Consider the following 225,505-nt stretch of genomic DNA (forward strand, 5'->3'; position numbering starts at 1 on the left):
CCCGCCTCGGCCCCGTAGACGCGGGCGAACAGCCGCAACGTGGCCCGCGCCAGGGCGTCGCCCCGCTCCATGGCGCAACGGCTGATTTCGCGGGCCGGGTCGTCGGTGCCGGCCAGCGCCGCCGCCAGTTCCGGGGATTCCGGGGCGTGGCCGCTATCGCGCAGATAGGCGTAGATATTGGCGATGCCCGGACCCGACAGGATGCGCTCATAGCTGACATGCCCGCCCAGTTTTTCACGGAGATAGGCCAAGAGGCCATCTTCCAAAGCATCGTTGGGCGCGAAATCGGTATGGCCGCCCTCGGTCGCCACCGGGTGGTAGTTCATCCCATCCCAGTACAGGATGGCCTCGCCCAGGCCGGTGCCAGCGGCCAGCACGGCGCGGTTGCCGGTGGCGGGTTCGGCATCGGGATTGAGGTCGGCCCATTCCTCCGGCCCGAGCCGCAACAGCCCCAGGGCCATGGCCTGCAAATCATTCAGCAGTTTGACCCGGCCCACGCCGGTGGTGGCCGCCAGGGAACGCTCGTCGATGGTCCACGGCAGGTTGGTGGTGTAGCAGCGGCCATCGATCACCGGCCCCGCCACCCCGAAACAGGCGGCTTCCAAGGGCACGCTCTGGTCGCTGAGGAAATCGGCCACGATCTCGTCCAAGGAGGCATAGTCCGCGCTGGGATAGAGCCGCTCGCGGACCCGTTCCAAGCCCTCGGTGCTTTTTTCGTACTGGGCCAGGACCGTCTTGGTCCCGCCCACATCGCCGGCTAACAGCATGATTGCGCTCCCTTCTCGAGAATGGTTATGGAACGGCGGGGTCTCGGACCGCCCCGCCCTATTGCGATGCCCGCCACCCTGGCGCGGGAATCAATCCGGGCGGTACTCATGCGCGACCCGCACCCCGCCTTTTTGATCGAACTCCACGACATCGTAGGGCGCTTGCCTGCCGCCCATCTCCATGCCGGGGCTGCCCACCACCATGCCCGGCACCGCCAGCCCCGCCGTACTGGGCTTGCGCTTGAGCAGGTCCCGGATATCGGCGGCGGGCACATGGCCCTCGACCACATAACCGCCGACCAGGGCGGTGTGGCAGGAGCGCAGGTTGTCGGGTACGCCGCGTTCGTCCTTGATCTTATCCACGGTATCGATCACCACGTCCTTGACGGCGTAGCCCTGGGCCTTCATCTGCGCCACCCATTTGCCGCAGCAGCCACAGGTCGGGCTGCGGTAGACGGTCATTTCCGGCGGGGCCGGTTCGCCCGCCAGCGCGGCGGAAGCCATCAGGGCCGAGGCCCACAACAATGCTCGATAGGGTTTCATAGCCGGTTCCGAGTTAAAAGGTTTCCCCGTTGAGGGTGGCGACCACCGAGCGCGGCCCGCCATGGTCGCGGTGTTCGCCCAGATAGATGCCTTGCCAAGTCCCGAGTTGCAAACCGCCACCGCCGATGGGGATGGAGACCGCCGCTCCCAACAGGCTGGCTTTGATATGGGCGGGCATATCGTCCGGGCCTTCCAGCCGGTGGACATAATGGGCGGCGCCGTCCGGGACCAGTTGGCGCAGATGGGTTTCCAGATCGCGGCGCACGCTGGGATCGGCGTTTTCGTTGAGCGTGAGGGAAGCCGAGGTGTGCTGGATGAAAAAATGCGCCAGACCCACCTGGATGCGCCGGATTTCGGGGATTTGGGCCAGGAGTTCTTCGGTGACGAGGTGAAATCCACGGGACCGGGACTTCAGGACGATGGTTTTTTGCAGCCACATAATCGCTTCGACACTGGATGCGGGAGGTTCCACGCGGAAAAGACCACATCGCCGCCCGGAATGCAAGCCCGGCCACGCATCGCGCTGTTTGGCCCCGGCTGCATAGCTGACGCGCCACGACGCCAGCGGCTACAATAACCGACCCATTCCGCCCCCCAACCAAGCTGTTCCACCATGCGCACCAGTCAATTCCCGCTCAACACTCTCAAAGAAACCCCCTCCGACGCCGAGGTCGTCAGCCACCAGCTGATGCTCCGGGCCGGGTTGATCCGCAAACTGGCCGCGGGGCTTTACAACTGGCTGCCCCTGGGGCTGAAAGTGCTCCGCAAGGTCGAAACCGTGGTCCGCGAAGAAATGGACCGGGCCGGCGCCCTGGAAATCCTGATGCCCGCCGTGCAACCGGCGGAACTGTGGCAGGAGTCGGGCCGCTGGCAGAAATTCGGCCCGGAACTGTGCCGCCTCAAGGACCGCCACGAGCGCGAATTCTGCCTGGGACCGACCCACGAGGAAATCATCACCGATTTGGTGCGCCACGAACTCAAGAGCTACAAGCAGGTTCCGGTCAACTATTACCAAATCCAGACCAAATTCCGCGACGAGGTGCGGCCCCGTTTCGGCGTGATGCGTGCCCGCGAATTCCTGATGAAGGACGCCTATTCCTTCCACCTCGATAAGGAATCGCTGCAAGACACCTACGACCAGATGCACGCGGCCTATTCGCGCATCTTCCAACGGCTGGGCCTCGAATTCCGCCCGGTACTGGCCGACACCGGGGCCATCGGCGGCAGCATGTCGCATGAATTCCATGTGCTAGCCGATTCGGGCGAGGACGCCATCGCCTTTTCCGACGCCAGCGATTACGCCGCCAATGTGGAAATGGCCGAAGCTTTGGCCCTGCCGCTGCCCGCCGAGGAGCCGCAAACCCTGGCCCTGGTGGACACCCCCGGCCAGCACAGCATCGACGAAATCAGCGCCTTCCTGAAGGTTTCGCCCAGCCGTTGCCTCAAGACCCTGCTGGTCAAGGGGGCCGAAGGCGGGGTCGTGGCCTTGCTGCTGCGCGGCGACCACGAATTGAACCCGGTCAAGGCCACCAAGCTGGCAGCCGTGGCCTATCCGCTGCAATTCGCCAGCGACGCCGAAGTGCGGGAAGCCGCCGGTTGCGCCCCCGGTTCGCTCGGGCCCATCGGCCTTTCGATCCCCGTGTTCGCGGACCGGAGCGCGGCCCATCTGGTGAACTTCGTCTGCGGCGCGAACCAGGACGGCAAGCATTACACCGGGACCAACTGGGACCGCGACGCCGCCCTGCCCCCGGTCGCCGATTTGCGCCTGGTGGCCGAGGGCGACCCCAGCCCGGACGGCGCAGGTCGTTTGCGGATCGCCCGCGGCATCGAGGTCGGCCATATCTTCCAGCTCGGCACCCGCTATAGCGAGGCGCTGCAAGCCACGGTGCTGAACGAGAAAGGCTCCAGCCAAGTCCTCATCATGGGTTGCTACGGCATCGGCGTGTCCCGCGTGGTCGCCGCCGCCATCGAACAGAACCACGACGAGCGCGGCATCCTCTGGCCGGAAGCCCTGGCCCCGTTCCAGATCGCCATCGCGCCCATCAACATGCACACCTCGCCCAAACTGCAAGAAGCCGCCGAGCATCTCTACGGCGTGCTACGCAAGAAGGGCTTCGACGTGCTGCTGGACGACCGCAAGGCCCGGCCCGGCGTCATGTTCGCCGACCTGGAATTGATCGGCGTCCCGCACCGGGTGGTGCTGAGCGACCGCCTGTTGGAAAAGGGCCGCGCCGAGTACAAGGGCCGCCGCGATGCCGAAGCCATCGAAATCGCGCTGGACGAGGTGTTGCCGTTCCTGTTGTCCAAACTGGGCCTCTAATCCCTCCGTCCAAAACCCAGGAAGGGTACGCGCCGCGTACCCTTCCGCCCGCGGCCCGCCTCAGACCACGACCAAATCCTCCAAGCGGACCATCATGCCACCCTGCGGGAAGTTCAGCTTGACCCCGCCCCAGCGGTCCAGTTCGACATTAACGACGCCGTTGCCTTCATAGCGGAAATACGCTTCCTGCCCCCGATAGCGGATCAAGCCCCCCCAGGTTTGGAGGGTCCAGGGAATATCCTTATTGGTAAACCTGGCTATCTTATAATCCCCCAGGTCGAAAAACGTCAAATCCCCCATCCCCGTGATATTCAAGCGATGGGTTCCCCAGCCCGGAAATATCTCATGCGGGCCGATGAGGCGGTTGCCATCGTCCATGAATACCGCGAGGCTATAGTTATTCTTCAAATCAACACTATACATATCGACTCCCATATCGGACGTTATGAATATACCGCGCGGACGGCGCGGGACACTAGGAGTCCGGCAAGATTGTCCCGGCTCCATATCTCCCGCCTCATATCCGCCACGTCCACCATAACACAGTTTGAGCGTCCGACTTGGCATGATCCGACAACAACCGCCACACCGCCGGGAAGACCTGTCCCGCCAAGCCTAAAAAATCCAAGGAGCGCACGGATTCCAACCCCGGAAGGACATACCGGACCTCCTTCCATATAATCCAGGCACCGGCCCTTGCCATTGGAACCCCACCCCGCATCCCCTATACTATGCCCCGCTTATATCCAAGCCCTTGGAAAACCCAGAAATCATCGGCATGAATCCACACCTGCAAGCCCTACAGCCCTATCCTTTCGAGAAACTGGCGCAACTCAAACACGGCATCGCGCCCCCTGCCGACAAGCCCCATATCGCCTGGTCCATCGGCGAACCGCAACATCCCACCCCGGCCCTGATTACCGAAACCTTGATCGCCCATTTGGGCGGCCTGACGAATTATCCGGCCAGCAAGGGCATTCCCGAATTGCGCCAAGGCATCGCCGACTGGCTGGCGCGGCGCTTCAGCCTGCCCACCGCCGCGGTCGATCCCGAACGCCATGTGCTGCCCTGCGCGGGCACCCGCGAGGCGCTGTTTTCCTTCGCGCAATGCGTGGTCGATCCGCGTGAACGGCCCTGGGTGCTGATGCCGAACCCGTTCTATCAGATTTACGAAGGCGCGGCGCTGCTGGCCGGGGCCGAGCCGTATTTCCTGAACACCACGCGGGAGACGGGTTATCGACCCGATTTCGACGCGGTGCCGGAGGCGGTGTGGGCGCGTTGCCAATTGCTTTATCTCTGCTCGCCGGGCAATCCCACCGGCGCGGTGATCGATACCGCCACCCTGCGCCAACTGATGGAGCTATCCAGCCGCTACGGCTTCATCATCGCCTCGGACGAATGCTATTCCGAACTTTACGCCGACGAGTCCGCGCCGCCACCCGGTTTATTGGGCGCGGCCTACGCCATGGGCAACACCCAGTTCGAGCGCTGCGTGGTGTTCCATAGCCTATCGAAGCGCTCGAACGCGCCGGGGTTGCGTTCCGGTTTCGTGGCGGGTGATGCGGCCATTCTCAAGCAATACCTGCTCTACCGCACCTATCACGGCTGCGCCTTGTCGCTGCCGGTCCAGCACGCCAGCCTCGCGGCCTGGCGCGACGAAGCGCATGTGGTGGAAAACCGCGCCCTCTACCGGCGCAAGTTCGCCGCCGTGCATGACATCCTCAAGACTGTGCTGGACGTTACGGTGCCGCCCGCCGGGTTTTACCTGTGGCCGCGGACGCCGGGCGACGAACAGGCGTTCGCGCAAGGCTTATTCGCCCAGCAGAACGTGACGGTGTTGCCGGGCGGTTATTTGTCGCGGGAGGCGCATGGGATCAATCCAGGCCGGGGGCATGTGCGCATGGCCTTGGTCGCGCCATTGAATGAATGCGTGGAGGCGGCGCACCGAATCGCCGAGTTCGTCCGCGCCCTTGGATGAGGACAAAGCCATGAGCGACCTGCATTTGGATTCCCTGGAAATCAAGAACTTCCGTTGTTTCGAGCATCTGGTGATCGAGAAACTGGGGCGGGTGAATTTGATTGTGGGGAGGAATAGTGTGGGGAAGACGGCTTTGTTGGAGGCGTTGTGGATATTAACAACCAAGGCCGATGTACGGATAATTCAGAAAATACTTTATGACCGAAATGAATTAGCAAGCTATAAAGCGCCGGGTTCGATTCCATCAGTCTACGTAACACAAATAGAAGCTAAAGAACAATCAGAAGCGTTTAGAAAGCTCTTTTTTGGTCGCCCAAAAAAAATAGAAAAGCCCGCTTTTTTGCGCCTTAACGAAGAACAGATGAAATTATCCTTGGATGAATTCGGAGGAGAGAGTTTTCAAAATTATCTCAATTTACGTCCAATCGTTTATGTCACTGGCGACCAAGCCGGAACCTTTTTCAATAACTGGCTTCCTTATCCGCAAAAAGATCAAATAGAATCTTTGACCATATCCGCATCCCTTGAAAACAAATCAATTCTAATACCAACCAGCGGACTTCCTTGGCAAGCTTTAAGCAGCTATTGGGACGCAGTAGCTCTAACCGATTCTGAAGATAACATTATTGAAGCCCTACGGATTATTGATCAAAAAATCAAACGTCTGACATTTAAAGGTGAACATCAACCTGACAAAACAAGATTTCCAATAGCAAGAGTTGAAGACCAAGACGAAACACTTCCTCTTGCAAGCTTAGGAGAAGGAGCAACTAAATCGCTTGGCTTGGCTTTAGCAATGGTAAATTGCGACGACGGCTTTTTACTTGTCGATGAGTTTGAAACCGGCCTCCATTACTCCGCACAGACTGAAATTTGGCGGATGGTTTTTAGGATAGCAAATCAACGCAATATTCGAGTCTTCGCCACCACCCATAGCTGGGACTGCGTCGAAGCCTTCCAAGAAGCCGCCGAAGAAGACCAAAACGAAGAGGCAATGCTAATCCGCCTACAGCGGAAAAGGGATAGCAGCGGGATTGAAGCCATTAATTATGATGAGCGGCGCTTGGAGATCGCGACCCGGCAAGGCGTAGAGGTTCGCTAGATGAGCCGGAACCTATTGGAATATGGAAAACATCTGCCGGGACAATTATTAGTAGAAGGTAGCAACGACTTCCATGTGCTGTGCAGCTTATTTCAAAAAAGAAAAATCCCAAAAAACGTTTTCGGGATAAAAGAAAAAGGCAGCTATGAAGAGTTGCGAGACGGCCTAGATATTGAACTCGATGTCGAACACGTCGAAACCATAGGCATCATCGTAGACACCGACACAAATCTGGACTCTCGCTGGCGCGACATCCATACCCTTCTCGTCTCGTTAAAATATACCGAAATCCCAGATTCTCCATTACCACAAGGATGCATCCTTTCCGGGCGAAAGCGGTTAGGTGTTTGGCTGATGCCAAACAATGAAACCACAGGGATATTGGAGAACTTCGTTGCCCATTTAGTCCCTGACCCCGAAACCAATCCGCTATGGCTTCATGCCAAGCGCGTTGTTGCCGACTTACCAAACGAACTGCAAAAATTTCCCAAAGCCCGCTCGGCCAAAGCCGAAATGTATACATGGTTGGCGTGGCAAAAAGACCCCGGCATTCCAATGGGACGAGCGATTATGGAACGCTATCTAGACCCGGATTCTCCATTAGCCGATCCATTTATAGACTGGATCAAGCGCCTCTTCCAACTCCCCTAAAACCCCCATCATCAACCGCAAGCAAGCACCCATGTCCAACCTAGAAACCACCATCGACCAAGCCTTCGACAACCGCGCCGAAATCTCCCCCACCACGGTCAGCGCCGAAATCCGCGAAGCCATCCAAGAATCCCTCCACCTCCTCGACAGCGGCCAGCGCCGCGTCGCCGAGAAAATCGACGGCCACTGGGTCGTCAACCAATGGCTCAAGAAAGCCGTGCTGCTGTCCTTCCGCATCAACGACAACCGCGTCATCGGCGAAGGCGACCTGCGCTACTACGACAAGGTCGAACCCAAGTTCGCCCAGTTCGGCGAGGCCGAATTCAAGGCCCAGGGCGCGCGCGCCGTGCCGGGCGCGGTGGTGCGTCGCGGCTCCTACATCGGCCCCAACGTGATCCTGATGCCCTCCTTCGTCAACATCGGCGCGTTCGTCGATGCCGGCACCATGGTCGATACCTGGGCCACGGTCGGTTCCTGCGCCCAAATCGGCAAGAACGTCCACCTCTCCGGCGGCGTCGGCATCGGCGGCGTGCTGGAACCCTTGCAGGCCGGTCCCACCATCATCGAAGACAACTGCTTCATCGGGGCGCGTTCGGAAGTGGTCGAAGGCGTGGTGGTCGAAGCAGGCTCGGTGATTTCCATGGGCGTCTACATCGGCCAAAGCACCAAGATTTACAACCGCATGACCGGCGAGGTTACTTATGGTCGAATCCCTGCTGGCTCTGTGGTAGTGTCCGGCAACCTGCCGGCGAAGGATGGCAGCCACAGCCTCTACTGCGCGGTCATCATCAAGCAGGTGGACGAAAAAACCCGCGGCAAAGTGGGCATCAACGAATTGCTGCGCGACTAATACCGGCGGCGGGCCGACCCGCCGCCCCCACAACAATCCATTTATCGAAAGAAAGGTAAGACCATGAAGAAGAGTTTGTTCCTGGCCGTGGCGATGCTGGTTTCCGGCGGCGCGTCCGCTTCCACCGAACACTACGTACTGCGCGATGGCAACCACGTCCATCACCTGAAAATCACTAAGATCGGCGAGGACGTTTCCGTCACCACCGACATCGACTTCGAGCCGAACAGCGGCGAACAAGGCGGCAAAGCCTGCTCCGCCTCGATCTCCGACGACGCCAAGCAAGTGAGCGCCAACGAGCTGGTGGTGAAGAAGCAGATTCCCAGCGAGGCCCATTACTGCACGCTGAGCATCCATCTGAGCGCGGACGGCGCCAAGATCGACCAATCCGAGGAATGCGGCTATTTCGCGGCGGGCATCTGCCACTTCGATAGCGATGGGAAGGAACTGGTGCGGGTCAAGTAAGCCCTGGACCCGAGACGAAGAAGCCCCGCCTGGCGCGGGGCTTTTTTATGGCGCGGAGAAAGCGACGCCCGCGCCCACGGCCAGACCCAGCGCCCGGTCGGCCCGGCCCCGGTTGACCGCGATTTCGACCAGGTCCATGGAATTGCGGTACCACAGCGCCGCGCCTTCCGGCACTTCGCAGAAGGTGCCCGCCTGGGGGATGCGTTTCCCATCCACCCACAAATCCAGCCCGTCCAGGTCGGCGCGGTGGCGGATGCCGGTGATGGCGTTGCCGTAGTGGTCGCAATAGATGATCTCGGGCCAATCCAGCGGCCACCCGGCCCCATCCGGCCCCGCATACGGCGTGCCCTCCCAAGCCCAATCGCCCAGGGCGATCCGGGCCGCGATGGGCGCGAACAAATCCCTGCCATGGAAACTCATCGACAGCCGTTCGGGCCGCCAATCGATGCGCCGCCATTCACCATCGCCCGCCTGGAGCGCGACCGTATTGAAAAGGCCGTTGTCCGGCCCCACGAACCAGCGCCCATCTGCCCTCAACACCACCGGCGCGCGCGCCCCGCCCACGCCCGGATCGACCACGCCCAGGAACACGCTGTCCTCGGGGAAATAGCGGCACAACGCGGCCAGCAGATAGGCACTGCGGCACGGGTCGCCGGTGGGCGCATCGCTCAACAGGTTGATGACAGAGACGCCCGGCGCCTCCCGCCGCAACACGGCCTCCATCTGGCCCAGATACGGCCCTTCCGCCCCGAAATCGGTAAACAGCAGGATCATGGGGCGTCGGCTTCGGTTTGATCCTCGATGGCCGATACCGACTTGGGCACGAACAAGCGCGAGAACACCAGCCCCAACTCGAACAGCATCCAAATCGGCACTGCCAGCATCGTCTGCGACACCACGTCCGGCGGCGTCAGCACCATGCCGACCACGAAGGCCAGCACGACGGCATAGGGCCGCTTATCGGCGATGTTCTCGCGGGTCATGATGCCGGTCGCGACCAGCAAAATCGTGGCGATGGGTACCTCGAACGACACCCCGAAGGCGAAGAACAAGGCCAGCACGAAATCCAAATACTGGGTGATATCGGTCATCATGGTCACGCCCGGCGGCGTGGTCATGATCATGAACTGGAAAATGACCGGAAACACCAGGAAATAGGCGAACGCCATCCCCCCATAGAACAACAGGATGCTGGCGACCAGCAAGGGCAGGGCGAAGCGCTTTTCATGCCGGTATAGCCCCGGCGCGATGAAGGCCCAGGCTTGGTGGAGGATGAACGGCATGCTCGCGAACACCGACACCACCAAGGCCAGCTTGAACGGCGCGAAGAACGGCGAAGCCACCCCGGTGGCGATCATCTGCGACCCGGCGGGCATATGTTCGACCAACGGTCCCGCCACGAAGGCGTAAATCTCGTTGGCCTTGAACGACAGCCCGGAAAACACCAGCAACACCACCACGATGCAGCGGATCAGCCGGTTGCGGAGTTCGACCAGATGGGAAATGAACGGCTGTTCAAGACCACCGCCATCGTCGAAGTCAGGCTGGGCCATCGCTGTGCCCCCCATGGTCGGCGTCGGTGGCCGGGGACTTGTCGGGCAACGGCTTGGCAGCCGCCTCCTTGCCCGTGGCGGTCACGCCCTCCACATAGGCGCGGCCTTCCTGTTGCAACTTTTGCTTCTGCTCGCGCAAAGTCTGCTGCAATTCCTGCAACTGCAATTCGTGGTCGATTTCCGATTTCACCGAGGCCACCATGGAACGGGCCTTCCTGATCCACAGCCCCGCCTCCCGCGCCACCCGTGGCAGGCGCTCCGGCCCGAACACCAACAGCGCCACCACGCCCACCAACACCAATTCCGAAAAGCCGATATCGAACATGGCCTTGATTCCGTCAGCCCGCGTCCTTGTCCGCGTCCTTCTTCTCGGCGGCGGCATGCGCGGCAGGCTTGTCGTCCTCGCCCTCGCTCATGGCGTTGCGGAAGCTCTTGATCGCCGATCCCAGATCGCCGCCGAGGTTCCGCAGCTTCTTGGTGCCGAACAGCAGCAGCACGATGACCAGCACGACCAACAGTTCCTGAATACCGATACCCATAGCTCGAATCTCCCGAATGGACATTTTCCAAAAAAACAACGCCCCGCGCGGGCGGGGACGGGCGGGGGCGGTGCCCCTCCGGCCTAAGCTTACCGGAATCTGGTTGCGCCCACAGCCATGGACGTACAGCGCCGGCCATTCCCGATTTGGACCCAAAGCGACCGCACCTAGCGTCATTCCGGCAGGGAGCGCCGGAATCCAGGCCATGGACGCGCGGCTCCCATCGATACAACCGCCCGGATCAAGCCGCGATGGTGCCCAGAATTCGTCCTCCCTGGCCCTTGGATTTCGGCATCCCCGCCGAAGCGACGGTATTTTCCGTCCGCCCCGGACCCGCCGCGGGAAATATCAGTGTCGCTCCAGAGCGGTTGTGATGGACGGCGGATTTCTGGAAAATATCCGATTTGCCATCGCACAGAAGAGTTACCCCATGCAATCGACGATGCTGAAAGCCAAAATACATCGCGCCCGCGTAACCCATTCGGAACTCGAATACGAAGGTTCCTGCGCCATCGATGGCTTATTGCTGGAAACCTCGGGCATCCGGGAATACGAGCAGATTCAGATTTACAATGTGAACAACGGGGAACGCTTCACCACCTATGCCATCCGGGCGGAAAACGGTTCCGGCATCATTTCGGTCAATGGCGCGGCGGCGCGGTTGGCGGCCCCCGGCGATATTCTGATTATCTGCGCCTACGCGATACTCGCGCAGCACGAGTTATCGGATTATCAGCCGACCCTGGTCTATGTGGACCCGGATAACCGTATCGTCCGCACCAGCAACGCCATCCCGGTGCAAGCCGCCTAGTCCTGGCCTGGAATCCCGGCGGGAAGCTTTATATTCCCGCCGCCAGGATGGCTGCGGCGACATCGGCGGCCTGGCGGTTCTCCCTGACATCGTGGACCCGGAATATCCCCACTCCCTGCGCCACGCCCCAGGCCGTGGTCGCCACCGTGGCCCCGAGCAACTGGTCCGGCCGGGTTTCCCCGCAGATCGCCCCCATGAAGCGCTTGCGGCTGGTCCCCAGCAATACGGTATGGCCGGTCGCCACCAACCGCCCCAGTCCCGCCAGTAGCCTCAGATTATCTTCCCGCCGCTTACCGAAGCCGATACCGGGATCGAGGATAATATTATCTGGCGGAATACCCGCAGTGAGCGCCGCCTCGATCCGCGTTTCCAAAAACCCCAGCACCTCCGCCACCACATCGCCATAACCAGGGTTATCCTGCATGGTTTTCGGCGCACCTTGCATATGCATCAAGGCGATGGGGACATTCCTACGGGCCGCGAGCGCCAATATCCCAGGATCATCCCGGCCCGCCGCGACATCGTTAATCATATCGGCCCCGGCGTCCAAAGCCGCTTCGGCCACGGCGCTCCATGTGGTATCGATACTGATGGCAAGCTCCGGGGATAATTTTCCGCGAATGGCCCGGACAATCGGCACCACCCGTTCGATTTGCACGGCCACCGGCACCGGGTCGGCACCGGGCCGGGTGGATTCGCCGCCGATATCGATGATATCCGCACCCTCGTCCGCCATCCGCGCGGCCTGGGCCAAGGCCCGCTCCAGGTCCAGAAATCGCCCACCATCGGAGAAGCTATCCGGGGTCGCGTTCAAAATGCCCATGATCAACGGCCTTCCGGCCCGCGCCTGCCAACGCTCCAAGTTTGCCTCCGACATAAAAATCCATAAAAAACAACCGATTATTTCAAACCCGCCCGGTCCACTCCACTCCGGCCCTCTTGGACTAAGCTTTTGGACAATCCGCAGCCGCAAATACTAGGACCCGGCGGGCCGATCCCCGCCAACAGCCAACACCCCCGAAACCATGGCGCTCCGAATCCTACACAGTTTCGCCCTGCTGTTGTGGCTGGCCTTATCCGCCGCCAGCGCCCAGGAACCGCCCAGCGATATCCGGGTGCTGATCGACACCTCCGGCAGCATGAAGCAAAACGATCCCCGCAACCTCCGCATCCCCGCACTGAAACTGCTGATCGAACTCCTGCCCATGGGTAGCCGGGCCGGTATTTGGCTGTTCGACGCCGCGCCCCAGGTCTTGGTGCCCACCGGCACCGTGGATGCGGCCTGGAAAGCCAGGGCGCTGCAATCGGCCAATAAAATCCACTCCCGCGGCCAGTTCACCCATATCGAGGCGGCCCTGGACGCCGCCGCACAAAGCTGGTTCGCGGCGGGCGGGACGGGTCCGAACCGGGGCGTCTTGCTGCTGACCGACGGCATGGTCGATGTCTCCAAGCAGGCCGAGGCCAGCGCCGCCTCGCGCTCGCGCATCGTCGCCGAATTGCTACCCAAACTCCAGGCGGCGGGCGTCCATGTCGATACCATCGCCCTGTCCGAGCAATCCGACCGCGAACTGCTGCGCCAACTCTCGCTCGCCACCGATGGCTGGAACGAAACCGCCGACAGCGCCGACGCCCTGCAACGTAGCTTCGTGCGGATGTTCAACCAAGTCGCGCCGCAGGACGGCCTGCCCCTGCGCGACAACCGCTTCAAAGTGGACGCCGGCATCCAGGAATTCACCGTGCTGGTCCTCCTGAAACCGGATGCCCAACCCACCCGGCTGCGGGCGCCGGGCGGCGCGGAATCGACCCAGGCCCACGCCCCGCCGCAAACCCGCTGGGTCCACGAACCGGGCTACGACCTCGTCACCGTCAGCCATCCGGCGGCGGGCGAATGGAAACTGGTCGCCGACGAAGACCCCGACAACCGCGTGCTGGTGGTGACCGACCTCAAGCTGGAGGTCACGCCGATCCCGAATTTCGTGGCCCCCGCGGAATGGCCCACCGTAGCCGCCGGGTTCAGCGAACACGGCCAAGCCGTGGCGCGGCAAGATTTCCTGGGCTTGCTGAAGGTCGGGGCCACCCTGGCGCAGGGCACGGAACACCAAGATTTCCCGATGCCCCAGGACGCCCAGCATCCCGAGCGCTTCACCCTGGACCTGGCAGCCGCGCCCGCGCCCGGCAGCTATACCCTGACCGTCACCGCCGACGGCCAGACCTTCCAGCGCGTCGCCAAACAAAATTTCCAGGTGTTGGAAGACCTGGTCCGGGTTGCTATCGAGCGCGACACCCAGGCCGAACCGCATACCCTGAACCTGACCATCGCTCCGAATCCTCAGGCCATCCAGCCCGACAGCCTGGTGGTGAAGGCCAAGCTGGCCGGGCAATCCACCGAACTGGCGGCGGAACGCGAGGGCGCGGCTTGGCGCTACACCCTACCGTTGGCGGCCCACGGCACCGTGAATGTCTCGGCCCAGGCCAAGACCCTGGACGGCAAGAACGTGGCCGTGCCGATCAAGCCGCTGGTCCTGGGGGAAACGGCGCCAGCGGAACCCCCCCATGGCCACGAACCTATCCTACATACACCGGCCAGCGCCCACGGCCATGAACCCGCCGCGCACGAACCCGCGGAACCCCAGCACGAACCCGTCCAGCACACACCGGCCAGCGCCCAAGACCACGAACCCGCCATACACGAACCGCCCGCCGACCCGCACGACCACGAACCCGCCGCGCACGAACCGCCCACCGACCCGCACGACCACGAACCCGCCACACACGAACCACCCGCCGACCCGCACAGCCACGAACCCGCGCCGGAACATCATGAACCCGTAGCGACGGAACCCGAACCTGCCGCCGCCGCCCACGCCGAAAACTGGCCGGTCACGGCGGCGGAAGCCTTGGGCATCAATGCCGCGTTCATCGCCGCCGGATTCTTCGCCCACCGCCAGATCAAACAACGCAAAGCGGCCGCCCTCGCCAAACTGCTGGGCAAACTCTCGCCCTGAGGCCGCGCCCATGGAGGAAACCGCCGTCATGATCGAAATTCCCCAACTGGCCGCCGTCCTGGCCACCGAGGCCATCGTCGCCCTCCTGTGCGCCCTGGTCTTGCTATGGTACCTGGGCGCACGGAAAACCCGCGCCGAACGGGGCGAAGCCGCCGCCCTGGTGGAGCGCATCAACAGCGAAGACGAAGCCCACGAACAACGGCTCGCCCAGGCCTTGTCGGACGGCGGCAACCTCGCCCCTTCCCTGCGCGACAGCGTCCTCACCGAAGTCCTGAACAAGGAAAAAGCCCTGTACCGGCAGGCCATACAAGCCTTCCTCAGCCGCGACCCCGCCAAGCTGGCCGAGATCGACCGCCATGTCCAGGGCATTTCCGAACCTTACTGCCGCTTGATCGCGGAATTGCTGCGCCAAGCCCCGCGCCCGGAATCCAACGCCGGACTCGAAGCCGCACTGGAACACGCCCAGGTCGAAAACGCCGAGTTGCAACACCGGCTCGGGAAGACCCTGCAAGCCTTGGAGGATGTCTCGCAGGAATACGCCCGCATGTTCGGCAATCCCCATACGGCGCAGGAGCTTAGCGCCAGCCTGGACCGGGTGCTGGCCGCGTTCGGGCGGATCACCGAACCGGGCGCAACCACGACCGGCACGGACGGCCCGCCCGAGCCTTCCGCATGAACGCGCTGGCCTGGGTCTTATTGGGCGAACTGGGGGTGGCGCTGGCGGCGCTGGCCTTGGGTTTGGCACTGGCCGGGCGGCGGCGCTCCCGCAGACAATGGGCGGCGCTGGAAAAACTGCTGGACGGCGTGGCCAGGGGCGAAAAACGGCGGCGGCTGGAATTACAGGAAGGCTTGGAATCCCGCCACGGCCTGGACGCCGAGACCGCCGAGCGGGTCGGCGCGGCCTTGTATGCGGAAGAAAAAGCGTTCCTGCGGGAACTGGTCCCCCTGCTGGCGGGCGGCGATCCCGCCCAACTCGCCGCATTGCATCCCGCCCTGACCACGCTCATGGACCGCCAGCTCGCCGTGCTGGGCGAGGCCCAGGCCACCGCGCCCCGGCTTGAACCCTGGCCAGACGAGCCACCGCCGGAGGCGCAAGACGCCACCGCGATGCTCATGGAAGCCTGGAATATCCCCGCCGACGACACGGCGCGGGAAGCACCCGAACCGGCGACCGCGGAAGATACGCCCTGGCCCGAAGACCCGCCCGAATCCGCCGGAAACATGGCAAGCTTGGAAACCTGGGACGCCCCCGACGACGACACGGCGGCGGACACACCGCCAGAAGCAGCCGAGCCGATAGCCGGGGAGACAGACCCGCCCGCAGCGCCCGAATCCATCGCGGATACCACAGCCTTGGAAACCTGGGACGCCCCCGACGACGACATGGCGGCGGACACACCGCCAGAAGCAGCCGAGCCGATGGCCGGGGAGACAGACCCGTCCATCCCGGAATCCGAAACCGCCCTCTTGATGGCCGCTTGGCAAGGCATGATGGCGGACGATACCCCCATCGCCGCGCCGGAACCCACCGCCCAACCCGATCCAACCCACAAGTAAGCGCGGCCCCATCCAACCTACCCATCGGAGCCGCGTTTAACGCATCGGCCCAAACGGGCATCCATTCCGCCGGATCGATAGGCCTCGGGCCACAGTTTAAGAACAATCAGCTATAACCATTTTTTGTTTTATTCTTTTTTGTTCCATACGGGCGTTGTTACCATGCTCCGCAATAGCGGATGGGCTGGTCCCATCCATTCCATCAGCGTGCCGCCCGGACCCACAGCCATGGCCTTCGACCACCACCCCCCCCACGCCGATCCCGAACCCGGCGCGAAAAAAATCCTGGAAGCCCTGCGCGGACTCCGCTTCGGCTCGGTGGAAATCACCGTCCACGAAGGCCGCATCGTCCAGATCGAGCGCAAGGAGAAATTCCGTCTGAACCTCGCCTGCCCCGAAGCCGGCACGGCGGAAGCCCTGGAAATCCGCCGGTCCTGACCGCCGCCGCCCACCCGGAACCCAGCCTACCGGACCCCCGGCGGCAATCCTAAGCAGCTTGACGGACCGACCGGAACACCGGAAGCCCAGGCGTTACAAATTCAAAGGCAAGCATATGAATCACCGATGGTCCCAGCGCCTGGCAAGCGGCGCGGGCGCGGCTTGGTTGGTGGGCTTCGCGCCCACCGCCCCGGCCCTGACCGACGAACAGCGTTTCGAGCGCTTGGAACGCCATATCCTGGAATTGGAAAAACGGCTGGAACATTCCGAGACCGAGAACGCCAAGCTCCGCGCCAAACTGCCCCCGGCCACTGCGGAACCCCCCACCAAAACCAGCGCCGTCGATCCCCAGATGAAGGCGCTGGACCAAAAGGTGAAGGTGCTGGAACGCAAGCTAGAAGTGGACAAGGAAGCGGCGGACAACGCCAAGAAAGCCTCGGCCAAGATCGAAGCCGGCCCGGACACGGGGTTCCGCATCACCTCCGCCGACGGCGAAAACCAGCTCCGGCTGCGCGGCTTCGTGCAGGCCGACGGCGATTTCTTCCTGGACGACAATCCCCACAATGGCGAGGGCGTCGGCCTCAATGCGGCGGGCCAGCCCAATCCCATCCAGGCCGGCACCGGGCTCGGGGTCGATAAATTCACCATCCGCCGCGCCCGCCTGCAATTCGCGGGCACCTTGTTCAAACATGCCGACTTCCTGGTCGCGCCGGATTTCGGCGGCGGGCAGGCGCGTTTGTTCGACGCCACCCTGGACCTACATTATTTCCGCTTCGCCAGCCTCGCCGTGGGCAAGCAAAAAGCCCCGATCAGCCTGGAACGCATCCAGGCCGCACCCAATATCCTGTTCGTGGAACGCGCCTATCCCACCGAATTGGCCCCGAACCGCGATATCGGCGTGATGCTGCACGGCGAATTCGGCAAGCCCGGCTACGAGCCGAAATACACCTTCGTCAACCAATCGACCGAATTCCTCAGCTACCAGTTCGGCGTGTTCAACGGCACCGCCGACAACCAAGCCGTGCAGAACTCCGATACCGCCACCTTCGACGACAAATCCTTCGATGGCCGCATCTTCTCGCATCCGTTCCAGCATTCCGGGGTGGAATCCTTGGAAGGGCTGGGCCTGGGCGTCGCGGGTAGCTACGGCACCCCGACCAACCAAAACAACCTGCCCGCCCTGGTCTCCCCCGGCCAGAACAACATCCTGACCTATGCCACCGGCACCACCCAGGCCGGTTCCAGCACCGCCGTCGCCGTGACCCAGGCCAACACCCCCGCGACCGGCAAGCAAACCATCACCACCACGACCACCACCACGACCACCAGTTTCTCGGCGGCCCTGGCGGACGGCGAACGCTACCGCATCTACCCGCAGGCGTATTGGTACTGGGGACCGTTCGGGCTGTTCGGGGAATACGCCTATTCCTCACAGGACTTGGCGGTACAACAGACCGACACCACCACCACCGCCGTCAAGACCGATGTCCGCTCGACCGTGGCTTCCAACACCACCTCCACCACGTCCAAGACCACGACCAGCGCCAGCGCCAACGGTCCCCGCAACGTGAACCCGACCCGCCAGAACAACCAGGCTTGGCAAATCGCCGCTTCCTATGTGCTGACCGGCGAGGACAACACCTTCCAGGGCATCAAACCGCGCCATCCGTTCAACCCTTTCGAGGGCCAATGGGGCGCTTGGCAATTGGCGGCACGGTGGAGCGAACTCGATATCGACAAGGACACCTTCAAGAACTTCGGCACCGCCTCCAAGCCGGTGTACCTGTTCTCCGATCCCAGGAGTTCGGTGCAGCACGCGACCTCCTGGGCCGTGGGCTTCAACTGGTGGCTGAACCAGAACCTCAAGTTCATGGCCGATTACGAGCAAACCCATTTCGAGGGCGGCGCGGTCAACACCGACAAACAAGCCGTGGACCGGCCCACCGAAAAGGTCTTCTTCACCCGTTTCCAATTCACCTATTAAAAGCTCCGACCCACCGCACAGGCACCCCACCATGAAAACCATCGCCCAGGCGCTGCAAGCGCTGTTGTTCGCCTCCACCCTGGCCCTGGCCCAGCAGGCCGCCGCCGGGGAATTGACCCTGCTCAACGTGTCCTACGATCCGACCCGCGAATTCTACGAGGACTACAACGCGGCCTTCGCCAAGTATTGGAAAGGCAAGCAGCACGAGGACGTGTCCATCAACCAATCCCACGGCGGCTCCGGCAAGCAGGCCCGCGCCGTGATCGACGGCCTCGACGCCGACGTGGTCACCCTGGCCCTGGCCTACGACGTGGACCAGCTCTACCAGAAGGCCAAACTGATCCCGGAACATTGGCAATCGCGTTTACCCAATAACAGCGCCCCCTATACCTCGACCATGGTGTTCTTGGTGCGGGCGGGCAACCCCCTGGGGATCAAGGATTGGCCCGATCTCGCCAAACCCGGCGTGGCCGTGGTCACGCCCAATCCCAAGACTTCCGGCGGCGCCCGTTGGAACTATCTGGCGGCCTGGGGCTATGGCGTGAAAAAACTGGGCGGGGAACCGGCGGCCAAAGATTTGATCACCAAGATTTATAAGAATACCGCCGTCCTCGACAGCGGCGCCCGTGGTGCGACCGTGACCTTCGCCGAGCGCGAAATCGGCGATGTGCTGATTACCTGGGAGAACGAGGCGTTCCTAGCGCTCAAGGAATACGGCAAGGACAAATACCAGATCGTCACACCCTCGCTCAGCATCCTAGCCGAGCCGCCCGTGACCGTGGTGGACAAGGTGGCCGCGAAGAAGGGCACGGCGGAAGTCGCCAAAGCCTATCTGGAATACCTCTACAGCCAGGAGGGCCAGGAACTCGCCGCCAAGCATTTCTACCGTCCGCGCGATCCGGCCATCCTCGCCCAGCACGCCAGCGTGTTCCCCAAGGTCGAATTGTTCACCCTCGCCGAGGTGTTCGGCGACTGGAATAAGGCCCAGGCCACCCATTTCGCCGATGGCGGGGTATTCGACCAAATCTACGGCCATTGAGGATTCGGATGGCGGCCTTGCTCATCGTGCCCGGCCTCGGCGGCAGCGGTCCCGAACATTGGCAGACGTGGTGGCAAGCCCAAGTCCCGGACGCCGTGCGCGTCGAGCAGGCCGATTGGCACGCGCCCGACCTGGAGCGCTGGTCGCGGCGGGTCGGCGCGGCCTTGGAACAAACCGGGGAACCGGCGTGGTTGGTGGCCCATAGCTTCGGCTGCCTGGCGGCGGTCCACGCCGCGCTGGCCCGGCCCGGACGGGTGGCGGGCGCTTTCCTGGTCGCGCCCGCCGACCCGGCGCGGTTCGGCCTGGACACCGCCCTGCCCGCGACGGCTCTGCCCTTTCCCGCCCTGGTGGTCGCCAGCGCGGACGACCCCTGGATGAGCCTCCCCCGCGCTCAGGAATGGGCCGGGCGCTGGGGCTGTGCCTGCCGCAGCCTGGGCCGAGCCGGGCATATCAATGTCGAGGCGGGCTACGGTCCCTGGCCCGAGGGACTCGGGTTGTTTGCCTCCTTGCAAGCAACGGATACGCACCAGCATCGTCCGGCGCAACAGCGGATCGCCCAAATCTGAGCCGGGCCAGGGCGGCACGGCGGATTGGATACCGCCCAATCGGCCCGGTTTTCCAGTCTTGCCGACCCACGCCAGGTCCGGCCATCGATTCGCACGGAACTTGCATATTGTAAAATTCCGCACCCGCGCGGCGGCGACCACCGCCCATCGCGAGGACACCTACCCGTAACCGACCCGACATCAAGCCGTCAGCCGGCCACTGTTAGGGTAATCCGCCGGGCCCAAAGGATCGCCCCACCCCCCCTGCATTCCCGGCTTGGATCGACCCTTGTTCACTTGGAACTCCGGAGGATATTCCCATGCTCGCCACGATTCTTAGCGAACTGAACCACCGCTCGGAAGCCATCCTGGTTTCCAGCGTACTGTCGAACGACGGGCTGGCCCTGGCCAGCGTCGCTTCCAGCGCGTCTTCCCCCGCCATCGACGAGGACAACCTGGGCGCGATGAGTTCGGCCCTCATGGCCCTGGGCCACAAAACCGCGGCGGAACTGGTGGGCGACGGACTCGGCCAAGTCCTGGTCGCGGGCAAGGCCGGTTCCGTGCTGATGACCCAGGCCGGTCCCGAAGCCATCCTGACCGTGGTCTGCAAACCGGAAGCCGAGTCGGGCGCCATCCTCGGCCATATGCAGCGGGCGGCCAACGATATCGAAGCCCTGGTTTCGGCCCGCCGCGCCTGAACCCCCGCCCAGCAAACCGGCGCATTCCCCCCAAGCGCCATTCCGGCCCCTCGATGCCGGTGATACCACCCCCCCGTTAGGCCCGCGGCGCGGGCCATTTTATTGGCCGTCCCTCCGCTATAAGCGGCATTGATATAGCCAAACAGCATCAATGTATCGCTATTTATTCTTTCATCGCATAAAAACCGCCTGCTACAGTTCGCCGCATCTACCGCCACCGCCCCCGATACCACCATGCTGAAGCAACGCGGCGTCCTGCCCGGTTTTTCCATCACCCTGGGATTCACGGTGCTATACCTGAGCCTCATCGTGCTGATTCCCCTGTCCGCCACCTTCCTCAAGGCCGGCACGCTGGGCTGGTCCGGTTTCTGGTCGGTCATCACCGAGCCACGGGTCTTGGCCTCTTATAAGCTGACCTTCGGCGCCTCGCTGGCCGGGGCGCTCATCAACGCCGTGTTCGGGTTGTTGGTGGCCTGGGTGCTGGTGCGCTACGACTTTTTCGGCAAGAAGCTCATCGACGCCCTGGTGGACCTGCCCTTCGCCCTGCCCACCGCCGTGGCCGGTATTTCGCTGGCGACGCTGTATTCCAACAAGGGCTGGATCGGGAGCCTGACCCAACCCCTGGGCCTCAAGATCGCCTACACCCCGCTGGGCGTGGTCCTCGCCCTGACCTTCATCGGCCTGCCCTTCGTGGTGCGCACGGTGCAGCCGATCCTGGAGGATTTCGAGGCCGAATTGGAAGAAGCCGCCGCCAGCCTGGGCGCGAGCCGCTGGCAGACCTTCCGGCTGGTGATCTTCCCGGCCCTGCTGCCGGCCCTGCTGACCGGCTTCGCCCTGGCCTTCGCCCGGGCGGTCGGGGAATACGGCTCGGTCATCTTCATCGCGGGCAATATCCCCCTGGTGTCGGAAATCACTCCCCTGCTCATCATCACCAAGCTGGAGCAATACGACTACGCCGGGGCCACCGCGCTGGCCGTGTCCATGCTGGTGGTTTCCTTCACCCTGCTGCTCGGCATCAACGCCTTGCAGCGCTGGAGCCAACTGCGCCGCACCTGATCCGCCCGTTTCCCGAGGATTCCCCCATGTCCGCGCTCGTCCTGCCCGCTTCCGCCAACCCCGCCGCCCACCGCACCCGGGGCGAACCCGCCTGGGTCCGCTGGCTCCTGACCGCGACCGCCTTGCTGTTCCTGGTCGGCTTTTTGTTCATGCCGCTGGCCGTGGTGTTCAGCCAAGCCCTGGCCAAGGGTTGGTCCACCTATTGGCACGCGCTCGGTGACCGCAACGCCCTGGCCGCCGTCCGCCTGACCCTGATCGCCGCCTTCATCTCCGTGCCCTTGAACCTGGTGTTCGGCATCACCGCCGCCTGGTGCGTCGCCAAGTTCGAGTTCACCGGCAAAAGCCTGCTCATCACCCTGATCGACCTGCCGTTCTCGGTGTCGCCGGTGGTGTCGGGCTTGATCTATGTGCTGTTGTTCGGCTTGCAGGGTTGGATGGGGCCGTGGTTGCAGGACCACGATATCAAGCTGATTTTCGCCGTACCCGGCATCGTGCTGGCCACGATCTTCGTGACTTTCCCCTTCGTGGCCCGCGAATTGATCCCGCTGATGCAGGCGCAGGGTAGCGAGGAAGAAGAAGCCGCCATCGTGCTGGGAGCTTCGGGCTGGCAGACGTTTTGGCACGTGACCCTGCCCAATATCAAATGGGGCTTACTGTATGGGGTGATCCTTTGCAACGCCCGTGCGATGGGCGAATTCGGCGCGGTGTCGGTGGTATCGGGCCATATCCGCGGCTTGACCAACACCATCCCGCTGCATGTCGAAATCCTCTACAACGAATACAACACCGCCGCCGCCTTCGCCGTGGCCTCGCTGCTGGCGCTGCTGGCCTTGGTGACGCTGGCCGCGAAGACCTTCCTGGAATGGCATCTGCGCCACGAAATCCACCGCACCTGAACCGCTCCACACCCTCCCACGGAAAGCCACCGCCCATGAGCATCGAAATCCGCGACATCCACAAAGCCTTTGGCCGCTTCAAGGCGCTCAAGAACGTCAACCTGGAAATCGCCGGCGGCGAATTGGTCGCCCTGCTCGGTCCTTCCGGCTGCGGCAAGACCACCTTGCTGCGCATCATCGCCGGGCTGGAAACCCCGGATGCCGGTGCCATCCTGTTCCACGGCGAGGATGCCACCGACCGCCATGTGCGGGACCGGGAAGTCGGCTTCGTGTTCCAGCACTACGCGCTGTTCCGGCACATGACCGTGTTCGAGAACATCGCCTTCGGCCTTAGGGTCCGACCCAAGGAGACGCGGCCTTCCGAAGAAGAAATCCGCGCCAAGGTGCATAAGCTCCTGGACCTGGTGCAATTAGATTGGCTGGCCGAACGCTATCCGGCCCAGTTGTCGGGTGGCCAGCGCCAACGCATCGCCCTGGCCCGCGCCCTGGCGGTGGAACCCAAGGTGTTACTGCTGGACGAACCGTTCGGCGCTTTGGACGCCAAGGTCCGCAAGGAACTGCGGCGCTGGCTGCGCCGCCTGCACGACGAATTGCACGTCACCAGCGTGTTCGTGACCCACGACCAGGAGGAGGCGCTGGAAGTGGCCGACCGGGTGGTGGTGCTGAACGAGGGCCGGATCGAACAGATCGGCACGCCCGAGGCAGTCTACGACCATCCCGCCACGCCCTTCGTCTACCAATTCCTGGGTGATGTGAACCTGTTCCATGGCCGGGTCCACGACGGCCACGCCAAGATCGGCGAGGCCCAGCTCGCCTTGCCGGGCGACCCGGAACACCGGGATTCGGCGGTGTTCTACGCCCGCCCGCACGAAATCGACATCCTCCGGGACAACCCCGGCCAGAGCGCCATCCCCGCCACCGTGCTGGATATCCGGCCCCTGGGCGCGACCGTCCGCATCGAACTGGAACGCGACGACGGCCACGGCATCGTGGAGGTGGAACTCGCCAGGGACCGCTACAACCGCGAGGAATTGGGCCGGGGCAGCCGGGTTTATCTACAACCCCGCCGCCTGCGGCTGTTCGCCGACCGGGACGGGACCGTCCCCACCGACAAGGCGGCGTAAAGCTCCGTTCAAACAAAACGGCTACAATCCGCGTTCCTCAACCACACCTCGGATCATCCATGAGCGCAATCACTATTGAACACCAGCCCAGCGAAGCCCGTTTGAAGGAACTGGGCGTCGGCCACTGGCCGATCTGGGAAAAGGAAGCCTCGGAATTCCCGCTGGATTTCGACGAAACCGAAACCGCCTATGTGCTGGAAGGCGAGATTATCGTGACACCCGTGGGCGGCGAGCCGGTACGGATCGTGCCGGGCGACTTGGTGGTGTTCCCGGAAGGGCTGGAAACCGATTGGCAGGTGGTTAAGCCCTTGCGCAAGCATTACCGCCACGGCTGATCCCGGCTGGGCAATGAAAAAGGCGTCCTGGGGGACGCCTTTTTTATTTCTGGGGAGGTTGTTGGGCGGAACCGTTCTGCCCAGCCCGCACGCCCCCGGAATCAGGTCCCGAAAGCGTAGTCCGATAACGCGGTCGACGCGGTGCCCTGCAAGGTTCCAACCAGGGTAAGTTCCGTAGCACTGACCGTGGCGTCGGCGGCGGACGAGACGAACTTGAAAAGGGCGCTGTCCACCCCGTTATCGACGACGAACAATCCGGCGTAGCTCTTGGCGTAGGCGCTGGTCGCGGAACCGATCACCGCCGCCGCGCTGGTCGCCGTGATGGCTCCCACGATATTGCCGGTGACGACGACCAGTTCATTGCTGGGCGCGAACCCTCCGGGGCTAGTCGTCAACTTAGCGGCATCGATCACGCCGTCCTTGTCGCCGAGGGCCAGGCCGGTGGTGAGATCGTTGATCAGTAGCAAGTCGGTTCCCGACAGGAAATCCTTCACGATATCGATCCCGCCACTCACAGTTCCGAATTTGAACAGATCAGCACCGCCGCCCCCGGTCAAAGTATCCGCGCCCGCACCACCATCCAAGATGTTATCACCTTCATTCCCGGCCAAAATGTTGCCGAGGCTGTTGCCGGTAGCAACAAGATTTCCCGCGCCCGCCACCAACGTCAGGTTCTCGACGTTGGCGGACAGGGTATAGCCGACGTAACTGAACACCAAATCCGTACCTGCGCCGCTGGACTCCGTCACAGTATCGCCCGCGCCGTCCACGGTGTAGCTGTCGTTGCCCGCGCCCCCGGCCATGGAGTCGGCTCCGCCGCCACCGTCCAGGGCATTGTTGCCGGCATTGCCGGTCAAGGTGTTGTTGAGCGCGTTGCCGGTACCGTTGATCGATGCCGTGCCGGTCAGGGTCAGTTTCTCCAGGTCCGCTCCGAGGATGAAATCGACGGCGCTCTGGACCAAGTCGGTGCCTTCACCGGCGTTCTCGGCCACAGTATCGCCCAAGGCATCCACCACATAGGTATCGTTGCCAGCCCCACCACCCAGGGCGTCAACTCCCGCACCACCATCCAAGACGTTGTTCCCGGCATTGCCGGTAAGCGCGTTGTCCAAAGCGTTGCCAGCACCGTTGATCGCTGCCGTACCGGTCAGAATCAAGTTCTCGATATTAGCGGAAAGGGTATAGGCGACGCCGCTACGCACCGTATCCGTGCCCCCGTCAGGATTCTCGGACACCACGTCGGTGGTCGCATCCACCATGTAGGTATCATCGCCAGTACCGCCGTAGAGTTTGTCTGCGCCCGCCCCGCCATCCAGGATATCGTTCCCCGCAGCACCGGCCAGGGTGTTGGCGGTGGAATTGCCGGTAAGCGCGTTGTCCAGGTCGTTGCCAGTACCGGAGGGTGCCGTGCCGGTCAGGATCAGGTTCTCGACATCGGCGACCAGGGTGTAAACGATACCGCTGCGCACCATGTCCAAGCCTTCCCCTGGATTCTCGGACACCACGTCGGCGGTTGAATCAACCATATAGGTGTCATCGCCGATATCGCCGTACATCACGTCCCCACCTATTCCGCCGTCCAGGGTGTCGTTGCCTTCAGCCCCAGTCAGGGTATTGGCGACGGAATTGCCGGTGAGCATGTTATTCAAACTGCTGCCGATGCCGCTGAACGCCGCTGCGCCAGTCAGCGTCAGATTTTCAATATTATCCTCGTCCCATAATTGATAATCGATGGAGGACTGTACGGTGTCGATACCTTCGTCGATCTCCTCTAAGAGAGTGTCATCGGTATTGTCCACCACATAAGTATCGTTGCCCAGCCCACCCAGCAGAATGTCGGCACCCACACCGCCATTGAGGACGTTGTTGGCGGCGTTGCCTTCGATATAGTTATCCAGGGAATTGCCGGTGCCGTTGATAGTGGCCGTACCGACCAGGTACAACTCCTCCAGATTGGCCCCTAGGACCCAAGAGGCATCAGACATCACCACATCCCAGTCGCCACTGCCGGTTTCCGTGATCGTGTCGCCAACACCAACATAGTAGACATCGTCACCAGCCCCCCCAGTCAAAGTGTTGGCGGCGGCATTGCCCACGAGTTGATTGTTCAGGCTATTACCGGTGCCTTTGATCGCCGCCGTGCCGATCAAGACCAAGCGCTCTACGTTGTCGCCCAGGGTATAGGTCTGGTTGGTTTCCACGGTATCCCAACCCGAGTTGGCATATTCGACCACGCTATCGCCCGCCCCGACGACATAGGTATCATTGCCCCACCCCCCGTACAGCCAATTGGCGGCGCTGTTGCCAACCAGTCGATTGCCCAGCGCATTGCCGGTACCGCTGATGGCGGCGGTACCCGTCAGAATCAGGTTCTCGACATTGTCTCCCAGGCTATAGCCCGCCGAGCTATAAACCGTGTCCACACCCTCGCCAGGATTTTCGATGGCCTTGTCGTTGGAATCGTCCGCCCAATAAGTGTCGTCGCCCACGCCCCCGGCCATGCGGTCATTCGCGGTGCCGCCATCCAGGACATCGTTGCCGTCCCCACCATTCAATTGGTCGCTTCCACCCGCACCCGAGAGCGTGTCATTGCCTCCCAACCCGTTCATCACGTCCATGCCGGCGGTGCCCACCAAGCTATCGTTGCCCGCGCTCCCATCGATCAAATTGAACACCAAATCACCGGGCAAGACGACGCTGCCATCGCCGAACTCGATCCGTTCGATCAAGGTGCCGCCCGGAGCATAAAAATCCTCGACCGTCACTTTGGCCCCGTCCGTGTCCGCCTGGCAAATCAAGTCGTCGCCGGAACGGGTAAAGTCCACCATCGACTTGGGACGCTCGAAACGCAGGATATCAGTTTCCCCGGCCTCGGCGGCAGTACTGGCGATCCGGGTATTCGTCGGCACATAGGCGGAAACCAAGACAATGTCATTGCCAAGGCCAGGATCGATCCGGTCATGACCCCGGCTAGCGACGATGGTGTCGTTGCCCAGCCCCCCGGAAATGATGTTGTCCCCGTCGTTGCCGTAGAGAGCGTTGTCAGCATCGTTGCCCACAAGATCGGCGGCGGCGCTCCCCGAGAGGCGGCCCACCTCCAGACCCAGCCCCAATGTGAAACCGCCGTCGGACACCACCGTATCCATACCCTCGCCGACTTGCTCTACCGCCTCGTCGCCGACACCCAGGATATAAGTGTCGTCCCCGGCACCGCCGCCCAGGCGGTTGGGAGCCGGGTTCTGCGATCCGTCGAGGCGATTGTTGGCGGAGTTACCGGTGCCCATGTCGTCGCCTGTTCCATTCAGGACCAGATTCTCCAGGTTATCGGGGAGGCTATAAGAAAATTGGCTATAGACGGTATCGGTACCCACGGTGTCCACGACCACATCGCCAGTATTGTCGAGGCGGTAGGTATCGTCGCCGCCATAACCAACCATGGTATCGGCCCCGGCCCGGCCATCCAGGGTGTTGTTGCCATCGTTGCCTGTCAGGCTGTTATTCAGGGCGTTGCCGGTACCACTGGAACCGTAAGGGCTAGGATCGAAAACCAAGTTTTCCAGATTGTCTGCCAGCGTAAAGCTATTCGTGCTATGGACGGTATCGATGCCGCCATCGGCCAGTTCGACGAGAGTGTCGGACACGCCGGGGTAGTACACATCATTGCCGGTCCCACCCACCAGGGTGTCGCTGCCACCATAGCCGTAGAGGGTGTCGTCACCACCGAGACCATAAAGTGAATTTTGGTTTTGGTTGCCTTTGATGACGTTGTTCAGCGCGTTGCCGGTGGCGTTGAGCGCCAGGCTTTTAGATGCCAGGGTGAGATTGTCCAGATTATCCATCAAGGTCCAGTCCACGGAACTGATGACATCGTCCTGGCTGGAGCCGGAATAGACCTTGTCCCCCGGGTTGTCGACGTAGAACGTACCGCCATAGGCCCAATCGTTGAAAACGGCATGGCGGATCATGGTGTCCGCACCCGTTCCGCCATCGAAAACGGCCACATCCCAGCCTTCGATGAGATTATCCAGGGAATTCCCGGTGATGCGGGCCTGGGCGTTGTAGGTATTACTCGTTCGTATGGTCAGGTTTTCAATATTATCGGGAAGTCCATAACCTAGACGCACGTAGTTCCAGTTGACCACGATGGTATCGTCGCCCTGGCCGGGCGCTTCCGTCACATTGGAAGAGCTATACGAGGAGTAGTTGAAGGTCAAATCGTAAACATCATCGCCCGCACCGCCAGACAGGGTGTTATAGCCCTCGCCGTCGGCCAAGCTATCGTTACCCGTTCCACCCAGCAAAGTGTCGTTGCCTGCCTCACCGTAGAGGCTGTCCCCCGTGGCATTGGCCGTCAAATTGTTATTCAGGCTGTTACCGACCAAGGCGAGGCCCAGATACCCGGTACCGGTCAGGTTCTCGATGTTGGCCGGGAGGTTGAAGGAAATCGAACTGAGAACCGTATCAACGCCCTGATTGGCTCCCTCGACGAGGGCATCGCCAGTGTGGTCCACCGTATAGGTATCGTTGCCTGCCGTGCCGATCATGGTATCGGCAGTCGCGACCGGAATATGGGCCTGGATAGCGGCAACATCCCATACCGTGCCATCGCCGAATTCCAGGTATTCGATCTGGCTGTCGGTGGCGGCGAAGTGCTTGACGATCTGCAAAATGGACGTGCCTTGATCCACCACGATGAACAAATCGTCGCTCTGCCGAGCCAAGATCACGTCGGCGGGCATAATGCCATCCAATTGGATAGAGTCGATGCCGGATTCTTCGGTGATGCGGTCCTGGCCATCGCCCCGTGTGAACACATAGATGTCATCGCCGGAACCGCCGTAGAGTTGGTCATTGCCGGTCCCGCCCCGAAGTGCATCGTTGCCTTCGTAGCCCTGGAGGATATCGTTTCCGGCCAAGCCGTCGAGGCTGTCGTCCCAGTGGAATCCCCTCAAATTATCGGCCTGTGGGGTGGCGGTAGTGAAAAAGGACTTAAGCTTGTCAATATCCCATACCGTTCCGTCGGCGAATACGAATTGCTCCACCCGATAACGGCCATCGTCGAACCGCAGATAGTCTTTGAATTCCAGATAGTCCGACAATCCACCTATTTGTTTCACAGTGAGTATTAAATCGTTCCGAGTATCATCCCAACCCACCGAGATATCACCGGGCTGGATACCCGCCCCGAACAGCACCTTGTCCGAGCCGGAAGCGGTTTCATAGAGGGTATCCATGCCATAGCCCCGACCGAAGATATAGGTATCGTCGCCATCGCCGCCGTATAACTGATCGTTACCTGTGCCACCATCAAGAGTATCGTTATCTTCATAGCCGAAGAGTACATCGCTCCCGCCCTGGCCGGTGACGAGGTTAGCCCCGGCATCGCCCACCAGTTGATCGGATTGATTAGTCCCTAGCAGATAAGTCGCCAGCAGGGCTGGAGCCTCCCAAACCGTCCCATCAGCGAAGGCGACCCGCTCGATTTGGTAATTGCTGCTGAAAGCAAACAACCAATTGGCTAGGGTAAGCCGATCGGTACCGCCGCCGAGGCTGAGATAGAGATTCGTGCCGTCCCCGGTCACGGCCACATCGGCGGGCAAGACCCCCACCGCCATCAAAACGGTATCGCTGTTACCATGCGCCGGATCGTAATCATAAACGGTATCCTGGCCGGAACCGGGTCCGAACAGGTAGGTGTCGTTGCCCGACCCGCCGTTCAAGTTGTCATCGCCCACGCCACCGTCGAGAGTATCGTCGCCGCCCATCCCATAGATAGCGTCATTGCCACCCAAGGCCAGTATCCGTTCGCCGTAGTCGGTGCCGGTAAACACATCGTTGCCATTTCCCAATTGGCTGGTCAGGTGGTTGGCGATGTCGGTGGCATCCCACAGGACACCGTCACCGAACTCGATACTTTCGAGGAAGGCGTCCTGGAAATAGCCGGTCACGGTGACTTGGTCCGCCGTGCCGTCGAACGCGACCAGGAGATCGTCTCCCGCTCGAGACAATATGGCATTCGTGGAGTTCAGGCCCGCGCCGAACCGGATAAAATTGCCAGTGGATACTTGGGGTTGGGCGGAGGATGTCCCCGCGCTTAAAAGGGCGGGACTGTTGGTGGACACCTGGGATTGGGCTGAGGGCTCCCCCAGGCTTGAAGGTGCGGAACTACTGGCGATCCCTTGGGGGGAGGATTGGGATGGGACTTGTACGCCGACGATAACATCGTGGCCGTCACCCTTAGCGTAGTAAAGACCGTTGCCATGGCCCGCGAAGTAATAGATATCATCGCCGGTACCGCCGACATAGTGGTAGTGTTCCAGGCCGGTATTGGCGATATCGTTCCCTGCGGTACCGACCCAATTCCCGGAGTGCTGGCCGAGGTAAGGTCCACCCCCCTGGGCCATCGCGAGTTGATCTAGGATGAACTCGAACGGGGTCTGGTTACCCCTGCCATCGATCAGATAACCCAGGTTGGCTCCCAAGCCCCCCTCGATGAACACGATGGCGTCACTGGTCTGGATACGGAGGTAGGGACCGGACACGGGGTACGAATAAGTGGATACCGCACTGTTGGTGCTACCGTCGAAACCATATTCGATGGGATCGGGAGACGTACCGCCAAAATTGACGATGCTGAACGCGATACCAACGGTCGGATTGGTACTGCCAGCCCCATGGGAATTACCCAGATCGACGCCGGACCCGGCGAGTATCAAGGTGTTGGCACCATCGTGGTCTTGGATCAGCGCCGACCCGGACACGATTTTGTAGGTATCGGCCCCTCCCCCGCCATAGTAATAGTCGTTGCCGCCATTGCCTTCCAACCAGTCGTCCCCGTCCCCCGCACGCAAGGAGTCGTCGCCCGCTCCGGCGATCAACCGGTCGTCGCCCGCTCCGCCATCCAGGCTGTTGGAGCCGTCGACGTCTTCGAGATCGTCGTTGCCATCCCCACCAGACAGGACGTCGTTGCCGCCGCTACCATAAAGGGTATCGTCGTCACCGTCGCCGAACAATACGTCGTCACCGTCGCCGCTATCGAGCAGGTCGGCCCCGTCGCCACCTTGCAATTGGTCGTTATGCAAGCCGCCCGCCAAAGTGTCATCACCCGTGTCGCCAAACAGCACATCGTCGCCATCCCCGCCGTCGAGCAGATCGACCCCGTCGCCACCTTGCAACTGATCGTTACCCAGGCTCCCCGCCAAAGTGTCATCTCCCATATCGCCGAGCAGCACATCGTCGCCGTCCCCGCCATCAAGTTGGTCGGCCCCGTCGCCGCCCACCGCCTGGTCATTGCCCAGGCCACCACTCAATATGTCGTTACCGATGCCACCGCCCAAAATGTCGTTACCGCCGCCGCCGTCGAGTCGATCGTCGCCGTCGTCGCTCACCAGTATGTCTGTGCCATCCCCGCCGTATAGGATGTCGTTGCCCATGTCACCATACAGAGTGTCGTCGCCTTCACCACCATCGAGACTGTCGTCGCCCTCGACACCGAAAAGGATGTCATCGCCCTCGCCACCGGACAGGGCATCGTTGCCCGCGTCGGCCTCGAGCCGGTCCGCGCCGTCGCCGCCCTCCAAAACATCGTCGCCCTCATAACCACGTAGGTAGTCGTCGCCCGCGCCACCATCGAGGGCATCGTCGCCCCGGTAATCGACCGCGACATCATCGCTATCGCCGAATAAACGGTCGTCGCCCGCGCCGCCTTTCAGTACGTCGTTGCCCCCGCCCCCCGTGATATCGTCCTTGCCGTCGCCGCCGTCGAGGTAGTCGTCGCCATGGTATTGGGAGGGTAAGCCGGAATTGGAGTCGCCATAACCGCCGTCGCCAATCATCTTGTCATCGCCGGCCCCACCGTACAGGATATCGTTACCGCCGTCGCCATATAGAGAATCGTTGCCGTCACCACCGTCCAAATAGTCGTCGCCATGATTTTGCGAGGTGACATAGAGGTAGAGTGTATTGCCCACGGCTTCCTGGACCTCCAAGCTACCGGGTGGCAAGGGCGGGAATAGGTCCACCGCCTGGATTCCCAGTGTTTCAGAGATAGGGTCCAGGATGATGTCGCGCACAATGCCGCCACGGGAACCATCGCCGATTATGAGGTCGTTACCCTTCCCACCCAGGAGAATATCGCCGCCACTACCACCATCGATAACATCGCCGCCGTCGCCGCCGTCCACATAGTCGTCTCCCGGACCGGCCAGGGCTTCGTCGTTCCCCGCGCCGGCTTCGATATGGTCGTCGGAGTTTTCATCCGGCAAAGTAATCGAAGTGTAACCCCACGCGCTCTGCCAACTTACGACACCCTCATTGATATATACGCCCCAAGAAACCGGGTCCGATGGATTAACGCCAAAGTTAAACGAATTACCAAAATAAACTACCAGATCGGCATCGCCGAAAATGTAATCGCTCCCATCGCCGCCCCGGACAGTGTCGGCTCCGGCACAGCCGTTCAAGAAGTCGTTACCGTTGCCGCCTTCCAGGTAGTCGTCTTCCACCCCGCCGTCCAGGTAGTCGTTGCCCTCGCCGCCGTAGAGTCCGTCGTTGCCTTCGCGGGCCATCAGGGCGTCGTTGCCGTCCTGGCCTTCGAGCCGGTCTTCGCCCGGTCCGCAAAGCAGTTTGTTGTTATTTGCGTCGCCAGTATTTTTATAGTTGTCAACACCGGTACCGGTAGAAATGTTGTTGAGGGCTATATACGCCACGGGAGCCGGTTGCAAAGTGATCCCGAACTCGCCGTTCATAAAGTCGTTGAGGACGACCTTGAAGGCGGGATCATTGAGGCTGGTGATGGTGAGGACACCGTGGCTATCGGCAGGGATCGCCCCGGAATCGTCGATCTCGCCAGAGAATTTGTAAATAAATTCACCATCGCCGCCGCTGCATTCGCCCCGCTTGCCGGTAGGACTGGCGGGAATATTGCCCCCTAGGGGGGCGTCTTTGCCATCGGCCCGCCGATAGAAGAGCTGGCCGTTGCCGTCGCCGTCGTGTTTGTCGCCGCCGTAGTCGATGATGTAGTCGGAACCAGCGTTCTCGCCTTGTTTGAAGATGTAACGGTCTTGGCCAGGGCCGCCGTAGAGCCGGTCGTTGTCTGGGCCACCGTAGAGGGTGTCGTCGCCTTTCCCACCATCCAAAGTATCGTTGCCCTTACCGCCTGTCAGTTTATTATTACCATCATTGCCGATAATATCATCGTTACCATCGCCGCTCTTGGCATCTTCGATATAGTTATTATCATAAATCGCCCCAGTAGGATTATAGGCGATGGCGATATAGTGCCTGTTCGATACGGCCTTTTCTTTTGTCCAGCTAAACCTGCCAGGTTCGAGGTTGATATGGACCCCTACGGTTTGGTCACTGGCATCGATAGTGTCATTTTCGCCATCCGCGTCCCAGATGGTATAGGCGGCGTTGGTGATGGTTGTGTTGTCATCTATTTTTTGCTCGTTGAATTTATAAATATCTTCATCGTCACTACCCGTAGTGGGGTTGGCACCATAGAGCTTTTGGACCGCTGCGATGTCGAATAGCATAGGTGTGCTGGGCAGCCAACCCTTCGGTAAACGCTCATCTTTTTGATAATCATTCTGAACGCTTCCAAACATCACGGAATATAGCTTAACGCTTAAATTATCTGGATTATGATATAATTCTGGATAATCCGTAAGGAATTTATAATATGGCTTATTATCTTCTGGACCAGATTTTATTGGATGCTTTAACCCAAAAGCATGCCCCAACTCATGCAGTATAACATAATACCCTATCTGTCCCGGGTCAGCCTGTTGATTTTCAGTACCTAACCTATTACCACCTACATCTTCGTTATTAAGCATAATATCCCCATCAGGGGAATTTGGACCAACCCCACTTACCGTAAATGCACGATGCTGGTCCTTTGCATTAAAACCAACCTGAAAAATAGAAATATTAGCGATGCTACTGTTTTCTACAACAATAATTTTCGCCACCGCGCCCCATGCCTTAACTGCACTATCCACAGCTGTTTTCTGGTTTTTAGATAAAAGATTGATTGTGTCAATTTTTGCATTAGCAATTTGACTAAAATAATCCTCTTTTGAAAGACCAATATAACCATTATATAACGAAAGATCATAATTAAATGTATAACTAAAATTTAAGGGCGAACTAGGCGCTTTATACCCATTCCAATATCCATCAATCAAAAATGACTCTATGCTTTCAAATTTATCGCTCATAGTCATTATCCTCAATGTTATTTATACAATTTATATTGCGTGGCACACACATCCATTTATCCAAATTAATCATTTGGATAATTTTTTCTTTAAAACTTGCTAATTGGCCAGCAAAGCTTACACGCTTATATCGACCATTAGCTTCCAAGGAAATAGCATATCCAGAACCATCATGCCCACCAATCTCATAATTATCTGAGAGATCGAAAAAATCTATCTTCTCACCAGAGGAATACACGCTTGGCCTAGGAATGGATTTGAATTCAGCTAGTAAAGCCCGAACATCTTCATGACTAATCTTGGAATAATGATCACCTATTGCCCCTCGTCCACTACCAGGCTTGCCAAAAAAATGCACGGTCCCGTCAGAATAGATTTCCACCTTATAGCCAACTACCACATCATTTTCGGTAAGGCTTTCCAAGGTAATAATTGGATGCTCCCGCCTGGTAATCGCAGGTGCCAGGGAAATAACTGCTGGCTGAATACATTTAAAAATAAGTTGCAAATCTTTTAATTCGCTTTGATTTATTTTAGAGTAGTAATTCCCTGGAAAATGATCAAAATGCATAGTGCCATCAGCATATATTTCTAAATTACTTAAACTACAATATTTAACATCAAGCTTTTTCAAAGCAATCACTAGCGACTCACCCTGAAGGATCTTGGGTGCCATTTTTGATTCAACAAGAAGATTAAGTGCTTTTACCGCCTCATCCCGCTCCACTTCTGTCCTTGCCTTATTTATTGCCTCGCGATATATTTTATTGATAGCCTGAATTTGTTTTTCAACCGTTGAGCATTCCCGTCTTAATATACTAGATAACACCTTAAAATCCGCCAACGGAATACGCGCGTAATGCCTACCTACCCCGACTTCTTGATCCTCCGGCCTATCCGGTCGGCCCAGAAACTCAACGGTGCCATCGGAATAAATCTCCAATGAATAACTAACATAGTGTTCGCCTAGCCGGAGCATTTCTATTTGGAACTCGGGAGCCTGTTCCAAAACGATGTCCGGCGGTTTCTCCGTAGTTGCTTGGGGCTTGGAATCTTGTGCCATAGCCATGCAGCTATAAAACAATCCAGCCGATACTACAAAAGCCCTGACCAACAAACCGAATCTAGGCATCAAAACTAACAAAGCGATATTTTCTTCAGCTTCCGTTATATAACCCATAACAATTACCCTTTGCGCGATGATTTATTCATGCCCATGGAATAAATACCTTACCCATATACTGATGAAGCATTGAGTTGGACGAATGCCACCCTGCCAATCCCAGCGGCCTTCGTCCCCGGCAATCCATCGCCCACAAATGAAACAGCCCGCGTAGGTCCGATTAGCGGCAGCGTAATCGGACGGTTTTCAATCATCACCCGCCACCGAGATGCTCCCATCGCCGCACCAATCCATGGGATAAATATCCTTCTCCACATACCGATGGAATGTCGAATAAAGCCATTCCGAAACCCGCCGCACCCAACCGTGCTTGAGCGGGTTCATATGCACGTAATCCACATGGCGTTCATAATCGGCGTCGTCGCGGATCGCATGTTCCCAATAATGCCGCTGCCATATGCCGCGCTCCCCCGCCGCTTGGCGGACTTCGGAACGGCGTTCGGTTTTCGGGCGTGCCCTCGAAAACCCGCTTTTGATCAACCGCCAACGGGTGCTGAAATCGCTGTCCCCCGGCGGCAGGGTCCAAATGCAATGCAGGTGTTCAGGCAAGACAACCCAGGCATTTATTTGGAAAGGGTGGTGGTCCCTCACATTCTTCACCGTGACAGGTAACAAATCGATTTCGCTCACTAGCAAGTGATTACCACGCCTCTGCAACAAGTTCACGGTGAAAAACCAAGTGCCGCCAGGGATGAACGCACGTCGATAATTGGGCATATCTTATTCTTCAATTCATACGTCCGATTACGCTGCGCTAATCGCACCTACGCGGGCTATCTCCTTCAATTACCCCTTCGATAGCTTGTCGCTTTGTGCTACTCATTTCCATAGTCCTATAGTTACCATTAATACCAAACGTGACAACGGTCATGTTTACGATATGAAGGCGGAAAACAGACCCACCGTTTAAAATCCACTGTTTTCAGGATCAAATCAGGCAGAATTTTTAAAGCCTTTTCATTCCTATAATTAAAAACAACACTTTTCTTTCTACCATTACTATTAATAGTTATTCGCTCTGGCGGCGATGAGTCACTATCGCCAAACCCACTAATATAGCTATTATTTAGATCAAAAAACTTATAATCATCGAACGCCTTCACTAAGGCGTGAAGTTGCTTTTTATTGATCTGACTATAGCGATGGCCTTGCGTGTAAACACCTTCGCCACCACCTAAATAATGCACCCTTCCACTTGAAAATACCTCAACAACAACATTAAATAACCCTAGAAACATTATACCGCCTTCACTTTCATAAATAATCACTGGCCTATCTTTTGCGATAGCACTATCTTGCCAAGCAAACAAAATAGCCATGCACATAAGCATATAAACCCAAAAATTCCATATATTATTAAAACAATATGTTAACCAGCTTGAGGCACAGTAGCGCATCCACCCGCGCCAAATACGGATTACACTAGTTATTTTTTCAAATTCACCATTCATAGCTATCTTCCTTCAGTTTTTAAGCCAATAAATTCATCTAAACAAACCAGCCCACGTAGGGCGGAATAGCCGGTACTCCGGCGTATTCCGCCGCATGGTCGGTATTCCACATTCGGCGGAATACGCGAGTACGCTATTCCGCGCCCTACGGCCCTGGAACAGGCGCCACCATCCCCAAACATCCCAACCCGGCCAGGATAGCGAACACCATTGGCTTAAATACCCCGAACCCAGGCCGATCCCACCCCATAATTTGGTCAAATCAGCCGATTCCCGCTTAAGATGGTTGACCAGGACCAATCTTGCGCTTTTTTGCGCTAGCTTGTATGTAGGCATAGGCTAATTTTTTTGTAGGATTTTCCCTACAAGGCGAAGATATCCGACTCATAACCCATACGTCTGCTGAGCCCCGATCCGGCCAGGCATAAAAAAAGCGTCCCCCAGGACGCCTTTTAGAAATCCGGCGGATTCCTCCGCCATACGCAACATATCAAACCGGAAACACCACTATCATTCCCATATCGCCCCCGCGAAACTATTGCGGATCGTCTCGTCATAGGTAATCAACCCCGCACCACCGGCAATCGCCTGGGCCACGATCAATCGGTCGAACGGATCGCGGGTCCAGGTCAGGGTCAAGGCGATCCGGGCCACATCGTGGAATGCCTCGTCGGCGGGCCTCAAGGAAAACACCGGCTCCAGCGCTCCCAATACCCGCGCCGGCGGCACCCGTACCCGGCCAATCTCGTGCAAATAGCCCAGTTCCAATTCCACCATCGGCGAATAGCGTAACACGGCCCCGTCCAGCAATCCGCGCACCCGTGGCGGCCATGCCCGATCCGTATCTTGGAACAACCACAGCACAATATGCGTGTCGAGGTGAACCCATGGCGTCATGGCGATTCCCCCGGCGGTTCCCGCAAACGGGCCTCCCAATCGTCCCGCCACGCCGCTTCGTCCCAAGGCGAAAACCCGGCCAAATCAGCGGACGGGCCAACGACGGCATCACGTTGCGGCTGGAAACGCGCCAAGCGCGGCGCGGGTTCGGCCCGGCTGATCACGAAACGGGTGCTTTTCAGCTCGATTTCCACCGGCTCGCCCGTGGCCTCGATCCCATGCAGCACCTCGAAAAGCTGCTTGCGCAGCTGGGTTGCGCTAATCGCCATGATGTACGCTCCTGTCGTTTATGGATGTACGCTGATCCTAGCACATCGAACCCGGACCATGGCCCCAATAAAAAAGGCGTCCCCTGGGACGCCTTTTTCCATAGCCGCCAATAAACCCCACTCAAACCGGAAACACCACCAACTCCTGCCCGGCCTTGAGCGGGGTCTTGGGATTCAGCCCGTTCCATTCGGCCAGCTTGAGTTCCGGCACGCCATGGCGCTTGGCCAGGATCGACAGCGTTTCGCCTTTCTTCACCACCACCGTCCGCATGGCGAACACCTTGGTCCCCGCCAGGTTCCCGGCCAAAGCCTCGGCCTTCTCCTTGGGCATCAGCAAATGATAGGTCTGGGGCGGCGGCGGCGCTTCCGGCTTGAACGCCGGGTTGAGGCGGTAGAACTCCTCCGGGGCCATCCCCGCCGCCGCTGCCACCTCGGCGATCTTCACCTCGGGACCGATCTCGACCCGCGCCAGATAGGCTTGCGGTCCGGCCTTCCGCGTCTTGAAGCCATGGGCTTCGGGGTTGCCGACCGCATGGGCCAGGGTCAGGATTTTCAGCACATAGGCTTCGGTCTCGGCGGGCAGGTCCAACTCCCAGAACGTGCCGGTGCCACCCGCCTTGCGGTTGGACTCGATGGCCCGGCCCACCGCGCCTTCGCCAGCGTTGTAGGCCGCCAAGGCCAGCAGCCAATCGCCGCCGAATAGGCCGCTGAGGTGTTTCAGATATTTCAGCGCGGCGCGGGTCGCGGCGTGGATGTCGTAGCGGCCATCGTAGCCCTCGGTGATGGTGAGCCCGTATTGCGCCCCGGTGCTGGGGATGAACTGCCAGATGCCCGCCGCCTGCTTGGGCGAGAGCGCCCCGGTCTCGAACGCGCTCTCGACCATGGGCACCAGGATCATGTCGTGGGGCAATCCCTGCCGGTCGATTTCCTCAAGAAGGTACTGGAGGTAGGGTTCGGCACGCTTCATCAGGAAATCGACGGCCCCCGGATGGCCGCGCAGGGCTTCGAGCTGGGTGGCGACGGCCTCGTGTTCGACGCCGGCCAGGACCAGGTTGCCGCGCACGCTGTCCCAGGCGTCGCGGGACGTGGCTTTATGGCCTTTACGGGGGGCCGCCGTACTGGCGATGATCTTAACGCCGCCCGGCGCTTTCGCCATGGCACCGGCGGGAGCCTGGGGCTGGGAAGACGGCGGGGCGGAGGATTTCGGGAACCTGAGCGGCCCGGTCCCGGAATGGGCGGCTTGCCGTTTACGCGACAGGATGTTTTCGATAATGGCGGCGGTCGAGAAGGCGGAGGAAAGTTCGGGCAGGGTGGCGGCGTAGGTGTCGGTGACGGGACCGCCGCGGCGGGAGGGTCCGATATGGAACACCCGCTTGATCTCGCCGAGCTTGGCCGCGTCCCTGATCGGGGGATCGACCCGTCCCTGATGGGCGCAGCCGCCGAACAAGGCCGGCACCGCCAGGGAAAACACCATATGCCGAATCGTTTGGGGCAGGAACCTGGGCTTGCGCCAGCCCCGCCGCGGGTCGAATAATTTACTGGTCGTTTTTTTCATCAAGACACCTCGCTGATCGCGGAATCCCCTGGGGAATGGATACTGGCCAAGCCCCCGGATTTTGCCATCCCACAACGCAAAACGCCGGGAAAAACCCGGCGTTCGACGGCATTCCGAATGAATGGCTTATTTCTTGCCCGCCTTCAGGAAGGCGATCAAGGCGTCCACCGCTTGATCCTGGGTCAGGCCGGCGCTCTTGACCGGACCCATGGCCATGATCTGGTCCATCGCCTTGGGCATGGCGTTGCGGCCATTGACCAGCACGGCGGTGAATTCTTCCTTGCTCAGCTTGTTGACGCTCTCGAACAGGTTCGGGTTCGGCTGAACGTCATGACAAGTGCCGCAACCCCGGCCAAAGGCACGCTCGTAGATCTTCTTGCCGATTTCGGCGGGCTCCTCGGCGAACGCGGAACCCGCGAACACGACACCAGCCACCAGCAGCATGCCCTTCAAGGATTGATTGATCTTCATGGTCTCATTCCATTTGTTATTTAAAGAAAGAATTCATTATTCGACCCCCGCCTCCCAAGGATTGGCCCCGAGGCATGGCAAGCCGGGCAAAAATTATTTCAAACAAGTGGGAGTGCAACAAGGCCGAATTGAGGATTTCGCCGGTTTTTGGCATCATCGGTGGATATCCTTGACGATGGACGCGGCCAAGGGAGTTCCCGGACCATGACAGCGCACTCCCGGCCCGCCGGCCGGACCCCCGGCTTCCCCCGCCGCCGATAACCCCAAGTATCCCCCTATGCAAAGCACCGATCCTCCGCCCGGAACCGGCGGAACCCGACTCAGCTTGCACCGTATTTTTGTTTATTCCAAGCCACCGACCCCAAACACCATGATGGACAACAACAGCAGATTCCTGGGCTTGTTCACCGCCACCCTGTTGCTGGCCGCCTGCGCCAGCAATTCCCCATCCCCCGGCAAAGGCACGGCCTCGATCAAGATCGAGCGCGAGCACCTGGCCCACGCCCCGCGCCATCCCGGCTTGATCGCCCCCCGCGAACCCTTGCCGCCGGGCGAGCATAGCGTGGACGAGGTGTTGGAGAGCTTCGCGCCCTACGCGGTCAGCCAGCTCCGGCCCTATTTCCAGGAAGCCGGGGTGGCCTATCCGCCCAGCGAACTGGCCTTGGTCGGGCTGAAGCGGGAAAGGAAGCTGGAGGTCTGGGCCAAGGATTGGAACCATCCCGGATTCCGCTTCATCCGCGCCTACGACATCCAGGCGGCGAGCGGCGTCACCGGACCCAAGCTCAGGAAGGGCGACCGGCAGGTGCCCGAGGGGGTTTACCGCATCACCCGGCTGAACCCCAACAGCAACTACCACCTGTCGATGAAGCTGAATTATCCCAACGAGTACGATTTGTTCCACGCCAACGAGGAAGGCCGGGAAGAGCCGGGTTCGGATATTTTCATCCACGGCAAGGCGGTGTCGGCGGGTTGCCTCGCCATGGGCGACGCGGCCATCGAAGAATTGTTCGTGCTGGCGGCCCATGTGGGCACCGACAATATCAAGGTGGTGATCGCCCCGCACGATCCCAGGATCGCCCCGTTGGACCCGGACCAGCCCGGCCTGCCCGGTTGGACCGACGAGCTGTACGAGGAAATCACCGGGGAAATCCTGGCGCTCTCCCACAGCGGGCCGGCCAAGGCCGCCAAGAACAATCCGGTCAAGGTCTCCAGCAACCGGCCCGATCCCGCCGCCAACCGCAAGGTCCGCTGATCCCACATCCGGGAGCGGCCTTCGGGCCGGGGGCTTGTCCAAGCCCACCCGGCCCGAAGGCTACCAAGTGCCTCATTTGGCCGGCACCTCGGCCAGCAAGCTTTGTAGATGGATCCAGGCGATGGTTTTCAGGTATTTCCATACCGCGGCCATCGTGTGTTCATTCAATTCGCGTTCGATCATCGCGTCGCGCATGACACCGCCCTCTCTGGGTTCCGTTATCCGGCCCGGCCCCGTGGGACCATGGCCGGTGGACCGGGCGGAGTGTGGCTCGAAAAGTTGCTGCTGGCTATGGATCATCGCTGCCGCTCCACGGGTATTTGACGCGGCGGCAGCTTAAACCATCCATTAGCGCCTTCGCCACAGCTTCCGCCCTGGCTCCGATCCGCCCGGGATTGGGCCGACAGCCATTGCCCCGTCCTCCAAGCCGGAGCGCCAAGGCTTTTTCGCGCTTGGGGCCGTTATCGCCCGCCCATCCATAACTGTATTATCGGCGGGGCGATGGCTTTCCTAAGCCCACCCGCGTTCAAGCCCAGCCCGCGAGCGGCGGCGGCGACCTGCTAGAATGCCTCCAGCCCCGACACCGCCATTCCCGGCCCGCCGCGACCCTTGGCGCCCCTTCCACTCCCTACCACCGACCCTACCATGAACGATAACGAAGTCATCCTCGACCGGCGAACCTGGGATCGGTTCGTCACGGTCGTCAAGAACCTCAAATCCTCCGGGATCGGCCGCCAAGCCGCCCTGATGTTCGGCCTGCTATTCCTGCTGCTGCTGGGCGTCAACGGCCTGAACGTGCTGAGCAGCTACGTGGGCCGCGACTTCATGACCGCCATCGAACACCGCGACACCCAGGATTTCGTCGCTCAGGCCTTCGTCTATGTCGGCGTGTTCGCCCTGGCCACGGCGGTGGCGGTCCTCTACCGCTACACCGAGGAACGGCTGGGCCTCCTCTGGCGCGAATGGCTGACCCGGCGGCTGGTCGGCTTCTACCTGGAACATCCCACCTATTACCGCCTCAACGACCGGCTGGCGGAAAACGGCGAAGTCCACAACCCCGACCAACGCATCGCCGAGGACGTGAAAGCCTTCACCACCACCACCCTGTCCTTCGCCCTGATGCTGCTCAACAGCGCCTTCACCGTGCTGGCGTTCTCCGGGGTGATGTGGAGCATCAGCCCCGTGCTGTTCGCGGTGACAGTGTTGTATTCACTGTTCGGCTCTTATATGACCTTCGTGCTGGGGCGGCCCTTGGTCGGCTTCAACTACGCCCAGTTCGACAAGGAAGCCACCTTCCGCTCCGACCTCATCCATGTGCGCGAGAACGCCGAATCCATCGCCATCCTGCGCCGCGAGGGCCGGGTCAAGGGCCGCATCCTGCGCCATTTCGACGAAGTGGTCGCCAATTTCCGCAAGATCATCACCATCAACCGCAACCTGGGCTTCTTCACCACCGGCTACAACTCCATGGTGCAGATCATCCCGGCCCTGGTGGTGGCCCCGATGTTCATGCGCGGCGAGGCCGAGTTCGGCGTCATCACCCAGGCGGCGATGGCCTTCGCCCACTTGCTGGGCGCGTTCTCGCTGGTGGTGACCCAGTTCCAGTCGATCTCCTCGTTCGCGGCGGTCATCGCCCGCCTGGGCGCACTGGCCGAGGCCATGGAGCAGGCGCGGACGCCCCGGCTCTGCGCCATCGAAACCCACGCCGACGGCGGCCATCTGGGCTACGAACACCTGACCTTGCGCGCCCAGAACAACCACGGCCATGTCTTGGTCGAGGATTTGTCCATCGACATCCCGGAAGGACGGCGGGTCTTGGTCACGGGACCGGACCACGGCGCCAGTGTGGCCTTGTTCCGCGCCACCGGGGGCTTATGGGACTTGGGGGCGGGCTGTGTGGCGCATCCGGGGCTGGACCAAATGATGTTCCTGCCGGAGCGGCCTTATCTACCGCCCGGAACCCTGCGCGAATCGCTGCTGCGCACCGGCCAGGAACACGCGGTCGATGACCGCCAGATCATGGCCGTATTGGAGGCGCTGCGCCTGGAAGCCCTGGTCGAGCGGGCGGGCGGGCTGGATGTCGAACAACAATGGGGCAGCCTGTTGTCGCTGGCGGAACAGCAATGGGTGGCCTTCGCCCGGCTGTTCATCGCCGCGCCCCGGTTCGCCCTGCTGGACCGGCTAGGCTCGGCCCTGGACGCCGAGCAGATCGCCCGGCTGCTGGCGATGCTGGACGAGCGCGGCATCACCTATCTCCATTTCGCCCCGCCCGGCGAACCCCGGCAAGCCTACGATGCCGTGTTGGAACTCTCGGGCACGGGACCGTGGACCTGGACCTTGCTCCGGCCCGAACCGTCTTAACCCGTAGGGTGTCTAGCCGCTGCCCTTTCCCTACCACCCCCCGACCGTTTGAACCGCCCATGTCCACCGCACTCGCCTTGCAAGCCGAACTCCCCGGATTCGATCCCCTCGCCGCCCTCGGCCTGATCCGCGCCGAAGCCGATTGGATCGGGCTGCGCTATTCCCAGGAAACCAGCCACCGCCGCACCGCCCGCAATGGCCGTTCCGAGCAAAACTCGGTGTCCATCGAACGCGGCGCGATGGTCGAAGCCCTGGTCGATGGGCAAATCGCCTACGCCGGCACCAGCGACCTATCCGCCACGGGCATCGTCCGCGCCGCCCGCCGCGCCGCCGCCTTGGCCCGCGCCTCGGCCCGCCACAAGCTATTCGGCTATTCCGAAGCCCAACGCCCCCCAGCCCAAGGCCGCTACCACAGCCCGCGCCGGATCGACCTCGCCGCCGCCGACCTCGCCGAATTCACCGCCCGCCTGATCGAAGCCACCCGGCGCTTGCAGGTTTCCGACCGCATCGTCACCGCCACCGCCGAGGCCAATCTGGTCGAGACCGAACTGCGCTATGTGTCCTCCAACGGTAGCGATATCAGCCAAAGTTTCCTGATGGCCGGCCAGAACTTCGTCGCCATCGCCCAGGACGGCGGCGCAACCCAGCAACGCTCGCTCAACGGCCCGACCGCCCGCTGCTGGCAAGCCGGGGCGGAAGCCTACGACTGGGACCGGCTCTACGACGAATGCGAACGGGTGGGCCGGGAAGCCTTGGCACTGCTGGATGCCCAGGACTGCCCCAACGAAACCTTGGACCTGATCCTGGCCCCGGACCAAATGCTGCTGCAAATCCATGAGTCGGTAGGCCATCCCTTGGAACTCGACCGCATCCTCGGCGACGAGCGCAATTACGCGGGCTGGAGCTTCGTCAAGCCGGAGGATTTCGGCCAGTTGCGCTATGGCTCGGCGCTGATGAACATCGTTTTCGATCCCGGTTTGGCGGGCCAATTCGCCGCCTATGCCTACGACGACGGTGGCGCTCCGGCCCGGCGCGAATATCTCATCCAGGATGGGCTGCTGCTGCGCGGCCTGGGCGGCTTGGAAAGCCAAGCCCGTTCCGGCCTGCCCGGCGTTGCCAATTTCCGCTCGGCCAGTTGGAACCGCGCCCCCATCGACCGCATGGCCAATATCAACCTGGAACCGGGCGCGTCCTCGCTGGAAGCCATGATCGCTTCGGTCGAACGCGGCATCTACATGGAAGCCAACCGCTCCTGGTCCATCGACGATTACCGCAACAAATTCCAATTCGGCTGCGAATACGCCCGTTTGATCGAGGATGGGCGCTTGGCCCAGGTCGTCAAGAACCCGAACTACCGCGGCATCAGCGTGCCGTTCTGGCGTTCGCTCACGGCGGTGGGCAACCCGGAGGAATTCCGCGCCTATGGCACGCCCTATTGCGGCAAGGGCGAACCCAACCAAATCATCCGGGTCGGCCATGCCTCGCCGCCCTGTTTATTCGCCAATGTGGAAGTGTTCGGAGGTGACGCATGAATTTTACCGAGCAAACCCACGCCCTGTTCGACCGGCTGGCCGAGGGCGCTTTCGCCGGACTCCAGACCGGCGAGGAACTCAACCTCAACCTGGGCGCGGAGGCGCAGACCTATCTGCGCTTCAACGATTCCAAGGTGCGGCAGGCCACCGACGTGGCGCAGCGCCATCTGTCGCTGAACTTCCAAGCCCATGGCCGTCGGCTGGTACTGGGCTTCGACCTGTCGGGCCAAGTGGCGCAGGACGCGGCCACCCTCGGTTCCCTCGTCGCCCGCGCCCGTGCCGAAACCCGCGTCCTGCCGGAAGACCCGTTCTTGGTGCCGATGGCGAACCACGGCGGCAGCACCCACCAGCATCCCGGCGACTGGCCGGACCCCGCCACCGCCATCGACCAGATCGCCGGACTCACGGCGGGCACCGATTTCACCGGCTTCTTCGCGATGGGGCCGCAAATCCGCGCCACCCGCAATTCGCTGGGGCAGAACCATTGGTTCGCGACCGAATCCTTCTTCCTGGATTATTCGCTCTACACCGTGAACGCCGCCGGGGAAAACAAGGCGGTGAAAGGCTTGTACGCCGACCGGACCTGGCAGGCGGAACGCTGCGCCGCCAGCGTGGCCGGGAGCCGCGCCCGGCTGGAACTGTTGCGCCGCGATAGCCGCGCCTTGCCGCCCGGCGGCTACCGGGTTTATTTCGCACCCGCCGCCGTGGCCGAATTGGTGGGGATGTTTTCCTGGGGCGCGGTCAGCTATGGCGCGTGGAAGAAAGGCGATTCGGCCCTACGCAAGCTGGTGGAGGGCGAAGCGGAACTGTCGCCGCTGTTCAATCTGGCGGAGAACTTCGACCTGGGCCTCAGCCCGCGTTTCAACAGCTTGGGCGAAACGGCCCCGGCCCGGCTCCCGGTGATCGAGCGCGGCCAGTTGCGCAACCTCCTGGTCAGCGCCCGTTCCGCCCAGGAATACGGCGCGGTATCCAATGCCGCCGAACCGGAAGGCTGGAGCGGCGAATTTCTGCGCTCGCCGGAAGTCGGGGCGGGCGATTTACCGGAAGCCGAAGCGCTGAAAGCCCTGGACACCGGCCTTTATATCGGCAACCTGCATTATCTCAATTGGAGCGACACCCAGAACGCCCGCGTCACCGGCATGACCCGCTATGCCTGCTTCTGGGTGGAAGGCGGCGAAATCGTCGCGCCGATCCGGGATTTGCGCTTCGATGAAAGCCTGTACCGGGTATTCGGCCCGGAACTCCTGGCCCTGACCCGCGAGGCCGAGACCCAGGTGAACATCGACACCTATGGGCGACGGGCCTTGGGCGGGTGCCGGGTGCCGGGGGCGTTGGTGGGCGATTTCCGTTTCACCCTGTGAACTTCCCGCCGCCGGCTTTGGCGATGCTTTAGGGTCGGCCCGGCGCTGTCCGGTTTTTCATCAAATTCCAGCACATGCCCAGATCGGTGTTGGGGTCGCCCTCCTCGCCCACGCCGTTGGGATAGCCCGCCGGGGGTTTCGGGTTGTAGTTTTCGCACACGAAGGCCGTGGGCATGGCGCGGTGTTGGTCGAGATAATCGAGATATTGCCGGGTATCCCGGACCCATTGGGTGCCCGAATGGTGGGGCGAGACGATCAGGATGGCGGGCAAGCCCTGGCCCTGGGTCCAGCGGATGGCGTCCACCACCCATAGCCGGTAAATCTCGTCTTGTTGCAGGGCGAAACCGGGCGGGGTATCCAGCACGATGCCGCCCCCGGTCTTCACCAACGCCTGGAACAGCGCTGATTCGCTCACCTTGTTCCGCTGTAGGATGTCCAGCTTCTTGCCATTCTGATACTCGAAGGTCGGCATGATCGGCGTCGATGCGGGCACCCCCAGCCGCCGCAGAGTCGCCTGGAAATTCCGCCATTCCTCCAAGGTGAATTGCTCGCGGTCGCGCTTGTTGAACACGTTCGAGGCCATGAAGGCCGGACGGACCCCGAGGTCGAGGTAGTACTTCTTGATTTGCCGGGCCACCTCGGCGGCGGCGGCATCGTCGCCTTTGAACCCGATCTCGATGCCCACCGGAGCGCCCCGGAAGGCTTCCAGGATTTGGCGGCGCTGGGCATCGTTGAGTTTGAAATACCAAGCCCAGCTATGCAGGTACAAGCCACCACCCGCCGCCCGGTACCGCTGGGAACGGGCGGGGTCCGCCAGGTCGGCGACCCCCTGTACCCCGCCGGCATAATAAAGCGTCGGCAACGCGGCGGACCGGGACTGGGCATCGGTTTGCGCCGACAGGCAGCCCGCAAGCAACAGGACGGGCCAAAAGGCCGCGCACCGGGCGCCGGTTTGGGTCGATGGCATCATGGTCCTTCCTCCCGGAGAATGTTCGACTTCGATAATGGAGATGGCGCGGGCTTCGGCCCACCGCGGAAAACGGTCTTCGTGCCCATGTCCCAAGCCATTCCGGGCTGGGCGGAGGGGAGATACTGCGGTATCGGGCTTGTCCGTTCAAGCCCGGTGCCGGAAATTCCACCGGGCCGCCGGAAGACATCGTCCGGCGCGGGGTCGAACCCCAGATTCACAGACAGGAAATCCCGCCATGGCCAACCTACCCGACTGGTTCAAGCGCCACCTCCACACCGCCCGCAACTTCCTGGAAATCCTGTTCCGCGATATCACCGAAGGCGGCCTGGACCTCCGCGCCACCAGCCTGGTCTACACCACCCTGCTGTCGCTGGCCCCGCTGCTGGCGGTCAGCTTCTCGGTGCTGCAAGCCTTCGGCGCCCACAACCAGATGCGGCCCTTGCTGCTGGAAATCCTCGATCCCCTGGGCGATGCCCAGGCGGTGGAAATCACCGACCGCATCATCGGCTTCGTCAATAACCTCGACGTAGGGGTGTTGGGCTTCACCGGCTTCGCCCTGTTGTTCTACACGGTGCTGTCGCTGTTGCAGAAGATCGAGGATTGCTTCAACCAGATTTGGCGGGTGGGCCAATCGCGGGGTTTCCGCCGCAGGTTCAGCGAATACCTCAGCGTCCTCCTGGTCGGGCCGGTTTTGGTGTTCTCGGCGCTGGGGCTGATGGCCTCGCTGAGCAGCCACGAGATCGTGAAAGCCATCATCTCGCTGGAACCGTTCGGGACGCTGTATTACCTCCTGGTCCGCTTGCTGCCCAACCTCCTGATGATCGCGGCCTTCACCTTCCTCTATCTGTTCATCCCCAACACCCGCGTGCGGCTCAAAGCGGCCTTGGCGGGCGGGATCGCCGCTGGGCTGGGTTGGCGCTTGGTGGGCTGGCTGTTCGGCCTGTTCGTGGCGGGTTCGGCGCAGTATCAGGCGATCTATTCCAGTTTCGCCATCCTGATCGTGTTCATGATCTGGCTCTACGTGAATTGGCTGATCCTGCTGGTGGGGGTGGATATTTCGTTCTATGTCCAGCATCCGGCGCATCCCCGGCTGGAACGGCGCGGTTTCCGACTGGGCTATGCCTCGTCGCGGCGGGTGGGGCTGACGGTGATGTATCTTTTGGCGGAACGCTTCCAGCGGGGCGCGCCGCCCTGGACCTTGGACGCGCTGGCGACCACCTTGGGCCTGCCTTGCCGCTGCGTGGAGGAGGTGCTGGAAGCCCTGCGGCGGCGCGGACTCGTCATCGCGGTGGACCCGGACAACACGGCCTACCTGCCCGCCCGCGAACTGGGCTCCGTGACCCTGTTGGACATCCTGGACGCCCTCGACGCCGAGTCCGGCCCCGCCGACGCGCCCCACGATCCGGCCTTGAAGCCACCCGTGGTCGAGGAAGTGATGCGCCGCCTACAGGCAGCCCGCAGCGGCGCGGTGGATGGGATGAGCTTGCGGGATTGGCTGGGGACCGCCGATGGCGACCGGCGGACCCCAGCCACGGAAGAGCGGCCTTAACCGCCCTGGGTGTCGGACGTGGCGGCGGTTTCCTCGGAAGTCCAGTAGGCCGGCCATTGCTCCTGGGGTAGCCACATCTGGGCCAGGGCGGTGAAGATCATCGCCGTCGAGGCCAGGCTATAGCCGATACCGCCGATCATGGTCAGCCAGGCGAACACCGGCATGTACTTGGTCAGCCACCAGGACAGGATATCCAGCAGCAGGAACACGAAGGGCGTGGCGATCAAGATCAACTTGGTGCGCAGGGGATGCTGCGCCAAGCCGAAAATCCAGCCCACGAACAAGAAGATGAAGGCGATGCCGAACAAATGGATATGGGAGACGCGGGTCAATTGGGAGACGCTCTGGCCCTCGTCCACCTCGGCCACTTTCTTCACGTTCTCGAACTTGGCGAAATCGGGCAGCGTGGAACCGGCGTTATGGCAGGACACGCAGTATTGCTGCATGATCGGCTCGACCTGGGACGACCATTGGGTGATCTGGCCACCATCCCGCGCCCATTGGATCAACTCGAAACGCACGTCGTCCGGGGCCATGGGCTTCATCTGGCCGTTGAGCATGGCTTCCAGCTTGGAGCCGGAGCGGTTGCCGTAATAGCTATAAACGATGTCGTTGATCGAAAGGCCGGGTTTGCCGTCGGCCATGCCGTGGGTGAGCATGATTTGCGCCCCGGCCATCATCAGGCCGACGCCGATGACCAGCAGGAACCCGGTGTAAAGCACCTTGTAGGCCAAGGGCAAACGGGCGAGGGTGTTGATTTGGATCATGTGGCTCCTCCGGGGCGGTCCCCGTTATGAAAAAGATGGACCGATTAGACCCCGCCCGCCGGGGCCGTTCAACAGCGGAAGAGCGGCATGGAATGTCACCCGCCGGGAAAAAATCCCCCGCCCGTAGGACGGGGATGGCCGGGAAACCGCCGGAACCTCCGGCAATCCAAGGCTTCCGGCGTTCCGGGGCGGTGGCTTCCGGTGTGGTACCGGAAGTCAAGGGTCTGGTGGCGGATGGGCTATTTCGGGCGGAAGCCGGGGAGTCCGGCCCATCCCAGGTCATTGCGGCGCATTGATGATGGCGGTTTCCCCATCTATCCGCATCGGCCTGCTTTCATAAAGCCCCGTTAGCTTGCGGCGGAATTCGTTGGTGATTTCCCGCGCCTTGGGGCGGCTTTCCACCACCCTGGGCGTCAGCAGGATCACCAATTCCTGGCGGCTCAAGTTCTTGGTGGTCTGGCCGAACAAATCGCCGATGATCGGCAGTTCGAACAACAGCGGAACGCCGCTGCGGTTGTTGGTGATGTTCTCCTTAATCAGGCCACCCAACACCAAGGTTTCGCCATTGGCGACCGCGACCGAGCTTTTGATCTGGCGCTGGGTGATGGTCGGGGAGTTGATGTTGCCGGAAGTCTGTTCCTTCACATCGTCCACCGCCTGGGCGATGTCCATGATGACCAAGCCGCCGGCGTTGACCCTGGGCCGGATATTGAGCAAGACGCCGGTATCGCGGTATTGCACCGAGTTGTAGGACGAATACACCGGGTTGTTGTTGATGATGCCGGTACTGGTGCTACCGCTGAAATTGCCGTACTGGCCGGTCAGGATCGGCACCTGGTCGCCCACCTTGATGCTGGCTTCCTGGTTGTTCAGCACCATCAAGGATGGCGAGGACAGGATATTGACCTTGTTCTTGTCGGCCTGGGCGCTCAATAGCAACCGGACATCCTTGCCCGCCATCACCAAGGAGTATTGGAAGGACGAACTGCCCAAGGCATTGGACACATTGTCGCCCACATTCCTGCCGGGCACTTCGAACAAGCCTTCGGCGTTGGAACCCTGTTGGAAATACCATTTGACGCCATATTTCAGGTTGTCGGTCAGGGTGATCTCGGCGATGGTGGCGTCGATCAAGACCTGCAAGGGCAGCACGTCCAATTCCTTGATGACCGATTCGATCTCTTTGTAATCCTGGGCGCGGGCGGTGATGATGAGGGCGTTGTTGGCGGGGTCGGCCACGATGCGGATATTACCGAGATCGGCGGCCGCGCTGCCGCGCCCGCGCTGCCCGCCGCCGGAACCACCCCGGCCTATGCCGCCACCGAAACCGCCGCCACTGCCACCGAAGCTACCGCTACCACTGCCGCTGCCGCTGCTGCCGCTTCCGCCCAACCCGCTGCTGGAACTGCCGCCCAAGCCGCCACTGCCGCTGGAACTGCCGCTCGAACCCAGGCTGCCCATCGAGCCGCTGGACCCGAACGAGGATGAACTTCCGCTCCCGGACGACGAGCTGCCCAGGTCGCTGGAACTGCTGGTCAAGCCGCCGCCACTCCCGGAAGAACCACCGAACGCGCCGCCGCCGCTGCCGTAGTTCCCCCCGAAGGAGCCGCCACCGCCGCCGAGTTGGCTACCCTGCGAACCCGGCGTCAACGAAGGCCGACCACCGCGCCCACCGCCCTGGCCGAAAATATTGCTCAGGGTATTGGCCAATTCCATCGCGTCCACGTTCTGCACCCGGTAGACATGGATGCCACCAGCCCGGTTGGTGGTATAGCGGTCGAGGCGCTCGATCCAGGTTTCCACCTCGTCGAGATAGCGCGGCTGCGGCGTCACCACCAGGATGGCGTTGAGCCGCTCGATAGGCATCATCCGCACCACCCCGGCCAGCGGCCCCTTGGCGGTATCGCCCAGCACCTTGTCGAGTTCCTCGGCCACGATGGCGGGCTCGACATTCTTCAAGGGAAACACGCCCACCGACATACCGCGCATGAAATCCACATCGAACAGCCGGATGGTTTCCAACACGGCTTCCAATTCTTCCGCCGTGCCGGCCAGCATCAGCATATTGCGCGGCATGTCGGCGCGGACCACGGCCTTGGGTGGCATCAGGGGTTCCAACACCTTTTGCATTTCCCCGACCCCGACATAGCGCAGGGGCACCACCCGCAGTTGATAACCCGGCGGCATGGCCTGCCCCGACAGGCCGAGTTTCGGCCCCGGCGCATCGATCAAGGCGTTGGCGTCGGGTTCGATGCGGTACATGTCGTGGTCCTTGATGAGGACCGCGCCGTTCATCCTGAGCAGCATTTCCAGGGTGGGGATGAGTTCGTCCTCGGCCAGGGGGCGGGTGGTTTGCAGCGTCACCTTGCCCGTCACCTTGGGACTCAACACGTAGTTGATCTTCAAAGTCTCGTCGAGGATGGTCTTGGCCACCTCGTTGAGGTCGGCGTCGTCGAAATTGAGGGTGTATTTGCCCTCCTTGCGACTGGGGGCGCGTTTCCCGGTGGGGGCCGGGCCGACCGGAGCGTAGCGCTCGGGGGCGGCATAGGAACCCTCCACCGGCCCCAGTGTGCTGCCGGTGGCGGGATAGATTTCGGGAGGCCGGGTGGGCGTGGCGGCCAAGGCTTCGCTCTGCATCGGGCGCGAATCGGGAGCATTGGGGTTCTCGAGGACGAGATTGGCCGGTAGCCGGATTTTTTGCGCCGCCTTGGACCCCAATTGCTGGCAACCGGACATTCCCAGTGCGGCCAACACCGAGACGGCCACGAATCGGTTTCTCTTGTTATGCATGGATGTGTTCTTAAAAGTGCGATGATCGAAACTGCCTACGCCGCCGCTAATCCCCTGGACCGCCGCTGTATTCTTCCTCGACGCCCGTGTCCTCCTCCTCGGGAGGCATGGGTTCTTCCTCCGGCTCTTCCACGGGTTGGGGAACCGGCATGGGAGGCCGCCCCGGCCGGGGCGGCTGGCCCGGCGCGGGCTGGACCTGGGGTTGGCCCGGCGGGCCGGGTTGGCCCGGTGGTACCGCCGCCTTGGGTTTCTTCTTGAGCAAGGGCAGTTCCTGGTTATCCTGGCCCTGCTGCATAACCACCCGGTCCACACCCACATCGACCAGGGTCCAACTGTCGAGGGTATCTTGTGCCTTGAGCCGCTTATATTTGCCCTTGGCATCGACCAATAGCGCTTTCTTGCCTTCGGGCGTATGCACGATGCCCACGAGTTTGAGGGTCATGGGCATCTTGCGAACCTCGGGCGGTGGCGGCGGTTCGTTCATGTCGATGCCGGGACGGCGGCTTTCCATGAACAAGGGCCGGTCGGCGATTTGCCGGTAATCGTCCAGCGGTGGCAATTCCAGGCTGGCGGGGCCGCCGCTGCCGGTTTCCATCGGGGGCGCGGCCTGGGATTGGTGCTGGACCAGGGCGGCCTGGCGCTTGCGGTCCAGCACCAGCGCCTCCAACGCCACGATGAAGCCCAGGACCAAGGCGATCCCGGCCAGGATCGCGGGTAATACGTATTCGCGCGGCAGTTTCAGCATGTCTATTGTGTCCGCATATAACCGACCACGTCGAAATCGACGCTCAGCTTGTCGGGGAGGGTTTGCGGGCCTTTGGCCATGGGGTTGCGCGGCACCCGGATCGGCCTGATGTTGAGGTTCTCGATGAACAGCGAGGGCTTGGCCGACTCGAAATTGTGCAAAACCTGCCGCAGCACATTGGTGCCGCCGTTCATCCGCACCTTGACCGCGACGCGGGTGAAGTTCTCCTCGATGTGTTCGGGGATCACCTGGGTGCTGGTCAATTCGCCGCCGGCCTCGCTCACCGCGCCCTTGATCTGGGTTTGCAATTCGGCGGAGGCCAGGGCAGCGGTGGAACGCGCCAGGAAACTGTCGTCCTGCTCGCCCTCGGCCCGGATGACTTCCAGGCGCTTGACCAAGCCTTCCTTTTCCGCCGCGATCTTGGACAGCCGCGTCAGGCGGAATTGCAATTCCTCGATGTTCTCGCCGTATTCGCGGGCCAGGCCGAGCAAGGGAGCCAGGCAGGCGAAATACACCACGGCCAGCACGCCGAACAACAAACCCAGCGCCGCGAGGCGGGATTTATTGATCCTGATCGGCTGGTTCAGATTCAAGTTCAGGTTCAGGTTGAACTTGAGGTTCGGGCGCTGATTTTTCAGGAGCGGGGTTTTCAGAGAACCTCCCATTGACCACGTCGCTGGCGATTTGAAAGCGTTCCAACCCGCTGCCGGTGTCCTTGGTCACCGGGGAAACGAAGCTGGTGTTCTTGAAGTGACCGGACGCCTCGATCACCTCGATGAGGCTGGAGGCGGAAGGCGATTGCCCCTGGATCACGATATGCCGGTCCTTGTACTGCAAGCCGTTGAGCCAGGTGTTGTCGGGGATCACCCGGCTGAGTTCTTCCAGCATGTCGATCAAGACCGGCTCGCTGCGTTTCTTGTCCTGGAGGAACCGGGTCTGGTGCAGGAGTTTGTCGGTTTCCTGGCGCAGCGCCTCGACTTCCTTGGCGGTCTTGTTGGCCTTCCTGACCCGCTCCTCCAAATCCTCGGCGACCGAACCGGCGCTCAGGATGGGCTGGACCAACAGCGCCCCGACCAGCAATAGGATGAGGGTTCCCAGGGCGATATTGGCGATGCGCGGCCAGCGGCTGCCGGAGGTCCGGTATTTTTCCGGCAGGAGATTATAAGTGCCCGGCGGCGCGTGGCCCGCCAAATCCACCCAATCGGGCCGCCAACCCCACACCGCCAGATCGTCCAGCGCGGCGTCGAGTTTGGCCTTGGGGGTCAGGATCAATTCCACGCCGATTTGGCGGGTGGCCTGCCAGCGCGAGACGATGCGGTAGCCGTAATAGACCTGGTCGCTTTTGAACGGCGTCAGGCGGTCCATCTCGAAGGCCAAGACCTGCCCCAAGTTCTCCTCGACCGCCATGGGGAATTTCAGGGTCTTGCACAGCGCCTGCCCCGGTGCCAAGCGCAGTAGCACCTGGGTTTCGGCCAGTTCGGGCCGGGCTTCCAACAAGCGCTCCCGCGACCGCGACCCGTCCTCGTCCAGGGCGTAATGGCCCAGGGGGCGCTCGCCCTCGGGACCGAGATGGGCGATGGACAAGCCGTCGTCGCCCCGCCGCAGCACCACGTATTCGGTGGCGGCCCCCAGCAGCTTTTGCACCGGGGTGGGCACCAGGAACGCCAGTTCGCCGGTCCACCAGCGGATGAACTTATGGAAATCCCAATCTATGGCGGTGTCGAGTTTCAGCATGGTATCGCGCTAGCAGGCTGTTTCCAGATTGCGCCGGTTCCCGAGCGGCGCTTGGGAACCGGCGGACGGTGGGCATGAATACATGCCCACCCTACTCCCCGGCCGGGTTGGGTTCTTGGCCCAGCTTGGGTGGCGGCGTGGTCCTGGCCCGCCACGTCAGATAGGTGAACGGCGAGCCATCCATGCCCCGCCCCCGCTTGATCGTGGCCCGCACCCCGGACCCCGGTTGGTCGGCGAATTCCGACGCCGCCTCGACCGTGTAGGACATATCCCCGACCTGATGGAATTTGAGGCCGGGCGGCGGCGGCGGTGGGGGGGGCGGCGGTGCGCCGACCTGGGCCTGGGAGCGCTGCATGAGATAGGTTTCCAGCGCCCCCTGGTCGCCGTTCAGCAAGGCCGACAGCACTTCCCGCGAGGCCTTGGCCGGATTCAGGCCATCCTGGCTCGAATACAGGGTCAGCCAGGGTTGCAGCTTGCGGTACAGTTCCGGCGTCATCCCCAGCACCCCGCGCAATTCCTCCAACACCAGGAAATTGCGGTTCTGCGGCAAGGTCTTCAGGCCCGCCGCCTCGTATTCGGGCGCTTCGGCCCCGTGCATCCCTTTCAAATCGTCCGGGTCGCGCCAATCCTGGATGGCGTCGGCCAGGGCCATGGCCTTGTCGTCGTCGTGCAGCAGCAGGTTGAACAGGCCGCGCAAAGTGGTCGGGGTCGCGGCGTTGAGATCGACCTTGCCGCCCTCGTCGTAGACGCGGATCCGCACCCTGGCCTGCTCCGAACCCCACACATACTCGGTGCCATCGGCCCGCCAGCGCAGCTTGGGATTGGGCAACATCAGCATCAGCATGGCGTAATGGACGCCGCCATCGGCCAGGGCCACGGCCTTGGCGCGTTCGTGGGCATGGGTCAGCAACGCCGCCTCGCGCCGGGTGCTGAGGGCGTAGCTCCCCGCCATGATGGTCATCAGGGTGATGACCCATAGCACCAGGATCAGGGCCAGACCCCGCTGGCGGAGGGGAGGAACATGCGGCACCCGGCTACCTCAACATCTGGATTTTGGGGGCGATGACCAAGGCCGGCCAGGGGTCTTCGTTCTCGGGCGTGATTTCCAGCCGGACCAGCGCGGGCAATTGCGGCTCCTGCCATTCGAAGTTCCATTTCACGGCGATCCGCTCCCCCAAGGGATTGTTGTTTTGGACCACCAGGGGCAGGTAGGACAGCTTGACCGCCTCGACCTTCTCCACCAAGGGCAGGTCGTCCAGCGGCTCGGCCTTGCTGTCCTGCTCGCCGCCGACCTTGTGCGGGATGATGGCGACCCGGAGGTCTTTATGCCCTCCCGCGCTGGACACATACAAGCGGAAGCGGTACAGCCCGCCCACCTTGACCTGCTCGGGCAAGGCCGCCACATATTCCAAGGAATCCGGCCCGCCCTTGAAGGCGAAATCGATCTCGCCATCCTTGCGGGTACCCGCCACCGGCAACAAACCGCCCATATGGCCGCGCAGGAAATTCAGCACCACGAACATGCGGCTGGCCTTGGCCATGCGCTCCTCGCCCGCGTCCCAGCTTTCCGCGCTGATCCTGAGGCTCCCGGTCAGGAGCAGCATCATGATCGACAGCAAGGTCGCGCCGATGATGACTTCGAGCAGGGTGAAACCGGCCTGTCGCCGCGCGTTCATCGCACGCTCCCGGCGGGCTTGTCCTGCAACAAGCGCAAGGTGGTGAGATCGAAGGCGCGGGGATCGTTTTCGTCGCCCCATTCGATGCTCAGCGTCACCCAATAGGGCTTGAAACCGATATTGACGTTCTCGCCTTCGAAGGGATAGGGCTCGACCTTCAAGGTCCAGTGGTAGGCTTCGCCGATTTCGCCCTGGGTTTCGCCCGGCTCCAGGGGCGTCTCGATCCCGAGGCCGGCAAACATCGATTCCGCCACCACGATGGCCCGCGAATATTCATCCGCCGTGGCGGCGATGCGCCCGGCCCCGCCGAAGATGCGCAGCAAGACGCCCAAGGTCAGCGCCATGATCGAGAACGCCACCAAAATCTCGATCAGGGAAAAGCCGCGCTGGCCGCGCTCAATCCTCATCGTCGGCGTCCTCGCGGATTTTCACCTCGCCGGTCAGCCAACTGACATCGACATAGCGCTTCTGCCCGCCGCCCACCAGGGTGACACGCCCGCCGGTGGCCGAGCCATCCGGGAAGAAACGGATGCGCCCGGTGCCCTCGTCCAGGGTTTCGCTCGCGGTGGTGTAGAGGCTGAGATCGACCGTGCCCGGCAGGCTATAGGACTTGTTGCGCCCCGTGACCCGGTAGCGGTGGTTGTCGATTTCCAGTTCGAACGTGGCTTCCTTGCCCCGGATCAAAGCTTGCCCCCGCGCATGGCGCAAGGCCGAAGCCACGTCGCGGGCGGCGGAATAAAGCTGCGCCCGCCCCAGCAGCGGCGCGAAATTGGGCAGGACCACGGCCATCAGCAAACCGGCGATGACCAGGGCCAGCAGCATTTCCAGCAGGGTGAAGCCCCAAGCCACCGGGCCGGAGCCACGCCGCCTAGCCACACGCGGGTACCCGCCGGGAACGCCGGGCCGCTGTCGCGATAGTGGGGCGGGAACGCATCGGAATCATCACGGGAACCGGAGGGCTATTCCCAACTCACGATGTCCTGGTCTTCGCCATCTCCACCCTCGGCCCCATCCGAACCCAAGCTGAACACATCGAACTTGCCGCCGTGCTGGCCGGGAGCCACATAGTGGAAGGGGTTGTTCCAGGGATCGAGCGGGACTTTCTTTTTGCGGAGATAGGGACCGTTCCAGAACTTGGCGCTAGCGGGCTGTTCGACCAGGGCCGCCAGTCCTTCGTCGGTGGGCGGATAACGGCCCACGTCCAGGCGGTACATATCCAGGGCCGAGGACAATTCCTCGATCTGCAAGCGGGCGGTCTTGGTCTTGGATTCGCCCAGGTGCTTGATCACCTGCGGCCCCACCAAACCGGCCAACAAGCCGATGATGGCCAGCACCACCAAGAGTTCGATCAGGGTGAAACCGCGCTGAAAGCGCTTTTGTCGCGAAGGCTTGTGCATAGGAATCATGGATGAACTGAAGAAGACTGAACGATGGAAACAGTCCGCGCAAAAACCGCGGGGCGGGCAGTCCGACCGGCTGGCTATACGTCCGGGGCGGCGGGCCACATCGAACGCAACTAGGCAAAATACCTAAGGATTAAAAGCCGGACAAACTTAAAGGACACTTAAACAGACCCGCTATTGTCAATCAGCGCCCATTTAAAAAGCTAGATCGTTGACGCTCAAGATCGCCATCAGGATCGAGACGATGATCCCGCCGATCATGATCCCCAGGCCCACGATCAACACCGGCTCCAACAAGGCCAAGAGCCGCTGGATGGAAATCTTGATTTCCTTGTCGTAGGTGGTCGCCACCCGTTCCAGCATCTCGGCCAGATGGCCGGATTCCTCGCCCAGCTTGATCATCTGCATCGCCAGCGAGGGGAATAATTCGGCCTCCATCAAGGGCGCGGTGAGTCCGCCGCCGCGTTTCAGGCTTTCGGCGGCGAGGCCGAGTTTTTCCGCCACCAGCCGGTTATCCAGGGTATCGCGCACGATGGTCAACGCTCCCAGCAAGGGCACGCCGTTGGTGAGCAGGGTCGAGAGCGTGCGACTGAAACTCGCGACCTGGAATTTGATGATCAAATCGCCGAACAGCGGTAGCCGTAACATCCAACCATCCCACACCAAGCGCCGCACCGGGTCGGCCTTTTGATAGCGCACAAAACTGGTGGCCCCGAAAACCAGCGGCACCAAGGTCCACCAATAGCCCCGGATGAAATCCGCCGCCCCCACCACGATCTGGGTCGGCACCGGCAATTCCTTGCCCGCGCTCTCGAACATCTCGGTGAACTGCGGCACCACGAAAGCCAGCAACAACAGCAGGGAACCCATCGCCATCAGCACCAGGATGGCGGGATAGATCATCGCCGTGGTGACGGTATCGCGCAGTTCCTTGGAGCGGTCCAGGTATTCGGTCAGGCGCTCCAACACCACTTCCAAGGCACCGCCCGCTTCGCCCGCCCGGATCAGGTTGAGATAAAACCGCGAGAACACGCCGTTCTGGGCTTCCAGCGCGTCGGAAAGCTGTTTGCCGCCCTTCACCGCGTCCAACACTTTGCCGAGCATGGCGTTGAGGTCGGGTTCGCTGGACGTAAGTTCGAGCAGGACCACCAAGGCGCGGTCGAGCGGGAGGCCGGCTTGCAGCAAGGTCAGCAACTCGCGGGTCATCAAGCCGATTTGCTTCTGCGAGATGCGCGAGCGGCTGCGCCCGAGTTTGAGCCAAGCCAAGGGCCGCGATTTGGCCGGGGAAATGCGGATGGGCAACAAGCCCTCGTTTTGCAAGAGCATGAGCAGCGCGGTTTCGTCGGCGGCTTCGCGCTCCATTTCGATGGTTTCGCCTTCGCGGTTGACGGCTTTGTAGATGTAGAGGGGCATGGGTTTAAGTATCCGAAGTCACCCGCAACACCTCCTCCACCGTGGTCAAGCCCATGACCGCCTTCCGCAAACCATCCTCGTAGATGGTATGCATCCCCTCGGTCAAAGCCTGTTCCTCGATCTGGCGGGCCTGGGCGTGGTTCATCACCAAGCGGCGCAGGGCATCGGTCATCACCAGGAATTCCTGGATCGCCAAACGGCCCCGGTAGCCGGTGTTATCGCAAGCCTCGCAGCCCTTGCCGCGATACAGCATCACCCGGCCCCCGGACGAAAACCGCTGCAAGCGCATTTCCTGCACCATCTCCGGCAGGGCCGGATAGCTTTCCTTGCAATGCTGGCACAAGCGCCGCACCAAACGCTGGCCCAGGATGCCGTTGACGGTGGAGGAAATCAGGTAATCCTCCAGCCCCATATCCATCAAACGGGTGACGCCGCCGGCCGCGTCGTTGGTGTGCAGCGTCGAAAGCACCAAATGCCCGGTCAGGGCCGATTGCACCGCGATGCGGGCGGTTTCGAGGTCGCGCATTTCGCCGATCATGATGACATCGGGGTCTTGGCGCATGATCGAGCGCAGGGCGCTGGCGAAGGTCAGGCCGATCTGCGGCTTGACCTGGATTTGGTTGATGCCCTCCAACTGATATTCCACCGGGTCTTCCACGGTGATGATCTTGCGTTCGGGGGTGTTGATCTTATGCAGGGCGGTGTAGAGCGTGGTGCTTTTGCCGCTGCCGGTGGGGCCGGTGATGAGCAGGATGCCGTGGGGCATTTCCAAGACATCGATGAAACGCTTGAGCGATTCGCCCTCGAAACCCAAGGCGCCGAAATCGAACTTAATGCTTTCCTTGTGCAGCAAGCGGATCACCACGCTTTCGCCGTACATGGTCGGCACGGTCGAAATACGCAAGTCCAACTCCTTGCCCACCACTTGCAGCTTGATCCGGCCATCCTGCGGCAACCGGCGCTCGGCGATGTTGAGCTTGGCCATGATCTTGATGCGCGAAATCACGGCTGCGGTCGAACGCACCGGCGGGGCTTGCTCCTCGCGCAGCACGCCATCGATGCGGAACCTGACCTTCAAGCGTTCCTCGAACGGCTCGACATGGATATCCGAGGCCCGCGATTCCACTGCCCGCTGCATGATGAGGTTCACCATGCGGATCACCGGCGCTTCCGAGGCCAAATCCTTGAGATGCTCGACATCGGCCTCGTCGATATCCTCGTCGCTGCCGAAATGCTCGACGATCTCGCCCATCAGGGTTTTGCCGGGACCATGCTGGGTTTCGAGGGCGCGGTCGATTTCCGATTGCAGGCCGACATGGGGCAGGATCGGGCGGTCGCAGGCCAGGGCCAGGGCGTCCAGCAATTCCTGATCGAACGGATCGATCACCGCCACCGCCAAACCCTCGTCGCGAACGGCGATGCCAGCCACATGGTTTTCCTTGAGGAAGCGGATCGAAACCGTCTCCGGCATCAGCGAAGCCTCCGGGAAATCGACCGGAGCCACCAGCGGGCAACCGCTCACTTCGGCCAGCGCCTCCGCCGCGTCGCGCTCCGACACCACGCCCAGTTTGACCAACAAGGCCGGGATACGCTGCTCGTCGGTCTGGGCCGCGAGACGTTTGGCGCGGACGATCTCGGCCTCGCGCACCTTGCCGCGGCCCACCAACTCGCGGGCGAAGCGGTCGTAGGGATGGGCCTGCCCGGTTTCGGGGGGGAGTTCGGCCGGGATTTCCGGCAAGGTTTCGGCGGGTTCGGGAAGCGGGGTCGCGATGGCCACAGGGGGAAATCTCTCGGTTGGTGCCGACGCTCGGGGCGGGCATGGGAACGGGGTCGGTATTTTCCGGGATGGCGATTTAAAGTGGACTTAAAACACCCAAACACCGGGACAGGGTAGCGGACGATTATTAAACCACATCCCGCCCCGGAAACCCGCCCGCGACGCCATGCCGCAGGCCCGCCGGACGAAAACGGTTGCCCATGCCTCTTGGGGCTACTTATCATTGCCGCCGTCGCCAACGAACCCAACCCAGGTCATCATGAACATACTGCCTTCGGCCATCTTCCAGGAATTCCAGGCGCGGGGACTCATCGCCGAACACCGGGGCGGGGACCGGCCCATCCGCCGCATCGCCCCCATCGAGGAATGCGCGGCGGGCGATCTGGTGTTCGTGGACCATGCCAAATACCTGCCCAGGGTGCGCCAGCAACCGCCTTCCGCCGTGGTCGCGCCCGCCGCCATCGCCGATGAGTTGGGGGATATCGAGGGACTCGCCGTCCTGGTCGCGCCCAATGTCCGGCTCGCCATCGCCCTTCTGAAACAAGCCTACGCCGACCGCGATGTGCGCGACAGCGAATGGCCGCGCATCCACCCGAACGCGGTCATCCATGACAGCGTGGCCGTGCCCGAGGACGCCTTGATCGGTCCCGGCGTGGTGGTGGGCAAGGATGTGGAATTGGGGGGTCGGGTGGTCTTGATGGCGAACGTGGTCATCGAGCGCGGGGCCAAGATCGGGGCCAACACCGTGCTGCATCCCGGCTGCACCGTGGGCTACAACTGCGAAATCGGCAGCGATGTGATCCTCAAGGCGGGCTGCGTGATCGGCTCGGAAGGTTTCGGCTTCGCCCAGGACGAGAAGCGCCGCAATCACCGCATCCCCCATACCGGCAAGGTGATCGTCGAGGACCGGGTGGTGATCGGGGCCAACACCAATATCGACCGCGCCACCTATGGGGCCACGCTCATCCGGGCCGGGGCGGTGATCGACGCCATGTGCCATATCGGCCATAACGTCGAGATCGGCGAGGACTGCATCCTCTGCGCCCATACCGGGATTTCCGGTTCCACCAAGTTCGGGAAGCGGGTCATCGCCTCGGGCCAAACCGGGACACTGGACCATATTACCGTGGCCGACGACGTGGTGTTGCTGCACCGGGCGGGGCTTAACAGCAGCATCAAACAGCCCGGCATGTATGCGGGCGGCCCGGCCCAGCCGTTGCAGCAGTACCTCAAGAACATGGCCGTCGCCGCCCGTTTGCATGAGGTGTGGTCGCGGTTGAAGGCGGTGGAGAAAAAGTTGGCGGAGTTGACTAAACCGTAAGCCAGCAACGGCGGAATACGCTGCGCTATTCCGCCCCCACCCGGAGTTCCGCCACCACCGGCGCATGGTCCGAAGGCCGCTCCAAACCACGCGGCCCGGTATCCACCCGGCAAGATAAACACTCCAATCCCCCACTCGCCAGGATATGGTCGATGCGCAGCCCCAAATTGCGCTTGAAGCCATTCATCCGGTAATCCCACCAGGAAAAGCTCTTCTCGGGCTGCTCGAACTGCCGGAAGGTATCGCGCAGGCCCAAATCCAGCCAAGCCCGGAACGCCGCCCGCTCCGGCCCACTGCACAGGATTTTGTCGCGCCACGCCTCGGGGTCGTGCACGTCGCGGTCTTCCGGGGCGATGTTGAAATCGCCCAGCACCACCAAGCGCGGATGGCGCGCCAACTCGGCCTCCAGCCACGCCCCCACCTTCGCCAGCCAATCCAGCTTATAGGCGTATTTGTCGGAACCGACCTCGCTGCCATTCGGCACGTACAAATCCACGATCCTGACGCCATCGACGGTCACGGCCAGGATGCGCCGCTGTGGATCGTCCAGCCCCTCGATATCGGTCACCGGGTCCAACATATCGGAACGGCTCAGCACCGCCACGCCGTTATAGGTCTTCTGCCCGCTGTAGACCGAGCGATAACCGGCCCCGGCCACAGCGGCGACGGGAAAGTTGGCGTTTTCAGTCTTGGTTTCCTGCAAGGCCAGCACATCGGGCTGTTCCCGCGCCAGCCAGTCGAGGACGTGGGGCAGGCGCACGCGGAGGGAGTTCACGTTCCAGGCCGCTATTTTCATCTATCACCTAAATAATTGATTTATAAAAATTTATTTCCAAATGATTTTTTCTAGCTACGCATCTAGCTACACAGAAACGGGGCGGTGGGGTGCCAGGAAAGCCCCGGCCAGCGCCCACGGTTCCGCCCCCTCACGCCCGTTCCAGGTTGAGCTTCAAGAGCCGCCCCAGGATTTCCGCGTCGGGCATGGCCTCCGTGTAGTCGGTCCAGCCGTAGGCAGCGGCCACGGCTTGATCCAAGGCTTTATGGGCGTTATCCAGCCAAGCGGGGCGGGTGTTGTAGAGGTTGGTCAGGGTGCGCTTTTTCAGGTCGGCTGCGTGGCCCGGCTTGGGGAGGATGCGGTCGGGATAGCCCGGCACCACTTCCGGCACGCGCTCGGTCCATTCGGGCGGGTTGAGCCAGCTTTCCCGCAATGCGTGCAGGCGCTTGGCGGCTTCGGCGATGGCGGGGAAAGCGGCGTCCGGGTTTTCGTGGGTTAGGACGCCTTCGGGGAAGGGGAAGGTTTCAAAGGTGGTGGTGGGGGTATAGCGTGGGTCGTTGCCGACGCCGTGCCAAGTACATACCGCTAACGACCATAACTCATGGAATCTTGAATGTAAAACCCCGAAAATCGCATCGTCGGCGCGGGCGATGGCATATAATTTTTGATCCGGGAGAACAGCGGAATTCATCCAGGCGAATAAGCGATATTTTGCAACCTCTGGCGTTGCAATATACCTGGATAATCCACGCAAGGCGTCCCGCAAATCCGGGCGTGGACGGGCCAATCGCCACCAGCTCCGTGCTACGACCGCATCCCGGTTTTTTTCGCTGATGGGCTTTACAGTTCTGAGGACGTATTCATATGGAGCTTCATATAAAACCGCATTTCGCTCGTCCATGTTCACGCCGAAATCGATAACCCAAATATCTCTGGGCCGTCGGGTTAAATCCAATCCATTCCATAATGGCCGTAAAACATCGCTATTTGGTTGACTATGAGGATTGGGCTGTTCGAGCCATGTGCGGGCTAATTCCCCTGGAATATCGAATGGCCCTTTTTTTGAGGCACCCATGAAGCATATTCTAAAATTTGTGCTGATGGGTTTGGCTTGAGTTAAATCCAGGTTTTCAGTCCCTTCCGATGCCGCCGTCAAATCGGAGTAGATTTCTTCGGCATATTTTCCATTTAAGCTTATTTTGGAAGCTTCTAGTTTGCGGCAAAACCCAATCAGACTCACCCGCACCGCCGCGCCTTCGTTAATCCAAGGCTCATCGCTCCAAGCGTTGAAAATCGCCAGCCGGTTCAGAAGTAAGCCTTCAGCACCAGCGACGCCACGCCCGCCAGCAACATCCCCAGCATCCATTTCAGCACCGCCAAGTCGGTGCGGATCGGAGCCAGCGCCGAATCCAGGTCCGTTTTCGTGACCAGTTGATCCTGGGCTTTGGCGATGGCCCGCACCACCGCCTCGGCTTGCTCCTGCGGAATCCCGGCTTTTTTGAGCGATTCCGTCAATTCCAAGGTGTCGAAAGTTACCGTCGCCATAACGTCCTCCGTTGTGTTCCGCTTCGATTGTACCGTATAAAATCCGCTCCAAAACCTTCCGGTTCGCCCCGCCCCGGATACTATTGGTCGAAACCAACCCGGCCCGCTGGGTTTTCCCCGCCGCGATCTGCGCCCGTGCCTTCTCGAACCAATAACAAACCAAATCGGCCCCACCCGGAACCCGGCCTTGATAACACGCCCGCAAACGGTGGGTATATTCCTCGCCAAGTGAACCCAACAATTTGGAACCACCCAAAAACGGCGGATTCCCGATAATCACATCCGCTTCCGGCCATGCCGCTTCGGTCCCGTCCGCGTTCAATACCGCGTCCCGCTGTTCGATGGTATCCAGCGGGCGCAGAATCGGATTCTTGGTCAGGTTATAGCCATGCTGGATCATCCATTGGATTTCCCCAATCCACACCGTGACGCGGGCCAATTCCGCCGCATAGGGGTTCAATTCGATCCCGTGGACCGCTTCCGGCCCCACGGCGGGAAACTGCCGGGGCAAACCCAAGGTTTCCGCTTCCAAAATGGCTTGGTGTTCCAAGTCCTTCAAGGTTTGCAAAGCCAGATACAGGAAATTCCCCGAGCCACAAGCCGGGTCGAGTACCCGGAAATTCTTCAAGCGTTCCAGGAAACCGATATAGGCTTTCTGCGCCTTGGTCCGGGCTTTGGTTTTGTCCTTCTGGATGTCCGCCTTGACCGCTTCCCATTCGGCCAATAAGGGTTCCCGGATCACCGGATCGACCAAGCGCATAATGGATGCCCGGTCGGTATAGTGCGCCCCCAACTGCGAACGCTTGGCCGGGTCCAAGCCCCGTTCAAACAGGGTGCCGAAAATCGCCGGTTCGATGGCGCTCCAATCCAGGCGCGACAAGGCCGATAGCTGCTTGAACTCCGCCCCGGTCAAGGGCAGGGTGTCGGCATCGTTGAACAGCCCGCCGTTGAACCAATCGATGATGTCCACCCCGAAATCCCCGCCTTCCGCCATGGCCTGGAACAGGTTCTTCAACAGCGAAGTTCCACGGTCTGGATGCTTGGCGGCATTTTCCAACAACCGGGAAAACAAAGCCTTGGGCAACAGGTCGCAATCTTCCGCGAACAGGCAGAACAACAGCCGGTTGAGGAAATGCGCCACCCGGTGCGGCTCGAAACCGCGCTGGTGCAGCGCCAGGGCCAGCGCCGCGAATTGTTCCGCCGCCGCCCGCGTCAAGCCTTCGCGGGTTTGGCCGGGCCGCAGGCGTTCCGGGTCGGTGAAGGCCCATTTCAGCTTTTGCCGGGCTTCCGGCTGCCGCAGATCGTCCAGGGCGATGGCGTGGGTTTCCTGTACCGCGTTGGTGAAGGCGGTATGGATCACGAGGGTTTCCAGGTCGGACACGATCAACAGCGGCGGCGATTGCAAGGCCAGCGCGTAGCCCTGCAACTGCTTCAGGGCCGCTTGCAGGTCTTTCCCCTTGCCCTTGTACTCCCAGCCGAAACACCCCTTCCGCCACACATCGGCCCAACCATCGCCGCCCCCGGTTTTCTTCGCGCCCTTCTCGAAACAAAACCACAGCCCGTCCGGGTCGGCTTCGTTGGGCGTGGCTTCGCCCAATAACCGGCACAGGTCGATGAAATGCTCTTGGGCGGCGGATTTTTCCTTGGTCTTGGCGGCTTGCCACTTTTGGATGAAGGCTTCGGGGGTCATGGTGCCTCGTGCGATGGTCATGGGGGCGGGGTGTAGCGGTGGGATACGATAGCACGGGGGCGGTGCGGGACTTTGGGCGGTGCGGTGCCCGTCCCAGGAAGCCAGCGGGCGGGGCCGGTGTCTTGGAGCCGCCCCGGTGGCTTCCCGGAACTGTTGGAAAAGGGTGTTATTTATTTTTGCCTGTCAGAAATGAAAAACCCTATATTTACAACACCTAAAAACGGCCCTTTTCAGACTGTTGGAAAACGAACGTTTTCTAACGGGTAGGGCGGGTTCGCTTTATTGCGCTATGGCCGCTTGGCGGTGGCGGGAGGGACGCGGGCGCGGGGCAAATTGCGGAGTACAGTTCGGAGCGGCCCCAGGAAACCCACGGCCAGCGCCGGACGCGCCTCAGCCCGGCAAATCCCGGAAGCACGCCGTCAGCCAGTCCCGCAACTTGGCCTCGTCCCCGAGCAGGTGTTCGATGAACTCGGCGGTCTTCCGGGTTGCGAAACCCGGCGCGTCCACCTTGGCCCGCAATCCGTGCGACAGGGCGTTGCGGAGGTTCTTGAGGGTGATGAAGTTGCCGGGGGCTTGGGGGTTCAGGCGGTCGTCCTTGGTGCGTTGCTCCAATTCCATCTCGGCGTCCTGCCGGTCCCGGTCGTAGTGGCCGGGATCGCCCCGGTTCCCGATCACCCGCCCGGAAATCCGCGCCTCGAAGCCGAATTGCGCGGCGCGGAGGTAGTCGCCGCGTTCCAGGTAGTTCCGGGCCAGCCGTCCCTCCCAGGCGGCGCGGTCGCGACCCCTGCGCCAGTCGATGCGCTGTTCGAGGACCGGCAGGAACAGCCGCCCCGCCGGGCTGGCCGGTTCGCCCTGGTCCTGCATGAAGGAATCCAGCTTGCGCTTGGCGTTGGGGGCGACCGCCACCCGTTCCAGGAACGCCGCCTCGGTCAGTAGATCGCCGCGCAGCCCGTCGGCTTGCAGCAGTCCGCCGAACACCCCGTAATCCCCGTCCTTGTTGAAGCATTCCAGCGCCCTGAGCCATTCATACAGGTTCATCAGGCCGTCCAGTCGCAGCGCCGGGGTAGCACCTTCGCGTTCGCGCTCGTAGGGCGCGTAGTAGATGCCGCCGACCTCCGCTCCCGCCACCGCCCGCAGGTAGAACGCGCTGATGAGCCCCAGCATCGGCAGGTGGCGCAGGCCGTGGGTCACGTCCAGCAACAGGCGGTCGCCCGGCCCGAAGCCCTCGGCCAGGATGCGGAGGATTTCGACCTGTCCGCGCTCGTCCGCGCCGTAGGGGATCAGCCGCAGTTGGTGGCGGGGTCGGCCCGGACGGTCCAGCAACGGGGCCACGGCATCCAGGTGGTCCTGGGTCACGGCGTCGGCGGCCACGGCCCGTTCCAGGGCGTCCCAGGCCGGGGAATCGATGGAATCCGGTTCCAGCTCGACCGACAACACGTCCCACATGCTCCCGGCGGTGCCGAGGATGCGGAGGGTGTCGGCGGCGTGGTGGCGGGTCAGGGCCAGGGCGAAGAACGGGGTTGCGTAGGTTTGGCCGTCCAGGTCGTAGGCGGTGGTTTTATAAGTGCCGCCTTTGTCCTTGGCGACCTTGCCGAGGAAGCTGACGAGGATTCGGGCCATGGGGTCACTCCGGGGTGGAATCGTCGCGGTCCTGGAACTCGGCGTCCAGGAAGTCGCCGACGCGGACCCGCTTGAGCGGGGCTTTCTGGGTCGCGATCTTGCAGGCCAGGGCACCGGCCACAGTCACGACGCTGAGCGCCAAGGCGGCGGCGGGATTGAGCGGGATGACGACGATACGGGCGGCTTGCAGCAGCAAGGGGACGGCGGGAACGGGCATTGTGGAGTCCTCCGGTGTGGCGATGGGGAGATTGTCCGCGTTCCTGCCCGTCGTGGCTGGGTACACAAGCTTGTGGGGATGGGTTCAGGCGAGGCGGGACAGCAGGCCGAGTTGCCAGGGCAGGCGGGCCAGGGCGGCGTGGTCCAGCGCGGCCCCTTCCGGGAGGCGTCCGAGCAGGCGGAACACCAGGGCTTGGTCGCCCGGTGCCAGGGCCACCTGGACCCGGCGGGCTTCGACCGGATGGCCCAGCAGTTCGCCCAGCAGCGCCGCCGTGGCCGCGTGGCCGATGGCCGACACCACCTCCGGCCCGGCCCAGGCGCGGGCTTGGTCCAGCGACAGCGGCCCCTCGAACCGCCACAGGCCGAAATCCGTCAAGACCGGGCTGTTGAGCAAATATTTCCGCATTTTGCTATTCCCTTCGGTTAATCCCTTCAATAACAGGACATCATTCAGACAATCCATTTCCACCCGCTTCGCCGACAGCAACCAGTCTTAATCCCTTCAATAACAGGGCATCATTCAGACCGACCCCCCCTAAAAACCCGCCTGGAATCAACGACTTACAGAGGGGGTTCACACTCGTCCCGGCCCGCTTGCCGGAACTTTTTTCACGCCATCCCTTGACTTTTGCCATCTCCTTGATTTTGTTGGCGAGGTCGCCACCTCCCGCCCGCATAGCTTACACCACCCAGGTATCCGCCAAGGCCACCGCCCGCCCGAGGCTCCGGGGCCGGGCGGCATCGCGCAGGGCGAAGGCTTGCAGCTTGTCCTCGGCGGGGTCCAGGTATTCCCCCAACCGCCGCCACACCCGGTCCAGCTCGGCCTGGGTCAAGTCCGCCACGAACACCGACTTCTGCACCGGCAAGGCCACGTCCCGCAGGTCGCGGAACGCCCGCCGCAAACGTTTGGGGTCGGCGATGTCGTAGCAGATCAAGACCGGGCGGCGCTCCCGGCTCATGGCGCGGACTCCGCCGGGGCGGGCAACAGGGCCGCGAACCGCCGGGCGTAGCCCCGCAACACCCGCCGCCAGACCCGCAGTTTTTCATGGGCCGCCTCGTAGAACACCGCCTGGGCGTGGTGCCGCAGCAGGCAAGCGCCGTCCTCGACCTGGAAATGCTCGCGGCGCAGGGTTTGGGCGCGGAACAACTCCCACACCCAGCCCTCGACCGCCGGGCGCAAGGGTTCCACCAGGTCCGAGGCCAGGGCGTCCTGGCCGTGGCTGGGTTCGTGGAAACCGCCCAGCATCGGATCGAGCCCCGCCACCCGCGCCGCCCCGGACGCTTCCGCGTGCAGCAGGGTGTAGCCCAGCGACAGGCAGGCGTTGACCGGATCGGGCGGCGGACGCCGCCGCCGTCCCTCGAAGCCCAGGGCCGGGGCGAACAACTGGCCATAGCCCTCGAAAAACGCCGCGCCCGCCGCCCCCTCGATACCGCGCAAGGAAGCCAAGGACCGGCCTTCCGTTTCCGTGGCGAGGCGCTGTTCCAGGGCTTCCAGCCGCCGCAGCACCGGACCCAGCCGCAGGCCGGGACGTTCCTCCCGCGCCCGCGCCAGCAAGGCCCGTTGGCGCTGGACCTTGAGCGCCACCACGCCCCGCGCCCAGCGTTCCCGCAGTTGCGGCTGCTGGAACAGGGCGTATTGGGCGAGGCGGCGGCGGGCGTCGCCGTGGCGGTAGGCGACCAGTTCCGCCGTGCGTTCCGGGTGGCGGTGGTTGAGAACCAGCAGCGGCACGCCGTGCTGGGCCAGGAGGCCGAGGACTCCCGCGCCCAATTCCAGCCGTGGCCCCACCACCACCCGCTCCAGTTGCCGGACCGGGACCGAGCGTTTGCGCCCGTCCTCGTCGCGGATCAATAGCGAAGCCCGCTCGTAGCCGAGCGACAAACCGGGACGGTCCAGGATCAACAACATGTTTACCTCCGCATTTTGCCGTGATGGAAACCACGGGGCTTATTAGACGCCTATCGGGGGCGGGCGGGAGGTTTCACAAGCTTGTGAACGGTGGGGAGGTATTCCTGCGGGTTAGGGCAGCCTCCGGGCCAAAATCCATTCCAGACCGAAAGCAGCCCTCTTGGCAGAGATGCGGGGCGTGTCTTAATCCCTTCAATAACAGGGAACCAAAAAGCTCACGCCGCGCTATTCAATTCCAAACGGAAATGCAGCCCGGTTTTTGCGGCCAAGGTCAATAGTCTATCCAAGGTGAATTTCTTCCATTTGCCGCGCACGAGATCGGCTATCCGCGCCGGGGTCACGCCCAGGCGCTCGGCGGCTTCGGCCTCGGTCAAGCCGCTATCCCGGACCCAAAGCGCCAAATGGTTCATCAGGTCGGAGCGCAGTTGCAGGATTTCCGCCTCGTGGGGTGGGAAACCCAAGGCCAGGAATAGGTTTTCACCGGCTTTGACGGTTTCGGTCATGGCTTATCTTCCCCTTTAATCCCTTCAATAACAGGGCATCATTCAGACTCATTCTAAGAATTCAAATGGATATGAATATTGGTCTTAATCCCTTCAATAACAGGGCATCATTCAGACTAAAGCAAGAAGAAACATCGGTGGTATCTTTACAGTCTTAATCCCTTCAATAACAGGGCATCATTCAGACCCAACGTCACCTTGAGTGCCTTGAGTACCTTGGTCTTAATCCCTTCAATAACAGGGCATCATTCAGACGCCTACGATGCGCTGAACATGACGGGAGTGGTGCGTCTTAATCCCTTCAATAACAGGGCATCATTCAGACAGGTCGTCATGGTGATAAGCGGCGGAGTGTGGTTGTCTTAATCCCTTCAATAACAGGGCATCATTCAGACCTGATTGTGCTGGACTATGTGTTAGAACAGATAGGTCTTAATCCCTTCAATAACAGGGCATCATTCAGACACTAGCTGATAAAAACCTTGTTGCAGAATTAATTCGTCTTAATCCCTTCAATAACAGGGCATCATTCAGACCGACCCCCCCTAAAAACCCGCCTGGAATCAACGGTTTACAGAGGGGGTTCACACTCGTTCCGGCGATCTTGTCGGAACTTTTTTCACGCCATCCCTTGACTTTCGCCATCTCCTTGATTTTCCTGGCACAGCCGATAACGGCCCAAGCCGAAACTGGCATTCTTCCCCAGGTGCGTCCACTGCCCGGCGGCTAGCAGCCCCGCGAACGGGGCCAACGCTCCCCGCAGTGTAACCCGTCCCAGCACGCCCCCCAACACCATCTCTTGCCGCTGCCGACTGGAAAAGCGCCGCCAATCCCGCCAGCGCAATTCCCCCGTCAACTCCACCGCCCCCGCCAGCCCGCCCAGCCCGGCGAAATCCACGGCGGGCTCCGCCGCCTGGTGGAACTCGGCCAGCAGCCAATAGCGCCGCGCCAGGGCCATCAACACATCGCGGGCGGTCATGGCGTGGCCGCGCACCCCGCCCGCCGCTTGCAGCCGCAGCGGGGTCTCGAACTCGACCACCGCCCTGTCCGCCAACGCGGGCACCGGCACCGGAGCCACCGCCGGGGCCGACAGCCCACCCTCCGCGTACACCCGTTGCTCGCTCCCGTCCGGCCCCACATAGGTCACGGCATCCAAGCGGACATGCCCCCCGCCCAAACCGCCGGGCCGTTCCAGGGCGCGTTTCCAGGCGTACACCACCAAGGGCAGATGGCGCAGGGCGCGGCCCATCAGCACGCAATGGAACCCCAGCGCCGCGCCCGCCGGATAGTCCCGCGCCCCTAGCGGCGGCGGCTCCACCACATACGGGTTCGGCACCTGGCTGAAGCGCTGCAAGCGGTGCCGCTCCGGCGCGGGGGTCTCGAAAATCTCGGGATAGGCGCAACTGCGGTACAGCGGGCAGGCGTGGCAATCCTGCTGCCGGGTCACGCAGGCCGTGCGCCGCAGGGCATGGCCGAACGCCCCCCGCAATTGCGATCCGGCGTAATAGTGCAGGTGGATCGGCGCTTCCACCGTGCAATCCAGGCGGAAACGGGCCAGTTTCAGGGGCAGGGGTAGGTCGGTCATGGTTTGAGTTTGTTCAGCAGTTTCTTGATGTGGTCATTCTTCTTGGGCGACAGCTTGGCATCGAGTTGACTTACCCCCTGGACCAAGGCCAACAGCGCGGCCTTGTCGGCGGCGGACCAGGAAACCGCCGCCTGTTCCGCCAGGGAACGCAATTCCTGGAACCATTGGCCGCTGATGCCCAGCCTGATCCATTCGGCTTTCTCGCGGGCCATGCGCTCGTGGAACCGTTCGACCCGCTGGCTTTCCTCGCTCATCGCCGCCCAGCGGGCTTGCCGTTCGGCTTCCTCGTGGGCCAGCCGGGCCGCTTCTTCGGCCTGTCGCCGGGCGCGTTCCGCTTCCTCGCGGCGCTGAACCTCGGCCTCGGTGCGGGTTTTCGCCTGGGCTTCGCGCTGGCGTTCCAGCTTGGCCGCGCAGGCGCGGGCGGCGGCAAGATGCGGTTCGCACAGGGCGGCGAGTTCCGGCCAGTCCCGCGCCGGTGCTTCCCACGGCTCGGCCTCGACCAGCAGCCAGCCGAACGGCAACAGGCCGGTGCGCTGGTCCTTGTCGTGGGCGGCGAGCCAGAGGGTGCGGGTTTTAGCTTCATAGGTATATGGTTGCTTGTCTGTATCCTTGTCCTTTTCCAGTAGGATTTTGATATTCCGCACGCCGTCAAGTGTTACCGATTCGGCCCCGGAATGGCGTCCAACACGCAATAAGAAGGCTCGACCTTCATCCAATTTGCCACGGGCGAATTCCAAAAGTTTTCGCATGGATTCATCCCAAAGCGGATCGAGAAAACCACGCTGGCGTAGGATGTCGCATTCGGTCAGCAGGATGGGCCAATAGAAGGCGTTGCAAGCCTGGGCTATTTGCAATATGTCGAAGTGCAAGCCAGCGGCGGGTATTTGGCGTTTACCTCCCCGGCCAGTCCTTGGAATACCTGTAAGACTTTGAATATTAAGCTGACCGGAAAAGGCTCTATACCGCCAGCCATAAATACATTCTAGGGCTTGATAAATTTCCTTTTTATCTGCCGTAGATTGGCGATAAGTCCCTTGATTATCAAAAGGATGTTTTTTCCGATTTACCGCAAAGCAAACATGCATCGCAGGCAAATCATCCTCAGCTTGCCAAGATGCGTCGGATAATTGCAAAAGGCGCAATGGATCAAGCTCGAAGCCACCTTCGAATATCTCTTCATTACGCTTTTTAAAGATGCCCGGCTGTCGTTTCTCGCGTTTTTTCTTCTCGTAATCAGGCAAGCCTTCGGTCTGGAATAATTCAGCATCCCATTTGCTAAGTGGCATCCGATTATTCACTTTATCCAAAAGCACTGTTCGTATCGCTCCTTTGATCGATGACCCGAACAATATAGGCTTATTGGTTATCTGGTTATAAGGAAGGCGTTGGATAGCCAAACGGTTAATATCCTTTTTTCCATCACCCTTATATTGGGTAGTCTGGCCAACTCGGCTAGCGTAAAACTCCGCCACGCCCGGCAACACCGGAACCCGGTTGACCGCCTGCGCCTGCAAAATCCCGCGCCGCTCGAAGAAAAACCGCTGCACCGCCTTGAGCATATCGGCATCGGGCTTGGCGCTGGCGATCCGCAACAATTCCTTGCGGTCCCCGTCCAGCAGCACATCCAGGGCCGAAATATCGAACTCGTGCAAAACGCCGTCCTCGATGACGTAATTCGTCGGTTCGTAGCTGTCCCCGGTGCCGATGTGGATGGGCGACAGGGGCGTGAAATGCAGCCGGTAGCTCTGGAACGGATTCATGCGGCGTCCTTGGGTTCGGGTAAACGGATGGCCAAGGCTGGGGCATAGCCTTGGTGGACGGTTTTCTCGATGGTCTTGGACAGCGAGCCATCGCCGCCCAGCCCGCGCCCGACGAACAGCCTGGGCGCGAATTCCCGTGGCGTCAGGACCGCGCCGGTCTGGGCCAGCAACACCGGAGCCTTGAACGGCCCGCCCGGCAGATGCACGCCGATATCGCCATGCCGCCCGAACCGGGTGAAGGGCTGGTAGAAACTGCGCCCAGGATCGAAGCCGCACCCCTGTGGCGCGGACGGCGCGAGCGTCAGCCAGGCGTCGGCGTCGGGCTGGCCGGGCAGTTCGACCGGCTCCAAGCTTTCCACCGCGAATTTACCCAGCCCGATGCTGGCGTCCCGCCCGAAACCCACCGCGCCGATATCGTCCAGCAGGGTCCGCAACTCGGCGTCGGACAGCCGGCTTTCATCCAGGACCACATAAATATCCAGCCGGATGCCGGGCGGCGGGTCGCCCGCCTGCTTGGGTTTCTGGTCGAACCACCATTGATCCATGGCGTAGGGTGCGAACTGGCCCGTCCCCGTGGTGCCGGTTTCCCGGTTCAGGGCGTTGTGTGGCTGTGGATGGGAAGCGGGGGCCGCACCGGGCACCACGCCCGGCGGCAGGCTGTGCAGCAGCCACGTCCCAACCGGATCGGCGAAGCGCCCGGCGGGCAGCCAAGCCAGTTTCTTCACCGCCTTGCGGTCCTCGCCCTCCACCTTGAAACAGGCAACCGGCAGGCTGGGACGCGGCCAATAACCCGGCGGCAGGGCATCCGAAACCACGGCGTAGGGGCGGCCTTGGGTGTAGCCGTCCAGGACTTGCCCCAAGCGGTCCACGCCGTGGCGGTTGCGGAACGCCCAGCACAATTGGCCGAACAAGGTATCGCCCAGCGGGCGGGTGCCGAAGGCGGACAGCGGGCGGATACGGACACGGTAGGGCGTCATATTCATATTTCCTTGGCGGCGGCTGTTATTCGAGTTCCAAGCGCTTTTCATATTCGCCTTGCGGCTCACGGGTTAGGGGTTCGCCTTCCCGGGCGCCTGCGGTGGCCTCGAAGAAGCCGACCGGCCAGCCATTGGCATCGCGTTCCGGTTCCGGTTTTTCCAAGGTCCAGAAGATGATTTCCACCCGGTGGTGGCGGAGTTCCGGGGGCACCGGGATGGAATCCGGGGCGTCTTCGACGATTTGGCGTATGGGGTTCATAAAACGGCCTCCTGGGTGGGAATCGGTGAATTACGCCGCAGCGCTGAAAGGGGCTTGCTTGATGGCTTCGATAACATCCAAATCTTCCTTGCCTTCGAGCTTCAGCGCGGTGAATTTGACCTTGCCATAACCCCGCGAACCGGACCCGCCCAGGCCGGTGAGTTCCAGCAATTTCAGGCCGCGCCACAGGGTGGGCAGCAATTCCTCGCCGTCGTGGACGCGCAAGGTCAGGTTGAAGTCGAACCGCGCCCCGGCAGGCACCCGCTCGGTGTTGCGGGGATGCTCGGCCACACCCCGGATGCGGTCGATCATGTTTTCCATCTTGGTTTCGGTGAACAGCAGGTTGCGCTCCCGCATCATGACTTTCCAGGTGGCTTCCAGGGCGCAATCCCAGAACGCCAGCCGGGTCGGGCCGATTTCCTTGACCAAGGTTTCGTGGGCACCGTTGCCTTCCGGGGCACCGCCGAACAGGCGGAGGATGTCCTTCGCCCGTTGCCTATCCGCTTCCGGCACGTCCTTGATGTGCTTGAAGCCCAGCGGACTGCCTTGGGTCAAGGCAACCACGCCGAGTTCCCATTCCAATAGGCTGCGGATTTTGCCCTTGAGGCTGGAGCCGGGTATGTAGGGTTCCAGGGTCACGGGGTTCTTGATGACCGGGTTGTCGGTGCCGCCGATGTGCATTTCGGTATTGCCGGAGCCGATATGCAGCCCCGAAACCAGTTCCAGAGTGCCGGTGAGTTTTTGGATCGCGGTGAGTTTCATCGGGATGTTTCCTTGGCTTTCAATCTTTTGGGCGCACTTGCTTGTAAAAGCCCATGAAGGCTTCCCAGAACAGTTTGCAGTGGGTCAGGGTCTTGGCGTCCTGTACTTGGCCGAGAGTGTGGCCCATCAAGGCCACGAAATCCGGGTTCACAAGCTTGCGTCCCTCGGCATAGGCGGCTTTGGCGTTCACCATGCGGATGAACGGCAAATATTCGGCGAACTTATCGGGTTGCTGGCCGACACGGGTTTCCCACAGCACGATTTCATCGTAGAAACGGCGTAGTTGGGTGGGTTTATTGGTGCGCTCATCCCCGGCTATTTTTTCGGCTTTCTCTTTTGCCACATCGCTGAACAATCCGGGATTCAATGAACCGCCGAATTGAACGTCATCGGTAATCTTTGCCATGTTTTCCCCTCAATCGCGTTGCAGATACAGGTAAGTGAATAAGGCGATCCTGTAGGCCGCCCCGTGTTTTTTGATGCCGTCTTCGGCGATACGCTGGGCTAGCTCGGATTGCAGGTCGCGGCGCAAGGCTTCCCGCTGCTTCGGGTCTTCAATATCCCGGAACCGGGTCTCCACCAGCCGCCGGGTTTGATAGGCGAAATGCGAATGCCACAGGGCGTTCTCGATGGCGATGTTCGGGGTTTCGCCCCGTGCGATGGCCGCTTGATACGCCTTTTCCTGCTCCGCCATGTCGATGTATCGCAGCAGGCCGTAGAGGTAGCCCGTGGACAAGCCTTGTCCACCCGCAAGGTCGGCCAGCTTCTTTTCCAGCTTCATCAGTTCATCGAAATCCGCCCAGGCCACCGATTCCCCGAAGGCGGTGGCGGCGTTCTTGGGCACGGGATGGGTCTGTTCCGGGTTGTGGGTCTTGGCCGCGTCCAGGGCGTCCTCCGCCAATTCGGCCAATTGCCGGATGGGCAGGCCCGGCTTGGTCATGGAGAGGCCAGCCGAGAAATGAATCTCCTGGTTCCCGGCCACATAGCGGGCGAATTCGGTTTTCATGGTCTGCGCCAGCCCGAGCGTCGAATGCCACGGGCCGACCAGGAAAAAATCATCCCCGCCCGCGAACACGGTGTAGGTGTCGGGATAGTCCGTCGCGCACAGCCACGGCAGGTATACGGCGAAAAAGGCGTTCATCTGCCGCGATAGCGCGGCCATCTTGGCGAAGCTGGGCCGCTCCATCCCCTTCTGGAAAATCCGGCCCAGGTTGTCCACGTCGCCCTTGAGGGTCGTCAGGGCTTCCGCGCCGACCCAGCGGCCTGGATTTTTCTCGTCTGGCTGCCGGTCGTCGCGGGCCAAATGGTTGAGGGTCTTGGGCAAATCCAAGCTTTCGTTGTCCCGGTCCTCCGGATCCAGGCCGTCGTATTTGCCCAGCGCGGCCTCGTCCAAGTCGGTGGCGCGGAAACGCGGGATGTAGGCGTTGATGTGGCGGCGGGCGTAGCCGTGCCACAACGCCGCGCCGCCGGACTCGGGTAGCGAGAAATCCCAGGCGCGGCGCAGGTTGTAGGTTTTAGCTTCCTGGCCGAACTTGCCGGTTTCGTCCTCGGTGGCCGTGAACAGGACATGGAAGCCGAAAATATCCAGCCGCAACTGGTTGAGATTCTGGCCTTCGTACAACGGCTGGACGCGCTCGCTGGTGACGAGCAGGCGATTCCGATTCGCCAGCCAATGGCCGATGTCGATCTGGTCGGCGGCTAGCCGGTTCATCCAGACGCCGCCTTCCTTCACCTCGGCGGGGGAACGCCCGTCGATCTTGCATTCGCCTTCTTTGAATCGCTCCAGAAAATCATCGAACACCGCCGGGGCTGGCGCCTCGCCGCACAGGCCGAAACGGCGCAGCTTGGCGGTTTCCAAAGCTCTGAACAGGCGTTCCATCAAGCCACGGAACGGGCTGGGTTCATCCTTTCCGCCCGCCCGGAAATCGTCGCAACGGGCCGGGACGCAGGCGATGCCGATGCCCGACTGGCCGAAGCTGTGCCGCAAAAACCAGCGGTCGAATTCCGCCCGCACCGCGTCGAGTGTCGCCAGGGTCTCCGGCGTGTTCGGCGCGACGATCAGGAACTTGCCCGCCGCGTTGACGACCTGGCTGGTGGCGGGCAGGCCCAGCGCTTCCAGAATCCTGAGCGCGGCCAATTCGGTCAGCAGGGACACGTAGAACGAACGGCCCCGCAGCAGCTTGGCGGCGCGTTTCTGGGTCTCGCCGCCGGTCGCGAAGATGAAGTCCTGAATGCCGAACAAATCGCCCTGGACCAGCAGGAATTTTTCTTCCTCCCACGCTTGCCGCGACAGGTCGAGGCTTTCCCGTTCCCGGTCCCATTGGGCGCGAAGCCGTTCCCGGACCTGCGCGGGATCATCCTCGCGGTCGGCGTGGTAGCGCCATAGGGCCACGGCCAGCGCCGCTGTGGTCTTGGAGTGGTCGTACAGGGACACCTCGGGCCGCACCTTCCCCCCGATGCCCGCCGTCGCGGCGGGGATGGCGTGGGTGTAGGCGAGCCACAGGCTGTCGAAGTGGTCGAGCCAGAGGGGCAGGTTTGCGCGGTGTGGCTCCGGTATCCGTTCCAAGCCCTCGCGGAATCCATCCCACAGCGCGAGATATTCGGCCTGCGCCGCAGTTTTGCCGACGTTTTCGCATTGCTCGGCCCGCATCGGAAAGATGGCTGCGGGCGACAGCGGCCTGAGCTGATAGCGCCAAGCCGGTGTTTCTGCCCGGTCTTCCGGGCGGTCCAGGCAGATGCTTTCCAGCAGGGTCCATTGCCGGGTGGTGTAGTGGTCGAGCTTGCGGCCCGGCTCCTCGTCCGCCGCCTGGTTGTAGGCCGCGAACTCCTCCCGCTCGAACCCGGACGCCAGCCGGTCGGCGGTGGCGACGATCCATTGCAAGTGGGTTTCCGGTTTGTGGTGGCGGGCGGCGGCGTTGATGAGAGAATCGTCGGCGTCCCGTGTCCGCCAAGGCGCGAACGGGGCCATGTCCCCGCCGACCAGCCGGGGCAGGTGCTTTTCGAGCAGGTCGAAGCCTATCGCCGTATAGGCCGCGTGGACATGGGTATGCCGCCCATTGAAAAAAGGGCAATAGTTCTGCTTTTCGAGGTCGGCGCGGGTGTTGTTCTGGCCATCGGCGCTGTCCAGGGCTTCCGGTATCCGGGCGCGTTCGGCGAACTTGCCCAGGTCGTGGAGGTACGCGGCCAGGGCAACCCGGCAGGCGGCGGCGAGGCGGGGGTGGTCGGTCATGGGCTTCCCTTCATCAGGCGATATGGATTTGGATAGTGTTCGGGTCGATGCCGTAGTCGCTGTAACCACGCCTACCCCGATTATTAATTCGGAAATTTTGGGCTAGGCGCTCGCCGAGTTCGTTGTTCAAAATCCCGTTGATGCGGGCGATTTTTTCATTGAAGAACCCCGTTTTCATGCCGTCCTTCATGGCATCGTCGGTTTTCTCCGTGCCCCGCTCATCGCCAACCACGCCTTCGTAGATACTCTGGAATTCTGCGGCGTACTCATAGCGGTTGCGCCTGTCCGCTTCCGGCTTTGGCAGCGGCTTTTCGTTCAGCACGGTGCGAGTAACGACCCAGAGATAAAAAGCGAACAGGCTGGGCGGCAAGGCGACGGCGATTCCGTTGGCGCGTAATTCACGGGCGGCGCGGTCGATGACCAATTCCGGCGCTTCGTGGGCGCGGCGGGCGAGGTCGATGGTTTCGCTGAAACCGGCCTGCCCATTGAGCAAGCGCCCTGGAATGTCGTCGCGCAGCCGGATGAAGGGGATTTCCGCCAGGATGACCTCGGCCTGTGAGGTGTCCAGGGGCCGGGGATGGTCCCCGCGTGTATGGATGATCTGGCTGGCGGGGGTCGGGTAGAAGAATTCCGGGTGGCTTTCGTAGTCCGGCGTCACCAGCACATGGGAGAGGCGGTCCTGCCGCCGCCCGAACAGGGAAAGCGCGTAGCCCGCGTAATAGCCCATGGTCTTGCGCCCCCCGGCGATGGAGACATGCAGCGCCGCGTCCGGGTCCAGCGTGTACTGGCGGATGGCCTGGGCGATGTGGTCGGCCAGCCATTCGTTTTCCTGGGGGGTGCGGATGTCGTCCAATCCGTTGCCCTCGCGGTCGTGGACGACATGGATGTTCCCGGCGTCGAAGGCGATTGCGGGCAATCCGTAATCCTCGCACAGCCGGTGGAACTTGCCGGTTTCCGGTTGGAGCAGGCTGAGGCGTGCCCGGTGGGCACCTTCCCGCGTGGTCAACAGGTGGATTTCGGTGGGCACGAATCGCGGCTCGCCCGCGACCGCCAGCGCGTACAGGGTCTCGGTCAATATCTGGGGGCTGAGGCCGCACACGGCGACCAGGATGCGGCGGGGGAAATCTTTGGGTGAATGGTACATCGCTACGTTCCTGTGTGGGGTGGGTGGAAGTGTAGCGATTCAGCGGCGTGGCGCGGTATATGACAAGCTTGTCAGTATTTTTGCGTCACTCCGGGCGTGGTTTGGATCGTCCCTCTTGCTTTATATCCGGGGTGATCCGCTGTGGATGGAAAGGGCCGATCTTTACCACCAGAATGCGTAAAGAGTCGGAAGCGGCGGGAGGGACGCGGGCGCGGGGCATATTTCGGCGCACGGATCGGAACGGTCCCAGGAAGCCATCGGCCAGGACCGGGCACGGATCGAAGCGAAGGGCGGGCCGGTGCCCTGGTGCGGTGCCAGGAAGTAAGCCTTGCCGGAAGTAGCCGATGAAGGTTCCCTTGGTTCCCTGGAATGGAAGAATTCGATACTTCCCCATTTTGACTTTCCACCTCCGAACGCTGTCCACCCGGCTATCGGCTTGCGTGTTTTTGCTTCGCGGCTGGATTTCGCTTTTTTCGGAGGGAACCGGGGGAACCCAGGGAACCGCCTTGATTGGCGCGGCTTCCGGCGGTTCCCTCTGATTTTCGAGTGAGGGAACCCAGGGAACCACGCAGCGGAACCTGGACGACGGGGCGGGCTTGGTGCCGGGCTGGAAACCAGCGGCCCAGCGCCGGGCGTTCCGCCGTGGTTGTAAGCGCGGGTCGAGGTGGAAGGCGGGCGGGTTTGCTCCTGGTGCTGGCCGATGAAGCTCTGGCCGGGTGAACCGTGGGCCGGTGCCCTGGTGCGGTGCCAGGAAGTAAGCCTTGCCGGAAGTAGCCGATGAAGGTTCCCTTGGTTCCCTGGAATGGAAGAATTCGATACTTCCCCATTTTGACTTTCCACCTCCGAACGCTGTCCACCCGGCTATCGGCTTGCGTGTTTTTGCTTCGCGGCTGGATTTCGCTTTTTTCGGAGGGAACCGGGGGAACCCAGGGAACCGCCTTGATTGGCGCGGCCTCCGGCGGTTCCCTCTGATTTTCGAGTGAGGGAACCCAGGGAACCACGCAGCGGAACCTGGACGACGGGGCGGGCTTGGTGCCGGGCTGGAAACCAGCGGCCCAGCGCCGGGCGTTCCGCCGTGGTTGTAAGCGCGGGTCGAGGTGGAAGGCGGGCGGGTTTGCTCCTGGTGCTGGCCGATGAAGCTCTGGCCGGGTGAACCGTGGGCCGGTGCCCTGGTGCGGTGCCAGGAAGTAAGCCTTGCCGGAAGTAGCCGATGAAGGTTCCCTTGGTTCCCTGGAATGGAAGAATTCGATACTTCCCCATTTTGACTTTCCACCTCCGAACGCTGTCCACCCGGCTATCGGCTTGCGTGTTTTTGCTTCGCGGCTGGATTTCGCTTTTTTCGGAGGGAACCGGGGGAACCCAGGGAACCGCCTTGATTGGCGCGGCCTCCGGCGGTTCCCTCTGATTTTCGAGTGAGGGAACCCAGGGAACCACGCGGCGGAACCTGGACGGCGGGGATGGGCTTGGTGTCGATGCCGGTCAGGAGGCCAATGGCTAGCGCCGGGCGGGCCGGTCTCGTTGTCAATCTCCTTGGCGCTGAGGAGATTGGCTAGGACTCAGGCCGATCTTTCGGACGGGATTCGGGGAATAGCCGCCGGTATTGCGCCGTGGTGGGCGTCCTGGCGGTGGCCTCCACCCGGCCCGTCAGCACGAACACCGCGAAATCCCGGCAGGCTTTCCCGGTCCCACAGTCGGGCAGGTGGGCGCAACCGTCGCAAGGGTGGGGATCGCGCAGGACTTGGACGAGATCGGCGACGGCTTCCCGGTCGAGGAAGGCCGTCGCCTCGATGTCTGGAGCCTCGGTGTCGGGGATCATCGGAGTTTTGGCGAGGAAAAAACCACGGTTCCGCCCTGCTATCGGGCTTCGGCCCCGGCTTTCCACCTGGGCGGGATCGGAAAAAACAAAAAGGCGGTTTTAGAGTCCGCCTATCTTAGGTTCATTTTACCATAAATCCTTTTTATATCAAAAACTTATGCATGGTGAAGCCTTGATTCTGGCCGGATTTTGCCCACCGTTTAAGCCCGGCCAAGCCTGGTTTGCAAACCGGGAACGAACTCCGCGATAACCTCCACCTATTCCGGCATCCACGGATTCCCCTGGAACCCCCGGCAATACCTTTCCACCCTCGGGAACAGCGGTCCGCCGCCGGGTTCGATGCCCCGGCCACAGCGCCCGATGCCGGTGCCGTCGCCGATGGTATCGGGCTGGAAAGCCGCGCAGTCGCCACAGCGTACCGGCTGCAAGCCCCCGGTGGGTTCCACGGTTCCAGTCCCAGGAAAGGGAGCATCGTGCCCGCCGCCCGTGCGGTCGCCCGTGAGGCTGCGGGATTCGGCGAAGGCCCACAGCGCCCCCGGCAGGTCCGGTGCCCCCGCCTGTAGGGCCGCGATGTCGTCCAGGCTCAGGAAGGCCCACAGGTCGGCGGGGTCCAGCCCATGATGCCGTGCCGCCTTGGCGACGAGCGCGGCCAGGGCTTCGACGGTCAGCGGTTGGGCGTTTTCGTTTCGTGGCTGGATTCCGCTTTTTTCCGAGGGAACCGGGGGAACCCAGGGAACCGCCACGGCTGGCAAGGCTTCCGGCGGTTCCCTCCGATTTTCGGCTGAGGGAACCCAGGGAACCGGAACCGCCTTGCGTAGGGCTTGGATCGCTTCGGACAGGCTCACGGGTCGGCCCCCCTTGGATTTTTTTGCGCGGAATTTCCGCCCTGGCGCACCCGCCCCGCCCGCGCATTCCGGGCTTGCCATTCCTCCAAGGGCATCCAGGGAACCACGGTCGGGCCGTTCATTCGTCCAGGTCTCCGGGCAGAATCCAGTACAGCCACAGCTTGCGTTTGCCGATGGCGGTTTTCTTGGACCGCTTGCCTTCCTTGTTGCGGTCGCGGCCCTGAATCCAGCCCGCCGCGTCCAGCGCGGCCAGCGCCCGGTTGAAATCGTGGCCTTGCGTGGCCTCGTGCAGCCCTTGGGCGGTGAACAAGAACACCCGGCCCGCGTCTTCCAAGTCGATCCACCAGCCCGCCCGCTGCATGACAACCGGCTGCTTCTGGTCCAATGGATCGGCGGACTTCTCGCTGAACCGGGCGTCCCCGTGCTTCGACACGAAGTCCGCGACGGCCTGTAGAATCTGGCGGTCCTCGGTGGAGCCGCCGCCCCGCGCCTCCTTCCACAGGCGGAACCCCTCCGCCGCCGCCTTGAGCCCTTCGCCCACCGGCCAGGGCAGGATGCCCCATTCGACGGCCAATTCGCCCGCCAGCCCGTACAGCGCGAACCGGGACGCGCCCCGCGCCTCCTGGCTGTTCCCGGCCTGGAAATGTTCCAGCGCTTCCACCACGGCCAGGGCCGCGCCGAAGTCGCGCCCGTCCTTGAGCATGGCCGCGATGAAGGCCGGTCCCGCATGGCCATGGTGCCGCCCGGATTGGGTCTTGATGTGGTCGGCCAGCGCCCGGCCATCGGCGAACCCGTGCAATTCGTCGAACGCCCCGTGCTTCCGGCCCGCTGGCAGGTTCAGCAGGCGGACCAACTGCCCGGCCTTGGGCTGCTTGCCGCCTTCCGCCATCTGCGCCGCCAGGGTGCGTTCCCCGGTCGATAGCAGGGTCAGACGCCAGCGGAACACATGCCGGGCCGCGCCCGTCCGGCTCGCCCGGCTCTTGCCGGTGCCGTTGCCCAGCGCATAGATGATGCTGCCGATCTCGCGGGGGTCGGCCTCGTTGATTTCGTCCAGGCACAGGCAGGTGTCGTTGAGCGCCGCCGCCGCGCTTTCCAGGCCGTTCGAGGTGGCCCGCCAGGTCCGGCGGAAGGTGTCGCCGCCCCACACGGAACAGCCCACGTTCAGGGCCGTGGTCTTGCCGGTGCTGGAATCGCCCACCCAGTGGACCCCGCCGGAATCGCGGTGGACCTTGGCGAGCAACGGCCCGGCCAGGGCCACGCAGAGGGACAGCCCCAGGACCGGATTCCCGACGCACCGCGCCGCGACTTCGGTTTTCCAGGTCTCGAAGTCGCCGCCCCGTTCCGCCGTGCCGTCCTGGTGCATCTGCTCGGCCTGGAAAAAGACATCCTCCGAGCCGATGACTTCCTCCGGCAGGACGAAGGCCCGCCCGTCGCGGGTCCATCCGGTGCGGATCGCCGCCGTGATGCGGCGCTTGGGCACGCGCCATTGCAGGTAGTCGGCCAGCCGCGCCCGTTCGTTGTAGTCGATCATGACGCCAGCGGCCAGCAGTTCGCCCCGTAGTTCCTCGCAGGAGCCGCGCAGGAGCCGCGCAGCATCTCCATGGGCATGGCCCATTCCCGCCAGCGCCCGAACGTGTCCCGGAACCGCAGGAAGCGCCCGAAATAGCGGCCATCGTCGGTGCAGGTCACGGCCTCGACCCGCAGGGGCGAACACAGCCACAGGTTGAGTGGTTCGGGTTCGCCCTTGCGGGCATTCCGATAGCCGTGATACCAGACACCCGGCGGGCCGTAGCGGCCCCAATCCTCGCGGACCACGTAGGAGGGCCGGGCCGGTTCGTCTTCATCGTCGCCACCGCCCGGCGGGGTGGGCGGTTTGCCCTTGGGGGGTTGCTTGGGAGTGCCAGGGAAGGGAACCCCGGTGTCCGGCTTGGCCCCCGCCACCGCTGTCGATGCTCCTGGCCCAGGTCCAGCGGCCAGCAGCTTCCCGAGTTGGTCCCGCACCGCGTCCAGCCCGGCCAAGTGGTGCAGATCGTTCCAATCGGTCGGCGGTTTGCCTTGCCGGTCCTGGAATGCCTGGATTTGCTCGGGCGTGAACACGGGTACGGCCAAGATGCCGCCCACGGCCCGCGCCGCCTGCCCGGCATATTTCAGCCCGCCGCCGATGTCTCCCAAGACCACAAGCCGCGCCTTCGGGTAGCGCCCGTGTAGGGTCTGGACGATGGCGGGTAAATTGCCCGCCATCAATGCGGCGAACACCGGCCATTTCATCGCCTCCCGGCACGATAGGACGGTGGCCACGCCTTCCCCCAGGGCCAGGGCCAACCCGTCGCCATCGCCCTTGGGCGCGGATTGGGCGGCCCAAAAGCCGCCCGACTTCGACCCGCCCGCGATGGCGGTCTTCCGGCCCGCCTCGTCGATGAGTTCCGCCGTGGTGGGCTTGCCGTCGATCTTGACCGGCACCACCAGCACGCGCCCGGCCAGTGGTTCCCCGTCGCTCCGGGGCGGGTAGCCCAGGATCGAAGCGGCCTGTTCCGCCGTGGTTTCCCGTACGGTGGGCACCGGGTGGACTCGCTTGCGTTCGAGGTAGGGGTGGTCGAATGCCGCTGGGGCCGATGCCTTCCACAAGGCGGAGGCTTTGGCCGCGGCTTTTCTCGCGGCCTCCGCCTGTTGTTCCGCCGCCTGTCCGGCCCGCGCCCGCTGTTTCCGTTCGCGCTCCAGGCGTTCCGCTTCGGTTTCCTGGCGCTCTCCGCCGTCCGGTCGCCATCCGTTGTCGAGGGCCAATCTCCAAAGGGTTCCGACAGCGACTTTCCCGCCGGGCTTGACGCTTTTCCAAGCGTCCCGGAAATCCGTCTTGCCGTAGCTGTCGCCCTGTTGGCTCCATTCGTCGGCGATGGCCCGGCCATCCTCGCCCAGGGCGTCCTTGATCGCGGCCAGCACGCGCACCCAGGTTTCGCGGTCGCAGCTTGGCGAAACATGGGAAAGCGCCGACCGGATGTTGCTTTCTGTCGGGGGGATTCGCCGCTTCATGGGGCACCCCCGCCGCCGATGCGCGGCATCGCGATGGGGGAAGCCCGCCCGTCCCGGTATCCAATCCCCCCGGTACCGGGGGGATTGGGGGGGCCTTTCTTCGCCAAATCATCCAAAGGGCGAAGCGCCTTGCCGTGCCGCCGCCCGGACCCCGCCGCGACGATCATCGATGCTGTCCAGGGCTGGCCGTGGTCGATATGGACGATTCCGCCCGCTTCCGGGCCGGGCGTCGTGGATTTCCTAGCCATGGCCGCCGCCCCCGAGCCTGCCGATCACCGGCCATACGCCGTCCAGGCGGAGGGTGATGGCTTCCAGCTTTTCCAGCGCGAGCGCACTCACGCGGGCCCGGTCGTCGGCGTCCACCCCGATCCGGTCGGGATCGCGGGCGGCGATGGTTTCGAGGCTGAAATGGCTGAGGCGCAGCAGGGCCTGGACATCGAACAGTTCGGAAATCATCTGGCCGACGCTGGCCTGGATTTCGGTCGGGGTGGCGGGGTTGGGCGGGATGCCCAGGTCGGGGGTGGATTTCATAGCAGTTGCTCCAAGGTCGAATGGATCGAACCCGAAGCCGCCACCCGTGGGGATGGGAGGCAGACTCCGGCGGCAACTACCGCATACAAACGGCCCCGGTTATTCGCGCAGGCGGTCGAAACCGCCGCCTTATCTCCCGATGTAGGCCGAAGTCTGCCAATTCCGAAAACTGGCGTGGTGCCCTGGTCCTGGTGCCGGGTTAGTAGCCCGGAACGCTGGACGCGAGGCACAAAAATACCGGAATGCTCGCGGGGTCCGGTGTTCCCGTTGTATGTAGTAGTTTTTCCAGCATGGGCGAAGAGGGACGGGCGTGTCAATCCCCAAGGCGTGAAGCCGGTCATGCGGCCCTCCCGATTTTGGCTTGATGCCCGGCCCGCCAATCCAGGGCGTGCTGTTCGAGCATCTTTTTCCGGTCGTCGTAGCCGATCCCCCGGCCCAGCAACACCGCGTTGCGCTCCTCCAGACTCGCCAACAAGGCCAGTTCGTCGAGTGCCAGGGAACCCCGGTCCAATCCCTTGAATTCCCCGGACACCGCCCAGTTCACGAGCTTGGCTTCCTTCATGTAATGGTGCGGCCCGGTGGTCTTGCCTTCATCCAACCGGACCAGCCTCAAAACTTCACGCATCACTTTGGTGGTGGAGGTCGTCTCGCTCCTCGTCCGTTTCCAATCGAAATGGGCGTGTTCACCCCGGAGAATGGCGTCGATCTGTTCATCGCACCAGACGGCGAAATCCACGTTCAGCCATTGGGCGAAGCGGACGGCCAACCGGGGATGGAGCCACGTACCGCCGCCCCGGTCCAACCGGGCTTTGCTGGTCCGTACATAAGGGATTTTCCCGTATCTACGCTCGATGGCTTCGAGGTATTCCCTGGTGGCCGGAAGCCTCAGCCATTCATGCGGAGACTTGCCGAACCGTTCCGCCTCCTTGGTGGCGTTGAACCAACCGTCCTCCGTGAAGCCCACCGGGACACCCTGGTACTCGGCCTCAACTAACGATCTAGCCATGGTCGCCACCCGCGTTGACTTCGGTTTGCCGCCCTTCCGTCCCGAACTTACCCACGGCCATTTCCAGCCGGTCCAGGTGGCTGGCGATGTCCTCAAGCCGGTTGATCGCAAGGTCGTTCACATGGGCCAAGTCAGCGGCCCCGATGTTGTTCGTGGTCCTGCCGTTTACAAGATCGCTCAGGGCGCAACCGGCAACGCGCAGCAAGCCCACGACGGCGAAAACTTCGCCCAGGGTGTTGTTGATGTTGGATTGAACGTCGGCCAGGAAAAGGGAAAATTCGGGCGCAACTGGGGCGCGGGGGGGCGTGGAAGACATGGGAAGGCTCCTGTTTTGAGGTTTGGAGCCACCAAGCCGCTTTCCTACGGCGGAATTGGTGGCGACTGGTTCGGGGGTAGGAAATACCGGCAAACAGGAACCGGCCAGGCCGAAGCCTGCCCCGCACCAGCCGCCATAGGTGAACGCCGGGCAAAGAAAAAGCGCCCGGCTATGGCGCTTGTGCGCCTGTTTAAAAGCGGGTTTCCTACGCCCGGCCCCGGATGCGTCCGAAGCGCGGATAGGTTGCCGTGCCGGGAACTGGGCTGTCAAGCTACGCATCGCCGCCGCCCATTTCCAGGTAGGCGCGGGTGGCCTCGCGTATCCGGTTTTCGCAAACCATTTCCGCCCGTTCGAGATCGCGGTAAGTGTTATGCAGGTGCCGTGGCCCGCGCCCTGGTGCTGTCCCAGGAAGGGAAACCAGCGCCCGCAAGCCCGACCCGTGGTTCCCTCGGTTCCCTCTCCTGAAAAACAGAGGGAACCGCCAGAGGCCGCGCCAATCAAGGCGGTTCCCTCGGTTCCCTTGGTTCCCTCGCGAAAAAGCAAAATCCAGCCGCGAAGCAAAAACACGCAAGCCGGTAGCCGGGCGGACGGCGTTCGGGGATGGAAAGTCAAAATGGGGAGGTATCGAATCCTTCCATTCCAGGGAACCAAGGGAACCTTCATCGGCTTTTCCGGCAAGGCTGGCTTCCTGGCACAGCACCAGGGCACCGGCCCGTCCTGCGCTTCGGTCCGAGCCATGACCAAGGCAGAGTACCCGGCCCTGGCCGTTGGCCTCCTGCTCGGCACCGACACCAAGCCCGTCCCCGCCGTCCAGGTTCCGCCCGTGGTTCCCTGGGTTCCCTCACCCGAAAAATGGAGGGAACCGCCGGAAGCCGCGCCAATCAAGGCGGTTCCCTTGGTTCCCCCGGTTCCCTCGCGAAAAAGCAAAATCCAGCGCACACGCACAGCGACGATCACCGATATTGTCCACGGCTGGCCCTGGTCGATATAGGCGATTGTCCCCGCTCTCGGGGTGAGCATCATGGGTTTTCTAGCCATTCCCATCTCCTGGCTTACCGCCCAAATCCCGGAATCTCCAAACCTCCGGGGAAAACAACAGCCCGTGCGCCAATTCATACGGGCACTCGCAGGTTTCCCAGGATTTTCCGTTGAATTTTCGGAAGGTTATATCCTTGCAGAATAAATGCCTGAGGAGGCTGGTCTTCAGCTTGGCGTAAACCGGCTTGCCATCGACCAGCCGCCGGTAAACCAAGCGGTTATTTCTTTGGAAGATGGGCGCACCGTCGCCAATCAACTTGGCTTGCAGGAAAACCACAGCCTCAAGCAGGTTCGCGCCGTACCATGGCACGTCGCCCGGCTTGGGGTCCGGGTGTATCTCGTAGAATTTAGCGCTCATTATTCGCCACCCTTGCCGAGAATCGACCGAAGCTGGCCGACGTTCCAAACAGTAGTACCTCCTAACCGTATGGGCGTTGGCAATAAGCCGTTTTTTGATCTGCGCCACACCGTCGTGGCGCTGATCCCGAATAATGCTTCTACGACCGGCTGGCGGACATTGGCGGAATTCGGCAGGGAATCAAAATCCCTTAATGCGGCGGGTATGGCTTTCTCGCTTTTGGCTTTGAGCCTATCGGAGGTGGGGCTGTTGTGGGTATGGGGCACGCCCTTTTTATCGGGCTTGGATTGTGTTGCGCTATAACGCGGCATGGTTCGCTCTCCCGTAGGACGGAATGAAAGGGAGTGCAAATATTAAGCGGGACTAGAAGGCATACTAAGGACGCGAAACCTACCGAAAAAAGGCGGATTCGTGTCCATGGACGCGGAATGGCGGGAAAAGTAGCGGATTCGCGTCCAAGTCGGACGCATTGCTGCGTCAAAAAAAGCAAAAAACTTTCAAGCGCTTGAAGCTTGCTTAGATTGACCGCAAAAAGGGCAAGGATCGTTATCTGTCGAAAGCTGACGAGCCACAAGCATTGCGGCCTCGGCCTGCATTTCCAAACGGTTGGCCTTGAACTCCAGCCCAAGCTTTGACATCACGCGCTGGAATGCTTTTTCGATGTCCTTGCCCTCCGTTGGAGCAATAATGGAAACAAGGAGACAAATGATGTTTTTATAATTTCTTGCGCCTGTCTCCTTAAATTCAGGTTCGATTAGATAATCACTTGCGACTAGAAAATATCTTATCAACATTGCTCGCGGGGCATCTATACCATTTCTACTCAAACTGAGGCTTGAAATATCACCAGATATTAGGCGTTTTTGTAACTCATCTAGTAGTTGAGTCAGACGCACACCTTTAACGTGTTCAAGGATATGAACGTATTTGATTTCTTTTGAGAGTTTGGCGGCTAACTCCACAATTCGATCTTTTTTATCGGAATCCAAAATTAGGTACTCAGACAGATTTTGTTGCACACTAAGGTAAATATAGAACCCCTTGGCTACGACCGTCTTAAACTGAATCCACCAATGGTCGGCCCAAGCTCTATTATTAACCGCTTTTTTATAATAAACGGTCCCCCTTATTTTTGCCTGAGCAAGCTTAAACCCGTCCTGCTTTTCCAACCATTGTATGAAGCCGTGCTTTTTAGCCACCTCGATGACTTGCAAATCATCTGCTCCCAATTCATCAGGTGCTATTTTTTGAATCCTCTCAAAAAGCTTTTCAAACTTTTGTAAATAATCATGTAAATCGGCTTTTGGAAAGTCGCCCATGGTGTGCCCCTCGCAAGGCCCAATCCCGCAATAAAGGAGCCGCGCCACTGGGTTGCGAGTGTTCCCAGGTTCGCCCGGCCAAAGGCTAGGCGCGGCTGTTCGGTGGAATCGGTGTGTGTTCGGTAAACCTCTGTTTCGTGTGTGCGGCCCGCGCCCTGGCGCAGCCCCAGGAAGGCTAACCATCCCCGACCCATGGTTTCCTCGGTTCCCTCAGCCGAAAATCGGAGGGAACCGCTGGAAGCCTTGCCAGCCGTGGCGGTTCCCTTGGTTCTCCCGGTTCCCTCGCGAAAAAGCAAAATCCAGCGCACACGCCGGAACCACAAAACCCCATAGGCTGGCTATTGCCATCAGAAGAGGCAACCTATAATTTTTATAGGTCATAATATGGAATGGTGCCATGAACATCCTCGCTTTTCCAATGCCCGCCAGCCGGGCGCTTGAACTCATCCGGGAAGCCGCCGCCCACGAACGGGTGATCTTCCCGGCCCAGGAGGACGAAAGCCCGTGGTATCGGCTCGTGACGCGGCGACAGGCGATGCAATGCTTGAGGGAAGGCGAATTGACGGAACCACCCGTCATCAACGCACAGGGCGATGTGGAATGCCAGATGGCGCATTTCAGCGCGGGCGTGAATGTGCGGCTGTGGGTGGCGCTGAAAGACATGGGCGGTTGGACCGCCCTGATAATCAAGGTGGAGAACAAGCTATGAACCCCTACCACTACCGGGAATGCGGCCTCGACAACATCTGGCTGATGAACGGCTACGAAATACACGAAACCGCCTACGGCAAAGGCGTTTCCTTCGACCGCGCCGAAGAACTGGACGCCGCCATAGCCAAGGCGCTGACCGAGAAACCCGCCCCGCTCACCGGCAAGGAATTCCGGTTCCTGCGGATCATGCTGGACATGTCCCAGAAGACCGTGGGCGAACTGATGGGGAAGGAAGCGCAGACCGTGGCGCTATGGGAGAAGGCCGAAGCCCTCAAGCCCGATGTGGATTTCCTGTTCCGCCATATCTACCGGCAAATCGCCATCAACAACAGCGACAGCTACCGGGAATTGGTGGAGCGCCTGAACCACATGGACCGCCGCGAGAACGACGCTCAGATGATGTTCAAAGCCACCGAAACCGGATGGGACAAGGCCGCTTAGGCCGTGATGGTTCCCTTGGTTCCCTCACTCCAAAATCGGAGGGAACCGCTGGAAGCCGCGCCAGCCGTGGCGGTTCCCTGGGTTCCCCCGGTTCCCTCGGATTTTTCAATGATGGACCGAACAGCGCGATTCAATCATCAAGCGCCCTTCCGAATCGGCACCACGTTGAACCCCTGCCCGGACTCACAAGCCAGCAGGAACGCCGTCCAACGCTCCAAAGCCGCCCGCCGTTCGTTCAGGTAGTCGTGTTGGTCGTAGACCGCCACCAGCCCGCCCAGCGAATGGTTCAAGCAGCGTTCCGCCACAACCACGGGAACGCCAAGCTCGGCCAGATGGCTCCGGGCCGTGGAACGCAAATCATGCGGCGAGAACCGCCTAACCCGCCCATCCAGGCGCTTGCAGAGCTTCACCAGCATGGCGTTCAAAGCCCGTTGCTCGAACGGCGCGTCCCCGCCCTGGTTGCCCACCCGCCGCGATTGCCGCGCCGGAAGCACGTAGCGCGAACCACAGGCGTAAACCTCCAACTGGCGGAACCAATCGGCCACGGCGGGCACCAAAGGCACCGCGAAACCCTGCCGCGTCTTGGAATTGGCGTCCGGGATGAACCATTCGGCCCGCTCGAAATCCACGTCCCCCCATTCGGCCTTGGCGAGTTCGCCCAGGCGGACACAGGTAGCCAATAGGATTTTCACGGCCAGGGCGTTCGACGCCCCGATGGAAGGCAGTTCCGGCAGGACCGCCCGCAATTCGTCGGCGGTCAGCTTGAGCCGTTGCCGCTTGGGTTCCAGCCTCCCGCACACCGCCGCGACGGTGATCCCCCCGCAAGGGTTCCCGGTCACCACATGCCGGGCGATGCCGTGCTTGAAAATCTCGGATAGCGCGGTCAAGACCTGGTGCGCCGTGCTTTTCGACTTCGTGCCCACCGCTTCGACGATGGACACCACGTCCGCCGTGGAAACCTCCCTGGCGGGCAACGGCCCGAGCTTGGGCAGGATAAGGCGCTCTATGTGCCGCCTGCGCTGTTGCGCCGTGGTGGCCGACAGCCCCGGAAACACCTTATCCATATAGTCCTTGGCCAGCTTGTCGAAAGTCTCCATGGCCGCAGCCTGGACCCTGGCCCGCTGCTTCTCCCGCGCCACGTCGGTTCCCTGGTAAACCTTGACGCGGTTCTCGGTCGCCAGCTTGCGGGCCTCCATCAAGGGAATATCGGGGTAACGCCCCAAGCTCAACTCCCGGACTCCGCCGCCGAACCGATAACGCAGCACCCATGCCGCCGTACCCTTCGCCGACAAGGTGAACGTCAAGCCCCCGCCGTCCGCCCGTGCGATGGGCTTCCCGGCCTTTACCCAGTTCCGAATTTGAATGTCCGTCAGCTTGCCCATGGTCCCCGCCCCTACGTTAATTCCGTAGCTACGTTTCTAGCTACACACCTAGCTACACAAATTATAGGGGATGGGATGCAATAGGCTGAAATGGCATGAAAGAATAAATCTATCAAATACAATGACTTATGACGTAATCATGAAACCGGTGAAAGCCCCTGAAACCCCAATTAACATCCCAGGCCGCTATTTTCATCCATCACCTAAATAATTGATTTAAAAAATTTATTTCCAAATTATTTTCTCCAGCCACACCAAAACGGGGTGATGGAATGCCAAGAAAGTCACGGTCGAACGGCAGGTATGGAAATTCTCGATGCGGATACTTTCCAAGCCCATGGGTTTTTCTTGCTTGTCAAAATGGAAACGCGGCCTCGGGGCCGCGCTTCCGTTGGGTTCAACTCAACAATTCTGTCATCCGCCGCCCCATCTCGGTCGGCGTATCCACCACCGCCACGCCCGCCGCCTTGAGCGCCGCGACCTTGCCGGCCCCGGTGCCCTTGCCGCCGGTGACGATGGCCCCGGCATGGCCCATGCGCTTGCCGGGCGGCGCGGTCAACCCCGCGATATAGCCCACCACCGGCTTGGTGACATTTTCCTTGATGTACTCGGCGGCTTCCTCCTCGGCGCTGCCGCCGATCTCGCCCACCATGATGATGCCCCGTGTCCCAGGGTCGGCCTGGAAGCGCGACAGCACGTCGATGAAGTCCATGCCCTTGATGGGATCGCCGCCGATGCCGACGCAGGTGCTTTGGCCCAGCCCGGCGCGGGTGGTCTGGTATACGGCCTCATAGGTCAAGGTGCCCGAGCGCGACACGATGCCGATGCCGCCCGGTTGGTGGATGAAACCCGGCATGATGCCGATCTTGCACTGGCCGGGGGTGATGACGCCGGGGCAGTTGGGGCCAACCAGCAACGCGCCGGTATCGCGCAAAGCCGCCTTCGCCCGCAGCATATGCAGGACCGGGATGCCTTCGGTGATGCAGACGATCAGGCCGATCCCCGCGTCCGCCGCTTCCAGGATGGCGTCGGCGGCGAAGGGCGGCGGCACATAGATCATGCTGGCCGTGGCCCCGGTTGCCCGCACCGCGTCCTTCACCGTGTTGAATACCGGCAGGCCCAGATGTTCCTGCCCGCCGCGTCCAGGGGTCACGCCGCCCACCAAGCGGGTGCCGTAGTCCAGGCATTGCTGGGAGTGGAAAGTCGCCTGCTTGCCGGTGAAGCCCTGGCAGATCAGTTGGGTGTTGTTGTCGATCAAAATACTCATTGCGCAGCCTCCACCGCCTTTTTCGCCGCCTCGTCCAAATCACCCGCCGTCAAGACCGCCAGCCCCGATTGTTCCAGCAAGGCCCGGCCTTCCGCGGCATTGGTGCCTTCCAGCCGCACCACCACCGGCACCTTCACGCCCACCTCGGTCACGGCGGCGATCACGCCCTCGGCGATCAGGTTGCAACGCACGATGCCGCCGAAGATGTTGATGAGTACCGCCTTGACCTTGCTGTCGGCCAAAATCAGCTTGAAGGCTTCGGCCACTTTCGCCGCCGTGGTGCCGCCGCCCACGTCCAGGAAGTTGGCGGGTTTGCCGCCGTAAAGTTGGATGACATCCACCGTCGCCATCGCCAAACCAGCCCCGTTCACCATGCAGCCGATATTGCCGTCGAGGGTGACGTAGCTCAGGTCGTGCTGGCGGGCGGCGGTCTCGGTGGCGTCTTCCTGGGAGATATCGCGCAGCGCCGTCAGGTCCGGGTGGGCGAACAAGGCGTTGTCGTCGATGTTGATCTTGGCGTCCAGGGCCATCAACTGGCCGTCGCCGGTCACGACCAGCGGGTTGATTTCGATCTGGCTCAAATCCTGGTCCAGCAGCAGGCGGTACATGGCCTGCATGATTTTGGTCAGCATTCCGGCCTGGACGGCGTCCAGGCCCATGGCGAAGGCCAAGTCCCGGCATTGATAGGGCTGGATACCGGCGGCGGGATCGGCGATGCAGGTGAGGATTTGTTCGGGGGTGTGGGCCGCGACTTCCTCGATATCCATGCCGCCCGCCTCCGAAGCCATGAACAGCACCCGGGCCGTGCCGCGGTCCACCAAGGCGCTCAGGTACAATTCGCGGGCCAGGGGGCGGACTTCCTCGACCAGCACGGCGTTGATGGGCAAACCGCCGGGCCCGGTCTGGACCGTGGTCAGGCGTGCGCCTAGCAAGCGCTCGGCGGCGGCCCGCACCGCGTCCAGGCTGTCGGCCAGCACCACGCCGCCCGCCTTGCCGCGTCCGCCGCTATGGACCTGGGCCTTCACCACCCAGCGTCCGCCGCCCAGGGCTTGCGCGGCCTCCACGGCGGCTTGGCCGCTGGTGGCGGGCTGGCCCTTGGGCACGGGAATGCCGTAGGCCGCGAACAACTGCTTGGCTTGATATTCATGTAGGTTCATTGGGGATACTCCGTCTCGGAAGCTGAATCCGGCCCGGCGGACGAATCGGCTAGGCCGGTCCGGTCCGTTCGGGATTGAGGGGTATTCTAGCGAGTGATGGCGGCGCGTGGTCGATGACGGACCCTCACACGGCACCGGCCTTGCCGCCGTGGCCCAAGCGCTCCAACAAAGCCGCCAGTTTGGTCCTGGCCTGCTCGAAATCCGGCTTCCGCGCCAAAGCCTCGCGGTAGGCCCGCTCGGCCCCGGCTTCGTCCCCGACGCTTTCCAATGCGCCCCCCAGGTGGTAATAGATCGCGTGGGATAAAGGCGACAGGGTATTTTCCAACCATAGCCGATATAAGGCTATGGACCCATGGATTTGGTTTTCGGCGTTAAGATGCTCCACCGCGTGGATCAATTCGATAACCCCCAAAGCCCCGCGGCCCGCCAAGGCGAATAGATACGCCGAGGTTTCCAGGGTATCCGCCTGCGTGCGGCCAGGCGGTGCGCCGGGCGAGGGTTCCCCCGCCCGGCCTTGTATATGCTGATGATTCATAAATCGATTCCCCATAAAAAAATACTCATTTCCAGGCATTGGCATCGCGCCCAAGCCCCCCGTCATGTGAACTTCCCTATTTATCCAAGGCCCGCTGGTAGGCTTCGCACACCCGTTCCAGCCCTTGCAGCCGTCCATGATATTTATTTTGCGCGGATATCAACCGCCAGGGCGCGTATGGAAACGCCGTAATGGTTCGTCCCGGTCGATATGCAACCAGAACTTCAGGAGGATAATCCCATGGCCCGGTCAATTGTTCCTCGAAATCTTGATCTCCGAATAAGCCCGGCCCCATTTGGCGGGTTCAGCGAAACCCTCCACCCGCGCCACCAAAATCCGGCCATACCCACCGCGGTCGTACAGGGTGACTTTGCCGCCCCGCGGCAAATGCCGCCAGAACCGCATATAACGCGGGTCCAGCCATTGGTTCGGCGTACCGATCACCACCGCCCTTGCCCGCGAAATCCACCCCCGCCACACCGAGAACCACCACTCCCCCGCCGTGTCCAAGCGTTGCTGGACCTCCAAGAGGCGCATACGTAGATCATCGACTTGTTGGTCGTAATTCTCCTTCGCTAATTTGCTTTTCAGCGCGACCGCTTCAAACATACGGCCTTCGGCGGGACGATATCCAAGATGGGTGTATAGTTTACCGACGGAGCCCGTCCGGGGCGCGGCGGCGGTATCGCCTGTGCGGCGCGGACCGGTCCCGGTCGCCATGGGGCCGACCCGGCAGACTTGATAAAGCACAGCGGAATCCGGGCCACGGGATTCCCCGAATCCGGCACGGAACCGCCCGCCAGCGGCCTCTCCATAATCAAAACTTTCATGGCTCCCCTCTTGTAAACGCGGAATCCGCCGCTAATAACAACAGGGACAAAACTACCAGGTGGCTCCCATGTACAAACCCAAAGCTTATCGACGCATCTCCATGTTGTGGTTCGTTTCTGGCGTGGGCTTGACCCAGGTCTGGTCCCCTTACGACCGGCAACGGCATGGTGCGAATTGCGAAATGGTCGCCTTCACCCCCCGCAAAGGCGACGACGATCAATGGGCCGACCTTTATACGCCCGGCTACCAGCACCATGGTCAGAAAAACCGTGTGGTATACCTGAATTGATGGGCACGCCCTCCCAGGAGGACGCTCCTATTCCCGGCGCGGACCCTTCCATCCGCCGGGAATCCAATCCACGGCGCGGCCCGGTACCGGGATATTCCGGGCGAAAACCGTTCTTCCAACCCCCCAGGCCAGCGCGGTAATTCCGCCCCGATAACCGGCATCGGCCAATGCCTTGCCCGTCCCCGCGGAAGCATCCCCGACCACCCCAAGCATTCCTTCATGTTCGTGGCGCAAAATAAAGTGTCGCCACCACGGCAACCCTTGCCGCCACGGAAGCGTCATACAATTTATTTCCGTCCATCGATCCACCGACAAACCCCAGATCAGGAGACCAGCATGGCCGAGTCCAAATCCGCCAAGCCCGCCAAATCCAGCAAACCCACCGGGGGTGCCAAAGCCGCCCCGCCCGCCGTGCCGACCGGCCTGCTCGATACCGCCACACCCACCACAACGGCGGCGGCTCCCGTGCAAGAGCCGGAAGTCCCCGCAGCCTCCCCGGTAGAACCCGAAATGCCCCCCACCGCAGTCGCCGATCCCGCGGCGCCGCAACCGGAATCACCCGCCGCCAAGGCCGCGAAGTCCCGCAAAACCACCGTCAAGCCCACCAAAGAACCGGTCGAAGAAGACCCCGCCGCGCCGCCCCGGCCCGGCCCCGAGGCCATCCAGAAGATGATCGAGGAAGCCGCGTATTATCTGGCCGAGAAGCGCAATTTCGAGCCGGGTTTCGAGCAAGAGGACTGGGAGGCCGCCAAGGCCGCCGTAATGGCGCAACTCGGCCAGGACCGATAAGCGAGAACAACTGTCCCGAATGCCTGGGTTGCGTGCGGACTTCGGGAAGTTGTTTTTTGCCGCGGTCCTTCCCGGCACCGAAACACCCCAGCCGGTTCCCCAGAGGAACCGGCTGTGTTCTAAAGTATTTTCACGTTATCTGTAGGGCGGGCATGAGTACATGCCCGCGCCGGACGTACACCCAAACCGAAAACGCTCTATCCGGTGCTGGGGACCGTCCCGCTCAAAGCCTCACTTCTTCCCCCCGCTCCATGAACACCACCAAGGCCACCCGCCGGTTGTCGGCCCGGCCTTGCGGCGTGAGGTTGTCGCCCTTGGGCTGGGTGTCGGCCAAACCCACGGCCCGCAGGTGTTCCGCCGGGACGCCGCGCTCGATCAAAGCCCGCGCCACCGTGCTGGCCCGCGCCGAGGACAATTCCCAGTTGGAACGATAACGCCCGCTGGCGATAGGTTGGTTATCGGTATGACCCTCGACCGCGAGGGTGCCCGGATGGCCGCGCAACCAACGCGCCAGCCGGTCCAGGACGGCACCGCCGTCCGCCTTCAAATCGGCGCTGGCCGGATCGAACAGGATGCTCGCGCCGATTTCCAAACGGACTTGGCCAGGTGCGGTGGATACCTCGATATCGCCGCCCAACAGCGCGTCGGCACCGGAATCGGGCCGCGCCTCGGACGGGGCCGCATCCGGGACCGATAGCCAGCGCGGTTCTGCCGGGACCGGGGTTTCGTTCCCGGTGGGATCGGGCGCGGCGGCGGACGGCGGCGAGGAGGCCGCGTCATCGACCACCGGCGGCGGCTCCGGGACGTGGGCGATGGGCCGGGCCGTCGGCGGGGGTGGCTGTGGCAGCGCCGGGGCCGCGACAACCGGCGGGGGTGCGGCCCCGGCCTTGCCGGGCAAGGCTTTCTGATAGGCGAACAGCACCACGAAGAAGGTGAACAGCAAGGTCATCAGGTCCGAATAGCTGAGCAGCCAATTCCCCGCAGTGTCCTGGGCGGTTTCGGATTGCGCCGTTTGCCAAGGATCGGGCGGCGGGACCGGGCTGGTTTTCACAGCGGGACCGGGGCGGGAATAGGAAGGCGAAATCATGGCGTCCACCTAGGGCGAGGATTTGGAGGGGGCCAGTTCCAAGGCTTGCGCGGATTCGGGACCGGCCAAGCGCTCCTGGAACGCCTGCCAATAATCCCGGATCAAGGAAGGATGGCCGCGCTCGTGCAGCAACCGGAGGATTTCCGCCTGCACATGCCGCCACGCCAATTGCTCGCGGGCGGTGTCCTCCAAGCGCACGGCGATGGGCTTCAACACCAAGTTGGCGGCCACCAGCCCATACACCGTGGACAACAGCGCGAAGCCCATGGCCGTGCCGATATGGGCCATCTGGTTGGCATCCAGGGCGTACATCATCTCGATCAAGCCGATCAAGGTACCCAGCATCCCCAGCGCCGGGGCGAACCCGGCCATGGTCAGGACGATCTTGATATCATCCTGGTCGCGTTCGCGCTGTGCCCCGATCTTCCAGGACAGCATCCGGCCCAATTCGGCCTCCGGGGTGCGGCCGATCACCATCTCGGCCCCGCCGCGCAGGATCGGGTCGCGCAGTTTCTTGGCGGTCTGTTCGGCGATTTGCATCCGGCCCAGGCGGTGCCATTCCGCCACCCGCAACAAGGTCTCCAATTCCTCCCGGTCTACGGCGGGACGGCCTTTGAGCTTGACGGGCAGGCGTCCGAGCATCTCGACAACGCCGCGGCGGGAGTGCGCCAGCATCGAGGCCAACAGCGTGCCCAGCGTCACCAGCAGCAAACCCGGCAGATTGACATAGCGCCCGCCAGGATCGGCCCACAAGGCCAACACCCCCAAGGCGGCCAGCACCAGCCCGCCGATAGTCGGTACGAGGATTTTTTTCATGGCTGCCCCCGGCAATAGATTCGGTTGGGGGCGGCTATGCAGATTCCGTTCCCGGCGGAACGGCGCGGTAGCGCCGGGAACAGGGGCGGGAGCCGCCAATTTTCCGGCGGCGGGAGCGCGGTGAGAACGCCGGGAGGGCGTCGAAAACCCGGCGGCGGACCGGAACCGCGGAGGCATCCGCTAGGGACGGCTCATTCCGGCCACTCGATGATATGGTCCTCCAGGCAATCCACCCCGGCTTCGGGCAGGGCGAAACCGCGCACCGACATCCCGGCCGTGTGGACCGAATCGGCCCGGCCCGACACCAGCGGGTGCCAAGCGGGCAGGTCGTCGCCCTGGGCCAGCAGACGGTAGGCGCAGGTGGCAGGCAACCAATGGAATTGGGTAAAACCATCGCGCAGGCTCAGGCAATCCGGCACCAGCTTGCCGCGCTTGGCGTAGTTGCCGCAACGGCAGGTGCCGATATCCAACAGATGGCAGGCCACCCGCGTGAACAGGATTTCCCCGGTGTCCTCGTCTTCCAGCTTGTGCAGACAGCAGCGCCCGCAGCCATCACAAAGGGATTCCCATTCCCACTCACTCATCTCGCCCAAGGTTTTCTCGTGCCAAAAGCCCATATGCCCGCCCCCCGTGGAAAACGGCAGAGCATAAAGCCTGGGCCGAGGAAAATAAAAGCATGGCCCCGGCGGCGGAACCCCGTCACTCCACGCCGCCATCCGTGCGTTATTAACGCTTGTGCGACGGTTTATTTTCACTATAATCACGCGCTTCGTTTTCCAGGGCAGTCTCGCGACTGCCCTTTTATTTTCGGAGGGGCTTTCGATGACCGATCAGGTGATGCCGACCTACGCACGGCTGCCCGTCGCGTTCGAACGCGGCGAGGGCGTCTGGCTATGGGATACCCAGGGCCGCCGCTATTTCGACGCGATTTCCGGGATCGCCGTGTGCGGCCTGGGCCACGCGCATCCGGCCCTGGCCCGCGCCCTGGCCGAACAGGCCGCGACCCTGCTGCATACCTCGAACATCTACCATATCGGGCTACAGCAACGCCTCGCCGCCGAACTCTGCGCCCTGAGCGGTCTCGACAACGCCTTCTTCTGCAACTCCGGCGCGGAAGCCAACGAGGCCGCGCTCAAGATCGCCCGTCGCTACGGCCACAGCAAGGATATCGACGCCCCCGCCGTGGTGGTTATGGAGAACAGCTTCCATGGCCGCACCCTCGCCACCCTCAGCGCCACCGGCAATCCCAAGGTCCAGGAAGGTTTCGAGCCTTTGGTCGGCGGCTTCGTGCGGGTGCCGCATGGCGATGCGGCAGCGGTGGCGGCGGTGGACGATTCCAACGTGGTCGCGGTGCTGGTCGAACCGGTGCAGGGCGAAGGCGGGGTGCGGGTACCGCCGCCGGATTATTTGTCCGCCTTGCGGAAAATCTGCGACGAGCGCGGCTGGTTGTTGATGCTGGACGAGGTGCAAACCGGCATGGGCCGCACCGGAACCTGGTTCGCCTTCCAGCATGGCGACGGCCTGCCCGACGTGATGAGCCTCGCCAAGGCGCTGGGCAACGGGATGCCCATCGGCGCCTGTCTGGCGCGGGGCGTGGCGGCGCAAATGCTGACGGCGGGCAAGCACGGCTCCACCTTCGGCGGCAACCTGCTGGCCTGCCGGGCCGGGCTGGCCGTCATCGACACCCTGCGCGAACAGGGCCTCGTGGCGCGGGCGGGCGAACTGGGCCGCCGCCTCCTGGCCGGGTTCCGCGAAACACTCGCGGACCAGCCCGGCGTGGTCGAGGTGCGCGGCCACGGCTTGATGCTCGGCATCGAACTGGACCGGCCCTGCGCCGATCTGGTCGGGCTGGCCCTGGACCAAGGGTTCCTCATCAACGTCACCGCCGACCGCACCGTCCGCCTATTGCCCCCGCTCATCATGAGCGACGCCGAAGCCGATCAACTGGTGGACGGCGTCGCCGCGCTCATCGCCGGATACACGACCCCCCCATAGGAAGTCACCCCATGAAACCGCGCCATTTGGTCACCTTATCCGACCTCAGCCCCCAGGAATTCCGGGGCTTGATCCACAGGGCCATCGAACTCAAACACCTGAAAGGGATTTACGAGCCGCTCAAGAACCGCGTGCTGGGCATGTTGTTCGAGAAATCCTCGACCCGGACCCGTATTTCCTTCGAGGCCGGGATGGCCCAGTTCGGCGGCAGCGCGATCTTCCTCTCACCCCGCGACACCCAACTCGGGCGCGGCGAGCCCATCGAGGATTCGGCGCGGGTGATTTCGCGGATGGTGGATGGCATCATGCTCCGTACCCACGCCCACCGCACCGTGGAAATCTTCGCCGAATATTCCAGGGTGCCGGTCATCAACGGCCTGAGCGACCGTTTCCATCCCTGCCAATTGCTGGCGGACATGCAGACCTGGTTCGAGCGGCGCGGCGATATCGCCGGGCGCAGCGTGGCCTGGATCGGCGATGGCAATAACATGTGCCAATCCTATATCGAGACGGCGGGCCTTCTGGGGTTCGAGCTACGGATCGCCTGCCCGGAAGGCTACGATCCCGAGCCGGATTTGCTGAAGACACCGGGCGTCAGCCTGCTGCGCGACCCGGCGGAAGCCGTGCGCGGGGCCGACCTGGTGGTCACCGACGTCTGGGCCAGCATGGGCCAGGAAGAGGAACAAGCCAAACGGGAGCAGGCGTTCAAGGATTATCAGGTCGATCAAGCCCTGCTGGGCTTGGCGGCGCAAGACGCGCTGTTCATGCATTGCCTGCCCGCCCATCGCGGCGAGGAAGTCAGCGCGGAAGTCCTGGAAGGCCCGCACAGCGTGGTCTGGGACGAAGCCGAGAACCGGCTGCATTCGCAGAAGGCGCTGCTGGAATTCCTGCTGGTGGAAAACAGTCCGGTGCGGGCGGCGGGTTGAGCTTCCCGCCGGAACCAATGGAAAAGGCCGGGTTCGACCCGGCCTTTTTATTTCCATCCCGCCCATGGCCCGGGCCACCGGACCAGTCCGCCCCAATGGGCTGATATACTGCCGACCGATCTTCCTGCAACCGGCTCCCCCCATGAAAACACTTCTGCTTTCCCTGCTCGCCGTCTTCCTGCTCGTCGAAGAATGGCTGTGGGACAGCCTCACCGCGCTGGGGCGCATCCTGGCCCGCTGGCTGCGCCTCGCCAAGTTCGAGGCTTGGCTGTGCCAAACCCCGCCCAAAGTCGCCTTGCTGGCCTTCTCGATCCCGCTCCTGATCGTGACGCCCATCAACCTCCTGGCGTTCTGGCTGCTGGCCCATGGCCTATTGCTGCAAGCCCTCTTGACCGAGGTGTTCGCCAAGCTGCTGGGCACCTTGCTGGTGGCGCGGGTGTTCGCCCTGACCAAGCCGCAATTGCTCAGCTTCAAGCGCTTCGCCCAGGTCTATACGGCGATCACCGGCTGGCTGCGCTGGGCCCACGACCGTATCACCCAAACCCGGGTCTACCGGCTCGCCCACCAACTCAAGGCGCAAGCCAAGGCCAAATGGGCGGCCTGGACCCAAGCCGGGCGGGCGGGTTAAAGCCGCTTATCCCGCCGCCCGCAGCACCGGCGTCCGCCCCGCCGCCAGCTCGTACCAATCGCCCTGCACGCAATCGGCGCGGAGGGATTCCGCCAGCGCGGCACCGCTCTCGTCGCGCACCGCCTCCAGCAACAACCGGGTATCGAGCCGCCGGATCGCCCGCAACAAGGCGGAGCGGCGGCGCTCCTCGCCCAGGACGCGGGCCGGGCTCGCGAAGCGCACGAAATCGGGTCGGTGGCGGTTCAGGAACTCGACGCAATAGCGTTCGAGGAACACCTCCCCGGCCTGGATATCGAATTTGATGGCGGTGGCATAACCACGGGCGCGGTAGTTCTTCAAGCGCTCCAGCAAGAGTCCGACCTGGGCCGTATAGCCCGGATTCACCGTCAGCGAGATGACCACCCGCCGCGGCGACAAACCGCAAGCCACGATGATCTCCTCGAAATAAGCGCCGTGGTCGCGCTTGACCGCCAGGATATGGCGCGGATGGACATGCACGAACAAATAGCCGCCCTCGTGCGAGATCGGCAGGAAATTGAGCATGTGGACCGTGCGGGTCAGCCGGTCCAGGTTGACGATATCGGCGGCCTCGTCGGCGAACAAGCCCGCCGCATCGGCGGGTTCCTCCACCCGCAGGGCCGCGTCGTAACCCCGGATCACCGACGGCTTGCTGCCTAACCGCACCGGACGCAAGCGGCTGGAGAAGACGGTGCCGCCGGAACGGCCCAGCACCCGCCCCTCCCGGTAGACCAAAGGCGGCTCGTGCAAACCGCCGTCCTCGACGAAACGCTGGTTGAAACAATCGATCAAGTGTCGCAGGGGCATGGCTGATTCTCCTCGGCTGCTGCCCGGCCCGGTCCATGGGGTGGGACGCGGGCAGGCCCGCCGACCGGACCCATCCCAAGCCTTCACCGGGTTCGGAACTGTACGCCGCTCCGGGACGGGGCGGGACGATCATGGGATCGGGGCCGGGAAACCCCGGCCCTCGACCCGGCCGGGATCATAGCAAGGGCTGTTCCAAACAAAAAAGAATGGATCAACAATAATTTATAATCCCAGGTTATAAAAACGCCCTTCCCGAAAGGCAACCCACCGCTGCCGATACGTTTCCCACCTGGGAAAACCCCGCCTCCCGAGATAAGCCCCGCCGGGCGCGCCCTGGATCGATACCCAGGTTCGGAGATTCGCCAAGACCGCAAGAGGGGCTAAGTCGACAGGGAGTTTCCCGGTTGTATATCATTGTCATGTGGGCTTCATAAATCGATCCGGCCAACCGCCAACGCGGAGCGTGGCGCAGGCCCAGGGGCCCATGACAACAACATCCTATCCAAGCCGGTCTTGCCGAGTGCACGCCCAAGGATGGCGCGGACCGCCCGAAGGCGGGCCGTCGTTCGGGGGGTCGGCCCTATCCCTTCTAGCTTTGACAACATTGGGAAAGACCATGCAAGTACCACTAGAGATTACGTTCCGGGGCATTCCGCATTCCGACGCCGTGGAAACCCGAATCCGGGAGAAAGCGGCCAAACTGGAGCAGTTCTGCGACAATATCATCAGTTGCCGGGTCGCCGTCGAAGCCGAACACCGTCATCAACATCAAGGTAATCTCTACAAAGTCCGCATCGACCTGAGCGTTCCGAACAAGCACATCGTGGTGAGCCGGGACCACCACGACAAGCAATCCCACGAGGACTTCTACGTCGCCCTGCGCGACGCCTTCGCCGCCGCCACGCGCCAACTCGAAGAGCATGTCCGCATCCAGCGCGGCCAGGTGAAAGTCCACCGCGCCCCGGTCGCCAGCACCACCGCCGCCTAAACGCAACGGCAGGGGCGTTCCCCCCGGAACGCCCCGTCCCCTCTCATCGCTCCTGCCAGATCATCCGCGTCCCGGCGAGGCGGTCATGCCAAGCCCGCCGCTGGGGATCGATCCAAATCCACAGATACCCCAGGCCGAACAGGCCCAGCGATACCCAGGCGCACACATAGCGCAGCGCCGCCTGGTTCCAGCCCAGCGCCGCGCCGTCGGCGGATACCAGGCGGATTTTCCAGGCCCGCATCCCCAAGGTCTGGCCACCATGGGTCCAGAACCAACCGAAGAAAGCCCAAACCACCAGCAGCAGATAGGCGAAGAACAACGGGTCGTGCGGACGGAAAGCCTCCCCGCCGCGCAAGGGCAACACCACCAGGGTCGCGGCGAACAAGACACCGGCCAGCAGCACGGCGTCGTACAACAAAGCCCCCAAGCGGCGGAACAAACCGGGCGGTGGCGGGCTGGACACGGGATGGATCGGGGAACGGCGGCGGTTCATGGGCGGGAAAGGGCCGGGATGGACATCCGGGCGGACAGCCCGGGCGGAACGCGCAAGACCAGGCCGGGGCTATGCGCGATCCGGGCGACCGCCGGAAGGTGGGAACGCTGGCTTACGCGCCGGAAGAACGGGCGTCGGGCGTGGCGCAGACCGCGCCGAAATACATGGACAAGTAGACCAAGCCACCCACCAACAACACGGACAGGAACACCGGCGGACGTATCAGGGGCATGAACATCAGCAATCCGAAATCGACCACCAGCAGACTGGCTTGGAGCGGGTGATCGAGGAACTTTTGAGTATCGATCTTGAACATGTCTCTCCTCCTCGCTAAGGCTTATTGTTGAAATTATGCGTCGTGACGCCGGCTCCCCGGACTCCCGGAAATCCCGCGACGGCGCTGCGTTCCGAGGCGGCCGGAGGCATGGGAACCGCGGGCATGGTAGCACAAAACCCAGGGCCATCCGCGCGGGCCGGACCGCCCGGCTAGCCCCGCCACGCCTCCCGCACGATGCGGCGGATCAAGTGCAATTTGCGATGGAAAAAATGGTCGGCACCGGGGACGACCTGCACCACCAATTCCAAAGGTTCGGCCCAACCCAGCACCTCGGCCAAAGGCACGGTGGTGTCCTCCGCGCCGTGGATCACCAGGGTGTCGGCGGCTATCGCCCCGCTGGCATAGTCCCGGCTACCGTCGGAAAACCCCGCTGCCGTACCCACCAACACCAAGCGCCGGGCGGGACTGCCCGCCGCGGCCAGCCGCTCAGCCAATTGGCCCGTCACGAACGCCCCGAAAGAAAACCCGGCCAGATAGACCGGCAAGCCCCCGCCGAAACGGTCCAGGGCGTAATCATGCGCCGCGAGCAAATCAGCGGTTTCGCCCCGGCCCGCGTCGTAGTGCCCTTCGCTGGACCCAACGCCCCGGAAATTGGGCCGCAGGCTATGGCAACCGAGTTCCCGGAAAGTGCGGGCCAGGGTGGTCACCACCTTGTTATCGGCGGTGCCACCAAACAAGGGATGCGGATGGGCGATCAAGGCGATGCCGGTGGCGTTGGGGTGGGGCTCGACGAAAACTTCGAGTTTACCGTCGGGACCGTCGATCAAATGGCGTTCGATTGCAGGCATGGGAAACGGCGGGATGGGTTGGAAAACAAGCGTCCTGGCGGTCATCGGAGACCCGCCCCGGACCCTCGATAGCTTGGCGCAAGCGGCGGGTTGCGTCCATCGGGGAGGATACGGGACGCGGGATAGGCGGTTTCTCTCATTAACGGATGGGTGCCATGCCAGGATAATGATCGCGTCCGCCGTTTGCCGATGTCAAAACCGAGGGCCGACAAGGATGTTTTTCATTCCAAGGAGGAAACCATGCGCCGCCAACGTGACAAACCGGCTTTTTCGTGGAAGGACGTGCCAAACCTGCTCAATAGCATAAAACACGGCTGCCGCCTGACCGGCCACGCCTTGCGCTCTTAGGCGAGGCTCCCGCCTACTCATGGCGGATCGCCAATATCCGGTTGGGCGGTTATCCCATAGAATCAGGGGGATAAACCATCCCAGACCTAAGCGGACCGCGTCGCGAACCCATGCTGATTCTGTTCAACAAGCCCTACAACACCCTGAGCCAGTTCACCGACCGCGCCCAACAGCGCCCCACCCTGGCCGACCACCTCGCCATCCCCCGCATCCGTCCGGCGGGCCGCTTGGACTACGACAGCGAAGGGCTGTTATTGCTGACCGACGATGGCCGGCTCCAGGCCCGCATCGCCGACCCCCGCCACAAGTTGCCCAAGGTGTATTGGGCGCAGGTGGAAGGGCTCCCGGACGCGGCGGCGCTGGCGCGGCTCCGCTCGGGAGTGGTGCTGAACGACGGTCCTACCCTGCCGGCGGAGGCCCGCCTCATCGAAGAGCCCGCGAACCTCTGGCCCCGCGATCCGCCCATCCGCTACCGCGCCGCCATCCCCACCGCCTGGATCGAGCTGGTCTTGCGCGAAGGCCGCAACCGCCAAGTCCGCCGCATGACCGCCGCCGTGGGCTATCCCACCCTGCGCCTGATCCGCGGGGCCATCGGTCCCTACCGGCTGGACGGGCTGTTGCCCGGCCAATGGCGCGAGGCCGAACCCATAGCGCCGACACCGAACCCCCGGCACTGGCGGAAACCCCCGCCGCGCCATCCCCGCCGCGCCTGACCCGGCCCGGACCCCGGAAGCACTGTGCTTCCGGGGTCCGGGTGGCGCGTCCGCGCCGGTTTGACGGACAATCGCCGCTTTCCAATCCCCCTGTCACAGGTCTCGCGTGGCTTTCCCTCACGGCTATCATTTCGATCCCACCTATGGCTACGGCCTCGAACGGCTGCTGCAAATCGGCTGTCCCGACGAACCCCCGGATTTCGCCGCGTTCTGGCAGGACCGCTACGCCCGCGCCCTGGAACTCCGGCCCGAACCCCGGCTGTCCCAGCGCCAGGATTGGCACCCGGCCTACGAGTGCCACGATATCGCCTACCGCTCCACCGACGATTTCACCATCCACGGCTGGCTGCTGATCCCCAAGCACGGCCCGGTGCGGCGCGGCGTGGTGGTGGGGCATGGCTACGGCGGGCGGGACGGGCCGGACTACCACCTGCCGGTCGAAGGCGCGGCCTTCCTGTTCCCCTGTTTCCGGGGCTTGTCGCGCAGCCAGCGCCCCCCTATTTCCAACAACCCGGCCTACCACGTCCTGCACGATATCGATAAGCGCGACCGCTATATCCTGGGCGGCTGCGCGGAGGATGTGTGGCTGGGGGTGTCGGCCTTGTTGGCGTTGTTCCCGGACGCGGCGGGGCATGTGGGTTATATGGGCGCGAGTTTTGGCGGCGGGATCGGGGCGCTGGCCCTGCCTTGGGATGGACGCATCCGTTTGGCCCATCTCGCGGTGCCGACCTTCGGCCATGTGCCTTTGCGCCTGGGCCTGCCCACGCTCGGCAGCGGCGAGGCCGTGCGCGGCTACGAACAGCGCCACGGTCATGTACTGGCAACACTGCGCTATTACGATGCCGCCTGCGCCGCCCGCAGGACCGCCATCCCCGTCCATGTAGCGGCGGCGCTGTTCGATCCGGTGGTGGCCCCGCCGGGCCAGTTCGCCATCTACAACGCCCTGCCCGGTCCCAAGGAGTTATTCGTGCTGGAGGCCGGCCATTTCGATTATCCCCGCCAGTCCGAACAGGACCACGCATTGCTGCAAACCCTCGCCCATTTCTTCTCGCCCCTATGAACCGCGAATATCACCGCTGGCATAGCCCCCGCCTGCACCGCGATATGGAACTCCTGGTCTTCGGCCACGCCGGGGCCAAGGTGTTGGTCTTCCCCACCCGCGATGGCCGTTTCTACGAATACGAGAACCTCAGGATCGTGCAATCCATCGCCGACAAGATCAAGGACGGCCATTTGCAGCTGTATTGCGTGGAGGGTTTGGCGGACGAGACCTTCTATTGCTGGTGGCGGCAACCCGCCGACCGGATCAAGCGCTATCTGCAATACGAGGACTATCTATTGCACGAGGTGTTGCCGTTCATGGCCGACAGGAATCCGCATCCTTGCACCATTTCCCATGGATGCAGCCTGGGCGCGTTCTACGCCGCCAACTTCGCCTTCCGCCATCCGCATTTGTTCCAGAAGCTCAGCGCCTTCTCGGGCCGCTACGACCTGACCTTGAACATCGAGCATTTCGGCAACCTGTTCGACGGCTACTACGACGAGAACATCTACTTCAACACCCCCAACCATTACCTGCCCAACCTGGAATGCCAGTGGCGGCTGGAAGCCCTGCGCAAGATGGACATCATCCTGGTGATCGGCAAGGACGATCCCTTCCTCGACAACAACCGCCAACTCAGCCACATCCTGTGGGGCAAGGGCGTGTGGAACGCCCTGCACGAATGGGATGGCCGCGCCCACCAGGGCCGGTATTGGCGCAAGATGGCCCCGCTCTATCTGTAAGGCCGCGGCCGTAAGCGGGCCGCCCACCGACACCAACCCGTCACACGAAGCCTCGCAAACCCGCAACACAGCCTGGGTATCGTCCGCCGCGCCGCCAATCCGGGCGGCAGGCACCACCTTCCCATTCCACGAGGTACCCATGTTGAAGCCCATCGCGACCCTGGCCCTAGGTTCCCTGTGCGCCGCCCTGCCGGTCTTGTCCCAGGCGGAAGTCATCAATGTGCAAGTGGGCGTGCGCCCTTATTTCCTGGTGGACGATATGAGTCCCGGCCCGCTGAAGAAGCGCCTGTCCTCGCTATCCTGCCAGGAAGGTCCGTTCCACAAGACCGATTTCTCCATCGGCCACCGCGGCGCGGCCCTGCAATTCCCCGAACACACCCGCGAATCCTACGAAGCCGCCGCCCGCATGGGGGCCGGCATCGTCGAGTGCGACGTGACCTTCACCAAGGACAAGGAACTGGTCTGCCGCCACGCCCAGAACGACCTGCACACCACCACCAACATCCTCACCCTCCCCGAACTCGCGGCCAAATGCACCACGCCGTTCCAACCGGCCAGCTTCGACGCCGGCGGCAACCTACTGTCCCCGGCCAAGGCCGAATGCCGCACCAGCGATATCACCCTGGCCGAATTCAAGATGCTGCGCGGCAAGATGGACGCCTCCAACCCCCGTGCCAAAACCCCCGAGGAATACCAGGGCGGCACCGCCAGCTTCCGCACCGACCTCTACGCCGGTCCTTCCAGCGGCACCTTGATGACCCATAAGGAAAGCATCGCGCTGTTCAAAAAACTGGGCGTGAAGATGACCCCGGAACTGAAATCGCCCGCGGTCGCCATGCCGTTCGATGGCTTCAGCCAAGAGCAATACGCCCAGAAAATGATCGACGAATACAAGGAAGCCGGAGTGCCGGCCTCCCAGGTGTTCGCCCAGTCCTTCAACCTTGGCGACGTGCTGTACTGGGTCCAGAACGAACCCGCGTTCGGTGCCCAGGCGGTCTACCTCGACGACGCCGACCTGACCGCCAACCCGCCGATCCCGGTCCCGACCCAGGCCGAGATGCAAAGCTGGGTGGACCAGGGCGTGAAGATTTGGGCACCGCCGACCTGGGTCTTGCTGGCCCCGAACAAGGCGGGCACCGGCTTCGTACCCTCCAAGGCAGCCAAAGCCGCCAAGGCGGTCGGACTCGACCTCATCACCTGGACCCTGGAACGTTCCGGCATCCTGGCCGACGGCAGCGGCGGATTCTATTACCAGAGCGTCGAGAACGTGCTCGCCAACAAGAAAAACGAAGGCGTGGCCCTGGAAGCGCTGGACGTGCTGGGCCGCCAAGTGGGCATCCGGGGCATCTTCTCCGACTGGCCGGGCACCGTGACCTATTACGCCAACTGCATGGGCCTCTAAAGGCGTTTGGCCGTGGCATCGGGGCGGGTTCCGCCTCTCGATCCGCTGGCCGACGGCCTATTCCTCCCCATAGCGCACATCGACGACGAACCAACGTGCCAATCCGCCCGGTGTCGCCACGCTCACCTCGTCGTCGATGGCCTTCTTGAGCAGCGCCCGCGCCAGGGGCGCGTCCACGCTGATCCAGCCTTGCTGGGTGTCGATCTCGTCCGCGCCGACGATGCGGTAGGTGGTTTCGGCCCCCGCCGCGTCCTCCAGCGTCACCCAGGCACCGAAGAATACCCGGTCGGCCTGCCTGGGCACTTGGTCCACCACCGTCAACAACGGCAGGCGCTTTTGCAGATAACGGATGCGGCGGTCGATGCCGCGCAGTTCCTTCTTGCGGTAGAGGTACTCGGCGTTCTCCGAGCGGTCGCCCTCGGCGGCGGCGGCGGCGAGGTGCTGGGTCACATCGGCGCGGCGCTCCCACAGTGCCTTGAGTTCGGTTTCGAGGCGGCGGTAGCCGGGAGCGGTGATGTAGGGGGAGGATTTGGGAGAGGCGGGTCGCCAGCGGGACATGGGGTGGACTCGGGTCGGCTTGGATCGGGGTTCCCATTATAAGCGCCGCACACCGATAGGCACGGGACTCAAGCCTCCGCGCTTGCGGTCGATAACCCCATTACCCGCCCGCCCGGAGGTCCAGCCATGCGCGTCGTCACTTCGTCCATCCAGATGCAAACCCGGCATCAGGCCAGCCAGACCGAAAGCCGCCAAACTTCCCTGCAAATCCGCGCCGCGCCGTCCGAAAACAGTGCCCGCGCCACCGTCACCGATATGCTGACCCTCAGCGACCACGCCCTGAGCGCCGCCGCCTCGGCCCCCACGAGCGCGTCCACCGACCCGGACGATGGCTTGAGTTCCAAGGACCGGCTCAACATCGCCCTGATCCGCCGCCTGTTCAAGCTCGTCACCGGCCACGACCTGGTGGTCGCGACGCCGGGGCAGTTGCGGCAGGCGCTGCAAGGCGGTTCAACGGCCACCAGCGCCAGCCCGTCCCCCCCCGCCCGCGCCAATTCCAGCAACACCGGCTTGACGCTCAGCACCACCGTGACCCGCCGGGAAACGGAAGCCACTTCATTCAGCGCCAGCGGGACGGTCAAGACCGCCGATGGCCAGACCCTGCAATTCTCGGCCAAGCTCAACATGAGCCGGGAATTCACCTCGCGCTTGCAAATCGGGGCGGCGGCGAACGCCCCGGTCAAGGTCGATCCCCTGGTCATCAACTACGGCGGCAAGGCGGCGGAACTCGGCGACGCCCGCTTCGAATTCGACCTCGACAGCGACGGCGACAGCGAGCAGATCGCCAACCTGAAACCCGGCAGCGCCCTCCTGGCCCTGGACCAGAACGGCAACGGCAGCATCGACAACGGCAAGGAATTGTTCGGACCGACCTCGGGCAGCGGCTTCGCGGAATTGGCCCAGTACGACCAAGACCACAACGGCTTCATCGACGAGGGCGATGCGGTCTACGACCGGCTCAGGCTTTGGATACGCGACGACGCGGGCGGGTCGAAGTTGGTGGGGTTGGGGCAGATGGGCGTCGGGGCGATCTATCTCGGCAGCGCCGCCACGCCATTCCAATTGAACGATGGGCAAAACCGCAACCTCGGCCAGGTGTCCGCCACCGGCCTGTTTTTGCGCGAGGACGGTGGCACCGGCACGGTGCAGCAGGTGGACTATACCGTGTGAACGGCGGGCACCGCCGCCAGCGGGACGCCTACAAGCCCTGCGCCTTGAACAAGACCACCTGGTCGGCGATGAAGCGCACGCTGATGGTAGCGGCGGGCGGCTTGCCCCAGCGGCAGTTCTTGATCGCCATCACCGCGTCGCACTCGCTGGGTTTGCCCAGGAGCTTGACGACCTGGTCGAACTCCATGCCCATCTTCAATTGATCGTAATTGCGCTGGTTGACCGGGCTGCCGCAACCCGCCAAGCCCAAGGCCAATCCCGCCATCAGTATGATCCGCCGACCCGCGCCCCACGTGGAATGCTTCATCTCAGGCTCCCCGAATGAATGGAAGCGGCGATTCTAACCCGGCATCCACCGCTCCGTAACCGCCGTCGGCGATCCGCTCGCCTTGCCCCGGCTTCTAAGGTTATAACTTCCCATCAACGCCGCCCTCGGTCCCGATGGCGCGGCATCGAACACTCCCTTGCCACAGGACTTCCCGCGATGACAGCGAAACCCGGTTTCTCCACGCATAAACAGCGGACGATCAAATCTTTCCAAGGCCATTTGGAAGGCCGGGAATCCCCCGGCCACCCCTTGGAAATATTCCTGGAAATCAGCAACGTCTGTAATCTGAAATGCGCCATGTGCAGCGTGTTTTCCGAGCTGAATCCCTACCGTTTGTACGCCCTCAAATCGGAGGAACGCGGTTTCCTCGATCCCAAGTATATCGAAGCCCTGGAACCCCTGTTATCCCATACCCTGCTGGTGCATTGCTATGGCTATGGCGAACCCACCGTGCATCCCGAATTCGTGGGCTTATTGGATTCCATCCTGCGATACGAGGTGCTGGTGGATTTCTTCACCAACGGCATGAACCTCGGCGAGGAACTTTGCCAATTCCTGGTGGACCGCAAAATCTTCCGGGTCACGGTGAGTTTCTCCGGCGCTTCCCCGGAGGATTATGAGAACGTCTACCTGGGCGGCGGATTCGATACCGTGCTGGACGGTCTCGCCCGCTTGCACCGTATCAAGACCGAACGCGGTAGCCGTTACCCCGAGATTGAGATCAACTCCATCGCCTTCCAGCACCATATGGACCGCATCGTGGACTTCGTGGCGTTGATGGCCGACCGCGGCGTCAATACGATTTACCTGAAACCCATGCACGCCTACGAAACCCTGCCCATGCTGCACGCCCATGGCGCGGTGATGCGGCCCCAGGTGGAAGGCAAGTTACTGGAAGCAGCCCACCGCCTGGCCCGCCAGCGCGGCTTGGCCCTGGTCGATGAATTCAGCAATGTCGCCACCGCCGCCACGCCCGAGGAGGAAGCCACCGTGCGGGGCCGCTTGCTCTGGGGCAGGGGCGACGGCAACGTCGCCACCGTGCCCATCGCCGAACTCAAACAGACCGCCAAGACCGTCAAGGCCCTGGTCCCGCCCAAGGCGGAACGCGCCCGGCCCGCCACCGCCATGGACCAAACGGCAGCAACCATCGATCAATTCCTGGATATCCGCACCCCGGAACCGGCCACCGGGTTCCAATGCTCCCAGCCCTTCAAAACCTTCTATGTCAACCAACAAGGCGCGGTGCGGCCTTGTTGTTTCGGTTTTTCCAATGCCTACCTGGGCCATCTCGACGCCCACGACGGCGAGGCGATTTGGAGCGGCATCGGATTCTCCCAAACCCGGGCGGCGATACGCCAAGGCCAATACCCGATGAAAATCTGCGCGGCCTGTCTGAAGCAAAAGAGCTATCCCAAGATCGATAACTTTTGGAGCATGGTTTCAGCCTATGCCGGTTGGTACAAAGCCAGGTTCGGGGAAGCCTTTCCCGCCATGGCCGATTATGCCCAGCTTTATATCGACAGCGGCGAAGGCTTCAGCGAGGCCGAATCCATCATCCACGGCGTGGCCAATACCCAGGACGTGCAAACCCTGGAATTCAAGCTGGGCACCCGGCCCGCGCCGCGCAACCTGCGGCTGGACCCCATGAACGGTCCCACCGCCGTCGCCATCCACAAAATCACCGCCCTCGGGCCGGACGGGCGGGAACATCCGGTCCGCTTCCTGCCGCTGAACATGACGGAAGCGCGGACGGGCCAGATGGTGTTCGCCTGCCAAGACCCGCAAATCGCCCTGGTGGGCTTCCCGGCGGAAAGCTGCCACAGCCTGGTGGTGGCGCTGAGCTACGCCCAGGAAACCCTGGAACAAGTGCTGGCCCAACGCCAGGGCAGCGCCTATTGCGCCCAGTTGTTCATCGACACCGGAACGGGCTATAGCGAGGCGGACTCGATGATCCAGCCCTTGATCCCAAGCCTGGGGCGGCAGGATATCGCGTTCGAGTTGGGAGAAAGAGCCGGGATTCAGGCGTTCCGTTTCGACCCGATCAACACGGCGGCGCGGATGGTCATCCACGAGGCCGAGGCCATCGACCACACCGGGAAGCCGCATCCTTTGGCGGTCACTCTATCCAACTTCAGCGGGCAACGGGATGGCGTCCTGTTGTTCGAAACCGACGATCCGCAAATCCATCTGGAGGCCGCGCCCGACCGGCAATATCGCCAACTGCGGTTTTCCATCGGCTACCAATTGCTCGCGCCCCAATAGGCCGGACGCGGGCATAAAAAAGGCCGGCCCGGAAACCGGGTCGGCCCGCGCACTTCCCGGCAAAGGGAATCAGGGGGTTTTCGGACAGACAACGGCGGCGTATTCCACGTCAGTGATCTCGATGGACAACCAATTTTCGGGAATCTTCGGATCGGCCCCCAGGAAGGTCAGCACCTTGCCTTTCAAATCGGCCACGGTGCGGGGATTATCGAGAATCTTGATATCCAGCGGCTTCTTGAAATTATTCGCCACCAAGTTTTCCAGCGCCTGCTGGTCCGCCGTATTGGTCGCCTGCAACTTGCCGACGATGGTGAAAATGACCTTGTCGAAATGGTAGATGGCGGTCGATGTCGTCCCGGTGGTGGACACGGGGCAGGTGACATAGGCCGGTTTACCCACGCCATCGACCGGGGGCACCGCCGACACCGCGGCGCTGGCATAGATGGAAGCCGCGGCGAACAGCGGTGCCAGGAAAATGATGCGTTTGCTCATGCTCATGATGGTTTCCTCGAAAGAAGCGGAATCGTTTGGCCACCCACGCCCCGGCGGGAGTTCCCCCGCCCGCCGGAACGGCAGCGTCCCTGATCGGGCTTGGGATGGACCCAAGCCCGGAGAGCAGTGTAAAACTCGGGAAAACCAGTATCAGTGATTTATTGCCTGAAATAAGCGGTCATATTAACCGCGATACCTGGCCGGACTATAGATATACGATTTGACAACGCTTATGGCCGGGAAATATGACGCTTCCATGAAGGATAGACGCTATGTATAAATACCTAATAATCGGCCTTTTTTCACAGTATGGATAAAATTCGTCGGCGTTGATTTGAAAACCCGCAGAATATCCAGTAACCGCCGGAATCCTCCCGGCCAGCGCCGCTTCAGGCCGTGGCCCACGACCTACAATCTGTAGATACAAGGACGGGCATGAGCACATGCCCACGGCTGAGCACACACCCAAACCGAAAATGCTTTAGGAGCCCGCCGCCTCCCGCTCGAACCAACGATACAGCGCGGGCAACACCACTAAGGTCAGCAAGGTGGACGAGATCAAACCGCCGATCACCACGATGGCGAGCGGCCTTTGCACCTCCGAACCCGGCCCGGTCGAGAACAGGAAGGGAATCAGGCCCAGCATGGCGACGGTCGCGGTCATCATCACCGGGCGGAAACGCTGGCGGCAACCCTCGGCGATGGCTTCCCGTTGCGGCAAGCCCTGCCCGCGCAAACCCCGGATATAGGACACCAACACCACGCCATTCAACACCGCGATACCCCACAAGGTGATGAAGCCCACCGAGGCCGGCACCGACAGATATTCCCCGGTCAGGTACAGCGAAACGATGCCGCCCATGGACGCGAACGGCAGCACCAGGATGATGAGCGCGGCGAACCTGAGCGAATTGAACAACAGGAACAATAAGAAGAAGATCGCCCCGATGGTGATGGGGATGATGAGCTTGAGCCGGTTCATGGCCCGTTCCAGGTTTTCGAACTGCCCGCCCCACCGCAGGAAATAACCGGGCGGCAGTTTTATCTCCGCGCCCACCTTTTGCTGCAATTCTGCCACGAAGCCGCCGAGGTCGCGGCCCCGGACATTGGCCCCGATCACGATGCGGCGCTTGGCCATTTCCCGGCTGATCTGGGCCGGGCCGTCCACCACCCGGACCTGGGCCAGATCGTCCAGCCGCACCAAAGCTCCGTTGGGCGATTTCAGGAGGATTTCGCCGATGGCCTCGGGACTGCCGCGGAAGTTTTCCGGGAACCTGACCACCGCCGAGAAGCGCCGCTCGCCCTCGTAGACCTCGGTGCTGACCCGCCCGCCGATGGCGGTCTCGATGATATCGTTGATATCGGCCACATTGATGCCATGGCGGGCGATGGCGCGGCGGTCGATATCGATGGTCAGGTATTGCTGGCCGCTGAGACGCTCCACCCGAATATCGGCGCTGCCCTCGACCGTGTTCAGCACCCTCACGATTGCGTCGGCCAGCCGCTTGAGTTCGGCCAAATCGTCGCCGAACACCTTGATGGCGATATCGGAGCGCACTCCCGTGACCATCTCGTCCACCCGGTCGGAAATCGGCTGGGCCATCACCACCTGCACCCCCGGCAAGACCTTGAGCTTCTCGCGGATAGCCTCCGTCACCGTAGTTTGGTCCCAGCCTTCCGGCATGGCCGCGCGCGGCTTCAAGGTGGCGATGGGGGTGGATTCATTTTCCGGCTGGGGATCGGTGGGGCTTTCGCTGCGGCCCAGTTGCGACACCACCCCGGCCACGCCCGGCACCTCCATCACCAGCCGCATGGCTTCCGCTTCCAGCTTGATCGACTCGGCCAGCGACATGCTGGGCACCCGGTTGATGCCCGGCACGATGGTCCCCTCGTTCATCTCCGGGATGAACGAGGAACCCAGGAAGGGCAAGAGCGACAGGCTCAAGCCCAGCACCGCCACCGCCGCCACCACCACCGTGACCGGATTCCCCAGCGCCACATCCAATAGCTTGAGATAGGGCCGCTTCATGAAGGCGATAACGGGCGTATCGTGTTCGGCCCCGCCCTTGAGCAGATAGGCGCACAGGACCGGCGACAGGGTCAACGACAGCACCAGCGAAACCAGCAAGGCGATGGCGATGGTATAGGCCAGGGGGGCGAACAGCTTGCCCTCGATGCCTTCCAGGGTCATCAAGGGCAGGAACACCAGACAGATGATGCCCACCCCGAACAGCACCGGCGTCGCCACCTCGGTCGCCGCCAGCAGCACGGTCAAGAGGCGGTCGCCCTTGTCCTTGGCCTCGCCCAGATGGCGGAAGGTGTTCTCCACCACCACCACCGAGCCGTCCACCATGATGCCGATGGCGATGGCCAGCCCTCCCAGCGACATCAGGTTGGCGGAAATGCCGAAATGGTTCATCGCCATGAAGGTGCAGAGCGGCGTGACCACCAGGGTCGCCACCACGATCAGGCTGGACCTGAGATCGCCCAGATAGAGCAGCAAGACCACCACCACCAGGGCCACGCCTTCAAGCAAGACCTTGGCGACGGTATGGACGGCGGCGTCCACCAGTTCGGAACGGTCGTAGAACGGCACGATCCTCAGCCCGTCCGGCAGCATGTCCTGGCCGTTGATCTCTTCCACCCGCTGCTTGACCTGGGACACGATGCGCTTGGCGTTGCCGCCACGGATCGACAGGACGATGCCGCCCACCGCTTCGGTCACGCCGTTATTGATGACCGCGCCCGAACGTCCGGCCGCCCCGATCCGCACCTCGGCCACGTCGCGGATGAAGACCGGCGTGCCGTCGATCTCCTTGAGGACGATTTCCTCGATATCCTCCACACCCTCGATCAAGCCCACGCCGCGGATCAGGTATTGCTCGGCGTAGCGCGGCAGCTTGCCGCCGCCGCTGTTGGCGTTGTTGAGCGCCAGGGCGGTATAGACCTCCTTCAGCGTCAACCCGTAATGGCGCAGGCGGTCGGGATTGGGCAGCACTTGGTATTGGCGTTCCAGGCCGCCGATGGAATTGATCTCGGCCACGCCCGGCACCCCGCGCAACAAGGGCCGCACCACCCAGTCCTGGACGGTGCGGCGGTCGGTCAGTTCCTGGAGGGTCAGTTCGCGGCCGCCGTCGTCCGGGCGTTCGAGGGTGTATTGATAAACCTCGCCCAAACCCGATGACACCGGCCCCAACACCGGCGTGACGCCTTCCGGCAGGTTCGCCGCCGCCTCGATCAGGCGCTCCAGCACCAATTGGCGGGCGAAATAAACATCGGTGTCGTCGCTGAACACCAGGACGATCTGGGACAGGGCGTTGCGGTTGACCGAACGCAACTCGGCCAGGCCTGGGAGGCCGGTCATGGCGATTTCCAGCGGCACGGTGACGAAGCGCTCGACCTCCTCCGGCGAGCGGCCCGGCGCTTCCACCGCCACCTGCACCTGGACATTGGTCACATCGGGGAAGGCATCGACCGAGAGTTGCCGGAAGGCCACCACCCCGGCGGCGACCAAGGCCAGGGCGATCACCAGCACGATCAGCCGCTGCCCGAGCGCGGCGCGGATCAAACCCTCCATGGCGGGCTACTCCAATTCCTTGCGGATGCGCTCGTTGTTGAGATGGAACGCGCCGTCCACCACGATGCGCTGGCCGTAGCTCAAACCTTCCACCACCCGCCGCCGCCCATCCTGCTCCACGCCCAGCGCCACCGGGCGCAGTTCGAAATGGTCGCCGCCGGTCTGCACGAACACATGGTCGCGGTCGTCCACCCGCACCACCGCCTGGGCCGGAATCACCAGCCCCGGTTCCGAGGAACGGCGGATCACCATGTTCGCCAGCATCTCCGGTTTGATCCGGTGTTGGGCGTTTTCAACCGCCATCCGCACCGTTACGGTGCGCGTGATCGGGTTCACGGTGTCGGCCACATAAATCAAGCGCCCGGTGATGCGCTGCTGGAGCAGGGCCGGGATTTCCACCTCGGCATAGCGGCCCAGCTCGACCCGGTGGGCGTCCTGCTCCGGGGCTTCCGCCACCACCCAAACCTGGGACAGGTCGGCGACGGTGAACAAATCGTCGGCGGGCTGGGCGATTTGCCCCACCGATATCTGGCGCTCCAGCACCGTTCCGGTGAGGGTGGCCGTCACCGGGGTCATGGAATCGATATGGCCGGTCTCGGCCAAACGGCGGATGGCGGCGGAACTCATGCCCATGACTTCCAACTGGCCATCGCCGGCCCGGAGTTCGACCTCGGCCTCGGCCAAGGCACCTTCCCGCTCGTGCAGGGTGGCTTGGCTGATGATGCCTTCCTCGAACAAACGCCGCGCCCGCTGCACCGCCAAGCGCTGCAAACCGACCTGGGTCTTGGCCTTGAGATAGGCGGCCTGGGCGGCCCCCAGTTCGGTGCTGTTGATGAGGGCCAGGACATCGCCCTTCTGGACGCTTTGGCCGATGAAGGCTTTGATCTCGGTGACGCGGCCACTGATGCTGGGACCGATGCGGGCCACGCGGTGTTCGTCCAGGGCCACCCGGCCCGGCAGCCGCAGGGTTTCGGTGAAATGGGCCTCGGCCACCGGCTCGATCACCAGCTTTTGCAAAAGCGCGGGCGGGGCGTGGACGGATAGCTCGGTGGCCTGGGAAGGGACGGGGGCGATACCGGCCCAGGCATTAGGCAGGATCAGCGCGAGCATCCAGGCGAGCGGTAGTTTCATCGAATCCTCGGGAATGAGCGAATATAGCGGATATCCGCACAGGAACAGCAAGGCCGATGCCAGCGGCGGACGCGGCTATACCCGGCCTTGGGCCAAGACCGGCGTCATCCAGTAATGCAGCCCGGTCCCGGCGAACTCGGTGGTAAGACGCTCGACCAGCCGGAACAGTTCGGCCTCCGGCGCATGCAGATCGAACCGGATTTGGCGCTTGCGGCCCGCGACCTGCTCGGCCAGGGTCAAGCCTTGGTGGCGGCTGGAATGGCCGTTCACCGGGAAGGTGCTGAACCCATGATCGGGCAGGCATTCGAGCAGCCAATCGACCAGGGACTCTTCCAGGCTGGGCGGGCAAATCAGGGTCAACAGGGTGGATTCGGGCATGGGCAGATTCCTGGGTTTTCGGGTTGGGTTGGGGTGGCGCGGAGCCGTGGGGGATTTTAGCGCGGCGCGGGCGGCGATAACCGGATGACGGCGGCCACCCAAGAAGTTCTCCCGTGTTGCCCGCGCTCGCGGTAGTTCCCGCCCTGGCTCAATACCTCATCGAAAGCCCGCCGCCGCCAAGGAATCGGACTCCGCCAGCAATCACATCGTCAGTCGCCTCGGACCTCCATCGCTCCAAACAAAGAACAAGGCCCGGATAGATGCTCTAATAAAGAACATATAAAACGCTTTATCCGTCGCAATTGAGTTCACAAAATCGATAATTCAAAATACACTATGTCACGATTTACGGTGCGATCCCAATTTTCGGGAAATGTCGCTCGTTGAAAGCGCGGGGCGTCCGTCCTGGGCGGATGGATTCCCACAGGGTAGCGACCCAAACCCCTGGGCGGAACTCCCGGTCGAAGGCCGCGCCGACCGGGATCGAACGATCCAAGCCCCCGGCACCGGGCCGGGGAACCCTTATTCCAACCCGCCGCGAGGAGGTTAAACCCGTTAGACGAAATAGCCAGTTTCCGGTCTCGATAACAAATATCGCAACAGCCAACAAGGTGATTCATATGCCCCATATCGTCTTATTCGAACATGAGAACTTCAGCGGCCGCCGGGTCGATATCAACCAATGTGGCTCCAGCCTGGGCCGCGACCATAACTTCAACGACAAAACCTCGTCCATCATCGTGGTGAGGGGAACCTGGCTGGTCTACGCCGACGGCGATTACAACGGCAAGTGCTGGGTCTTGAAACCCGGCGAATACCCCACGCCCGACACCTGGGGCGGCTCGCACGACAATATCTCCTCCCTGCGCCCGGTCCCCAAGGACAAAGGACTGCCCCTGGCCGTCCTGTTCGGCGATGGCGATTTCAATGGCCGCATGGTGTCCTTCACCGAAGCCAATGCCGATTTCCCTTACATCGGTTTCAACGACCAGGTGTCCTCGGCGATCATCGTGCGGGGCAACTGGTCGGCCTACCGGGATACCAATTTCAGCGGCCAGCGCTGGGCGCTCTCCGATAAGGGCGGTCCCAACCAAAATGGATTCTATTCCGGCCCGGACGGCTTTTTTGACAACGATGCCATTTCCTCGATAAGGCCGGATTCCGAAACGGCATAAACCTGCGGGTTCTTGGACAAACCCCACCGTCCGCCAAACCACCGGCGGGCGGTACAGACCCGACCGATCCCCTTTCAAATTCCACCCCGTATACCCGGAAATGGCCGCCCGGCACGCCCATGCGTCCTCCCCCCCGCCGGGTCGGCGGAAACGCCTGTTCGAACGCGCCACCCCCTTCGACGAGAAGAACCGTATCGGGCCTCAAGCGCCGGGGTTTGCCTGTTGTTCCAGCCGGGATAGGACCGGGCATGGCGGTGGGGGATTCGTTGCGGGGTGGGCGGGGGTTGATGGGGTTCGCCAAAGTGCGGGATTGCCGCGTATGGAATTGACGTGGGAGAATCGGCTGGGTTTTTTTTGGAGGGGGAATAAGCAGATTCAGCCCGCACGAGGTACGGCGGAATATAGGTATCCTAGAAGCCCTCAATACCCCATAGGGTTGATAGAGGCTGGCGTCATTACAGCCCCTTGGCCTTTGTCAACCGGCTCATCAATCCCACCATTAGTAGTATACTTGCCGACACCCATCCAGCCATCGGGCAAGCTACAACCTTATGATCGATAGCAACCCCACCCCAGAACCTTTGGAGCGCCGCCCGGAAGCTCGTGCATTCAAAATCGAAGACTTGCTTGCTGAGGTCAAGTTAGGACGGGTTCGCATCCCTTCCTTCCAGCGTGGGTTGAAATGGGAACGGGAAGATGCCAGCAAATTACTCGATAGCCTTTATCGCGGTTATCCGGTGGGAACCCTATTGTTTTGGGAAACCGAAGCGGAAGCGAGGGAAATGCAATTCGGCTCGATCAAAATTAGTGCCGGAGGCCGCAATGATGCGCTATGGGTGGTCGATGGCCAACAGCGCATCGTTTCCTTAGCTCGGGTACTCCTGTCAATCGAACCAGATACGGACGGCTTCGCCCTTTATTATGATCTCGATGCCCCTAAATTCATCGCGCCCCCGCCTCCATCCAAGCGCAGCGAAGACCCCACCCGCTGGCTACCCATGACCGAAGTTTTGGATTCCGAACGGCTCTTACAATGGCTATTTGAGAAAATGCCTGCCAGCAAGGAGCGCCGGGACAGGGCAATCCAGCTAGGAAAACGCATACGTGAATATGAAATACCTGCTTATATAGTACGAACCAATAATCAAGAAATTCTACGAGAGGTATTCAGCCGCACCAACGATTCCGGCAAGCGGCTTAAGGCATCCGAAGTGTTTGATGCCTTGCACGGCGCACGCTCTCAAAATCGCCCAGCAACCATTCCAGAAATTGTCTCCGATCTGGAAGCACTTGGTTTCGGTCGTGTCGAAGAAAAGCTTTTATACCGGCTTCTACGGGTTTTGCATGGGGTGGATGCCACAGTTAGGATAGGAGATGGAGCTTTGCGCCTCTCTGAAAAGGATGCCGAAAGTGCGTATCGGAAAACTGCGGAAGCCGCACGCTTAGTTATTCAGTTTTTCAAACAAGACGCCGGCATCCCTTTGTATGACTTATTACCATACAAACACCCATTTATCACTCTTGGGAAATTTTTCCATTACCATCCCACCCCACAACCCCGTTCACGCGAACTACTGGTGCGTTGGCTCTGGCGCGGCGCGCTAAATGGGACACATCAAGGAAATACCCTTTCAACTCAGCAGGCGCTAGAACGGATTGATGCGGAAAGCGAAGAAAAATCCATCCAGCGCTTATTGAAAGCAACGAAAGAAAGGCCAGGGAATATGCCAGATGTTAGCATACCCTTCAAATTCAACCATGCTGTTAGCAAACTACAAGCCCTTGCGTTAATCGATCTCGGGCCATGCAATCTAGAAACCGGGGCATTGCTACAACCGAACACGTTATTCGGCTTGGAAAGCCAAGAGTTACCTCTTCCCCAGATAATTACTTATATGGCTGGCGACCATGACCAATTGACGCGCTCCGCTGCGAACCGGTTAATCCATCCCGCAAAAAATAGAGGAGTGCGTCGGCTCCTAATGAATGTCGCCGATCAGGAAGTTCTGACCTCCCACGGTATTACAGAACCAACACTCCAAGCTTTACGTGAGGGCGATGCGACAAGATTTTTAGCGTTGCGTGCAGACTATCTCCGTCCCCATTTCCAGCAATTCTTCGACCGGCACGCCCGCTGGGACGAACCCGACCGCCCTTCCCTATCTGCGTTGGTAATATCGGACGAAGAGGAGGAAGACTGAATGGGATACACCAACACCCTGCGGGTGCTGTTGAACGATAAGGCTATCGGCACGCTAAGCCTGGATAAAACCGACGGTTGCGAATTCCGCCTATTGGAATCGTACAAAAACGCCTATCCGCGTCCGGTATTGGGCCAAATATTCCTGGATAACCTGAAAGCGGTCCATTACAGCCGCGCACGCGTACCGCCTTGGTTTTCCAACCTGCTACCGGAAGGGCCATTGCGCGAATTGGTGGCGAAACAAGCGGGCGTCCATTCCACCCGCGAATTCTTCCTGCTCCACCACCTAGGCGAAGATTTACCGGGAGCGGTGCGCGTCGTCGCCGATGACGCTTGGGCCGAGCCGGACGACACCGAAGAAAACATCCAACCCGAAAATACCGACGATTTCGGGCAATGGCATTTTTCGCTGGCCGGGGTCCAGCTCAAGTTTTCCGCCAACCGCAGCGAACGCGGCCTCACCATCCCGGCCAGTGGCCGTGGCGGCGATTGGATCGTGAAGCTGCCCGATGCCCGTTTTCCCAAGGTACCTGAAAACGAATATGCCACCCTGCTTTGGGCTAAGGAAAGCGGTATCCGAATCCCGGAAGTGGAGTTGGTGGATATCAGAGGAATCTCCGGCCTGCCTGAGCATATCGGTCTTGTGCGGGAACAATGGGCGCTGGCAATCCGCCGGTTCGACCGGCCCGACCTAAACCGGCGCATCCACATGGAGGATTTCGCCCAAATATTCGGCCTATATCCAGAGCAAAAATACAGCAAATACAATTACGAAACCCTAGGCAGCCTAATTTATTCGCTCACAGGGGAAATAGGCTTGGATGAATATATCCATCGACTTATTTTCATTATTATATCGGGCAACGCGGATGCTCACCATAAGAATTGGAGCCTCATTTATCCCGATGGCATTATGGCCGAACTCTCCCCGGCCTATGATTTGGTTTCGACCATCCAATATATTCCTAACGATAAACTAGCCTTGAACCTCGCCAAATCGAAGCGCTGGGAAGATATAAGCATGGATTCATTTCGTCGGATGGCCAGGAAACTCGGCGTAGAAGAAAGACATATGATGGCGATAGTTAGAGTCATCCTTGACGGTATCCGATCCGCCTGGGAGCGCTCGGCTAAAGAGTTTGGCTATGACTCCACCGCCCGCGAGATACTGGAACGGCATTTCAAGCGGATACCTTTGCTCGAAAGCCGTTCCTGAAGTATCCGCTAAGCCTCCCCCCAGCGCCGGTACAAAACCGGCAACATCACCAAAGTCAGCAGCGTGGAGGTACACAATCCCCCCACGCCCACCACCGCCAAGGGCCGCTGAATCTCCGACCCCGGCCCGGTCGCGAACAGCAACGGAATCAAGCCGAAGGCCGCGATCCCCGCCGTCATCAGCACCGGACGCAAGCGCCGCAACGCCCCCGTCACCACCACTTCATCCATCGGCAGGCCTAGGGCGCGGAGTTGGTTGAAATAGCTCACCATCACCACGCCATTCAAGACCGCGATCCCCAGCAAGGAAATAAACCCGACCGAAGCCGACACCGACAGGTATTCCCCGGAAATCCACACCCCATACACCCCGCCGATCAAGGCCAGCGGCACATTGGCCAGCACCAGCCCCGCCTGCCGCACCGAGCCGAAGGTCGAGAACAGCAGCAGGAAAATCAGCCCGATGGACAGCGGAATCACCACCGCCAAGCGGTCGGCGGCGCGTTGCTGGTTCTCGAACTGCCCGCCCCATTGGATGTAGTAGCCGGTCGGTAGCTGGACCTGCGCCGCCACCGCCCGTTTGGCGTCCTCGACGAAGCCGACCAAATCCCGTCCCTCGACATTACTGCGCACCGAGGCATAGCGTTGGCCGCGCTCGCGGTTGACCGCCACCACGCCTTCCACCGGCTCGATCTTGGCGACGGCGGACAAGGGCACCCGCCGCCCGTCGGGCAGGGCGATTTGCAGGGTGGCCATATGGGCCGGTTCCCCGGAACCCCGCAGCAGCAAGGGCGTCCGCCGGATATCCTCCTGCACAATGCCCAGCTTCAAACCCTCGATCTGCGCCCGGAGCGTATCGGCCAGCGCGTCGGCGTCCAGCCCCAGCCGTCCCGCCGCCAGCCGGTCCAGCTTCACCACCAGATATTGCATCCCCTCGTTGCGGACGGTGAACACATCGGACGCGCCGGGAATCTTCTTCATCGCGGCGGCGATTTCCTCGGCCTTGGCGTTCAACACCGACAATTCCGGGCCATAGAGCTTCACCGCCACATCGCCGCGCACGCCGGTCAGCATTTCCGTTACCCGCATCTGGATCGGTTGGGTGAAGCCGTAGGCGATGCCGGGAATGGTATCCAGCACCTTGCGGATGGCCTCGGTCAATTCCTCCTTGGTCTTCATGCGCCATTCCGCCTGCGGCTTCAACACGAAGAAGTTGTCGGTCTCGTTCAAGCCCATGGGGTCCAGGCCGATTTCATCGACCCCGACCCGCGACACCGCGCGGACCACTTCCGGCACATGCTCCATGATGGCTTTCTGGATTTGCTGGTCCAGCCGCACCGATTCCTCCAAGGTGATGGACGGCAGCTTTTCCACCTGCACGATGATGTCGCCCTCGTCCATGGTGGGCATGAAGGTCTTGCCGATTTGGTTGTAGACGAACAAGGTGGATAGCAGCAACAGCCCCGCGCCCGCCATCACCGTGCGCCCGTGCGCCAACGACCACAGCAACACCGGGCGGTACAGCGCCAGGAATTGCCGTGCCAACCAAGGCTCCTCGTGCTTGACCTTCGTCATCAGGAACGAGGCCAGCACCGGGATGACGATCAGCGAGAAAATCAACGAGCCGCTCATGGCGAACACATTGGTGAAAGCCACCGGCTTGAACAGCTTGCCTTCCAAGCCTTCCAGCGAGAACAGCGGCACGAACACGATGCCGATAATCATGGCCCCCGACACCACCGGCGCGGTGATTTCGCGCATGGCCCGGTAGATGATATGCAGCCGCGGCAGGCGCTGGGCCTTGCTGTGTTCGGCGAGATGGGCGGTGATGTTCTCGACCACGACCACCGCCGGGTCCACCAGCTTGCCGATGGCGATGGCGAGGCCGCCCAGGCTCATCAGGTTGGCGGTCAGGCCGAACTGGTGCATCAGCAAGAAGGTGAACAGCGCCACCATCGGCAGGATGCAAGCCACGGTCAGCGCGGCGCGGACATCGCCCAGGAAAGCCAGCAGCAGCACCAGCACCAGCACCGTCGCCTCCACCAAGGCGTGGATGATGGTGTAGGTGGCTTTTTCCACCAGATGGGCGCGGTTGTAGAACACGTCGATCTTCACGCCCTTGGGCAGGGCCGGCTGGATTTCTTCCAGTTTCTGTTCGAGGCCCGCCACCACTTGCCGGGCGTTGGCCCCCCGGAGGCTCAGGACCAAGCCCTCGACCGCCTCGCCCTTCCCGTCCTGGCTGACCGCGCCGTAACGGGTCAGCGCCCCGATGCGGACTTCGGCCACATCGCCCACGGTGATGGGGATGCCGTTGCGCTGGACGATGACGATGGTCCGCACATCGTCCAAATCGACGATACGGCCTTCGGCCCGCACCAGCAGCGATTCCTCGCCCTGGACCAAGCGGCCCGCGCCGTCGTTGCGGTTGTTAGCCTTGAGCGCCGTGGTCAATTCGCCGATGGACACGCCCCGCGCCGCCATCCGCATATTGTCGGGGATGACCTCGAAGCTCCGCACCCGCCCGCCCAGGGTGTTGACATCGGCCACGCCCGGCACGGTACGCAAGGCCGGGCGGATTACCCAATCCAGGAGGCTACGCCGGTCGGCGAGGCTCAAGCCCTCGCCCTCGACCGTGAACATGAACATCTCGCCCAAGGGCGTGGTCATCGGGGCCATGCCACCCTCGGCGTTGGCCGGGAGGTTGGCCCAGGCGGCGTTCAGACGCTCCGCCACCTGTTGCCGCGCCCAATAGATATCGGTGCCTTCCTCGAAATCCAGGGTGATATCGGTGAGGGCGTATTTGGCGATGGAGCGCAGCATGGTTTGCTTGGGGATGCCCAAGAGTTCCACTTCGACCGGCGCGGTGACGCGGGCCTCGACCTCCTCCGGGGTCATGCCGGGGACTTTGACGATGATTTTGACCTGGGTGGGCGAAACATCCGGGAAGGCGTCGATGGGCAGGTTCATCGCCGCCAGCCAGCCCGCCCCCGCCAGCAGCAAGGCCAGCAGCAGGGCGAAAACCCGCTGGGTCAGGGCGAATTGGATTAAACGCGCCATCATTCCCCTTCCCCCATGCCGAGCCACGCGGCTTTCAGCCCCGCCACACCCTGCACCGCAACCGCGTCGCCCGGCTCCAAGCCCTCATGCACGGTGACGCTGTAGGCTTCCTGCCCCGCCACCGCCACTTCCCGCGCCGCGTAGCCCTCGGCGGTCTTCACGAACACGTAGTTCTTGCCCTCGTGGCTGATGACCGCCGCGACCGGGACACGGAAAATCCGGTCGGTGCTGCGATGCATCAATTGGACGTTGAGGTTCATGCCGGGGCGGAGATTCTCCGCGCCCTGGTCCACCACGGCGCGGACCAGGGCGCTTTGGCTCTGGGCATCGACGTTCTGGCTCACCTCGATGATGCGGGCCGCGGCCTTGGGGTTCTCGACCACGATCCTATCGCCCAGCTTGACCTCGCGCAGGCGTTCCTGCGGCATGTCCACTTCCAGCCATAGTTCGTCCAACTGGCCGATGCGGAATAGCGGGGCCATGGCGTCCAGCCTTTGCCCGACCACGGCCATGCGTTCCAGCACCACGCCGTCGATGGGCGAGCGCACGTCCATCGCGCTGTCGAGTTGATGCTTGGCCTTGAGTCGCGCCACCTCGGCGGGACCGACCCCGGAGGCGATCAGGATTTGCTCGGCCTCGCCCAGCGCGGCCTGGGCCTTGTCGAACGCGCCTTTGGTTTCCTGCCAGCGCAGTTTGGAAATCACGCCTTCTTGCAGCAGGGTTTGGTCGCGGTCCAATTTGGCGCGGGCCAATTCGTATTCGGACACGGCGTCGATCAGATTGCGCTGGGCATCCAACAAGGTGGCGCTGCGGAGTTGGGCCAAGACCTGGCCCTTGCCCACCTTGACGCCCAAAGGCACGTTGACATGGGTGATGACCCCGGCTTGCAAGGCCGACACCACGAACTCCTTGGCGGGCGGCAGCACCACCCGGCCCGGTGCCTGGGCCAGGGGCAGGGCCGCGACCGCTTCCGGCGGCACGGCGCGGATGCCGAGATGGCTGATTTGCTCGGGGGTGAGGCGGACGCTGTTGTCCAAAGCATAGGCCGGAACCACCAGTCCCAACCAAAGCGGCAGGACACCACCAAAACCGACACGCTTGACGATGCTCATGGCGTCACTCCCACCACTTGGTTATAGGTCGCCGTGTCCTTCTGGACTAGGATGGCCCGCTGGGCGGCTTCGCGGATGGCGGCCTGGGCACCGGCCTGGATTTTCAGATAGTCGATCAAGGCGATTTCCCCGGTTTCGAAGGCCAAGCGGCTCATCTTGAGCTGGGTCCCGGCGATTTCCTTGCGGCGCTCGGCGATTTCCAGGGCGGTGCGGTCCACTTCCAAGGTGTGTTCGGCTTCGTGCAGGGCTTTTTCCAATTGCCGCCAGAGGATTTCGCGCTGGGTCAGGCGCTCGGAGAGGAACACATTGGCCTGGGCCACCACCGGGGCGTGCCAGGCGTCGCCGCCAAGCGGGATTTGCAGCACGATATTGTTGCCGGTACTGAAATTGTCCCTGGGGCTGCCGCGCGAGGTATCGGTGCCCAGCAACAAGGTCGGCTGGTTGCCCTGCTTGGACAAACGGGTGAATTCGACCTCGGCCTGCGCCCGTTCCACCAGGGCGTTGGCGGCGGCCAGGGCCGGATGGCTTTCGTCGAAGCCGCGCAAGGGGCTTTGCGCCTCGTCGAAGGTTTTTGGTGCCCGCGACAGCCGGGTGAGGTTCTGATAAGCCTTGCGGGCGTGCATCACTTCGGCCTCGGCCTGAACCAGGGCGGTTTTCTTCTCCAACTGGTCGCTCTCGGCCAGCAGCAAGTCGGCCCGCGCCAAATCCCCGAGTTCCACCCGCCGCCGCACCACATCGGTCAATTGCTCGGCCACTTCGTAGATTTGCCGGGCCAAGCCATAGCGGTTTTCCATCAGCCTGAGGTTCCATAAAGATTCGCGCACCAGCCCGGCCACCTCGTGCCTGAGCGCCCGCGCATAGGTCTCGGCGCTTTTCTTGGCCTCGTCCGCCACCCGCTGGCCGGCCTTGCGCTGGTCCCACATCCACAGGGGCACCTGATAGCCGGTCTGCAAATCCTGGGTGCCCTTGTTGTCGATCAAGGCGTCGTCGATCCATTGCAGATAGATCATGGGGTAGCCCGCGATCCAACTCGCGCCGCGCTGCTCCAAAGCCCGCGCCTCCTCCTCGAAGGCGGACAACAGGGTTTGCTGGGGATATTTCTCGAAGGTGGCCTCGACCGCCTGTTTGAGGGTCATGCGCTCGTCGAAGCGCAGTTCGTCGTAATGTTCGACCACGAGGTTTTGACCCTGCGCGGACGTGGCGGCACACAGGCACAGCAAACCCGCCAAGCCGTATCGCAATCTCATATTTTTCTCCACGGCGCGGCTTCGCGGGGCCGCGCCTCAGATGGACGGCGCCGCCGGAACGGCGCGGAAAGAAAGGGCGTGCGGCATTATCCAGGCCGCACCGGGCATCAAAGCTCGACGGGAACGGCGGGCGGGGCGCGGGGATGGGCGGCAGCGCGGCGGGGCCGATGGAACAGCGGCGGCGGCGCGTCGAGATAAGGCGGATCGGTCCAGGTCGCGGGCGGCGGGAACGGCCAAGCCACCGCGAGCGCGGCAGGATCGGGGTCGCCGATCCAGGCGGGGGTGGTGGCGCTATCGTGGCGGACGCCCGCCTGCATCCCCACGATCCAGTCGCCGGGATCGAGTTCCACCGACAAGGCCACGCGCTCCGGTCCGCTCCGCCCCAGGAATTCCAAGCCCGGCAAATGCAGGAAACCCTCGCCGCCCCCGACAGGGTCGAAGGCATGGGCATGGACCCAGGGCGCGATGAGTTGCATCAGCACCAGCAGCGGGAACAACACGGTGCGCGGGACTCGGGTCATGGCATGGAGGGGGAATAGGAATTCGTGCGGATGGCCGGGCCACAGTATAGGGCCGGAGCGCCGCCGCTGTAAAAACATCGGTTTCCCCGTGCCACCGCCGACTTTCGGCCCCGGCTCCGCCATCGAATCCAAAGCCGCCCACCACCACGATTGACAGGCCCGGTTTTCCCGGCTTTATTGGATGCCCTGGGCCCGACCGCACCCTACCCATGAACGATACGGAACACACCACCCCGATGGACGAAGACAAGACCGGCTTCTTTGCCCCAGGACCGTTGCTACGCAAAGACGGCGACGACGGCAACGCCCATTATCTCCTGGTCATCGACGGCGGCGAACGGGGCCGCGTCCTCGAACTGGGCGCGGAGCCCCTCACCATCGGCAGGCATTCCGACAACGCCCTGCGCCTGCCCGACCATTGCGTCTCCAAACAGCACTGCCGCGTCAGCCTGCAACATCCCCTGGTCTGGGTGGAGGATTTGGGTTCCACCAACGGCACCTTCCTCGACGAGCGCAAGATCGCCGGCCAGACCCTATGGCCGGTGGACGGATTGCTCCGCATCGGCAACCACGTCCTCAAACACGAATACCGCCACAAGCCCTCCATGCGTGAATCGGAAACCCTGGCCGCCGACCTCCAGAAGGCCAGCGAGTACGTCCAATCGCTACTGCCGCCGCCCTTGGGCCAAGGGCCGGTGCGGGTGGATTGGTGCTTCGTGCCTTCCGCCGTGCTGGGCGGCGACAGCCTGGGCTATGACTGGCTGGACGCGGACCGTTTCGCGTTCTATCTGGTGGATGTGTGCGGGCACGGAGTCGGCCCCGCCATGCACGCGGTCTCGGTACTGAACGTGCTGCGGCATAAATCGCTGGCGAACGTGGATTTCGGCCAGCCCGCCCAGGTATTGAACGGGCTGAACGCGGCCCTGGGAATGGAACAGCACGGCGAAATGTTCTTTTCCATTTGGTATGGGGTGTACCGGGTATCCAGCCGCCGTTTGGTATTCGCCTCGGGCGGGCACCCGCCCGCCCTCCTCCTGAGCCCGGACCAGGACGCGGCGCGGGATTTGACCACGGGCGGGCTGTTCGTGGGGGTGTTGCCGACGGGGGAGTTCCAGCAACAAGAACTCGCCCTGCCGCCCGCCAGCACGCTGTGGGTTTATAGCGACGGGGTGTTCGAGATCAGCCTGCCGGACGGCGGCGAATGGAGCCTCGGCGAATTCCGGGCCTTGGTGACGGGGCAAACCGGCCCGGTTCCGGCCCAGGCGGTCTACCGCGAGATCGCGGCCCTGGCCCACCAAGGCCGGATCAACGACGATTTCTCGCTGATGATCCTCAGGTTCCCCTAATCCCGGCGGACGGATAAGTATTCGTCCGCATGGACCGGGAGCCCGCCCCGGACCATCATAGTCAACGTCCGCCGCCGCCGCCCCCAGGCGGGCGGCGGAACATAGGGAGTTTGCCGACCTGGATAGCCGCCAGGTCGGCTTTTTTATGCCCGGCCCCCTCAACCACGCCGCCGCGACTTGCGCCGGTCACCGACCCGCCGCTCCAAAATACCCACGCCATGGGGCGTGAGTTCCATCGCGCCGCGCCGGTCGCGGGTCCGGCGCTCGTATTCGCGCCGCGCCTCGCGCCATTGCAAGGTTTTGATGACCGCGATGGAGAAAAGCAACAGCGCCAGAATCAAGATACCGAACCAATCGTCGGCGGATGGGATTTGGGACAACAGCATCATCTAACCTCCGTTGCGGGGAATCCGGCGCGGCGCTCCGACGGCCACGCCCGGCCCACCGATGGCATGAATCTCCTGCTTGGGCCGGGATGGGCCTCCCTGGGTTCCCGGCGACTCAAAACGAGGCGGTGACTTCCAGGAAACCATAATTGGCGTCGTTCTGGAGCGCATAGTCGCTGCGGGCGACATCGGACCCGAAGACATGGGCGTAATAGGCGCTCCAGGAGAAATACTTGGAGACATTATGGGTGAAGGTCACGTCCACCAACTGGCCGATGCTGCTATGCCCGCCGGAGGCACGGCCAAAATAACCGAAGCTTCCGCTCCGCGAGGTAGCCCCCGAACCGCCGTAGAACAAGTCGTGGCTATCGCCCAGGGAAAGATGGTGGAAATCCACGCCGAGTTTGGTACTGTCGGTGGGCAGCACCGAAAACTGGGCGAACACATCTTGTATATTCATCAGGTTGAAGAACGGGAACTTGGCGTACAGCCGGACCGTGGGCAACACCTGGAAGAACGTGCCATGGGTGCCGTCCTGGGCGTTGCTATCGCCGGAACTGCGGAAATACCCGGCCCGCAGCCAAGGCTTGAACATCACATCGGTGAATTGGTAGCCGATTTCCGGGGTGACGGCCCAGGCATCCTGCTTGAGGTTGCCCCAGTCGCCAAATTGATAAGCCCCCCAGAATACCCCGTCGAGGCTGCCAGGACCGATCTTTTGCACGGTCAAGGCATGGGTGCCGACCGTGCTGATGGCCAAGGCGTCCTGGCTCAGTTTGGGCCTATCGGCCAAGGGCCGGTTATCGGTGGGCTGTACGCCGCGGTTATCGCCGTAATAGAGATAAAACAGCCGGGCCTCGGTATCGGGCAACAACGCCCCCTTCTTGCTGGTGATCGCGCCATAGGCCAGGTCGATATGGCTAATTTGGTCCTCGGCTCGGATGTTGAAACCGCCCTGGGTCGGATGGGTGGCGGTGAGGGTGACATTGAAGTCCGGGGCGTCGTAGTTCAGCGCGAAACCGTCGAGATTGCGGGTGGCGTGGGCGAAGTCGAACGGGCCGATCAGGCGCTGGGAAATCCGGGTGGTTTTCAATCCGTCGAATTTGGCATCGCCGGTCTTATATTCCAAGCCATCCGAAAACTCGAAGCGACCGCCTTTAAAATAGGTATTGGCCAGGCCCATCATGGGTTGGAGCTTGAAATTCAGATAAGCCTGCTTGATATGCACATCGCCGGACGAGACATTCTTGCCGCTGTCGGCGTAATAGGCACCGCCCAAACCCAAAGGTCCGACCCCCGGCCCACCGAAGGCATGGGTGGGCAAATCATACAGCCCGGTATATTCCCCCTGCGCCAAACCATCCACCCAGGGCGTGGTCATGGCGACGCCCAGCCGCGCCCGCAACGCCCCGAAGGCATAATCGTTCTGGTTGGCGACCACGCCCTGGGCCGGATTGATGGCGGGCTGGAAGAAATCGAAGGCCTCGAAGCGCCCGCGCAATTCGCCCAACACCCTGAAATTGGGACTGATCTGGCCCAAGGGCGCTTCGTCGGCGGCCTGGGCGGCGGCAGCCCACAGGCAGGCAGCCAACCCGGACCAAGCCCAGGGCTTGGGGACGATGGCCAGGGTCGGCGGATGGGATGGGAGATGCGATGGTCGAATCATGGAGCAATCCTCGTCGGGTCGATGGGCGGCGGGGCACGGGCGAAAAAAAAGCGTCCACACGGGCCACGCCTAAGGCGCGATCCGCATGGACGCCGTTGTCCGCTCCCCGCCGCCGCTGGCTAGGGAGAAAAATCAAGGAATCGGAACCACCCCATGCCGCCATTGGCATGGAACGGAAATCACATCGGCGCCCAAGCCCGGTTGGGCGACCTGGGAACCCAAGGTATAGAACACTCCGCCGTGCCCGGCGGGCCGCTACAAGCTTTCCAGCGCCAACAAGGTCCGCGCCACCTCGGCCACTTTGAGGTTGCGGTCCATCGCGGCCTTGCGCAGCAATTGGTAGGCCGCGTCCTCGCTCAAGCCCCGCCGCTGCATCAAAACACCCTTGGCCTTGTCGATCACCTTGCGGTCGGCCAGCTGGCTCTTGGTCTCGTGCAGTTCCTGCCGCAACGCCTCGAACTCGCGGAACCGGGCTATCGCCACCTCGACGATGGGCATGATCCGCTCCCGGCTCAGGCCGTCCACCACGTAGGCGCTGACCCCGGCCTGCACCGCCTGGCGGATGTATTCGCCATCGCGCTTGTTGGAAAACAGGATGATGGGCTTGGGCTGGTCGCGGCCGATTTCGCGCATTTGCTCCAGGGTGTCGCGGCCCGGCGCTTCCATATCGACGATGACGATATCGGGCTGGCAGGCTTGCACCTCGCTCAGGAGGCTCCGGCCCGGCTCGATGCGGGCCACCACCGTATGCCCGGCATCGCTCAGGGCTTGGCGCAGGATGGCGCTGCGTCCGGCGTCCTGATCGACCAGCATGATTTTGAGGCGCTCCGCGTTCATGGATTCAGCCCGGCCAGTTGATCCAAGGACACCCGCAACCGATGGATATCGAATTGCCGCAGATAGCCCACCGGATCGGCGGGATCGAAACAGCGGCCATCGGCGTACAAGTCCGCGCCCAAGGCGATGGGTTCCGGGCCGTCCAGCGTCCAGGGCCCGGCGTGCCCGCCTTCGGCTTTGTAGTCCACGGCGGGGCTGGCGAACCCCAAGGCGCGGGCCGCTTCCCGGTACAGGTCGGGGCGGTAGACCTGCTCCGCGACCTCGCGGATATTCCTAGGCTCCTCCAACTGGCCCCAGCGGTACATCTGGGTCACGAACCACATGGCATGGGAGCGCCAGGGGAAATTGGCGGCATAGCGGTGGAACACGTTGAAATCCGGGCAAGACCGGGGCGCGGCCCCGGCTTGGTATTGGAACGAGCCGGTCATGGACATCTTCACCACCTCGGCCGGCGCGTTCACATAGTCCTCGCGGGCCAGGATTTCCGCCACTTCCAGCCGGTGTTCCGGTTGATCGATCCAGCGCGCGGCTTCCAGCAAGGCCATCAGCACGGCGCGATGGGTGTGGGGGTGGCGCTCGGCCCAGTCGCGGGTGACGCCGAACACCTTCTCGGGATGGTTGTTCCAGATGTCGTAATCCGTGACCAGGGTCCGCCCCACGCCCACGGCCACGGCTTGTTCGTTCCAGGGCTCGCCCACGCAATAGCCGTCGATCTCGCCCATATTCAGGCACTCCACCATGTAGGACGGCGGCACCACCAGCAACCGGGTATCGCGGTCGGGATCGATGCCGCCCGCAGCCAGCCAATAGCGCAGCAGATAGTGATGGGTCGAGAACGGGAACACCATGGCGAAATTCATCGGTGGACGCCCGGCCCCGCGCTCCTGCGCGACGACCCGCGCCAGCGCCCGCGCCGTCATCGGCTGTGCCTGCGCGGCCTCGGGGTCGGCCTCCGCCATCCGCTGGTACAAATCGGGCGATACGGTGATGGCGTTGCCGTTGAGGTCCAGCGACAGCGCGGCGACCATGGGCTGTTTGATCTCGCCCAGGCCCAAGGTGGTGGCGATGGGCATCGCCGCCAGCATATGGGCACCGTCCAGCACGCCGACCGCCACCTTGTCGCGGATATTGGCCCAGGACACTTGGCGGGACAGGCGGACTTCCAAGCCATACTTGGCGAACCAGCCTTTTTCCAGGGCGATGACCAAGGGGGCGCAATCGGTCAGGGGGATGAAGCCCAGGGTCAGTTCGCGCTTTTCGAGGGTGGCGCTCATGGGCGGGCCTCGCGGTTCGGTGGGGAATCTCGGTACGTCGGGTTCATGGGGGTCCTTGGATGACCGCGATCAGCGCGGCATGGGTAAAAACGGCAAGGTATCCGCTCCGTCCCGGCCTTGCCAAGCGCGGCGCATCAAGACCGCGCCCCGCGCAGCAGGCTATTCAACTCCGGCAGGCAGGAACCGCAGCCGGTCCCGGCCTTGAGCGCCGCGCCGATCTGCTCCACCGTGGTGAAGCCCTGGCTTTGGATCGCGCTGCGCAAAACATTCATGCCCACCCCGAAGCAAGCGCAGACGGTACGGCCCGGATCGCTCCCGGCGACGGCGGGCCGTCCCGCCAGCAAGGCCGCCCGGTCCATCTCCGGCAAATCTTCTTGGGCGAACAAGCCCGCCAGCCAATCGCGGGACGGCAAGGCCGGTCCCACGCCGACGAACAAACAAGCCCGCAACCGCCCGCCGCGCAACACGGCGCAACGGTAGCGCCCGGCGTGGGCATCGGCGAATTCCAGCCAATCGGCAGCGCCCTCCTGGGCCAGGATAGACTCCGCCCAGGATCGCCAATCATCCGGCGCGGTTTCGCCCGCCAACTCATAGCGCCAATAATCCGCGCCCCGCACCGCGACCCGGTATTCCGGCCCCGGAATCGCCAACGCCTCCCGCGACAATAGGAAACCCTGCCAAACGGGCCGATACGCCCCGACCCGGACCGGCGTGTGCTTGGATTCGGGTTCACCCGACACCGGATCGACCACCGGATTCACCAAGGCATTCACCAAGCCGCGCCGGGCCTGGACATCGCTCCAATGCATGGGCATGAACACCGACCCGGCTTGCTGATCCGGCGTGATGCGGGCGCGGGCCAGGGCCGAACCGTGGCGGCTTTCGAGCCGGACCAAAGCCCCGTCCGCGACCTCCCAGCGGGCGGCGTCGTCCGGGTGCAATTCGGCATAGGGTTCGGGGAGGTGATGGCCGAGCCGCGCCGCCTTGCCGGTGCGGGTCATGGTGTGCCATTGGTCGCGGATGCGGCCCGTGTTGAGGACCAGCGGATAATCCAAATCCGGCGGATTGAACGGCGGCTGGGGCGGCAAGGGCAACAGCCGCGCCTTGCCTTCCGGGCCGGGGAATCCGCCCGCAGCGAACAAGCGGGCGGTGCCTGCTGGATGTTCCGCGTTCACCGGCCATTGGATGGGCGGCAGCACGTCGTAGGCGGCGGCGTCGAGTTCCGCCAGCCCGGCAATATCGAACAACCTGCGACCTTCGTTGTGTAAACCGGACAGCCGGGCGTGTTCCACGAAGATATCGCGGGGCGCGGCGTAATCGAAACCTTCGGCATAGCCCATGCGGCGGGCGACCTCGGCGATGATCCAGCCATCCGGTTTGGCTTCGCCCGGCAAGGGCAGGAAGGCGCGTTGCCGGGAAATCCGCCGCTCGGAATTGGTCACGGTGCCGTCCTTCTCGCCCCAGGCCGCGGCGGGCAAGCTGACATGGGCATAGGCCGCGAGATCGGTCTCCGCCTCGCAATCCGAAACCGCCACGAACTCGCAAGCCGCGAGCGCCCGCCGCACCGCCGCCGCATCCGGCAGGCTGACCACGGGATTGGTCGCCATGATCCACACCGCCTTCACCCGGCCCTGTTCGATAGCCTGGAACAGTTCCACGGCTTTCAGGCCCGGTTGTTCGGCCATGCGCGGCGCATTCCAGAATTCACGTACCCAAGCCCGGTGCCGGGGATTTTCGATCTCCAAATGCGCCGCCAATTGGTTGGCCAAACCGCCCACTTCGCGCCCGCCCATGGCGTTGGGCTGGCCGGTCAGGGACAGCGGCCCCATGCCGGGCTTGCCGATACGGCCCGTCGCCAGATGCACATTGAGGATGGCATTCACCTTGTCGGTGCCGCTGCTGGATTGGTTCACGCCCTGCGACCAAGCGGTGACGGTCTTTTCGGTGCGGGCGAACTCTTGGTAGAAACGGACGAGATCGGTTTCCGGCACGCCACAGGCCAAGGCCACGGCGGGCACGGATGGGGCGCTGTCCCGCGCCGCCTCCAGGGCTTGGGATAAGCCGACCAAATGCTCCATGAAACCGAAATCCAGCCGGTCGTGCTGGCGCAGATAATTCAGCAAGCCGTTGAACAGCATCACATCGCTGCCAGGCCGGATGGCAAGATGCAGGTCGGCGGATTCCGAAGTGGCGGTGCGGCGCGGGTCGATAGTGACCAGTTTGAGGCCGGGCCGGTCCTGTTTGGCCTTCACAATGCGCTGGAACAGCACCGGATGGCACCACGCGGCATTGGAACCCACCAGCACGATCAAATCGGCCTGTTCCAAATCCTCGTAGCAACCCGGCACCACGTCCTCGCCGAAGGCGCGTTTCTGCCCGGCCACGGTAGAGGACATGCACAACCGGGAATTGGTGTCGATATTGGCCGAGCCGATATAGCCCTTCATCAGCTTGTTGGCGAGGTAATAATCCTCGGTCAGCAATTGGCCGGAGACATAGAAGGCCACGGCCTCGGGTCCGTGGGTATCGATGACGCGGCGGAATTCGCCCGCCACCTTATCGAGCGCCTCGTCCCAGCCGACGCGGCGCGGGCCGATCTGGGGATAGAGCAGCCGGGTTTGAAGCGATAGGGTTTCACCCAGGGCCGAACCCTTGGAGCAAAGCCGCCCGTAATTGGCGGGATGTTCCGGGTCGCCCTGGATGAGCGCGGATTCCGGCCCGGTCGGCGTCGCCAGGACGCCACAGCCGACGCCGCAGTAAGGGCAGGTGGTGCGGATGGGGGATGTGGCGTGCATGGTGGGTTCCTTCGTTGCGGGCGGCTAGCGTTGACAATTTCGGATATAAAGTTGACTATAATTCATTTTAACATTGACAAAATGGAGTTTCCCATGGTCGGTGTACGCAAACGCGGTGAGGAAATCCGGCGATTCATCCTTGAGCAAGTCCAAGCCCATCCGGTGGAAATCGCCAAGATCACCAGCGAACAGTTTGATATTTCCCGGCAAGCAGTGAACCGGCATATCCAGCAGCTTATTTCCGATGGCTTGATGACCGTGGAAGGGGCGACGCGGAGTCGGCGTTATGCGCTCAAGCCCTTGCTGAAGTGGGAGCAAAAATACGCGCTGGATGGCTCTTTGGAAGAAGACCGGGTTTGGCGTACCGATATCGCCCCACGCCTCGGGAACTTGCCGAAAAATGTGCTTGATATTTGGCATTATGGGTTTACCGAAATGCTGAACAACGCGATTGACCATTCTTCTGGAACAAGCGTGATAATTTATATGGAAAAAACCGCTTTGAATTCAAAGATGTCATTATTAGATGATGGTGAAGGTATTTTCAAAAAAATCAAACGCATAATGAATCTTGACGACGAGCGACACGCCATTCTTGAATTATCAAAAGGGAAACTGACCACTGATCCATCCAAACACTCTGGAGAGGGAGTTTTCTTTTCTTCAAGGGCATTTGATCTATTTCAAATCCTCTCGGGGGATGTATATTTTTCTCATCAAATAGACACAAAAGATGACTGGATATTCGATGGCGTTGGGCTGGACAGAGGCACACTTGTTTCTATGACGCTTAGCAATACAGCCCAACACTCAATGAAAGAAATATTCGACAGATTTACATCCGACGAAGATGATGATTTCAGGTTTACAAAAACCGTGGTTCCCGTCCGCTTGGCCCAATATGGCGATGAAATGTTGGTTTCCCGGTCTCAAGCCAAACGGCTACTCGGAAGGATTGAAAAATTCAAGACCGTCATTTTTGATTTCACCGGAGTTGGCACCATCGGACAGGCGTTCGCTGATGAAATATTCCGGGTATTCGCCAAAGAACATCCCAAGATTATCCTCATTCACATCAATGCCAGTCCCGACACTCAAAAAATGATTTCCCGAGCCATTCATCACGACGATCCATAATTTCCGGGTACGAAGCGCCATCGTTCCCACGGCCTCCGTGGGAACGGCCATCCCACTTCACCGCGCCAACGCCCCCAAATAAACCCGCCCCGCCTCCACCTTCACCGCATAACGATGGGCGCAGCCCTTGTCCGGGGCCACCGCCTCGCCCGTGGCCAGATCGATCACCCAGTTATGCAAGGGACAGGCGACCCGCCCACCATGCACGATCCCCTGCGACAGCGGCCCGCCCTTGTGCGGGCAGCGGTCGCGCACCGCGAAAAAGCGGTCGTCCACCGTGCGGAATACCGCGATATCGCCGAAGGCCGTCGCCACCGTGCGGGCGGCTTGCGGCGGGATATCGTCGATGTGGCCGATTTCGATCCATTCGCCCATGGCTCACCCCAATTTGTGCAAAGGCGCGAATTGCTCGCGCTGTTTCGAGAGTTCGGCCCAGGGATCGACCTGGGCCGGTGCTTGCGATTGCAGGAACCGCGCGTACAGCGCCTTGCGCCCCGCCGCGTCCTCGACGATATGGCGCTTGACGAAATCCAGCCCGACCCGCTCGATCCAGGGCGCGGTGCGTTCCAGATAGCGGGCCTCTTCGCGGTACAACTGCATGAAGGCACCGCAATATTCCTTCACCTCCTCGGCGGTTCCGACCTTGCACAGCAGGTCGGTGGCCCGCACCTTGATCCCGCCATTGCCGCCGACATGCAATTCCCAACCGGACTCCACCGCCACCACGCCGAAATCCTTGATGGTGGCCTCGGCGCAATTGCGCGGGCAGCCCGACACCGCCATCTTGAATTTGTGCGGGGTCCAAGAACCCCAGGTCATTTGCTCCAGTTCGATGCCCATCCGGGTCGAATCCTGGGTGCCGAACCGGCACCATTCCTGGCCGACGCAGGTTTTCACCGTGCGTAGCGCCTTGCCGTAGGCATGGCCCGACACCAGCCCGTGCTGGTTCAATTCCGCCCAAATATCCGGCAATTGCTCGCCCGGCACGCCCAACAGGTCGATGCGCTGGCCGCCGGTGATCTTGACACAGGGGACTTGGAATTTTTCCGCCACATCGGCGATGGCCCTGAGTTCCTGGGCGCTGGTGACGCCGCCCCAGATGCGCGGGATCACCGAATAGGTGCCGTCCTTCTGGATATTGGCGTGCTTGCGCTCGTTGACGAAGCGGGATTGGGGATCGTCGCGGTAGTCCTCCGGCCAGGCGCACAGCAGGTAATAATTCAGGGCCGGGCGGCAGCTATGGCAACCATCCGGGGTTTTCCAGGCCAGCGCCCGCATCAGTTCGGGAATGCTCTTGAGATTGCGTTCGCGGATGGCGGCGCGGATTTCTTCGTGGCTGTGTTCGGTACATTTGCACAGGGATTTCTTGGCTCCGCCCGCCGCATAAGCCTCGCCCAAGGTGTGTTGCAGGATTTGCTCGACCAAGCCGGTGCAAGAGCCGCAGGAAGCCGACGCCTTGGTCTGCGCCCGCACCTCGTCCAGGCTGGACAGCTTGTGGCCGACGATGGCATCGACGATGGTTTTCTTGCACACGCCATTGCAGCCGCAGACCTCGGCCCCGTCCGGCAAGGCGGCGGCACGATTGACCGGAGCCGCGCCCGCCGCATCCACCTGGGCCTGGCCGAACAGCACTTGCTCGCGGATCGCCGCGATATCGGTGCCCTCGCGCATCAGCTGGAAATACCAAGCCCCGTCGGCGGTATCGCCGTATAGCACCGCGCCCTGGATGCGGTTATCGCGCAGCACCAGCTTCTTGTAGACACCCCGCCCCCGGTCCTGGAACACCAGTTCCTCGGTATCCGCGCCGCCCTGGAACTCCCCGGCGGAGAACACATCGATGCCGGTCACTTTGAGCTTGGTGGAGGTCGCCGAGCTTTCGTAGGCGGCGGCGCTCGACCCAGCCAGATGCTCGGCGCAAATCTTGGCCTGCTCGAACAAGGGCGCGACCAGCCCGAACAACTGGCCGCGATGCTGCACGCATTCGCCCACAGCGTAGATATGCGGATCGAAGGTCTTGAGGCCGTCGTCCACCAGGATGCCGCGTTCGCAGTGCAGCCCGGCGGCTTTCGCCAGTTCCACATTGGGGCGGATACCCACGGCCATCACCACCAGATCGGCGGGGATTTCCGCGCCGTCCTTGAACCTGACCGCCTTCACCCGCCCCTCCTCGCCCAACAAGGCTTCAGTCTGGGCTTCCAGTTTGAATTCCAAGCCGCTCTTTTCCAGCGCGGCTTTCAGCAGGTCGGAGGCGGGCTTATCCAATTGCCGCTCCATCAGCGTGTCGAGCAAATGCACCACGGTGACTTTCATGCCGCGCTGCCGGAGGCCGTTGGCGGCTTCGAGGCCGAGCAAGCCGCCACCGATCACCACGGCATGGGAGTATTGCGCGCAAGCTTCCAGCATCCGGTTCACATCGCCGATATCGCGGAAGCCGATAACGCCGTCCAAATCCTTGCCCGGCACCGGCAAGATGAACGGCAGCGAGCCGGTGGCGAGCAATAGCCGGTCGTAGCCGAGTTCCAGGCCATCCGCCGTGCGGACCCGGCGCTTGTGGCGGTCGATGGCGGCGATGGGACGGCCCTTGTGGAGGGTGATATCGCGCTCGGCGTACCAAGCCTCGTCGTGGATGACGATATCTTGCAGGCGCTTTTCCCCGGTCAGCACCGGGGACAGCAGGATGCGGTTGTAATTGGTGTGCGGCTCGGCCCCGAACACGGTGATGTCGTACCGGTTGGGCGCCCGTTTCAGGAGTTCTTCCACAGTGCGCATACCGGCCATGCCATTGCCGACCAGGATCAGTTTCTGCTTGCTCATAAGGTTTCCTGCCTTCGCTGGCCCGGCGCTTGGGTTCCGGGCGGATATTTCGGGCAACAAAAAAAGGCGTCCGCAGCCAATGCGGGAAGTTCCGCTGGATGCATGACGCCTTTGTCATTGGCCCTGGATCGCCGCCGTTGGCGCGTAGGGGCCGTTGCCGGAATTAAAAGCAGGGATTGTGCCAGATAGCGCAATAGGCTTGGAGACTGGGATTCGGGCATAAAAAACCCGCATGACGCCGAGAAGTTTGCACCATGCGGGGGAGAAGTTGAACGGTCGTGGTGCGGCTCGCTGCCTATCCGCACCCGCCCGCCAGCCGATACAAGCACACCATCAGCCCGCCGAACAGCACCAGCGCCACGCCCTTCCAGAACGCCAACGGATCGCGCTCGTATAGGGGAATCCGCCGCGCCGGGGTCCGCTTGCCGCCGCCCTTAGCGAGGCCCGCTTCCAAGTCGTAGGCCAGTTCGACGCTATCGGCATAGCGCCGGTCCGGGTCCACGGCCACGGCGCGTTCCAGCACCGCATCCAGCCAAACCGGGAGGTCCGGGCGCTGGGCCGTCAAGGGCTGGGGCGGGCCGACAAAACGCGGCGCGGCGAATGGCTCGATCTCGCCGTAAGGATAAGCACCACCGAACAGCCGGTAGAGGGTCACGCCCAGCGCGTAGACATCGCTGGCGGCACCGCCCCGCCCGCCGTGGAACAACTCGGGGGCCATATAGCTGGGCGTGCCCGGCACGGGATCGTTCGCATCTTCGTCCCAGGCCGGGAGCCTCGCGATACCCAAGTCCAGCAGTTTCAAGCCACCCGCGTCCGGCAACAGGATGTTGTCCGGCTTGATATCGCGGTGGACGATGCGTTGACGGTGCAGGGCGTGGACCGCCTTACACAGCTTCAAGGCGATATCGATGCCCTGCTCCAAACCGGGCGGACCCCGCCGCGCCAACCACTGCTCCAGGGTCGGGCCGGGATAGAACGGCATCACCGAATACAGCCGGGTTTGGCGACCCGGCGCTTGTTCCAGGATTTCCGCCACCCACGGGCTTTTCACCCGCGCCCCGATCCAGGCTTCCCGCAGGAAGGCATCGTGGTATTCGCGCTCGTCCGCCACCCTGGGATGGGGGAATTTCAGCACCACCTGGGTATCGTTGCCCCGGTCGCTGGCGACGAACAAGGCGCTATAACGGCCCGAGGCCAGCCGCCGCTCCAAGCGGAAGCCATCCACCATCCCGCCCAGTTCGGGCAATTCCAGCAAAGGCAAAGCCTCGATCCAATCGCGCAGCGCCCGCCGGTCGGCCCTGGGCAGGGCGAGGACATCCACCACCAGGGCGGTGATATTGTCCTGCCCGCCCCGTTGCAGGGCCAATTCGGCGAGATTCGCCGCCGTGGCTTCCGGCGTGGCGCGTTCCAGCAGCACGCGGGCGAGATCGGCGGTTTTCAAAGCGCCATGGACGCCGTCGCTGCACAGCAGGAAACGGTCGTGGGGTTCAAGGGGATATTCGGCGTAATCGATGCGGAGCCGCGCTTCCAGGCCGATGGCGCGGTAGAGGATGTGGTCCTGGCCGGGACCGTCGAGATTATGATCTTCGGAGAGGAGTTCCAGGCTTTCCCCGCGCAGGCGGTAGACGCGGCTATCGCCCACATGCACCAGATGGGCGCGGCGGCCCCGCAGGATCACCGCGCTGAAGGTGGTGCCCATCCCGGCCAATTGAGGATCGCGCCGACCCAGGGCGTGGACCCAGCGATTGACCGGGGCCAAGGCCCGTTCCACCCGCTGTTCCGGTCCCAAGGTTTCCGGCAGGCCGTACCAGGCTTCGAGGAAGCCCCGGACACAAGTCTCGGCGGCGACTCGCCCGCCCTGCGTCCCGCCCATGCCGTCCGCCACCGCCAACACCGCCCCGCACAGGCCCAGTTCCCGCGGCGGGGGTTCGGCGATGGCGGCGAAATCCTGGTTGTCCTCGCGCCGCCCCCGCAAGGAGGCGAAGGCGGCGCGGAAACTCAAGCAAGGTTCGGTCATGGATTCAGCCAGCGTGTCCTTGGGTTAGCGATAGCGTAACCCATCGTCGCGGAAGCTATACCCGCGCCTCCGCCACCGCGCCCCACGTGGTGCGCCAGCGCCGCTTGACCAGCAACAACCCGCCCAGCCCGAACAAGGGCAGCAGCGCGAACACGCTGAACCCCAGGGCGAACCCATGCTGCATCTCCCAGGACCAGCCCAGCGTCTTCGCCAAGAAGAAGCCGCCCACGCCCCCGGCGCAGCCCACCAAGCCCGTGACCACACCGATTTCTTTGCGGAAGCGCAAGGGCACCAATTGGAACACCGAGCCATTGCCCATCCCCAGCGACAGCGTGCCCACGAAGAAGATGGCGACCGCGCCCCAGGCCATGGCGGGCAATTCCAGGAAGCCCCAGCCCGCCACCTTGGCCTCAGTGCTGGTGCTGGGCGCGGCCGGGCCTTCCGGCATGAACGAGATCGCGAGATAGCACAGCGCGACCAGCACGAACAACACCTGCAAAACCTTGATGCCACCCAGCCGGTCGGCCAGATAGCCGCCCAAAGGCCGGAACATCGACCCGGCGAACACCACGATGGCCGCCATCAAGCCCGCCGCGACCCCGGAAACGTGGTACCAGCTGGTGAAATACAAAGGCAGCGCATTCCCCAGCCCCACGAAGCCGCCGAAGGTGATGGAATAGAAGAACATGAACCACCAGCAATCCGAATCCTTCAACACCGCCGCGTAATTGGCGACCGTGACCGGCGCCCGCTTGTCCGGGGCGTCCTTGACCAGGATGGCATAGATGAGCAGCACGACGAGCAGCGGGATCATCAGGAAGCCGAACACCGCCTGCCAACCGAATTTCTCCGCCAGCACCGGCACGATCATCGAGTCCAGCACCACGCCCATATTGCCCGCCCCGGCGATGCCCATCACGATGCCCTGGAACTTGGGCGGATACCAACGGCTGGCCTGCGGCAAAGCCACGGCGAAGCTGGCCCCGGCCACGCCAAGCAATCCGCCCAGCAACTCCACCTCCAACTTGGACCCCAACCCGAACAAGAACACATAGGCCATCCCGGCGATGACCAAGACCTGGGCCAGGATGCCGGTCAGCTTGGCCCCGAGATGGTCGGCCAACGAACCCAGGACGATGCGGAACACCGCCCCCGATAGGATGGGGATGGCCACCAGGGTGAATTTCTCCCCGACCGGAATCCCCAGGTCTTTGCTGATATAGAGCGACAGCGGCCCCAGCATCACCCAGACCATGAAGGACACGTCGAAATATAAAAAGGCCGATAACAGCGTCGGCCAATGGCCCGCTTGTTTGAATTCCTTGAGATTCATCGCTAAGCACCTGTGGGTTTGGAAGAAGCGTGCCGTTTCTTGGGCACAAAAAAAGGCGTCCGGCGAACCCCGCTCGAAGAGTAGGGTTCGCAAGACGCCTTTGTCAGAATCGCGCCGTCCCGCCATTAGGACGACCACGCGGGGCCGCATGCAGGGATAATGCCAACCGCCACCCGGACCCGCCTAGCCTTGGCGGTTCAAGACCTTAGCTCACCACGGCGGGGGGACGGGCGGAGCCTTCCGCCCCGCCCCGCACCAAGAACTCCAAACAATCGCCCCGTTCCAGTGCAATCGGCCCGGTCCTAGCCTAGCTCCCCGGACGCGACAGCCTCCACCGCCCGCGCCTCCGACGCCGCTTCGCCGAGGGTTTCGAGCTTTTCGACCCCCTCGGCGGCTTGGGCATCGTCCAAGCCCGACATACCCACCAATTCGTTCAGAAGAAAATCCATATAACAGTCCATAACGCTTGCCTCGTGAAGCTCCGGCGAATCCGCCTAAGGTTTAGTAAGCCGAACCCAGGCTTTGGTTCAACACGGTTTTCCCAATACTTTATCGCCACCGGGATGTGCTATAACACCATTCCATCATGGTTCTTGCCCGCCATCCTGTGTTTGGGTTTTAGGCGACGGGCGGATTCATCGGCAACCGAACGATAAGACAAGGATTCGACGATGACGGCAAACTGTTCCATCCAGCGCGCGGCCCCGCACGACGCCCCATTAATCGCCCCCCTGGTGGGCGAATTACTCCGGGAAATCATGGCTGCGATAGACCTCCCAGCCTTCAATTTCGATCTCGCCGAAACCACGGCGCGGCTCGAAGATTTCATCGCCCAGGATCAATACTTCGTCTTCCTCGCCCGAACCGTGGATGGAAATCCGGCGGGATTCATCGCGCTCTACGAAAGCCGCGCCCTTTATGCCGAAGGTACTTTCGGCACGATTGCGGAATTATTCGTACGCCCCGGTTTCCGCTCGCAAACCTTGGGTCGGCGTTTACTCGAACAAGCGCGGGAATTGGCTCATGCCCGCGGTTGGAAACGCCTGGAAGTCACCACGCCGCCCCTACCCCAGTTCGATAAAACCTTGGCCTTCTACCAAAACCAAGGCTTCGCCATCACCGGCGGACGCAAGCTCAAGGTGGTTTTATGACGGCGATCTTCACGGTTATCCTGGGATTATTACCCGTCCTGGCATTAACCCGCGTCCTCGTCCGCAGCAAAGGCTTCAAAGGATTTGCCGGGGAGTTCCGGGTCCGGTGGTCGGCTTGGTTATTCCTGAGTAGAAGCGAATATAAAGCCCTGCATAACGTGACCTTACCCACCCACGACGGGACGACCCAGATCGACCATATCTTCGTGTCCCGCTACGGGATATTCGTGGTGGAGACCAAGAATTTTGGTGGCTGGATATTCGGCGACCCGGATCAAGCCACCTGGACGCAGCAACTCTATAGCAAGACCTTCGCCTTCCAGAACCCGCTACGCCAAAACTATAAGCATACCCAGACGCTCGCCGCCTTATTAGGCATACCCCACGCAAAAATCCATTCGGTCATCGTTTTCGTGGGCAATAGCCGCTTCAAAACCGTGATGCCGGATAACGTCACCCAGGCCGATGGATATATCCGTTATATCCAAGCGAAACAGGCGCGACTCTTCAGCCCAAGCGAAGTCGATGCCATGGTCCGTGCCATCAAGGCACGGCGATTAAGACCCTCGTTGGCAACCCAACGGGCGCATGTGAAGCAACTCGAACAGCGCCATAAGAACCGCAAAGCGCGTAGAATACGCTGACACCGGCCCGGTGTTATCCAGACCACTCCGGCCCCGATATTCCAAACTTCACCAAAGCCGGACCGGAAAAACCCTGGCTATTCCCCTTTCAATCCGCCCCATGGAATCGATCCATGCACTACCTCAATGCTATCCTCAATCCGGCCCAGTGCGGTTTCTTGAATAACGCTTTGATCGCCTTGTTGCGCTCGGGCCGCTTGGATTGGACCCAGGATAATTATGTACGGGATTGCTGCGGCCTGGGCGATATTCCCCAGGTCGATGAATTCTACGATACGGTCGAGCGCCAGGTGCGCCCTATTATCGGTCCCGCCGCCGTCCGGGCCAATTCCTATAGCCGAATCTATTTCAAAGGGGCTTATCTCAAACCCCATGTGGACCGCCCCGGCCTGGATTGGACCTTATCGGTATGCAGTTTCGCCGAGGTCGAATGGCCGATCTCCGCGCAAGGGCTGGATTACCAGGTCGCTTCGGTTCCTATCGCCCCCGGCGATGGCGTGCTGATGCGCGGTACGCGCCAAGTCCATTGGCGGGAGGAATTGCGATGCAGGCCGGACCAATTGGTAATCCAACATTTCTACCACTGGTCCGAACCCGGCGCGGCGGCACCCTAAAATAGTCCGGCATTCCCGGCACTATGGGGGTATCATGGGGCTATACCGTGTTTTTTAAATTCCGCCTTGACCGGACCGAGTTCCGATGACTCCCAAAGAAGCCCAGTTCATCCTGGAAAACCTCGCCCATGGCATCGACCCCGTGACCGGAACCGCCTTGCCGGACGATGTGATATTCCGTGCGCCGCGGGTCTTGCTGGCTTTGCTGATGGGTGCCCAGGGCTTGGAAATACTCGCGCTGGAAAACCGGAACCTGGTTCCCGCGCAAGCCGGCCAACCCTGGACCCCCGACGAGGAACGGCGTTTGCTCGCCGCCTTCGATTCGGGTATCGATATCAAGGAAATCGCGAAATGGCATGGGCGCTCGCGGGGGGGCATCACGGCGCGTTTGGTGCGCTTGGGGCGGATCGAGGAGGGGTCTGAGATTTATGCGAAGCCGAAGCGGGGCGAGAAATGAGCGGGTATCCAAATCCCCTTCAATCCCCCCGCCGCGGATCGAACGCATCCCTTACCGCATCCGCGAACAAATTGGCCGACAACACCAAGGCGAACATAAACCCGAACGCCGCCGCCAAGGACCACCACACCACCGGATCGCGGGCCATTTCCAGCCGCGCCCCGTTAATCATATTGCCCCAGGAATCCATGCTCGGATCGACCCCGATATTGATATAGGATAATACCGCCTCGGCCAGCACCAGCGAACTGAAATCCAAGGCCACCGAAATCAAGACCAAATGAAACAGATTGGGCAGGATATGCCGCAGCAAAATCATGCCCCGCCCCACGCCCAAAGCCCGCGCCGCCTGCACATATTCCAATTCCCGCAGTTTCAATGTCTCGGCCCGCAGCAAGCGGCATAACCCGGTCCAGGAAGTCATTCCCAGGATCAGGCACAGCGCCAACAGCCTGAAATCGGCCCGCAGCGCGAGACTGGCGAATTCCGCCTCGTGCCGGGCCATATAGCCTTGCATCACCAGCATGGCGGCGGCGATCAATAATACGCCGGGAATGGAATTCAAGGTGGTATAGAGATACTGGATCACATCGTCCACCCAACCCCGGAAATACCCGGCCAGGATACCGAAACCCAAGGCCAGTGGCAGGGTGGCGAACGTGGTCAGCGTGCCGATCAACAGGCCGGTGCGGATACTTTTGAGGCTTTGATACAGCACGTCCCCGCCGACCTTGCCGGTGCCCAGCACATGGTATTTCAGGCCGAGTTCGCCCACGGCACCGCCCAGGAGGCAGAGCGCCAACACGGTCAGGCCGATGGCCCGCCACGGCACTTCACCTTGGCCACGCAGCAGGGCGGACAGGCGTTCCATGCAACCCGCCCGGTCGCGCCGATATAACCCCGCCAAGCCCAGCCCCAGCGGCAGCAACCACAGCGCGAAACCTTCGGCCAAACCCTTGGCCCCGGTCGCGAGGATATCGGCCAGGCGCTCGCGCTCCGGGTCGGCCAGATGGGCACCGCCATGGCGCAAGCGCGGATAATCCCAGCGCTCGCCGCCGCCGGGTTCGCGGATCATTTCCTTGGCGTAGGCGTAGGCCGCGAGCGGCGCGGAATAGGTCTTTTCCGTGCGGGATTTGAGGGGCGCGAGCCAGAGGTCCAAGAGGCTCGCCGGCTCGTTGCGGTACTGGGCCACACCGTCCGCCGCCTTGGGCGGGAAGCGGATCGAATCCAGCACCGCCAGCGCCAGGAACGCCAGCAGGATGACCAAGGACACCATGGCGGCGGGATTGCGGGCGACCTTGCGCCAGGGCCGCCGCAAAGGCTCGCGCCGGGCGGCATGGAACACCGCCGCGCCCAGGGCCAGCAATAACAGGAAAAACAGGAGGTCGGTGGCGAGGAAAACCGGCATATTCATCCCAAACTCACACGGGGATCGACCAGGGTATAAGATAAATCGGTCAGCAATAATCCCAGGATATACAGCGCCGAACCCAGGAACACCATCGACCGCACAATGGCGAAATCCTGCTGGGCGATGGCGTCGATGGTATAACTGCCCAAACCGGGGATGGCGAAAAACGATTCGGTCATCAAACTGCCGGTGAATAACAAAGGCAAAACCACCACCACGCCGGTCAAAATCGGGATCATGGCATTTTTTAGCACATGGCGGAACAAGACCTGCGGCTCGGATAAACCCTTGGCGCGGGCGGTACGGACATAATCCTTTTCCACTTCTTCCAGAAACAGGGTCCGATACCAGCGCGCCCCGGAACCTATTCCCGCCACCACGCCGATCACCACCGGCAGGATAATGAAACGCACGGCGTCCAAGCCGGTGTCATAGCCGGAAATCGGCGTGAGTTGCAAGAGCTTCCCCAAGAGATATTGGCCGCCGATGATATAGAACAAGGTCGAAACCGACATCGCGGCCACGCATAAGGCCACGCCCCAGAATTCCAGATAAGTGAGCCGGAAGAATACCAAGAGCAAGGCCACGCTGATATCGGCCAGCAGCCCCGCCAGCAAGGACGGCACGGCGATGGCGAGCGAAGGCCACATGCGCTGCCGGATATCCGCGCCAATATCGCGGCCCTCGTCCGAACGCCCGAAGCGGAACAGGAACAGGCCCAGCGATTTCTGGTAGAAGATGGTTTGGGTGGCTTGTCCGCCGCCCTGGGCTTGATCGTTCCAGAACAAGGGCAGGTCGTAGCCGCGTTCGCGCTTCCATTTCTGCACGGCCTCGGGGGTGACATGCTTTTGGCCGAGATGCATCCGCGCCATGTCCTCGGGCGTGTTGACCACGAAGAACAGCAGGAAGGTCAGGAGGTTGATGCCGAGCAAGAGCGGGACGGCGTAGAGCAGGCGGCGGAGGATGTAATGGAGCATGGTGGGTTTTCCAGGAAGGATTCAGCTACGCGCCGGGGTCGGCCAAACGATCCACCAAGGCGCGGACCAACTCGAAATCGGCGGCGGACAAACGGGCCAAGCGGGCCGCGAGGGGTTCCGCCTCCCACCGCGGAGGGGAGGCGGAACCCGGCTGGAAATCCCGCAATGCCGCCGCGACCGCCGCGATGACCGGCCCCCAATCGCCCGGCACCGCTTGCCGGAACAAGCGCAAGGCTCCCGGATACCAGGGCGAATCGGAGCGTTCCAGCAACCAGCGCCAATCCAAGCCTTCGGCGGGCAGCATCACCCAGCACGGCACGCCCAAAGCCCCGGCCAGATGCGCGGTCGCGGTATCGACGCTGATGAGCAAATCGAGTTGGACCAACACGGCGGCGCTGTCGGCGAAATCGCGCACTTCCCCGCCCAGGGCGAGCAAGGGCTGGCCTCGGGGCGGTGCGGCGGCTTCGTCCTCGGCCTGGCCCTTTTGCAGGCTGACGAACGACACCCCCGGCACCCGCCACAACGGAGCCAGGAGGTCCAGGCCGGGCAAGGAACGGTGGGCATCGTTGCCATTGGTGGCGCTGCCTTTCCAGACCAGCCCCACCCGTTTGCCGGTCAAGGCGCGGAGTTTGGAAGCCCAATGGTCGCACCGTCCGGGCGGGGCGCTGAGATAGGGCAGTTCGGCGGGGATGAGTTCGACGGCGATGGTGCCGCAATACAAAGGGGCACTGAGGGCCAGCATCCAATAATCATGGGGCGGCAGTTGGGCCGCTTCGGCCAGGGACACCACGGCATCCGCGTCTTCCAGCGTTCGCAACAGGGATAGGAGCGGCGGCTTGCACACCAGGGTGATCCGCGCCGCGCCCAAGCGTTTGAGCGGTCGCAAATAGCGGCAGAATTGGATAGCGTCGCCAAAACCCTGTTCCGGCCAGACCACCAGGGATTTCCCGGCCAAGGCTTGGCCGCGCCATGGCGGGCACGGCAGGTCCGGCACCGCCGCCTTGCCACCGTGACGGTCGGCATGGTAGCGGATTTCGTAGCGCCGCCAGCCCTCCTCGAACCGGCCCAACAGCAGCAGCAAGGCACTCAGGTTCCACTCGGCCCCGACATAGCCGGGCCGCAGTTCCAACGCCCGCCGGTAGCAGGCCTCGGCCTCATCGTAGCGGCGCGCCCCGTAGCACAATACCCCCAGGTTGTAATGGACCTCGGGGATATTGGGATTCAGCGCCATGGCCTGCCGCAAATAGGGTTCCGCCTCGTCCCGCCGCTTGAGTCCGTTCAACATCCCGCCGAGATTGCCCAGCGCGGCGACATAATCGGGGCGCAGGGCCAGGGCTTGCCGATAGCTGGCCTCGGCTTCTCCGTGGCGTTCAAGCTCCTTCAGCGCCAAACCCATGCTGTTATAAGCCTCGGCGCAACCGGGTTGCCGCTCCAACACGCGCTGGCAACAGGCCACCACCTCGTCCCAATCCCTGCGCTCCTGCAACAAGGCGACGAGATTGAGCCCGATCCCGGTGGAATCGGGCCGGAATTCCAAAGCGCGGCGGTAACAGGCTTCGGCTTCTCCGCGCCGCCCGGCTTCGGTCAAGAGCAAGGCCAGATTATGGTGAGCCTCGACATAATCGGGCCGGAGGGCGATGGCGGCGCGATAGCAGGCTTCGGCCTCGGCGGGACGCTTCAGTTCCTTGAGCAAGATTCCCAGGTTGTTATGGGCTTCGGCATAAGCGGGCCGCAGCCGGATCGCCTCGCGCCAATAGGCTTCTGCGGAGCCGTGCAGTCCGAGGGCGCGGGCACAAGCGGCGGCGATATTGAGCCAAGCCACATCCTCGGGCACCTGGGCCAAGGCTTGACGCGCAAGGTCCAGGGCGTCCTGGAAGCGGGCGGCTTGGTAGAGGGCGATGGCTGGCTCGATCATGGTTCCACCATGCGCCCGACGCCAGCGATGAAACAGCGGAAACTCGGCGAGCGGTTGCGGGTCTCCGTCAACCTGGACCCGAGCAGGCGGGCACCGGCCAACTTTTGGAACTCGGGCACCAGCCGTTCGAGTTCGACCGAAGGTTTGATCAGCGCGTCGGGTTCGCGGAACTTGGCCTTCGCGGCCAGCTTCGCCAGTTTCGGATTGCCATAGGCTTCGGCCAGCGCTTCTGGCTCGCCTAAATACCAAGCTTCGAGCTCCTGGCAGACGATACGGACCAAGGTATCGGACTGCCCCGCCTGCTCGCACAAAAACCGTAGCTTCGATTTCAAACCCGAGCAATCGCCGCCATCGTTATCCTCCACCACGACGAACCGGACCTTGGGATCGTTCCAAGCCTTGAGCTTGCGCGGAATACTCTTTTCCAAATCGCGCTTGCCCTCGTGCGGCACCAGCACAAAATCCAAGCCGGGAAACAAACGGGGCAACAGCCCTTCCAACAAAATCTTCATGGAAGGTTCTTCCAACAAGAAAACCAGCCTCATATCCGTGTCCCGAACAAGCCTTGCTTCCATAAAGCACCAGGCAAATCCCCCTCTTCGTAGAGATTCCGCAACAACTCGCTATCGGAAGCACGGTGGACTTCGGTAAAGCCATTTCTTTTGGCGAGCCAATAGATTTCATCCAGTTTCAAGCCATTCAAAAAATCCGGGGAATGGGTGGATATGAACACTTGCCCCCCCCGTTTGGCATAAGCGCGGAATTCCTCGGCCAAGGCGGGCAGCAACTCGGGATAAAGTTGGTTTTCCGGCTCCTCGACCGCCAGCAAAGGAAAAGGCTTGGGATCGTGCAATAACACCAGATAGGCGAACATTTTGATCGTGCCATCCGAAACATAGCGGGCGATGAAAGGGTCTTTGAACGCGCCATCCTGGAAACGCAAGACCAAACGTCCATCTTCGGTAGGTTTGGCCTCAACCTTCTCGACCCCCGGCACCCGGCGCTTCATGGCCTCCAGAATTTGCTCAAACCTATCCTGGTGATATTCGTAGAGGAATTGGGCCACCTGGGCGACATTATCGCCCCGCGTGGATAAATGTTCGGAATAGCCCTCTTCGGCGCTGACCCTGGCTTCGGTTATATGGAAATCCGAGATATGCCAATTTTCAATTAAGTTACGAAACTCAGAAACCACTCGGAATTCCTTAAATTGACCTAAACCTTTAATTGCCAAAACATTAGGCTCATCCAACACATAACTTTTACGCTCTTCCTTAGCACCCGGTTTACCATATTCGGTTTCATTCGTGATCGCAACACCATGACCGCGGGAGAAATCGATAAAATGCCATGGTTTTCCATGCTGACCACGCCGAAACTTCAAAATCTCACGCTCGACCACTGGTAACCCTTTATCGTTCGCGATTGAAAGCTCATAAGTTGCAAGCCTCTTACCAGTTTCTCTAAATTTAATTGCTATAAAAATTGGCCCTGCCTCACCCCGACTGACCAATTCACGGAATCCACCCCGTTTACTTACCGCTTTGGCGATATTATGGGTCAGAGCATCCTTCAAAAAGGAAAACACATCGAACAAAGTCGTTTTGCCGGAACCATTCGGCCCCACCAAAGCGGTCAGGCGCGGCAAATCCTTAATCACCACCTGCCGGAACACCCGGTAATTGCGGATTTCAATAGCCTCGATCTGCATATTCAACATAACGCTCTCCCGCAAGCTTATTCCTGGTTTTCCGGTGGAAAATCACAAGCCACCACCGCCCGCATCCGCCGCCGATAAACCCTATAAGCCGGCCACACCGCCAGCACCAAACCCACCGGCACCAAGGCCAAGGGCCAGTATAAAGGCCGGTTCCATTCCGCCCGCTTGTTTTCCCGCTGCGCGGCGTCGATGCGGAGATATTTCATGCCGTTATTGGCGATCATATTGGGCTTCCTAGCGGCCACCCAGCCATGGGATAAAGCATAGGTTTTAGGATGGAAGCCAAAAACCCAAGGCGAATCCCGTCGCAAAATCTCCTGCATCTCCTGGATCAAAGCATACCGCTCCGGTCCATCATCGAGATTCCTCATCCGCTCGAATAATTTATCAAACCCGTGATTTTGATAATTGGCCGCGTTTTCCCCGCCATTGCCCACCTTGGCATTGCGGCCATAAAACAAGAACAAGAAATTCTCCGGGTCTGGATAATCCGCATTCCATCCCCAGATAAACATCTGGGCATTGCCATTGCTCATTTTTTGCTGGAACTGGTTGTAATCGGTATTGCGGATGATGAGCTGGATACCCAGCTTCTCGAATTGCTTGCGATACCAATCCAACATCGATTTATCATCCGGCCCGACCGCCCGCACGTCGAGATATAAAGCCAAAGGCTTGCCGTCAGTTCCAACCCCATTGGGATATCCGGCCTCGGACAATAATTTTTTCGCCGCCTCGATGGGCTTGCGGCGGGCGGCACCATTTTCCCAATCATAAATATAAGGATTAATGCCCGCCTCGCCTTCCACGAAGCCAAACAAGCCCGGCGGCAATGCACCTTGGGCTGGAATACCGCGACCATTCCTGAAGATGGCGATGTATTCCTCCTGGTCGATAGCGATGCTGATAGCGCGGCGTAACTTGGCCTGGGCTTCGTTCAAACCACCGACCACCGGATCGAGCATATTGAACCCAAAGAACATCGTGGAAACCTCTACCGCCGTCCGCAAGCGAATCCCCTTATCGCGCATCTCGGGCGTAAGCTCGGCACTGCCCTGGCCGGAAAACTGGATAGCCTGGTCGAAATTATCGGAAGCCAATCCCGAGGCATCGTAATAACCTTGGAGGAACTTATTCCAGTAGGGAATGGTTTCCTTTTCCAGCACGAACACCACCCGGTCGATAAAGGGCAAGGGTTTTCCAGCATCCTGGAGATACCCCGCCGCCACGTCGTCCGGTTCGCCCGCGGCGGGGTAGAACTCGGGGTGATGATGGGGATTCTTCGTCAGTACCATGCGCCGGTTGGGATTGTTTTCGGCCAGCATAAAAGCACCGCTGCCGACCGGATACCAATCCAGGCTGATGTTTTTTTCCGCCAAACCCGGCTGGGCATAGAAGGCGTCGGCCTCCCATGGCAAGGGCGCGAAAAACGGCATCGCCAGCCAAAACCGGAATTGCGGATATTTGCCTTGTAGGCGGATTTTCAAACGGTGTGCGTCCATCACTTCCACGCCTTCCAGCGGGAATTTCCGCAAATCCAGCCAGGCGGATTTGTCGGGCTGCGCCGCCCGCGCCGCGGCCAAGCGTTCGCCCAAATCCTTGAGGCCGACGATATAGCCCTGCATCAGTTCGGCGATGGGCGAATGCACTTCCGGGTGGACCAAGCGCTTGATTTGGTAGGCGAAATCCTCGGCGGTGACGGGGCGGCTGGCGGTTTCGGGGAAATCGGCCAGGGTGTGGATGTCACCCAGTTGGGCCGGCGTCAGGGCGTGGTAGCGGGGAGCGCCGGCGGGGTCGCGAGCGAAGGCCGGATGCGGCTGGAAGGCAAGGTCGGGGCGGAGGCGCAGGTCGTAGACGCTGTAGGCGATTTGGTCGTCGGGGGCGGTATCGGGCAGGGGATTGCCGGCCTGATCGAAATAACCGACGGCGGGAAGCTCCGCCGCCGCCAGGGGTTCGAGTTGATAGGGGCGCTTGAGATAGGCGTATTGCAACGGGGGTTCGTAGACTTGGGCGATGATCTCGTATTCGTTGCTGCTATAGGCGCGGGCCGGGTCCAGGTGTTTGGGGCGCTCCTCGAACGAGGTGTACAGGATGTTGCGGCCATGGTCTTCCGCCGGATAGGGGTTGTTGGGCGGGTGGCCGCAGGCGGCGAGGAGGCAGCTCAGGGCTAGCCAGGAGGCACGGGCGTTGGGCATAGGTCCGGGGTCTTGGGTGGGCGGAGGTGGACGGGGCATTATACAAGCAAGGCGGCGAGGTCCATTGGTATAACCCTTTACTTGCGAAGGTTAAAGTTTGGCCGTAAATAACCTTGGGGGGCGGGCGGTACCGATGGATAATGACGTATCGGTGCGCCTAGGAAATAAGACGGCTAATTGGTTACATAGCATGGTGCCGTGGTTGCTCCAAGCTGGGTGAACCCGCTTAAATTGAGATATTTTATCGGCAAATGTATCCTAATAGACATGTTCCCAAGCTAACCTATTGTTTTTAATGATAATTTAAAATTCCAGAGGCCAGCACCAATATAAATGAAGGTATCTAATAAATGTGCCAGATGGTTTCTTGAGCGATGTACTAAACTATGCAGACATTTCATCCCGCCGATGGCATGCTCAACAGCCACGCGGGTTTTAGCAAGCTTCCGATTATGTTTCTTCTGTGTTGGTGTTAATTTCGGATCAGGATTCGCTTTGGACTTCTTTGGCTTTTTATGGGGGATTTGAATGGCCCGTGCGTGGGGATAATCATTTTTAATGCCTTGGAATCCGAGATCAACCTCGATAAGTTGCTTTTGAAACCATGGCAAGGCGGGCGGAAATTCCGTCTTAAACAGGGCATAGTCGTGGACGCTTCCCGGCACGGTGGAGCTAAGGAATAGGATTTTCTTGGCGGGGTTGGCAATCACTAGGTTATTAACGCCGTGATGTTTTTTTTTACCGCTGTAGCGTTGCTCTTGTTGGGATTTATCCTGGGGCCTGAGGGTCGCCCGCTCCGTGCCATCAATGATGATAGTAGGTTGTTTTTCAAGGAGTCTATCCAGCGCCTCAACCGTCTTGACCGAACGTTCGGGAAGTGTTTTCAGATGGGCTAGGCTCGCTTGAAGGATGGGCAGCAGTGTTTCTAAATGATCGAAAGCATGGCCTCCACTGAAACCAAAGAGATAGCCCAGTACGTCGTAACTGGGATAGTTTTTCAAGTAATAAAGGACAAAAAACAGCCGGTGTCCAAAGCTAGATAGATAGCCTGGGAAAGCGGGGCTAGGCGCGTCGAGCGAAGGGCCACCGTACTGGTCACGATAAGTTGATTCAAAAGACAGAAGTAAATGCTTGAACTGATCTTTGGTAAGTCCGGTCAAGGCTTTGCAAACACGATCATTGCCGATGTCGTCAAGGCTGCTAAAGATCATTGTGGAAGCACCATTAAAAAGGATTCGTGGGGAATTGCGATTGATCTTACTCTGCGGACCTTGCAGTAACAATTATGAACAGAATATTTATGATGCCTTGGGAACATCTCTAATACCGGCGTGGGTAATGACACCTATTCGCAACAATCTCTCCCTAACGAATCCAACCCTGGAGAAAACCATCATGTCCCGAATCATTCCGCGCGCCGCAGCGCTCGCCGCGGCGCGCGCCTCGTTGCTATCCGCCGGGCTTGCCGCGGCCCCCGCCGCCCAGGCCGGCGTCATCGGCGCGTCCTGGTCGAACACTTCCAGCGGCACCCTCAATGGCGTCGCGTTCAGTTTCACCGGCGGCACCGGGTTAACCTCGGCAAACCTCTCGGGGTCGAATTACACGGGCTACGCCCTGGCATCCAGCCAGCAGGCGCTCTATTACGCCGATGGCTCCAATTGGAGCATCACCTTCGCCTCGCCGGTGACGGATTTGCTGCTTTACGAGGCGAGTTGGCGCGGCGGCCCGACCTTCACCTTCAACCATGCCTTCACGATCCTGACCGGCAATAGCAGCGTCAGTTCGACCTCCACCACCCTGACCACCCCCGGCAGTTTCGCCACCTATACCAATGGGATACTGCAATTCACCGGGCCGATCACCTCGCTATCGATCACGGGCGTTTCCAACGCGACCGGGGGTCTCGATGCCCTGACCTTCGGCGTACAGCAAGCGTCGGTGCCGGAACCCTCGACGCTGTTGCTGATGGGGATCGGCCTCGCCTATGGGTTCCGCCGACGGCAAGCGGTGGCTGGCACCTAAGGCAGGGCAATCGCATCAAGCAAGTGTTTGAATTCCGAGGATATGTTGGCGGTACTCGTCGTTCCATCCGGCCAGCAACCGCCGGTTCTTGATGCCGGCCTTGGTGGTTTTGTCCTGGCGGAGCAGGTTGAGGGCGATGCGGCGCAGGATGGAGAAGTTCTCCGCCGAGTTGCCCTCGCGCATCCGGGCCTGGTCCTCGCCGAAGGCAATATCCAAAGACCAGTGCAGGCCATTCTCCACGCCCCAGTGTCCCCGCACGATTTCGCCCATACGGGCGGCGTCCACGCTCAGCGAACTGATGTAATACCTCCGCTCGCGGCTGGTGGTCCCGCCCACCTCGCGGATGGCCTCGACCATGGCGAGCGTCCTGACCCCCGGCCAGTCGGCGCGGTCCACCCGTCCGTCCACATCCTCTGCGACCACGCAGCGGCGGGTTTCGATCCGGCCATGGTCCTTCTCCACCCATTCGGCGTGGGTGTGGGGCCTGCCTTCCCAACCGTCGCGCCCGCCCTCGTCGAAGAAGCCGTCCAGGGCCGCCGCGAGGCCGGGCTGGTTGTTCTTCACGCTCAGCACGTAGTCGGCCTCCTGCCCCACGATCTTCGCGGCGATGGCCTTCTGGCAGCCCATGGCGTCGAGGGTCACGACGCAGCCCCTGAGCAGCAGGGCGTCCAGCAACTCCGGGATGGCCGTGATCTCGTTCGACTTCTCCGCCGTCCTCACCTGCCCCAACGCCAGCCCAAGCCCATGGGCATACGCCGACACCAAGTGCAGCGCCTTCCCGCCCGCCGACTTCGACCGCTTGGCCGTCTTGCCGTCGATGGCCACTTGCAGCCCCGCCAGCGCCCCGCACACCCCGCCCATCCAGGCGATGAACCGCTCCTCGAATCCCGCCGCGTCCAGCAGCGCGAACACCCGTCCGAACGTGTCGTGCGAGGCCACCCCGTTCTCGAACGGCAGGAACCGCCGCAGCCACGGCAGCTTGGCCCGGCCCCACAACGCCACCGCCGCCCAGCCGTCCGCTCCGCTCAATACCGCGCAGACCGCCACCAGCAGCAACTCCTTCAAATCATGTCGGGATTGGCGGGTGCGCGGGTCTTCCAGGTCGGCGAAATGCTCCAGCAGCGGCTTCTTCTCGGCGGTTTCCATCGGGGCTCCTTGTCCAAGGCAAAGACCCGCCATCAACCACTTATGGCCCTATGCTGTCAAGCTTTCCTTCGTGCGATTGCCCTGGCACCTAAGGCCATCACCGGAACCCACCGGAACCCGTCCGGCCCGGTGGGTTCCGCTCCGCCCCGTCCTCCACTATGACGCCCCCCCGTGAAACCACCCACCAAAACCAAAACACCACACCATCCGGTCGGCCTCCTTGAACAGCAAGCGGCCTAGGCCCGGCCATATCAATTAGGCAGGCAAATCGGTCTCCGATACCGGATGAATCCGCGCCAATAAAACCAATCACCGCCCGCAACCCAAACCGCTAGATACATCAAAGGAACCCACGCCATGACCACCCATACCTTCGACGACCACAACATCCGCTGGCAAAAACTGGGGGATTTCGAGCATTTCACATACTATCTGTTCGACGTGAATATCCCCCTCAAAACGGTCGATTTCATCGTCAAATTCGACCCCAACCAATCCATCTTCCTGCACCGCCACCGGGCCTTGACCCATACCTTTGTACTGCAAGGCGAACACCGGCTCTATGAGCCCGATGGCGGCTTGAAAGAAGTGCGCCCTGTGGGAAGTTACACTGCCAGTCCAGCGGGCGAGCCACACCGCGAAGGCGGGGGCGCGGAAGGGGCCGTGGTCGTCTACAGTATCCGCGGCGAAGCGGGCGTTTTGTTCGAGGTACTGGACGACGACTTCAATATCGTCGGGACGCTGGGACTGGAAGATTTCGCCCAGTTGCTCGCCCAGCAAAACAGCCTGTAGCCGGTAAGCCGCCGGAGTCCATCGGCAACCGCCCGGCCATGCCCCGCCCTCCGGCATCCCGCCTCCCGTTCCCCCGATTCCTGGCTATATTTTGGATTGAAGCGGCCGCTTCGAGCCCGCCCCCGGCGGGCGGCGGCCAGCCCTCGCCACCGGGCCGATCGCGGCCTTCGTCAGGCACTTACCCGCACAGGCAGCCATGAGTTTCCCCCTGTTTTTCAAAAACGCCCCAGAGACGGCCAAGCAACTCATCGACGCCGCGTTGGCGATGGACCAAGCCCGGCTGCGGAACGCCATGGCCGAACACCGGCGGGAGTCGGTGTTGTTCGCGGATACCTTGAACGCCATCGCCGACTCCGGCCACCGCCTGCTGGCCCTGGCCGACCACACCAGCGACACCGTGGCGCTGATCGCCAAGGCACAGATTTCCGGGCACGATTTCCACCAAAAGCTCCGCCAGGTCAACACGATGACCCAGAGCCTGGCCTCGGCCATCGAGCAGATGTCCACCACCGCCGACGATATCGCCCGCAACGCCGGATTCTCATCGGAATGCGCGGGCAAAAGCCTGGATTACTCCAACCAGGGCCGCCGGGAAATCGATGTGCTGATCGCCGAGATGAACGGCCTGACCGGCGCGGTGCGCCAGACCGGCGACGCCCTCAAGCACTTCGTCGAGGAGGTCCGCAGCATCGGCGAATTCACGGCGCGGGTCCGCAACATCGCCGAGCAAACCAACCTGCTGGCGCTCAACGCGGCCATCGAGGCGGCGCGGGCCGGGGAACATGGCCGCGGCTTCGCGGTGGTGGCCGACGAAATCCGCAAGCTCGCCAACGTCTCGGCGGAGGCCGCGCAGGAAATCGACAAGGTGGCGGCGTCGGTCGGCCAGCAATCCGGCCAGGTCATCGCCCAGGTCGAAACCACCCGCGAGCGCCTGAACGCGGGCGGGGCCACCTTGGGTCGGCTGGAATATCTGCTGTCCGAAGTCGAGCAAGCCACCCGCGACACCAACGACCGGACCCATGGCATCGCCGTCGCCGCCGAACAGCAAAGCCAGGTCAGCCAAGCGATGGCGGGTAATATCAACCAACTCTCGGCCAGCGTCGCCCATGTCGAGGGTATTTACGACGGGATGCTCGGATCGATGGAACGGCTGGTCCAATCCAGCGCCCAGCAACTCAACCTGCTGGGACGCTGGCAAACCCCGGCCCTGCTGGTGAAGATCGCCAAGGGCGACCATAGCCTGTGGGTGGCCAAGGTCAACAAGGCGCTGATCGACGGCGGTAGCGCGCTCGACCCCAAGGAATTAACCGACCACCACACTTGCCGGCTGGGGCAATGGTACGACGGCCCAGGCCGGGAGCGCTTCGGGAACCTCGCGGAATTCCAAGCCCTGCTGCATATCCATGAACAGGTCCACGAGACCGGCCGGAGAATCGTCGCGGCGATCCATGCGGGGCGGCAGACCGAAGCGAAAGCCATGGCGATCCAGCTGGATTCCCTCTCCGAATCGGTTAAACACCAGTTGGACCGCCTGGGCGCCGCGCTCGGCGGCTAGCCATGGCGGGGGCGCGGCCATGCCCCCGCCAACCCCCGCCCCCGTGACTGGACAGCCCTCCGGCGCTGTCGGATACTTGCGCCCCTTTCCACCCCCACACACCGGAGAAACACCATGGGTTTCATGCAGAACAAGCGCGCCCTCGTCGTCGGCGTCGCCAGCAACCGCTCCATCGCCTACGGCATCGCCGAAGCCATGGTCCGGGAAGGCGCGGAAATCGCCCTGACCTATCAGAACGACAAACTCAAGGAACGGGTGGAGAAACTGGCCGCGGAACTGGGCGCAAAGATCGTGCTGCCTTGCGAAGTCAGCAGCGACGCCGAGATCGAGACCCTATTCACCGAACTGGGCCGGCACTGGGACGGACTCGATATCATCGTCCACTCGGTGGCCTTCGCGCCCCGCGCCGCGCTGGAGGGCGACTATCTCGACGCCGTCACCCGCGAGAATTTCCAAATCGCCCACGACGTGAGTTCCTATAGCTTCGCCGCCCTGGCCAAGGCCGGGCGCAAAATGCTACAGGGCCGCAACGGCGCCCTGCTGACCCTGAGCTATCTCGGGGCCGAGCGGGTCATCCCCAATTACAACGTAATGGGCGTCGCCAAGGCCAGCCTGGAGGCCAATGTCCGCTACATGGCGGCCTCGCTCGGACCCGAGGGCATCCGGGTCAACGCCGTGTCGGCCGGCCCGATCCGCACCCTCGCCGCCTCCGGCATCGCCAATTTCCGCGAGATGCTGTCCAAGGGCGAGCAAGCCGCCCCCACCCGCCGCAACGTCACCATCGAGGAGGTCGGCAACGCCGCCGCCTTCCTCTGCTCCGACCTCGCCTCCGGCATCACCGGGGAAATCCTCTATGTGGATGGCGGTTACAACATTGTCGGCCTGTCGGGACTGTAAAACCCGAAGTCCAGCCCCTGGGGTTCCCCGCCGCCACCGGGAACCCCGCTCCCGCCTTATTCCCCTCCCAACCGGCGCATTCCGGGCCGGCCAGCCTATTTCCGATACCCATAAAGCATAAAAATACCGGCGGCGCAATGAACTAATTCACAAAAGCCGGGCGATATATGAACAATACCTCGCCCCCGGCTTATTGCATCATTGCGTCCCGGCATTGTTAATTCTGGTATTCCAGGGTGGCATGATCGACGGTAGGATATGTCCCGCCGCAAAGGCTTCATCGCCCACCCCCAATATTTTCACCAGAATAATGCATACCTCCACCGCCAACTCCATCACATACCCCCGACAATCGGCCGCGGCGGACGCCACAACGCCACATAGGTTTCATCCACCCTCGAACCGGAGCTAGACACACCATGGACGCCGACAAAGACCGCGGTTTCGCGATATTGGGCAATCTGGACACCGCGCTGACCGAAGCGCTGGGCGAACGGCTATTGGAAATGGACTTGGAAATCCGTCCGGTGCGCCACGCCACCGAATTCCACAGCCTCGCCACCCAACCGGGCGGGCGCATCGCCGTGCTGGGCGGGGGCCACGGTTCCGACCCGGACGCCTTGGATTGGCTGGACGGGCGGGTGGATGCCCGCCTGCCCCTGGTCCTGGTGGATGCCTCCGACTCCAAAGAGCGGGCGGTCCGGGCCTTGCGGCTGGGCTTCAAGGATTATCTGGCCTGGCCCTCGCCCATCGCCCCCCTCTGCGCGGCGGTCATCGACCATATCGAGCAGGGACACGCCCCGATCCGTATGCTGCCCCGCGACATGCCCTCGATCCTGACCAGCAACCCCGACATGCTGGCCCGGGCCGAATACGCCCGCCGCATCGCGGGCCACGATTGCCACACCTTCATCACCGGCGAACCCGGCACCGGCAAGGAATTGTTCGCCGAACTCATCCACGGCGCCAGCCAGCGCCGGGCCGGTCCCTTGATCCGCTTCAACGGGACCACCCTGCCCGGACATCTGCTGGAAGGCGAATTGTTCGGCTATGAACGGGGCGCGTTCGAGGGGGCGATCCGCCCGTTCCCCGGTCGCCTGGCGCTGGCGGACGGCGGCACCTTGTTCCTGGAAGAACCCGGCGAATTGCCCGCCGCCATCCAGGCCGAATTGGTCCGCGTCCTCGAAATCCACGCGGTCATCCCCCTGGGCGGCGACCGCCCGCGCCGGGTCGACCTGCGCGTCATCGCCGCCAGCCGCCAGCCGTTGGACACCCTGGCCAGGTCGGGCAAGCTGCATCCGGGGTTGCTGTCCCGGCTCAACGCCGCCACCATAGAACTGCCGCCCCTGCGCGAACGGACCGAGGATATTCCTTTGTTGTTCCGCCATTTCCTGCATCTGCACGCCACCGAGTGGCGTCACGCCGCGCCCGGCGTGGACCCTTCCGTCCTGGAAGCGCTCATGGCCTACGATTGGCCGGACAATGTGCGGGAATTGCGCGAGGCCGTGGCCGTGGCCCTGCAAACCTGCCAAGGCCCGCGCCTCCTGCCCCAGCACCTGCCCAAAACGCTGCGGCAATCGGCCCCCCAATCCACTGGGGAACGGGCGCGGTTGCTGGCCGCGTTGGCGGCGGCGGGGGGGAATAAGAGCGAGGCGGCGGCGCGGCTGAATTGCTCGCGGATGACCCTGTACCGGAGGATGCGGAAGCTCGGGGTCGATCTCAGGAGCCACCCCGGCCCGAAGGCTTGAGCCTTCCCGGCGGTTCCGGGAAGCCCTGTGGAAAACCGGCGGTTCCGGGCGGAACCGCCACTGTCTCAGGCGAAATAATCGCGCAAGGACGATTCGATCAGGCTCCAGGGCATGACGAACGGTTTCTTGGTGATCTCCACCGCCATCGTATCCGCCTGGATCGAATAACTCCCCTCGATGCCGAGTCCGGAAAAATTCCCGGCCTGTCCATTCCCCTCGAAATCGACCCCCTTGTTCTTCGCCGCCACCTTGGCCTTGGCGATGATCGCCTCGGGATCGCCCTTCAGTTTCACTTCGAATGATTTGCTCATGGTCTGGGATTCGCGTTACCGGTATTGAAACAAGCCCGCCAATCTTAAACGAATTCGCGGAAGCGGGCACGGGCGGGCCGATTCCCATGGAACCGCCGAACCTTTATGATTCGGGCTCCCACGGCGCGGGCCGCCCCGCCGCCGGGAACCCACGGCCCGGACGGCGGAAACCCACGCCCATCCCTCCCGTTTCCGCCCCCCGCCGCGCAGCCCGGCGGGAATGGCCAGAAACCCAACCGAAAACCAACCCACGAAAGCCCTTGCCGCCGCGACACCGCGCCAGGGCAGAGGACACGCTATGCAATTGGAACATATCCTGAAATCCTACGCCCGCTACGCCCCGGTCTACGACCAAACCTTCGGCTGGATGCTGAGCTACCGCGGCCGCACCATGGCGGCCGGGGTCACCAACCAGCGGCCCGGCAAGGTGCTGGAGGTGGGCGTCGGCACCGGGATCAGCCTGCGCTATTACCGTAGGGAACATCAGGTCCATGGCATCGACATCTCGCCGGACATGCTCGCCATCGCCCATCGGCGCGTCCACAAGGCCCGGCTGTCCCATGTCTCCAAGCTCAGCCTCATGGACGCCAGGGATATGGAATACGAGGACGAGAGCTTCGATTTCGTGGTAGCGGCCTATGTGATGTCGGTGGTGCCGGAACCGGCGAAGGTGCTGCGGGAAATCGAGCGGGTGTGCAAGCCGGGCGGCGACGTGGTGATCGTCAACCATTTCGCGGCGGAACGGGGCTTCAGGCGCAATGTCGAGAAGATGCTCGCGCCCCTGTCGCATAAACTGGGCTGGCGTCCCGACATGCCGGTCGAGGAAATCCTGTCCAACACCCACCTGCGCGAGGTGAAACGCCACCAGTTGCCGCCGCTGGGCATGTTCACCATGCTGCACCTGAAAAAGGAGCGCTGAGACCGCCCGGCGAAATCGCGGACATGAAAAAAGGCGGCTCCAAAGCCGCCTTTTTTCCAGAACCCATCTTGGCCGACGATCAAGCCGCCAACGAGGTTTTCAGCCGCTTCATGGCGGTGTTCTCAAGCTGGCGGATGCGCTCGGCGGACACCTTATACCGCGCCGCCAGATCGTGCAGGGTCAGCTTCTGCTCGCTCAACCAGCGGCTGGTCACGATGTCGCGGCTGCGGTCGTCCAGTTGCTCGATGGCGGCCAAAAGGCGCTGTTGCTTATGCTCGCCCCAATCGTTGTCTTCCAACAGCGCGGCGGGATCGGCGTTGTCCTGCTGTAGGTAATGCACCGGGGCGGACACGTCCTTCTCGTCGGCGTCGGCATCGACCGGCTGGTCGAAGGCCATGTCCTGCTGGCTCAACCGGCTTTCCATCTCGTAGACCGTATCCACGTCCACCCCGAGTTCGTCGGCCACCGCCGTGGCCTCGTCGTGGGTAAACCAGCCCAGGCGCGGCTTGAATTTCCTGAGGTTGAAGAACAGCTTGCGCTGGGCCTTGGTGGTGGCGACCTTGACGATGCGCCAGTTCTGGATGATGAATTCGTGGATTTCGGCCCGGATCCAATGCACCGCGAACGACACCAGGCGCACGCCGACCTCGGGGTCGTAGCGCTTCACGGCCTTCATCAGGCCGATATTGCCCTCCTGGATCAGGTCGGGCAGCGGCAAGCCATAGCCCAGATACCCTTTGGCGATATGCACCACGAAACGGAGATTGCCCATTACCAACAAACGGGCGGCCTCCAGATCGCTTTCGTCGCGGAAGCGCAGGGCGAGTTCGTGTTCTTGCTCGGCATCCCAACGCGGCATACGGTTGACCGTGGCGACGTACTCTTCGATGGAACCCAGCGCGGGATTGACCGGAAGGGTTAATGCGTTGCTCATGGTAGGTATCCTGTTTTTGGAGGGTTGCCAGATATTAGCACTCCTCTTTATCGAGTGCTAATGGTTCGCACGGCTCAATCCGGGTCGAGTTGGCGGAGATGGTAGAACACCACCGCCCACGCCCCGGCGACGCCCAATACGACCGAAGCCCCGATCAAGAGTTCCGATTCCTCCCAGCTCAGGAAGGCCAGACGGTAGGCGCTCCCATAGAGTTCGGCCAATTCCAGCGCCGGGCCGCGTAGGATCAAGAGTAGTAGATCGCTCAGCAGCCAGGCCAAACCCCCGCCCAGCAAGCCATACCAAAACCCGGCGTACAGGAAAGGCCGGATGATGAAGCCGTCGGTGGCCCCGAGCAGCTTGGCGACGGCGATTTCCTCGCGGCGGTGCTGCAATTCCAAGCGGATGGTATTGCCGACGATGAACAACACCCCCAGCCCCAACAACAGACCGAACACCACGATGGCCCGGTCCGCCATCGCCAGCATGGCCCTGAGCTTGCTCAGCCATTCAGTGTCGAACTGGGCGAAATCGGCCTCGGGCAAACCGGACAACTCGGCCAGGAGGACTTGCAACTGGTCCGGCGTGGCCCGGCCATCCTTGGGTTTCAAGCTGATGACGGCGGGCAGGGGGTTGTAATCCAAAGCCTCCAGGGCATCGCCGAAACCACTATAAGCCCGCAGTTCGCGCAAACCTTCTTCCTTGCTGATGACCTGGGCCTCGGCCAGCTTGGGATGCAGCCGCAGCCGCTCGGCCAAACGCCGGGCCACGTCGTTAGACAGTTCCGGCTTCAGGAACAGCGAAATCCGGCTGGTGGCTTCGAGGCCGGCGCTGGCTTCCTGGGCGTTGCGGATCAAGGCGTGGAAATCGGCGGGCAAGGTCAGGGCGATGGCGATCACCAGGACGGTGAGGGCCGAGGCCAAGGGGGCATCCCGCAGCCGATGGAAACTGTCCTTGGCGATGTCGCGCTGCAAGGCGCAGAAGGCTTGCAGCCGTTCGATGGGACCGAGACGGCCCGCCCGGTTCGCCCTACCATTGCGCCGCCGCGCCCAGAATTTGAATCGATCCCAATCCATCGCTCAACCGCCCTCCAGCAACCTGCCCTGATGCAAGCGCAGCCTGCGGCAAGCCATGCGCGAGATCAAGCCCAGGTCGTGGGTGGCGATCAACAAGGTCACGCCCACAGCGTTGAATTCGCGGAACAGACCCATGATTTCGGCGGAGAGTTCGGGATCGAGGTTGCCGGTGGGTTCGTCGGCCAGGATGACGGGCGGCTTGTGGACGATGGCGCGGGCGATGCCGACCCGTTGTTGCTCGCCGCCGGACAAGCCCTTGGGATAGCGCTTTTCCTTGCGCAGCAAACCGACCTTGTCCAGGGCGGCGCGGACCCGGCGGCCTATTTCAACCGGGCTATAACCGGCGATGGCCAGCGGCAAGGCCACGTTGTCGAACACCGTGCGGTCGTGCAGCAGCCGGTAATCTTGGAAGATCAGGCCGAGCTTGCGGCGCAGGAAGGGAATTTCGCGCTGGGTCAGGCGGTTGATCGGCTGGCCGTCCAGGACGATCTTGCCGCGGGTGGGCCGCTCGATGACGGGGATGAGCCGGAGCAAAGTGCTTTTGCCCGCGCCGGAATGGCCGGTGAGGAAGGCCAGTTCCCCCGGTTCCAGCGCGAAGCTGACCTCGGAGAGGGCGTCGCCGCTTTCGGAATAGCGTTTCGTGACGTTTTGGAATTCGAGCATGGATTGAACAAGTGGATGAATCCTACGCCGAAATCGACGTATATCGATTCCAACGTATTGATAACCGATGGGGAATATCCCGACAAAGCCGCCCGCCGCGCTCAACCAACCCCGGCGCACCCGGCGCACAAGCCATGCACCTCGAAGGTCTTGCGGCTGGGCGCGAACCCCGCCACCCCGATCTCCCGCGCCGCCGCCGCCATCAACTCCGGCGCGGGCCGTTCCTCGACGGTATGGCAGCGCTCGCAGATCAATAGCAGGAGTTCATGGCGCTGCTCGGGCACGTTGCAACCGACATAGGCGTTGAGGCTTTCCACCCGGTGGATCAGCCCCTGTTCCAACAGGAAATCCAGCGCCCGGTAGATGGTGGCGGGCTTGGCGGAACAATCGAAATCCTTGAGCGCTTCGAGCAGGTCGTAGGCCTTGGCCGATTCGTGGCTGGACCAGATCAGTTCCAGCACCCGCCGCCGGAGCGGCGTGAACCTGGCGCCGCGCTCATCGCACAGGCGTTCCGCCAACGCCAGCGCTTTGGCGATGCAATCTTGATGGTCGTGGGCGTCAGGTTCATGGGGGGGGTTCGCGGTGGCCATGGCTCGCTCGGTGCAATCGGGGATGGGCGATTGTACGACAGCGTGGCGGGCGGCGGGACGGCTCAGGCCTCCGGGCCGATTTCCATCAACACCTCGTTGGGATTCACCCGGTCGCCTTGCTTGACATGGACCGCCGCCACCGTGCCGGCGATGGGCGCTTGGATTTCCGATTCCATCTTCATGGCCTCCATCACCAACACGGCTCATCACCTATCAGTTTTCGGGTAGTCTTGAGGGCCGGAACAAATTTTGACCAATGAAGCGATGGGAACGGTAAAGAAACTGGCCGAGGAAGTGCGGCGTGGACTGGAACAGGTTCTTCCTGGATTACGCAAAACGGTGGTCCGGAAACTGGCGCTGGTGGTGGGAGCGATGATCGAGGGGCGGACGCCGAACACGGTGGAGTTGGCGAATCTGCTGCCCTTGTCGACGGACCGGCAGGACATGCGCGAGCAATGGCTGAGGCGCTTGTTGAAGAATCCGTTACTGGAGACGGCGGTGGTGATGGAGCCGTTTGCGCGGGCCGAACTGGCCAAGGCCGCGCGGAACGGCCAAACCATACTGTTGAGCATGGACCAGACCGACCTTGGGGAGCGGATGGCGGTGCTGATGGTGAGCGTGCGGGTCGGCGACCGGGCGCTGCCCTTGGCGTGGCTGGCGGAAGAAGGGTCGGCCAACATCGGCTTCGAGGGGCAGCGGCGGGTGTTGGAACGGGTTCTGGCTTGGTTGCCGTTGGGGGCGAACGTAATGCTTTCGGCGGACCGGTTCTATCCCTCGGCGGCCTTGTTCGGCTGGCTGGGTGCCCAGGGATGGGGCTACCGGCTACGGCTGAAACGCAATGTGCTGGCGGACACCGGCGAAGGGGAGGAAACCACCACCGGCGATCTGGCACAGGACGTGGCGGAACGCTACTTGCCCGGAGTGCGGCTGTTCGCCTGCGGCGTGATGACCCACCTGGGCATCCTTCACGAACCCGGCCATCCCGAGCCCTGGATCATCGCGATGGACTGCGCCCCGACGCGGGCGGCGGTATTGGACTACGCCGCGCGCTGGTCCATAGAACCGATGTTCTCGGACTTCAAGGGCCGGGGCTTCGAGTTGGAGGATTCGCAACTGGAACACGCCGACCGTTTGGAGCGCCTGATCCTCGTCATGTCGCTGGCCATGGGGTGGTGCGTCCGGTGGGGCGGGACGACGCCTTGAACCGCCCGACGCCGCTCGAAAAAAAGCGTGGTTGCAAACCGAAGCCGGACACTGGAGCTTCAGGAAGCTCCGCCGCAGCTTGGTTTCCTGGTTCACCCGGGGCTTGCGCTACCTAAGACGGTGCCTACAAAACGACATGCCTTTGCCCAATTTTGGCGAGGCCATGCGAAATTGATAGGTGATGAGCGGACCGGTTTCGCCCATACGGCAAACAGCCGTTTGTGGTAGGAGTGGGCTAGCTAGGGGGTGTTAGAAAACGGACTTGTACTGAGGTTCGATGCCATCAGTGCTTTCTATGTACAGGACAAAACCCGCAATGCCCAGGCGAACTCATCGGACTTCTCGGTTGGGTTCAGGACGGTGTTGCGAAGGAAGTCGAGTCCGTGGCGGAAGAGGGACTTGAGGGGGCGCGACAGCGTTTTTTTTGACGGACGGGGCTGGGGCCGTCGTGGAGCAGTTCGCCGGTGCGGTAGGACCAGGCGAAGGCCAGGGCAAGCAGGCCCATGAGCTTGGCGAGGCGCTTGGGGTCGGTGAGGTGGGTATCCTCCAAGTTGAAGCCCCTGGATTTCAAAGCGCCGAACAGGGTTTCCACTTGCCAGCGGTCGGCGTAGGCGTCGATGGCCCCGGCCTGTGGGGTGCCGGAGGAGGCGATGAACAGGAAGCCGCCGTCGTCGAGGCGCAGGGCGGAGAGGTGGACGAAGCAGCCCCACACCGGACGGCGCCCGACCAGGCGGTGGGTCTCGCCGGGCCGGAGCGAGCCGAACAATTGGTCCAAGCGCATCATCCGGTTCCAACTGTTGGGAACGCGGGTGTCGCGCTTGAGGCGCTGGTGGAAGGGAATGCCCTTCTGTTGCAGCCAGCGGAACCAGTCCTCGCCGATGAACTCGCGGTCGGCCAGCAGGGCGGCGATCCGGGCGGTGCCGAAGACCTTCAGGAAGCGCTCCATCAACGCGATGCGCTCGGCGGTGTCGGAGTTCCCCGCTTTGCCGAGGACGCTCCAGAACACCGGCACGGCCATCCCCCGGTGGGCGATCCCCAGGACCAGGAAGTTGATCTCGGCCAGGCCGAACTTCCAGTTCGTGCGGTCCAGGGTCAGCCGCCAGGGGCCGTCGCCGACCGGGACCAGCCGCACCAACAGGCGGGCGAGGACGTCCTGGTCCAACTCGAACGCGCGGAAGAAGCGCTGGAGCCGCTTGTAGTGGGACTCCACCTTGGCCGGACCGCCGAAGCCGGTGGCGAGTTCCGCCAGGTTGACGCTGCGCACCTTGAGCAGGGCCAGCAGGAAATGCGCGAGGAAGCCGATCCGGGCCCCGTGCCACGGCAGGTGCTCGGACAGGACGGCCTTGAGGTCTTGATGAGGGTCAGCCATCGGAGGTAAAAGCCGGATAGTTTACGCCTTTGGCAATCAAGCAGTTAGGTTTTTGTCCTGTACTTAGGAGCGGGCCATGTTGGAAGAGATGGGAGGAACCGTTGCAGATCGCGCCGAAATCGAAGTGGGCGGGCGGGTTCTAGTAGGCGGGGAATGGTTAGTTGTTCTCAGGGTAAACAAGACAAGCGGCATTATTAACAGCTTAACCACCACGCCTCCCATTGGCGTACATTGGCGCAAAGATTGGAAACATGGAATCGAGGAAATTAAGGGCTATAAAGCCCCCAGCAAGGACGACGCCGCCAAAGTAAAAACCGCCACCAAGCTTCCACCGCTGTGCAATTATCCGGGAGAAGGCTTTTTGCACATGACGAAAAAGGAATACGACGAGACCGTCCCCAAATGGTCAGATTTCCAAAAAATCGGCACTCTAAACTCCACTGAAACCTATGGACGGCACCGGGTAAGACAAACCCGCGCACCAGGCGGTGAGTATTGGCAAACCGCTTTGGTTTATCTGACCGACCAGAAACGCACCGACCCGCCCAAGCCTGTGCCACAGCCTGAATTTGAGGCGCAAATGGAAGCATTGCCGGAACCAAAACCCACCAGATTAAAACCAGCCAAAGCCGCAGTGGTGGAGTTTGAAGCCATGCGCGATAGCCTCAAGCACGGTGTCCAAATGGTCAACACCCCTCAACTATTCCCAACCCCGCCCGATCTTGCCGAACGCATGGTGGAACTGGCCGAGATTAAAACCCATCATCGGGTATTGGAACCCAGCGCTGGCACCGGTAATATCTGGCGCAACCTTTCGGGCAAACGCCAGGGTGTCGAAATACACCCGGACTTAGCCAATAGATTACGCGACATGGTAACCCAAGGGGATTTTGGCATTATCTGTGCGGATTTCTTGGAGTGCAGCCCAAAGGAGCTGGGCAACTTTGATCGAATCGTGATGAATCCGCCGTTTTCCAACGGCCAGGACATCAAACACATTCAACACGCCCTGACGATGCTAAAACCAGGCGGGCGTTTGGTGGCGTTATGTGCGAACGGTTCACGCCAGCAGGAGCAACTTAAACCTGTAGCGGATTACTGGGAGGATTTACCAAGCGGCAGTTTTGCCAGCCAGGGGACGGGGGTTAATGTGGCGCTTCTGACCATCAACATTCCCGATAAACTCCCAGCAGTCAAACGCCGACCGGCCATACAGCTTGAGCTTTTCGGGGCTTGATCTATCCATTTTCAGCGCCAAGGATGGCGCAACCCTTCCAAAAACCACGGAACCCAACCACCACGACCGTCAGACTGGCGACACCTGGGCCTTTTATGGCCCGCCAGAGCCGCAAACCGGGCGTTATCTCCTTGAGCTAGCCAGAAACGACGGAAGCAGCGACAGTCCTCGAAATCATGCGCATACTAAAGCACCGGCCCAGGCCATCACCCACCAGCGGACCAACAACTGCCGCCCTGTTGAAGGCGAGATCAACATTAAGGCACTATGAAACCCAAGAAAGAAAGGAAAAAGCCCCGCAACGTCACGTTGCCGGATGACACTGTGAAAGCCGCCGAGCGCATCGGCGGAGGCAATCTATCCAAGGGCATCCGCATAGCCGTTGCGGCCTACGTGGACCAGTCCAAGGCATCGAGCCCATAAATCGGTAATTCCACGCAATCCAAAAAAGCCCTGCTTTGCAGGGCTTTCTTATTGCGGAAAATCCTACAGGCTGTCAGGTTCCTCCCGTGCCTCCCTCCTCAAATTCTCCTTGAGTTCCCGGAACAGCTCCCGCTCCCGCTCCCGTTTCTCAACCTCCCGCCGCGCCCGCGCCGAGAACAACACATGGACCGCGCCATTCACCGCCCAACGGTTGACACCACGGGCCAACCGCTCTTTCTCGGGCACGTCCGGGTGGACCCACCCGGCTTGCTCCAAGGTTTACAACGCCCCGACCTGTTCCCAATGTGTTAAGCTCCGCCAGCTTTTATAAGCACGGGTAATATCGCGGATGGTCAAGGCTTGCAGTTCCCTCGACAGGATGAACCCCGCGATCCACTGGGAATGCTCCGACCCCGAAGCCGCCCCCATGATGTCCAGATAGAAATTCAGCCCATGCGGCAACAGGATTTCGCGCATCAGCCCCACCACCAGCCGGACAGTATCGGCCCCGATGATCTCCGGCGGAAAACGCCGTGGCACTTGGCCAGCATACTCGACCACATGGCACAGCAGCGCCAGCCGCGCAAACATCCCCGGCCACTTCCCCAGGTAGGCGCACACCGCAGGTGAAGGCACCCGTGCCGCCACCAATCCCTGCACATAGCCCAGGAACTCCGCCTTGATGCTCGCGGCCTCCGGCGAAAACTTGAACACCGACTCCGGCGGCGTCATCGACTGCAAATGGTCAAGCAGTTCCCGATAGGCATGGATCGCGTCCAGATTCGGCGGGCGGGTGTCGGATTCCGGCGGCGCGGCGGGCGCTCCCACCACGACCAGGAAACGCTGCAATAGGCCGTCATCCGTCAAATCCACCTTCAAGTTACGCATCTTGTCCGGTTGCACGCCGCCCAGGATAGAAACCGAAAAATTCGGCACCAAGGTCGAACCCCGGTTCACCCGGTCCACCCGGCGCGGCCCGCCGTTGTACGCCTGCAACCAATGCGCCCGGTCCTTGCCCTTCGCCCCGCCGGAGTAAGCATCCATCGCCCCCAGCCAGCCCGCGAACTCATCCGCCTTGAGGAACACCCCCGCCGGATTCTCGGCCAGGATTTCCGCCAGGGCTTCCACCGTCGTATCCTCGATAAAACAGCGCCGGTCGGGCGGTTTTTCCGGGGTTCTCGGCTTGTCGCCTTTGTCGCCAGCGCCGCGCTTCGCCGCGTCCTCTACCCAGCGTTTCATCTGCTTTTCGGCCACCTTCTTATCCAGCTCCCAATCGGCGATAGCCGCCTTCGACTGCTTGGCCAGGACAATATCGATAGCCTGGACATGCGCCGAAACCGCATTGATGGCCGGAGTCTTGCCGGTCGAAGGGTCGCCTACCAACAACGTCCACAATCTGGGAGACTCCTTCCAGGTCGGGTCATAGCGGGCGGGCTGCACCTGGAATTGATCGTGCAACACCCCAGCGCAACAGGTCAGCGCTCCCAGATAGACAAACAGCGGTTCCACCCCCTTGACCGCCGCTTGATCGAATACATACGACACCAGCGGCGCGGCCACATGATGCGCCCGTAACCGGGGAAGCTCGAACGACCCGAACACGTCCAGAGGCAAATCCTCGAACCCCACGCCAGGCCCGCACAGCCGCCGCAAATCCTCGGCGGGAATCCCCTCGGCCAGCGCATCGGCGGCATCCCAGCCCATTTCCTTGGAACTGGGCCGCCGCATGGCGACCGCCTCGGCCCCGACCACGGCCAAAAGCTCCCGCGCCCGCCGCGCCGCCTTCTCCCCGGCGGCATCGTTGTCCGGCCAAATAATCCCCCGCCGCCCACGCAACGGCTCCCAGTCCGTGGAATCCACCCCATCGGCCCCGTTCTCCGAAGCGATGCAAACATACTCGGGGAAAATCATCTGCGCGGCGTCCGCCGCCTTCTCCCCCTCGCACCACAAAAACCAATCCTTGGGCCGCTTCGCCAGCTTATGCAACCCATACAACGGACGTGGGGCCGGAACGCCTTCCCATTCCCACTTACACACCCCAGTATCCCGATGCCGGAAATAAGCCAAAGGCCGGTAAGTCTTAGGGGGTTTCCCATCCTTAGACTTGCCGACCGGAAACCGGCACTTCACATGCGACAGCTTCCCGTCCGGCGTGGTGTACCACCACTTATGGGAAGGCACCCCCAGCGTAGGATGTCGCTCGGGGATGGGCGGCGCATCGTCCGGGACCGGCACCACGGCCACCCATTCCGGCGACTCCGGCGGAGCGGTCTTACCTTTCGGTTTGGGCGGCGGCGCTTTTCCATCCGGCACCCGGTCGAAATCCGTCGCCCCCAGTATCCGGCAAGCCTCCTCGAAATCGACCCGCTCATACTCCCGGACAAACGTAATCGCATCGCCCTGATTGACTGACAAAATTCTCTAAGCGGCGGAAATTCTGGCAAGGTAGCTTCCATGTCAATGATTGATAAGGAGAATGCCTTGGAAGGTTCCGCCCCGTTGCTGTATGAGCAGGCGTGCGTTTGGCTGCAAGCCGCGCCCTGGAAGGATGTCCGGCACAAGCAAACCGTGGCCTGGATGCTGGTGGGGTTGTTGTCCAGCCTCCATGTCGCGTTGCCCCAATGGATTCCGTATGTGATCTGCCGCGCGCGGTTCGCGCAAAGCACCCAGAGGCGGTTCGCCCGATGGCTCCACAACCGCCGGATCTCGGTGCTGCACCTGTATGCCGCCTTGTTGAAGCCGGTGCTGGCGGATTTCCAGGACCGGCAGGTCTACCTGGCCCTGGATACGACGATGCTGTGGAACACCCACTGCGTGGTGTACATCTCGCTGATCTACCGGGGAAGGATGATCCCGTTGGCCTGGAAGGTGATGGAGCATCCCAGCGCCAGCGTGGCGTTCAAGGACTACCGCGGCCTGTTGGTGTTCCTGGAGCGGCAGTTCACGGGGCGGAAGGTCTATCTGCTGGCGGATCGCGGTTTCGTCCACCGCGAGTTGATGGGCTGGGTCAAGCGGACTCCCCGCTGGCATTTCCGCATCCGCCACAAGGCGGGCATCGGGCTTTACCGGTGGGACGGCGGACGCTTCCAGCCCTTGGCTTGGCACGCCTCCCCCGGCCAGGTGGTCTGCTACCACGGGGTGTACGTGACGGGGCACCATGAAAAGGTCCACCTGGCAGTGGGATGGCAGAAGGGGGCCGAGGAACCCTGGGTGATCCTGAGCGACGAGCCCACCTGGCCGGAGACCCTGGCCGAGTACGCCTTGCGCTTCGATATAGAAGAAGGTTTCTTGGACCAGAAATCCAATGGCTTCCGCTGGGAGTCCTCCAAATTGCGGGACCGCCACGCCTTGCGCCGCCTGTGCTTCGTGATGGCGGTGGCCACGTTGATCCTGGTTTGCCAGGGCAGCGGCGTGGTGGCCGACGGCCGGCGGCGGATGGTCGATCCGCATTGGTTCAGGGGGCACAGCTACGCCCGCATCGGCCTGGATTGGATCCGCCATGCCTTGGCGCGGGGGCTGGCCTTGCTTCCCCGGTTGACGCTGACCACGGCGGATGACCCGCAGCCCGCCCGCTCATCCAAACGCCAGCCCGAGCGGGGCCATTGGATCAAGGCTTTGCTATGCCGATTTGTGATGCTTCAGGAGGCCCCGGGCTCTGTCCTAACCGCCGCCTAAAGTTTTGTCAGTCAATCAGTCGCATCGCCACTCGCGCCACAGCCGAAACACTTATAAATCTGCTTGGTCTGATTAACCTTGAAACTAGGCGTCCGCTCATCGTGGAACGGACAACAAGCGATCCATTCGCGCCCCTGTTTTTTCAAAGGAACCCGCGCCTGGACCACCTCGACAATATCGACCCTTTGAAGGACGGCTTGCGTATCAATTAGACTCATCGCGGGCGTCCAAAGTATAGATACCCGCTTGGGTCAGCCCCTTGTCCTTCAATGCGACGAGTAATGGCTGAACCTGTCGGCGGCGTGGAATCGATTTGCCTTCGCGCCACCGCCAAACCGTCGAAAAGCTAACCCCCACCGACTCGGCCACCTGGGCCAAGTCGGTTTTATCATCCTTTAAAATCCGCTGTAGCGAGGTTTCAACTATGTCCATAAAAGCCCCAAGGTACCAAGACAACATTATTGATATTGCGCTATTTGCAAGTAAATGTTTGGAAAATAAGGGAAAAATGCGTATAGAATCCGGCGACAACCCTACAGATAATGCCGACATGCGCAAACGTAATCCTCCCCACACCTTACCCGCAACCAAGCCCCCAGGATGCAACATCCGCAAGCTTCGCGAAGACCTGGATTGGTCCCAAAAAGACCTAGCCGACCGGATCGGCGCGAACGTCTCGACCATCAGCCGCCTTGAGCGCAGCGAAGAAATCAACATGGAAAAGGTGGAACTCTGCGCCCGCGCCTTGGGCGTCACCACCGAAATGTTGTTGCTACCGCCTGAATTGATGGCCTATGCCCGCCTTTCGGAAGAACGCCGCGCCCGGATTGTCGAAGCCGTCCGGGACTCCTATGTGGCCCAGCACAGTGGCAACCCGCCTCCCCGACTTCATCAGAACCCTACCCTTGCGCCGCTGACCTCTAAGGCTGAGAAAAAATAATCCGCCATCTGTTTGCAAATAACACAAACTTAGCTTATCCTTTGTTTGCAATTTACGCAAATAATTAGGCGTGGCGGACATCAACATCGCCCTATGCTCTCTGCATGGAACAATGATCCGTTGATCTACAGGGGATTTATTAACTTGCGAATAGTGAGAATAAATCCACTGACGCCATCCCAAATGCTGCCGACCAAGCCAAACAACCCCTTCCCATCAACCACGCAGGAGCAATCGACATGGCCAAAGCAGCCCCGAAACCCAAAATCTGGATAGTCAACGGCCCAGGCGGCGAAGTGGAACTCATCAACGCCCCCACCCGGTACGCGGTAGAGCGATACATCCTCAGCGAGCGGACCATCGCCGAAGCCAACGGCGACGATATCGCCGATGCCTTCGCCAAAAGCATCCCCGTGAAAACCGCCCTGGTGAAACCCGAAGACGACGAAACCGGCACCGATAACCCCAACCCAGGCGATCCGTAATCATGGACAACGACACGCCCAAGCTATCCGTGGATACCGTCGCGGCACGCCTGGACGTGTCGCGTTCCCTTATCTACGGCCTCATCGAAGATGGCATTTTAAAAGCCCATCGGATAGGCCGGAAAAACGGGAAAGGCATCTACCGGATTTCGGAACGTCAATATCAAGAATACTTGGCTGTAACCCAGGTAAACCCCGTATGGCAATCAGGAAAATCAAACGCCCAGGAAAATCCCCAAGATACCAAGTCGATTACCAAGACCTTGACCGAGGTATCCCGCGCACTCGGCGCAGCTTTGACACCCAAAAGCAAGCCCAAGAATACGAAGCGGCGCTCAAAACCCAAGGGTTCGACAACCTCATGGGCCGCGCCAAGCCCCACCTCTTCGGTGAAGCACTGAGCCGCTGGCTGGCCGATGTCAGCCCCGGCAACCGCAACCATCAAAGCAACCTGACCCACGCCCGGCACCTCCGCTGGCCTATCTGGGCCGATGGCAAATTCATCTGGCTCGAACACCTCCCGCTCGAAGCCGGACCCAACCAGTTGAGCATCGTACCGGGCATGGCCTACTGGCGTACCGACATGCGCCAAATCCTCAAGCGGGCCTATATCGACCAGCGCATCTACCATCTCCGCCAAACCCCGGACGGCCCGGCGTGGTACCGCCAAGACCCCGCCACCCGCGACGGCCCGCCGCCGCCCCGCGTCCGTGTCATCGACCCCGGCCTCCTGGCCGAACTCGACGCCAGCGAAGGGCGCGGCCCCTACAGCCCCGAAACCCTCCGCATCCGGCAAGCCCTGGTCCGCAGCGTCCTGAAATCCTGCTGGCGGGACTGGCAATTGCTGTCCGCCGACCTCCGCACTAAGATTACCCTGGAATCCCAGGGCGAAGGCCGGACCCAATGGCTATCCCTGGAACAACTTGATGCCTTGATCGAAGCCGCCCAGGCCACCGAATACGGCCAGCACCTCGCCGACCTCATCGACGGCGGCGCGTCGATAGGCTGGCGCAGGAACAACCTCGTCCACATGACCTGGGGTCAAGTCGTCTGGTCGGAGCGCGATGGCGAAACTCTCATCACGGTCGGCTACCTCATCCTGGAGGCCCAGGACGCCAAGAACCGCAAGGCCCATTACCAACCCCTGTCCGACCACGCCGAAACCCTGCTGCGCCGCCGCTGGGAATGCCGGTGCGGCACTTACGTGTTCCACAGCGGCGAAGGCCGACCCTTCGGCGACTTCCGCAAGACCTGGGCGCGGATACTCGCCGCCGCCGAACTTCCCGAGGATTTCCATTTCCACGACCTGCGCCATACCTTTTTCAGCCTACTCGCCCAGGCAGGGGCCAGCGACCGTCAAATGCAGGAGATCGGCGGACATAAAACCCAAGGCATGGTGCGCCGCTATAGCCACTTCCGCGTGGACCACCTGCGCGAAACCGCAAACCTAGTCAAGAGGAAATGAGCGGAGGAATAGCCATGGGCATTGAAAAAGAGATGGAAACCGAGAAAGCCGCGGCCTACGAAAGTGGCCGCAAGGCGGGGATGCAACAAGCGGCGGGCCTTTGTAGGGAACGCGCCGAGGAGCATACGGAAATGCTGGACTTCGATATGGCCCATGCGGCCAATGATTGCGCAGGCCTTATCGAAATCAAAATGGGCGGGGAGACAGGGCAAGAGGAAACCAGCCATGAAGCCGTATAAACACACCGCATGTCGCCAGCATGTCACCAGCACTAATAAAAAAGCCCTGCGGTTTCCCGCAAGGCTTTGATATTCATGGTGGGTCGTGCTGGATTCGAACCAGCGACCACTGCATTAAAAGTGCAATGCTCTACCGACTGAGCTAACGACCCCTCGAAGGCCGCGCATTATAATGACGCCCTCCCCATTGTTCAAGCCTTTACCATCCACCATGTCATCGCTCCGACTTCGCTCCCTCCCTTGGCTCGCCCTGTTCCTCGCCTTCTCCCTCAGCGGCTGCGTCTGGCTGCGGCTATTGGAACTCAAGAACCAACTGTCCCAGTTCGACCGCCATTTCCGGGTGGAAGTCGCCGACCAGCATTTCATCCTGCATCTGCGCGACCCCGTGCTGCTCAGCGAGGACTTCACCGACCTGACCAAACTCAAGCCCAGCCGGGTCGGCATCCTGCCCCAGGGCTACCGCTGGTTCCTCGACTTCGCCCACGACCCGGCGGCGCAGCCCCAAAAAGACCAGCACTTGATCTTCGCCATGAGTTTCACCCAGGACGGCAAGCTGAGCGCCTTCGATTTTCCGCCCCTATTCCTGCAGATGGCCCCGGCGGCGTTCTTGGAAGCCTCGATCCGCTCGCTGGGGCTGGGCAAGGTCGATCAGGGCAAGCAGCAATTGAAGGTCGATCCCGAGGATTTGCCCAAGTTAACCGGGAAGCTGCCCAACCAGAAAGCCATCCTCGACGCGCTGGGACCACCGACCGAGCGTGCCACCCAGGACGGACTCCAAGTCCTGCTGTACCGTTTCAAGGCCCAAACCACCCCGGTCGATCCCGATTACGAAAAGCGCCGCCTGGCCGAGGCCAAGCTGTTTTTCGATCCGGCCAAGGACGAACTGGTACGGTTGTCGGGCCGCTTCGTCGGGCTCAAGATCGCCATCGACTACCGCAAGCTGCGCCGGCCCGAAGATGAAAAAACCGCCGCCCGGCAGGACTGAATCCGCCCGTCCCGGCGCATCTTCCTGGCGCGGCGCTTGCTCATACCGCCGTTCCCATCCCGCATCCTGGTCAGGAGCCTCGCGAACCATGCCGAATACCGCCCTTGTTTACCCCGGACCGGGCCGCCGGCCCGTGACCGCCCCCTGGTTACGCTGGACCTTGTTGTTCGGTTTCGCCACCCTGATGAACGGCTGCGCCTCCTGGCTCCTGCCGTTCGGCGAATATTCCCCGCCCGAACCCCTGGAGCAGGAAGCCGCAGCCACTCCCGCCACCGCCCACGACCTATCCCGCCATCGGTTCGCGCTGCCCAAGGACGACAATATCGTCGGCCAGCTTGGCGTGGTCGAGGTCCGGGACGGCGACACCCTGCCCGATATCGCCCGCCACTTCGGCCTGGGCTACGAGGAAATCGGCACCGCCAATCCCGGCCTGGACATGTGGGTGCCCAGGGCGGGAAGCCGCGCCGTGCTGCCCCTGCGCTTCATCCTACCGGACGCGCCACGCAAGGGCATCGTGGTCAACCTGGCGGCGATGCGCCTGTTCCTGTACGGCGGCAAGGGCGGCGAGGTCGTCACCTATCCGGTGGGCATCGGCAAGGAAGGCCGTTCGACTCCCACCGGCGACATGTACGTGGCCCGCAAGGCCGAGAAGCCGGTTTGGTATGTGCCGGAATCCATCCGCCGCGACCACGAAAAGCGCGGCGACCCGCTGCCGGCGGCGGTGTCGCCCGGTCCCGACAATCCGCTGGGCGCGTATGCGATGTACCTAAGCAAGCCCAGCTATCTCATCCACGGCACCAACAAGCCCTACGCCATCGGCCTTAGGGCCAGCAACGGCTGTTTGCGGCTCTATCCCGAGAACATCGACCTCTTGTACCGGCAAACCCCGGTGAAGACCCCGGTGCGGATCGTCAACCAGCCCTATCTGTTGGGTTGGCACAAGGGCCGGCTTTATCTCGAAGCCCACGAACCGCACGAGGAACTGAACGCCAAGGCGCTCCAGGCCGCGCTCCAGGCCAAGCTGAAGGAGATCGAGAAGAAGGGCCACGCGCTGGATTGGCCCAAGATCGAGGCCACGGTGACGGAGGCTCGGGGAATTCCGGTGCCGGTGTTCGCGCATACGCCCGGCGTGGAGCAATTGGCCCGCGAGGCCGTGCCGCTGGCGCTGCCGGAACAGTTCTACGGCCAGCCGCCGGTGCCGCAAGCTTCGACCCACGAAAGCTGGTATGTCGAGGCCTTGGAAAACGGCGACGCGCTCACCGCCCAACGCACGGCGGCGGTGCTGAACCATATGGGACCGCGGATTCCGGCGCGGGCCGTGGCCTTGCCGGATGGCAACCAACGGGTATTGGCGGGACCGTTCGAGGACGCCAAGCACGCCCAGGCGGCGGCGCGGCAGATGCTGCTGGACCTGGACATCAAGGGGAAGATCGTACCGCCCCAGCCGCAGCGCTTGACCTCGAAGTAAGCCGCGCCGCCCTTCCCCGGCCCGTCCGGCACCGGGGAGGGCGGATGGGAAGGCCGCTACCTGCCGCCGTCCTTCTCGCACATTTCAGGGGTCTTGCACTGGTCGGCGGTGCCCGCGAGCGGGGTGCATTGGGCTATCGCCATGCAATGGTTCATCGAGGGATGCCATTGGGTGACGCCGATCTCGCAGCCGCATTTGTCGATGCCGCCCGCCGCGCCGCCGTTGCTGCCGCTGTTCGAGGCCGAGGCGGGTTTCTTCTTGCTGACAGCCACCTCCAGGAGGAAATTGACATCGTGCTTGTTGTCCGGGTCCTTGGCGTCGCCGCCGACCGCCACGCTCAAATAATTCTGCCCGCCGGGCCGGAGTTTGAACTTGCCGGTCACGTTCGCGGAATCCAGGCTACCCTGGGCCAGATACGCCGTGGCCCAGCCATTGCTCTGGCTGGCCTTGCTGTTGAAGGGCGCGAGTTTCCAGGCCCAGAACTTCGGGGCGGTCTGGAACTGGCTGGGATACCAGTGCAGGTGTATCCCCAAATCCTGCCGCCCCTCGAACACCGAGAGGGCGGGGACCAGATCGTCCTCGGTGGTCACGCCATCGCCATCATCGTAGCGCTTGGCGGTGATGGAGACCCAGACGTTCCCCATACCGCCTTTCTGTAGGGCGTTCAGGTCCAGCACCACCCAACGCGAATGCATGCTCCAGCCGTAGCACTTGCTGGCATCGACCCCGCCGGCATCCGCCATCAAGGTTTTGACATTGTCGGTATCGCACCAGGACATCGATTTCAGGGTCGGCACGATCTGCGTGAGGCCGTTCTTCGCGGCGTCCGCCGCCTGGTCGGAATGGGTGATATCGTCGCCGGTCTTGAGGGTGGCCGCGGCACCTTTTTTCGCATCCAATTTGCTGAAGACGATATTGGCCACCCACGGCCCGGTGGGCGAGGCACCGGTGCCGGGATTGACGGTGTTGTTGCTGAAGCCGATGCCGTTGCCACCGTAGATTTCGGCGGCCCCCGCCGCAGCCGGTGCGAGGCAGGCCAAGAAGGCGCAGGCCAATTTTCCAAGTTTCATTGTCGTTCTCCCGATTCGCGGGAATCCCCGCATAGGCATATTAGTTCGCACTAAATCACTCAAACTATATGCCACCGGACCGCATCCTCAGGCATCGCACGCGGCATCTTCCATCCCGTCAACCGCACGGATAGCAGGGTTATGCGTCCGGTCACGCAAAATCGCGGGATATAGCGCATGAACGATCCATTGCCGCCGCCGCCCTAGAATTCCACCCCCACCGACACGAACACCGACCGGCCCATGGCGGGCACGGCGGGCAATTGGTTGGGCGAATAGGGGAAGCGGGTGGCGTAGATGTACACGCCGCCCAGGGGATGGAAATAAGCCTTGTCGAGCAGGTTATCGACGCCCAGTTCCAGCTTCACCTGCTTGTACTGGTAGCCCGCCTTGAGGTTCAACAGGACATAGCCCGGCGTCACCGGCTCGTTGTAGGTCTTGGCGACGGTGGTCTTGCGGTCCACCAGTTCCAGGCCCAGGGAATTGGAAAAGCGGCCCCATTCGCTGTCGAGCGTGTGTTCCAGGGCGAGGGTCCCGTGCAGCGGCATCATGTGATAGAGGTTGACCTTGTCGGGGGCTTGGTAGCCTTCCAACGACCAGCCTTCCGCCTCGCACAGGTATTTCCCGCCGGGCGTGGCGTTGGCGTAGGGACAGGGGCGGCCCTGCCCGCCATCCTTGCCCACGCCCCGCACATAGGCCAGCGACAGGCTCAGGGCGAAGCTCCCCGCCGGGGATTCAGGCAGGAAGTTGTAGCGGCCCGAAGCATCGACGCCGTACAGGTCGGCGTAGGGGATGTTGACGAAGTGCATCCCCCGGAAGCCGTCGCGGCCGATGCTGTCCACCTGCCCCCAGATGTAATTGGCGATATGGGTGTAATAGGGCGAGACGCTGGCCGACCAGACCTTTTGCTCCGCGTCGTGCCAAGCGCCCGTGAATGAAAAGTTGTAGGCGGTCTCGGAACCGAGTTGCAAGTTGCCCTGGTAGCCATTGCCGTCCCCGAACCAATTGATCATGGATTTCTGCGAGCCGCCGGTCCAAGCGTACAACTCGTACAGGTTGGGCGCGCGCATCTTGCGGGCGAAACCCAGTTCGTAGCGGCTGGTGGCATCGGGCGTGAAGCGGGTCAAGGCCGTCACGTCGAAATTGACATTGGTCTTGGCGTGGTCGGCGGCGTTGAACTGGTCGGCCCAGAAGGCGTTGACGAAGCTGTTGTCGTAGCCATGCACCGAACCCGTGTCCATCCATACCGTGTCGTTGCGCAGCCCCAGGATGCTGGTCCAGCGTTCGTCCCAATCGGCCTCCCATTCGGCGAACAGGCCCATGCGGTTGCGTTGGCCGCCATTGACGCTGATGAAATCCTGGGGATAAAAATCGTCGCCCGGCCACCAATCGTCGAGGGTCTGGCGGAAGAATTCGTTGCCGACATGCAGGGTATGCCGGGCGGCGAGGTCGATATGGGCGCGCAGCCGGTAGCCCAGGTCGGTGCCGTCGGATTCCATGGGCATGGTGGCCCCCTTGCGGTTGGGCAGGGCGTCCATGGTGTGCCAGGTCTGGTGGTAATAAAACTTACTGTCCAAACGGCCCCAGGCGAAGTCGTTCTCGTAGTTCAGTCCCCCCAGGATGGCGTCGTTCCTGACCATGTCCATGCGCTGGTTGGGAAAGCCCTGGTAAGGCAGGTGTTGCCCCGAGAGATCGGCGGTCCATAGCCCGCTGGCGGTCTTGAGGGCACCGCGCAGGCTGTGGTTGGTGGTCTCGAACTGCGAGGGGACGACCTGCGGGCCGTCGTCGCCGGTGTTGTAGCTCCGCGCCCGGTTCCAAGAACCGTTGTATTCCAATCGGGCGTCGGTGGTGGCGTAGGCCGTGCTGGCGTTCACGCCCACGTTGTCGTTGATGCTGCGGTAGAAGCTGCCGAATTTGGAGGCGGTCAAGGTGCCTTGTTCCGCCGAGGCGAACTCGGGAGCCAGGGGATCGACGCTGATGGTGCCGCCCACCGAATCCCCGCCTTGGCTGACCGGGGTGATGCCCGCCATCACCGTGGCCTTGCCCACCGCCGCGGGAGCCACATAGGACAGGGCCGGGTTCATGTGGTTGCTGCACGCCGAACTGATGTTCATGCCGTTGACCACCACCTTGACCCGGTCGTCGGCCAAGCCATGCACGGTGGGCAGGCTGGACACCCCGCCCCCGGTGGCGAGGCTGACGCCGGGAATATTCTTGAACAGCCCGGCGGTGTCGTTGCCGGTGGCCTGCCCGCTGGCGAGACCGGCGGCATCCAGGGTGCTGGCCCCGAGGATTTCCGCTTCCGCCCGGCCCGATACCGTGATTTCGTCCAACTCCACCACATCGTCCGCCGCGAAGATACCGGCGGACCCGGCCAAGAGCGCCAAACCACCCAGCGCCCTCAACCCCAAGATCATTTTGCTTTCGTAGGCGTTACACACGCTGCCACTCCGTGCTGGTAATGCGGGAATCCGCCGGGCGCGATTGCCCGAAAAACCCCTGGGTAGGGCAATAATCGTGCTAAACGCGGCATGTCCCGCCCGGTAGGCCCGCAAAGCCCAGGGGCGGACCAGAACCTATGGGATATCACACATCCTCCCCAGCGATGGGCGGGCGGGCGGCAACCTCACCGCACAGCCCGCAACCTCTGGCCCCGGAATCCGGCCCAGGGCGGTCCGGGTCCATGGCTCAATATTTGCTCGGCCCTGTCACCCTTCGCCACACTGGCGACACTCCCGGTCCAAGACAAGCATCGCCCCATGATCCGCATACCGATATCCCCATTCCCCGCCCTGTTGCTCACGACCGCCCTGGTCCCGGCCCAGGCGGAAGAGACACTGAAACAAGCCTTGGAACAACAGCTGAAAGCCAACCAGGCCACCGCCACCGCCCAAGCCGCCATCGACCAACTCGGCGAGCAAACCCGGAAGATGCTCGACGAATACCGGGAAGCCCTGCGCAAAACCGAGGCGATCACCGCCTACAACGCCCATCTGCGGCGGCTGGTCGAATCCCAGGAAGAAGAAAAACGCTCGCTGCAAAAACAACTGGACGGCATCGAAGACATCCGCCGCGACCTCGTGCCCCTGATGCTGCGGATGGTGGAGGCGCTGGACCGCTTCGTCCAACTGGACCGGCCCTTCCTGGCCGGGGAGCGGGCGCGGCGGATGGCCGAATTGAAAAGCCTGATGGACCGGGCCGATGTGGACGACGCCGAGAAATTCCGCCGGGTGCTGGACGCCTACCAACTCGAAAACCAATATGGCAAGACCACCGAAGCCTACCGGGCCGAGTTCAAGCCGGGTGCCGCCCCGGCCCGCATGGTGGATTTCCTGCGGGTCGGACGGGTGGCTCTGCTCTACCAAAGCCTGGACGGCGGCGAGACCGGCGTCTGGGACGCACGCGCCCAACGCTGGCAAGTCCTGCCCAGGGAATACAACAAACCCGTGGGACTAGCCCTGGCCGTCGCCCGCAAGGAAAGCGCCCCGGAATTCCTGCCCATCGCCGTCGAAACCCCGGAGGCCGTCCGATGAAGCCGCTACGCACCTTGGCGCTGATGGCGCTGCTCGGCGGCTGGACCGGCCCGGCCGCGGCGGGCGAATTGGACGATCTGGTACGCCAGGTCCAACAATCCCAGGCCCGCGAAGCCCAGGCCGACCAAGACCGCAAGGCCCGGTTCCTGGCCGATAAGAACCAGCAGCAAAAACTGCTGAAGGACACCCAGGCGGCGCTGGCCCAGGCCGAAGCCGAGGGCAAAGCCCTGCGCGAAGCCTTCGCCGCCAACGAGGCGCGGATCAAGGCGATGGGCCTGGAACTCAAAACCAAGGGCGGCGAGCTGAACCAATTGTTCGGCACCGTCCGCGAGTTTTCCGGCAAGTTCAAATCCGACCTCGCCGAATCCCTGATCTCGGCCCAATATCCAGGCCGCGCCGCCGCCCTGGAACCCCTGGTGCTGGGCAAGGAGATTCCCGGCCTGACCCAACTGGAAGGGCTATGGCTCGGCGTCCTCCAGGAAATGAACGAATCCGGCAAGGTGGTCGCCTATACCGGCCTCTTCACCGACGCGGCGGGCGGCGAACGGACGGGCACCATCCGCCGGATCGGTCCTTTCACGGCGGTGGCCGGGGGCAAATACCTGCGCTATGTTCCCGACTACGGCAAATTGGTCGAACCACAGCGCCAGCCGGAACGCGACTCTCTGGCACTGGCGACAAACCTGGAACACGCGGACGGCGGCCCGGTCTTGGCGGCGGTCGATCCTTCCAGGGGAGTGCTGCTGGACCTCGCCGCCCAGGTGCCCCAAGGGCTGGGCTGGCTCCCCAAGAGCCTGCGCGGCCTGTTGAACAACGAGGTCGATCTGGTCATCTTCGGTGTCCTGCTATTGGCGAGCGTGTGGGCGCTGGCGGTGGCGGTCGAGCGCTGGCTGTTCTTCAAGCGGGTCGATGTGGCCGCCTATCCCAAGGCTTCGGTCTTGCAAACCGAACTCACCCGCCACATGACCGTGATCGGCACCGTCGCCGCCAACGCCCCCTATGTCGGGCTGCTCGGCACGGTGCTGGGCATCATGATGACCTTCCACCGCATGGGCACGGAGAAAAGCAGCATGGACGTGCATAGCATCATGCTCGGCCTCAGCACCGCCTTGAAAGCCACCGCCATCGGCCTATTGGTGGCCATTCCCTGTGTGGTGCTGAACAACGCGCTGCGCCGCCGCATCCGCGAATTGATGGCCGCCCACGAGGTGCGCCATGGATGACCGCGATTTCGACCAGATCAACGTCATCCCGCTGGTGGATGTCATGCTGGTACTGCTGGTGATCGTGCTGACCACGGCCACTTTCATCGCCACCGGGGAAGTGCCGGTGGATTTGGCCGAGGCCCGGCAGGTCGAGCAACCCAGCCTGGAAACGCCCCTGATCCTCAGCCTCAAAGCCGACGGCACGCTCTACCTGGGCAAGACCCAAATCTTCCTGGACGGCCTGGGCGAGACCTTGGCCCCCTATCCCAAAAGCAAACAGGTCGTCATCAGCGCCGACAGCGCCATCGTCCTGGAAAAATTCGTGCGGGTGGTGGACGAGGTCAAGCGCAACGGCTTCCCCCGCGTCAGCCTGCAAGTCGAACACACCGGGCCGGGGGCATGACCGACGGCCAAAGATATCTGCGGGGATTCGCGCTATCGCTGCTGGCGCATGGCCTGTTGGCGGGATTGGCGCTGTGGTGGTTCTGGCACCGGCCCGCTCCGGAACCCGAACCGGAGCCGCCGCGCTGGGAAGTCAGCCTGATGCCCCCCGCCGAGGAAGCGCCACCGCCCGCCGCAGCAAGCCCACCCCCACCGCCGGAGTTCGCCGCCGAACCCGCCCCGGCCATGCCGCCCGAACCCCAGGCCACGCCCCCCATGGCGCTGCCCGGCGGGAGCGGCGCACCCCGCTTCGACATCCCCAAACTGGGTCCGGCCATGGACTATCAGGGACTCGCCATGCCGAACCCGGCGGGCACCCAGGGAGCCACAGGCGGGGCGGCCCCGCCCACCGCGCCCGGCACCCGGACGGCCCCCGGTTTCGACGCCGGGGACAGCCCGCCCACCCCCATCGTGCGGGTGCCGCCCACCTATCCGCTGGAAGCGCGGCGCAAAAAAATCGAGGGCTGGGTGCGGGTGGAACTGACCGTACTGGAAGATGGCACGGTGGTGGACGCCCAAGTGAAAAAGGCCAACCCGGTCGGCGTCTTCGAGCCAGCCGCCCTGGCGGCGGTGGCGCAATGGCGGTTCCGGCCCGCCATGGAGAACGGCAAGGCGGTGCGCCGCCGGGCGGGGCAGACCTTGAAATTCGAGCTGAACCAATAATATGAGACGCGCCTTGTTGCTGCTCGCGCTGGTTCCGGGTCTGGCCTGGACCGAACCCGGAGACCCCCACGCCCACCACCACGCCGAACCCGCCGCCGCGCCCACGGTTCCCCCGGAAACCTACCGGGAATTCCAGGCCATCGAGTCCCTGGTCGCCCAATCGGCCTACGCCGAGGCGGAGCGCAAAATCCAGACGCTCCTGCCCGGACTCAAGGCCAATCCCGCCGCCCTGGCCTTGCTGCTGCGCAACCTCGCCAACCTCCACGGGATGCAACAGCACTACGCGCCCGCGGCGGACGCCCTGCGCCGCGCCCTGGATACCCAAGCCCTGGCCCCCGCCGAAGCCACCCAGGCCTGGTTGGAACTGGGGCAATACGAATTCGCGGCAGAACGCTACGACCCGGCCGCCCAGGCGCTTTCGGCCTGGCTGGAACGGACGCCCGACCCATCCCCGGAACCTTGCCTCTTGCTCGCCGAAACCCAGGCCAAGCTCGGGCGATACGCCGCAGCGGCCCGCTTGGCCGAACTCGCCATCGCCCGCTCGCCCCAGCCGAAGCCGGAGTGGTACCGCTTCCAGGTGGCCCTCTACCACGCCGCCCACGATCTCGGCGCTTGCGCCAGGGCGCTGTCCGCCCTGATCGACCGCGAACCCGGCAATCCCCTGAATTGGAACCAGTTGATCGGCGTCTACCAGGAAGCCGGGCAGGAAGGCGAAGCCCTGGCCGTGCGGCAATTGATGTACAAGCTCGGGATGCTGGAATCGTCCACCGACATCGTGCAACTGGCCCAGGCGTTGCGCCACCGGGGGTTGCACAGCCGGGCCGCGGAATTGTTGCAGGAGGAAATCGGACGGGACCGGGTGGAGGCCGATGCCGCCCACCTGGAACTCCTAGCCGAGAGTTGGACCCAGGCCCACGAATTACGCAAAGCCGTCGCGGTCCTGGAGCGGGCCGCGGCTTTGGCCGATGGCGGCGAGGTCCGCTACCGGCTGGGCCAGACCTACAGCGAGTTGCGCGACTGGCCCAAGGCGCGGCAAGCCCTGGAACTCGCCTTGGCCCGTGGCGGACTCAAGCATCCGGGCGGCGCCCGGTTGTTGCTGGGCATGGCCTACTACCGGCTCGACCGCAAGGATTTGGCCCGCGCCGCCTTCCTGGAGGCGCGGACCGAGCCTGGCTTCCGCGCCACGGCGGAACAATGGTTGAAACACCTCGACCGGGACGCCCAGCGCGACAGCCACTGAACGCGGCTTGTTCAGGGCTTGAGATTGCGCCTCAGGGCGTCGATGGCCGCCGCGCTTTTCTCCAGCAAGGCCCGCATCCATTCCGGCGGCGCGTCGGCGGCGTGGTCGTGTCCACCGTGATCGTGGCCTTCGTGGGCCGTTCCGTGGCCCATATGCCCCTCATCGTGCCCGGCTTGATGCCCGCCGGGACCATGGTCGTGGAGTGCGGCCAGGGGATTCAGCACCGGCGGGGCGGCGGGTTGGTCATGCACCAGGAACGTCCCCTGCCGCATCCCCATCCAGCAACTCCAAGGCACCATTCCGGTTTGGTTGGGGGTGAACTCGATGATGTTCTCGCCGGGATGCACGTCGAACTCCAGCCCCAGGCCCGGCACCACGATGCGGTGGTTGCAATAGTCCAAGACCTCGCCCTGGATGATCCAGCGCACCGGCACGCCCTTGCGCAGGGTGAATTGGCTGGGCACGAAGCCCTCCCGGTTCACCGCCATGCGGATCACCTGCGCCGCCTCCGCCATCGCCGGAGCCTCGGCGACACTCCGTTCGCCCGGCCACCAGTGGGCCACCAGGGCGTGGAAATCATGGCCTTGCCCCGTCATGGCGAGGCCGCGGTTGAGCATGATGGCCCCCAGGCCGATCACGATCACCCCGGAAGCCTTGACGATCTTGGGCGCGAACTGTTTCGACAGGGCGCTGGCGAGCAAGCCGAAGCCCATCATCATCGGCAAAGTGCCAAGGCCGAACACGAACAGCATCTTGGCCCCGTCCAAGGGGCTGCCGGTCCCCGCCGCCATGATGTACATGGCCTGCAAAGGGCCGCAAATAATCATCAAGCCATTCAAAAGGCCGATGACGAAGGGATTGCTGTTCTGCCGGTAGGCCTGCCCCAGGTGGCGCATCACGAAGCCCGGCACCTTGATGCGAAAGCGACTGAGCGAAGGAAACAGGTTCAAGGTCGCCAGCCCGAACACCAGCAGGAAAATCCCCGCCGCGATCCCCGCCACCCCGCGCATGAACGGCGTGAAGGTCACCACCGCCCCCAAGGCCCCGAACAACCCGCCGATCACGGTATAGGACAGGGTCTTGCCCAGGCCGTAGTAGAGATGGGTGAGGTATTTGGAACCGCCGCCCGCCGCCGCCTTGACCGTATAGCCCACCACCAGGGCGCCGCACATCCCGACGCAATGGAAGCCGGTGAAAATCCCCGCGACGAACAGCAGGGCATAGCTCAATTGCTCCCCGGCCATGGGCAGGTCGGGATGGCCGCCGAGCAAGGCGTCGAGGTTGAGCAGCACCACGATGCCGACCAGGATCGACAGGATCGAAACGGCGCGGTAGAGCGCGGCACGCAAGGCGGTCCAGCGCGGGATTTTGGGGTGGCTTGGGGACATCTGGGTGTCGGGGCTCGTACTCATGGAACCTCAAGGGAGTCGGGATTGGGCCGCGCCGCGGCCGCCTGGCAAAACCGGGCCGGGACGCGACGCCATAGCGGTGGGTTGTCTTTTTTATTGTATACAAGCGGCCCGGTTCGGCGGGGCTATCGATTGGGACGGCCCCCGGTTCCGCGGGAGTCTTGGTGCGAACGGCCCGGTCCGGTTCCGCGGGCCTAAGGGCAGAGCATGATATATGCCTGGATTCGTGGATCGCTATGCCACCACCACGGACAGCGGGCGGCGGGATGGGGTGCGTCATATCACGCAGGGGCTATGGGCTTTGCCCCGACCTACCCCCATGGGATTCCCTGTGGTTCCGGCCCGGTCCCCTGGAAAATAAGTGCTTCCCGATATGGCACGAAGCTTGTAGATAAGGCGCAATGCTTTATTTCCCCTATTTCAACAGTTTGATGAGGTTATCGATATGGCAACCACCAAAGCCCTGGCCATCGCCCAGCAAACCGATTCCGCCACGCTCTTGTTAGGCACGGGCTTGGCGTTCGCTTCCCTCATCCTGTTGCCGGCCTTCGCCACCCGCCTGGGGCTGGACGCGGTCCTGACCGGGGCCGTGCGCATCGCCCTGATGCGGGCTTCCAGCCGGGTGGTCAGCAACAAAAACCAGGGCGACGCCGTCCCGGCCAGTTTCGATTGCCACTGACCCCCGGACCCAAGGTTCTGCGGCGGTTTCCCCCCATCGCCGCCGCGAAGACACGCCTCCCTCGGGAGGCGTGTTTTTTATGGCCCGGATTTTCTCCCACAGCCCCGTAGCGGCTATGCTTGCACACACCATATCCAACGAGACCGGAACCATGAGCGATACTCCCTACGCCTGCGACCTCTGCCAATTGCCCGTGGAAACCCAGGGCTACGAAGTCTTCACCGTCCAGGGCAGGAAACGCTTCTGCTGCGAAGGCTGCCTGGGCATCTACCGGATGCTGCACGAGTCCGAAATCGTGGACGAGCCGCCCGCGGCCCCCGCCGCCTGATTGCCGCCCGCGTTCGCTGGCTCCTATAATCGCCCGCCAACGTATCCGGCCACCCGATGGTGGCCGGTCCCGACCCTCCACCCCTAGCTTATACAGAGGGACACCATGGCACATGTACATGGAGCGGCCAAAACCGCCAAAACCGCCGTCGATCACGCCGCGATGGGTCATGGCACCCAGCGCATGGCCGGGATGATGGACCACGCCGGACACATGATGGATCATGCCGGACACAGGATGGCGAGTCTGCCCCAAGCGACCGCCACCATCGCCACGGGAGCCGCCATGGCCGGCGGTGCCGTGGCCGCGACGACAACACAATCCGGGAGCAGTTTCATGAGCATTTTGGCCAAGCATCCTTTGGTGGTTTTCGGCCTAGGCGTGGCCGCGGGCTATTTCGCGCACAAGTACCGCAAGGAAATCATCGCCACCGCCCTGAAGGCCACCGAACAGGGCAAGGATTTCGTCCTGCACCAGAAGGAAAACCTGGAAGACCTGGTGGCCGAGTGCCACGAACACCAGGACGACGCCGCCGGACCGGTGGCGGACTGAGTCCACCCCCGACCTTCCTCCCATCGATCCCTAGCCGCCCCGTCCGCCATGTCGATCCAACAACACGTCGTACTCCGCCACCGTTCGGAAGGCCATCTGCGCTTCGACCTCCCCGAATCCCTGCGCACCCCCGACGCCGGCGGGCATATCCTCGCCGGCCTTGAGTCCATCGAGGGGATTTACCGGGTCGAGCTGCGCGAGCGCCAGGGGAAGCTATCGATCCGCTACCTCGCCACGGTCTGCGATTTCGCCGCCGTGGTGCGGAAGCTCCACGCCCTGATCGGCGAATGGGCCGGAAAACCCGCCGAACCCGCCTGCTGCGCGACCCGCGCCACCGCCGAACGCGCCGTGCAAGCCCGTCCCGCCGAAGGCTCCGCCCTCAAGCGCTGGTTCCGACAAAAAGCCCAGGAGGCCCAGGAAACCACCCAAGCCCTGGGCATCCTGGCCCAGGCCGGGCTGAAGGCCATGAACCGCCGCCCGCGCTGGGTGACGGAATTCATGAACGACCTCCTGATGCTCTACCTCATCAAAATCCATTGGCACCATATCCTCTACCTGTGGCTGCCGAATCCCTGGCGCTACCGCTACGAGTGGATGGCGACCTTCTACCTGATCTATCTCTCGGTCCAAGCCAAGCTGCCCAAGCCCACCTAATCCAACAGAGGGACTCCCCATGGCCGTCGCCAGTGCCGAGCCGGTCGGTTTCCAGCCCCGGCATTACCACATCGAACACGCCTTGCGGCGGCGGGTGCGCATTCTGGTTCCCGCACTCCGCAAGGACTTCGAGCGCAGCTATATCCTCGACATCCTGCTGCGCAAGCGTCCCGGCGTGAGGGAAGTCCGCACCGTGCCCGAGATCGGCTCGGTGGTGGTCCATTTCGACCCGGCCCGTTTGCCCAAGATCAACCTGCTGGCCTTGCTGGACGCGGTAATTCCCAATCTGGGCCAAGGCCAGCCGCGCCCCGATGCCGACTTCGGCACCGAAGCCTCTGGCGAGGTGAAGGAAGTCAGCTTCGCCGTGGAGGGCATGACCTGCGCTTCCTGCGCCTTGCTGATCGAGATTTCGCTGCGGCGCGACCCGCGCATCCGCGACGCCCGCGTCAATCTGGCCACGCAATCCGCCCTGGTGCGCGGTGCCCTGCCCAAGGAGGAGGTCTACGCCTCGGTCGAACGCCTGGGCTATCGCCCCTTGCCGATGGATACCGTGGCCCAGCGCAAGCTGTTGATGGAGCGGGAACGCCAACATCTGGCCGAGGCCAAGCGCAAAGCCGTGTGGGCGGTGGTCTTGAGCGCCCCCGTCACCGCCATCGCCATGTTGGAACCCATGGGCGCGTTCTGGCGCTGGGCGCAGTTCATCCTCAGTACGCCGGTGGTGTTCTGGGCCGGGAAAGCCTTCTTCACCAAAGCCTTGAAGCTCGCCAAGCAGCGCAAGGCCAATATGGACAGCCTGATCGTCTTGGGCGTGGGCGCGGCCTACGCCTACAGCATGGCCTCGATCTTCTTCCAGCGGCCTTATCTCTATTTCGACGCGGCGGCGGGCATCATCTGTTTCGTATTGATCGGGCGCTATCTGGAGGAAAAAGCCAAGGGCCGCGCCCACGAAGCCATCCGCCGCTTGCTCGATCTGCAACCCGCCACCGCCAACCTCGTCCGCGAAGACGGCGAAATCGTCACCGTCCCGGTCGATGATCTGCAACCCGGCGCTATCATCCTGATCCGGCCCGGCGAGAAGATTCCCACCGATGGCTTGGTGATCGACGGGCTTTCCACCGTGGACGAAGCCATGCTGACCGGCGAAAGCCTGCCGGTGGTGAAGGAAGCCGGCCATCCCGTCACTGGCGGTTGCGTCAACGGCAACGGGGCGCTGAAAGTACGGGTGGACGCGGTCGGCGCGGATACCGTGCTGGCGGGCATCATCCACATGGTGGAACAGGCGCAGTCGTCCAAGCTGCCGATCCAAAAGCTGGTGGACCAGATTTCCGGGGTGTTCGTGCCGGGCGTGATGGGGATTGGCGCGTTGACCTTCGCCGGTTGGATGCTGGCGGGCGCGGGCTTCACCACGGCCTTCGCCAATGCCATCACCGTGTTGTTGATCGCCTGCCCCTGCGCCTTGGGGCTGGCGACGCCCGCCGCCATCATGGTCGGCACCGGGCAGGCGGCCAAGCGCGGCATCTACATCCGCAACGGCGAGAGCCTGGAAACCGCCACCCACCTCACCACCATCATCTTCGACAAGACCGGCACCATCACCGAAGGCAAGCCCTACGTCACCGATTTCCGCAATGGCTCGGAACTGGACGAAGGCGAACTACTGGGATTGATCGCCGCGGCGGAATCGCAATCCGAGCATTTCCTGGCCAAGGCCGTGGTGGCCTACGCCAAGGAATTGGGCGGGGCCGTGTTCCAAACCGAAAGCTTCGCCGCCATTCCGGGCCGGGGCGTGGAGGCGCGGGTCGCGGGCCGGGATTTGCTGGTCGGCAACCGCGCCTGGATGGAAGAATCCGGCATCGACCTCGACGAACTGCAAGGCCGCGCCTCGACCCTGGCCGAGCAAGGCAAAACCCCGGTGTTCGTCGCCCTGGACGGCCAAGCGGCGGCGCTGTTCGGCATCGCCGACCGGCCCCGCGCCGACGCCGGGGCGGCCATCGCCCGTTTGCACAAGCTGGGGGTCAAGACCCTGATGGTGACGGGCGACACCGAAGCCACGGCCCGCTATGTGGCCGGGCAAGTCGGCATCGACGCCGTCATCGCCCACGCCCGCCCCGAGCGCAAGCTGGAAATCGTCAACGAACTCAAGCTCCAGGGCGCGAAGGTCGGCATGATCGGCGACGGCATCAACGATGCCCCCGCCCTCGCCGCCGCCGATGTCGGTTTCGCCATCGGCACCGGCACCGATGTCGCCATCGAAACCGCCGACCTCACCCTGGTCAACGGCGATATCACCAAGGTCGCCGACGCCATGGAACTGAGCGGCTTCACCATCAAGGTCATCAAGCAGAACCTATTCTGGGCCTTCGGCTACAACACCTTGTCGATCCCGGTCGCGGCCTTTGGCCGGCTCAATCCCATGGTGGCCTCGCTGGCGATGGCACTGAGTTCGGTGTCGGTGGTGATGAATTCCTTGCGCTTGCAGAACAAATAACCCCCATGAAGCGCGTCATCGTCTTCCTCGATTACAGCAACTTCCACCTGTCGCTCTGCAATTTCAGCGGCGGCGAATTCCCCGACCGCAAGCGCTTCGATTTCAGCGGCTTCGTGCAGGCCATCACCGCTGGGATGGACCTCATCAAGGTCTATTTCGTCTGTTCCAGTTCCAGCAGTACCGGCGGCGGGCTACAGCGCTTCTACGATTGGCTGGACGGGCAGGAATATTTCTATGTGAAGCAGTTCGAGCGCCGGGCCAACGACCAGGGCGAACACCGGGAAAAGCAGGTGGATGTGTATCTGGCCTGCCAGGTGGTGGCCCTGGCCTACGAGAACGCCTACGACATCGCCATCATCGTCAGCGGCGACGAGGACTACGTCCCGGCCATCGAGATCGTGCAGCAGAAGGGGAAGATCGTGACCGTGGTGTCGTCGTCGGTGATGCTGAGCGACCAGCTGCGGCGCAAGGCGGACAAGGTGGTGCTGATCGACGGGGAGGGGCTGGATTGCCAGCGGTTTTTTTCTTGATCCCATCCAAGGACGGAATACGCCGGATTACCGGCTATCCCGCCCTTGGTCCTAGGATGACCTTGGGGCTTGCGTCGCTGGCGGGCGATCATTCACCACATAGGGTGGGTCCGCCGCAACGGCTGGGCACGCTTTCCTTGCATTTTTCATAATAGGCTTGGCAAGCCGCGGCACCGTTATTGTCCACGCATACCTTGTTTTCCCTGTCGCAACCCGCCGATAGCTTTTTCAGGCAGGTTTCGCACTTGGCTTCGTCCTTGGCCAACAGCAGGCGCGTATCGAATCCCGCCAAGGGATCATCGCCCGCGAAGGCGGAGGATGTCGGCACCGCCAATGCCAAGAACAACCCAAGCGCGGTCAGCGTATTCCTGAACTGCATTGGATTTACCCCGCGATCTTGGTGGGCTTGGGTTTGCGTTTGGGTTTACCTTTGCTTTCCTTTCTCGGGCTGTTGCCCTTCATCTGCGCGTTCATGGTTCGCTTCCTGTTCGAATAGGCGAAAATCCGCCCGTCCCTATGATGCGCTTAATCGTCGATGGGAGAAATAGGCTTGGCGGACGGATAGCCCCGCCGGAAACCGCCGCACCCCTATCCGGCCCACCGGGCCTTAGAACGGCACCACCTTCCGCCGCGCTCCATACAACCGCGCATAGACCCCATTCCTTGCCATCAACGCCTCATGGCTCCCCTCCTCCGCGATCCTTCCCTCCTCGAACACGAACATCCGATCCGCATGGCGGATGGCGCTGAGCCGGTGGGCCACGATCAAGGTGGTGCGGTGTTGCAGGAATTCGTCCAGGGCGTCGTATAAACGGGCCTCGGTCACGTTGTCCACCGCCGAAGTCGCCTCGTCCAGAATCACCACCTTGGGATCGGCCAGCACCATCCGGGCGATGGCGAGGCGTTGGCGCTGCCCGCCCGACAAACGCATCCCGGCCCGCCCCACCACGGTATCCAAACCGGCGGGCGCGGCCTCGATGGTGTCCCGCAACTGGGCGATTGCCAAGGCCCGCCATAGCGCCGCGTCGTCGGCATCGCGCCCCAGGGTGAGATTGGCCCGCACCGTGTCGTTGAACAGCACCGGATGCTGCAACACCGTCACCACATGCTCGCGCACCACGTCCATGCCGATGCGCTCGATAGGCTCGCCGTCGTAGAAAATCCGCCCCCCGGTCGCCGGATACAGCCCGATCAAGACCTGCACCAAGGTCGATTTGCCGCCACCGCTGGCCCCGATCAAGGCGATTTTCTGGCCCGGCGCGATATCCATGTCGATGCCCTTCAACACCTCCGCGCCGTTGGGATAGGCGAAGCGCAAACCGCGAATCCGCAGGCCCACCGTGTCCTTGCCTTGGAAGGGATTGGCGAGGCGGGGATATTCCGGCTCGTGCTGCAAGCCTTGCAGGCGGTCCAGCCGTTCCAGCGCGGCCTTGGCCCCGAACAGCGCGTATTGCAGCCCCAGGATTTCCTGCACCGGCGACATCATGAACCAGAGATAGCCCGACACCGCCATCATCTGCCCGACCGAAAGGTCCGAATACACCACCATGAACAAAGCCAGCCCCCGGAACAGGTCGAACCCGGCCTGGAACACCAGGAAGCTCAAACGGCTGGCGACATCGCTCTTCCAGACATAGGCGGCGGAGGTTTCCCGCACCGTGCGGGCGGCGGCGATCAAGCGTTCCAGGTAGTGATGTTCGCGGTTGCTGGCGCGGATTTGGTGGATGGCGTCCAGGGTTTCGGTGAGGGCCGACTGGAAGACGCCGATGGCCTCGTTCTCCTCGCGCTTGAGGCGCTTGACCCGCTTGCCCATGGCCTGGGCGAAGAAGATCACCACCGGATTCAACAGCAGGATGAACAAGGCCAGCCGCCAATGCATCCACATCAGCACGGCGGCGGTGCCGCACAAAGCCAACAAAGCCACCACGAAACGCGAAATCGCCCCGCCGACGAAGGTATCGAGGGTATCGAGGTCGGTGACGAGGTGGGTGACCACCGCGCCACTGCCGAGGCTCTCGTATTCGGCCATGGAAATGCGCCGCAACCGGCCAATCAAGCGGTGGCGGATACGGAACACGATGTCCTTGCCGATCAGGCTGAATTGGCGCGATTGCAGGACGTTGAACAGGGCCGCGACCAGACGCAACAGCAAGGTCGCGCCCAAGATGGCGGTGATATAGAGGGTCGGGCCATGCCACTCCTCGGGAAACAGCCGGTCCATCCAGTAAACGCAGAGGCCGGGCTTGCCAAGCAAGACCTCGTCCACCAACAAAGGCATCAACAAAGGCACCGGCACCGCCGCCAAAGCCGCGACGATGGCGACCAAATTGGCGAAGATCAAACCACGCCCATGCTCCTTGACCACACCCCGGATATAGGCCCAATCCAGGGGTTCGACATCGCCACGCGGGGCTGTCATCGCTTTTCGTCCTCCTGTGCAAAACGTAGCCGGAGTGGAATCCGGGCTAAGGATCAAGCCTCAATCCAACAAGGCGGGATAAACCAAAGGCACGGCATCGGCCCTGAGCCCCTGCCCCGGCGGCGAATAACGGGCATAGGCCGCCGCCGATTTCAACGGCAGCTTGCCGACCACCTTTTCCAGATCGGCCAAACGGATACCCCGCCGCACCAAGTACACGATATAGGTATGCCGCAACACCTGGGCGTCCACGGTCTCGGGCGCGGGAAGCCCCGCATCCGCCGCCGCGAAGGCGATATGCGCCGCCAAATCCTCCGGGTCGGGCGGGGTTTCGGCATACCAGGCAGGCCGACCTTGGGTTTCCGCCAATTCGGCCTTGAGGCGCGGGGCCAAGGGCAGTTCCCGTGGCGCGGCCCCGTCCAGCCTGAGCCGGTCGCCCGCCATATCCACGGCCTCCGGTCCCAGCGCGGCGGCTTCTTCCAGCCCCACCCCCGCAAGCAACAAACCCAGCAATTGCCGCGCCCCGGTATCGGCGGCCTCGAACAGCAAAGCCACCTCGGCCAGTTCCAACTCCCGCGGGAACGGGCTTTCCAAGGCCAGGGTCCGCTCGGCCTCGGCCCGGCCCAAGGCCGGCGCGGGCGGCGGGCCTTGGCGTTGCAGCATCAGGTTCTCCGGCACCGAATACACATTGATATTCGGCATCGTCAGCGGGGCGGCGGCGGCGGGTTTCTCGCGGCGGGTCAGGAAGTCGTAGATCAACAGCACCAGCAGCGCCGTCCCCAAGCTCCCGGCGAAAGCGATACCGCTATCCCGCGCATAATCCGGCCACAGCGGCTTGACCGGCGTATAGGCCCGCTCCACCACCTGATAGCGCGGCAGCTTGTCGGTGGGCTTGGCCGCGACCTGGGCCAGCCGGGCCTGGGTGTCGCGGTAAACTTCCTCCAGGCGCTTGACCTCCTCTTCCAAAGCCTCCTGCTCGGCGAAGCGGGCGGTGAATTCGCTCACCTCCGCCTTATGTTCCTCGATCTGTTTGCGGATGGCCCGCACCGATTGCGCCGCCGAAACATAAGCCTGCTTGGCCTCGCTCAAAGCTTCGTCGCGACCCCGCTCGACCATCTTGCGGATATCGGCTTCGGCCTGGGCCAATTGCTCCGGGATGACCTTGAGATTGGCCTGCATCTTGATGTATTGCGGGGTGTATTTGCGCTCCAAATCCTTGACTTGCTCGCGCAGGAGGTGGGCGCTGAACTGCAATTGCGCCAGCCCGGCCTCGTCGCGGGGCGGCACCACCGGCTCGCCCTTGGCGATGGCGGCCTGCACGGCATCGAGCTTGGCCTGGGTCTGGACTTCCTCGTCGCTGGCCTTGTTGAGGGCGGCGGTCAGGCCGTTGAGGCGGGCGATGGCTTGGTTCTCGGCGTCGTTCTTGGACAGGATGCCGTGCTTGGCGCGGAATTGGTCCAATTGGCGGTGCTTGGCCGCGATCTGCTCGGCGAGGCGCTGGGCCTCCTCGTCCAGCACCGAGGAGGTCTGGGTCTTCTGTTCGCGCAGGGCTTGCTCGCGGAACGCGCCATAGGCTTCCAGCCAGGCGTTGACGACCGGGGCCAAGATTTCGGGTTTCGCGCCCTGGGCGCTGAGCCGCAGCACATTGGTATCGGCCACCGGCTCCACTTGGAGCATCCCGCGCACTTCGTCCAAGCCCAACTTGAGGTCGGGCGCGGCTTGGCGCAGGCGCTCCAAAGCCGCCTGCAACAGGGCGACATCCAGCAAGGTCTGGCGCTGCACGGCGATTTGCTGGACATCGATCCTGGAGGTTTCGTCGATGGCGTTGGGCGCGACGGTCAGCACCGAGGCGGTGCTTTGGTACACCGGCTCCCGCGACCAGACATAGCCCAGGCTGGCCGCGAGCGAGACCACGAACACGCCGCCGAACAGCCAGGGGCGGCGGCGGTTGGGCGGCTGGGGCGGTTCGATCAAGGGTGGATTGGGGAAGAATTCGATATTGGGCGGTGAGGCTGGCATGGGGCTTCCTGGGCAGCGATGGGGTGGGGTTCCGGGATTTACCTTACCCGGCCTGCGACGCAGCTTACAAGCCGGACCCCGGCCCATCCACCGCGCAATCGAAAAACCGGAGGGTCCGCTCCGGCCCGCGATAGGCCAGGGCCATGCGGTAGCCCATGGATTCCCAGGTGTTCAGCCGCCAATCCCGCGCCGGGCCATAGTCCGCCGGGACGCCCCCGTAGCGGTCCAAGACCGGATCGACCACCACCTGGGTCAAGCCCAAGGCCAGGCCGCGGCCCGTGGCCTTGACGAACGCCTCTTTGCACACCCACAGCCGGGTGAAGGCGGCGGGACGGGCGTCCGGGGCGAGTCCCTGCCAGACCGCCAGTTCGGCGGGGGCCAGGCAAAACGCCGCCAAGCGCTCCAAATCGCGGTGCGGGCGCCCGGCCTCGATATCCACGCCCAAGGCCGTATCGCGGGCGAAGGCCAACGCGGCGGCCCCGCCGGTATGGGAAACATTGAACACCAACCCCCGGTCCTCCGCGCTCCCGGCCAGCCGGGGCTTGCCGTAGGCACCTGGCTCGAACGCGATATCCAACGGCCCGCACCCCAAATAAGCCCCCAGCAACACCCGCAGATGGGCACGGGTCCAGACGAAGGCGGCGCGGCCTTCGGGCGAGCGCAGCCGGGCGGCGCGCGCGTGTTCGTCGGGGGCGAGGCAAGCTTCCGGCTCGGGAACCCAGCGGGAAACGGTGGCGAAATCGTGCCGCCAGATATGTAAGGTGGCGTCATCCAATATCAGCATGGATGTCCTGTGGAATTAGGATTCAAGTGCGGGCCATTCCAACCCGGCACACACCGTCCAGGCCATCGGAAACCAATCCCGCCCCGGCAGGATTCTTGTGTTTTTTACAGTCTACCCCGATATTGAGATAATTAATTGATTGATATACCCTGGAATGGTTTCTGCTTCATTATATCGCCCCCTAATTCCCGCCCCAATAAAACGATCAATCCGCTTCCTACCACCACACGTTCCAAGGATTACGCCGATGCCACAGCCCACCCCATCCATACCCAGCACCCGCTATGGCGATAAGATCGCCCTCGCCGCCGGCTCCCTCGCCTTGCTTCCTACCGGGGCGGCGGCCGGCGTCATTTATTTCAACACCCCCATCAGCTCGCCCGCGCCCACCGAGTCAACCCCCGTGTTCTGGGATGTGGATAGCGCGAACGGCAATGGCAACGAATTCGGGCTTTCATTTTCCACGGGTTGTGGTTGCCTGCGATCCGGGCTGGTCATCTTCAGCTCGGGATTGAACGGCAGCGGCTTTGTGGCCCAAACAGGACCGGGCAACCCATTTGGGATCGCGAACCTGCCGCTAGGCTTCAAGGTGGGCAACAGCAGCGTCTTAGCATCCGGCTATGCGGGCGGCTTTGGGTATACCTTCCACTTTGTAACGAGTTCCGGGAACCTGGGGACCGCTCCCCAAGGTTTCAGCGCGGACGTGCCGGGCTATTTCGGCTTCAGCTTCACCGATGGGATCGATTATTTCTATGGCTGGGCCGAAATGACCATCTCCCTATCCAGCCAAGAATTCACCATCAGCCAGTGGGCCTATAACGACACCCCCTACGCCGCCATCTGCGTGGGCGAAACCAGCGGGCCGGGCGGCACCAGTTGCGCCGTCCCCGAACCCGGCAGCCTGTCCCTGGCCCTGCTCGGTATGGGCGCGGGCGGCCTCAGGGCTTGGCGCAGGCGCAAACAGGCCATGCCCTTGGCCGCCTGAACCCCAGCCTCCCCCCGACAGCCCGGCGCGAGCCGGGCCGACCTTGTTCCATCGAGTCCATGCCATGGCCCCAAAAGTCCTCCTGCTCGGCTGGGACGCCGCCGATTGGAAAGTCATCACCCCGCTCATGGACACGGGGCAAATGCCCAACCTGGAAAAAATCGTCGGCCAGGGCGTGATGGGCAACCTCTCCACCCTGTACCCGGTCCTCTCGCCCATGCTGTGGACCTCCATCGCCACCGGCAAGCGCGCCCACAAACACGGCATCCACGGCTTTTCCGAGCCGGACCCCCAAACCGGCGGCATCCGCCCCGTCACCAACCTGGGACGGAAAACCAAGGCGCTATGGAACATCCTCCAACAGAACGGCCTGCGCTCCAACGTGGTGGGCTGGTGGCCCTCGCATCCGGCGGAGCCGATCTCGGGTGTCATGGTCTCCAACCATTTCCAGCAAGCCACCGCACCCCTGGACCAAGCCTGGCCGATGCGGCCCGGCACCGTCCATCCGCCGCGCCTCGCCGAGGCCCTGGCCGAATTCCGCATCCACCCCGAGGAACTGGACGGCGATATGCTGCGGCTGTTCGTGCCCCAGGCGCCCAGGATCGACCAACACCAGGACCGGCGGCTCTACGCCATCGCCAAGACCCTTGCCGAGAACGCCGGCATCCACGCCGCCGCCACCGCCCTCATGCAATTGGAGCCTTGGGATTTCATGGCGGTATATTTCGACGGCATCGACCATTTCTGCCACGGTTTCATGAAATACCATCCGCCCCGGCTGGATTGGATCAAGCCGGAGGATTTCGAGCTATACCAGGACGTGGTGAACAGCGGCTACCGCTTCCACGACCTGATGCTGGGCGCCTACCTGGCACTGGCCGGGGACGATACCACCGTCATCATCGTGTCCGACCACGGTTTCCACCCCGACCACCTGCGCCCCAGGGAGCTTCCCAACGAACCCGCCGGACCCGCCGACGAACACCGCCATTTCGGCATCATCGCCATGCGGGGACCGGATTTGAAGCGGGACGAACTGCTGTTCGGCGCCAGCCTGCTGGACGTGACCCCGACCATTTTGGCCCTCTACGGCCTGCCGCTGGGCCGCGACATGGACGGCAAGCCGTTGTTGAACGCCTTCGCGGAGCCGCCCACGGTCGATTACCTCCCCAGTTGGGACGCGGTGCCGGGCGAGGCGGGCCTACACCCCCCAGGGATGCAGGCCGACCCGGTGGACCAAGCCGAGGCGCTCAAGCAATTGGTGGAACTGGGCTATATCGACCCACCCGGCGCGGACCTGGCACGAGCCGCCGCGCAGACGGTGAAGGAACTGCGCTACAACTTGGCGCGGGACTACCAGGACAGCCAGCATCTACCCGAGGCCATGGCCTTATATCGCGAATTGTGGGACCAATGGCCCGACGAAAGCCGGTTCGGCGTGCATTTGCTGGAATGCCAGCTACGGCTGGACCATGCCGCCCCGGCCCGCGCCACCCTGGAGCGCCTCCAACGGGAAAAGGAACGCTACGCCAAAACCGCGCTGGAAACACTGCAAAAGCTCGGCGAGGCCTGGAAGGACAAGCAGCCCGCAGACCTCAAGGAAGACGAGCAGCGCCAACTCAACCAATGGCGTAAACAAGCCGGGGTGAACCGCCACGCCTTCGCCTTCCTGCAGGGCCGGGTGCTGGCGGCGGAAGGCGACCACGCGGCGGCGCTCCAAGCCTTCGCCCAGGCGACGGAAGTCCAGGTCCACAACCGCCCCAGCCTGTTCCAGCACCAGGCCGAAGCGCTGATGGCCCTGCGCCGCTGGAACGAGGCGGAAACCAAGCTGCGGGACATCCTCGCCATCGATCCCGTCAACGCCCAGGCCCAGCTTGGGCTGTGCCGGGTCCACCTGTCCCTGAAACGTCCGCAAGCGGCGCTAGATTCGGCCCTGGCCGCCATCGGGCTGATCTACCACAATCCCCTGGCCCATTGCCTGTGCGCCATCGCGCTGCGCCGCCTGGGCCGCGAGGACGAGGCCATCGCGGAACTCAACACCGCCCTGGCCCAGAATCCGGTCTTCCCCGCCGCCCACCGCCTGCTGGCCGGGCTGTACCGGCACCGCGGGAAACTGGGCAAGGCCTCGGAACACCGGGCGCTGGCCCGCGCCGCGCGGCAGCGCATCGCCGCCTTCAAGGCCGGGCTGGGCTTGCCGGAAGACGCCGATGTGAAACTGGACCTGGACCTGTTGAAAACCGCCTCGGTGGCGGCGCTCTCCACCCCCGGTGCCTTGCCCGCACTGGACGGCGCAATCGTGGTGGTGTCGGGACTGCCGCGTTCGGGTACTTCGATGATGATGCAAATGTTGGCAGCGGGCGGGCTTCCCCTCCTCACCGATGGCGAACGCGCCGCCGACGCGAACAATCCACGCGGCTACCTGGAATTGGAAGCGGTGAAACGGCTGGGCCGCGACACCGACACCGGCTGGCTCGACGCGGCCCAAGGCCAGGCGGTCAAAATCGTCGCGCCCCTGCTACCCCACCTGCCCATGGGCCACAGCTACCGCATCGTGTTCATGGAGCGGCCCCTCCAGGAAATCGTGGCCTCGCAGGCGGCGATGCTGACCAAGCTGGGCAAAACCGGTGGGAACCTCTCGGAGCGGCAACTGGCGACGGCCTATCTCAAGCAGGTGGATCAGGTGCGGACGATGCTGGCGGCGCATCCCGAACGGGTGAGGGTGTTGGCGGTGGATTACCGGACCGCGCTGGACGAACCCGTCGCCACCGCCGCCAGGATCAACCGCTTCCTGGGCGGCGGGCTGGACCTCGCGGCCATGGCCGGGGTGGTCGATCCGGCTTTGCATCGGCAGCGAATGGCCTGACCCGCCACACGGGCGATCCGGGTTCCCACGCGGCTCGTGGAAATCCAGGAAAATTCCGCTTGACGTTCAAACAACCGTTTAATACGATAGATTTAAACAACCGTTTGAACACTCCAATGAACGAACCCCAAGACAACGAGCAAACCCGCGACCGCCTGCTGCAAGCCGCCCTGGAAACCTTCGGCGAACGCGGCTTCCGCGATGCCACGGTGCGGGACATCTGTGCCAGGGCGGGCGTCAATCCCGCCTCGGTCAATTATTACTTCGGCGGCAAGGAAGCCCTCTACCGCAGCGTCCTGGCCCTGGCCTTCCAGGAAGGCGACCGCCGCTATCCACAGGATTTGGCCTTCGATACCAGCCTGTCCCAGGAAGAGCGGCTCGGGTTTTTCATCCGCGCCCTGCTGCTCCGGCTCACCGACGACAGCCTGCTCGGCAGCCATGGCCGCTTGATCGCCCGCGAAATCGCCGACCCCACCCCGGCCCTGGACCATATCATCGACACGATCCTGCGCCCCCGCATCCAAAACCTCCGCGAAATCCTGCCGGACCTGCTCGGCCCCGGCTGGCGCGACCCCGATATCGCCCGTTGCATCTTCGCCATCATGGGCCAATGCCTGGTCTACCAGCATTCGCGCTCGCTGGTCGATAGGCTCTACCCGGAAGTCATCGGCTCCCCCGAAGCCATCGCCGAGACCGCCGATTTCATCACCCGCTACACATTGGCGGCACTCAGGCAGCTCGCCGCCGGGAGCCAGACATGAACTACATCGCGCTGAAAATGCTGATGGGCGACCGCGGCAAATACCTCGGCATCGTCATGGGCCTGACCTTCGCCTCCCTCATCATGACCCAGCAACCCGCCATCTTCGTGGGGCTGATGGCGCGATCCTACAGCTTCATCACCGACCTGGGGCTACCCGATATCTGGGTGATGGACCGCAAGGTGCAGTTCGTGGACGACATCAAGCCCTTGCAGGACACCGAACTCTACCGGGTGCGCGGGATTTCCGGGGTGGAATGGGCCATGCCCTTGTACAAGGGCTTAATCAAGGCCCGGCTGTCGAATGGCAATTTCCAGACCTGCAACGTGATCGGCCTGGACGACGCCACCCTGATCGGCGGCCCGCCCGAAATGCTGGAAGGCCGGCTCGAAGACCTGCGCCGCAGCGATGGTGTCATCGTGGACATCGACGGGGCCAGGGAAAAGCTGGCGAAACCGCCCGCCACCCCCGGCGGCCAACCCGTCCCGCTCAAAGTCGGCGACACCCTGGAACTCAACGACCGCCGCGCCATCGTGGTGGGACTGGCCAAGGTGACGCGCACCTTCCAATCCCAGCCGGTGGTCTACACCACCTATTCAAGGGCCACGACCTACGCCCCCAGGGAGCGCAAACTCCTGTCCTTCGTGCTGGTCAAGGCCAAGCCCGGCACCGATATTCCCACCTTGATCCAGCGCATCCAGGACGACACCGGGCTCGCCGCCTATTCCCAGGAAGGCTTCAAGAAACTCACCGTGGATTACTTCATGCAGAACACCGGCATCCCGATCAATTTCGGCATGTCGGTGGCCTTGGGCTTCATCGTGGGCGCGGCCATCGCGGGCCAGACCTTCTACAGCTTCACCCTGGAAAACCTGCGCCAGTTCGGCGTGCTGAAAGCCATGGGGGCCAGCAATGGCACGCTGTTGGGGATGATCCTGCTGCAAGCGGGCTTGGTGGGTTGCACCGGCTACGGGCTGGGCGTGGGGCTGACCTCGCTGTTCGGCTGGTCCATGCGCAACACCATCCTGGCTTTCAAATTCCCCTGGCAATTGCTGGTGTTCAGCGGGGTGGGGGTGACATTGATCTGTGTGTTCGCCGCCCTCATCAGCATCCGCAAGGTGATCAAGCTGGAACCGGCGACCGTATTCAAAGGGTGAAGCCATGACTCCGAACCTCCCAACCGCCCCGCTGGCCGTGCGCTGCCAAAGCGTGGTCAAGACCTACGACACCGGCGGACAGAAATTCACGGCCCTGCGCGGGATCGATCTCGACATCCACCAAGGCGAATTGATGATGCTGGTGGGTCCGTCCGGCTGCGGCAAGACCACCTTGATTTCGATCATCGCCGGGATACTCGACCAAAGCGCAGGCGTGTGCGAGGTGTTCGGCCAGGATTTGGCCCACCTGCCGCAAAAGCGCAAGCTGAAATTCCGGGCCGAGAACATCGGCTTCGTGTTCCAGGCCTATAACCTGCTGCCGTCGCTGACCGCCACCGAGAACGCCGCCATCCCCCTCATCATCAACGGCGTGCCGCGCCAGGAAGCCGAACGCCGGGCCGCGGCGGTGCTGCAACGGGTGGGCCTGGGCGAGCGCCTGCGTTCCCTGCCCGCGCAGTTATCGGGTGGGCAACAACAGCGGGTCGCCATCGCCCGCGCCCTGGTCCACAACCCGCGCCTCATCGTCTGCGACGAACCCACCAGCGCCCTCGACCACCAGACCGGCCACACGGTGATGGAACTGCTGCGGGAAGTCGCCCTGGACGCCCACAAGGTGCTGGTGATCGTGACCCACGACGCCCGCATCTTCGAGTTCGCCGACCGCATGGCGCATATGGACGACGGGCGGATCCTCGAGATCGAAACGCCCAAACACGGATAACCCTCCCCCTGAACTGAACAAAAACCCCTGCCCCGGAGGCAGTATGCTCCCCAAATCCTTCCTCCCCAGCCTCGCCCTGGCCGGCTTCCTGTTCGGCGTGTACTCGGCGGTCCACGGCAACCAGCCCCAGGCCGTCGCCCAACCCGTGTCGGAACCGGCCCAAGCGCCCTTCCCCCACTTCATCGCCGGTTCCGGCATCGTCGAGGCCCGCACCCGCAACCTGGAAATCGGCACGCCCCTGCCCGGCATCGTCAAGACCCTGACCGTGAAGGTCGGCGATAGGATCGAGGCGGGCGCGGTACTGTTCGTCTTGGACGACCGCGAACCCCAGGCCGAACTCGCCATCCGCCGCGCCGACCTGGTCCGCGCCCAGGCCGGGGTGGCCGAAGCCGCTGCTTCCGTGACCGACGCCAAGACGTTGCTCAACCTGGCCGAAGCCGTCACCGACCGCCGCGCCATCAGCACCGAGGAACTGGACCGCCGCCGCAACGCCCTGCTCATCGCCAAAGCCCGGTTGGACAGCGCCAAGGCCCAGGTCACCCAGGCCGAAGCGCAATTGGATGCCGTCAAGACCTTCATGGACCGCCTCGTGGTCCGGGCGCCGATGGCGGGCGAAGTGTTGCAAATCAATCTGCGGCCCGGCGAATTCGCCCAGGCCGGGGTAAACAGCACGCCATTGTTGGTGATGGGCAACCTGGACCATCCCCATGTCCGGGTCGATATCGACGAGAACGACGCCTGGCGCTTCCGGCCCGGTGGCAAGGCGGTGGCCTTCCTGCGCGGCAACCGCCGCTTCAGCGCCCCCTTGACCCTGGCCTATGTCGAACCCTATGTGGTGCCCAAGCGCTCCCTCACCGGGGACAGCACCGAGCGGGTCGATACCCGCGTGCTGCAAGCGCTCTACAGTTTCGACCGCGGCCAGCTTCCGGCCTATGTCGGCCAGCAATTGGACGTGTTCATCGAAGCGCCCGACGCAAGCGCGGCGCCCACCCCGCCCGGAGCCCAGCCATGAACCCGCGCCGCCTGTCCCTGTTGCTAGTGGGCGTGCTGGCCGGTTGCACGGTCGGTCCCGATTACCAACGGCCCAAGACGCCCACGCCGTCCCACTGGCGCGAAGCCACCGCCCAAACCACCGCGCCCGCCACCGAATGGTGGAAGGCGTTCAACGACCCGGTGCTGGACCGGCTGATCCGGCAAGCCCTGGCCGAAAACCTCGACCTCAAGCAAACCACCACTCGCATCGCCGACGCCCGCGCCCAGGGCCATGCCGTCATCGCCGGCGCCCTGCCCAGCCTGGACGCCCACAACAGCACCAGCCGCCGACTCAACAACTTCTCCAGCAGCGGCGGCTCGGGCAGTTCGGGCAGCGCGGCGGGGAGCGGCCTGGGGGTGGGCAAGCAGATCGTCAACATCTTCCAGACCGGCTTCGACGCCGAATGGGAATTGGATTTCTTCGGCGGGGTGCAACGCGCCTTCGAGGCCGCCGAAGCCTCGCTCGACGCCGAGGAAGAAAATCGCCGCGCCGTGGTGGTGTCCTTGCTGGGCGAGGTGGCCCGGCAATACATCGAGGTCCGCGCCAACCAGCGCCAAATCGCCATCACCCAGGACAACCTCCGCGCCCAGACCGACACCTTGGCATTGACCCGCGCCCGCGAACGGGCCGGGCTCGCCACGGGTTTGGAGGTTTCGCAGCAGGAAGCCCAGGTCGCCACCACCCGCGCCCAATTGCCGGTGTACGCCACCGGCCTGAAGCAAGCCCTGCACGCCCTGGCCGTGCTGCTGGGCAAAGCCCCCGCCGAACTGGCCGAACTACCGGGCGCGGCGGCACAAGTGCCCAACGCCGCGCCCGGCCTGGTGGCCGACCTACCCTCGGAGCTGTTGCGCCGCCGCCCGGATATCCGCAAAAGCGAACGGCAATTGGCGGCGGCCAACGCCCAGGTCGGGGTCGCCATTTCCGATCTCTACCCCAAGGTCAATCTCTCGGCCTTCATCGGCATCCAGAACACCCACATCACCGATTTCACGCCCATCGGCAAATCCTGGTCCATGGCCTCCTCGATAAGCCTGCCCATCTTCAACTGGGGGCGCATCCAGGCCAATATCGACAGCAAACAAGCCCAGCACCAGCAAGCTTTCCTGAGCTATCAAAGCACGGTGCTGAACGCCTTCAAGGAAGTGGAAGACGCCCTCGCCGCCTACACGGAAGAACAGCGCCGCCGGGCCGATTTGGCCGAAGCGGTCGAAGCCAGCCGTTTGGCGATGAATCTGGCGGAGGAGCGCTACGAGCGCGGTTTGACGACCTTCCTGGATGTGCTGGAAACCCAGCGGGCGCTGTATACGGCGGAAAGCAGCCTGGTCGCCAGCCAGGCCCAGGTTTCGACCGGCTTGGTGGCTTTGTACAAGGCTTTGGGCGGAGGCTGGCAAGTGGCGGAACCCGACCGCGCCGGGACGGAACAAGCCTCGGCGCAATAGCGGAAACACCGCGGAGGGCTGCGTCCCCATCAACGCTTTGATAACGCATTTTCATGTTTTCTGTAGGGTAGGCGCGTATTCCGTGCCCACCCCGACGGCCCGGAAAGGGCGGGCATGAGTCCATGCCCACCCTACGCTGGGCACCGTACACCCAAACCGAAAATGCTCTAGACATCCATCCCAACAAAACCCCGCCAGCAAGACCGGCCCGGTGGCGAGAGGGCCGCATCCGACCAGGCCCGCCCTTCCCGCCATAGCCCACCGCCAGCATCCCGGAGGCGAGGGCGAACGCCAGTATCTTCCAGTCTCTGTAGTTCGGTCATCGCGCCGTTTTTCCTATGGAATCAACTCAGGTTGCGGCTGGTGTAGGACGTGCCACCGCGGCCACAGCGCGGGCAAGCTCCCGCACGCCGCCGTGTGTCCGCCAGTTCCCGCCGCAGCAACTCCAATTCCTGGCGCATCTCGGCCATCGCCAAATGAATCTGCTCGAAATGGATTTGGAAGTAGCGGCTGGACGGCCAGTGCAGGGGTTCCTCGCGGCCTTTGCCATTGATATGGGTATGGGGATCGTCCCCGGCGTTGAGTTGCAAGCTGGTATTCATCAAGTTGCCTCGGGTCATTCTGGGTAAATCAAACAAGGGGAGACATAGCCCCGGCACCGCGTCCGGTTTCCGGTCTACCCCGCGACGGGGCGTCCGGTTTCCGGGCGTTTTTATAATGGCCGATAAAATATAGACCTGAAACCGGACATATTGCCTTTTCCCGATCAGGGTTTGGCATATTAAGACAGATTATCAGAAAACGGATCAAGCCCTGGCATGGCCACCTTTATCATAAATAAATATTTGTTTTTAAAAGAAAAATAAAAAAATTTCCGCAGAATAAAAGCATTGTTTTTAGCCGGGGACGGCGCGGCAAATTGTCCTGCGTCTTTTTGCCGCATTTACCTTCGACGCGCAACCATGACAGGATAACCTGGCTCGGCCAAGCAGGGATATAAATACCCTATCCGCAGCGCCTGGCGTGGTTTTCAAAAAAAGATTGATGGCCGATTCATGGGTATATCCGCCCGGTCGCGCCGGTCGGCAACAAACCCTTGAAGGAGTCCCTTGGATGGAGATGCTCGGGCTTTATCCCACTTGGTACGAACCCACCTTGGGCAGCGGTTGGGTATTGGGCGTGATCGCCGTCATCCATGTACTGGCCTCGCACACCTCGGTCGGAGCGGCGCTGGTGACCACTTGGCTGGCGACCGTGGCCGTGCGCCGCGACCGCCCGGAACTGTTGGAATACGTGCGCCGCTACGGCGTGTTCCTGCTGGTGTTTTCCTATGTGCTGGGTTCCATCACCGGACCCGGCATCTGGTTCTCGGCCACGGTGGCCAGCCCGCGCGGGCTGGGCGCCTTGATCCACACCTATGTGTGGTACTGGGCCACGGAATGGGTGTTCTTCGTGGTGGAGGTGGTGGGCATCTACCTGATGGTCTATCTGGCGGGGCGGGTGGACCGGCAGAGCTATCTCCGCATCGCCTGGATTTTCGGGCTGGCGTCCTGGGCCACCCTGCTGGTGATCGTCGGCATCCTGTCGTTCATGCTGTGGCCGGGGCAACCGGCCTGGTTCGAGACCGGATCGAGCCTGGACGGCTTCTACGGTCCCTACACCTTCGCCCAGATCGCCAGCCGCACCTGCTTCATGCTGATGGCGGCGGCCCTGGCCGGAGGCTTGATCGCCTCCCGCATCGAGGACACGGCCTTCCGCGCCGAGATGATCGGCAAGCTGTCCCGGCTCGGCATCCCGGCGGCGGTCCTGGGTTCGGTCTGTTTCCAATGGGGCTTGGCGACCCTGCCGGAAAGCGCCCATGTCCTGCTCAAGACCCGCTTGCCGGGTTACTTCGTGCCGACGATGTGGGCCATCCTGGTCGCCATCGTGGCTTATTTCGCCTGCTTGCTGGCCCGGCCCGACTGGCTGCGGCCCTCCCTGGCCGCCGGGATGATGGCGGGACTGCTGGTGTTCGGCATCTGGCCCGAGGAACGCGCCCGCGAATCGATGCGCAAACCCTATGTGGCCGGGCAGTTCGTCTACGCCAACCAGATCGTGGCCCGCGCCGTGCCGGGACTCGGGGTAGCCTCGGAACTGCCCCGGCTACAGGCGCGGGGCTTGCTGGCCCTGCATCCCTTCGTGCCGGAACCTTTGCGGACGGTGACGCCTGGCAACCCCTTGGAGGCGGGCCAAGCCCTGGCCCTGGCCTATTGCTCGAACTGCCACGGGCTGGGGGATTCTGGACCGCGGCCCTTGGCGGCGATGTTCGGCGGGGTCCGCGACGCCGGGCGCATCGAGGACTTCCTGAAGGGGGCGCTGGCCACCGGCAACATGATCAACATGCCGCGCATCCCGCTCACCGCCCCGGAAGCCCGCGCCCTCGCCCTGTTCCTGGCCGGCCTGCCGGTGTGGCAGGCGCTCAATCCCTAGGAAATTCGCACCCATGGATATACAAACCCTCTACGCCCTGCGTAGCCCACTCGGCTTGCCGGGCCATCCCACCGTGTTCCTGGTCTTGTTGGTCCTGACCTGGGCGCTGCACATGCTGGCGGTCCATATCATGCTGGGCAGCGCCACCCTCAGCCTGTTGGGCGCATTCCGCAAAGCACCGCGCTGGCGGCGCTTGTCCTCCGCCATGCTGGACACCGCCAAGGTGGCGATTTCCATCGCCATCGTGCTGGGCGTGGCCCCCTTGCTGTTCGTGCAAACCCTCTACGATCCGTTTTGGTATGTCTCGAACGTGCTGTCGGCGCGGTGGGCGATGGGCTTCATCGTGATCTTGATCGTGGCGTACTGGTCCTTGTACCTGCGCTATTTCCACCGCGACGGCGATGGGGGCGGCAACCGCTGGGCGCTGGCCCTGACCCTGGGCCTGCTGCTGCTGGCGGGCTTCATCATGCACGCCCTCGCCAGCCAGATGCTCCGGCCCGAGCAATGGCGGGCCTGGTACGCGCCGGAAGGCCATATCGATCCCTCGGGCTCCGGGCTGCACGCCTGGAGCGCCGTCCGCTTCCTGTATTTCGTGGTGCTGGCCGTGCCGGTGACGGGGGCTTGGCTGTGGGGCTGCGAACGCTATCTGAACCAGCGTCCCGGCGAAGACCGCGACTACACCCGCTGGCTGGGCCAGTTGGGTTCGCGCCTGATGAGTGGCGGCGGCTTGCTGGCCCTGCTGTTCTATAGCGCCTGGATGTCCTCCCTGCCCAGCACCGCCCAGGGCTTCGCGGCCTCGTTATGGTCGGTGCTGGCCCTGGTCGCGACCCTGACCCTGGCGGTCTGTCCGCTGCTGTTCAAGGCCGGGGGCGGGGATTACCGGCCCTTCGCCATCGCCACCGCCGCCCTGCTCGCCATCGCCTGCGGACGCGAAGCCTTGCGTCTCGCCATCCTGGGCGGTGCCCACGGCTACGACCTCGCCACCTATGCCGTGCATGTCGATGGCTACGGGGCGGGCTTGTTCTTCCTCAGCTTCGCCGCCCTGGGGGGACCGGCGGTGGCGTTCTCCGTGGCCCTGTCCTGGGAGGCGGGGAAAGCGGCCACGCCCTATACCGCCTCGCCCAGGGTGGCCCGCCTGGGCACCTGGGCGGTGGCGGCGCTGGGGGTCTGGATCGCCCAATATTTCCTGTTCGGATTCCTCACCCTGCTACGTCAAGGATGAACCCCATGAAACTGCTCTATATCGCCCCGCTGTGGGGCTGGCTGGCCTTCGCCGCGCCACCCGCCGCCGCCGAGGCGCTCGGCGTCCCCGCCTGGGATGCCGCCCTCGCCGCCAAGCCCCAGGGCGATCCCGACCGGGGCCGTCAACACTATGCCGACGGCGGCTGCGGTGGCTGCCATGGCGAGGCCGGGGTCGCCGAGCGCCGTGAATGGCCGGTGCTGGCCGGACAAAGGCCGCTGTACCTCTACAAGATGCTGCTGGACTTCAAGGCTGGTCGGGTCGGCGGCGGCGAGGCCGCGACCATGGCGGCGATGGCTTCCACCCTGGACACAGCGGCCATGGCCGATATTGCGGCCTGGCTGGGCGGCCTGCCCCGGCCCGGCCCGGCCCGCGAATCCACCGCCCCGCCCGCCCTGCTACGCGGCGACCGGACCCGGCTGGTCCCGCCCTGCGAAGCCTGCCACGGCGCGGACGGCCAGGGCTGGGAAGCGCTACCCGCCATCACCGGCCAGAATCGCGCCTACTTCGTCGCCACCCTGACCCGGTTCAAGGACGGTGGCCGCGCCAACGACATCAACCACGGCATGGGCGTGGTCGCCCGCGAACTCACCGCCGCCGAAATCCAGGCGCTGGCCGGTTATTTCGGCCGCTGAACCCGTCGTGCCCCAGCAGAGGAGCCTCCCCACCATGAACAGCAAGTTCCCGCCCTTGCCTGCCCGCATCCTGGACCCAGGGTCCGCCATCGCCCGTCCGTGCCAGGAATTGCCCGAGCGCCTCGGCCTGGACAGCCCGGCGCTATCGGCGATGACCGACCTGCGCCAGGTGCCGGCCATCACGGCCTGGATCAACACCCCGATGGATCAGGCCAACGCCAAGATGATCCGCCACGGGATACGACTGCTGTTGGTCCTGGATGACCAGGACCGCCTAGCCGGATTGCTCACCGCCAACGATATCCTGGGCGAAAAACCCCTGCGCCATCTGCGATGCATGGGCGGCACCCACGCCGATATCCGGGTCGGCGACATCATGACCGGGCTGGCCGAGGTGGAAACCCTGGACCTGGCGCAAGTCCGCGCCGCCCAGGTCGGCCACATCGTCGCCAGCCTGCGCCAAGCCCGCCGCCATCACGCCCTGGTCGCCGAAACCGATGGGGGCTCGGTGTGCGGGATGTTCTCCATCACCCAGATCGCCCGCCAACTGGGCCTGCCGCTGCGGACCTTCGATATCGACCGGCTGTTCGCGGCCATCGCGGCCCTGGAAACGGCCAGCCCCGCCTGAACCCCCAACCCCGGAGACAATCCCTTGAACATCACGCTCGAAGAATTAGACGGCCTTGAACGCCGCATGAGCTTCGCCATCCCCGCCCAACGCATCTACGCCGAGGTGAAGCGGCGGCTGCGGGACTGCGCGGGCCGGGCCCAACTCGACGGTTTCCGTCCGGGCCGCGCCCCGTTGGCCGTGGTGGAACGCCAATTCGGTCCCCAACTCCGACAGGAGGTCATCGGCGATCTGCTGACCGAGGCTTTCCACGAAGCCGCCCGCGAAGCCCGCCTCCAGCCGGTCGGCGTGCCAGTCATCGAACTGCGCGAAACGATGCTGGCCGCCCCGGCGGACGCCCCGGAACCGACCTTCGTCGCCACTTTCGAGGTCTACCCCGACTTCGCCCTGGTGCCGCCGGAAACCCTCAAAATCGAACGGCAGGTGGTGGACATCGCCGAAACCGATGTCGATGCGATGCTGGAGGCGCTGCGCCGCCTGCATCTGGAATGGCTGCCCACCGACCGCCCAGCCCAACGCGGCGACCGGGTGCTGTTCGACCTGCAAGGCCATATGGACCACGAACCCCTGCGTGAAATCCGCCGCATCCCGCTGGTGCTGGGGGCCAAGGTCCAGGGCGGGGCGTTCGGCGCAGGGGTGCAGGACGAGTTCGCCCGCCAGATCGAAGGCGCCCGCGCCGGGGAATTCGTGGACCTGTTGATCGGCTTCCCCGCAGATTACGAAAAGGACCACCTGGCCGGGCGGGAAGTGCGTTTCACCTTGCACCTTGGTTCGGTGGAAGAACCCCGCTTGCCCGCATTGGACGACGCCTTCGCCCGGAAACTCGGCCATGCCGACGGCCTCGCCGCGCTGCGGGCGGAAACCCGCGCCACCATGGAGGCCGAAGCCCTGGCGAACTGCCACGCCCTGGTCAAGCAGCGGGTGCTGGAAACCCTGCGCGAGGTCCATCCCATCCCCCTGCCCAAATCCAGGGTCGAGGCCGAGACCCAGCGCCTGTTGGAGGAGGCCCGCGCCCAACTCCGCGCCGAAGGCCGCCAGGAAGAAGAGGACGGGGAACTCGTCGCGCTGCTGGTCGGGGACCGCGCCCGCCACCATGTGGCCCTGGGGCTGATCCTGGCCCGTATCGTGGCCGAGCATGGACTCAAGGCGGAACCGGAAGCGCTGGACGGCTTGGTGGCGACCATCGCCGCCGAATGCGCCGACCCCGCCGAGGCCGCGGCCCGGCTGCGCGGCAACGCGGGGATGATGGCGGAATTGGAATCGGCCCTGCTGGAGGACCGGGTGGTCGATTGGGTGTTGGAACGCGCCCAGGTGGTGGACGTGCCGGTGAGTTTCGGCGAATTCATGCGGGCTTGGCGACCGGAGCCAAGCCCGGCCTAGAAAAAATCGTTGGTATGATGCTCCCCACTCGCGGCGAAGCTGGCTTCGCCGCTTTTTTTTCGGCCCGCCCCGGCTACGGCATCGCCGCCACCGCGCCGAGGTCGGCGGCGAGGGTTTCCGGCGTGAACGGCGGCGTCAGATAACCCGCCAACCTGCCCAAGGGATCGACCAGGATCAAGGCCGTGGAATGATCGACCCGGTAGTTCCCGCCGTCCCCGACCTGTTGGAAAGCCGCGCCCAGCCCGGCCACGAACGCCGCCACCCGCCCGGCGGGGCCGGTGGCGGCACGGAAACCGGGATCGAAGTGGCGGACATAAAGACCCAGGCGCTCGGGCGTGTCGCGCCCCGGATCGACCGAGAGGAACAAGACCCGAACCCCTCCGGCCCCCGGCAGGGACCGCGCCCGCGCCAACTGGGCCAGGGTGGTGGGACAGGCATCGGGACAATGGGTATAGCCGGTGAAAACCACGGTCCACCACCCCCGCCCCAGGAAATCCGCCAAGGGCGCACCGTCGTCCAGGACCAAACCCGCCGGGTCCAGTGGACGGGGCCGGGGTAGCAACACCCCCGAGCGCAACTCCGGCAAGGCACCCTGGGGCGGCTGGCAACGGGACAGGCCCGCCGCGATAGCGAGGCAGGCGCACAACACCAGCCACCCCCGCGCCGACCTGGAATTGGACGAGGACGCCACGACTCAGCGCCGTGCCGCCGGATCGACGCAGGCCCGCCCCGCGTCGGCCCGCCAGGACAACCGCGCCCCGCCCAAACCGAAGGTGGGCACCTGCTCGCGGTCCTCCGCTTCCAGATAGCCCAGCCGCACCAGTTCGTCCAGCACGTCCCGGCCTATGGGCCGCAGCCGCACCGCAACCTCGACCGTATCCGGCAAGCGCCGGTCGGGATAGCGGTAGACCCGCGAGACATGGTGGGCGGCGTGGCCCTGGGCACCCGCCACCGGCACCGGCAGCAGCTTGGATTCGAGGCTGGCGGCTTCCCAAAAGCGGTGGGTTTCCGCGCCGTGGACATCGCGCAGGATATCCCGGAACACCCAGGGCCGGGGATCGCCCGCGCCCTGGGCGGGTGTTTCCGGCCCGTCCAAGCCGCTGGCGAACACCTGTTTGCCGCCGCGCCGCGCCGTCACCTCCACCCACAAACGCCGGTCCTGGGCCGCGCCGCTGGGAAAGGCGTGCCCAGCGGCGAGGTTCTCCAAAGTCACGCGCAATTCCACGCCCCGCTTGCCCAGCTCCACGCACAAACGACCTGCCACCGCGCTATCCAATAGGCGCTGGATCGCGGCCCGTTGCGCCTCCTTGTCCGGGAAATCCTCCAAGGCCACGTCCACCCCCGGCCAGCGGTGGGAATGAACCCGCCGCGGCGGCGCTCCCGGCATGTCGGCGGCAGGACCGTCGCGGCCCAGCATATGGCAACCGCCGCAGGTCAGGCCGCCTTGGTCCCTGGGACGGGCGTACACGGAAGTCCGCCACTCCCGGAAGGTGCGCTCCAAGGCCACCGGGGTCGGCGGCGGGGTATCGATATCGTGGCAACTTCCGCACAGCGTCGCCGATTCGGGCCGGGCGTGGTCGTGCAAGGGGGAGTAGCGCGAGACATGGACGGCATTGGCGACAGGATCGGCGATACCGCCCCGGACCGCGCCATCCCCGGCGAGGCGCAGGGGATTGTTGTGCCCGCCCTCGACCGCCTCGACCGTATGGCAGAATTGGCAGGTGACGCCGTGCAGGGTTTCCGGCACCTGGTCGAGGTTCAAGCCGTCGCGGGTCAGGCCGCGGCGCACCGCCAAGGGCGCGTGGCAAGCAACGCAGAAATCGCCGAGCTTGCCGCCGGTAGCGTCCTGGCCCAGCCGGTTCATGGCCCGGAACACCGGGTCTTTCACCGCGTAGGCGTGCATGCTGCCGGCCCATTCCCGGTAATGCTCGGGATGGCAACGTCCGCAGGAGGCCGGATCGTCCGGCAAGGTCGGCGCGGCCAGGACCGTCCCGGCCAGGAGCGGCGCACAAGCCGCCAGCCAAGTTCTCCGCATCGCCCTACTCCTGGATACAGGCATGGAACACGGCGGCGGCGGGCCGACCCCGGCGCGGCGCGACCCGGATTTCCATCCGCCAATCGCCCGGCATGAACAGGTCGAAGGGACCGAGCCGGTAGCGGCCCGGCGCTTCCTCCCCGCCCTGGAAGTGGTCGGGCACCGTGCCGTGGCCGTGGGCTTCCATGAAGGGGCGCAGCACCACCGCCGCCCCGGCCAGCGGTTTGCCGTTCCGCCCCTCGATCCGCACCGTCCAGAGGTTGGGGCCGACCGCGGCGGGGGTGGGCGACCCACCGGCCAGGACCACCCGCAGCCCGCCGACCCGTTGTTCCAATCCCGGACCGGCGCATGGTTCGGGCGATGCCGCCGCCGGGGCCGGTATCGATAAAGCCGCCCAGAGGCATAGCACCGGCACGCCCAGTGGGAAATCCCGCTTCATCCGCCAGGATTCCCGCTGGGCGCGGCCCGCATCACGGGCCGCTCCACCGGCATCTCGGCCTCGCACTTGGGGCAGGCATACCAACAATCGCCTGCGTGTTCGATGGAATAGGCGTCCCCGTCGTCGCGCTCCATCGGCACCAGTGCCTTGCCGCGCCCGCGCCAGCCGCATTCCGGGCACAGGTACATCGAGCGCTCCATCTCGTCGAGATAGCGCTGGAAAGCCACATAGCTGAGTTTGTCTATCGCCATCCGCGCCGAGCTGATGTGGAAGCGGATACCCGCCGTCTTGTTATCCGAACCCTTGTCGATCTTCTTGGACATGGCTCCCTCCTCAGGCGCGGCGCTGTTGCCCGCCGCCCACGACCAAGCGCGGCGGGGTACCGTTGCGGGCGGAGACACCATCGACCCGCACCGTGGCCGGGCCGTCCAGCGAAGGCAGTTCGTACATGGCGTCCAGCAGCAAGGTTTCCAGCAAGGCCCGCAGTCCCCTGGCCCCGGTCTTCCGCTCCAAGGCTCGCCGGACGATCTGGCGCAAGGCGTCCTCGTGGATTTCCAATTCGCCGCCGTCCAACGCGAACAGGTGTTGATATTGTTTGACCAAGGCGTTGCGGGGCTGGGTGAGGATGGCCAGCAAGGCGTCCTCGTCCAATTCGTCGAGGACGGCGACCACCGGCAAGCGCCCCACAAATTCGGGGATCAGGCCGAAGCGGATCAAATCCTCGGCCCCGGCTTCCCGGAGCCATTCGGAAGCCGACCGCCGCCCCGCCGCGCCCCTGGGCTCGGCAGCAAAACCGATACCGCCGGGTTCGGCGCGGAACTCCACCACCCGTTCCAAGCCGGCGAAGGCTCCGCCGCAAATGAACAGGATATGGGTGGTATCGACCTCGATATAGTCCTGCTGGGCGTGTTGCTTGCCGCCGTGCGCGGGCACCCGGACCACCGTGCCCTCGATCAGCTTGAGCAGGGCTTGCTGCACGCCCTCGCCCGCCACATCGCGGGCGGTGGCGTTGTCCCCGGCGCGACGGGCGATCTTGTCGATCTCGTCGATATAGACGATGCCCGACTGGGCCGCCGCCACGTCGTAATCGCATCTTTGCAGCAGCTTACCGACGATGTCCTCGATATCTCCGCCGACATAGCCGGCCCCGGTCAGCCCGGTGGCATCGGCGATGGCGAACGGCACGTCCAGCATCCGGGCCAGGGTCTCGGCCAGGAGGGTCTTGCCCGAGCCGGTGGGACCGATCAGGAGGATGTTGCTCTTGGCTAATTCCACCCCGCCCCGCCGTCCCAGGGCCATGGCCCGTTGGCGCTTATAGTGGGAGTAGACCGCCACCGCCAGCACCCGCTTGGCGTGGCCCTGGCCCACCACGTACTGGTCGAGGACCGCCTTGATATCCACCGGCTTGGGCAGGTCCGCCACCGCCGCCACCAGCGCCTCCCTGGCCTGGCCGTCCAGGAGGCCATTGCAGGAATCGACGCATTCGTCGCAGATGAACACCGTGGGACCGGCGATCATCTTCCGCACTTCGTGCTGGGTTTTGCCGCAGAAGGAACAATAGAGCGTCTTGCGCCCCTGGGTTCCGCCGTTTCTTTCCTGGCTCATCGCCCGACCCTCTGGAAATCGCGCCCCGGCCCACGGGGCGTCCATGGTTTGGATAGTGATCTTGTCCGATTTCAGGACGCTCCAGCGTGGCTATCCCCATACCGCCCCATATTCGGACGGATAGTTATTTTTCTGGGTATAACCATCGCGCTCCTGGATTATATACCAGGATTACACGATATTTTAAAGCCCGGACCTGTCACCGGGATGGGCGGTTTATCCAGACCGGGATTGAATTGAATTATCCATAGTGGGTCGATAACAGGTGGCTGGGTTTTTATTTATGCTGGGTGAAAACCATGATTTTCCCGGCATTTCACACGGGAATCGGTCGGGCTGGCGGGTCGGGATGATAGGAATCGGCAGACCGGGCCAGGGATTCCGTGGACTGGCCCGATAACTGCTTTTAAAACTCCCGCATAGCCTCTCTGACTACGCCCGCTCCGCCCTAGGGCATTTTCACGTTATTTGTAGGATGGGCACGTATTCCGTGCCCACCGGGGTGACCACACAAAGGGTGGGCATGTGCCCACCCTACGCCGGACGGACACCCAAGCCGAAAATGCTCCAGGCGGCGCGGGCTTTTTTTCGCCTCAATAATGGCCTTTCTGCCGCATCTCCGCCTCGAACAACAGGATGTACTTGGCATCGGGATGGGCGCGCACAGCGTCTTCCAGGCGTTCGATATCGGCTCCTTCGACATCGGCGGCGAACAGGATCATCAACCCGGCATCGCCGGACGCGATGACGGCCTCCTGTAGCCGCGCCACATCGCCGCCGCGCTCGGCCTTGACCAGGGCGAAATCGAATACCAAGCGCGGGTGTGGCGAGCGCAGCACCACGGTTTCCAGCGCGTCGAGGTCGGCTTCCTCCACCGCGTAGGCGAAACGGTAGGCCAGTTCGGGGTCGCCCGCATCCAGGGCCACGGCCTGCAATTCCGGGGAAAAACCGCGCTCCTTGGCGGTTTGGATGGCTTCGACGACGGTCATGCGGGCTGTCCTCCGACCGGAGCCGGGCGGGGACGCCGGGGCGGTGTCAGGTTGTAGCGTTGCAGTTTGACGTACAGGGTACTGCGGGAAATCCCCAGGATACGGGCGGTCTCGGCCACATTGCCATCGGCCTGGCGCAGGG

General features: G+C 62.6%; 213 protein-coding genes, 1 tRNA gene and 1 CRISPR repeat array (2 of these 215 cut by a window edge). Of the genes, 88 read left to right on the forward strand and 126 right to left on the reverse strand.

What is annotated here, in order from left to right:
• From glk to B9N93_RS18790, 3 genes are all read right to left on the reverse strand, one after another.
• A protein-coding gene (gene glk / locus B9N93_RS18780; protein ID WP_085215754.1) for a glucokinase crosses the window boundary here: on the reverse strand, positions 1-767 show its 5' portion. Its footprint begins 220 nt before the window's first position; 767 of the gene's 987 nt are visible here — the first part of the coding sequence; its start codon is at positions 765-767; its stop codon lies off the left edge, out of view.
• A gap of 90 nt (positions 768-857) precedes the next feature.
• The gene (locus B9N93_RS18785) at positions 858-1,310 is read right to left on the reverse strand and encodes a DUF411 domain-containing protein (protein WP_085215755.1); all 453 of its coding nucleotides are present in this window, start codon (positions 1,308-1,310) and stop codon (positions 858-860) included.
• Between the two features lie 13 nt (positions 1,311-1,323).
• Positions 1,324-1,749, reverse strand: coding sequence for a secondary thiamine-phosphate synthase enzyme YjbQ (locus B9N93_RS18790; protein ID WP_085215756.1), 426 nt, complete (start codon positions 1,747-1,749; stop codon positions 1,324-1,326).
• Positions 1,750-1,923: 174 nt separating this feature from the next.
• Here B9N93_RS18790 and B9N93_RS18795 point away from each other — a divergent pair, with 174 nt between their 5' ends.
• Positions 1,924-3,630 (forward strand): proline--tRNA ligase, encoded by a 1,707-nt coding sequence (locus B9N93_RS18795; protein WP_085215757.1) that lies wholly within the window; start codon positions 1,924-1,926, stop codon positions 3,628-3,630.
• A gap of 60 nt (positions 3,631-3,690) precedes the next feature.
• Here the strand turns inward: B9N93_RS18795 and B9N93_RS18800 are convergent, their stop codons facing one another.
• Entirely contained in the window at positions 3,691-4,053 is a 363-nt protein-coding gene (locus B9N93_RS18800; RefSeq protein ID WP_085215758.1) for a hypothetical protein, read from the reverse strand.
• Between the two features lie 355 nt (positions 4,054-4,408).
• On the opposite strand from B9N93_RS18800, the gene dapC reads away from it, so the two are divergent.
• From dapC to B9N93_RS18825, 5 genes are all read left to right on the forward strand, one after another.
• Complete coding sequence (dapC, locus tag B9N93_RS18810) at positions 4,409-5,608, forward strand: succinyldiaminopimelate transaminase (RefSeq protein WP_085215760.1); 1,200 nt, start codon at positions 4,409-4,411, stop codon at positions 5,606-5,608.
• Between the two features lie 10 nt (positions 5,609-5,618).
• Positions 5,619-6,710, forward strand: a complete 1,092-nt coding sequence (locus B9N93_RS18815) for an AAA family ATPase (RefSeq protein WP_176225330.1) — start codon at positions 5,619-5,621, stop codon at positions 6,708-6,710.
• Positions 6,711-7,361: a DUF3226 domain-containing protein gene (locus tag B9N93_RS24945; RefSeq protein WP_125469058.1), complete on the forward strand. Its 651-nt coding sequence runs from the start codon at positions 6,711-6,713 to the stop codon at positions 7,359-7,361.
• A gap of 31 nt (positions 7,362-7,392) precedes the next feature.
• Positions 7,393-8,211 (forward strand): 2,3,4,5-tetrahydropyridine-2,6-dicarboxylate N-succinyltransferase, encoded by an 819-nt coding sequence (gene dapD, locus B9N93_RS18820; RefSeq protein ID WP_085215762.1) that lies wholly within the window; start codon positions 7,393-7,395, stop codon positions 8,209-8,211.
• A gap of 63 nt (positions 8,212-8,274) precedes the next feature.
• Entirely contained in the window at positions 8,275-8,676 is a 402-nt protein-coding gene (locus B9N93_RS18825) for a hypothetical protein (protein WP_085215763.1), read from the forward strand.
• A gap of 45 nt (positions 8,677-8,721) precedes the next feature.
• Here B9N93_RS18825 and B9N93_RS18830 read toward each other — a convergent pair whose 3' ends face one another.
• From B9N93_RS18830 to tatA, 4 genes are read right to left on the reverse strand one after another with little or no spacing between them, the layout of a single operon-like run.
• Positions 8,722-9,450, reverse strand: a complete 729-nt coding sequence (locus B9N93_RS18830) for an SAM hydrolase/SAM-dependent halogenase family protein (protein WP_085215764.1) — start codon at positions 9,448-9,450, stop codon at positions 8,722-8,724.
• Positions 9,447-10,229: a twin-arginine translocase subunit TatC gene (tatC, locus tag B9N93_RS18835; protein ID WP_085215765.1), complete on the reverse strand. Its 783-nt coding sequence runs from the start codon at positions 10,227-10,229 to the stop codon at positions 9,447-9,449. The genes B9N93_RS18830 and tatC overlap by 4 nt, the downstream gene beginning before the upstream one ends.
• Complete coding sequence (gene tatB / locus B9N93_RS18840) at positions 10,216-10,554, reverse strand: Sec-independent protein translocase protein TatB (RefSeq protein WP_085215766.1); 339 nt, start codon at positions 10,552-10,554, stop codon at positions 10,216-10,218. The genes tatC and tatB overlap by 14 nt, the downstream gene beginning before the upstream one ends.
• A gap of 13 nt (positions 10,555-10,567) precedes the next feature.
• The gene (gene tatA, locus B9N93_RS18845; protein ID WP_085215767.1) at positions 10,568-10,768 is read right to left on the reverse strand and encodes a twin-arginine translocase TatA/TatE family subunit; all 201 of its coding nucleotides are present in this window, start codon (positions 10,766-10,768) and stop codon (positions 10,568-10,570) included.
• A gap of 430 nt (positions 10,769-11,198) precedes the next feature.
• Between tatA and panD the strand changes: the two genes are divergently transcribed.
• On the forward strand, positions 11,199-11,579 hold the full coding sequence (gene panD / locus B9N93_RS18850; RefSeq protein ID WP_085216335.1) for an aspartate 1-decarboxylase: 381 nt from the start codon (positions 11,199-11,201) through the stop codon (positions 11,577-11,579).
• A 28-nt stretch (positions 11,580-11,607) separates the two neighbouring features.
• On the opposite strand, the gene folP is transcribed toward panD, so the two are convergent.
• Positions 11,608-12,456, reverse strand: a complete 849-nt coding sequence (gene folP, locus B9N93_RS18855) for a dihydropteroate synthase (RefSeq protein WP_085215768.1) — start codon at positions 12,454-12,456, stop codon at positions 11,608-11,610.
• Between the two features lie 148 nt (positions 12,457-12,604).
• Here folP and B9N93_RS18860 point away from each other — a divergent pair, with 148 nt between their 5' ends.
• The 12 genes from B9N93_RS18860 (at position 12,605) to B9N93_RS18915 (ending at position 24,256) form a co-directional block, all read left to right on the forward strand.
• The gene (locus B9N93_RS18860) at positions 12,605-14,584 is read left to right on the forward strand and encodes a VWA domain-containing protein (protein WP_085215769.1); all 1,980 of its coding nucleotides are present in this window, start codon (positions 12,605-12,607) and stop codon (positions 14,582-14,584) included.
• 28 nt (positions 14,585-14,612) lie between these two features.
• Positions 14,613-15,260, forward strand: a complete 648-nt coding sequence (locus B9N93_RS18865; protein ID WP_125469059.1) for a hypothetical protein — start codon at positions 14,613-14,615, stop codon at positions 15,258-15,260.
• The gene (locus tag B9N93_RS18870; protein WP_085215771.1) at positions 15,257-16,141 is read left to right on the forward strand and encodes a hypothetical protein; all 885 of its coding nucleotides are present in this window, start codon (positions 15,257-15,259) and stop codon (positions 16,139-16,141) included. The genes B9N93_RS18865 and B9N93_RS18870 overlap by 4 nt, the downstream gene beginning before the upstream one ends.
• Before the next feature lie 162 nt (positions 16,142-16,303).
• Positions 16,304-16,579 carry a YezD family protein gene (locus B9N93_RS18875; protein WP_439897118.1) on the forward strand — a complete coding sequence of 92 codons (276 nt, stop codon included), beginning with the start codon at positions 16,304-16,306 and terminating at the stop codon, positions 16,577-16,579.
• 115 nt (positions 16,580-16,694) lie between these two features.
• Positions 16,695-18,563: a porin gene (locus B9N93_RS18880; RefSeq protein ID WP_085215772.1), complete on the forward strand. Its 1,869-nt coding sequence runs from the start codon at positions 16,695-16,697 to the stop codon at positions 18,561-18,563.
• Positions 18,564-18,594: 31 nt separating this feature from the next.
• A complete protein-coding gene (locus tag B9N93_RS18885) occupies positions 18,595-19,602 on the forward strand; it encodes a sulfate ABC transporter substrate-binding protein (protein ID WP_085215773.1) in 1,008 nt (335 codons plus the stop codon).
• An 8-nt stretch (positions 19,603-19,610) separates the two neighbouring features.
• The gene (locus tag B9N93_RS18890; protein WP_085215774.1) at positions 19,611-20,168 is read left to right on the forward strand and encodes an RBBP9/YdeN family alpha/beta hydrolase; all 558 of its coding nucleotides are present in this window, start codon (positions 19,611-19,613) and stop codon (positions 20,166-20,168) included.
• Between the two features lie 299 nt (positions 20,169-20,467).
• Positions 20,468-20,845 (forward strand): roadblock/LC7 domain-containing protein, encoded by a 378-nt coding sequence (locus B9N93_RS18895; RefSeq protein WP_085215775.1) that lies wholly within the window; start codon positions 20,468-20,470, stop codon positions 20,843-20,845.
• 237 nt (positions 20,846-21,082) lie between these two features.
• Positions 21,083-21,901 (forward strand): sulfate ABC transporter permease subunit CysT, encoded by an 819-nt coding sequence (gene cysT, locus B9N93_RS18900; protein WP_217807370.1) that lies wholly within the window; start codon positions 21,083-21,085, stop codon positions 21,899-21,901.
• Between the two features lie 26 nt (positions 21,902-21,927).
• On the forward strand, positions 21,928-22,797 hold the full coding sequence (gene cysW, locus B9N93_RS18905) for a sulfate ABC transporter permease subunit CysW (RefSeq protein WP_085215777.1): 870 nt from the start codon (positions 21,928-21,930) through the stop codon (positions 22,795-22,797).
• 35 nt (positions 22,798-22,832) lie between these two features.
• The gene (locus B9N93_RS18910) at positions 22,833-23,921 is read left to right on the forward strand and encodes a sulfate/molybdate ABC transporter ATP-binding protein (protein WP_085215778.1); all 1,089 of its coding nucleotides are present in this window, start codon (positions 22,833-22,835) and stop codon (positions 23,919-23,921) included.
• Positions 23,922-23,980: 59 nt separating this feature from the next.
• A complete protein-coding gene (locus B9N93_RS18915; RefSeq protein WP_085215779.1) occupies positions 23,981-24,256 on the forward strand; it encodes a cupin domain-containing protein in 276 nt (91 codons plus the stop codon).
• A gap of 101 nt (positions 24,257-24,357) precedes the next feature.
• Here B9N93_RS18915 and B9N93_RS26470 read toward each other — a convergent pair whose 3' ends face one another.
• The 8 genes from B9N93_RS26470 to B9N93_RS18945 all read right to left on the reverse strand — a co-directional run bounded on the left by B9N93_RS26470 (position 24,358) and on the right by B9N93_RS18945 (position 40,305).
• Positions 24,358-34,479, reverse strand: coding sequence for a calcium-binding protein (locus B9N93_RS26470; protein ID WP_254899434.1), 10,122 nt, complete (start codon positions 34,477-34,479; stop codon positions 24,358-24,360).
• Entirely contained in the window at positions 34,469-35,659 is a 1,191-nt protein-coding gene (locus B9N93_RS24950; protein ID WP_125469061.1) for a DUF6438 domain-containing protein, read from the reverse strand. The genes B9N93_RS26470 and B9N93_RS24950 overlap by 11 nt, the downstream gene beginning before the upstream one ends.
• Before the next feature lie 189 nt (positions 35,660-35,848).
• On the reverse strand, positions 35,849-36,379 hold the full coding sequence (locus B9N93_RS18925) for an REP-associated tyrosine transposase (RefSeq protein WP_085215781.1): 531 nt from the start codon (positions 36,377-36,379) through the stop codon (positions 35,849-35,851).
• Between the two features lie 128 nt (positions 36,380-36,507).
• Positions 36,508-37,113 (reverse strand): DUF6438 domain-containing protein, encoded by a 606-nt coding sequence (locus B9N93_RS24955; protein ID WP_125469062.1) that lies wholly within the window; start codon positions 37,111-37,113, stop codon positions 36,508-36,510.
• A 510-nt stretch (positions 37,114-37,623) separates the two neighbouring features.
• The gene (locus B9N93_RS18930) at positions 37,624-38,010 is read right to left on the reverse strand and encodes a type II toxin-antitoxin system VapC family toxin (protein WP_085215782.1); all 387 of its coding nucleotides are present in this window, start codon (positions 38,008-38,010) and stop codon (positions 37,624-37,626) included.
• Positions 38,007-38,279 carry a hypothetical protein gene (locus B9N93_RS18935; protein WP_085215783.1) on the reverse strand — a complete coding sequence of 91 codons (273 nt, stop codon included), beginning with the start codon at positions 38,277-38,279 and terminating at the stop codon, positions 38,007-38,009. Before B9N93_RS18935 ends, B9N93_RS18930 begins: the two co-directional genes overlap by 4 nt.
• 121 nt (positions 38,280-38,400) lie before the next feature.
• Positions 38,401-39,834 (reverse strand): transglycosylase SLT domain-containing protein, encoded by a 1,434-nt coding sequence (locus tag B9N93_RS18940; protein WP_085215784.1) that lies wholly within the window; start codon positions 39,832-39,834, stop codon positions 38,401-38,403.
• A 126-nt stretch (positions 39,835-39,960) separates the two neighbouring features.
• Positions 39,961-40,305 carry a c-type cytochrome gene (locus B9N93_RS18945; RefSeq protein WP_254899435.1) on the reverse strand — a complete coding sequence of 115 codons (345 nt, stop codon included), beginning with the start codon at positions 40,303-40,305 and terminating at the stop codon, positions 39,961-39,963.
• A 370-nt stretch (positions 40,306-40,675) separates the two neighbouring features.
• Here B9N93_RS18945 and B9N93_RS18950 point away from each other — a divergent pair, with 370 nt between their 5' ends.
• Positions 40,676-41,557: a L,D-transpeptidase family protein gene (locus B9N93_RS18950; protein WP_125469063.1), complete on the forward strand. Its 882-nt coding sequence runs from the start codon at positions 40,676-40,678 to the stop codon at positions 41,555-41,557.
• A 72-nt stretch (positions 41,558-41,629) separates the two neighbouring features.
• Here the strand turns inward: B9N93_RS18950 and B9N93_RS26475 are convergent, their stop codons facing one another.
• On the reverse strand, positions 41,630-41,752 hold the full coding sequence (locus B9N93_RS26475) for a hypothetical protein (RefSeq protein WP_254899436.1): 123 nt from the start codon (positions 41,750-41,752) through the stop codon (positions 41,630-41,632).
• 450 nt (positions 41,753-42,202) lie between these two features.
• Between B9N93_RS26475 and B9N93_RS18955 the strand changes: the two genes are divergently transcribed.
• From B9N93_RS18955 to B9N93_RS18965, 3 genes are read left to right on the forward strand one after another with little or no spacing between them, the layout of a single operon-like run.
• Entirely contained in the window at positions 42,203-43,918 is a 1,716-nt protein-coding gene (locus B9N93_RS18955) for an ABC transporter ATP-binding protein/permease (protein ID WP_085215785.1), read from the forward strand.
• Positions 43,919-43,977: 59 nt separating this feature from the next.
• Positions 43,978-45,450, forward strand: coding sequence for a TldD/PmbA family protein (locus B9N93_RS18960; protein ID WP_085215786.1), 1,473 nt, complete (start codon positions 43,978-43,980; stop codon positions 45,448-45,450).
• Positions 45,447-46,811 (forward strand): TldD/PmbA family protein, encoded by a 1,365-nt coding sequence (locus B9N93_RS18965; RefSeq protein WP_085215787.1) that lies wholly within the window; start codon positions 45,447-45,449, stop codon positions 46,809-46,811. Before B9N93_RS18960 ends, B9N93_RS18965 begins: the two co-directional genes overlap by 4 nt.
• 28 nt (positions 46,812-46,839) lie before the next feature.
• Here B9N93_RS18965 and B9N93_RS18970 read toward each other — a convergent pair whose 3' ends face one another.
• The gene (locus B9N93_RS18970; RefSeq protein ID WP_085215788.1) at positions 46,840-47,781 is read right to left on the reverse strand and encodes a hypothetical protein; all 942 of its coding nucleotides are present in this window, start codon (positions 47,779-47,781) and stop codon (positions 46,840-46,842) included.
• A 235-nt stretch (positions 47,782-48,016) separates the two neighbouring features.
• On the opposite strand from B9N93_RS18970, the gene B9N93_RS18975 reads away from it, so the two are divergent.
• Positions 48,017-49,330, forward strand: coding sequence for a YhjD/YihY/BrkB family envelope integrity protein (locus tag B9N93_RS18975; RefSeq protein WP_176225331.1), 1,314 nt, complete (start codon positions 48,017-48,019; stop codon positions 49,328-49,330).
• Here B9N93_RS18975 and B9N93_RS18980 read toward each other — a convergent pair.
• The 12 genes from B9N93_RS18980 to gspE all read right to left on the reverse strand — a co-directional run bounded on the left by B9N93_RS18980 (position 49,327) and on the right by gspE (position 61,596).
• Positions 49,327-50,097 carry an elongation factor-1 alpha gene (locus tag B9N93_RS18980; protein WP_085215790.1) on the reverse strand — a complete coding sequence of 257 codons (771 nt, stop codon included), beginning with the start codon at positions 50,095-50,097 and terminating at the stop codon, positions 49,327-49,329. The two genes, B9N93_RS18975 and B9N93_RS18980, sit on opposite strands and share 4 nt — an antisense overlap.
• 279 nt (positions 50,098-50,376) lie before the next feature.
• A complete protein-coding gene (gene gspD, locus B9N93_RS18985) occupies positions 50,377-52,887 on the reverse strand; it encodes a type II secretion system secretin GspD (protein WP_085215791.1) in 2,511 nt (836 codons plus the stop codon).
• 46 nt (positions 52,888-52,933) lie between these two features.
• Positions 52,934-53,632, reverse strand: coding sequence for a hypothetical protein (locus B9N93_RS25740; protein ID WP_085215792.1), 699 nt, complete (start codon positions 53,630-53,632; stop codon positions 52,934-52,936).
• 2 nt (positions 53,633-53,634) lie between these two features.
• Entirely contained in the window at positions 53,635-54,225 is a 591-nt protein-coding gene (gene gspM / locus B9N93_RS18995; RefSeq protein ID WP_254899437.1) for a type II secretion system protein GspM, read from the reverse strand.
• Positions 54,194-55,366 carry a PilN domain-containing protein gene (locus B9N93_RS19000; protein WP_085215794.1) on the reverse strand — a complete coding sequence of 391 codons (1,173 nt, stop codon included), beginning with the start codon at positions 55,364-55,366 and terminating at the stop codon, positions 54,194-54,196. The genes gspM and B9N93_RS19000 overlap by 32 nt, the downstream gene beginning before the upstream one ends.
• A 91-nt stretch (positions 55,367-55,457) precedes the next feature.
• Positions 55,458-56,396, reverse strand: coding sequence for a type II secretion system minor pseudopilin (locus B9N93_RS19005; RefSeq protein ID WP_085215795.1), 939 nt, complete (start codon positions 56,394-56,396; stop codon positions 55,458-55,460).
• A 4-nt stretch (positions 56,397-56,400) separates the two neighbouring features.
• The gene (locus tag B9N93_RS19010; RefSeq protein ID WP_176225332.1) at positions 56,401-57,042 is read right to left on the reverse strand and encodes a prepilin-type N-terminal cleavage/methylation domain-containing protein; all 642 of its coding nucleotides are present in this window, start codon (positions 57,040-57,042) and stop codon (positions 56,401-56,403) included.
• A complete protein-coding gene (locus tag B9N93_RS19015; protein ID WP_085215797.1) occupies positions 57,039-57,449 on the reverse strand; it encodes a type IV pilus modification PilV family protein in 411 nt (136 codons plus the stop codon). Before B9N93_RS19015 ends, B9N93_RS19010 begins: the two co-directional genes overlap by 4 nt.
• Positions 57,439-57,918, reverse strand: coding sequence for a GspH/FimT family pseudopilin (locus tag B9N93_RS19020; protein WP_254899438.1), 480 nt, complete (start codon positions 57,916-57,918; stop codon positions 57,439-57,441). Before B9N93_RS19020 ends, B9N93_RS19015 begins: the two co-directional genes overlap by 11 nt.
• A gap of 83 nt (positions 57,919-58,001) precedes the next feature.
• Complete coding sequence (gene gspG / locus B9N93_RS19025; protein ID WP_085215798.1) at positions 58,002-58,439, reverse strand: type II secretion system major pseudopilin GspG; 438 nt, start codon at positions 58,437-58,439, stop codon at positions 58,002-58,004.
• Positions 58,440-58,640: 201 nt separating this feature from the next.
• Positions 58,641-59,858, reverse strand: coding sequence for a type II secretion system F family protein (locus B9N93_RS19030; protein ID WP_085215799.1), 1,218 nt, complete (start codon positions 59,856-59,858; stop codon positions 58,641-58,643).
• 4 nt (positions 59,859-59,862) lie between these two features.
• Positions 59,863-61,596 (reverse strand): type II secretion system ATPase GspE, encoded by a 1,734-nt coding sequence (gene gspE / locus B9N93_RS19035; RefSeq protein WP_085216340.1) that lies wholly within the window; start codon positions 61,594-61,596, stop codon positions 59,863-59,865.
• A gap of 298 nt (positions 61,597-61,894) precedes the next feature.
• On the opposite strand from gspE, the gene lpxD reads away from it, so the two are divergent.
• Positions 61,895-62,956, forward strand: a complete 1,062-nt coding sequence (gene lpxD / locus B9N93_RS19040; protein ID WP_085215800.1) for a UDP-3-O-(3-hydroxymyristoyl)glucosamine N-acyltransferase — start codon at positions 61,895-61,897, stop codon at positions 62,954-62,956.
• A gap of 25 nt (positions 62,957-62,981) precedes the next feature.
• Here the strand turns inward: lpxD and xth are convergent, their stop codons facing one another.
• From xth to B9N93_RS19180, 27 genes are all read right to left on the reverse strand, one after another.
• Positions 62,982-63,752, reverse strand: a complete 771-nt coding sequence (gene xth, locus B9N93_RS19045; protein WP_085215801.1) for an exodeoxyribonuclease III — start codon at positions 63,750-63,752, stop codon at positions 62,982-62,984.
• A gap of 130 nt (positions 63,753-63,882) precedes the next feature.
• Entirely contained in the window at positions 63,883-66,966 is a 3,084-nt protein-coding gene (locus tag B9N93_RS24965) for a class I SAM-dependent DNA methyltransferase (RefSeq protein ID WP_125469064.1), read from the reverse strand.
• 390 nt (positions 66,967-67,356) lie between these two features.
• The gene (csx2, locus tag B9N93_RS19060; protein ID WP_085215802.1) at positions 67,357-68,586 is read right to left on the reverse strand and encodes a TIGR02221 family CRISPR-associated protein; all 1,230 of its coding nucleotides are present in this window, start codon (positions 68,584-68,586) and stop codon (positions 67,357-67,359) included.
• Between the two features lie 4 nt (positions 68,587-68,590).
• A complete protein-coding gene (locus tag B9N93_RS19065) occupies positions 68,591-68,803 on the reverse strand; it encodes a hypothetical protein (RefSeq protein WP_085215803.1) in 213 nt (70 codons plus the stop codon).
• An 84-nt stretch (positions 68,804-68,887) separates the two neighbouring features.
• Positions 68,888-69,208: an STIV orfB116 family protein gene (locus B9N93_RS19070; RefSeq protein WP_176225333.1), complete on the reverse strand. Its 321-nt coding sequence runs from the start codon at positions 69,206-69,208 to the stop codon at positions 68,888-68,890.
• A gap of 274 nt (positions 69,209-69,482) precedes the next feature.
• A complete protein-coding gene (locus B9N93_RS19075; protein ID WP_085215805.1) occupies positions 69,483-69,761 on the reverse strand; it encodes a CRISPR-associated endonuclease Cas2 in 279 nt (92 codons plus the stop codon).
• Positions 69,758-70,708: a CRISPR-associated endonuclease Cas1 gene (gene cas1, locus B9N93_RS19080; protein ID WP_085215806.1), complete on the reverse strand. Its 951-nt coding sequence runs from the start codon at positions 70,706-70,708 to the stop codon at positions 69,758-69,760. Before cas1 ends, B9N93_RS19075 begins: the two co-directional genes overlap by 4 nt.
• A 215-nt stretch (positions 70,709-70,923) precedes the next feature.
• Complete coding sequence (locus B9N93_RS19085) at positions 70,924-71,211, reverse strand: helix-turn-helix domain-containing protein (RefSeq protein ID WP_085215807.1); 288 nt, start codon at positions 71,209-71,211, stop codon at positions 70,924-70,926.
• Between the two features lie 12 nt (positions 71,212-71,223).
• A CRISPR array of direct repeats spans positions 71,224-71,747; the repeat unit is 36 nt; unit sequence GTCTTAATCCCTTCAATAACAGGGCATCATTCAGAC.
• A gap of 83 nt (positions 71,748-71,830) precedes the next feature.
• Positions 71,831-72,796 carry a CRISPR system precrRNA processing endoribonuclease RAMP protein Cas6 gene (cas6, locus tag B9N93_RS19090; RefSeq protein ID WP_085215808.1) on the reverse strand — a complete coding sequence of 322 codons (966 nt, stop codon included), beginning with the start codon at positions 72,794-72,796 and terminating at the stop codon, positions 71,831-71,833.
• Positions 72,793-74,556, reverse strand: a complete 1,764-nt coding sequence (locus B9N93_RS19095; protein ID WP_085215809.1) for an RAMP superfamily CRISPR-associated protein — start codon at positions 74,554-74,556, stop codon at positions 72,793-72,795. Before B9N93_RS19095 ends, cas6 begins: the two co-directional genes overlap by 4 nt.
• Positions 74,553-75,533 carry a type III-A CRISPR-associated RAMP protein Csm4 gene (gene csm4, locus B9N93_RS19100; protein ID WP_085215810.1) on the reverse strand — a complete coding sequence of 327 codons (981 nt, stop codon included), beginning with the start codon at positions 75,531-75,533 and terminating at the stop codon, positions 74,553-74,555. The genes B9N93_RS19095 and csm4 overlap by 4 nt, the downstream gene beginning before the upstream one ends.
• A 25-nt stretch (positions 75,534-75,558) precedes the next feature.
• Positions 75,559-75,792 carry a hypothetical protein gene (locus tag B9N93_RS19105; RefSeq protein WP_085215811.1) on the reverse strand — a complete coding sequence of 78 codons (234 nt, stop codon included), beginning with the start codon at positions 75,790-75,792 and terminating at the stop codon, positions 75,559-75,561.
• Positions 75,793-75,822: 30 nt separating this feature from the next.
• Positions 75,823-76,554 carry a type III-A CRISPR-associated RAMP protein Csm3 gene (gene csm3, locus B9N93_RS19110; RefSeq protein ID WP_085215812.1) on the reverse strand — a complete coding sequence of 244 codons (732 nt, stop codon included), beginning with the start codon at positions 76,552-76,554 and terminating at the stop codon, positions 75,823-75,825.
• Between the two features lie 19 nt (positions 76,555-76,573).
• Entirely contained in the window at positions 76,574-76,960 is a 387-nt protein-coding gene (gene csm2 / locus B9N93_RS19115) for a type III-A CRISPR-associated protein Csm2 (protein WP_085215813.1), read from the reverse strand.
• 9 nt (positions 76,961-76,969) lie between these two features.
• Positions 76,970-79,783, reverse strand: coding sequence for a type III-A CRISPR-associated protein Cas10/Csm1 (gene cas10, locus B9N93_RS19120; RefSeq protein WP_085215814.1), 2,814 nt, complete (start codon positions 79,781-79,783; stop codon positions 76,970-76,972).
• A gap of 13 nt (positions 79,784-79,796) precedes the next feature.
• Positions 79,797-80,927 carry a CRISPR-associated ring nuclease Csm6 gene (gene csm6, locus B9N93_RS19125; RefSeq protein ID WP_085215815.1) on the reverse strand — a complete coding sequence of 377 codons (1,131 nt, stop codon included), beginning with the start codon at positions 80,925-80,927 and terminating at the stop codon, positions 79,797-79,799.
• Between the two features lie 1,549 nt (positions 80,928-82,476).
• Positions 82,477-82,743 carry a hypothetical protein gene (locus tag B9N93_RS19130; RefSeq protein WP_085215437.1) on the reverse strand — a complete coding sequence of 89 codons (267 nt, stop codon included), beginning with the start codon at positions 82,741-82,743 and terminating at the stop codon, positions 82,477-82,479.
• A gap of 257 nt (positions 82,744-83,000) precedes the next feature.
• Positions 83,001-83,588: a hypothetical protein gene (locus B9N93_RS19135; protein ID WP_085215436.1), complete on the reverse strand. Its 588-nt coding sequence runs from the start codon at positions 83,586-83,588 to the stop codon at positions 83,001-83,003.
• A gap of 118 nt (positions 83,589-83,706) precedes the next feature.
• Entirely contained in the window at positions 83,707-85,203 is a 1,497-nt protein-coding gene (locus B9N93_RS19140) for a DUF927 domain-containing protein (RefSeq protein ID WP_125469066.1), read from the reverse strand.
• Positions 85,116-86,615: a PriCT-2 domain-containing protein gene (locus tag B9N93_RS24970; RefSeq protein ID WP_125469067.1), complete on the reverse strand. Its 1,500-nt coding sequence runs from the start codon at positions 86,613-86,615 to the stop codon at positions 85,116-85,118. The genes B9N93_RS19140 and B9N93_RS24970 overlap by 88 nt, the downstream gene beginning before the upstream one ends.
• On the reverse strand, positions 86,612-86,863 hold the full coding sequence (locus tag B9N93_RS24975; protein ID WP_125469039.1) for a hypothetical protein: 252 nt from the start codon (positions 86,861-86,863) through the stop codon (positions 86,612-86,614). The genes B9N93_RS24970 and B9N93_RS24975 overlap by 4 nt, the downstream gene beginning before the upstream one ends.
• Positions 86,856-87,146, reverse strand: coding sequence for a hypothetical protein (locus B9N93_RS19150; protein ID WP_085215816.1), 291 nt, complete (start codon positions 87,144-87,146; stop codon positions 86,856-86,858). Before B9N93_RS19150 ends, B9N93_RS24975 begins: the two co-directional genes overlap by 8 nt.
• A 337-nt stretch (positions 87,147-87,483) precedes the next feature.
• Entirely contained in the window at positions 87,484-88,152 is a 669-nt protein-coding gene (locus B9N93_RS19155) for a KilA-N domain-containing protein (protein WP_085215433.1), read from the reverse strand.
• Positions 88,145-88,468, reverse strand: a complete 324-nt coding sequence (locus tag B9N93_RS19160; protein ID WP_085215817.1) for a hypothetical protein — start codon at positions 88,466-88,468, stop codon at positions 88,145-88,147. Before B9N93_RS19160 ends, B9N93_RS19155 begins: the two co-directional genes overlap by 8 nt.
• A 1,030-nt stretch (positions 88,469-89,498) precedes the next feature.
• Positions 89,499-89,864 carry a hypothetical protein gene (locus B9N93_RS19170; RefSeq protein WP_085215818.1) on the reverse strand — a complete coding sequence of 122 codons (366 nt, stop codon included), beginning with the start codon at positions 89,862-89,864 and terminating at the stop codon, positions 89,499-89,501.
• Positions 89,864-90,175, reverse strand: a complete 312-nt coding sequence (locus tag B9N93_RS19175; protein ID WP_254899439.1) for a helix-turn-helix transcriptional regulator — start codon at positions 90,173-90,175, stop codon at positions 89,864-89,866. The genes B9N93_RS19170 and B9N93_RS19175 overlap by 1 nt, the downstream gene beginning before the upstream one ends.
• Positions 90,176-90,361: 186 nt before the next feature.
• The gene (locus tag B9N93_RS19180) at positions 90,362-91,183 is read right to left on the reverse strand and encodes a hypothetical protein (RefSeq protein ID WP_085215819.1); all 822 of its coding nucleotides are present in this window, start codon (positions 91,181-91,183) and stop codon (positions 90,362-90,364) included.
• Positions 91,184-91,580: 397 nt separating this feature from the next.
• On the opposite strand from B9N93_RS19180, the gene B9N93_RS19185 reads away from it, so the two are divergent.
• Both B9N93_RS19185 and B9N93_RS19190 read left to right on the forward strand, forming a co-directional pair.
• The gene (locus tag B9N93_RS19185) at positions 91,581-91,892 is read left to right on the forward strand and encodes a hypothetical protein (protein ID WP_085215820.1); all 312 of its coding nucleotides are present in this window, start codon (positions 91,581-91,583) and stop codon (positions 91,890-91,892) included.
• Entirely contained in the window at positions 91,889-92,335 is a 447-nt protein-coding gene (locus tag B9N93_RS19190) for a hypothetical protein (protein ID WP_085215821.1), read from the forward strand. Before B9N93_RS19185 ends, B9N93_RS19190 begins: the two co-directional genes overlap by 4 nt.
• A 137-nt stretch (positions 92,336-92,472) precedes the next feature.
• Here B9N93_RS19190 and B9N93_RS19195 read toward each other — a convergent pair whose 3' ends face one another.
• From B9N93_RS19195 to B9N93_RS26080, 5 genes are all read right to left on the reverse strand, one after another.
• Positions 92,473-93,717: a tyrosine-type recombinase/integrase gene (locus tag B9N93_RS19195; protein ID WP_085215822.1), complete on the reverse strand. Its 1,245-nt coding sequence runs from the start codon at positions 93,715-93,717 to the stop codon at positions 92,473-92,475.
• A 397-nt stretch (positions 93,718-94,114) separates the two neighbouring features.
• Entirely contained in the window at positions 94,115-94,984 is an 870-nt protein-coding gene (gene sucD / locus B9N93_RS19200; protein WP_085215823.1) for a succinate--CoA ligase subunit alpha, read from the reverse strand.
• The gene (gene sucC, locus B9N93_RS19205) at positions 94,981-96,141 is read right to left on the reverse strand and encodes an ADP-forming succinate--CoA ligase subunit beta (RefSeq protein WP_085215824.1); all 1,161 of its coding nucleotides are present in this window, start codon (positions 96,139-96,141) and stop codon (positions 94,981-94,983) included. The genes sucD and sucC overlap by 4 nt, the downstream gene beginning before the upstream one ends.
• Positions 96,142-96,265: 124 nt before the next feature.
• Entirely contained in the window at positions 96,266-96,676 is a 411-nt protein-coding gene (locus B9N93_RS19210; protein ID WP_085215825.1) for a tetratricopeptide repeat protein, read from the reverse strand.
• Positions 96,677-96,925: 249 nt separating this feature from the next.
• Positions 96,926-97,285, reverse strand: a complete 360-nt coding sequence (locus B9N93_RS26080) for a hypothetical protein (RefSeq protein WP_217807322.1) — start codon at positions 97,283-97,285, stop codon at positions 96,926-96,928.
• Positions 97,286-97,574: 289 nt separating this feature from the next.
• On the opposite strand from B9N93_RS26080, the gene B9N93_RS19220 reads away from it, so the two are divergent.
• Both B9N93_RS19220 and B9N93_RS26085 read left to right on the forward strand, forming a co-directional pair.
• A complete protein-coding gene (locus B9N93_RS19220) occupies positions 97,575-97,796 on the forward strand; it encodes a hypothetical protein (protein WP_085215827.1) in 222 nt (73 codons plus the stop codon).
• 336 nt (positions 97,797-98,132) lie between these two features.
• A complete protein-coding gene (locus B9N93_RS26085) occupies positions 98,133-98,585 on the forward strand; it encodes a DUF2934 domain-containing protein (RefSeq protein WP_085215828.1) in 453 nt (150 codons plus the stop codon).
• A 223-nt stretch (positions 98,586-98,808) separates the two neighbouring features.
• Here B9N93_RS26085 and B9N93_RS19230 read toward each other — a convergent pair whose 3' ends face one another.
• The 3 genes from B9N93_RS19230 to B9N93_RS19240 all read right to left on the reverse strand — a co-directional run bounded on the left by B9N93_RS19230 (position 98,809) and on the right by B9N93_RS19240 (position 101,105).
• Positions 98,809-99,672: an OmpA/MotB family protein gene (locus B9N93_RS19230; RefSeq protein ID WP_085215829.1), complete on the reverse strand. Its 864-nt coding sequence runs from the start codon at positions 99,670-99,672 to the stop codon at positions 98,809-98,811.
• Positions 99,673-99,681: 9 nt separating this feature from the next.
• Positions 99,682-100,488, reverse strand: a complete 807-nt coding sequence (locus B9N93_RS19235) for a motility protein A (RefSeq protein WP_176225334.1) — start codon at positions 100,486-100,488, stop codon at positions 99,682-99,684.
• 191 nt (positions 100,489-100,679) lie between these two features.
• Positions 100,680-101,105 carry a YcgN family cysteine cluster protein gene (locus tag B9N93_RS19240; protein ID WP_085215831.1) on the reverse strand — a complete coding sequence of 142 codons (426 nt, stop codon included), beginning with the start codon at positions 101,103-101,105 and terminating at the stop codon, positions 100,680-100,682.
• Positions 101,106-101,310: 205 nt separating this feature from the next.
• On the opposite strand from B9N93_RS19240, the gene B9N93_RS19245 reads away from it, so the two are divergent.
• The 3 genes from B9N93_RS19245 to B9N93_RS19255 all read left to right on the forward strand — a co-directional run bounded on the left by B9N93_RS19245 (position 101,311) and on the right by B9N93_RS19255 (position 104,037).
• Positions 101,311-102,483 (forward strand): aspartate aminotransferase family protein, encoded by a 1,173-nt coding sequence (locus B9N93_RS19245; RefSeq protein ID WP_085215832.1) that lies wholly within the window; start codon positions 101,311-101,313, stop codon positions 102,481-102,483.
• An 11-nt stretch (positions 102,484-102,494) separates the two neighbouring features.
• Positions 102,495-103,409, forward strand: coding sequence for an ornithine carbamoyltransferase (argF, locus tag B9N93_RS19250; protein WP_085215833.1), 915 nt, complete (start codon positions 102,495-102,497; stop codon positions 103,407-103,409).
• 142 nt (positions 103,410-103,551) lie between these two features.
• Positions 103,552-104,037 carry a hypothetical protein gene (locus B9N93_RS19255; protein WP_085215834.1) on the forward strand — a complete coding sequence of 162 codons (486 nt, stop codon included), beginning with the start codon at positions 103,552-103,554 and terminating at the stop codon, positions 104,035-104,037.
• Between the two features lie 6 nt (positions 104,038-104,043).
• Here the strand turns inward: B9N93_RS19255 and B9N93_RS19260 are convergent, their stop codons facing one another.
• Positions 104,044-104,862 (reverse strand): hypothetical protein, encoded by an 819-nt coding sequence (locus B9N93_RS19260; protein ID WP_085215835.1) that lies wholly within the window; start codon positions 104,860-104,862, stop codon positions 104,044-104,046.
• A 616-nt stretch (positions 104,863-105,478) separates the two neighbouring features.
• On the opposite strand from B9N93_RS19260, the gene B9N93_RS19265 reads away from it, so the two are divergent.
• Positions 105,479-105,850: an HPF/RaiA family ribosome-associated protein gene (locus B9N93_RS19265; protein WP_085215836.1), complete on the forward strand. Its 372-nt coding sequence runs from the start codon at positions 105,479-105,481 to the stop codon at positions 105,848-105,850.
• Positions 105,851-105,893: 43 nt separating this feature from the next.
• On the opposite strand, the gene B9N93_RS19270 is transcribed toward B9N93_RS19265, so the two are convergent.
• From B9N93_RS19270 to B9N93_RS19280, 3 genes are all read right to left on the reverse strand, one after another.
• Positions 105,894-106,343 (reverse strand): RDD family protein, encoded by a 450-nt coding sequence (locus B9N93_RS19270; protein ID WP_085215837.1) that lies wholly within the window; start codon positions 106,341-106,343, stop codon positions 105,894-105,896.
• Between the two features lie 112 nt (positions 106,344-106,455).
• Positions 106,456-106,659, reverse strand: coding sequence for a hypothetical protein (locus B9N93_RS19275; RefSeq protein ID WP_085215838.1), 204 nt, complete (start codon positions 106,657-106,659; stop codon positions 106,456-106,458).
• A gap of 170 nt (positions 106,660-106,829) precedes the next feature.
• Positions 106,830-107,468 carry an alpha/beta hydrolase gene (locus B9N93_RS19280; RefSeq protein ID WP_085215839.1) on the reverse strand — a complete coding sequence of 213 codons (639 nt, stop codon included), beginning with the start codon at positions 107,466-107,468 and terminating at the stop codon, positions 106,830-106,832.
• Between the two features lie 458 nt (positions 107,469-107,926).
• On the opposite strand from B9N93_RS19280, the gene B9N93_RS19285 reads away from it, so the two are divergent.
• The 4 genes from B9N93_RS19285 to B9N93_RS19300 all read left to right on the forward strand — a co-directional run bounded on the left by B9N93_RS19285 (position 107,927) and on the right by B9N93_RS19300 (position 111,716).
• On the forward strand, positions 107,927-108,529 hold the full coding sequence (locus B9N93_RS19285; protein ID WP_085215840.1) for a pseudouridine synthase: 603 nt from the start codon (positions 107,927-107,929) through the stop codon (positions 108,527-108,529).
• Between the two features lie 106 nt (positions 108,530-108,635).
• Positions 108,636-109,589 carry an acetylxylan esterase gene (locus tag B9N93_RS19290; protein ID WP_085215841.1) on the forward strand — a complete coding sequence of 318 codons (954 nt, stop codon included), beginning with the start codon at positions 108,636-108,638 and terminating at the stop codon, positions 109,587-109,589.
• On the forward strand, positions 109,586-110,314 hold the full coding sequence (locus B9N93_RS19295; RefSeq protein WP_085215842.1) for an esterase family protein: 729 nt from the start codon (positions 109,586-109,588) through the stop codon (positions 110,312-110,314). Before B9N93_RS19290 ends, B9N93_RS19295 begins: the two co-directional genes overlap by 4 nt.
• A 139-nt stretch (positions 110,315-110,453) precedes the next feature.
• Positions 110,454-111,716 carry a glycerophosphodiester phosphodiesterase family protein gene (locus B9N93_RS19300; RefSeq protein WP_085215843.1) on the forward strand — a complete coding sequence of 421 codons (1,263 nt, stop codon included), beginning with the start codon at positions 110,454-110,456 and terminating at the stop codon, positions 111,714-111,716.
• Positions 111,717-111,773: 57 nt separating this feature from the next.
• On the opposite strand, the gene greB is transcribed toward B9N93_RS19300, so the two are convergent.
• Positions 111,774-112,274 (reverse strand): transcription elongation factor GreB, encoded by a 501-nt coding sequence (gene greB, locus B9N93_RS19305; RefSeq protein ID WP_085215844.1) that lies wholly within the window; start codon positions 112,272-112,274, stop codon positions 111,774-111,776.
• Positions 112,275-112,400: 126 nt separating this feature from the next.
• On the opposite strand from greB, the gene B9N93_RS19310 reads away from it, so the two are divergent.
• Positions 112,401-113,444, forward strand: a complete 1,044-nt coding sequence (locus tag B9N93_RS19310; protein ID WP_085215845.1) for a hypothetical protein — start codon at positions 112,401-112,403, stop codon at positions 113,442-113,444.
• 28 nt (positions 113,445-113,472) lie between these two features.
• Here the strand turns inward: B9N93_RS19310 and bamE are convergent, their stop codons facing one another.
• A complete protein-coding gene (gene bamE, locus B9N93_RS19315) occupies positions 113,473-113,751 on the reverse strand; it encodes an outer membrane protein assembly factor BamE domain-containing protein (protein WP_125469069.1) in 279 nt (92 codons plus the stop codon).
• Between the two features lie 177 nt (positions 113,752-113,928).
• On the opposite strand from bamE, the gene B9N93_RS19320 reads away from it, so the two are divergent.
• On the forward strand, positions 113,929-116,034 hold the full coding sequence (locus B9N93_RS19320; protein WP_176225335.1) for a radical SAM protein: 2,106 nt from the start codon (positions 113,929-113,931) through the stop codon (positions 116,032-116,034).
• 69 nt (positions 116,035-116,103) lie between these two features.
• On the opposite strand, the gene B9N93_RS19325 is transcribed toward B9N93_RS19320, so the two are convergent.
• The 4 genes from B9N93_RS19325 to B9N93_RS19340 all read right to left on the reverse strand — a co-directional run bounded on the left by B9N93_RS19325 (position 116,104) and on the right by B9N93_RS19340 (position 121,612).
• Positions 116,104-116,532, reverse strand: a complete 429-nt coding sequence (locus B9N93_RS19325; protein ID WP_085215848.1) for a hypothetical protein — start codon at positions 116,530-116,532, stop codon at positions 116,104-116,106.
• A gap of 475 nt (positions 116,533-117,007) precedes the next feature.
• On the reverse strand, positions 117,008-120,103 hold the full coding sequence (locus tag B9N93_RS19330) for an efflux RND transporter permease subunit (RefSeq protein ID WP_085215849.1): 3,096 nt from the start codon (positions 120,101-120,103) through the stop codon (positions 117,008-117,010).
• Between the two features lie 6 nt (positions 120,104-120,109).
• Entirely contained in the window at positions 120,110-121,234 is a 1,125-nt protein-coding gene (locus B9N93_RS19335) for an efflux RND transporter periplasmic adaptor subunit (protein WP_085216344.1), read from the reverse strand.
• Between the two features lie 75 nt (positions 121,235-121,309).
• The gene (locus tag B9N93_RS19340) at positions 121,310-121,612 is read right to left on the reverse strand and encodes a DUF3240 family protein (RefSeq protein ID WP_085215850.1); all 303 of its coding nucleotides are present in this window, start codon (positions 121,610-121,612) and stop codon (positions 121,310-121,312) included.
• A gap of 620 nt (positions 121,613-122,232) precedes the next feature.
• Here B9N93_RS19340 and B9N93_RS19345 point away from each other — a divergent pair.
• The 3 genes from B9N93_RS19345 (at position 122,233) to B9N93_RS19355 (ending at position 126,206) form a co-directional block, all read left to right on the forward strand.
• On the forward strand, positions 122,233-122,787 hold the full coding sequence (locus B9N93_RS19345; RefSeq protein ID WP_176225336.1) for a beta/gamma crystallin-related protein: 555 nt from the start codon (positions 122,233-122,235) through the stop codon (positions 122,785-122,787).
• Positions 122,788-123,338: 551 nt separating this feature from the next.
• Entirely contained in the window at positions 123,339-124,988 is a 1,650-nt protein-coding gene (locus tag B9N93_RS19350; RefSeq protein ID WP_085215852.1) for a DUF262 domain-containing protein, read from the forward strand.
• On the forward strand, positions 124,989-126,206 hold the full coding sequence (locus B9N93_RS19355) for a type II toxin-antitoxin system HipA family toxin (protein WP_085215853.1): 1,218 nt from the start codon (positions 124,989-124,991) through the stop codon (positions 126,204-126,206).
• 8 nt (positions 126,207-126,214) lie between these two features.
• Here the strand turns inward: B9N93_RS19355 and B9N93_RS19360 are convergent, their stop codons facing one another.
• The 4 genes from B9N93_RS19360 to B9N93_RS19375 form a co-directional block, all read right to left on the reverse strand.
• On the reverse strand, positions 126,215-129,262 hold the full coding sequence (locus B9N93_RS19360) for an efflux RND transporter permease subunit (RefSeq protein ID WP_085215854.1): 3,048 nt from the start codon (positions 129,260-129,262) through the stop codon (positions 126,215-126,217).
• Positions 129,262-130,374, reverse strand: a complete 1,113-nt coding sequence (locus B9N93_RS19365; RefSeq protein ID WP_085215855.1) for an efflux RND transporter periplasmic adaptor subunit — start codon at positions 130,372-130,374, stop codon at positions 129,262-129,264. Before B9N93_RS19365 ends, B9N93_RS19360 begins: the two co-directional genes overlap by 1 nt.
• Positions 130,371-131,621 carry a TolC family protein gene (locus B9N93_RS19370; RefSeq protein ID WP_085215856.1) on the reverse strand — a complete coding sequence of 417 codons (1,251 nt, stop codon included), beginning with the start codon at positions 131,619-131,621 and terminating at the stop codon, positions 130,371-130,373. Before B9N93_RS19370 ends, B9N93_RS19365 begins: the two co-directional genes overlap by 4 nt.
• A gap of 107 nt (positions 131,622-131,728) precedes the next feature.
• Positions 131,729-132,142: a hypothetical protein gene (locus B9N93_RS19375; RefSeq protein WP_125469070.1), complete on the reverse strand. Its 414-nt coding sequence runs from the start codon at positions 132,140-132,142 to the stop codon at positions 131,729-131,731.
• Between the two features lie 209 nt (positions 132,143-132,351).
• Between B9N93_RS19375 and B9N93_RS19380 the strand changes: the two genes are divergently transcribed.
• Complete coding sequence (locus B9N93_RS19380; RefSeq protein WP_085215858.1) at positions 132,352-133,488, forward strand: SpoIIE family protein phosphatase; 1,137 nt, start codon at positions 132,352-132,354, stop codon at positions 133,486-133,488.
• A gap of 158 nt (positions 133,489-133,646) precedes the next feature.
• On the opposite strand, the gene B9N93_RS19385 is transcribed toward B9N93_RS19380, so the two are convergent.
• From B9N93_RS19385 to B9N93_RS19405, 5 genes are all read right to left on the reverse strand, one after another.
• Positions 133,647-133,877, reverse strand: coding sequence for a hypothetical protein (locus tag B9N93_RS19385; protein ID WP_085215859.1), 231 nt, complete (start codon positions 133,875-133,877; stop codon positions 133,647-133,649).
• A gap of 112 nt (positions 133,878-133,989) precedes the next feature.
• The gene (locus tag B9N93_RS19390) at positions 133,990-135,540 is read right to left on the reverse strand and encodes an alginate export family protein (RefSeq protein WP_085215860.1); all 1,551 of its coding nucleotides are present in this window, start codon (positions 135,538-135,540) and stop codon (positions 133,990-133,992) included.
• 255 nt (positions 135,541-135,795) lie between these two features.
• On the reverse strand, positions 135,796-136,377 hold the full coding sequence (locus tag B9N93_RS19395) for an ANTAR domain-containing response regulator (RefSeq protein ID WP_085215861.1): 582 nt from the start codon (positions 136,375-136,377) through the stop codon (positions 135,796-135,798).
• Positions 136,374-137,651 (reverse strand): CmpA/NrtA family ABC transporter substrate-binding protein, encoded by a 1,278-nt coding sequence (locus B9N93_RS19400; RefSeq protein ID WP_085215862.1) that lies wholly within the window; start codon positions 137,649-137,651, stop codon positions 136,374-136,376. Before B9N93_RS19400 ends, B9N93_RS19395 begins: the two co-directional genes overlap by 4 nt.
• 134 nt (positions 137,652-137,785) lie before the next feature.
• Positions 137,786-140,446 (reverse strand): nitrate reductase, encoded by a 2,661-nt coding sequence (locus B9N93_RS19405; RefSeq protein WP_085215863.1) that lies wholly within the window; start codon positions 140,444-140,446, stop codon positions 137,786-137,788.
• A gap of 93 nt (positions 140,447-140,539) precedes the next feature.
• Here B9N93_RS19405 and B9N93_RS19410 point away from each other — a divergent pair, with 93 nt between their 5' ends.
• The gene (locus B9N93_RS19410) at positions 140,540-141,583 is read left to right on the forward strand and encodes an STAS-like domain-containing protein (protein ID WP_085216345.1); all 1,044 of its coding nucleotides are present in this window, start codon (positions 140,540-140,542) and stop codon (positions 141,581-141,583) included.
• A 57-nt stretch (positions 141,584-141,640) separates the two neighbouring features.
• Here the strand turns inward: B9N93_RS19410 and nirD are convergent, their stop codons facing one another.
• The 5 genes from nirD to B9N93_RS25750 all read right to left on the reverse strand — a co-directional run bounded on the left by nirD (position 141,641) and on the right by B9N93_RS25750 (position 148,208).
• Entirely contained in the window at positions 141,641-141,958 is a 318-nt protein-coding gene (gene nirD / locus B9N93_RS19415; RefSeq protein ID WP_085215864.1) for a nitrite reductase small subunit NirD, read from the reverse strand.
• A gap of 3 nt (positions 141,959-141,961) precedes the next feature.
• Positions 141,962-144,397 (reverse strand): nitrite reductase large subunit NirB, encoded by a 2,436-nt coding sequence (gene nirB / locus B9N93_RS19420; RefSeq protein ID WP_085215865.1) that lies wholly within the window; start codon positions 144,395-144,397, stop codon positions 141,962-141,964.
• 295 nt (positions 144,398-144,692) lie between these two features.
• Complete coding sequence (locus B9N93_RS19425; RefSeq protein ID WP_085215866.1) at positions 144,693-146,414, reverse strand: bifunctional protein-serine/threonine kinase/phosphatase; 1,722 nt, start codon at positions 146,412-146,414, stop codon at positions 144,693-144,695.
• Positions 146,415-146,469: 55 nt separating this feature from the next.
• Positions 146,470-147,747, reverse strand: a complete 1,278-nt coding sequence (locus tag B9N93_RS19430) for a nitrate/nitrite transporter (RefSeq protein WP_085215867.1) — start codon at positions 147,745-147,747, stop codon at positions 146,470-146,472.
• A 302-nt stretch (positions 147,748-148,049) separates the two neighbouring features.
• Complete coding sequence (locus B9N93_RS25750) at positions 148,050-148,208, reverse strand: hypothetical protein (protein ID WP_176225337.1); 159 nt, start codon at positions 148,206-148,208, stop codon at positions 148,050-148,052.
• Between the two features lie 210 nt (positions 148,209-148,418).
• Between B9N93_RS25750 and B9N93_RS19435 the strand changes: the two genes are divergently transcribed.
• The 4 genes from B9N93_RS19435 (at position 148,419) to B9N93_RS19450 (ending at position 150,613) form a co-directional block, all read left to right on the forward strand.
• The gene (locus B9N93_RS19435) at positions 148,419-148,898 is read left to right on the forward strand and encodes a GNAT family N-acetyltransferase (protein WP_085215868.1); all 480 of its coding nucleotides are present in this window, start codon (positions 148,419-148,421) and stop codon (positions 148,896-148,898) included.
• Complete coding sequence (locus B9N93_RS19440; RefSeq protein ID WP_085215869.1) at positions 148,895-149,542, forward strand: nuclease-related domain-containing protein; 648 nt, start codon at positions 148,895-148,897, stop codon at positions 149,540-149,542. The genes B9N93_RS19435 and B9N93_RS19440 overlap by 4 nt, the downstream gene beginning before the upstream one ends.
• Positions 149,543-149,655: 113 nt before the next feature.
• Entirely contained in the window at positions 149,656-150,156 is a 501-nt protein-coding gene (locus B9N93_RS19445) for a hypothetical protein (protein WP_085215870.1), read from the forward strand.
• An 85-nt stretch (positions 150,157-150,241) separates the two neighbouring features.
• A complete protein-coding gene (locus B9N93_RS19450; protein ID WP_085215871.1) occupies positions 150,242-150,613 on the forward strand; it encodes a hypothetical protein in 372 nt (123 codons plus the stop codon).
• Between the two features lie 19 nt (positions 150,614-150,632).
• On the opposite strand, the gene B9N93_RS19455 is transcribed toward B9N93_RS19450, so the two are convergent.
• The 7 genes from B9N93_RS19455 to B9N93_RS19485 all read right to left on the reverse strand — a co-directional run bounded on the left by B9N93_RS19455 (position 150,633) and on the right by B9N93_RS19485 (position 160,042).
• Positions 150,633-152,021, reverse strand: coding sequence for an ABC transporter permease (locus B9N93_RS19455; protein ID WP_085215872.1), 1,389 nt, complete (start codon positions 152,019-152,021; stop codon positions 150,633-150,635).
• Positions 152,022-152,023: 2 nt separating this feature from the next.
• Positions 152,024-153,001, reverse strand: a complete 978-nt coding sequence (locus tag B9N93_RS19460) for an ABC transporter permease (protein WP_085215873.1) — start codon at positions 152,999-153,001, stop codon at positions 152,024-152,026.
• 25 nt (positions 153,002-153,026) lie between these two features.
• Complete coding sequence (locus B9N93_RS19465) at positions 153,027-154,916, reverse strand: tetratricopeptide repeat protein (protein ID WP_085215874.1); 1,890 nt, start codon at positions 154,914-154,916, stop codon at positions 153,027-153,029.
• Entirely contained in the window at positions 154,913-155,428 is a 516-nt protein-coding gene (locus B9N93_RS19470) for a DUF4276 family protein (RefSeq protein WP_085216347.1), read from the reverse strand. The genes B9N93_RS19465 and B9N93_RS19470 overlap by 4 nt, the downstream gene beginning before the upstream one ends.
• A gap of 29 nt (positions 155,429-155,457) precedes the next feature.
• Complete coding sequence (locus tag B9N93_RS19475; RefSeq protein ID WP_254899440.1) at positions 155,458-156,636, reverse strand: AAA family ATPase; 1,179 nt, start codon at positions 156,634-156,636, stop codon at positions 155,458-155,460.
• A 17-nt stretch (positions 156,637-156,653) separates the two neighbouring features.
• The gene (locus B9N93_RS19480) at positions 156,654-158,831 is read right to left on the reverse strand and encodes an ABC transporter substrate-binding protein (RefSeq protein WP_085215875.1); all 2,178 of its coding nucleotides are present in this window, start codon (positions 158,829-158,831) and stop codon (positions 156,654-156,656) included.
• Positions 158,832-159,109: 278 nt separating this feature from the next.
• Positions 159,110-160,042, reverse strand: a complete 933-nt coding sequence (locus tag B9N93_RS19485; protein ID WP_085212632.1) for a transposase family protein — start codon at positions 160,040-160,042, stop codon at positions 159,110-159,112.
• A 184-nt stretch (positions 160,043-160,226) separates the two neighbouring features.
• Here B9N93_RS19485 and B9N93_RS19490 point away from each other — a divergent pair, with 184 nt between their 5' ends.
• The gene (locus B9N93_RS19490) at positions 160,227-160,853 is read left to right on the forward strand and encodes a PEP-CTERM sorting domain-containing protein (RefSeq protein WP_176225338.1); all 627 of its coding nucleotides are present in this window, start codon (positions 160,227-160,229) and stop codon (positions 160,851-160,853) included.
• A 15-nt stretch (positions 160,854-160,868) separates the two neighbouring features.
• Here B9N93_RS19490 and B9N93_RS19495 read toward each other — a convergent pair whose 3' ends face one another.
• On the reverse strand, positions 160,869-161,999 hold the full coding sequence (locus B9N93_RS19495) for an ISAs1 family transposase (RefSeq protein WP_085211327.1): 1,131 nt from the start codon (positions 161,997-161,999) through the stop codon (positions 160,869-160,871).
• A 357-nt stretch (positions 162,000-162,356) separates the two neighbouring features.
• On the opposite strand from B9N93_RS19495, the gene B9N93_RS19500 reads away from it, so the two are divergent.
• The 4 genes from B9N93_RS19500 (at position 162,357) to B9N93_RS19515 (ending at position 166,991) form a co-directional block, all read left to right on the forward strand.
• Positions 162,357-162,791 carry a cupin domain-containing protein gene (locus B9N93_RS19500; RefSeq protein WP_085215877.1) on the forward strand — a complete coding sequence of 145 codons (435 nt, stop codon included), beginning with the start codon at positions 162,357-162,359 and terminating at the stop codon, positions 162,789-162,791.
• Positions 162,792-162,987: 196 nt separating this feature from the next.
• The gene (locus B9N93_RS19505; RefSeq protein WP_085215878.1) at positions 162,988-164,346 is read left to right on the forward strand and encodes a methyl-accepting chemotaxis protein; all 1,359 of its coding nucleotides are present in this window, start codon (positions 162,988-162,990) and stop codon (positions 164,344-164,346) included.
• A gap of 114 nt (positions 164,347-164,460) precedes the next feature.
• Positions 164,461-165,243, forward strand: a complete 783-nt coding sequence (locus B9N93_RS19510) for an enoyl-ACP reductase FabI (protein WP_085215879.1) — start codon at positions 164,461-164,463, stop codon at positions 165,241-165,243.
• A gap of 419 nt (positions 165,244-165,662) precedes the next feature.
• A complete protein-coding gene (locus tag B9N93_RS19515) occupies positions 165,663-166,991 on the forward strand; it encodes a sigma 54-interacting transcriptional regulator (protein ID WP_085215880.1) in 1,329 nt (442 codons plus the stop codon).
• Between the two features lie 65 nt (positions 166,992-167,056).
• Here the strand turns inward: B9N93_RS19515 and B9N93_RS19520 are convergent, their stop codons facing one another.
• The gene (locus B9N93_RS19520; protein ID WP_085215881.1) at positions 167,057-167,302 is read right to left on the reverse strand and encodes a hypothetical protein; all 246 of its coding nucleotides are present in this window, start codon (positions 167,300-167,302) and stop codon (positions 167,057-167,059) included.
• 298 nt (positions 167,303-167,600) lie between these two features.
• Here B9N93_RS19520 and B9N93_RS19525 point away from each other — a divergent pair, with 298 nt between their 5' ends.
• Positions 167,601-168,221 (forward strand): class I SAM-dependent methyltransferase, encoded by a 621-nt coding sequence (locus B9N93_RS19525; protein WP_085215882.1) that lies wholly within the window; start codon positions 167,601-167,603, stop codon positions 168,219-168,221.
• 79 nt (positions 168,222-168,300) lie between these two features.
• On the opposite strand, the gene rpoH is transcribed toward B9N93_RS19525, so the two are convergent.
• From rpoH to B9N93_RS19550, 5 genes are all read right to left on the reverse strand, one after another.
• Positions 168,301-169,155, reverse strand: a complete 855-nt coding sequence (rpoH, locus tag B9N93_RS19530; RefSeq protein ID WP_085215883.1) for an RNA polymerase sigma factor RpoH — start codon at positions 169,153-169,155, stop codon at positions 168,301-168,303.
• Positions 169,156-169,229: 74 nt separating this feature from the next.
• Positions 169,230-170,228 carry a permease-like cell division protein FtsX gene (gene ftsX, locus B9N93_RS19535; protein ID WP_085215884.1) on the reverse strand — a complete coding sequence of 333 codons (999 nt, stop codon included), beginning with the start codon at positions 170,226-170,228 and terminating at the stop codon, positions 169,230-169,232.
• 3 nt (positions 170,229-170,231) lie between these two features.
• Complete coding sequence (gene ftsE, locus B9N93_RS19540) at positions 170,232-170,891, reverse strand: cell division ATP-binding protein FtsE (protein ID WP_085215885.1); 660 nt, start codon at positions 170,889-170,891, stop codon at positions 170,232-170,234.
• Positions 170,892-170,992: 101 nt separating this feature from the next.
• On the reverse strand, positions 170,993-171,481 hold the full coding sequence (locus tag B9N93_RS19545; protein ID WP_085215886.1) for a transcriptional repressor: 489 nt from the start codon (positions 171,479-171,481) through the stop codon (positions 170,993-170,995).
• Positions 171,482-171,543: 62 nt separating this feature from the next.
• Positions 171,544-171,672 carry a biotin/lipoyl-containing protein gene (locus B9N93_RS19550; RefSeq protein WP_217807373.1) on the reverse strand — a complete coding sequence of 43 codons (129 nt, stop codon included), beginning with the start codon at positions 171,670-171,672 and terminating at the stop codon, positions 171,544-171,546.
• Positions 171,673-171,730: 58 nt separating this feature from the next.
• Between B9N93_RS19550 and B9N93_RS19555 the strand changes: the two genes are divergently transcribed.
• Positions 171,731-172,684: a transposase gene (locus tag B9N93_RS19555; RefSeq protein ID WP_254899441.1), complete on the forward strand. Its 954-nt coding sequence runs from the start codon at positions 171,731-171,733 to the stop codon at positions 172,682-172,684.
• Between the two features lie 352 nt (positions 172,685-173,036).
• Here B9N93_RS19555 and B9N93_RS19560 read toward each other — a convergent pair whose 3' ends face one another.
• Entirely contained in the window at positions 173,037-174,053 is a 1,017-nt protein-coding gene (locus tag B9N93_RS19560; RefSeq protein WP_085213193.1) for an IS4 family transposase, read from the reverse strand.
• A 76-nt stretch (positions 174,054-174,129) separates the two neighbouring features.
• Between B9N93_RS19560 and B9N93_RS19565 the strand changes: the two genes are divergently transcribed.
• Positions 174,130-175,290: a DNA methyltransferase family protein gene (locus B9N93_RS19565; protein WP_085215887.1), complete on the forward strand. Its 1,161-nt coding sequence runs from the start codon at positions 174,130-174,132 to the stop codon at positions 175,288-175,290.
• Between the two features lie 267 nt (positions 175,291-175,557).
• A complete protein-coding gene (locus B9N93_RS25755; RefSeq protein ID WP_176225339.1) occupies positions 175,558-175,713 on the forward strand; it encodes a hypothetical protein in 156 nt (51 codons plus the stop codon).
• Between the two features lie 63 nt (positions 175,714-175,776).
• Here B9N93_RS25755 and B9N93_RS19570 read toward each other — a convergent pair whose 3' ends face one another.
• Both B9N93_RS19570 and B9N93_RS19575 read right to left on the reverse strand, forming a co-directional pair.
• Entirely contained in the window at positions 175,777-175,959 is a 183-nt protein-coding gene (locus B9N93_RS19570) for a hypothetical protein (RefSeq protein ID WP_125469072.1), read from the reverse strand.
• A 33-nt stretch (positions 175,960-175,992) separates the two neighbouring features.
• Positions 175,993-178,128 (reverse strand): DUF3987 domain-containing protein, encoded by a 2,136-nt coding sequence (locus B9N93_RS19575; RefSeq protein ID WP_125469073.1) that lies wholly within the window; start codon positions 178,126-178,128, stop codon positions 175,993-175,995.
• A gap of 39 nt (positions 178,129-178,167) precedes the next feature.
• Here B9N93_RS19575 and B9N93_RS19580 point away from each other — a divergent pair, with 39 nt between their 5' ends.
• Positions 178,168-179,388: a transposase gene (locus tag B9N93_RS19580; protein WP_254899442.1), complete on the forward strand. Its 1,221-nt coding sequence runs from the start codon at positions 178,168-178,170 to the stop codon at positions 179,386-179,388.
• An 11-nt stretch (positions 179,389-179,399) separates the two neighbouring features.
• On the opposite strand, the gene B9N93_RS19585 is transcribed toward B9N93_RS19580, so the two are convergent.
• Positions 179,400-179,606, reverse strand: a complete 207-nt coding sequence (locus tag B9N93_RS19585) for a CHC2 zinc finger domain-containing protein (protein WP_085215890.1) — start codon at positions 179,604-179,606, stop codon at positions 179,400-179,402.
• On the reverse strand, positions 179,593-179,820 hold the full coding sequence (locus tag B9N93_RS19590) for a hypothetical protein (protein ID WP_085215891.1): 228 nt from the start codon (positions 179,818-179,820) through the stop codon (positions 179,593-179,595). The genes B9N93_RS19585 and B9N93_RS19590 overlap by 14 nt, the downstream gene beginning before the upstream one ends.
• On the opposite strand from B9N93_RS19590, the gene B9N93_RS19595 reads away from it, so the two are divergent.
• The 5 genes from B9N93_RS19595 (at position 179,813) to B9N93_RS19615 (ending at position 182,517) form a co-directional block, all read left to right on the forward strand.
• Positions 179,813-180,328 carry a helix-turn-helix transcriptional regulator gene (locus B9N93_RS19595; RefSeq protein WP_085215892.1) on the forward strand — a complete coding sequence of 172 codons (516 nt, stop codon included), beginning with the start codon at positions 179,813-179,815 and terminating at the stop codon, positions 180,326-180,328. The two genes, B9N93_RS19590 and B9N93_RS19595, sit on opposite strands and share 8 nt — an antisense overlap.
• A gap of 239 nt (positions 180,329-180,567) precedes the next feature.
• Positions 180,568-180,813: a hypothetical protein gene (locus B9N93_RS19600; protein ID WP_085215893.1), complete on the forward strand. Its 246-nt coding sequence runs from the start codon at positions 180,568-180,570 to the stop codon at positions 180,811-180,813.
• A 2-nt stretch (positions 180,814-180,815) separates the two neighbouring features.
• Positions 180,816-181,214 (forward strand): excisionase family DNA-binding protein, encoded by a 399-nt coding sequence (locus B9N93_RS19605; RefSeq protein WP_085215894.1) that lies wholly within the window; start codon positions 180,816-180,818, stop codon positions 181,212-181,214.
• Positions 181,175-182,278, forward strand: coding sequence for a tyrosine-type recombinase/integrase (locus B9N93_RS19610; protein WP_085215895.1), 1,104 nt, complete (start codon positions 181,175-181,177; stop codon positions 182,276-182,278). Before B9N93_RS19605 ends, B9N93_RS19610 begins: the two co-directional genes overlap by 40 nt.
• Positions 182,279-182,292: 14 nt before the next feature.
• Positions 182,293-182,517, forward strand: a complete 225-nt coding sequence (locus B9N93_RS19615) for a hypothetical protein (RefSeq protein WP_085215896.1) — start codon at positions 182,293-182,295, stop codon at positions 182,515-182,517.
• Between the two features lie 76 nt (positions 182,518-182,593).
• Here B9N93_RS19615 and B9N93_RS19620 read toward each other — a convergent pair.
• A tRNA-Lys gene (locus B9N93_RS19620) sits at positions 182,594-182,669 on the reverse strand.
• 59 nt (positions 182,670-182,728) lie between these two features.
• Here B9N93_RS19620 and B9N93_RS19625 point away from each other — a divergent pair.
• Both B9N93_RS19625 and B9N93_RS19630 read left to right on the forward strand, forming a co-directional pair.
• The gene (locus B9N93_RS19625) at positions 182,729-183,502 is read left to right on the forward strand and encodes a hypothetical protein (RefSeq protein WP_125469075.1); all 774 of its coding nucleotides are present in this window, start codon (positions 182,729-182,731) and stop codon (positions 183,500-183,502) included.
• Positions 183,503-183,590: 88 nt separating this feature from the next.
• The gene (locus tag B9N93_RS19630; RefSeq protein ID WP_085215898.1) at positions 183,591-184,970 is read left to right on the forward strand and encodes a L,D-transpeptidase family protein; all 1,380 of its coding nucleotides are present in this window, start codon (positions 183,591-183,593) and stop codon (positions 184,968-184,970) included.
• A 56-nt stretch (positions 184,971-185,026) separates the two neighbouring features.
• Here B9N93_RS19630 and B9N93_RS19635 read toward each other — a convergent pair whose 3' ends face one another.
• Both B9N93_RS19635 and B9N93_RS19640 read right to left on the reverse strand, forming a co-directional pair.
• The gene (locus tag B9N93_RS19635) at positions 185,027-186,040 is read right to left on the reverse strand and encodes a hypothetical protein (RefSeq protein WP_085215899.1); all 1,014 of its coding nucleotides are present in this window, start codon (positions 186,038-186,040) and stop codon (positions 185,027-185,029) included.
• Between the two features lie 203 nt (positions 186,041-186,243).
• Positions 186,244-188,457 (reverse strand): TonB-dependent receptor, encoded by a 2,214-nt coding sequence (locus B9N93_RS19640; RefSeq protein WP_125469076.1) that lies wholly within the window; start codon positions 188,455-188,457, stop codon positions 186,244-186,246.
• Between the two features lie 342 nt (positions 188,458-188,799).
• Here B9N93_RS19640 and B9N93_RS19645 point away from each other — a divergent pair, with 342 nt between their 5' ends.
• The 5 genes from B9N93_RS19645 to B9N93_RS19665 are packed head-to-tail and all read left to right on the forward strand — an operon-like array spanning position 188,800 to position 193,122.
• Positions 188,800-189,573, forward strand: coding sequence for a DUF3450 domain-containing protein (locus tag B9N93_RS19645; protein WP_176225340.1), 774 nt, complete (start codon positions 188,800-188,802; stop codon positions 189,571-189,573).
• Entirely contained in the window at positions 189,570-190,796 is a 1,227-nt protein-coding gene (exbB, locus tag B9N93_RS19650; RefSeq protein ID WP_085215902.1) for a TonB-system energizer ExbB, read from the forward strand. The genes B9N93_RS19645 and exbB overlap by 4 nt, the downstream gene beginning before the upstream one ends.
• On the forward strand, positions 190,789-191,181 hold the full coding sequence (locus B9N93_RS19655) for a biopolymer transporter ExbD (protein WP_085215903.1): 393 nt from the start codon (positions 190,789-190,791) through the stop codon (positions 191,179-191,181). The genes exbB and B9N93_RS19655 overlap by 8 nt, the downstream gene beginning before the upstream one ends.
• Positions 191,178-191,882 carry an energy transducer TonB gene (locus tag B9N93_RS19660; RefSeq protein WP_085215904.1) on the forward strand — a complete coding sequence of 235 codons (705 nt, stop codon included), beginning with the start codon at positions 191,178-191,180 and terminating at the stop codon, positions 191,880-191,882. The genes B9N93_RS19655 and B9N93_RS19660 overlap by 4 nt, the downstream gene beginning before the upstream one ends.
• Position 191,883: 1 nt before the next feature.
• The gene (locus B9N93_RS19665) at positions 191,884-193,122 is read left to right on the forward strand and encodes a tetratricopeptide repeat protein (RefSeq protein WP_085215905.1); all 1,239 of its coding nucleotides are present in this window, start codon (positions 191,884-191,886) and stop codon (positions 193,120-193,122) included.
• Positions 193,123-193,133: 11 nt separating this feature from the next.
• Here B9N93_RS19665 and B9N93_RS19670 read toward each other — a convergent pair whose 3' ends face one another.
• On the reverse strand, positions 193,134-194,534 hold the full coding sequence (locus B9N93_RS19670; protein ID WP_254899443.1) for an urease accessory protein UreH domain-containing protein: 1,401 nt from the start codon (positions 194,532-194,534) through the stop codon (positions 193,134-193,136).
• A gap of 442 nt (positions 194,535-194,976) precedes the next feature.
• On the opposite strand from B9N93_RS19670, the gene B9N93_RS19675 reads away from it, so the two are divergent.
• The 6 genes from B9N93_RS19675 to B9N93_RS19700 all read left to right on the forward strand — a co-directional run bounded on the left by B9N93_RS19675 (position 194,977) and on the right by B9N93_RS19700 (position 199,762).
• Positions 194,977-195,210, forward strand: a complete 234-nt coding sequence (locus B9N93_RS19675) for a hypothetical protein (protein WP_085215907.1) — start codon at positions 194,977-194,979, stop codon at positions 195,208-195,210.
• Positions 195,211-195,361: 151 nt separating this feature from the next.
• Positions 195,362-195,538: a heavy metal translocating P-type ATPase metal-binding domain-containing protein gene (locus B9N93_RS19680; RefSeq protein WP_085215908.1), complete on the forward strand. Its 177-nt coding sequence runs from the start codon at positions 195,362-195,364 to the stop codon at positions 195,536-195,538.
• A 105-nt stretch (positions 195,539-195,643) separates the two neighbouring features.
• Positions 195,644-196,090 (forward strand): hypothetical protein, encoded by a 447-nt coding sequence (locus tag B9N93_RS26480; RefSeq protein ID WP_254899444.1) that lies wholly within the window; start codon positions 195,644-195,646, stop codon positions 196,088-196,090.
• Positions 196,091-196,138: 48 nt separating this feature from the next.
• Positions 196,139-196,744: a hypothetical protein gene (locus B9N93_RS25760; RefSeq protein ID WP_085215909.1), complete on the forward strand. Its 606-nt coding sequence runs from the start codon at positions 196,139-196,141 to the stop codon at positions 196,742-196,744.
• A gap of 19 nt (positions 196,745-196,763) precedes the next feature.
• Positions 196,764-199,232, forward strand: a complete 2,469-nt coding sequence (locus tag B9N93_RS19695; protein ID WP_085215910.1) for a heavy metal translocating P-type ATPase — start codon at positions 196,764-196,766, stop codon at positions 199,230-199,232.
• Positions 199,233-199,237: 5 nt separating this feature from the next.
• Positions 199,238-199,762 carry a LabA-like NYN domain-containing protein gene (locus B9N93_RS19700; protein ID WP_085215911.1) on the forward strand — a complete coding sequence of 175 codons (525 nt, stop codon included), beginning with the start codon at positions 199,238-199,240 and terminating at the stop codon, positions 199,760-199,762.
• Between the two features lie 88 nt (positions 199,763-199,850).
• Here B9N93_RS19700 and B9N93_RS19705 read toward each other — a convergent pair whose 3' ends face one another.
• The 4 genes from B9N93_RS19705 to B9N93_RS19720 form a co-directional block, all read right to left on the reverse strand.
• Positions 199,851-200,141: a hypothetical protein gene (locus B9N93_RS19705; RefSeq protein ID WP_085215912.1), complete on the reverse strand. Its 291-nt coding sequence runs from the start codon at positions 200,139-200,141 to the stop codon at positions 199,851-199,853.
• Between the two features lie 228 nt (positions 200,142-200,369).
• Entirely contained in the window at positions 200,370-202,181 is a 1,812-nt protein-coding gene (locus tag B9N93_RS19710) for an ABC transporter ATP-binding protein (RefSeq protein ID WP_085215913.1), read from the reverse strand.
• Between the two features lie 60 nt (positions 202,182-202,241).
• Entirely contained in the window at positions 202,242-204,200 is a 1,959-nt protein-coding gene (locus B9N93_RS19715) for a GumC family protein (protein ID WP_085215914.1), read from the reverse strand.
• A gap of 64 nt (positions 204,201-204,264) precedes the next feature.
• Positions 204,265-204,984 (reverse strand): 4'-phosphopantetheinyl transferase family protein, encoded by a 720-nt coding sequence (locus B9N93_RS19720; RefSeq protein WP_085215915.1) that lies wholly within the window; start codon positions 204,982-204,984, stop codon positions 204,265-204,267.
• Positions 204,985-205,231: 247 nt separating this feature from the next.
• Here B9N93_RS19720 and B9N93_RS19725 point away from each other — a divergent pair, with 247 nt between their 5' ends.
• The 7 genes from B9N93_RS19725 (at position 205,232) to B9N93_RS19755 (ending at position 213,943) form a co-directional block, all read left to right on the forward strand.
• Positions 205,232-205,969, forward strand: coding sequence for a PEP-CTERM sorting domain-containing protein (locus tag B9N93_RS19725; protein ID WP_176225341.1), 738 nt, complete (start codon positions 205,232-205,234; stop codon positions 205,967-205,969).
• Positions 205,970-206,033: 64 nt separating this feature from the next.
• The gene (locus B9N93_RS19730; RefSeq protein WP_085215917.1) at positions 206,034-208,832 is read left to right on the forward strand and encodes an alkaline phosphatase family protein; all 2,799 of its coding nucleotides are present in this window, start codon (positions 206,034-206,036) and stop codon (positions 208,830-208,832) included.
• Between the two features lie 116 nt (positions 208,833-208,948).
• The gene (locus B9N93_RS19735; RefSeq protein WP_085215918.1) at positions 208,949-209,593 is read left to right on the forward strand and encodes a CerR family C-terminal domain-containing protein; all 645 of its coding nucleotides are present in this window, start codon (positions 208,949-208,951) and stop codon (positions 209,591-209,593) included.
• A complete protein-coding gene (locus B9N93_RS19740) occupies positions 209,590-210,750 on the forward strand; it encodes an ABC transporter permease (protein ID WP_085215919.1) in 1,161 nt (386 codons plus the stop codon). The genes B9N93_RS19735 and B9N93_RS19740 overlap by 4 nt, the downstream gene beginning before the upstream one ends.
• A gap of 4 nt (positions 210,751-210,754) precedes the next feature.
• Positions 210,755-211,471 (forward strand): ABC transporter ATP-binding protein, encoded by a 717-nt coding sequence (locus B9N93_RS19745; protein ID WP_085215920.1) that lies wholly within the window; start codon positions 210,755-210,757, stop codon positions 211,469-211,471.
• Between the two features lie 43 nt (positions 211,472-211,514).
• Entirely contained in the window at positions 211,515-212,483 is a 969-nt protein-coding gene (locus tag B9N93_RS19750) for an efflux RND transporter periplasmic adaptor subunit (RefSeq protein WP_085215921.1), read from the forward strand.
• On the forward strand, positions 212,480-213,943 hold the full coding sequence (locus B9N93_RS19755; RefSeq protein ID WP_085215922.1) for an efflux transporter outer membrane subunit: 1,464 nt from the start codon (positions 212,480-212,482) through the stop codon (positions 213,941-213,943). Before B9N93_RS19750 ends, B9N93_RS19755 begins: the two co-directional genes overlap by 4 nt.
• 344 nt (positions 213,944-214,287) lie before the next feature.
• On the opposite strand, the gene B9N93_RS19760 is transcribed toward B9N93_RS19755, so the two are convergent.
• Positions 214,288-214,545, reverse strand: a complete 258-nt coding sequence (locus tag B9N93_RS19760) for a hypothetical protein (protein WP_085215923.1) — start codon at positions 214,543-214,545, stop codon at positions 214,288-214,290.
• Between the two features lie 179 nt (positions 214,546-214,724).
• A complete protein-coding gene (locus B9N93_RS25765) occupies positions 214,725-214,886 on the reverse strand; it encodes a hypothetical protein (RefSeq protein WP_176225342.1) in 162 nt (53 codons plus the stop codon).
• 170 nt (positions 214,887-215,056) lie between these two features.
• Here B9N93_RS25765 and B9N93_RS19765 point away from each other — a divergent pair, with 170 nt between their 5' ends.
• From B9N93_RS19765 to tig, 5 genes are read left to right on the forward strand one after another with little or no spacing between them, the layout of a single operon-like run.
• A complete protein-coding gene (locus tag B9N93_RS19765) occupies positions 215,057-216,412 on the forward strand; it encodes a c-type cytochrome (RefSeq protein WP_085215924.1) in 1,356 nt (451 codons plus the stop codon).
• Positions 216,413-216,425: 13 nt separating this feature from the next.
• Positions 216,426-217,634 (forward strand): hypothetical protein, encoded by a 1,209-nt coding sequence (locus tag B9N93_RS19770; RefSeq protein WP_085215925.1) that lies wholly within the window; start codon positions 216,426-216,428, stop codon positions 217,632-217,634.
• 5 nt (positions 217,635-217,639) lie between these two features.
• Positions 217,640-218,287, forward strand: coding sequence for a c-type cytochrome (locus tag B9N93_RS19775; protein WP_085215926.1), 648 nt, complete (start codon positions 217,640-217,642; stop codon positions 218,285-218,287).
• A gap of 34 nt (positions 218,288-218,321) precedes the next feature.
• Positions 218,322-218,915, forward strand: coding sequence for a CBS domain-containing protein (locus B9N93_RS19780; RefSeq protein WP_085215927.1), 594 nt, complete (start codon positions 218,322-218,324; stop codon positions 218,913-218,915).
• Positions 218,916-218,939: 24 nt separating this feature from the next.
• Positions 218,940-220,295: a trigger factor gene (gene tig, locus B9N93_RS19785; protein ID WP_085215928.1), complete on the forward strand. Its 1,356-nt coding sequence runs from the start codon at positions 218,940-218,942 to the stop codon at positions 220,293-220,295.
• 73 nt (positions 220,296-220,368) lie between these two features.
• Here tig and B9N93_RS19790 read toward each other — a convergent pair whose 3' ends face one another.
• The 7 genes from B9N93_RS19790 to B9N93_RS19820 all read right to left on the reverse strand — a co-directional run.
• Positions 220,369-220,986 carry an SCO family protein gene (locus B9N93_RS19790; protein ID WP_085215929.1) on the reverse strand — a complete coding sequence of 206 codons (618 nt, stop codon included), beginning with the start codon at positions 220,984-220,986 and terminating at the stop codon, positions 220,369-220,371.
• A 3-nt stretch (positions 220,987-220,989) separates the two neighbouring features.
• On the reverse strand, positions 220,990-222,330 hold the full coding sequence (locus tag B9N93_RS19795; protein WP_176225343.1) for a multiheme c-type cytochrome: 1,341 nt from the start codon (positions 222,328-222,330) through the stop codon (positions 220,990-220,992).
• A 4-nt stretch (positions 222,331-222,334) separates the two neighbouring features.
• Positions 222,335-222,769, reverse strand: a complete 435-nt coding sequence (locus B9N93_RS19800) for a FixH family protein (RefSeq protein ID WP_085215931.1) — start codon at positions 222,767-222,769, stop codon at positions 222,335-222,337.
• Positions 222,766-223,092, reverse strand: coding sequence for a hypothetical protein (locus B9N93_RS19805; protein ID WP_085215932.1), 327 nt, complete (start codon positions 223,090-223,092; stop codon positions 222,766-222,768). Before B9N93_RS19805 ends, B9N93_RS19800 begins: the two co-directional genes overlap by 4 nt.
• Before the next feature lie 10 nt (positions 223,093-223,102).
• Positions 223,103-224,374 carry an ATP-dependent Clp protease ATP-binding subunit ClpX gene (gene clpX, locus B9N93_RS19810; protein ID WP_085215933.1) on the reverse strand — a complete coding sequence of 424 codons (1,272 nt, stop codon included), beginning with the start codon at positions 224,372-224,374 and terminating at the stop codon, positions 223,103-223,105.
• A gap of 593 nt (positions 224,375-224,967) precedes the next feature.
• Positions 224,968-225,363: a hypothetical protein gene (locus tag B9N93_RS19815; RefSeq protein ID WP_085215934.1), complete on the reverse strand. Its 396-nt coding sequence runs from the start codon at positions 225,361-225,363 to the stop codon at positions 224,968-224,970.
• Positions 225,360-225,505, reverse strand: partial view of a sigma-54-dependent Fis family transcriptional regulator gene (locus B9N93_RS19820; RefSeq protein WP_085215935.1) — the final stretch only. The gene runs 1,651 nt beyond the window's last position; 146 of the gene's 1,797 nt are visible here — the last part of the coding sequence; its start codon lies off the right edge, out of view; the stop codon is at positions 225,360-225,362. The genes B9N93_RS19815 and B9N93_RS19820 overlap by 4 nt, the downstream gene beginning before the upstream one ends.

The organism is Methylomagnum ishizawai, from assembly GCF_900155475.1.
In the GTDB taxonomy this organism is placed as follows: domain Bacteria; phylum Pseudomonadota; class Gammaproteobacteria; order Methylococcales; family Methylococcaceae; genus Methylomagnum; species Methylomagnum ishizawai_A.

What these genes read in the sequence shown, in the direction of transcription:
- B9N93_RS19375 (WP_125469070.1), bottom strand. Translation starts at nt 132,142, where the DNA reads ATGACCCGAGTCCCGCGCACCGTGTTGTTCCCGCTGCTGGTGCTGATG.
- cas1 (WP_085215806.1), bottom strand. Translation starts at nt 70,708, where the DNA reads ATGTTGTTGATCCTGGACCGTCCCGGTTTGTCGCTCGGCTACGAGCGG.
- B9N93_RS19460 (WP_085215873.1), bottom strand. Translation starts at nt 153,001, where the DNA reads ATGCTCCATTACATCCTCCGCCGCCTGCTCTACGCCGTCCCGCTCTTG.
- B9N93_RS18980 (WP_085215790.1), bottom strand. Translation starts at nt 50,097, where the DNA reads ATGATCCAAATCAACACCCTCGCCCGTTTGCCCTTGGCCTACAAGGTG.
- B9N93_RS19015 (WP_085215797.1), bottom strand. Translation starts at nt 57,449, where the DNA reads ATGAGGATTGAGCGCGGCCAGCGCGGCTTTTCCCTGATCGAGATTTTG.
- B9N93_RS19355 (WP_085215853.1), top strand. Translation starts at nt 124,989, where the DNA reads ATGGGATACACCAACACCCTGCGGGTGCTGTTGAACGATAAGGCTATC.
- B9N93_RS19240 (WP_085215831.1), bottom strand. Translation starts at nt 101,105, where the DNA reads ATGGGCTTTTGGCACGAGAAAACCTTGGGCGAGATGAGTGAGTGGGAA.
- B9N93_RS19705 (WP_085215912.1), bottom strand. Translation starts at nt 200,141, where the DNA reads ATGCAGTTCAGGAATACGCTGACCGCGCTTGGGTTGTTCTTGGCATTG.
- folP (WP_085215768.1), bottom strand. Translation starts at nt 12,456, where the DNA reads ATGTCGGAGGCAAACTTGGAGCGTTGGCAGGCGCGGGCCGGAAGGCCG.
- dapD (WP_085215762.1), top strand. Translation starts at nt 7,393, where the DNA reads ATGTCCAACCTAGAAACCACCATCGACCAAGCCTTCGACAACCGCGCC.
- B9N93_RS18945 (WP_254899435.1), bottom strand. Translation starts at nt 40,305, where the DNA reads ATGAAGATCAATCAATCCTTGAAGGGCATGCTGCTGGTGGCTGGTGTC.
- clpX (WP_085215933.1), bottom strand. Translation starts at nt 224,374, where the DNA reads ATGAGCCAGGAAAGAAACGGCGGAACCCAGGGGCGCAAGACGCTCTAT.
- B9N93_RS19245 (WP_085215832.1), top strand. Translation starts at nt 101,311, where the DNA reads ATGACCGATCAGGTGATGCCGACCTACGCACGGCTGCCCGTCGCGTTC.
- B9N93_RS19525 (WP_085215882.1), top strand. Translation starts at nt 167,601, where the DNA reads ATGCAATTGGAACATATCCTGAAATCCTACGCCCGCTACGCCCCGGTC.
- B9N93_RS19805 (WP_085215932.1), bottom strand. Translation starts at nt 223,092, where the DNA reads ATGTCCAAGAAGATCGACAAGGGTTCGGATAACAAGACGGCGGGTATC.
- B9N93_RS19130 (WP_085215437.1), bottom strand. Translation starts at nt 82,743, where the DNA reads ATGATCCCCGACACCGAGGCTCCAGACATCGAGGCGACGGCCTTCCTC.
- B9N93_RS19485 (WP_085212632.1), bottom strand. Translation starts at nt 160,042, where the DNA reads ATGATCTTTAGCAGCCTTGACGACATCGGCAATGATCGTGTTTGCAAA.
- B9N93_RS18925 (WP_085215781.1), bottom strand. Translation starts at nt 36,379, where the DNA reads ATGCCCAATTATCGACGTGCGTTCATCCCTGGCGGCACTTGGTTTTTC.
- panD (WP_085216335.1), top strand. Translation starts at nt 11,199, where the DNA reads ATGCAATCGACGATGCTGAAAGCCAAAATACATCGCGCCCGCGTAACC.
- B9N93_RS19390 (WP_085215860.1), bottom strand. Translation starts at nt 135,540, where the DNA reads ATGATTCGACCATCGCATCTCCCATCCCATCCGCCGACCCTGGCCATC.
- B9N93_RS19385 (WP_085215859.1), bottom strand. Translation starts at nt 133,877, where the DNA reads ATGATGCTGTTGTCCCAAATCCCATCCGCCGACGATTGGTTCGGTATC.
- ftsX (WP_085215884.1), bottom strand. Translation starts at nt 170,228, where the DNA reads ATGGATTGGGATCGATTCAAATTCTGGGCGCGGCGGCGCAATGGTAGG.
- B9N93_RS19345 (WP_176225336.1), top strand. Translation starts at nt 122,233, where the DNA reads ATGCCCCATATCGTCTTATTCGAACATGAGAACTTCAGCGGCCGCCGG.
- B9N93_RS19720 (WP_085215915.1), bottom strand. Translation starts at nt 204,984, where the DNA reads ATGCTGATATTGGATGACGCCACCTTACATATCTGGCGGCACGATTTC.
- B9N93_RS19030 (WP_085215799.1), bottom strand. Translation starts at nt 59,858, where the DNA reads ATGCCCCTCTACATCTACAAAGCCGTCAACCGCGAAGGCGAAACCATC.
- B9N93_RS19490 (WP_176225338.1), top strand. Translation starts at nt 160,227, where the DNA reads ATGTCCCGAATCATTCCGCGCGCCGCAGCGCTCGCCGCGGCGCGCGCC.
- B9N93_RS19595 (WP_085215892.1), top strand. Translation starts at nt 179,813, where the DNA reads ATGTCCATAAAAGCCCCAAGGTACCAAGACAACATTATTGATATTGCG.
- B9N93_RS25760 (WP_085215909.1), top strand. Translation starts at nt 196,139, where the DNA reads ATGTCGATCCAACAACACGTCGTACTCCGCCACCGTTCGGAAGGCCAT.
- B9N93_RS18970 (WP_085215788.1), bottom strand. Translation starts at nt 47,781, where the DNA reads ATGATGCCATCGACCCAAACCGGCGCCCGGTGCGCGGCCTTTTGGCCC.
- B9N93_RS19800 (WP_085215931.1), bottom strand. Translation starts at nt 222,769, where the DNA reads ATGAAGCGGGATTTCCCACTGGGCGTGCCGGTGCTATGCCTCTGGGCG.
- B9N93_RS19700 (WP_085215911.1), top strand. Translation starts at nt 199,238, where the DNA reads ATGAAGCGCGTCATCGTCTTCCTCGATTACAGCAACTTCCACCTGTCG.
- B9N93_RS18955 (WP_085215785.1), top strand. Translation starts at nt 42,203, where the DNA reads ATGAACGATAACGAAGTCATCCTCGACCGGCGAACCTGGGATCGGTTC.
- B9N93_RS19400 (WP_085215862.1), bottom strand. Translation starts at nt 137,651, where the DNA reads ATGAGCGCCACCCTCGAAAAGCGCGAACTGACCCTGGGCTTCATCCCC.
- B9N93_RS18875 (WP_439897118.1), top strand. Translation starts at nt 16,304, where the DNA reads ATGCTCCGCAATAGCGGATGGGCTGGTCCCATCCATTCCATCAGCGTG.
- B9N93_RS19465 (WP_085215874.1), bottom strand. Translation starts at nt 154,916, where the DNA reads ATGATCGAGCCAGCCATCGCCCTCTACCAAGCCGCCCGCTTCCAGGAC.
- B9N93_RS19340 (WP_085215850.1), bottom strand. Translation starts at nt 121,612, where the DNA reads ATGCCCGAATCCACCCTGTTGACCCTGATTTGCCCGCCCAGCCTGGAA.
- nirD (WP_085215864.1), bottom strand. Translation starts at nt 141,958, where the DNA reads ATGGGCGAATGGATCGAAATCGGCCACATCGACGATATCCCGCCGCAA.
- B9N93_RS18935 (WP_085215783.1), bottom strand. Translation starts at nt 38,279, where the DNA reads ATGGCGATTAGCGCAACCCAGCTGCGCAAGCAGCTTTTCGAGGTGCTG.
- B9N93_RS18930 (WP_085215782.1), bottom strand. Translation starts at nt 38,010, where the DNA reads ATGACGCCATGGGTTCACCTCGACACGCATATTGTGCTGTGGTTGTTC.
- B9N93_RS19715 (WP_085215914.1), bottom strand. Translation starts at nt 204,200, where the DNA reads ATGCCAGCCTCACCGCCCAATATCGAATTCTTCCCCAATCCACCCTTG.
- B9N93_RS19560 (WP_085213193.1), bottom strand. Translation starts at nt 174,053, where the DNA reads ATGGCTGACCCTCATCAAGACCTCAAGGCCGTCCTGTCCGAGCACCTG.
- B9N93_RS18870 (WP_085215771.1), top strand. Translation starts at nt 15,257, where the DNA reads ATGAACGCGCTGGCCTGGGTCTTATTGGGCGAACTGGGGGTGGCGCTG.
- B9N93_RS19160 (WP_085215817.1), bottom strand. Translation starts at nt 88,468, where the DNA reads ATGTCTTCCACGCCCCCCCGCGCCCCAGTTGCGCCCGAATTTTCCCTT.
- B9N93_RS19580 (WP_254899442.1), top strand. Translation starts at nt 178,168, where the DNA reads ATGTCAATGATTGATAAGGAGAATGCCTTGGAAGGTTCCGCCCCGTTG.
- B9N93_RS19105 (WP_085215811.1), bottom strand. Translation starts at nt 75,792, where the DNA reads ATGAACCCCATACGCCAAATCGTCGAAGACGCCCCGGATTCCATCCCG.
- B9N93_RS19495 (WP_085211327.1), bottom strand. Translation starts at nt 161,999, where the DNA reads ATGGAAACCGCCGAGAAGAAGCCGCTGCTGGAGCATTTCGCCGACCTG.
- lpxD (WP_085215800.1), top strand. Translation starts at nt 61,895, where the DNA reads ATGAACATACTGCCTTCGGCCATCTTCCAGGAATTCCAGGCGCGGGGA.
- B9N93_RS19445 (WP_085215870.1), top strand. Translation starts at nt 149,656, where the DNA reads ATGCACTACCTCAATGCTATCCTCAATCCGGCCCAGTGCGGTTTCTTG.
- B9N93_RS18890 (WP_085215774.1), top strand. Translation starts at nt 19,611, where the DNA reads ATGGCGGCCTTGCTCATCGTGCCCGGCCTCGGCGGCAGCGGTCCCGAA.
- B9N93_RS19175 (WP_254899439.1), bottom strand. Translation starts at nt 90,175, where the DNA reads ATGCCGCGTTATAGCGCAACACAATCCAAGCCCGATAAAAAGGGCGTG.
- nirB (WP_085215865.1), bottom strand. Translation starts at nt 144,397, where the DNA reads ATGAGCAAGCAGAAACTGATCCTGGTCGGCAATGGCATGGCCGGTATG.
- B9N93_RS19610 (WP_085215895.1), top strand. Translation starts at nt 181,175, where the DNA reads ATGGGCCGCGCCAAGCCCCACCTCTTCGGTGAAGCACTGAGCCGCTGG.
- B9N93_RS19635 (WP_085215899.1), bottom strand. Translation starts at nt 186,040, where the DNA reads ATGAAACTTGGAAAATTGGCCTGCGCCTTCTTGGCCTGCCTCGCACCG.
- B9N93_RS19190 (WP_085215821.1), top strand. Translation starts at nt 91,889, where the DNA reads ATGAACCCCTACCACTACCGGGAATGCGGCCTCGACAACATCTGGCTG.
- B9N93_RS19770 (WP_085215925.1), top strand. Translation starts at nt 216,426, where the DNA reads ATGGATATACAAACCCTCTACGCCCTGCGTAGCCCACTCGGCTTGCCG.
- B9N93_RS19410 (WP_085216345.1), top strand. Translation starts at nt 140,540, where the DNA reads ATGGTCGGTGTACGCAAACGCGGTGAGGAAATCCGGCGATTCATCCTT.
- B9N93_RS19455 (WP_085215872.1), bottom strand. Translation starts at nt 152,021, where the DNA reads ATGCCGGTTTTCCTCGCCACCGACCTCCTGTTTTTCCTGTTATTGCTG.
- B9N93_RS26080 (WP_217807322.1), bottom strand. Translation starts at nt 97,285, where the DNA reads ATGTTTGAAGCGGTCGCGCTGAAAAGCAAATTAGCGAAGGAGAATTAC.
- csm4 (WP_085215810.1), bottom strand. Translation starts at nt 75,533, where the DNA reads ATGACGCCCTACCGTGTCCGTATCCGCCCGCTGTCCGCCTTCGGCACC.
- B9N93_RS19710 (WP_085215913.1), bottom strand. Translation starts at nt 202,181, where the DNA reads ATGACAGCCCCGCGTGGCGATGTCGAACCCCTGGATTGGGCCTATATC.
- B9N93_RS19140 (WP_125469066.1), bottom strand. Translation starts at nt 85,203, where the DNA reads ATGGGCCATGCCCATGGAGATGCTGCGCGGCTCCTGCGCGGCTCCTGC.
- B9N93_RS24945 (WP_125469058.1), top strand. Translation starts at nt 6,711, where the DNA reads ATGAGCCGGAACCTATTGGAATATGGAAAACATCTGCCGGGACAATTA.
- xth (WP_085215801.1), bottom strand. Translation starts at nt 63,752, where the DNA reads ATGAAAATAGCGGCCTGGAACGTGAACTCCCTCCGCGTGCGCCTGCCC.
- B9N93_RS19765 (WP_085215924.1), top strand. Translation starts at nt 215,057, where the DNA reads ATGGAGATGCTCGGGCTTTATCCCACTTGGTACGAACCCACCTTGGGC.
- B9N93_RS24970 (WP_125469067.1), bottom strand. Translation starts at nt 86,615, where the DNA reads ATGAAGCGGCGAATCCCCCCGACAGAAAGCAACATCCGGTCGGCGCTT.
- B9N93_RS19185 (WP_085215820.1), top strand. Translation starts at nt 91,581, where the DNA reads ATGAACATCCTCGCTTTTCCAATGCCCGCCAGCCGGGCGCTTGAACTC.
- B9N93_RS18965 (WP_085215787.1), top strand. Translation starts at nt 45,447, where the DNA reads ATGAATTTTACCGAGCAAACCCACGCCCTGTTCGACCGGCTGGCCGAG.
- B9N93_RS19475 (WP_254899440.1), bottom strand. Translation starts at nt 156,636, where the DNA reads ATGTTGAATATGCAGATCGAGGCTATTGAAATCCGCAATTACCGGGTG.
- B9N93_RS19330 (WP_085215849.1), bottom strand. Translation starts at nt 120,103, where the DNA reads ATGGAGGGTTTGATCCGCGCCGCGCTCGGGCAGCGGCTGATCGTGCTG.
- csm6 (WP_085215815.1), bottom strand. Translation starts at nt 80,927, where the DNA reads ATGTACCATTCACCCAAAGATTTCCCCCGCCGCATCCTGGTCGCCGTG.
- B9N93_RS19500 (WP_085215877.1), top strand. Translation starts at nt 162,357, where the DNA reads ATGACCACCCATACCTTCGACGACCACAACATCCGCTGGCAAAAACTG.
- B9N93_RS19150 (WP_085215816.1), bottom strand. Translation starts at nt 87,146, where the DNA reads ATGAAATCCACCCCCGACCTGGGCATCCCGCCCAACCCCGCCACCCCG.
- B9N93_RS19270 (WP_085215837.1), bottom strand. Translation starts at nt 106,343, where the DNA reads ATGAACCGCCGCCGTTCCCCGATCCATCCCGTGTCCAGCCCGCCACCG.
- B9N93_RS19425 (WP_085215866.1), bottom strand. Translation starts at nt 146,414, where the DNA reads ATGACCGAACCTTGCTTGAGTTTCCGCGCCGCCTTCGCCTCCTTGCGG.
- B9N93_RS19180 (WP_085215819.1), bottom strand. Translation starts at nt 91,183, where the DNA reads ATGGGCGACTTTCCAAAAGCCGATTTACATGATTATTTACAAAAGTTT.
- cysW (WP_085215777.1), top strand. Translation starts at nt 21,928, where the DNA reads ATGTCCGCGCTCGTCCTGCCCGCTTCCGCCAACCCCGCCGCCCACCGC.
- B9N93_RS19370 (WP_085215856.1), bottom strand. Translation starts at nt 131,621, where the DNA reads ATGAGATTGCGATACGGCTTGGCGGGTTTGCTGTGCCTGTGTGCCGCC.
- csx2 (WP_085215802.1), bottom strand. Translation starts at nt 68,586, where the DNA reads ATGGCCCGAATCCTCGTCAGCTTCCTCGGCAAGGTCGCCAAGGACAAA.
- B9N93_RS19065 (WP_085215803.1), bottom strand. Translation starts at nt 68,803, where the DNA reads ATGCCCGTTCCCGCCGTCCCCTTGCTGCTGCAAGCCGCCCGTATCGTC.
- B9N93_RS19405 (WP_085215863.1), bottom strand. Translation starts at nt 140,446, where the DNA reads ATGCACGCCACATCCCCCATCCGCACCACCTGCCCTTACTGCGGCGTC.
- B9N93_RS19670 (WP_254899443.1), bottom strand. Translation starts at nt 194,534, where the DNA reads ATGAGTACGAGCCCCGACACCCAGATGTCCCCAAGCCACCCCAAAATC.
- B9N93_RS19220 (WP_085215827.1), top strand. Translation starts at nt 97,575, where the DNA reads ATGTACAAACCCAAAGCTTATCGACGCATCTCCATGTTGTGGTTCGTT.
- B9N93_RS19350 (WP_085215852.1), top strand. Translation starts at nt 123,339, where the DNA reads ATGATCGATAGCAACCCCACCCCAGAACCTTTGGAGCGCCGCCCGGAA.
- B9N93_RS19655 (WP_085215903.1), top strand. Translation starts at nt 190,789, where the DNA reads ATGGATGACCGCGATTTCGACCAGATCAACGTCATCCCGCTGGTGGAT.
- B9N93_RS18815 (WP_176225330.1), top strand. Translation starts at nt 5,619, where the DNA reads ATGAGCGACCTGCATTTGGATTCCCTGGAAATCAAGAACTTCCGTTGT.
- B9N93_RS24955 (WP_125469062.1), bottom strand. Translation starts at nt 37,113, where the DNA reads ATGAATGGTGAATTTGAAAAAATAACTAGTGTAATCCGTATTTGGCGC.
- B9N93_RS18950 (WP_125469063.1), top strand. Translation starts at nt 40,676, where the DNA reads ATGATGGACAACAACAGCAGATTCCTGGGCTTGTTCACCGCCACCCTG.
- B9N93_RS19585 (WP_085215890.1), bottom strand. Translation starts at nt 179,606, where the DNA reads ATGAGTCTAATTGATACGCAAGCCGTCCTTCAAAGGGTCGATATTGTC.
- B9N93_RS19310 (WP_085215845.1), top strand. Translation starts at nt 112,401, where the DNA reads ATGCGCGTCGTCACTTCGTCCATCCAGATGCAAACCCGGCATCAGGCC.
- B9N93_RS19095 (WP_085215809.1), bottom strand. Translation starts at nt 74,556, where the DNA reads ATGAATCCGTTCCAGAGCTACCGGCTGCATTTCACGCCCCTGTCGCCC.
- B9N93_RS18785 (WP_085215755.1), bottom strand. Translation starts at nt 1,310, where the DNA reads ATGAAACCCTATCGAGCATTGTTGTGGGCCTCGGCCCTGATGGCTTCC.
- B9N93_RS19450 (WP_085215871.1), top strand. Translation starts at nt 150,242, where the DNA reads ATGACTCCCAAAGAAGCCCAGTTCATCCTGGAAAACCTCGCCCATGGC.
- B9N93_RS18940 (WP_085215784.1), bottom strand. Translation starts at nt 39,834, where the DNA reads ATGAAAAAAACGACCAGTAAATTATTCGACCCGCGGCGGGGCTGGCGC.
- B9N93_RS19325 (WP_085215848.1), bottom strand. Translation starts at nt 116,532, where the DNA reads ATGAGCATGAGCAAACGCATCATTTTCCTGGCACCGCTGTTCGCCGCG.
- B9N93_RS19510 (WP_085215879.1), top strand. Translation starts at nt 164,461, where the DNA reads ATGGGTTTCATGCAGAACAAGCGCGCCCTCGTCGTCGGCGTCGCCAGC.
- B9N93_RS19235 (WP_176225334.1), bottom strand. Translation starts at nt 100,488, where the DNA reads ATGAAAAAAATCCTCGTACCGACTATCGGCGGGCTGGTGCTGGCCGCC.
- B9N93_RS19645 (WP_176225340.1), top strand. Translation starts at nt 188,800, where the DNA reads ATGATCCGCATACCGATATCCCCATTCCCCGCCCTGTTGCTCACGACC.
- tatB (WP_085215766.1), bottom strand. Translation starts at nt 10,554, where the DNA reads ATGTTCGATATCGGCTTTTCGGAATTGGTGTTGGTGGGCGTGGTGGCG.
- B9N93_RS19760 (WP_085215923.1), bottom strand. Translation starts at nt 214,545, where the DNA reads ATGAATACCAGCTTGCAACTCAACGCCGGGGACGATCCCCATACCCAT.
- gspG (WP_085215798.1), bottom strand. Translation starts at nt 58,439, where the DNA reads ATGCACAAGCCTTCGCGACAAAAGCGCTTTCAGCGCGGTTTCACCCTG.
- dapC (WP_085215760.1), top strand. Translation starts at nt 4,409, where the DNA reads ATGAATCCACACCTGCAAGCCCTACAGCCCTATCCTTTCGAGAAACTG.
- B9N93_RS18975 (WP_176225331.1), top strand. Translation starts at nt 48,017, where the DNA reads ATGGCCAACCTACCCGACTGGTTCAAGCGCCACCTCCACACCGCCCGC.
- B9N93_RS25755 (WP_176225339.1), top strand. Translation starts at nt 175,558, where the DNA reads ATGAAACCCAAGAAAGAAAGGAAAAAGCCCCGCAACGTCACGTTGCCG.
- B9N93_RS18795 (WP_085215757.1), top strand. Translation starts at nt 1,924, where the DNA reads ATGCGCACCAGTCAATTCCCGCTCAACACTCTCAAAGAAACCCCCTCC.
- B9N93_RS18960 (WP_085215786.1), top strand. Translation starts at nt 43,978, where the DNA reads ATGTCCACCGCACTCGCCTTGCAAGCCGAACTCCCCGGATTCGATCCC.
- B9N93_RS19740 (WP_085215919.1), top strand. Translation starts at nt 209,590, where the DNA reads ATGAACTACATCGCGCTGAAAATGCTGATGGGCGACCGCGGCAAATAC.
- B9N93_RS18885 (WP_085215773.1), top strand. Translation starts at nt 18,595, where the DNA reads ATGAAAACCATCGCCCAGGCGCTGCAAGCGCTGTTGTTCGCCTCCACC.
- B9N93_RS19780 (WP_085215927.1), top strand. Translation starts at nt 218,322, where the DNA reads ATGAACAGCAAGTTCCCGCCCTTGCCTGCCCGCATCCTGGACCCAGGG.
- B9N93_RS18860 (WP_085215769.1), top strand. Translation starts at nt 12,605, where the DNA reads ATGGCGCTCCGAATCCTACACAGTTTCGCCCTGCTGTTGTGGCTGGCC.
- B9N93_RS19320 (WP_176225335.1), top strand. Translation starts at nt 113,929, where the DNA reads ATGACAGCGAAACCCGGTTTCTCCACGCATAAACAGCGGACGATCAAA.
- B9N93_RS26470 (WP_254899434.1), bottom strand. Translation starts at nt 34,479, where the DNA reads ATGAGCGATAAATTTGAAAGCATAGAGTCATTTTTGATTGATGGATAT.
- B9N93_RS19775 (WP_085215926.1), top strand. Translation starts at nt 217,640, where the DNA reads ATGAAACTGCTCTATATCGCCCCGCTGTGGGGCTGGCTGGCCTTCGCC.
- csm2 (WP_085215813.1), bottom strand. Translation starts at nt 76,960, where the DNA reads ATGGCAAAGATTACCGATGACGTTCAATTCGGCGGTTCATTGAATCCC.
- B9N93_RS25740 (WP_085215792.1), bottom strand. Translation starts at nt 53,632, where the DNA reads ATGCTGAAACTGCCGCGCGAATACGTATTACCCGCGATCCTGGCCGGG.
- B9N93_RS19550 (WP_217807373.1), bottom strand. Translation starts at nt 171,672, where the DNA reads ATGGAGGCCATGAAGATGGAATCGGAAATCCAAGCGCCCATCGCCGGC.
- B9N93_RS19660 (WP_085215904.1), top strand. Translation starts at nt 191,178, where the DNA reads ATGACCGACGGCCAAAGATATCTGCGGGGATTCGCGCTATCGCTGCTG.
- B9N93_RS19395 (WP_085215861.1), bottom strand. Translation starts at nt 136,377, where the DNA reads ATGAACGCGGAGCGCCTCAAAATCATGCTGGTCGATCAGGACGCCGGA.
- B9N93_RS19600 (WP_085215893.1), top strand. Translation starts at nt 180,568, where the DNA reads ATGGCCAAAGCAGCCCCGAAACCCAAAATCTGGATAGTCAACGGCCCA.
- B9N93_RS19755 (WP_085215922.1), top strand. Translation starts at nt 212,480, where the DNA reads ATGAACCCGCGCCGCCTGTCCCTGTTGCTAGTGGGCGTGCTGGCCGGT.
- ftsE (WP_085215885.1), bottom strand. Translation starts at nt 170,891, where the DNA reads ATGCTCGAATTCCAAAACGTCACGAAACGCTATTCCGAAAGCGGCGAC.
- B9N93_RS19010 (WP_176225332.1), bottom strand. Translation starts at nt 57,042, where the DNA reads ATGAACGCGCGGCGACAGGCCGGTTTCACCCTGCTCGAAGTCATCATC.
- B9N93_RS19735 (WP_085215918.1), top strand. Translation starts at nt 208,949, where the DNA reads ATGAACGAACCCCAAGACAACGAGCAAACCCGCGACCGCCTGCTGCAA.
- B9N93_RS19365 (WP_085215855.1), bottom strand. Translation starts at nt 130,374, where the DNA reads ATGAGCATCGTCAAGCGTGTCGGTTTTGGTGGTGTCCTGCCGCTTTGG.
- csm3 (WP_085215812.1), bottom strand. Translation starts at nt 76,554, where the DNA reads ATGAAACTCACCGCGATCCAAAAACTCACCGGCACTCTGGAACTGGTT.
- B9N93_RS19195 (WP_085215822.1), bottom strand. Translation starts at nt 93,717, where the DNA reads ATGGGCAAGCTGACGGACATTCAAATTCGGAACTGGGTAAAGGCCGGG.
- B9N93_RS19360 (WP_085215854.1), bottom strand. Translation starts at nt 129,262, where the DNA reads ATGGCGCGTTTAATCCAATTCGCCCTGACCCAGCGGGTTTTCGCCCTG.
- rpoH (WP_085215883.1), bottom strand. Translation starts at nt 169,155, where the DNA reads ATGAGCAACGCATTAACCCTTCCGGTCAATCCCGCGCTGGGTTCCATC.
- B9N93_RS19640 (WP_125469076.1), bottom strand. Translation starts at nt 188,457, where the DNA reads ATGATCTTGGGGTTGAGGGCGCTGGGTGGTTTGGCGCTCTTGGCCGGG.
- B9N93_RS18830 (WP_085215764.1), bottom strand. Translation starts at nt 9,450, where the DNA reads ATGATCCTGCTGTTTACCGATTTCGGGGCGGAAGGGCCGTATCTGGGC.
- B9N93_RS19260 (WP_085215835.1), bottom strand. Translation starts at nt 104,862, where the DNA reads ATGCCCCTGCGACACTTGATCGATTGTTTCAACCAGCGTTTCGTCGAG.
- B9N93_RS19075 (WP_085215805.1), bottom strand. Translation starts at nt 69,761, where the DNA reads ATGAGCCGGGAGCGCCGCCCGGTCTTGATCTGCTACGACATCGCCGAC.
- B9N93_RS19565 (WP_085215887.1), top strand. Translation starts at nt 174,130, where the DNA reads ATGTTGGAAGAGATGGGAGGAACCGTTGCAGATCGCGCCGAAATCGAA.
- B9N93_RS19295 (WP_085215842.1), top strand. Translation starts at nt 109,586, where the DNA reads ATGAACCGCGAATATCACCGCTGGCATAGCCCCCGCCTGCACCGCGAT.
- sucD (WP_085215823.1), bottom strand. Translation starts at nt 94,984, where the DNA reads ATGAGTATTTTGATCGACAACAACACCCAACTGATCTGCCAGGGCTTC.
- B9N93_RS24950 (WP_125469061.1), bottom strand. Translation starts at nt 35,659, where the DNA reads ATGGGTTATATAACGGAAGCTGAAGAAAATATCGCTTTGTTAGTTTTG.
- B9N93_RS19380 (WP_085215858.1), top strand. Translation starts at nt 132,352, where the DNA reads ATGAACGATACGGAACACACCACCCCGATGGACGAAGACAAGACCGGC.
- B9N93_RS19230 (WP_085215829.1), bottom strand. Translation starts at nt 99,672, where the DNA reads ATGATTTCGCCTTCCTATTCCCGCCCCGGTCCCGCTGTGAAAACCAGC.
- B9N93_RS19435 (WP_085215868.1), top strand. Translation starts at nt 148,419, where the DNA reads ATGACGGCAAACTGTTCCATCCAGCGCGCGGCCCCGCACGACGCCCCA.
- B9N93_RS18825 (WP_085215763.1), top strand. Translation starts at nt 8,275, where the DNA reads ATGAAGAAGAGTTTGTTCCTGGCCGTGGCGATGCTGGTTTCCGGCGGC.
- B9N93_RS26085 (WP_085215828.1), top strand. Translation starts at nt 98,133, where the DNA reads ATGGCCGAGTCCAAATCCGCCAAGCCCGCCAAATCCAGCAAACCCACC.
- bamE (WP_125469069.1), bottom strand. Translation starts at nt 113,751, where the DNA reads ATGAAGCATTCCACGTGGGGCGCGGGTCGGCGGATCATACTGATGGCG.
- argF (WP_085215833.1), top strand. Translation starts at nt 102,495, where the DNA reads ATGAAACCGCGCCATTTGGTCACCTTATCCGACCTCAGCCCCCAGGAA.
- B9N93_RS19615 (WP_085215896.1), top strand. Translation starts at nt 182,293, where the DNA reads ATGGGCATTGAAAAAGAGATGGAAACCGAGAAAGCCGCGGCCTACGAA.
- B9N93_RS18790 (WP_085215756.1), bottom strand. Translation starts at nt 1,749, where the DNA reads ATGTGGCTGCAAAAAACCATCGTCCTGAAGTCCCGGTCCCGTGGATTT.
- B9N93_RS18895 (WP_085215775.1), top strand. Translation starts at nt 20,468, where the DNA reads ATGCTCGCCACGATTCTTAGCGAACTGAACCACCGCTCGGAAGCCATC.
- tatC (WP_085215765.1), bottom strand. Translation starts at nt 10,229, where the DNA reads ATGGCCCAGCCTGACTTCGACGATGGCGGTGGTCTTGAACAGCCGTTC.
- B9N93_RS19515 (WP_085215880.1), top strand. Translation starts at nt 165,663, where the DNA reads ATGGACGCCGACAAAGACCGCGGTTTCGCGATATTGGGCAATCTGGAC.
- cas10 (WP_085215814.1), bottom strand. Translation starts at nt 79,783, where the DNA reads ATGACCGACCACCCCCGCCTCGCCGCCGCCTGCCGGGTTGCCCTGGCC.
- exbB (WP_085215902.1), top strand. Translation starts at nt 189,570, where the DNA reads ATGAAGCCGCTACGCACCTTGGCGCTGATGGCGCTGCTCGGCGGCTGG.
- B9N93_RS19745 (WP_085215920.1), top strand. Translation starts at nt 210,755, where the DNA reads ATGACTCCGAACCTCCCAACCGCCCCGCTGGCCGTGCGCTGCCAAAGC.
- B9N93_RS19210 (WP_085215825.1), bottom strand. Translation starts at nt 96,676, where the DNA reads ATGAATCATCAGCATATACAAGGCCGGGCGGGGGAACCCTCGCCCGGC.
- B9N93_RS19725 (WP_176225341.1), top strand. Translation starts at nt 205,232, where the DNA reads ATGCCACAGCCCACCCCATCCATACCCAGCACCCGCTATGGCGATAAG.
- B9N93_RS26475 (WP_254899436.1), bottom strand. Translation starts at nt 41,752, where the DNA reads ATGCGCGACGCGATGATCGAACGCGAATTGAATGAACACACGATGGCC.
- B9N93_RS19430 (WP_085215867.1), bottom strand. Translation starts at nt 147,747, where the DNA reads ATGAATCTCAAGGAATTCAAACAAGCGGGCCATTGGCCGACGCTGTTA.
- B9N93_RS18880 (WP_085215772.1), top strand. Translation starts at nt 16,695, where the DNA reads ATGAATCACCGATGGTCCCAGCGCCTGGCAAGCGGCGCGGGCGCGGCT.
- B9N93_RS19300 (WP_085215843.1), top strand. Translation starts at nt 110,454, where the DNA reads ATGTTGAAGCCCATCGCGACCCTGGCCCTAGGTTCCCTGTGCGCCGCC.
- B9N93_RS19070 (WP_176225333.1), bottom strand. Translation starts at nt 69,208, where the DNA reads ATGCGGAAATATTTGCTCAACAGCCCGGTCTTGACGGATTTCGGCCTG.
- B9N93_RS24965 (WP_125469064.1), bottom strand. Translation starts at nt 66,966, where the DNA reads ATGACCCCCGAAGCCTTCATCCAAAAGTGGCAAGCCGCCAAGACCAAG.
- B9N93_RS19280 (WP_085215839.1), bottom strand. Translation starts at nt 107,468, where the DNA reads ATGCCTGCAATCGAACGCCATTTGATCGACGGTCCCGACGGTAAACTC.
- cas6 (WP_085215808.1), bottom strand. Translation starts at nt 72,796, where the DNA reads ATGACCGACCTACCCCTGCCCCTGAAACTGGCCCGTTTCCGCCTGGAT.
- B9N93_RS19750 (WP_085215921.1), top strand. Translation starts at nt 211,515, where the DNA reads ATGCTCCCCAAATCCTTCCTCCCCAGCCTCGCCCTGGCCGGCTTCCTG.
- B9N93_RS19680 (WP_085215908.1), top strand. Translation starts at nt 195,362, where the DNA reads ATGAGCGATACTCCCTACGCCTGCGACCTCTGCCAATTGCCCGTGGAA.
- B9N93_RS19265 (WP_085215836.1), top strand. Translation starts at nt 105,479, where the DNA reads ATGCAAGTACCACTAGAGATTACGTTCCGGGGCATTCCGCATTCCGAC.
- B9N93_RS19695 (WP_085215910.1), top strand. Translation starts at nt 196,764, where the DNA reads ATGGCCGTCGCCAGTGCCGAGCCGGTCGGTTTCCAGCCCCGGCATTAC.
- B9N93_RS19480 (WP_085215875.1), bottom strand. Translation starts at nt 158,831, where the DNA reads ATGCCCAACGCCCGTGCCTCCTGGCTAGCCCTGAGCTGCCTCCTCGCC.
- B9N93_RS18910 (WP_085215778.1), top strand. Translation starts at nt 22,833, where the DNA reads ATGAGCATCGAAATCCGCGACATCCACAAAGCCTTTGGCCGCTTCAAG.
- B9N93_RS18865 (WP_125469059.1), top strand. Translation starts at nt 14,613, where the DNA reads ATGATCGAAATTCCCCAACTGGCCGCCGTCCTGGCCACCGAGGCCATC.
- B9N93_RS19590 (WP_085215891.1), bottom strand. Translation starts at nt 179,820, where the DNA reads ATGGACATAGTTGAAACCTCGCTACAGCGGATTTTAAAGGATGATAAA.
- B9N93_RS19520 (WP_085215881.1), bottom strand. Translation starts at nt 167,302, where the DNA reads ATGAGCAAATCATTCGAAGTGAAACTGAAGGGCGATCCCGAGGCGATC.
- B9N93_RS19000 (WP_085215794.1), bottom strand. Translation starts at nt 55,366, where the DNA reads ATGCTGAAACTCGACACCGCCATAGATTGGGATTTCCATAAGTTCATC.
- B9N93_RS19335 (WP_085216344.1), bottom strand. Translation starts at nt 121,234, where the DNA reads ATGAAACTACCGCTCGCCTGGATGCTCGCGCTGATCCTGCCTAATGCC.
- B9N93_RS24975 (WP_125469039.1), bottom strand. Translation starts at nt 86,863, where the DNA reads ATGGCTAGGAAATCCACGACGCCCGGCCCGGAAGCGGGCGGAATCGTC.
- B9N93_RS19285 (WP_085215840.1), top strand. Translation starts at nt 107,927, where the DNA reads ATGCTGATTCTGTTCAACAAGCCCTACAACACCCTGAGCCAGTTCACC.
- B9N93_RS19545 (WP_085215886.1), bottom strand. Translation starts at nt 171,481, where the DNA reads ATGGCCACCGCGAACCCCCCCCATGAACCTGACGCCCACGACCATCAA.
- B9N93_RS19625 (WP_125469075.1), top strand. Translation starts at nt 182,729, where the DNA reads ATGTCATCGCTCCGACTTCGCTCCCTCCCTTGGCTCGCCCTGTTCCTC.
- B9N93_RS19470 (WP_085216347.1), bottom strand. Translation starts at nt 155,428, where the DNA reads ATGAAGATTTTGTTGGAAGGGCTGTTGCCCCGTTTGTTTCCCGGCTTG.
- sucC (WP_085215824.1), bottom strand. Translation starts at nt 96,141, where the DNA reads ATGAACCTACATGAATATCAAGCCAAGCAGTTGTTCGCGGCCTACGGC.
- B9N93_RS18800 (WP_085215758.1), bottom strand. Translation starts at nt 4,053, where the DNA reads ATGTATAGTGTTGATTTGAAGAATAACTATAGCCTCGCGGTATTCATG.
- B9N93_RS19155 (WP_085215433.1), bottom strand. Translation starts at nt 88,152, where the DNA reads ATGGCTAGATCGTTAGTTGAGGCCGAGTACCAGGGTGTCCCGGTGGGC.
- B9N93_RS19815 (WP_085215934.1), bottom strand. Translation starts at nt 225,363, where the DNA reads ATGACCGTCGTCGAAGCCATCCAAACCGCCAAGGAGCGCGGTTTTTCC.
- B9N93_RS19085 (WP_085215807.1), bottom strand. Translation starts at nt 71,211, where the DNA reads ATGACCGAAACCGTCAAAGCCGGTGAAAACCTATTCCTGGCCTTGGGT.
- B9N93_RS19675 (WP_085215907.1), top strand. Translation starts at nt 194,977, where the DNA reads ATGGCAACCACCAAAGCCCTGGCCATCGCCCAGCAAACCGATTCCGCC.
- gspD (WP_085215791.1), bottom strand. Translation starts at nt 52,887, where the DNA reads ATGCATAACAAGAGAAACCGATTCGTGGCCGTCTCGGTGTTGGCCGCA.
- B9N93_RS19440 (WP_085215869.1), top strand. Translation starts at nt 148,895, where the DNA reads ATGACGGCGATCTTCACGGTTATCCTGGGATTATTACCCGTCCTGGCA.
- B9N93_RS19795 (WP_176225343.1), bottom strand. Translation starts at nt 222,330, where the DNA reads ATGCGGAGAACTTGGCTGGCGGCTTGTGCGCCGCTCCTGGCCGGGACG.
- B9N93_RS19630 (WP_085215898.1), top strand. Translation starts at nt 183,591, where the DNA reads ATGCCGAATACCGCCCTTGTTTACCCCGGACCGGGCCGCCGGCCCGTG.
- B9N93_RS25765 (WP_176225342.1), bottom strand. Translation starts at nt 214,886, where the DNA reads ATGCGGCAAAAAGACGCAGGACAATTTGCCGCGCCGTCCCCGGCTAAA.
- B9N93_RS19730 (WP_085215917.1), top strand. Translation starts at nt 206,034, where the DNA reads ATGGCCCCAAAAGTCCTCCTGCTCGGCTGGGACGCCGCCGATTGGAAA.
- B9N93_RS19275 (WP_085215838.1), bottom strand. Translation starts at nt 106,659, where the DNA reads ATGTTCAAGATCGATACTCAAAAGTTCCTCGATCACCCGCTCCAAGCC.
- B9N93_RS19255 (WP_085215834.1), top strand. Translation starts at nt 103,552, where the DNA reads ATGAAAACACTTCTGCTTTCCCTGCTCGCCGTCTTCCTGCTCGTCGAA.
- tatA (WP_085215767.1), bottom strand. Translation starts at nt 10,768, where the DNA reads ATGGGTATCGGTATTCAGGAACTGTTGGTCGTGCTGGTCATCGTGCTG.
- B9N93_RS19665 (WP_085215905.1), top strand. Translation starts at nt 191,884, where the DNA reads ATGAGACGCGCCTTGTTGCTGCTCGCGCTGGTTCCGGGTCTGGCCTGG.
- greB (WP_085215844.1), bottom strand. Translation starts at nt 112,274, where the DNA reads ATGTCCCGCTGGCGACCCGCCTCTCCCAAATCCTCCCCCTACATCACC.
- B9N93_RS18915 (WP_085215779.1), top strand. Translation starts at nt 23,981, where the DNA reads ATGAGCGCAATCACTATTGAACACCAGCCCAGCGAAGCCCGTTTGAAG.
- B9N93_RS19505 (WP_085215878.1), top strand. Translation starts at nt 162,988, where the DNA reads ATGAGTTTCCCCCTGTTTTTCAAAAACGCCCCAGAGACGGCCAAGCAA.
- B9N93_RS26480 (WP_254899444.1), top strand. Translation starts at nt 195,644, where the DNA reads ATGGCACATGTACATGGAGCGGCCAAAACCGCCAAAACCGCCGTCGAT.
- B9N93_RS19170 (WP_085215818.1), bottom strand. Translation starts at nt 89,864, where the DNA reads ATGAGCGCTAAATTCTACGAGATACACCCGGACCCCAAGCCGGGCGAC.
- B9N93_RS25750 (WP_176225337.1), bottom strand. Translation starts at nt 148,208, where the DNA reads ATGGACTGTTATATGGATTTTCTTCTGAACGAATTGGTGGGTATGTCG.
- B9N93_RS19605 (WP_085215894.1), top strand. Translation starts at nt 180,816, where the DNA reads ATGGACAACGACACGCCCAAGCTATCCGTGGATACCGTCGCGGCACGC.